This window comes from Enterococcus sp. AAFC-DPL-6103 (assembly GCF_058216595.1).
Window position 1 is genome coordinate 635,685 of the sequence record NZ_CM177102.1, and the last position, 230,686, is coordinate 866,370.

General features: G+C 35.9%; 222 protein-coding genes, 1 tRNA gene, 1 other RNA gene, 2 pseudogenes and 1 riboswitch (2 of these 227 only partly in view). Of the genes and pseudogenes, 181 read left to right on the plus strand and 45 right to left on the minus strand.

All coding sequences use genetic code 11. The features are described from left to right. Together AC4BC3_RS03150 and AC4BC3_RS03155 are read left to right on the plus strand one after the other, a co-directional pair. Positions 1-3,950 carry the 3' portion of an acyl-CoA dehydratase activase-related protein gene (locus AC4BC3_RS03150; RefSeq protein ID WP_490466948.1) on the plus strand. It extends 292 nt beyond the left edge of the window, so 3,950 of the gene's 4,242 nt are visible here — the last part of the coding sequence; the start codon falls outside the window, past its left edge; it ends in the stop codon at positions 3,948-3,950. Between the two features lie 180 nt (positions 3,951-4,130). Next, positions 4,131-4,838, plus strand: a complete 708-nt coding sequence (locus tag AC4BC3_RS03155) for a GntR family transcriptional regulator (protein ID WP_206898431.1) — start codon at positions 4,131-4,133, stop codon at positions 4,836-4,838. Positions 4,839-4,887: 49 nt separating this feature from the next. Here AC4BC3_RS03155 and AC4BC3_RS03160 read toward each other — a convergent pair whose 3' ends face one another. Further along, positions 4,888-5,526 (minus strand): YigZ family protein, encoded by a 639-nt coding sequence (locus AC4BC3_RS03160; protein ID WP_206907170.1) that lies wholly within the window; start codon positions 5,524-5,526, stop codon positions 4,888-4,890. A 131-nt stretch (positions 5,527-5,657) separates the two neighbouring features. Between AC4BC3_RS03160 and AC4BC3_RS03165 the strand changes: the two genes are divergently transcribed. The 25 genes from AC4BC3_RS03165 to AC4BC3_RS03285 all read left to right on the plus strand — a co-directional run bounded on the left by AC4BC3_RS03165 (position 5,658) and on the right by AC4BC3_RS03285 (position 29,847). After that, positions 5,658-5,948, plus strand: coding sequence for a DUF7662 domain-containing protein (locus AC4BC3_RS03165; protein WP_206907171.1), 291 nt, complete (start codon positions 5,658-5,660; stop codon positions 5,946-5,948). A gap of 104 nt (positions 5,949-6,052) precedes the next feature. Then, positions 6,053-6,376, plus strand: coding sequence for a PTS sugar transporter subunit IIB (locus AC4BC3_RS03170; RefSeq protein WP_067483795.1), 324 nt, complete (start codon positions 6,053-6,055; stop codon positions 6,374-6,376). A gap of 88 nt (positions 6,377-6,464) precedes the next feature. Next, on the plus strand, positions 6,465-7,781 hold the full coding sequence (locus AC4BC3_RS03175) for a DEAD/DEAH box helicase (RefSeq protein ID WP_490466949.1): 1,317 nt from the start codon (positions 6,465-6,467) through the stop codon (positions 7,779-7,781). Continuing rightward, positions 7,778-8,485 carry a ComF family protein gene (locus tag AC4BC3_RS03180; RefSeq protein ID WP_490466950.1) on the plus strand — a complete coding sequence of 236 codons (708 nt, stop codon included), beginning with the start codon at positions 7,778-7,780 and terminating at the stop codon, positions 8,483-8,485. Before AC4BC3_RS03175 ends, AC4BC3_RS03180 begins: the two co-directional genes overlap by 4 nt. A 137-nt stretch (positions 8,486-8,622) precedes the next feature. Then, positions 8,623-9,177, plus strand: a complete 555-nt coding sequence (gene hpf / locus AC4BC3_RS03185; RefSeq protein ID WP_067483801.1) for a ribosome hibernation-promoting factor, HPF/YfiA family — start codon at positions 8,623-8,625, stop codon at positions 9,175-9,177. A 207-nt stretch (positions 9,178-9,384) separates the two neighbouring features. Further along, on the plus strand, positions 9,385-11,919 hold the full coding sequence (secA, locus tag AC4BC3_RS03190; RefSeq protein WP_206907177.1) for a preprotein translocase subunit SecA: 2,535 nt from the start codon (positions 9,385-9,387) through the stop codon (positions 11,917-11,919). Between the two features lie 150 nt (positions 11,920-12,069). Further along, positions 12,070-13,171, plus strand: a protein-coding gene (gene prfB / locus AC4BC3_RS03195; RefSeq protein ID WP_490466951.1) for a peptide chain release factor 2 whose coding sequence is annotated in 2 segments (ribosomal slippage) — positions 12,070-12,141 and positions 12,143-13,171 — 1,101 coding nt in all. Because the reading frame shifts where the segments join, the coding sequence is not laid out codon by codon here. 110 nt (positions 13,172-13,281) lie between these two features. Further along, positions 13,282-13,968, plus strand: coding sequence for a cell division ATP-binding protein FtsE (ftsE, locus tag AC4BC3_RS03200; protein ID WP_206907181.1), 687 nt, complete (start codon positions 13,282-13,284; stop codon positions 13,966-13,968). Further along, on the plus strand, positions 13,961-14,845 hold the full coding sequence (gene ftsX / locus AC4BC3_RS03205) for a permease-like cell division protein FtsX (RefSeq protein ID WP_206898437.1): 885 nt from the start codon (positions 13,961-13,963) through the stop codon (positions 14,843-14,845). Before ftsE ends, ftsX begins: the two co-directional genes overlap by 8 nt. A 155-nt stretch (positions 14,846-15,000) precedes the next feature. Continuing rightward, a complete protein-coding gene (gene cls, locus AC4BC3_RS03210; protein WP_206907184.1) occupies positions 15,001-16,449 on the plus strand; it encodes a cardiolipin synthase in 1,449 nt (482 codons plus the stop codon). Between the two features lie 350 nt (positions 16,450-16,799). Then, on the plus strand, positions 16,800-17,657 hold the full coding sequence (locus AC4BC3_RS03215) for a phosphate ABC transporter substrate-binding protein PstS (RefSeq protein ID WP_490466952.1): 858 nt from the start codon (positions 16,800-16,802) through the stop codon (positions 17,655-17,657). A gap of 114 nt (positions 17,658-17,771) precedes the next feature. Continuing rightward, positions 17,772-18,692, plus strand: a complete 921-nt coding sequence (gene pstC / locus AC4BC3_RS03220; RefSeq protein ID WP_206898440.1) for a phosphate ABC transporter permease subunit PstC — start codon at positions 17,772-17,774, stop codon at positions 18,690-18,692. Between the two features lies 1 nt (position 18,693). Next, complete coding sequence (gene pstA / locus AC4BC3_RS03225; RefSeq protein ID WP_206898441.1) at positions 18,694-19,578, plus strand: phosphate ABC transporter permease PstA; 885 nt, start codon at positions 18,694-18,696, stop codon at positions 19,576-19,578. Positions 19,579-19,593: 15 nt separating this feature from the next. Beyond that, positions 19,594-20,400, plus strand: a complete 807-nt coding sequence (gene pstB, locus AC4BC3_RS03230) for a phosphate ABC transporter ATP-binding protein PstB (RefSeq protein WP_206898442.1) — start codon at positions 19,594-19,596, stop codon at positions 20,398-20,400. 15 nt (positions 20,401-20,415) lie between these two features. After that, positions 20,416-21,174, plus strand: a complete 759-nt coding sequence (gene pstB / locus AC4BC3_RS03235) for a phosphate ABC transporter ATP-binding protein PstB (RefSeq protein WP_206898443.1) — start codon at positions 20,416-20,418, stop codon at positions 21,172-21,174. 12 nt (positions 21,175-21,186) lie between these two features. Continuing rightward, positions 21,187-21,864 (plus strand): phosphate signaling complex protein PhoU, encoded by a 678-nt coding sequence (phoU, locus tag AC4BC3_RS03240; protein ID WP_067483819.1) that lies wholly within the window; start codon positions 21,187-21,189, stop codon positions 21,862-21,864. 402 nt (positions 21,865-22,266) lie between these two features. Then, positions 22,267-23,838 (plus strand): daptomycin-sensing surface protein LiaX, encoded by a 1,572-nt coding sequence (gene liaX / locus AC4BC3_RS03245; protein WP_490466953.1) that lies wholly within the window; start codon positions 22,267-22,269, stop codon positions 23,836-23,838. Between the two features lie 176 nt (positions 23,839-24,014). Then, a complete protein-coding gene (locus tag AC4BC3_RS03250) occupies positions 24,015-24,320 on the plus strand; it encodes a PspC domain-containing protein (protein WP_206898445.1) in 306 nt (101 codons plus the stop codon). Further along, positions 24,320-24,673, plus strand: coding sequence for a phage holin family protein (locus AC4BC3_RS03255; protein ID WP_206898446.1), 354 nt, complete (start codon positions 24,320-24,322; stop codon positions 24,671-24,673). Before AC4BC3_RS03250 ends, AC4BC3_RS03255 begins: the two co-directional genes overlap by 1 nt. A gap of 205 nt (positions 24,674-24,878) precedes the next feature. Next, positions 24,879-25,814, plus strand: coding sequence for an HPr(Ser) kinase/phosphatase (gene hprK / locus AC4BC3_RS03260; RefSeq protein ID WP_067483827.1), 936 nt, complete (start codon positions 24,879-24,881; stop codon positions 25,812-25,814). 18 nt (positions 25,815-25,832) lie between these two features. Next, positions 25,833-26,666 (plus strand): prolipoprotein diacylglyceryl transferase, encoded by an 834-nt coding sequence (gene lgt, locus AC4BC3_RS03265; protein WP_206907189.1) that lies wholly within the window; start codon positions 25,833-25,835, stop codon positions 26,664-26,666. 41 nt (positions 26,667-26,707) lie between these two features. After that, a complete protein-coding gene (locus tag AC4BC3_RS03270) occupies positions 26,708-27,739 on the plus strand; it encodes an NAD(P)H-dependent glycerol-3-phosphate dehydrogenase (RefSeq protein ID WP_206907192.1) in 1,032 nt (343 codons plus the stop codon). Between the two features lie 14 nt (positions 27,740-27,753). Further along, positions 27,754-28,668 carry a UTP--glucose-1-phosphate uridylyltransferase GalU gene (gene galU, locus AC4BC3_RS03275; protein WP_242589819.1) on the plus strand — a complete coding sequence of 305 codons (915 nt, stop codon included), beginning with the start codon at positions 27,754-27,756 and terminating at the stop codon, positions 28,666-28,668. A gap of 154 nt (positions 28,669-28,822) precedes the next feature. Beyond that, positions 28,823-29,263: a DUF948 domain-containing protein gene (locus AC4BC3_RS03280; RefSeq protein ID WP_206898449.1), complete on the plus strand. Its 441-nt coding sequence runs from the start codon at positions 28,823-28,825 to the stop codon at positions 29,261-29,263. Positions 29,264-29,265: 2 nt separating this feature from the next. After that, positions 29,266-29,847: a YtxH domain-containing protein gene (locus AC4BC3_RS03285; RefSeq protein ID WP_490466954.1), complete on the plus strand. Its 582-nt coding sequence runs from the start codon at positions 29,266-29,268 to the stop codon at positions 29,845-29,847. A 269-nt stretch (positions 29,848-30,116) separates the two neighbouring features. On the opposite strand, the gene AC4BC3_RS03290 is transcribed toward AC4BC3_RS03285, so the two are convergent. Continuing rightward, positions 30,117-31,220 carry a M24 family metallopeptidase gene (locus AC4BC3_RS03290; protein WP_490466955.1) on the minus strand — a complete coding sequence of 368 codons (1,104 nt, stop codon included), beginning with the start codon at positions 31,218-31,220 and terminating at the stop codon, positions 30,117-30,119. 210 nt (positions 31,221-31,430) lie between these two features. Here AC4BC3_RS03290 and ccpA point away from each other — a divergent pair, with 210 nt between their 5' ends. Then, positions 31,431-32,432, plus strand: a complete 1,002-nt coding sequence (ccpA, locus tag AC4BC3_RS03295) for a catabolite control protein A (RefSeq protein WP_067483841.1) — start codon at positions 31,431-31,433, stop codon at positions 32,430-32,432. A gap of 100 nt (positions 32,433-32,532) precedes the next feature. Here ccpA and AC4BC3_RS03300 read toward each other — a convergent pair whose 3' ends face one another. Beyond that, positions 32,533-34,887, minus strand: coding sequence for a transglycosylase domain-containing protein (locus AC4BC3_RS03300; protein ID WP_490466956.1), 2,355 nt, complete (start codon positions 34,885-34,887; stop codon positions 32,533-32,535). Positions 34,888-35,125: 238 nt separating this feature from the next. Between AC4BC3_RS03300 and AC4BC3_RS03305 the strand changes: the two genes are divergently transcribed. Continuing rightward, a complete protein-coding gene (locus tag AC4BC3_RS03305; RefSeq protein WP_206909719.1) occupies positions 35,126-36,019 on the plus strand; it encodes a deoxyribonuclease IV in 894 nt (297 codons plus the stop codon). 263 nt (positions 36,020-36,282) lie between these two features. Here the strand turns inward: AC4BC3_RS03305 and AC4BC3_RS03310 are convergent, their stop codons facing one another. Next, on the minus strand, positions 36,283-37,860 hold the full coding sequence (locus tag AC4BC3_RS03310) for an Nramp family divalent metal transporter (protein ID WP_490466957.1): 1,578 nt from the start codon (positions 37,858-37,860) through the stop codon (positions 36,283-36,285). Positions 37,861-38,124: 264 nt separating this feature from the next. Here AC4BC3_RS03310 and AC4BC3_RS03315 point away from each other — a divergent pair, with 264 nt between their 5' ends. The 3 genes from AC4BC3_RS03315 to AC4BC3_RS03325 all read left to right on the plus strand — a co-directional run bounded on the left by AC4BC3_RS03315 (position 38,125) and on the right by AC4BC3_RS03325 (position 42,008). Beyond that, positions 38,125-38,349: a YneF family protein gene (locus tag AC4BC3_RS03315; protein WP_071868695.1), complete on the plus strand. Its 225-nt coding sequence runs from the start codon at positions 38,125-38,127 to the stop codon at positions 38,347-38,349. 129 nt (positions 38,350-38,478) lie between these two features. Continuing rightward, positions 38,479-40,230: an ABC transporter ATP-binding protein gene (locus AC4BC3_RS03320; protein WP_490466958.1), complete on the plus strand. Its 1,752-nt coding sequence runs from the start codon at positions 38,479-38,481 to the stop codon at positions 40,228-40,230. After that, a complete protein-coding gene (locus AC4BC3_RS03325) occupies positions 40,230-42,008 on the plus strand; it encodes an ABC transporter ATP-binding protein (protein ID WP_490466959.1) in 1,779 nt (592 codons plus the stop codon). The genes AC4BC3_RS03320 and AC4BC3_RS03325 overlap by 1 nt, the downstream gene beginning before the upstream one ends. Before the next feature lie 94 nt (positions 42,009-42,102). Here AC4BC3_RS03325 and AC4BC3_RS03330 read toward each other — a convergent pair whose 3' ends face one another. Next, complete coding sequence (locus tag AC4BC3_RS03330; protein ID WP_206909725.1) at positions 42,103-43,020, minus strand: MurR/RpiR family transcriptional regulator; 918 nt, start codon at positions 43,018-43,020, stop codon at positions 42,103-42,105. Between the two features lie 246 nt (positions 43,021-43,266). Here AC4BC3_RS03330 and AC4BC3_RS03335 point away from each other — a divergent pair, with 246 nt between their 5' ends. The 6 genes from AC4BC3_RS03335 (at position 43,267) to AC4BC3_RS03360 (ending at position 50,336) form a co-directional block, all read left to right on the plus strand. Next, entirely contained in the window at positions 43,267-44,655 is a 1,389-nt protein-coding gene (locus tag AC4BC3_RS03335; RefSeq protein ID WP_490466960.1) for a 6-phospho-beta-glucosidase, read from the plus strand. A gap of 11 nt (positions 44,656-44,666) precedes the next feature. Beyond that, positions 44,667-45,494 (plus strand): Cof-type HAD-IIB family hydrolase, encoded by an 828-nt coding sequence (locus AC4BC3_RS03340; protein WP_206909728.1) that lies wholly within the window; start codon positions 44,667-44,669, stop codon positions 45,492-45,494. A 57-nt stretch (positions 45,495-45,551) separates the two neighbouring features. Next, a complete protein-coding gene (locus AC4BC3_RS03345; protein ID WP_206909730.1) occupies positions 45,552-46,985 on the plus strand; it encodes a 6-phospho-beta-glucosidase in 1,434 nt (477 codons plus the stop codon). 138 nt (positions 46,986-47,123) lie between these two features. Then, positions 47,124-48,056, plus strand: a complete 933-nt coding sequence (gene trxB, locus AC4BC3_RS03350; RefSeq protein ID WP_490466961.1) for a thioredoxin-disulfide reductase — start codon at positions 47,124-47,126, stop codon at positions 48,054-48,056. A 186-nt stretch (positions 48,057-48,242) separates the two neighbouring features. Then, positions 48,243-49,970 carry a phospho-sugar mutase gene (locus AC4BC3_RS03355; protein ID WP_206909735.1) on the plus strand — a complete coding sequence of 576 codons (1,728 nt, stop codon included), beginning with the start codon at positions 48,243-48,245 and terminating at the stop codon, positions 49,968-49,970. A gap of 123 nt (positions 49,971-50,093) precedes the next feature. After that, on the plus strand, positions 50,094-50,336 hold the full coding sequence (locus AC4BC3_RS03360) for an ArsR/SmtB family transcription factor (protein WP_370629926.1): 243 nt from the start codon (positions 50,094-50,096) through the stop codon (positions 50,334-50,336). Positions 50,337-50,464: 128 nt separating this feature from the next. Here AC4BC3_RS03360 and AC4BC3_RS03365 read toward each other — a convergent pair whose 3' ends face one another. Further along, positions 50,465-51,325 carry a pyruvate, water dikinase regulatory protein gene (locus tag AC4BC3_RS03365; RefSeq protein WP_206909736.1) on the minus strand — a complete coding sequence of 287 codons (861 nt, stop codon included), beginning with the start codon at positions 51,323-51,325 and terminating at the stop codon, positions 50,465-50,467. Positions 51,326-51,415: 90 nt separating this feature from the next. Here AC4BC3_RS03365 and AC4BC3_RS03370 point away from each other — a divergent pair, with 90 nt between their 5' ends. From AC4BC3_RS03370 to AC4BC3_RS03460, 19 genes are all read left to right on the plus strand, one after another. Further along, on the plus strand, positions 51,416-51,844 hold the full coding sequence (locus AC4BC3_RS03370) for a Fur family transcriptional regulator (protein WP_067483869.1): 429 nt from the start codon (positions 51,416-51,418) through the stop codon (positions 51,842-51,844). Positions 51,845-52,006: 162 nt separating this feature from the next. After that, positions 52,007-52,183 (plus strand): 30S ribosomal protein S21, encoded by a 177-nt coding sequence (gene rpsU, locus AC4BC3_RS03375; RefSeq protein WP_002356740.1) that lies wholly within the window; start codon positions 52,007-52,009, stop codon positions 52,181-52,183. A 26-nt stretch (positions 52,184-52,209) separates the two neighbouring features. Continuing rightward, positions 52,210-52,656: a GatB/YqeY domain-containing protein gene (locus AC4BC3_RS03380; RefSeq protein WP_206898463.1), complete on the plus strand. Its 447-nt coding sequence runs from the start codon at positions 52,210-52,212 to the stop codon at positions 52,654-52,656. Between the two features lie 157 nt (positions 52,657-52,813). After that, a complete protein-coding gene (locus tag AC4BC3_RS03385; protein ID WP_206909738.1) occupies positions 52,814-53,785 on the plus strand; it encodes a PhoH family protein in 972 nt (323 codons plus the stop codon). A 23-nt stretch (positions 53,786-53,808) separates the two neighbouring features. Then, on the plus strand, positions 53,809-56,010 hold the full coding sequence (locus AC4BC3_RS03390; RefSeq protein WP_490466962.1) for an HD family phosphohydrolase: 2,202 nt from the start codon (positions 53,809-53,811) through the stop codon (positions 56,008-56,010). A gap of 34 nt (positions 56,011-56,044) precedes the next feature. Beyond that, the gene (gene ybeY, locus AC4BC3_RS03395) at positions 56,045-56,521 is read left to right on the plus strand and encodes an rRNA maturation RNase YbeY (RefSeq protein ID WP_490466963.1); all 477 of its coding nucleotides are present in this window, start codon (positions 56,045-56,047) and stop codon (positions 56,519-56,521) included. Next, entirely contained in the window at positions 56,505-56,897 is a 393-nt protein-coding gene (locus AC4BC3_RS03400) for a diacylglycerol kinase family protein (protein WP_206909744.1), read from the plus strand. Before ybeY ends, AC4BC3_RS03400 begins: the two co-directional genes overlap by 17 nt. 18 nt (positions 56,898-56,915) lie before the next feature. Then, positions 56,916-57,815, plus strand: a complete 900-nt coding sequence (era, locus tag AC4BC3_RS03405; RefSeq protein ID WP_067483882.1) for a GTPase Era — start codon at positions 56,916-56,918, stop codon at positions 57,813-57,815. Positions 57,816-57,891: 76 nt separating this feature from the next. Further along, entirely contained in the window at positions 57,892-58,752 is an 861-nt protein-coding gene (recO, locus tag AC4BC3_RS03410; protein ID WP_490466964.1) for a DNA repair protein RecO, read from the plus strand. A 305-nt stretch (positions 58,753-59,057) separates the two neighbouring features. Then, positions 59,058-59,300: a hypothetical protein gene (locus tag AC4BC3_RS03415; protein ID WP_206909748.1), complete on the plus strand. Its 243-nt coding sequence runs from the start codon at positions 59,058-59,060 to the stop codon at positions 59,298-59,300. A gap of 22 nt (positions 59,301-59,322) precedes the next feature. Next, positions 59,323-60,240 carry a glycine--tRNA ligase subunit alpha gene (gene glyQ, locus AC4BC3_RS03420; RefSeq protein ID WP_206909750.1) on the plus strand — a complete coding sequence of 306 codons (918 nt, stop codon included), beginning with the start codon at positions 59,323-59,325 and terminating at the stop codon, positions 60,238-60,240. Position 60,241: 1 nt separating this feature from the next. Further along, positions 60,242-62,317: a glycine--tRNA ligase subunit beta gene (gene glyS, locus AC4BC3_RS03425; protein ID WP_206909752.1), complete on the plus strand. Its 2,076-nt coding sequence runs from the start codon at positions 60,242-60,244 to the stop codon at positions 62,315-62,317. Between the two features lie 452 nt (positions 62,318-62,769). Beyond that, on the plus strand, positions 62,770-63,501 hold the full coding sequence (locus tag AC4BC3_RS03430; protein ID WP_206909754.1) for a GntR family transcriptional regulator: 732 nt from the start codon (positions 62,770-62,772) through the stop codon (positions 63,499-63,501). A 12-nt stretch (positions 63,502-63,513) separates the two neighbouring features. Beyond that, positions 63,514-64,713: an SIS domain-containing protein gene (locus AC4BC3_RS03435; RefSeq protein WP_206909756.1), complete on the plus strand. Its 1,200-nt coding sequence runs from the start codon at positions 63,514-63,516 to the stop codon at positions 64,711-64,713. A 2-nt stretch (positions 64,714-64,715) separates the two neighbouring features. Continuing rightward, a complete protein-coding gene (gene lacD / locus AC4BC3_RS03440; RefSeq protein WP_490467279.1) occupies positions 64,716-65,687 on the plus strand; it encodes a tagatose-bisphosphate aldolase in 972 nt (323 codons plus the stop codon). Positions 65,688-65,777: 90 nt separating this feature from the next. Further along, positions 65,778-66,257, plus strand: a complete 480-nt coding sequence (locus tag AC4BC3_RS03445) for a PTS sugar transporter subunit IIB (RefSeq protein WP_206909757.1) — start codon at positions 65,778-65,780, stop codon at positions 66,255-66,257. A gap of 12 nt (positions 66,258-66,269) precedes the next feature. Next, positions 66,270-67,163 carry a PTS mannose/fructose/sorbose/N-acetylgalactosamine transporter subunit IIC gene (locus AC4BC3_RS03450; protein ID WP_206909759.1) on the plus strand — a complete coding sequence of 298 codons (894 nt, stop codon included), beginning with the start codon at positions 66,270-66,272 and terminating at the stop codon, positions 67,161-67,163. Next, positions 67,150-67,959 (plus strand): PTS system mannose/fructose/sorbose family transporter subunit IID, encoded by an 810-nt coding sequence (locus AC4BC3_RS03455; protein WP_206898475.1) that lies wholly within the window; start codon positions 67,150-67,152, stop codon positions 67,957-67,959. The genes AC4BC3_RS03450 and AC4BC3_RS03455 overlap by 14 nt, the downstream gene beginning before the upstream one ends. A 13-nt stretch (positions 67,960-67,972) precedes the next feature. Continuing rightward, on the plus strand, positions 67,973-68,377 hold the full coding sequence (locus AC4BC3_RS03460; protein ID WP_490466965.1) for a PTS sugar transporter subunit IIA: 405 nt from the start codon (positions 67,973-67,975) through the stop codon (positions 68,375-68,377). Positions 68,378-69,284: 907 nt separating this feature from the next. On the opposite strand, the gene AC4BC3_RS03465 is transcribed toward AC4BC3_RS03460, so the two are convergent. Together AC4BC3_RS03465 and AC4BC3_RS03470 are read right to left on the minus strand one after the other, a co-directional pair. Next, positions 69,285-70,661, minus strand: a complete 1,377-nt coding sequence (locus AC4BC3_RS03465) for a helix-turn-helix domain-containing protein (protein WP_490466966.1) — start codon at positions 70,659-70,661, stop codon at positions 69,285-69,287. Positions 70,662-70,720: 59 nt separating this feature from the next. After that, complete coding sequence (locus tag AC4BC3_RS03470) at positions 70,721-71,419, minus strand: sugar transferase (protein ID WP_206909767.1); 699 nt, start codon at positions 71,417-71,419, stop codon at positions 70,721-70,723. 174 nt (positions 71,420-71,593) lie between these two features. On the opposite strand from AC4BC3_RS03470, the gene AC4BC3_RS03475 reads away from it, so the two are divergent. The 11 genes from AC4BC3_RS03475 (at position 71,594) to AC4BC3_RS03525 (ending at position 84,361) form a co-directional block, all read left to right on the plus strand. Then, on the plus strand, positions 71,594-72,070 hold the full coding sequence (locus tag AC4BC3_RS03475) for a DUF4352 domain-containing protein (protein ID WP_206909769.1): 477 nt from the start codon (positions 71,594-71,596) through the stop codon (positions 72,068-72,070). A gap of 15 nt (positions 72,071-72,085) precedes the next feature. Next, complete coding sequence (locus tag AC4BC3_RS03480; RefSeq protein WP_490466967.1) at positions 72,086-74,389, plus strand: toxin Cry1Ac domain D-VI-related protein; 2,304 nt, start codon at positions 72,086-72,088, stop codon at positions 74,387-74,389. A gap of 82 nt (positions 74,390-74,471) precedes the next feature. Next, positions 74,472-75,215: a WecB/TagA/CpsF family glycosyltransferase gene (locus AC4BC3_RS03485; protein WP_490466968.1), complete on the plus strand. Its 744-nt coding sequence runs from the start codon at positions 74,472-74,474 to the stop codon at positions 75,213-75,215. A gap of 619 nt (positions 75,216-75,834) precedes the next feature. Then, complete coding sequence (locus AC4BC3_RS03490) at positions 75,835-77,154, plus strand: O-antigen ligase family protein (protein WP_490466969.1); 1,320 nt, start codon at positions 75,835-75,837, stop codon at positions 77,152-77,154. Between the two features lie 9 nt (positions 77,155-77,163). After that, positions 77,164-78,237: a glycosyltransferase family 4 protein gene (locus tag AC4BC3_RS03495; protein WP_206911152.1), complete on the plus strand. Its 1,074-nt coding sequence runs from the start codon at positions 77,164-77,166 to the stop codon at positions 78,235-78,237. A gap of 70 nt (positions 78,238-78,307) precedes the next feature. Then, entirely contained in the window at positions 78,308-78,781 is a 474-nt protein-coding gene (locus AC4BC3_RS03500; RefSeq protein ID WP_490466970.1) for an acyltransferase, read from the plus strand. Between the two features lie 12 nt (positions 78,782-78,793). Further along, the gene (locus AC4BC3_RS03505; protein WP_206911153.1) at positions 78,794-79,951 is read left to right on the plus strand and encodes a polysaccharide pyruvyl transferase family protein; all 1,158 of its coding nucleotides are present in this window, start codon (positions 78,794-78,796) and stop codon (positions 79,949-79,951) included. Beyond that, positions 79,948-81,447 carry a lipopolysaccharide biosynthesis protein gene (locus AC4BC3_RS03510; RefSeq protein WP_206911155.1) on the plus strand — a complete coding sequence of 500 codons (1,500 nt, stop codon included), beginning with the start codon at positions 79,948-79,950 and terminating at the stop codon, positions 81,445-81,447. The genes AC4BC3_RS03505 and AC4BC3_RS03510 overlap by 4 nt, the downstream gene beginning before the upstream one ends. Then, a complete protein-coding gene (locus AC4BC3_RS03515) occupies positions 81,444-82,445 on the plus strand; it encodes a nitroreductase family protein (protein WP_206911157.1) in 1,002 nt (333 codons plus the stop codon). The genes AC4BC3_RS03510 and AC4BC3_RS03515 overlap by 4 nt, the downstream gene beginning before the upstream one ends. Before the next feature lie 252 nt (positions 82,446-82,697). Next, complete coding sequence (locus AC4BC3_RS03520) at positions 82,698-83,816, plus strand: hypothetical protein (protein WP_490466971.1); 1,119 nt, start codon at positions 82,698-82,700, stop codon at positions 83,814-83,816. 104 nt (positions 83,817-83,920) lie between these two features. Continuing rightward, positions 83,921-84,361, plus strand: a complete 441-nt coding sequence (locus tag AC4BC3_RS03525) for a hypothetical protein (protein ID WP_490466972.1) — start codon at positions 83,921-83,923, stop codon at positions 84,359-84,361. An 854-nt stretch (positions 84,362-85,215) separates the two neighbouring features. Here AC4BC3_RS03525 and yidC read toward each other — a convergent pair. Then, entirely contained in the window at positions 85,216-86,151 is a 936-nt protein-coding gene (yidC, locus tag AC4BC3_RS03530) for a membrane protein insertase YidC (RefSeq protein ID WP_206911176.1), read from the minus strand. 172 nt (positions 86,152-86,323) lie between these two features. Further along, positions 86,324-86,599, minus strand: a complete 276-nt coding sequence (locus tag AC4BC3_RS03535) for an acylphosphatase (protein WP_206911175.1) — start codon at positions 86,597-86,599, stop codon at positions 86,324-86,326. A gap of 105 nt (positions 86,600-86,704) precedes the next feature. On the opposite strand from AC4BC3_RS03535, the gene AC4BC3_RS03540 reads away from it, so the two are divergent. The 6 genes from AC4BC3_RS03540 to AC4BC3_RS03565 all read left to right on the plus strand — a co-directional run bounded on the left by AC4BC3_RS03540 (position 86,705) and on the right by AC4BC3_RS03565 (position 96,330). Next, positions 86,705-87,469, plus strand: coding sequence for a TrmH family RNA methyltransferase (locus AC4BC3_RS03540; RefSeq protein WP_490466973.1), 765 nt, complete (start codon positions 86,705-86,707; stop codon positions 87,467-87,469). A gap of 119 nt (positions 87,470-87,588) precedes the next feature. Beyond that, on the plus strand, positions 87,589-88,092 hold the full coding sequence (locus AC4BC3_RS03545) for an HD domain-containing protein (RefSeq protein WP_067483904.1): 504 nt from the start codon (positions 87,589-87,591) through the stop codon (positions 88,090-88,092). A gap of 822 nt (positions 88,093-88,914) precedes the next feature. After that, positions 88,915-91,713 (plus strand): toxin Cry1Ac domain D-VI-related protein, encoded by a 2,799-nt coding sequence (locus AC4BC3_RS03550; RefSeq protein WP_490466974.1) that lies wholly within the window; start codon positions 88,915-88,917, stop codon positions 91,711-91,713. 50 nt (positions 91,714-91,763) lie between these two features. Beyond that, positions 91,764-93,782: a putative mucin/carbohydrate-binding domain-containing protein gene (locus AC4BC3_RS03555; RefSeq protein ID WP_490466975.1), complete on the plus strand. Its 2,019-nt coding sequence runs from the start codon at positions 91,764-91,766 to the stop codon at positions 93,780-93,782. A gap of 475 nt (positions 93,783-94,257) precedes the next feature. Beyond that, a complete protein-coding gene (locus AC4BC3_RS03560; RefSeq protein ID WP_490466976.1) occupies positions 94,258-94,905 on the plus strand; it encodes a FusB/FusC family EF-G-binding protein in 648 nt (215 codons plus the stop codon). A gap of 41 nt (positions 94,906-94,946) precedes the next feature. Continuing rightward, a riboswitch (Fluoride riboswitch) is annotated at positions 94,947-95,011 on the plus strand. A 53-nt stretch (positions 95,012-95,064) separates the two neighbouring features. Beyond that, entirely contained in the window at positions 95,065-96,330 is a 1,266-nt protein-coding gene (locus AC4BC3_RS03565; RefSeq protein ID WP_490466977.1) for a voltage-gated chloride channel family protein, read from the plus strand. Between the two features lie 73 nt (positions 96,331-96,403). Here the strand turns inward: AC4BC3_RS03565 and AC4BC3_RS03570 are convergent, their stop codons facing one another. Together AC4BC3_RS03570 and AC4BC3_RS03575 are read right to left on the minus strand one after the other, a co-directional pair. Continuing rightward, positions 96,404-97,603 carry a YdcF family protein gene (locus tag AC4BC3_RS03570; protein WP_206906966.1) on the minus strand — a complete coding sequence of 400 codons (1,200 nt, stop codon included), beginning with the start codon at positions 97,601-97,603 and terminating at the stop codon, positions 96,404-96,406. A 161-nt stretch (positions 97,604-97,764) separates the two neighbouring features. Next, positions 97,765-99,072 carry a serine hydrolase gene (locus tag AC4BC3_RS03575; protein ID WP_490466978.1) on the minus strand — a complete coding sequence of 436 codons (1,308 nt, stop codon included), beginning with the start codon at positions 99,070-99,072 and terminating at the stop codon, positions 97,765-97,767. 499 nt (positions 99,073-99,571) lie between these two features. Between AC4BC3_RS03575 and AC4BC3_RS03580 the strand changes: the two genes are divergently transcribed. The 14 genes from AC4BC3_RS03580 (at position 99,572) to copB (ending at position 118,235) form a co-directional block, all read left to right on the plus strand. Continuing rightward, a complete protein-coding gene (locus AC4BC3_RS03580) occupies positions 99,572-100,693 on the plus strand; it encodes a baeRF6 domain-containing protein (RefSeq protein ID WP_490466979.1) in 1,122 nt (373 codons plus the stop codon). Between the two features lie 538 nt (positions 100,694-101,231). Beyond that, on the plus strand, positions 101,232-101,432 hold the full coding sequence (locus tag AC4BC3_RS03585; protein WP_206898494.1) for a cold-shock protein: 201 nt from the start codon (positions 101,232-101,234) through the stop codon (positions 101,430-101,432). A gap of 369 nt (positions 101,433-101,801) precedes the next feature. Then, positions 101,802-104,582 (plus strand): helicase C-terminal domain-containing protein, encoded by a 2,781-nt coding sequence (locus AC4BC3_RS03590; RefSeq protein WP_490466980.1) that lies wholly within the window; start codon positions 101,802-101,804, stop codon positions 104,580-104,582. A gap of 52 nt (positions 104,583-104,634) precedes the next feature. Continuing rightward, positions 104,635-105,162, plus strand: coding sequence for a cell wall elongation regulator TseB-like domain-containing protein (locus AC4BC3_RS03595; RefSeq protein ID WP_206906973.1), 528 nt, complete (start codon positions 104,635-104,637; stop codon positions 105,160-105,162). Between the two features lie 19 nt (positions 105,163-105,181). Then, the gene (locus AC4BC3_RS03600) at positions 105,182-106,378 is read left to right on the plus strand and encodes a pyridoxal phosphate-dependent aminotransferase (RefSeq protein ID WP_206906975.1); all 1,197 of its coding nucleotides are present in this window, start codon (positions 105,182-105,184) and stop codon (positions 106,376-106,378) included. A 33-nt stretch (positions 106,379-106,411) separates the two neighbouring features. Next, the gene (gene asnS / locus AC4BC3_RS03605; protein WP_067483937.1) at positions 106,412-107,710 is read left to right on the plus strand and encodes an asparagine--tRNA ligase; all 1,299 of its coding nucleotides are present in this window, start codon (positions 106,412-106,414) and stop codon (positions 107,708-107,710) included. Between the two features lie 230 nt (positions 107,711-107,940). Continuing rightward, a complete protein-coding gene (locus tag AC4BC3_RS03610; protein WP_490466981.1) occupies positions 107,941-108,324 on the plus strand; it encodes a YccF domain-containing protein in 384 nt (127 codons plus the stop codon). Positions 108,325-108,497: 173 nt separating this feature from the next. Further along, positions 108,498-110,582, plus strand: coding sequence for a heavy metal translocating P-type ATPase (locus tag AC4BC3_RS03615; RefSeq protein ID WP_490466982.1), 2,085 nt, complete (start codon positions 108,498-108,500; stop codon positions 110,580-110,582). A gap of 366 nt (positions 110,583-110,948) precedes the next feature. Further along, entirely contained in the window at positions 110,949-112,415 is a 1,467-nt protein-coding gene (locus AC4BC3_RS03620; RefSeq protein ID WP_206906981.1) for an amino acid permease, read from the plus strand. A 149-nt stretch (positions 112,416-112,564) separates the two neighbouring features. Then, positions 112,565-113,110: a P-loop NTPase family protein gene (locus tag AC4BC3_RS03625; protein WP_490466983.1), complete on the plus strand. Its 546-nt coding sequence runs from the start codon at positions 112,565-112,567 to the stop codon at positions 113,108-113,110. A 72-nt stretch (positions 113,111-113,182) separates the two neighbouring features. After that, positions 113,183-113,617, plus strand: coding sequence for a CopY/TcrY family copper transport repressor (locus AC4BC3_RS03630; protein WP_206906985.1), 435 nt, complete (start codon positions 113,183-113,185; stop codon positions 113,615-113,617). Between the two features lie 13 nt (positions 113,618-113,630). Beyond that, complete coding sequence (copZ, locus tag AC4BC3_RS03635) at positions 113,631-113,843, plus strand: copper chaperone CopZ (protein WP_206906987.1); 213 nt, start codon at positions 113,631-113,633, stop codon at positions 113,841-113,843. Next, on the plus strand, positions 113,840-116,023 hold the full coding sequence (locus AC4BC3_RS03640) for a heavy metal translocating P-type ATPase (protein WP_490466984.1): 2,184 nt from the start codon (positions 113,840-113,842) through the stop codon (positions 116,021-116,023). The genes copZ and AC4BC3_RS03640 overlap by 4 nt, the downstream gene beginning before the upstream one ends. Positions 116,024-116,090: 67 nt before the next feature. Beyond that, positions 116,091-118,235 carry a copper/silver-translocating P-type ATPase CopB gene (gene copB, locus AC4BC3_RS03645; protein ID WP_490467280.1) on the plus strand — a complete coding sequence of 715 codons (2,145 nt, stop codon included), beginning with the start codon at positions 116,091-116,093 and terminating at the stop codon, positions 118,233-118,235. Positions 118,236-118,259: 24 nt separating this feature from the next. Here the strand turns inward: copB and AC4BC3_RS03650 are convergent, their stop codons facing one another. After that, positions 118,260-118,412, minus strand: coding sequence for a hypothetical protein (locus AC4BC3_RS03650; RefSeq protein WP_206906992.1), 153 nt, complete (start codon positions 118,410-118,412; stop codon positions 118,260-118,262). Between the two features lie 292 nt (positions 118,413-118,704). Between AC4BC3_RS03650 and AC4BC3_RS03655 the strand changes: the two genes are divergently transcribed. From AC4BC3_RS03655 to AC4BC3_RS03680, 6 genes are all read left to right on the plus strand, one after another. Next, a complete protein-coding gene (locus tag AC4BC3_RS03655; protein ID WP_490467281.1) occupies positions 118,705-120,363 on the plus strand; it encodes a PTS transporter subunit EIIC in 1,659 nt (552 codons plus the stop codon). Further along, positions 120,326-122,362: a BglG family transcription antiterminator gene (locus tag AC4BC3_RS03660; protein ID WP_490466985.1), complete on the plus strand. Its 2,037-nt coding sequence runs from the start codon at positions 120,326-120,328 to the stop codon at positions 122,360-122,362. The genes AC4BC3_RS03655 and AC4BC3_RS03660 overlap by 38 nt, the downstream gene beginning before the upstream one ends. 33 nt (positions 122,363-122,395) lie before the next feature. After that, positions 122,396-122,827: a PTS mannitol transporter subunit IIA gene (locus tag AC4BC3_RS03665; protein ID WP_206906996.1), complete on the plus strand. Its 432-nt coding sequence runs from the start codon at positions 122,396-122,398 to the stop codon at positions 122,825-122,827. A gap of 215 nt (positions 122,828-123,042) precedes the next feature. Continuing rightward, complete coding sequence (locus AC4BC3_RS03670) at positions 123,043-124,806, plus strand: PTS mannitol transporter subunit IIBC (protein WP_490466986.1); 1,764 nt, start codon at positions 123,043-123,045, stop codon at positions 124,804-124,806. Between the two features lie 14 nt (positions 124,807-124,820). Further along, positions 124,821-125,258: a PTS mannitol transporter subunit IIA gene (locus AC4BC3_RS03675; RefSeq protein ID WP_206906999.1), complete on the plus strand. Its 438-nt coding sequence runs from the start codon at positions 124,821-124,823 to the stop codon at positions 125,256-125,258. A gap of 12 nt (positions 125,259-125,270) precedes the next feature. Further along, on the plus strand, positions 125,271-126,422 hold the full coding sequence (locus tag AC4BC3_RS03680) for a mannitol-1-phosphate 5-dehydrogenase (protein ID WP_490466987.1): 1,152 nt from the start codon (positions 125,271-125,273) through the stop codon (positions 126,420-126,422). A gap of 103 nt (positions 126,423-126,525) precedes the next feature. On the opposite strand, the gene AC4BC3_RS03685 is transcribed toward AC4BC3_RS03680, so the two are convergent. From AC4BC3_RS03685 to AC4BC3_RS03695, 3 genes are read right to left on the minus strand one after another with little or no spacing between them, the layout of a single operon-like run. Next, positions 126,526-128,700: a transglutaminase-like domain-containing protein gene (locus tag AC4BC3_RS03685; protein ID WP_490466988.1), complete on the minus strand. Its 2,175-nt coding sequence runs from the start codon at positions 128,698-128,700 to the stop codon at positions 126,526-126,528. Positions 128,701-128,709: 9 nt separating this feature from the next. After that, on the minus strand, positions 128,710-129,777 hold the full coding sequence (locus AC4BC3_RS03690) for a DUF58 domain-containing protein (protein WP_490466989.1): 1,068 nt from the start codon (positions 129,775-129,777) through the stop codon (positions 128,710-128,712). 2 nt (positions 129,778-129,779) lie between these two features. After that, positions 129,780-130,736, minus strand: coding sequence for an AAA family ATPase (locus AC4BC3_RS03695; protein WP_490466990.1), 957 nt, complete (start codon positions 130,734-130,736; stop codon positions 129,780-129,782). Positions 130,737-131,072: 336 nt separating this feature from the next. Between AC4BC3_RS03695 and AC4BC3_RS03700 the strand changes: the two genes are divergently transcribed. Together AC4BC3_RS03700 and AC4BC3_RS03705 are read left to right on the plus strand one after the other, a co-directional pair. Next, the gene (locus AC4BC3_RS03700) at positions 131,073-132,362 is read left to right on the plus strand and encodes a hypothetical protein (protein ID WP_490467282.1); all 1,290 of its coding nucleotides are present in this window, start codon (positions 131,073-131,075) and stop codon (positions 132,360-132,362) included. A 76-nt stretch (positions 132,363-132,438) separates the two neighbouring features. Next, a complete protein-coding gene (locus AC4BC3_RS03705) occupies positions 132,439-133,032 on the plus strand; it encodes a type II toxin-antitoxin system Phd/YefM family antitoxin (protein ID WP_490466991.1) in 594 nt (197 codons plus the stop codon). A gap of 58 nt (positions 133,033-133,090) precedes the next feature. Here the strand turns inward: AC4BC3_RS03705 and AC4BC3_RS03710 are convergent, their stop codons facing one another. Beyond that, the gene (locus AC4BC3_RS03710; RefSeq protein ID WP_490466992.1) at positions 133,091-133,498 is read right to left on the minus strand and encodes a hypothetical protein; all 408 of its coding nucleotides are present in this window, start codon (positions 133,496-133,498) and stop codon (positions 133,091-133,093) included. Between the two features lie 215 nt (positions 133,499-133,713). On the opposite strand from AC4BC3_RS03710, the gene AC4BC3_RS03715 reads away from it, so the two are divergent. Then, entirely contained in the window at positions 133,714-134,172 is a 459-nt protein-coding gene (locus tag AC4BC3_RS03715) for a hypothetical protein (protein WP_206907010.1), read from the plus strand. A gap of 177 nt (positions 134,173-134,349) precedes the next feature. Here AC4BC3_RS03715 and AC4BC3_RS03720 read toward each other — a convergent pair. Continuing rightward, positions 134,350-134,560 (minus strand): annotated as a pseudogene (locus AC4BC3_RS03720) (DUF2087 domain-containing protein); the annotation flags it as partial. 374 nt (positions 134,561-134,934) lie between these two features. Here AC4BC3_RS03720 and AC4BC3_RS03725 point away from each other — a divergent pair. Beyond that, entirely contained in the window at positions 134,935-135,819 is an 885-nt protein-coding gene (locus tag AC4BC3_RS03725) for a phosphate ABC transporter substrate-binding protein PstS family protein (protein WP_490466993.1), read from the plus strand. A gap of 69 nt (positions 135,820-135,888) precedes the next feature. Here AC4BC3_RS03725 and AC4BC3_RS03730 read toward each other — a convergent pair whose 3' ends face one another. Both AC4BC3_RS03730 and AC4BC3_RS03735 read right to left on the minus strand, forming a co-directional pair. Next, complete coding sequence (locus tag AC4BC3_RS03730) at positions 135,889-137,616, minus strand: sensor histidine kinase (RefSeq protein WP_206909858.1); 1,728 nt, start codon at positions 137,614-137,616, stop codon at positions 135,889-135,891. After that, on the minus strand, positions 137,613-138,317 hold the full coding sequence (locus AC4BC3_RS03735) for a response regulator transcription factor (protein ID WP_490466994.1): 705 nt from the start codon (positions 138,315-138,317) through the stop codon (positions 137,613-137,615). Before AC4BC3_RS03735 ends, AC4BC3_RS03730 begins: the two co-directional genes overlap by 4 nt. A 128-nt stretch (positions 138,318-138,445) precedes the next feature. Between AC4BC3_RS03735 and AC4BC3_RS03740 the strand changes: the two genes are divergently transcribed. From AC4BC3_RS03740 to AC4BC3_RS03760, 5 genes are all read left to right on the plus strand, one after another. Continuing rightward, positions 138,446-138,931, plus strand: coding sequence for a 2-thiouracil desulfurase family protein (locus AC4BC3_RS03740; RefSeq protein WP_490466995.1), 486 nt, complete (start codon positions 138,446-138,448; stop codon positions 138,929-138,931). Continuing rightward, the gene (locus AC4BC3_RS03745; protein ID WP_206909852.1) at positions 138,932-139,270 is read left to right on the plus strand and encodes a putative DNA-binding protein; all 339 of its coding nucleotides are present in this window, start codon (positions 138,932-138,934) and stop codon (positions 139,268-139,270) included. 32 nt (positions 139,271-139,302) lie between these two features. Next, positions 139,303-140,721, plus strand: coding sequence for a signal recognition particle protein (gene ffh / locus AC4BC3_RS03750; RefSeq protein WP_206909850.1), 1,419 nt, complete (start codon positions 139,303-139,305; stop codon positions 140,719-140,721). 97 nt (positions 140,722-140,818) lie between these two features. Beyond that, positions 140,819-141,400 (plus strand): DNA-3-methyladenine glycosylase I, encoded by a 582-nt coding sequence (locus AC4BC3_RS03755; RefSeq protein ID WP_490466996.1) that lies wholly within the window; start codon positions 140,819-140,821, stop codon positions 141,398-141,400. Positions 141,401-141,440: 40 nt separating this feature from the next. Then, entirely contained in the window at positions 141,441-141,962 is a 522-nt protein-coding gene (locus AC4BC3_RS03760) for a dihydrofolate reductase family protein (protein ID WP_206909845.1), read from the plus strand. A gap of 210 nt (positions 141,963-142,172) precedes the next feature. Here AC4BC3_RS03760 and AC4BC3_RS03765 read toward each other — a convergent pair whose 3' ends face one another. Beyond that, positions 142,173-142,727 carry an NADPH-dependent FMN reductase gene (locus AC4BC3_RS03765; RefSeq protein WP_206898525.1) on the minus strand — a complete coding sequence of 185 codons (555 nt, stop codon included), beginning with the start codon at positions 142,725-142,727 and terminating at the stop codon, positions 142,173-142,175. Positions 142,728-142,956: 229 nt separating this feature from the next. On the opposite strand from AC4BC3_RS03765, the gene rpsP reads away from it, so the two are divergent. The 6 genes from rpsP to AC4BC3_RS03795 all read left to right on the plus strand — a co-directional run bounded on the left by rpsP (position 142,957) and on the right by AC4BC3_RS03795 (position 147,396). Beyond that, the gene (gene rpsP, locus AC4BC3_RS03770; protein ID WP_005875628.1) at positions 142,957-143,232 is read left to right on the plus strand and encodes a 30S ribosomal protein S16; all 276 of its coding nucleotides are present in this window, start codon (positions 142,957-142,959) and stop codon (positions 143,230-143,232) included. A gap of 11 nt (positions 143,233-143,243) precedes the next feature. Continuing rightward, positions 143,244-143,492, plus strand: a complete 249-nt coding sequence (locus tag AC4BC3_RS03775; protein WP_067483991.1) for a KH domain-containing protein — start codon at positions 143,244-143,246, stop codon at positions 143,490-143,492. Between the two features lie 161 nt (positions 143,493-143,653). Beyond that, positions 143,654-144,178, plus strand: coding sequence for a ribosome maturation factor RimM (rimM, locus tag AC4BC3_RS03780; RefSeq protein ID WP_490466997.1), 525 nt, complete (start codon positions 143,654-143,656; stop codon positions 144,176-144,178). After that, complete coding sequence (gene trmD / locus AC4BC3_RS03785; protein WP_206909860.1) at positions 144,168-144,908, plus strand: tRNA (guanosine(37)-N1)-methyltransferase TrmD; 741 nt, start codon at positions 144,168-144,170, stop codon at positions 144,906-144,908. Before rimM ends, trmD begins: the two co-directional genes overlap by 11 nt. A 143-nt stretch (positions 144,909-145,051) precedes the next feature. Continuing rightward, positions 145,052-145,399: a 50S ribosomal protein L19 gene (gene rplS / locus AC4BC3_RS03790; RefSeq protein WP_206909841.1), complete on the plus strand. Its 348-nt coding sequence runs from the start codon at positions 145,052-145,054 to the stop codon at positions 145,397-145,399. Positions 145,400-146,025: 626 nt separating this feature from the next. Next, positions 146,026-147,396, plus strand: a complete 1,371-nt coding sequence (locus tag AC4BC3_RS03795; protein ID WP_490466998.1) for a DUF6056 family protein — start codon at positions 146,026-146,028, stop codon at positions 147,394-147,396. Positions 147,397-147,572: 176 nt separating this feature from the next. Here the strand turns inward: AC4BC3_RS03795 and AC4BC3_RS03800 are convergent, their stop codons facing one another. Continuing rightward, a complete protein-coding gene (locus AC4BC3_RS03800; RefSeq protein ID WP_206909837.1) occupies positions 147,573-147,794 on the minus strand; it encodes a hypothetical protein in 222 nt (73 codons plus the stop codon). 205 nt (positions 147,795-147,999) lie between these two features. Continuing rightward, complete coding sequence (locus tag AC4BC3_RS03805; protein ID WP_206909836.1) at positions 148,000-148,224, minus strand: hypothetical protein; 225 nt, start codon at positions 148,222-148,224, stop codon at positions 148,000-148,002. Positions 148,225-148,808: 584 nt separating this feature from the next. Here AC4BC3_RS03805 and AC4BC3_RS03810 point away from each other — a divergent pair. The 6 genes from AC4BC3_RS03810 to AC4BC3_RS03835 all read left to right on the plus strand — a co-directional run bounded on the left by AC4BC3_RS03810 (position 148,809) and on the right by AC4BC3_RS03835 (position 155,246). Beyond that, the gene (locus tag AC4BC3_RS03810; RefSeq protein ID WP_490466999.1) at positions 148,809-149,117 is read left to right on the plus strand and encodes a PTS sugar transporter subunit IIA; all 309 of its coding nucleotides are present in this window, start codon (positions 148,809-148,811) and stop codon (positions 149,115-149,117) included. Positions 149,118-149,690: 573 nt separating this feature from the next. Continuing rightward, entirely contained in the window at positions 149,691-152,576 is a 2,886-nt protein-coding gene (locus AC4BC3_RS03815; RefSeq protein WP_490467000.1) for an L-type lectin family protein, read from the plus strand. Between the two features lie 12 nt (positions 152,577-152,588). Further along, positions 152,589-152,894, plus strand: coding sequence for an LPXTG cell wall anchor domain-containing protein (locus tag AC4BC3_RS03820; protein ID WP_490467001.1), 306 nt, complete (start codon positions 152,589-152,591; stop codon positions 152,892-152,894). Continuing rightward, positions 152,878-153,444 (plus strand): hypothetical protein, encoded by a 567-nt coding sequence (locus AC4BC3_RS03825; RefSeq protein WP_490467002.1) that lies wholly within the window; start codon positions 152,878-152,880, stop codon positions 153,442-153,444. The genes AC4BC3_RS03820 and AC4BC3_RS03825 overlap by 17 nt, the downstream gene beginning before the upstream one ends. 50 nt (positions 153,445-153,494) lie before the next feature. Further along, positions 153,495-154,097 carry a hypothetical protein gene (locus tag AC4BC3_RS03830; protein WP_242589949.1) on the plus strand — a complete coding sequence of 201 codons (603 nt, stop codon included), beginning with the start codon at positions 153,495-153,497 and terminating at the stop codon, positions 154,095-154,097. Positions 154,098-154,190: 93 nt separating this feature from the next. After that, the gene (locus AC4BC3_RS03835; protein WP_490467003.1) at positions 154,191-155,246 is read left to right on the plus strand and encodes a WxLIP family cell surface protein; all 1,056 of its coding nucleotides are present in this window, start codon (positions 154,191-154,193) and stop codon (positions 155,244-155,246) included. A 117-nt stretch (positions 155,247-155,363) separates the two neighbouring features. On the opposite strand, the gene AC4BC3_RS03840 is transcribed toward AC4BC3_RS03835, so the two are convergent. From AC4BC3_RS03840 to AC4BC3_RS03850, 3 genes are all read right to left on the minus strand, one after another. Further along, positions 155,364-156,731, minus strand: a complete 1,368-nt coding sequence (locus AC4BC3_RS03840; protein ID WP_490467004.1) for an FAD-dependent oxidoreductase — start codon at positions 156,729-156,731, stop codon at positions 155,364-155,366. Then, positions 156,732-158,231, minus strand: coding sequence for a helix-turn-helix domain-containing protein (locus AC4BC3_RS03845; RefSeq protein WP_490467005.1), 1,500 nt, complete (start codon positions 158,229-158,231; stop codon positions 156,732-156,734). 266 nt (positions 158,232-158,497) lie between these two features. Beyond that, entirely contained in the window at positions 158,498-160,825 is a 2,328-nt protein-coding gene (locus AC4BC3_RS03850; protein ID WP_490467006.1) for a glycoside hydrolase family 18 protein, read from the minus strand. Positions 160,826-161,297: 472 nt separating this feature from the next. Between AC4BC3_RS03850 and alsS the strand changes: the two genes are divergently transcribed. Both alsS and budA read left to right on the plus strand, forming a co-directional pair. Beyond that, positions 161,298-162,962 carry an acetolactate synthase AlsS gene (gene alsS / locus AC4BC3_RS03855; protein WP_206909814.1) on the plus strand — a complete coding sequence of 555 codons (1,665 nt, stop codon included), beginning with the start codon at positions 161,298-161,300 and terminating at the stop codon, positions 162,960-162,962. A gap of 19 nt (positions 162,963-162,981) precedes the next feature. Continuing rightward, positions 162,982-163,692, plus strand: a complete 711-nt coding sequence (gene budA, locus AC4BC3_RS03860) for an acetolactate decarboxylase (RefSeq protein ID WP_490467007.1) — start codon at positions 162,982-162,984, stop codon at positions 163,690-163,692. A gap of 116 nt (positions 163,693-163,808) precedes the next feature. Here budA and AC4BC3_RS03865 read toward each other — a convergent pair whose 3' ends face one another. Further along, positions 163,809-165,185 carry a peptidoglycan DD-metalloendopeptidase family protein gene (locus tag AC4BC3_RS03865; protein ID WP_490467008.1) on the minus strand — a complete coding sequence of 459 codons (1,377 nt, stop codon included), beginning with the start codon at positions 165,183-165,185 and terminating at the stop codon, positions 163,809-163,811. Between the two features lie 239 nt (positions 165,186-165,424). Here AC4BC3_RS03865 and AC4BC3_RS03870 point away from each other — a divergent pair, with 239 nt between their 5' ends. The 6 genes from AC4BC3_RS03870 to AC4BC3_RS03895 all read left to right on the plus strand — a co-directional run bounded on the left by AC4BC3_RS03870 (position 165,425) and on the right by AC4BC3_RS03895 (position 169,002). Then, the gene (locus AC4BC3_RS03870) at positions 165,425-166,087 is read left to right on the plus strand and encodes a winged helix-turn-helix transcriptional regulator (RefSeq protein WP_490467009.1); all 663 of its coding nucleotides are present in this window, start codon (positions 165,425-165,427) and stop codon (positions 166,085-166,087) included. A gap of 66 nt (positions 166,088-166,153) precedes the next feature. Beyond that, positions 166,154-166,645, plus strand: coding sequence for a GAF domain-containing protein (locus tag AC4BC3_RS03875; RefSeq protein WP_490467010.1), 492 nt, complete (start codon positions 166,154-166,156; stop codon positions 166,643-166,645). Positions 166,646-166,818: 173 nt separating this feature from the next. Further along, positions 166,819-167,055 carry a hypothetical protein gene (locus tag AC4BC3_RS03880; protein WP_490467011.1) on the plus strand — a complete coding sequence of 79 codons (237 nt, stop codon included), beginning with the start codon at positions 166,819-166,821 and terminating at the stop codon, positions 167,053-167,055. A 151-nt stretch (positions 167,056-167,206) separates the two neighbouring features. Then, complete coding sequence (locus AC4BC3_RS03885) at positions 167,207-167,644, plus strand: GNAT family N-acetyltransferase (protein WP_490467012.1); 438 nt, start codon at positions 167,207-167,209, stop codon at positions 167,642-167,644. Between the two features lie 478 nt (positions 167,645-168,122). Next, positions 168,123-168,494: a thioredoxin family protein gene (locus AC4BC3_RS03890; protein WP_490467013.1), complete on the plus strand. Its 372-nt coding sequence runs from the start codon at positions 168,123-168,125 to the stop codon at positions 168,492-168,494. A gap of 142 nt (positions 168,495-168,636) precedes the next feature. Further along, positions 168,637-169,002, plus strand: coding sequence for a phospholipase A2 family protein (locus tag AC4BC3_RS03895; RefSeq protein ID WP_490467014.1), 366 nt, complete (start codon positions 168,637-168,639; stop codon positions 169,000-169,002). A gap of 606 nt (positions 169,003-169,608) precedes the next feature. On the opposite strand, the gene ssrA is transcribed toward AC4BC3_RS03895, so the two are convergent. Further along, positions 169,609-169,976: a transfer-messenger RNA gene (gene ssrA, locus AC4BC3_RS03900) on the minus strand. 206 nt (positions 169,977-170,182) lie between these two features. Continuing rightward, positions 170,183-170,956: a Cof-type HAD-IIB family hydrolase gene (locus AC4BC3_RS03905; RefSeq protein ID WP_206909797.1), complete on the minus strand. Its 774-nt coding sequence runs from the start codon at positions 170,954-170,956 to the stop codon at positions 170,183-170,185. Between the two features lie 144 nt (positions 170,957-171,100). Between AC4BC3_RS03905 and AC4BC3_RS03910 the strand changes: the two genes are divergently transcribed. The 3 genes from AC4BC3_RS03910 to AC4BC3_RS03920 are packed head-to-tail and all read left to right on the plus strand — an operon-like array spanning position 171,101 to position 173,608. Then, positions 171,101-171,451 (plus strand): SdpI family protein, encoded by a 351-nt coding sequence (locus tag AC4BC3_RS03910; protein WP_490467015.1) that lies wholly within the window; start codon positions 171,101-171,103, stop codon positions 171,449-171,451. After that, positions 171,432-172,148, plus strand: coding sequence for a response regulator transcription factor (locus AC4BC3_RS03915; RefSeq protein WP_206909792.1), 717 nt, complete (start codon positions 171,432-171,434; stop codon positions 172,146-172,148). The genes AC4BC3_RS03910 and AC4BC3_RS03915 overlap by 20 nt, the downstream gene beginning before the upstream one ends. After that, on the plus strand, positions 172,148-173,608 hold the full coding sequence (locus tag AC4BC3_RS03920) for a sensor histidine kinase (RefSeq protein WP_206909790.1): 1,461 nt from the start codon (positions 172,148-172,150) through the stop codon (positions 173,606-173,608). Before AC4BC3_RS03915 ends, AC4BC3_RS03920 begins: the two co-directional genes overlap by 1 nt. Before the next feature lie 86 nt (positions 173,609-173,694). On the opposite strand, the gene AC4BC3_RS03925 is transcribed toward AC4BC3_RS03920, so the two are convergent. The 3 genes from AC4BC3_RS03925 to AC4BC3_RS03935 all read right to left on the minus strand — a co-directional run bounded on the left by AC4BC3_RS03925 (position 173,695) and on the right by AC4BC3_RS03935 (position 177,203). Beyond that, positions 173,695-174,207 carry a hypothetical protein gene (locus AC4BC3_RS03925; protein ID WP_490467016.1) on the minus strand — a complete coding sequence of 171 codons (513 nt, stop codon included), beginning with the start codon at positions 174,205-174,207 and terminating at the stop codon, positions 173,695-173,697. Continuing rightward, positions 174,191-174,919 (minus strand): hypothetical protein, encoded by a 729-nt coding sequence (locus AC4BC3_RS03930; RefSeq protein ID WP_490467017.1) that lies wholly within the window; start codon positions 174,917-174,919, stop codon positions 174,191-174,193. The genes AC4BC3_RS03925 and AC4BC3_RS03930 overlap by 17 nt, the downstream gene beginning before the upstream one ends. A gap of 154 nt (positions 174,920-175,073) precedes the next feature. Next, positions 175,074-177,203, minus strand: a complete 2,130-nt coding sequence (locus AC4BC3_RS03935) for an LTA synthase family protein (RefSeq protein ID WP_206909787.1) — start codon at positions 177,201-177,203, stop codon at positions 175,074-175,076. Between the two features lie 236 nt (positions 177,204-177,439). Here AC4BC3_RS03935 and AC4BC3_RS03940 point away from each other — a divergent pair, with 236 nt between their 5' ends. The 3 genes from AC4BC3_RS03940 to ybaK are packed head-to-tail and all read left to right on the plus strand — an operon-like array spanning position 177,440 to position 179,927. Continuing rightward, on the plus strand, positions 177,440-178,615 hold the full coding sequence (locus AC4BC3_RS03940) for a class I SAM-dependent rRNA methyltransferase (protein WP_490467018.1): 1,176 nt from the start codon (positions 177,440-177,442) through the stop codon (positions 178,613-178,615). Positions 178,616-178,632: 17 nt separating this feature from the next. Beyond that, complete coding sequence (aroD, locus tag AC4BC3_RS03945; RefSeq protein WP_490467019.1) at positions 178,633-179,385, plus strand: type I 3-dehydroquinate dehydratase; 753 nt, start codon at positions 178,633-178,635, stop codon at positions 179,383-179,385. A gap of 56 nt (positions 179,386-179,441) precedes the next feature. Continuing rightward, entirely contained in the window at positions 179,442-179,927 is a 486-nt protein-coding gene (gene ybaK / locus AC4BC3_RS03950) for a Cys-tRNA(Pro) deacylase (RefSeq protein WP_206909783.1), read from the plus strand. Between the two features lie 89 nt (positions 179,928-180,016). On the opposite strand, the gene AC4BC3_RS03955 is transcribed toward ybaK, so the two are convergent. Further along, complete coding sequence (locus tag AC4BC3_RS03955) at positions 180,017-181,327, minus strand: BaiN/RdsA family NAD(P)/FAD-dependent oxidoreductase (RefSeq protein ID WP_490467283.1); 1,311 nt, start codon at positions 181,325-181,327, stop codon at positions 180,017-180,019. Between the two features lie 68 nt (positions 181,328-181,395). Here AC4BC3_RS03955 and gdhA point away from each other — a divergent pair, with 68 nt between their 5' ends. Together gdhA and AC4BC3_RS03965 are read left to right on the plus strand one after the other, a co-directional pair. Further along, positions 181,396-182,745: an NADP-specific glutamate dehydrogenase gene (gene gdhA / locus AC4BC3_RS03960; RefSeq protein ID WP_490467020.1), complete on the plus strand. Its 1,350-nt coding sequence runs from the start codon at positions 181,396-181,398 to the stop codon at positions 182,743-182,745. Between the two features lie 109 nt (positions 182,746-182,854). Continuing rightward, entirely contained in the window at positions 182,855-184,201 is a 1,347-nt protein-coding gene (locus AC4BC3_RS03965; RefSeq protein ID WP_490467021.1) for a glucose-6-phosphate isomerase, read from the plus strand. Positions 184,202-184,370: 169 nt separating this feature from the next. Here the strand turns inward: AC4BC3_RS03965 and AC4BC3_RS03970 are convergent, their stop codons facing one another. Beyond that, positions 184,371-184,520 (minus strand): hypothetical protein, encoded by a 150-nt coding sequence (locus AC4BC3_RS03970; protein WP_169819341.1) that lies wholly within the window; start codon positions 184,518-184,520, stop codon positions 184,371-184,373. Between the two features lie 491 nt (positions 184,521-185,011). On the opposite strand from AC4BC3_RS03970, the gene AC4BC3_RS03975 reads away from it, so the two are divergent. Beyond that, entirely contained in the window at positions 185,012-185,224 is a 213-nt protein-coding gene (locus tag AC4BC3_RS03975; protein WP_206909776.1) for a hypothetical protein, read from the plus strand. Positions 185,225-185,455: 231 nt separating this feature from the next. On the opposite strand, the gene AC4BC3_RS03980 is transcribed toward AC4BC3_RS03975, so the two are convergent. Both AC4BC3_RS03980 and AC4BC3_RS03985 read right to left on the minus strand, forming a co-directional pair. Then, complete coding sequence (locus AC4BC3_RS03980; RefSeq protein WP_490467022.1) at positions 185,456-187,255, minus strand: glycerophosphoryl diester phosphodiesterase membrane domain-containing protein; 1,800 nt, start codon at positions 187,253-187,255, stop codon at positions 185,456-185,458. A 103-nt stretch (positions 187,256-187,358) separates the two neighbouring features. After that, positions 187,359-187,955 (minus strand): TVP38/TMEM64 family protein, encoded by a 597-nt coding sequence (locus AC4BC3_RS03985; protein WP_206907845.1) that lies wholly within the window; start codon positions 187,953-187,955, stop codon positions 187,359-187,361. A gap of 480 nt (positions 187,956-188,435) precedes the next feature. On the opposite strand from AC4BC3_RS03985, the gene AC4BC3_RS03990 reads away from it, so the two are divergent. Continuing rightward, positions 188,436-189,002, plus strand: coding sequence for a TetR/AcrR family transcriptional regulator (locus AC4BC3_RS03990; RefSeq protein ID WP_206907847.1), 567 nt, complete (start codon positions 188,436-188,438; stop codon positions 189,000-189,002). A 128-nt stretch (positions 189,003-189,130) separates the two neighbouring features. Beyond that, a tRNA-Ser gene (locus tag AC4BC3_RS03995) sits at positions 189,131-189,218 on the plus strand. Positions 189,219-189,324: 106 nt separating this feature from the next. Here AC4BC3_RS03995 and AC4BC3_RS04000 read toward each other — a convergent pair. The 4 genes from AC4BC3_RS04000 to AC4BC3_RS04015 all read right to left on the minus strand — a co-directional run bounded on the left by AC4BC3_RS04000 (position 189,325) and on the right by AC4BC3_RS04015 (position 192,336). Next, positions 189,325-190,473: a tyrosine-type recombinase/integrase gene (locus AC4BC3_RS04000; protein ID WP_490467023.1), complete on the minus strand. Its 1,149-nt coding sequence runs from the start codon at positions 190,471-190,473 to the stop codon at positions 189,325-189,327. 79 nt (positions 190,474-190,552) lie between these two features. After that, positions 190,553-191,443, minus strand: a complete 891-nt coding sequence (locus AC4BC3_RS04005) for a LysM peptidoglycan-binding domain-containing protein (RefSeq protein ID WP_490467024.1) — start codon at positions 191,441-191,443, stop codon at positions 190,553-190,555. 94 nt (positions 191,444-191,537) lie between these two features. Beyond that, entirely contained in the window at positions 191,538-191,966 is a 429-nt protein-coding gene (locus AC4BC3_RS04010; protein WP_490467025.1) for an ImmA/IrrE family metallo-endopeptidase, read from the minus strand. A gap of 4 nt (positions 191,967-191,970) precedes the next feature. Next, on the minus strand, positions 191,971-192,336 hold the full coding sequence (locus AC4BC3_RS04015) for a helix-turn-helix domain-containing protein (RefSeq protein WP_490467026.1): 366 nt from the start codon (positions 192,334-192,336) through the stop codon (positions 191,971-191,973). Positions 192,337-192,634: 298 nt separating this feature from the next. Between AC4BC3_RS04015 and AC4BC3_RS04020 the strand changes: the two genes are divergently transcribed. After that, positions 192,635-192,847 carry a Thoeris anti-defense Tad2 family protein gene (locus tag AC4BC3_RS04020; RefSeq protein ID WP_490467027.1) on the plus strand — a complete coding sequence of 71 codons (213 nt, stop codon included), beginning with the start codon at positions 192,635-192,637 and terminating at the stop codon, positions 192,845-192,847. Here AC4BC3_RS04020 and AC4BC3_RS04025 read toward each other — a convergent pair. After that, a complete protein-coding gene (locus tag AC4BC3_RS04025) occupies positions 192,844-193,227 on the minus strand; it encodes a DUF2513 domain-containing protein (protein WP_490467028.1) in 384 nt (127 codons plus the stop codon). The two genes, AC4BC3_RS04020 and AC4BC3_RS04025, sit on opposite strands and share 4 nt — an antisense overlap. 77 nt (positions 193,228-193,304) lie before the next feature. Here AC4BC3_RS04025 and AC4BC3_RS04030 point away from each other — a divergent pair, with 77 nt between their 5' ends. The 5 genes from AC4BC3_RS04030 (at position 193,305) to AC4BC3_RS04050 (ending at position 195,175) form a co-directional block, all read left to right on the plus strand. Beyond that, entirely contained in the window at positions 193,305-194,057 is a 753-nt protein-coding gene (locus tag AC4BC3_RS04030; RefSeq protein ID WP_490467029.1) for a phage antirepressor KilAC domain-containing protein, read from the plus strand. Between the two features lie 18 nt (positions 194,058-194,075). Continuing rightward, positions 194,076-194,279 (plus strand): helix-turn-helix domain-containing protein, encoded by a 204-nt coding sequence (locus tag AC4BC3_RS04035; RefSeq protein ID WP_270660542.1) that lies wholly within the window; start codon positions 194,076-194,078, stop codon positions 194,277-194,279. Between the two features lie 18 nt (positions 194,280-194,297). Beyond that, positions 194,298-194,558, plus strand: coding sequence for a MerR family transcriptional regulator (locus AC4BC3_RS04040; protein WP_368027365.1), 261 nt, complete (start codon positions 194,298-194,300; stop codon positions 194,556-194,558). A 153-nt stretch (positions 194,559-194,711) separates the two neighbouring features. Then, entirely contained in the window at positions 194,712-194,873 is a 162-nt protein-coding gene (locus tag AC4BC3_RS04045; RefSeq protein ID WP_490467030.1) for a hypothetical protein, read from the plus strand. A 116-nt stretch (positions 194,874-194,989) separates the two neighbouring features. After that, entirely contained in the window at positions 194,990-195,175 is a 186-nt protein-coding gene (locus AC4BC3_RS04050; RefSeq protein WP_490467031.1) for a hypothetical protein, read from the plus strand. On the opposite strand, the gene AC4BC3_RS04055 is transcribed toward AC4BC3_RS04050, so the two are convergent. Beyond that, positions 195,172-195,468, minus strand: a complete 297-nt coding sequence (locus AC4BC3_RS04055; protein ID WP_490467032.1) for a hypothetical protein — start codon at positions 195,466-195,468, stop codon at positions 195,172-195,174. The two genes, AC4BC3_RS04050 and AC4BC3_RS04055, sit on opposite strands and share 4 nt — an antisense overlap. 53 nt (positions 195,469-195,521) lie before the next feature. Here AC4BC3_RS04055 and AC4BC3_RS04060 point away from each other — a divergent pair, with 53 nt between their 5' ends. The 37 genes and pseudogenes from AC4BC3_RS04060 (at position 195,522) to AC4BC3_RS04240 (ending at position 222,677) form a co-directional block, all read left to right on the plus strand. Continuing rightward, entirely contained in the window at positions 195,522-196,250 is a 729-nt protein-coding gene (locus AC4BC3_RS04060; protein ID WP_490467033.1) for a Rha family transcriptional regulator, read from the plus strand. Beyond that, positions 196,243-196,371 carry a hypothetical protein gene (locus AC4BC3_RS04065; RefSeq protein WP_490467034.1) on the plus strand — a complete coding sequence of 43 codons (129 nt, stop codon included), beginning with the start codon at positions 196,243-196,245 and terminating at the stop codon, positions 196,369-196,371. The genes AC4BC3_RS04060 and AC4BC3_RS04065 overlap by 8 nt, the downstream gene beginning before the upstream one ends. Before the next feature lie 57 nt (positions 196,372-196,428). Continuing rightward, a complete protein-coding gene (locus AC4BC3_RS04070; protein WP_490467035.1) occupies positions 196,429-196,770 on the plus strand; it encodes a hypothetical protein in 342 nt (113 codons plus the stop codon). Then, on the plus strand, positions 196,763-197,509 hold the full coding sequence (locus tag AC4BC3_RS04075; RefSeq protein WP_490467036.1) for a Sak single strand annealing protein: 747 nt from the start codon (positions 196,763-196,765) through the stop codon (positions 197,507-197,509). Before AC4BC3_RS04070 ends, AC4BC3_RS04075 begins: the two co-directional genes overlap by 8 nt. 5 nt (positions 197,510-197,514) lie before the next feature. Next, a complete protein-coding gene (locus AC4BC3_RS04080) occupies positions 197,515-198,201 on the plus strand; it encodes a putative HNHc nuclease (RefSeq protein ID WP_490467037.1) in 687 nt (228 codons plus the stop codon). A 2-nt stretch (positions 198,202-198,203) separates the two neighbouring features. Beyond that, positions 198,204-198,944: a helix-turn-helix domain-containing protein gene (locus AC4BC3_RS04085; protein WP_490467284.1), complete on the plus strand. Its 741-nt coding sequence runs from the start codon at positions 198,204-198,206 to the stop codon at positions 198,942-198,944. A gap of 9 nt (positions 198,945-198,953) precedes the next feature. After that, positions 198,954-199,211, plus strand: coding sequence for a hypothetical protein (locus AC4BC3_RS04090; protein WP_490467038.1), 258 nt, complete (start codon positions 198,954-198,956; stop codon positions 199,209-199,211). Beyond that, entirely contained in the window at positions 199,208-199,567 is a 360-nt protein-coding gene (locus AC4BC3_RS04095) for a DUF1064 domain-containing protein (protein WP_490467039.1), read from the plus strand. Before AC4BC3_RS04090 ends, AC4BC3_RS04095 begins: the two co-directional genes overlap by 4 nt. 12 nt (positions 199,568-199,579) lie before the next feature. Further along, positions 199,580-200,137 (plus strand): hypothetical protein, encoded by a 558-nt coding sequence (locus AC4BC3_RS04100; RefSeq protein WP_490467040.1) that lies wholly within the window; start codon positions 199,580-199,582, stop codon positions 200,135-200,137. Beyond that, positions 200,127-200,408, plus strand: coding sequence for a hypothetical protein (locus AC4BC3_RS04105; RefSeq protein WP_490467041.1), 282 nt, complete (start codon positions 200,127-200,129; stop codon positions 200,406-200,408). Before AC4BC3_RS04100 ends, AC4BC3_RS04105 begins: the two co-directional genes overlap by 11 nt. A gap of 3 nt (positions 200,409-200,411) precedes the next feature. Further along, a complete protein-coding gene (locus AC4BC3_RS04110; RefSeq protein WP_490467042.1) occupies positions 200,412-200,627 on the plus strand; it encodes a hypothetical protein in 216 nt (71 codons plus the stop codon). 166 nt (positions 200,628-200,793) lie between these two features. Then, on the plus strand, positions 200,794-201,261 hold the full coding sequence (locus AC4BC3_RS04115; RefSeq protein WP_490467043.1) for an ArpU family phage packaging/lysis transcriptional regulator: 468 nt from the start codon (positions 200,794-200,796) through the stop codon (positions 201,259-201,261). Between the two features lie 405 nt (positions 201,262-201,666). Then, positions 201,667-202,740 carry a DUF4062 domain-containing protein gene (locus tag AC4BC3_RS04120; RefSeq protein WP_490467044.1) on the plus strand — a complete coding sequence of 358 codons (1,074 nt, stop codon included), beginning with the start codon at positions 201,667-201,669 and terminating at the stop codon, positions 202,738-202,740. 41 nt (positions 202,741-202,781) lie between these two features. Next, a complete protein-coding gene (locus tag AC4BC3_RS04125; RefSeq protein WP_490467045.1) occupies positions 202,782-202,910 on the plus strand; it encodes a hypothetical protein in 129 nt (42 codons plus the stop codon). A 15-nt stretch (positions 202,911-202,925) separates the two neighbouring features. Then, the gene (locus tag AC4BC3_RS04130) at positions 202,926-203,207 is read left to right on the plus strand and encodes a hypothetical protein (protein ID WP_490467046.1); all 282 of its coding nucleotides are present in this window, start codon (positions 202,926-202,928) and stop codon (positions 203,205-203,207) included. Further along, the gene (locus tag AC4BC3_RS04135) at positions 203,200-203,433 is read left to right on the plus strand and encodes a hypothetical protein (RefSeq protein WP_490467047.1); all 234 of its coding nucleotides are present in this window, start codon (positions 203,200-203,202) and stop codon (positions 203,431-203,433) included. Before AC4BC3_RS04130 ends, AC4BC3_RS04135 begins: the two co-directional genes overlap by 8 nt. Next, positions 203,426-203,809: an HNH endonuclease gene (locus tag AC4BC3_RS04140; protein ID WP_490467048.1), complete on the plus strand. Its 384-nt coding sequence runs from the start codon at positions 203,426-203,428 to the stop codon at positions 203,807-203,809. The genes AC4BC3_RS04135 and AC4BC3_RS04140 overlap by 8 nt, the downstream gene beginning before the upstream one ends. A gap of 95 nt (positions 203,810-203,904) precedes the next feature. Then, positions 203,905-204,375, plus strand: a complete 471-nt coding sequence (locus tag AC4BC3_RS04145) for a P27 family phage terminase small subunit (protein ID WP_490467049.1) — start codon at positions 203,905-203,907, stop codon at positions 204,373-204,375. After that, on the plus strand, positions 204,372-206,102 hold the full coding sequence (locus AC4BC3_RS04150; RefSeq protein ID WP_490467050.1) for a terminase large subunit: 1,731 nt from the start codon (positions 204,372-204,374) through the stop codon (positions 206,100-206,102). The genes AC4BC3_RS04145 and AC4BC3_RS04150 overlap by 4 nt, the downstream gene beginning before the upstream one ends. Positions 206,103-206,120: 18 nt before the next feature. Next, entirely contained in the window at positions 206,121-207,290 is a 1,170-nt protein-coding gene (locus AC4BC3_RS04155; protein ID WP_490467051.1) for a phage portal protein, read from the plus strand. Further along, entirely contained in the window at positions 207,274-207,861 is a 588-nt protein-coding gene (locus AC4BC3_RS04160) for an HK97 family phage prohead protease (RefSeq protein ID WP_490467052.1), read from the plus strand. Before AC4BC3_RS04155 ends, AC4BC3_RS04160 begins: the two co-directional genes overlap by 17 nt. Next, on the plus strand, positions 207,858-209,171 hold the full coding sequence (locus AC4BC3_RS04165) for a phage major capsid protein (protein ID WP_490467053.1): 1,314 nt from the start codon (positions 207,858-207,860) through the stop codon (positions 209,169-209,171). Before AC4BC3_RS04160 ends, AC4BC3_RS04165 begins: the two co-directional genes overlap by 4 nt. A gap of 2 nt (positions 209,172-209,173) precedes the next feature. Next, on the plus strand, positions 209,174-209,461 hold the full coding sequence (locus AC4BC3_RS04170) for a phage gp6-like head-tail connector protein (RefSeq protein WP_490467054.1): 288 nt from the start codon (positions 209,174-209,176) through the stop codon (positions 209,459-209,461). Beyond that, a complete protein-coding gene (locus AC4BC3_RS04175; RefSeq protein ID WP_490467285.1) occupies positions 209,421-209,747 on the plus strand; it encodes a phage head closure protein in 327 nt (108 codons plus the stop codon). The genes AC4BC3_RS04170 and AC4BC3_RS04175 overlap by 41 nt, the downstream gene beginning before the upstream one ends. Further along, the gene (locus AC4BC3_RS04180) at positions 209,737-210,075 is read left to right on the plus strand and encodes a hypothetical protein (RefSeq protein ID WP_490467055.1); all 339 of its coding nucleotides are present in this window, start codon (positions 209,737-209,739) and stop codon (positions 210,073-210,075) included. The genes AC4BC3_RS04175 and AC4BC3_RS04180 overlap by 11 nt, the downstream gene beginning before the upstream one ends. Beyond that, positions 210,065-210,427: an HK97-gp10 family putative phage morphogenesis protein gene (locus AC4BC3_RS04185; RefSeq protein ID WP_490467056.1), complete on the plus strand. Its 363-nt coding sequence runs from the start codon at positions 210,065-210,067 to the stop codon at positions 210,425-210,427. The genes AC4BC3_RS04180 and AC4BC3_RS04185 overlap by 11 nt, the downstream gene beginning before the upstream one ends. A 5-nt stretch (positions 210,428-210,432) precedes the next feature. Continuing rightward, positions 210,433-211,059, plus strand: a complete 627-nt coding sequence (locus AC4BC3_RS04190; protein WP_490467057.1) for a major tail protein — start codon at positions 210,433-210,435, stop codon at positions 211,057-211,059. Beyond that, positions 211,052-211,507 carry a hypothetical protein gene (locus tag AC4BC3_RS04195; protein ID WP_490467058.1) on the plus strand — a complete coding sequence of 152 codons (456 nt, stop codon included), beginning with the start codon at positions 211,052-211,054 and terminating at the stop codon, positions 211,505-211,507. Before AC4BC3_RS04190 ends, AC4BC3_RS04195 begins: the two co-directional genes overlap by 8 nt. 194 nt (positions 211,508-211,701) lie before the next feature. Then, positions 211,702-214,008: a phage tail tape measure protein gene (locus AC4BC3_RS04200; RefSeq protein ID WP_490467059.1), complete on the plus strand. Its 2,307-nt coding sequence runs from the start codon at positions 211,702-211,704 to the stop codon at positions 214,006-214,008. Continuing rightward, a complete protein-coding gene (locus AC4BC3_RS04205; RefSeq protein WP_490467060.1) occupies positions 214,005-214,724 on the plus strand; it encodes a phage tail protein in 720 nt (239 codons plus the stop codon). Before AC4BC3_RS04200 ends, AC4BC3_RS04205 begins: the two co-directional genes overlap by 4 nt. After that, entirely contained in the window at positions 214,721-217,429 is a 2,709-nt protein-coding gene (locus tag AC4BC3_RS04210) for a phage tail tip lysozyme (protein WP_490467061.1), read from the plus strand. Before AC4BC3_RS04205 ends, AC4BC3_RS04210 begins: the two co-directional genes overlap by 4 nt. 12 nt (positions 217,430-217,441) lie before the next feature. Next, a complete protein-coding gene (locus AC4BC3_RS04215) occupies positions 217,442-219,568 on the plus strand; it encodes a BppU family phage baseplate upper protein (protein WP_490467062.1) in 2,127 nt (708 codons plus the stop codon). A gap of 10 nt (positions 219,569-219,578) precedes the next feature. Further along, positions 219,579-220,083 (plus strand): annotated as a pseudogene (locus AC4BC3_RS04220) (BppU family phage baseplate upper protein); the annotation flags it as partial. Positions 220,084-220,109: 26 nt separating this feature from the next. Then, positions 220,110-221,189 carry an SGNH/GDSL hydrolase family protein gene (locus tag AC4BC3_RS04225; protein WP_490467286.1) on the plus strand — a complete coding sequence of 360 codons (1,080 nt, stop codon included), beginning with the start codon at positions 220,110-220,112 and terminating at the stop codon, positions 221,187-221,189. A 101-nt stretch (positions 221,190-221,290) separates the two neighbouring features. Beyond that, positions 221,291-221,584 (plus strand): hypothetical protein, encoded by a 294-nt coding sequence (locus AC4BC3_RS04230; RefSeq protein ID WP_490467063.1) that lies wholly within the window; start codon positions 221,291-221,293, stop codon positions 221,582-221,584. Continuing rightward, the gene (locus AC4BC3_RS04235; protein WP_490467064.1) at positions 221,581-221,898 is read left to right on the plus strand and encodes a phage holin; all 318 of its coding nucleotides are present in this window, start codon (positions 221,581-221,583) and stop codon (positions 221,896-221,898) included. Before AC4BC3_RS04230 ends, AC4BC3_RS04235 begins: the two co-directional genes overlap by 4 nt. Further along, the gene (locus AC4BC3_RS04240) at positions 221,895-222,677 is read left to right on the plus strand and encodes a peptidoglycan amidohydrolase family protein (RefSeq protein ID WP_490467287.1); all 783 of its coding nucleotides are present in this window, start codon (positions 221,895-221,897) and stop codon (positions 222,675-222,677) included. The genes AC4BC3_RS04235 and AC4BC3_RS04240 overlap by 4 nt, the downstream gene beginning before the upstream one ends. 46 nt (positions 222,678-222,723) lie before the next feature. Here the strand turns inward: AC4BC3_RS04240 and AC4BC3_RS04245 are convergent, their stop codons facing one another. Next, on the minus strand, positions 222,724-223,161 hold the full coding sequence (locus AC4BC3_RS04245) for a hypothetical protein (RefSeq protein ID WP_490467065.1): 438 nt from the start codon (positions 223,159-223,161) through the stop codon (positions 222,724-222,726). Positions 223,162-223,422: 261 nt separating this feature from the next. Between AC4BC3_RS04245 and AC4BC3_RS04250 the strand changes: the two genes are divergently transcribed. Then, complete coding sequence (locus AC4BC3_RS04250; RefSeq protein WP_490467066.1) at positions 223,423-223,638, plus strand: DUF378 domain-containing protein; 216 nt, start codon at positions 223,423-223,425, stop codon at positions 223,636-223,638. A 227-nt stretch (positions 223,639-223,865) separates the two neighbouring features. Here AC4BC3_RS04250 and AC4BC3_RS04255 read toward each other — a convergent pair whose 3' ends face one another. Then, positions 223,866-224,153 (minus strand): DUF5960 family protein, encoded by a 288-nt coding sequence (locus tag AC4BC3_RS04255; RefSeq protein ID WP_490467067.1) that lies wholly within the window; start codon positions 224,151-224,153, stop codon positions 223,866-223,868. A gap of 696 nt (positions 224,154-224,849) precedes the next feature. Here AC4BC3_RS04255 and asnB point away from each other — a divergent pair. Continuing rightward, positions 224,850-226,745: an asparagine synthase (glutamine-hydrolyzing) gene (gene asnB / locus AC4BC3_RS04260; RefSeq protein WP_490467068.1), complete on the plus strand. Its 1,896-nt coding sequence runs from the start codon at positions 224,850-224,852 to the stop codon at positions 226,743-226,745. Between the two features lie 244 nt (positions 226,746-226,989). Here the strand turns inward: asnB and AC4BC3_RS04265 are convergent, their stop codons facing one another. Continuing rightward, positions 226,990-227,799: a Cof-type HAD-IIB family hydrolase gene (locus AC4BC3_RS04265; protein ID WP_206907850.1), complete on the minus strand. Its 810-nt coding sequence runs from the start codon at positions 227,797-227,799 to the stop codon at positions 226,990-226,992. A gap of 276 nt (positions 227,800-228,075) precedes the next feature. Between AC4BC3_RS04265 and AC4BC3_RS04270 the strand changes: the two genes are divergently transcribed. Both AC4BC3_RS04270 and AC4BC3_RS04275 read left to right on the plus strand, forming a co-directional pair. Continuing rightward, positions 228,076-229,512 carry an NCS2 family permease gene (locus AC4BC3_RS04270; RefSeq protein ID WP_206907852.1) on the plus strand — a complete coding sequence of 479 codons (1,437 nt, stop codon included), beginning with the start codon at positions 228,076-228,078 and terminating at the stop codon, positions 229,510-229,512. 222 nt (positions 229,513-229,734) lie between these two features. After that, positions 229,735-230,686 carry the 5' portion of a multidrug efflux MFS transporter gene (locus tag AC4BC3_RS04275; RefSeq protein WP_206907853.1) on the plus strand. The gene runs 245 nt beyond the window's last position, so the window shows 952 of its 1,197 coding nt (coding positions 1-952); its start codon is at positions 229,735-229,737; its stop codon lies beyond the right edge, outside the window.

Here is a 230,686-nt window from a genome sequence, read left to right on the forward strand (position 1 = left end):
CGATTGAATTGGGTGGAGAAGATGCGAAAATCACTTTTTTTGAAGGCGCACTAGAGCAACGAATGAATGGAAGCTGTGCTGGTGGAACAGGTGCATTTATTGACCAAATGGCCGTTTTATTAAAGACAGACTCAAATGGCGTGAACGAGTTAGCCAAAGAATATCGTCAAATTTATCCTATTGCTTCACGCTGTGGCGTGTTTGCTAAGACAGATGTGCAACCATTGATCAATGAAGGAGCAGATAAAGCAGATATTGCAGCGAGTATTTTTCAAGCTGTAGTAAATCAAACGATTGCCGGATTGGCCGCTGGACGAAAAATTAAAGGAAAAGTAGCATTTTTAGGTGGGCCATTGTACTTTATGTCAGAATTGCGTAAACGTTTTGTTGAAACATTAGACATTGCGCCGGAAAATGTCATTTTTCCAGAAAATCCGCAGCTATTTGTGGCAATGGGTGCTGCTTTCTATGCTGAAGAAGCACGAGTGACGACAATTGCTGCTTTGCTTGATGCTTTAGAAAATGGCGATCAAGCAAAGCTAACACCTTCAACTACTTTATCGCCGCTATTTGAAGAAGAAGCAGATTTGGTCGCGTTTCGAAAGCGCCATGCTCAAGCAACTGCTTCAGAAAAGCCACTTTCAAAACATCATGGTGTAGCATTTTTAGGAATCGATGCTGGTTCGACAACGACAAAAGTTACCTTGATTAATGAGGAAGGAGAAATTCTCTTTTCTTTCTATGGAAATAATGAAGGTCAGCCTTTAGAAACAACGATGAAAGTGCTAAAAGAGTTATACAGTCAATTACCAGAAGATGTTTTTATCGGAAAAGCAGCGGCAACAGGTTATGGCGAATTATTGATCAAAAATGCCTTAAAGGTTGATATTGGTGAAGTGGAAACGATGGCGCATTACAAAGCGGCAAATTTTTTCCAACCTGGTGTTGATTTTATTTTAGATATTGGTGGACAAGATATGAAAGCCATGACGATTAAAGATGGTGTACTCTCCTCAATCCAATTAAATGAAGCCTGTTCTTCTGGTTGTGGTTCATTTATTGAAACATTTGCTCAATCATTAAATTATGATGTAAGGGATTTTGCAAAAGCTGCCGTGGCATCTAAGGCACCAGTTGATTTAGGTTCTCGCTGTACAGTTTTTATGAATTCAAAAGTAAAGCAAGTCCAAAAAGAAGGGGCGTCGGTAGGAGATATTTCTGCTGGATTGTCTTATTCTGTTATCAAAAATGCTATTTATAAAGTAATTAAAGTTCGTAGACCAGAAGATCTTGGTGAAAAAATTGTCTGCCAAGGTGGTACTTTTTACAACGAAGCGGTGTTACGCGCGTTTGAATTGATTAGTGGGCGTGAAGTTGTTCGTCCATCAATTGCTGGGCTGATGGGGGCTTATGGAGCGGCACTGATTGCCATGGAAAATTATTCACTAGGCGAAGAAAGTACCATTTTGTCAGAAGAAGAGCTAGATCACTTTACTGCGGAAAAAGAATTTACCCATTGTGGTTTGTGTGAAAACAACTGTATGCTAACAGTTACGTTATTTTCTGATGGTCGTCAATTTATCACTGGAAATCGGTGCGAACGTGGTGCTCGAATCAAGATCAAAAAGGAAGACAAAAAGGTCAATCTTGTCGACTATAAGTATCGACGTTTATTCAAATATCGTCCATTACGTAAAAAAGAAGCGGTCAATGGTGTGATTGGTATCCCTCGAGTATTAAATATGTATGAAAATTATCCTTTGTGGCATACATTCTTCACTGATTTAGGATTTAGAGTAGAATTATCACCACGTTCAAACAAAGAATTATACGAGCAAGGAATGGAAACAATCCCAAGTGACACAGCATGTTATCCAGCTAAAATCACACACGGCCATATTCAGGCAATGATTGATGCGGGTATTCCACGTATTTTTTATCCGGGAGTTGTTTTTGAACGACAAGAATCTGCTGAAGCGGATAATCACTTCAATTGTCCTATTGTCCAGAGCTATCCAGATGTTATTAAAAATAATGTGGATGACATTCGCGATGGTAAAGTCGATTATCGAAATCCCTTTATCAATTTAGCAAATGAATCAGCAGTAGCAAAAGTTCTACACCAAACTTTTGCGGATTTTGGTTTTTCGGAGGAACAGATTGCTCAAGCGTTGCATCATGGATATGAAGAATTAGCAACCTTTAAGGCAGATATTCAAAAAAAAGGTGAAGAAACTTTATTGATGTTGAATCAAAAAAATGAGCGAGGAATTGTTATCTCAGGTCGTCCGTACCATTTAGATCCAGAAATCAATCATGGAATCTCTGAAGTAATTACACAAGAAGGCTTCCATGTATTGACCGAAGACAGTATTTCCCATTTAGGAGATGTAGGAAATTTACGTGTTGTGAATCAATGGGTCTACCACTCACGTCTATATGCGGCTGCGCGTGTCGTAGCAAAATCAAAAAATCTTGAATTAGTTCAATTGAATTCATTCGGCTGTGGTTTAGATGCAGTAACAACAGATCAAGTCGAAGAAATCATGGAACAATATGGAAAAATCTATACAGTTCTAAAAATTGATGAAGGAGCAAACCTTGGAGCAATTCGTATTCGATTACGTTCCTTAAAAGCAGCGGTCAATGAACGAGCAAAACAAAACTTTGTTCCAGTCAAACGATTTGAAGAACCAGAAAAAATCGTCTTTACAAAAGAAATGAAAGAAAAACATACTTTGTTGTTGCCAATGCTTAGTCCGATTCATCAATCCGGCTTAGTGGATGTAGCGTTAAATGCCTCTGGGTACAATGTTGTTTGTTTGCCAGCAGAAGATAATGAAGCAATTAATGTTGGTCTGAAATATGTGAACAACGATGCGTGTTATCCAGCAATCATCTCCATTGGTCAATTAGTGGAGGCCTTGGAAAGTGGTAAGTATGATTTGGAAAATACAAGTGTGATGATGACTCAAACTGGTGGTGGTTGTCGTGCAACGAATTATATTCCATTACTTAGAAAAGCATTGAATGATGCTGGGTTTGGAAATATTCCAGTTGTTTCGATCTCAATGGGGAACAAGGGCGTTGAATCAAACCCTGGGTTTAAATTCACATTTCCAATGTTAAAACGTTTGGCGATTGCCTTTTTATATGGTGATTTGTTTGAACGAGTTGTTTATCGTACACGTCCTTACGAATTAGAAAAAGGTACAGTTGATCGCTTACATGAAGAATGGCTTCAACGAGTGGAAAAAAATGTTCGGAATGGCTCCTTGACGTTGTTTAATAGCAATATGAAGAAAATCGTCAAAGCATTTGATACCTTACCGATTTCTGATGTGAAAAAACCAAAAGTGGGAGTAGTTGGTGAAATATTAGTTAAGTATTCTCCAACTGCGAATAACGATATAGTTCGCTTACTTGAAGCAGAAGGCGCAGAAGCAGTGGTTCCTGATATTGTTGGATTTATGAACTATTCCCTATACAATCAAGTTTGGAAATATGAAAATCTTGGAATGGCTAAACAAAGTAAATTACTCGCACAATTTGCGATTCGGATGATTGAAATGATTGAAAAACCAATGGATAAAGCACTAAGAAAATCAGAACGATTTGATGGCATCCAATCTATTCAAGATTTGGCAGAAGATGCAAGCAAAATCTTGTCGATTGGAAATCAAACAGGTGAAGGTTGGTTCTTAACAGGAGAAATGATTGAGTTGTTGAAACATAATGTGAATAACATTGTTTGTATGCAACCGTTTGGCTGTTTGCCTAATCATGTAGTTGGTAAAGGCGTTATTAAAGAATTGCGTCGTCAATACCCTAACGCAAATATCGCAGCGATTGATTATGATCCAGGTGTTTCGATCGTCAACCAATTAAATCGTATTCGTTTAATGATGGCGACTGCTAATAAAACATTAGTGAAAGAAACCATTTCATGAATAACCTAATTAGATAAAAATACACGAGGAGAAAGTAGGGTTAAAACTTACTTTTTCCTCGTTTTTTGAAGAAAAATAAGCTGAACTGTTTCAACCGCTCAATGGAGAAAATCCTTTTTTTGTTGAGAATCAGGTATATACCAGTTATAATAAAGAAAACGAAAGGAAGGATGAAATCAGATGTCGAATCAGTTACCCGTATATATACAAATTCATGATCAATTAAAAAATGAGATTGAACAAGGGGTCTGGAAAATCGGTGACCGCCTTCCCTCTGAAAGAGAATTGGCTGTAAAATTTAATGTTAGTCGAATGACTTTGCGTCAAGCAATCCAAAATTTAGCAGACGAAGGAATCTTAGAGAGAAAAATTGGTTCAGGGACTTATGTTGCACGTGAAAAAGTTCAAGAAAAAATGTCTGGGACAACTAGTTTTACCGAAATTATGGAGTCACAAAATCGTGTACCTTCTAGCCGAACGGTTTCTTATTTCTTAACATCACCTAGTTCAAGTGAGATGGAAAAATTACAATTAGAAAAAGAGGACGTGATTCTTCGAATGGAACGTATTCGTTATGCAGATAACGTTCCAATTTGTTTTGAAGTTGCCAGTATTCCACAAAAAATCATTGAGGGATATAGCAAATCAGAAATTACAGAATCATTGTATCGAACGTTAGAAGAAAAAGGCGGAAAGAAAATTGGTCATGCAAATCAAACCATCTCTGCTATGTTAGCTTCAGAACAGATTTCTGAATATCTAGAAGTCAAACGTGGGGACGCAGTTCTACGCTTGCGACAAGTTTCTTACTTTGAAGAAGGAACGCCGTTTGAATATGTACGTACGCAATACGTTGGTAACCGATTTGAATTTTACCTAGAGAAATAAAACAAGCTGAAACAATTCGTTGTTTCAGCTTGTTTTTTTTGTCTATTTTTCATTTGGTGTAAAGTTGTTCATGATAAGAAATTGGTCCTTCTTCGAAGACAACTTGTCCACTCAATAATTCGGTGACCGCTGCTTTAAACTGTGAGATGTTTGTTTCATTAATCATACAAACAACAATTACTTGATCGGTGTAACGAGTTTCCTTGACAGTCACTTGTTGTAGTTCAAGAAAATTTTCTAGCTTTCCTAGTTGTGGATAAGTGATGGCGATGGCAAGTTCCTGTTGTAAGGTACCTTCAACAATCCCAACCTCAGTTAGACCATGCGAGACAGCTTGCGTATAAGCTCGAATCAATCCGCCAGTACCTAATTTGATGCCACCAAAATAGCGTGTGACAACGGCAACAACATTGATTAGTTCATTCTTTTTTAAAACTTCAAGCATGGGTACGCCAGCTGTTCCGCTTGGCTCGCCATCATCACTACTGCGTTGAATCTCGCTTTGATCACCAATGACAAAAGCACTACAGTTATGATTTGCTTTCCAGTGTTCCTTTTTGATAGCTTGAATAAATGTTTTGGCTTCTTCTTCAGTCGTCACGCGTTTGAAGGAACAAATAAACCGAGACTTTTTTATTTCAATTTCACTTTGGCCATCTTCTTTGACCGTTAGATAACGTTCAATCATTGTTTTACCTCATTTCAAATGAAGAGTTACTTTCTTTAGTATATGAAAAATCTTTTGATGTTTCAACTTCCCAAATGGTTGCGCAAATGCTGGACTATGGGATAATGAAGGAAAGGTAGGTGAAGTTGGGAATGAAAGAACGTGTGAAAAAATATGATGCTATAACCCACTACATAAAAAATAATGGTGGTTCGCAAATTACTTTGACGTTTACTCAAATGGATGAGTTGTTATTTCCTAACAGTGGGCTTCCAAAGTCTGCCAGACAGACGACGGATTGGTGGGCAAACGATTATCGTCATCCGGAAAAAGGGGCTTATGGTTGGCTGAATGCAGGATATGAAGTTGTTGTTGTTAATTTGGCAAAAGAATATATCGTCTTTAACCAATTAGTAAAATCCAGTTGGTTGTTCAATGAGTGAACCGCATTCAGAAAACGTTGACAATCGTTATCTTTTAGCTATAATAAATACATAGGAACAAGAAAGCGGTTACGTTCCTTGGCTTAGAAAAGGGGAGATTAACAATGTCAAAAAAAACAATTATGCTTGTCTGTTCAGCTGGTATGAGTACGAGCTTATTAGTAACTAAAATGGAAAAAGCTGCGGAAGCACAAGGCTTAGATACAGATATCTTTGCAGTATCTGCATCTGATGCAGATAATCATTTAGCAAGCAAAGACGTTGATGTTTTATTATTAGGCCCACAAGTTCGTTTTATGAAAGGTGACTTTGAAAAACGTGTTGAGCCAAAAGGAATTCCATTAGACATCATCAACATGGCTGATTACGGCATGATGAATGGCGAAAAAGTGTTACAACAAGCTTTGACACTAATTGGCGATAAATAAAGAGTACTGACGAATTAAAAAGTGCGAGGTTTTTTCATTTCGAAAATGCCTCGCACTTTTTTTGCGTATCTTTTTTTAGGGAAGAAAAATGCCACACAAAAAAGTTTGGGGAAGGCGACTCTTAACAAGAGAAGTCGCACAACTACCAAAAGAAATACTGAATCAAGTCACGTATCAACGAACTGCTAGTGTAATGAAACGAAACCAACAGATCATTTGTCAACGTTGTGGACAAATCACTCAGCAACAAGAGGCCAAACTAAATGAAGAAGACTATTATTGTCCACATTGTTTATTTTTGGGACGAAACGATACGACCCAAGAATTATGGTTATTTGATCAGCCACCATTGTTTCCACGTCAAATTATTTTTACTTGGGACAAAACATTAACGATAGAGCAAGCCAAAATCGCCCAACGTTTGACTACGCAAGTCACAGATCATCATTTAATCTGGGCTGTGACCGGTGCCGGAAAAACAGAAATCTTGTATCCACTTTTACAATTGTTGCTAGCAACTGGGAAACGAGTGGCGATTGCTTCACCACGGGTGGATGTGTGCCAAGAACTTTTGCTGCGTTTTACTACAGTCTTTCCAGAAGAAAAAACCGTCTTACTTCATGGCAAACAACAGGTTCCCTATACATTTAGTTCCTTCGTTATTTGTACGACACACCAGTTGTATCGTTTTTATCATGCGTTCGATTTATTAGTCGTCGATGAAATTGATGCGTTTCCCTATGTCAGGGATCAAGGACTTCAGTATGCGACGGAAACAGCGAAGAAGCCTGATGGCCAATTGATCTATTTAACAGCAACACCCGATGAACGTTTGCTAAAAGAAATCCGACGGACATTTCAGATCCATTACTTACCTTTACGCTTTCATCAACGACTGTTACCCGAGCCACGACTCATTTTCTGGAATAATTGGCGCCTGTGCTTAAACAAACGAAAAAAAATGAACCCATTAATCAAAAAAATCCAAACATTAGTGAAAGACAACCATGTCTTGTTGTTTTGTCCAAGCATTGAATTGATGAATGAGTTACAAATGAAATTAGCAGAGTGGTTGCCAACGGTTAACATTACCTCTGTATCTTCAAAAGATAAAAAACGTCAGGAAAAAGTACAAGCAATGCGTCATCAAAAATATGAGGTGCTTTTAACTACCATGATTCTTGAACGAGGTGTTACTTTCGAAAATATTTCAGTTATTGTTCTAGGCGCAGAACATGAAGTTTTTACGAAATCTGCACTGGTCCAAATTGCCGGTCGAGCAGATCGCAAGGGAGAATTCAGTAACAGCCAAGTCTGTTTCTTTTATCATGAAAAAACGCGTGCAATCAAAAAAGCAGTAAAAGAAATCAACATGATGAACAAAGCGGGGAGACTCTTACAATGAAGTGTTGCTATTGCCAAAAGCCAATCATTAAAAATTTAACAATCAAGGAACTCGTTCAGCGAAAAAAGTCAGTTGAACTTTGTTGGGAATGTGCCAAACTATTTACTCCTTTATCCAGCGAAAATAAGTGTGATGGTTGCCAAAAAAGTTTATTGAAGAGTGAGAGAAAATCCACACATAGTCAGAAACGCCTTTGTACAGATTGCCTTTATTGGCAAGAACGTTATCCGACATATGATTTTTGCCATCGAAGCTTTTTTAAATATGATGAAGCGATGCAAACGTGGTTCCAACAATATAAATTTACAGGGGATATTCGTTTAGCAGGGACTTTTGCAAAGCAATGGCAAAGTTTACCAAAAAGATTCCCTGATTATCTTTTTTGTCCGATTCCATTATCAAACGAACGACTAGCTCAACGTGGATTCAATCAAGTGAGCCAGATGCTGAAAGTTTCAGGAGTGACTTTTCAGATATTACTTAAGCGAGTCAAACACCATTCTGCGCAGGCGCAACATTCTCGAGTGAAGAGATTAGCGATGCCTCAGCCATTTGCCTTGTGCGTTGAGCCAGAGCAAATCAAACAGTGTAAAATTTTATTAATTGATGATGTGTATACAACAGGACAGACGTTATTTCATGCTGCGACTTGTCTTGCAGAACATCAACCAATTGAAGTTCGGACGTTTTCTTTAGCACGATAAAGCAAAAAGTAAAAAATACGTGAAATTGGTAGCGATTTAGTTTGCAAATAGATTAGAGTTCGATATAATATAAATAAGAAGAGGGAAAGAGTGGTCCTTCTCCTTCTTGATTGTGGTAGACGAAAGGGGTAATTTTTATGTTTAGATATAATGTACGTGGCGAAAATATCGAAGTAACTGAAGCGATTCGTGACTATGTTGAAAAAAAAGTAGGCAAGTTAGAACGTTATTTCAGTGATGCACCCGATGCTACAGCCCATGTAAACTTAAAAGTTTATACTGAAAAAACAGCAAAAGTGGAAGTAACGATTCCATTACCTTATCTTGTATTACGTGCGGAAGAAACTTCACCAGATTTATATGCAAGTATTGATTTGGTTGTTGATAAATTGGAACGTCAGATTCGCAAATTTAAAACAAAAATCAACCGCAAATCTCGTGAAACTGGCATGAATACTGCAAGTGCTGCAGTTTTATTCAATGAAGAAAACGGGGAAGGCGAAAACGAATCTGAATTAGATATCGTTCGCACAAAACGTTTGTCGTTGAAACCAATGGATAGTGAAGAAGCTGTCTTACAAATGAATATGTTAGGACACAACTTCTTTATCTTTGAAGATGCTGAAACCAATGGTACAAGTATCGTTTACCGTCGTAAAGATGGAAAATATGGTTTAATCGAAACTGACTAAAAAATAACTATTTTTTAAAACCTTATGGTGTCTAGCTTGACACCATAAGGTTTTTTTACATAAAAAAGCTGTATTTTTATTAAGAATAAAGAAGTTCATAGAATAATCTAGCTAAGATATTTCAATTATCTATAAGTAATGATAAAATGGATAGGAAAGTCTACATAAGCGAGATGGATATTGCAGAAAAAGGAGATTATACAACGAATGGCCAATTTTATACGTTCAATTATTGAAAATGATAAAAAAGAATTAAAACGTTTAGATAGCATTGCTAAAAAAGTTGAATCACATGCTGACAAAATGGCAGCTTTAACTGATGAGCAATTACAAGCAAAAACTGATGAATTTAAAGGTAGATACAAAAAAGGTGAAACCTTAGACCAATTATTACCAGAAGCGTTCGCCGTTGTTCGCGAAGCAGCGAAACGTGTCTTGGGTTTATATCCTTACCATGTCCAATTGATGGGTGGGATCGTTCTTCATGATGGGAACATTCCAGAGATGCGTACCGGTGAAGGTAAAACATTGACCGCTACTATGCCAGTGTATTTAAATGCATTGTCAGGTGAAGGTGTACACGTTGTTACTGTAAATGAATATTTAGCAACCCGTGACTCAACTGAAATGGGTGAGCTATATAATTTCTTAGGACTTAGCGTTGGTTTGAATATCAATTCTAAATCAGCTGATGAAAAACGTGACGCGTATAATTGTGATATTACTTATAGTACAAATAACGAATTAGGTTTTGACTATTTGCGTGACAACATGGTGGTTTATCGTAATCAAATGGTTCAACGACCATTGAACTATGCGATTGTCGATGAAGTGGATTCTATTTTGATCGATGAAGCCAGAACACCATTGATTATTTCAGGACAAGCAGAAAAATCAACTGCTTTATACACAAGAACAGATAACTTCGTTAAACGCTTGAAGGAAGAAGAAGACTATAAAATCGACGTTCAGTCAAAAACGATTGGGTTAACTGAAACGGGTATCGAAAAGGCAGAAGAAACTTTTGGGTTAGAAAACTTATATGACATTGAAAACACTGCTTTGACACATCACTTAGATCAAGCATTACGTGCGAACTACATCATGTTACTTGATATTGATTATGTGGTTCAAGACGGAAAAGTCATGATCGTTGACCAATTTACTGGTCGTATCATGGATGGTCGTCGTTACTCTGATGGACTTCACCAAGCAATTGAAGCAAAAGAAGGCGTAGAAATCGAAGACGAAACAAAAACAATGGCTTCGATCACATTCCAAAACTATTTCCGTATGTACAAAAAACTTTCTGGGATGACTGGTACTGCGAAAACGGAAGAAGAAGAATTTAGAGAAATCTATAACATTCAAGTTATTCAAATTCCAACGAACCGTCCAGTTATTCGTGATGACCGTGCAGATTTACTTTATCCAACGTTGGAAAGTAAATTCCATGCGGTTGTTCAAGATATCAAAGATCGTTATCGTAAAGGACAACCAGTCTTAGTAGGTACAGTTGCGGTTGAAACATCTGAATTACTATCAGATATGTTGAATCGCGAACGGATTCCGCATGAAGTATTGAATGCTAAAAATCATTTTAAAGAAGCCGAAATCATCATGAATGCTGGTCAAAAAGGTGCAGTTACGATTGCTACCAACATGGCTGGTCGTGGGACGGATATCAAGTTAGGTCTTGGTGTACGTGAATTAGGCGGTTTAGCTGTTATTGGTACGGAACGTCATGAATCTCGTCGTATCGATAATCAGTTGCGTGGACGTGCTGGACGTCAAGGAGACCCAGGTATGTCACAATTTTATCTTTCATTAGAAGATGATTTGATGAAACGTTTTGGTTCAGAACGAATCAAGGCTTTCTTGGATCGAATGAAAATTGGGGATGAAGATGCGGTTATCCAAAGTAAAATGTTAACAAAACAAGTTGAGTCTGCTCAAAAACGAGTAGAAGGAAACAACTATGATACGCGTAAAAATGTCTTACAATATGACGATGTGATGCGTGAACAACGTGAAGTAATCTATAAACAACGTCAAGATGTCATCATGGAAGAAACTAGTTTGTCTCAACCATTGATGAATATGGTCAAAAGAACAATTAGCCGTGTAGTAGATGCACACACACAACTAGAAAAAGAAAATTGGAACCTTGAAGGCATTGTTGACTTTGCCGGAAATGCGATTGTCCATGAAGACAGCATCAGTGTGAAAGAGCTTGAAGGAAAAACGCCAGAAGAAATGAAAGCTTATTTAAATGAGTTAGCACAGGATGTGTTTGATACAAAAGCCAACCATTTAAATGGTCCTGAACAACTCTTAGAATTTGAAAAAGTTGTTATCTTGCGCGTGGTTGATTCAAAATGGACAGATCATATTGATGCTATGGATCAATTACGTCAATCAATTGGGCTACGTGCATACGGGCAAAATAATCCGCTAGTTGAGTATCAAACAGAAGGATACAAAATGTTTGAAGATATGGTCGGTGCAATTGAATATGAAGTGACTCGATTATTCATGAAAGCTGAAATCCGTCAAAATGTTCAACGAGAACAAGTATCTCAAGGCGAAGCTTCGCATGCCACAGAAGCAAGTGCAGAAGAAAAAAGTAACACAAGTGCAAAAAAACAACCAGTTCAAGTGAATAAAGTTGGACGAAATGATCCTTGTCCTTGTGGAAGCGGAAAAAAATATAAAAACTGCCACGGGAAAAATGAAGCTTAATCATTTTTAAATAGAAAGAAGCTGGTGAGAGAAGTTCTTTTTAGAAAGAATTTGTCTCACCTTCTTTCTGTTATCTTTAGATTCTGGTAGACTAGAAAAAGAAGTGAAAAGAAGACGAAAAAGATTGTCCAGAGAAAGAAGGAAGCAAACATGGAAATTTTTGAGATTCGCAATTTGTTAGCTGACATGCAAGAGAAGGTCACAAGCTTTAGGGGGTCTCTTTGACTTAGATCAGTTAGAAGAATCGATTGCGCAAGCGGAGTATAAGATGGCTGAACCGGGTTTTTGGGATGACAGTGTTGCTGCTCAACAAGTGATCAATGAAAATAATGCGAATAAAGAAACTTATGACCAATTCCATTCATTAGCGGATGAATTGGAAGAATTAGAACTGTTGACGGAATTGTTGCAAGAAGAACCAGATGCAGAAATGCAAACAGAATTGGAAACACGATTACATGCGTTAAATGAAAAAATGAAGACGTATGAGTTAGCTATGTTACTTGATGGACCTTATGATCGAAATAACGCTATTTTGGAATTACATCCTGGAGCAGGCGGAACAGAATCACAAGATTGGGGCAGCATGTTATTGCGTATGTATACACGCTGGTCAGAACAGCATGGGTATCAAGTGGAAATCTTGGATTATCAAGCCGGTGACGAAGCGGGAATCAAGAGTGTTACTTTACTCATCAAAGGACATAATGCATTTGGGTATTTGAAATCTGAAAAAGGTGTTCATCGCTTGGTTCGAATATCACCGTTTGATTCAGCAAAAAGACGTCACACTTCTTTTTGTTCAGTGGATGTTATGCCTGAACTGGATGAAACAATTGATATTGAAATCAATCCAGATGAGTTAAAAATCGATACGTATCGTGCCAGTGGAGCTGGTGGACAGCACATTAATAAAACAGAATCTGCTGTGCGAATCACACATATACCAACTGGAACAGTGGTTGCCAGCCAAGCACAACGTTCCCAGTTAAAAAATAGAGAGCAAGCAATGGGGATGTTGAAGGCTAAACTTTATCAACTCGAAGTAGAGAAAAAAGAGCAGGAAGCTGCAGCATTGCGTGGTGAACAAAAAGAAATTGGTTGGGGTTCACAAATCCGTTCCTATGTATTCCATCCTTACTCAATGGTTAAAGATCACCGAACAAATGTGGAAACCGGGAATGTTCAAGCGGTCATGGATGGAGACATAGACCTATTTATTGATGCTTACCTAAAACTACATTTGGTATAACATTAGTGGATTATTATTTAATTGACATAAAATTGTAAAATTTTGCAAGCAACTTGAAACATTGCCATGCTATAATGGCTGAAGACTGAAAAAGATATGGAGAGAATGCCATGATTGAAATGAAGGATGTAATGAAGAAGTACTCCAATGGTACGACTGCCATCCGCAATCTCTCGGTCGTTATCGATCAAGGAGAATTTGTTTATGTAGTTGGACCATCAGGAGCAGGGAAATCTACATTTATCAAATTGATGTACCGAGAAGAAAAAGCAACTAAGGGAACATTGAATATTGCAGGACACGATTTGATGGCTATCAAAAATCGTGAAGTTCCTTATTTACGCAGAGAAATTGGAATTGTCTTCCAAGATTATAAACTACTCCCACGGAAAACTGTTTATGAAAATGTTGCTTACGCTATGCAAGTAATTGGTCGTAAACCACGTGAAATCAAAAAACGTGTGATGGAAGTTTTAGATTTAGTTGGGTTAAAACATAAAGTACGTGTTTTTCCAAGCGAATTATCTGGTGGGGAACAACAACGTGTTGCGATTGCACGCGCGATTGTAAACACACCAAAAGTTTTGATTGCAGATGAACCTACAGGTAATTTAGACCCTGAAAATTCATGGGAAATCATGAAACTCCTTGATCGCATCAATGGACAAGGAACGACAGTTGTTATGGCAACACATAACAGTACGATCGTAAATACAATTCGTCATCGGGTAATCGCTATTGAAAATGGACGAATTATTCGAGACCAAGCGGAAGGGGAATACGGATACGATGATTAGAACCTTTTTCCGCCACCTATTAGAAAGTATCAAAAGCTTGAAACGTAACGGCTGGATGACTGTTGCCTCTGTTAGTGCGGTAACAATCACTTTAGCACTTGTTGGTATTTTTATGGCTGTTATTATGAATGCAACCAAACTTGCACAAGATATTGAAGGAAACGTAGATGTTTCAGTTTTTGTTGATATTGGTACAAAAGAGGCGGATATCAAAAAATTAGGAACAGAATTAGAAAAACTTGATCATGTTGAAAAAGTGTCTTTTTCAAGTAAAGACCAAGAATTGAAAAAAATCCAAGCAGCAATGGGTGATTCATGGAATCTATTTGAAGGAGATAGCAATCCTTTATATGATGTATATGTGGTAAGTGCAACCGAACCTTCTTATACCAAAGAGGTCTCAAAAGAAGCAGCAAAATTATCTAACGTTTATCGTGCAGATTATGGAGGTACTTCTTCAGATCGGATTTTTGAAATTGCAGGAGCTGTTCGTACATGGGGATTAGCAGCTGCGGCATTGTTATTATTTGTTGCTATGTTCTTGATCTCTAACACGATACGCATTACGATTTTATCTCGTCAAAGAGAAATTCAAATCATGCGTTTAGTTGGAGCAAAAAATGGCTATATTCGTTGGCCTTTCTTCCTAGAAGGCGGTTGGATCGGTTTGATTGGCGCAATTATTCCGATGTTGATCTTAACATTTGGTTATCGTGAAATTTTCCAATTGGTCAATCCATCACTCTTGCGCTCGAACTATTCATTATTACAACCAGCAGACTTTGTTTGGAAAATCAATGTCTTGATGACTGGTATCGGAGTAATCATTGGTTCTTTAGGATCAACAATCTCAATGAGACGATTCCTGAAAATTTAATCAATCATTTACAGTAGAAAACATTGTACTCATGAAAACTGAGTACAATGTTTTTTTTATGGTGAAAAAATGGCTTGAAGCGTATTCTTTTTTCTCTTTACTTTAAAAAAAAACTTGGTTATGCTTAGGAGGTTAGAAAATGAAGAGGTGAATCCATGAAGGTGATTGTTGATAATTTTTTTACGATCATTTTGATTGCGAATATTTTATTATCGCTAATCATTGTGTTTCGTGAAAGAAGAGAAACAGCACAAACATGGGCTTGGTTACTTGTGTTGATGTTTATCCCAATTTTAGGATTTATTCTATATATTTTTTTTGGTAGGGGAATTTCAAAAGATAAAATTTTTGATTTGAAGATGCAAGGAAAAATTGGGATGAATTTGGAAATTGAAGAAGATAAACAAGCGTTAAAACGTGGACTGTATCCCCATCCGCCAACCGGACAAGCCGATGTTAGACAACTGATTTATATGTTGACTGTTTCAGAAGGAACGTTATACACGTCTCAAAACGAAGTTACTTTATTTACAGATGGCCGTGAAAAATTTGATGCGTTGATTGACGATATCAATCATGCCCAAAACCATATCCACCTCGAGTATTATATTTATCGAAGCGATGATTTGGGAGTCGAACTACGGGATGCCTTGATCTCGGCTGCACGACGAGGTGTAAAAGTACGGGTTTTATTAGATGCATGGGGATCTACGCAAGTTTCACTAAGTTTCTTTGATGAATTAAAGAAACATGGCGGGGAAGTTGCTTTCTTTTTCCCTTTATTTGTTCCGTATATCAATCCGCGAATCAATTACCGAAATCATCGGAAAATCGTTGTAATTGATGGACAGATTGGTTATACAGGTGGATTCAATGTGGGGAATGAGTACTTAGGTTTGGTCAAAAAATTTGGGTATTGGCGTGATAACCATTTAAGAATCTATGGTGAAGCTGTTTATAGCTTACAAAATCGCTTTTTGATGGATTGGAATTCTCAACATACAAATGAAGTCAGTTACTCACCAGATTTTTTCCCGAGGATTAATTCTACAGGGGACATGGCTGTACAAATCGTGACTAGTGGGCCTGATTCGGAACACGAACAGATCAAAATGACTTATTTAAAAATGATTTCTTTAGCTAAACGAGAAATTTTGATTCAGACACCTTATTATATTCCTGATGGCTCCATTCATGAGGCGCTCAAGCTGGCTTTGCTAGCAGGCGTAAAAGTTCATTTACAAATTCCGAATAAACCAGACCATCCATTGGTTTACTGGGCAACTTATTCTTTCGCAGCGGAACTGATTGAGTACGGTGCAATCGTTGAAACCTACGAGAATGGCTTTATTCATGCGAAGACGATGATTATTGACGGGGGCGTCGTTTCGGTAGGCTCGGCAAATATTGATGTTCGTTCTTTCCGTTTAGATTTTGAAGTCAATACATTAGTGTATGATGAACGAATGGCTTCGCAAGTACGCAAAGCATTTTTTGATGACTCAAATGTATCAAAACAATTGACAAGAGAAATTTATGAAAATAGAGGCACGATAATCAAACTTAAAGAAGGGTTAGCAAGATTAGTTTCACCATTACTTTAAGAGGGATAAGCAAAAAGGACTTGAAGCATAAATCGCTGATTTATGTTCCAAGTCCTTTTTTATCGGGGTCACTTCTGAATAAATTCAGAAATGAAGAAAACGTCTCAATCCACTTTTGTGAACTTTGGGGTATTTCTTGATTTTTGGGGAAAGCAAGAAATAAGTTCGCTCAAGTTTTTTTGAGAGACGCATTTCAGAAATAGTATAGCATAGTCAAAAATAATGAGATAGTTTTATTTTTATTTTATCAAAAATAACTCATCAATTCGTTATTTAATAATTTTGATTCGTTTTCAATAAACACGGAAAATGTTAGAATAAAATTACTTTATGACTAAAGGAGATTTTTAATGAAAAAATTAAAATTATTATTACCAGTATTGGGATTAGCCATTCTTTTATCTGGATGTGCAAAATGGATTGATCGTGGGGAATCAATTACAGCAGTAGGATCTTCTGCATTGCAGCCACTAGTTGAAACTGTTGCGGAAAGCTACCAAACAGAAAATCCCGGAAAATTCGTCAACGTCCAAGGTGGTGGTAGCGGAACTGGTTTATCTCAAGTGCAATCTGGTGCCGTAGACATCGGAAACTCTGACTTGTTTGCTGAGGAAAAATCTGGAATTGATGCAAAAGCTTTGGTAGATCATAAAGTTGCTGTTGTTGGAATCACGCCGATTGTGAATAAAAAAGTGGGTGTCACAGATATTTCCATGGAAGAATTAAAAAAACTATTTACTGGTGAAATCAAGAATTGGAAAGAGCTTGGTGGAAACGATCAGGCAGTGGTTATTTTAAACCGTGCTTCTGGAAGTGGGACACGTAGTACATTTGAAAAATGGGTCCTAGATGGTGAATCTGCAATCCAAGCACAAGAGCAAGATTCAAGTGGAATGGTTCGCCAAATCGTTGCCGACACACCTGGAGCAATCAGCTATGTCGCTTTTTCTTATGTAAAAGACGAAGTAGCAACACTTAAAATCGACGGTGTAGAACCAACAGATGAAAATGTAACAACCAATGAATGGACTATTTGGGCATATGAACATATGTATACAAAAGGTAAGCCAACGGAGTTAACGGATGAATTTTTAGCGTACATTCTTTCAGACGAGATTCAAAATAATATCGTTGGTGAACTAGGTTATATCCCAGTTTCACAAATGAAAGTGGAACGTGACTGGGAAGGAAACATCATTTCTGAATAACCTTTACAAAAAATTTACAAACTTAGCGAAACTTTTACATGTTATTAAAACCAAATTGATGTTTGTTTTGTACACTAAACAAGTATGTTAAACCTGAGCAAGGGGGAGTCATCTGTGGAGGATGTAAAAAAAGTATTATTAACAAAATCGAAGCGTTCAAAAATGGAGCAACGTGGAAAATTTATTAGTTTTCTTTGTATCGCTTTAATTGTTTTAGTGGTATTAGCTATTTTTTATTTTGTTGCAAGTAAGGGGTTAGCAACTTTCTTTGTTGATAAGGTGAACGTGTTCGACTTTTTATTTGGTACGAGTTGGAACCCAAGTCAAGTTGGTCCAGATGGAAAACCGATGGTTGGGGCATTGCCAATGATCACCGGATCTTTTATCGTGACATTTTTATCTGCAATCATCGCAACACCATTTGCTATTGGAGCAGCGGTTTTCATGACGGAAATTTCACCGAAAAATGGAACAAAAATTTTACAACCAGTGATTGAGCTGCTAGTTGGTATTCCATCAGTAGTTTATGGGTTTATTGGTTTATCTGTGATTGTACCGTTTGTCCGTAACGTCTTTGGTGGTACAGGTTTCGGGATCTTGGCCGGAACATTTGTCTTGTTTGTTATGATTTTGCCAACGGTCACAACGATGACTGTTGATGCGCTGAAGTCTGTGCCTAGACATTATCGGGAAGCATCATTAGCTTTAGGCGCAACGAGATGGCAAACTATTTATAAAGTGGTTCTTAGAGCGGCCGTACCTGGAATTTTGACAGCAGTTGTTTTCGGAATGGCACGTGCATTTGGAGAAGCATTGGCGATCCAAATGGTTATTGGGAATGCAGCATTGATGCCAACTAGCCTAACAACACCTGCATCAACTTTGACTTCGATTTTAACAATGGGAATCGGAAACACGATCATGGGCACGATTGAAAACAATGTGTTATGGTCCTTAGCTTTGATCCTATTATTGATGTCATTATTCTTCAATATTATTATCCGCATGATTGGTAAGAAGGGAGCCTTAAAATAAGATGAATGCAAAACGTTCCGATAAAATCGCAACTGGTATTTTATATGCCGTTTCTGGAATCATTGTTTTGATTTTGGCTGCTTTGTTACTGTATATTTTAGTACGTGGGATTCCTCATATCTCTTGGTCGTTCTTGACTGAACCTTCCAAGGCCTATCAAGAAGGTGGGGGTGTAGGAGTTCAATTATTCAACTCCATCTATTTATTACTGATTACAATGATCATTAGTTTTCCCTTATCACTTGGTGCAGGTATCTATCTTTCTGAATATGCAAGTAAGAACTGGCTGACAGATGTAGTCCGTACTTCTATTGAGATCTTGAGTTCATTACCATCTGTCGTTGTTGGTTTGTTTGGTTTCTTAGTCTTTGTTATTCAGTTTCAATATGGTTTCTCTATTTTGTCTGGTGCGTTAGCGTTGACTGTGTTTAATCTACCGCTTTTGACAAGAACGGTGGAAGAATCATTACAAGCTGTTCATTACACACAACGAGAAGCAGGCTTAGCTTTAGGTTTATCACGTTGGGAAACAGTTTTAAAAGTTGTTGTTCCAGAAGCAACACCGGGGATTTTAACGGGGGTCATCTTGAGTTCTGGAAGAATCTTTGGTGAAGCGGCTGCCTTGATTTATACCGCAGGACAAAGTGCGCCAGCTCTTGACTTTAGTAACTGGAACCCATTGAGTGTTTCAAGTCCGATTAGTATCTTCCGCCAAGCGGAAACATTGGCTGTTCATATTTGGAAAATCAATACTGAAGGAACGATGCCAGATGGTGCTGCTGTATCAGCTGGAGCATCAGCCGTACTGATCATTGCCGTCTTGCTCTTCAACTTTGGCGCACGCGCGATTGGGAAACGGTTATACCGTAAAATGACTTCAGCCTAAGGAGAAGAAGAAACTATGAAAGAATACAATTTGAATGATACAAATATCATCACAATGCCTCCGGAAAAGAAAATTGCTTTACACACGGAAGATTTACATGTCTGGTACGGTGACAATGAAGCAATCAAAGGTGTTGATTTAGAATTTGAAAAAAATAAAATCACTGCCTTGATCGGTCCTTCTGGTTGTGGGAAGTCCACTTATTTACGTTCACTGAATCGAATGAATGATGGAATTGCAAATACAAAAATCACGGGAAAAATCATGTATAAGGATGTTGATGTCAATGCACCACAAGTCGATGTGTATGAAATGCGCAAACGAATCGGCATGGTATTCCAGCGTCCTAACCCATTCAGTAAATCAATTTATGAAAATATCACGTTTGCTTTGAAGCAACATGGCGAAAAAGATAAAAAGAAACTAGATGAAATTGTTGAAACTAGTTTGAAACAAGCCGCTTTGTGGGATCAGGTCAAAGATAACCTTGATAAAAGTGCATTAGCCTTATCAGGGGGGCAACAGCAACGTCTATGTATTGCCCGCGCAATTGCAATGAAACCAGATATTTTATTATTGGATGAACCAGCAAGTGCATTAGATCCTATTTCGACAGGTACTGTGGAAGAAACCCTAGTGAACTTGAAGGAAGACTTTACTATCATTATTGTCACGCACAATATGCAACAAGCTGCGCGTATCAGTGACTACACAGCATTCTTTTACTTAGGGAAAGTGATTGAATACGATCAAACGAAAAAGATATTTACTAGACCGAAAATTCAAGCAACCGAAGATTATGTGTCCGGTCATTTTGGTTAAAACGGAGGCTTCACTATGACAAAAGAAATTATTTCATCAAAAGATCTTCATTTATATTATGGTAAAAAAGAAGCTTTAAAAGGCATCGACTTAAGTATCAACCAAGGTGAGATTACTGCGATGATTGGACCTTCAGGTTGTGGAAAGTCCACTTACTTGCGTTCATTGAACCGAATGAATGACTTGATTCCTGGTGTAACGATTACCGGTAGTGTGCTGTATAAAGGAAAAGATATCTACGGTCCTAAAACGGATACCGTTGAGCTAAGGAAAGAAATCGGTATGGTATTCCAACAGCCTAATCCCTTTCCTTTTTCAATCTATGAGAACGTTATTTATGGGTTAAGACTAAAAGGCGAAAAAGATAAAAAAGTGTTGGATCAAGTAGTTGAAGAAAGTCTGAAAGCTGCCTCTGTTTGGGATGATGTGAAGGATAAACTGCATAAGAGCGCATTATCTTTATCTGGTGGGCAACAACAACGGGTATGTATCGCACGTGTGTTAGCAGTCAATCCAGAAATTATTTTATTAGATGAACCAACAAGCGCGCTTGACCCTGTTTCAACTGGAAAAATTGAAAGTATGTTGTTAGAATTGAAAGAGAATTATACGATGATCATGGTTACACATAATATGTCACAAGCTTCTCGTATCTCAGATAAAACAGCTTTTTTCTTAGATGGCCATTTAATTGAATTCAATGATACAAAGAAAATTTTCATGAATCCAGAAAAACAAGAAACAGAAGATTACATCTCAGGACGATTCGGATAAGGGGGAAATAAAATGCTACGAACGCAATTTGAAGAGGAATTACTAAACCTTCATAATCAATTTTATGAAATGGGTATGATGGTCAGCAGTGCGGTGCATAAGTCTGTTCGCTCTTATGTGAAACATGACAAAGCCCTTGCACAAGAAGTAATCGAAAACGATACAAATATCAATGATATGGAAATTCGTTTAGAAAAGAAAAGCTTTGAAATGATTGCTTTACAACAACCAGTAACGACAGACTTGCGTATGATTATTACAGTTATGAAAGCAAGTTCTGATTTGGAAAGAATGGCGGATCACGCGGTATCTGTTGCAAAATCAACGATTCGCGTCAAAGGACAAACGAGAATTCCTGAAATCGAAAAAGAAATTTCGGATATGTCGGACTATGTTAAGAAAATGGTTGATAATGTATTGGTTGCCTATGTCAAAACGGACGAAAAAGACGCTCGAACAATTGCAAATATGGATCAACGTGTAAATGAATATTTCAATCGAATCTACAATGCAACAATCAAAAATATGGAAGCTAATCCAGAAACAGTCATTAGTGGAACAGACTATTTAAATGTTGCGAGTTATTTGGAACGTATCGGTGACTATGTGACCAATATTTGTGAGTGGATCGTTTACTTGGCGACGGGAAAGATTACGGAATTGAATACGACCCATGATGAAATTTTTTAAAAAGGTTGTGGCGCAAAGCGTGTAGCTCCGAATAGATAACGAGCAAGCACTCAAAATAGCTTTCTATATTTTGAAGTGAATGCAAGTTATATGAAGGAGTTGCTTTGGGAACACCGTGAAAAAGGTTGTGGCGCAAAGCGTGTAGCTCTGACAGGATAGTGCACAAGCACTTTAAAAAGTTAGAACGCAACAACAAAAAACAAACTCACCTTTAAGAGGCTAGGAGAAAACGCAATTCGTTTTCTCCTAGCCTCTTTTTTTAGTATGATTAATGAGTAGATGAAATGACGGAAGATGGAGAAAAAGTTACATCTTAAGTCCTATGACATTTTCTTCAAATGAAGGCATAATATGGATGTAAGGAAAAGTTGCAAACAATATTTGCTCAAGGAGGCAATTTCCATGAAAGAAAGAGAACGTATTTTAGATTTAGTAAAAAAAGGAATTCTTTCGACAGAAGAAGGTTTAGATTTGTTAGAAAGTATGGCAACTGAAAAAGACGAAAAGTTAATTAAAAAAGAAGCAGACAAAGTAACTGCTAGTCATAAAGAAAAAGATCAAGTAAGTCAATTGATGGATGATTTAGAAAATGACGAAGAAGAAACTCTCGCTGATCCTGAAATCGATCCAAAGGAAAAAGAAAAACAAGACCAAGAAAACTTAGAAAAAATTCTTGATGAATTAGCAACAGAAGCAAACAAAGCATCTGCACATTTAGATGAAGTGAATGCTGAACTACAAGAAAATCGACAAGCACGCAATGACAAACAGGAAGCATTGATGCAGTTGAACACGAAAGAAGAACTAGATGAGTTAACCCCAGAAGAACTTGAACAACGTCAAACATTGGAAAGTGAAATCCAAGGGTTAGAAGCAGAAGGCAACAAGCTAGTTGAACAACAATTAAAACTTGAAGCAGAATTAAAAGATATTCGTAAAAATCAATGGTCAGAAACAAAAGATTCAATTGCTGAAAAGTTTGAATTACCAGATGATTGGAAAGAACAAGCAACGGATACATTGAACCAAGTTGGTGAAAAAATGTCTGAAGCGGGTAGCCAATTAGGCAAGTTCTTGAAGAAAACATTCCAAACCGTTTCTGATTCTGTGAACGACAATATGGAATGGAAAGACGTCAATTTACGTGTTCCTGGCATTGCGACAACAAAATTTGAACATGAATTTTACTATGAAGCACCAGAAGCAAGTATTATTGACATCAAAGCAGCAAATGGGAACGTGATTTTGAAAACTTGGGATAGCGAAGATGTCAAAGTAGAAGCAAAAATCAAACTCTACGGAAAAATGACAGCTGAACCATTTGATGCCTTTTTAGAAAGAAGTCAGATCGAGGTCAATGAAGACCATATTTCTTTCCAAATTCCGAATAAACGTGTACGAGCAGATCTTGTTTTCTACTTGCCAACTCGTTTGTACGACCACGTAGCAATCAAGTTGCTTAACGGGAACATCACAATCAAAGGTCTAGAAACGAAAGACACGTATGCAAAATCAACGAACGGAAATATCTTAATCAATGAGTTAACAGCAACTATGTTAGAAATTGAAGGAGTCAATGGCAATATTGACGTGAACCGCGGTCAAATTCTAGACTCAATCATTGAAACAGTTAATGGAACAGTCACTATGGCAACAACTCCTGAAAATATTTCGGTATCATTAGTCAATGGAGATGTTCGCTTGACGTTAACAGAAGATTCGCTAAGAAAAGTCGAAGCAAGCTCTGTCAATGGAAACGTGAAAGTAGCATTACCGGAAACGTTAGGTGTCGAAGGGCATGCTAAAACAAGCTTAGGCAGTATCAATAGCCGCATGAGCGAGTATGACGTTGTTCGCGAAAAGAAAGAAAGAACCAATCAAATGTTACAATTCCGTCGTATTTCTGATACAGGAATTGCCCAAGTTCAGTTATCAACCACAACTGGTAATATCTTCTTGAAAGATGCTGAATAAAGGATCAGTAAACAAAGAAACAGTTACAAGATGAACAAAGAATAGCCCAAAAAAAGTGGGCTATTCTGGATTGTTCATTCTTATCTGTATAGTCCAAAAAAAATCGTGGAGCAGACTTTTGTTTCCCAATATTTTCGATTAAAATAGTAAAATAGGTAGGACAGAGGTGAAATAGAATGAAAAAAAAATTAACGAAATCAACTGATAATATTGTATTAACCGGTACACTTGCAGGAATTGCAGAGTTTCTTGGTATAGACCCAACCATTGTTCGTGTGGTGTATGTCTTTTTGAGTCTTGTAGCATTTGGCAGTCCAATTATTTTGTACATTTTACTAGCTATCATCATACCATCTGGTAAATCTTCTCGTACAAACTATGGTCACAATAATGAATACTACCAAAAAAATAATTACCGTGAACAAACGAATAAACGTAAAGAAGCTGAAAAGATCGATGATGATGATTGGAGTGACTTCTAATGTCTTATTTCCAACGAATCGTTGTGAATACTTTGACATTCATTTCACTAGCAGTCATTTTTCCCCAAATGATTCATGTAAGTAGCATTTGGACAGCGGTGTTAGCCAGTTTTGTTTTATCAGTGTTGAACATGTTTGTTAAACCGATTTTAACAATCTTGTCTTTACCGCTGACCTTAGTTACGTTTGGTTTGTTTAGCTTTGTAGTGAACGCGGCAATTTTAAAATTGACTTCCTTCTTTGTCGGAGCAGCTAATTTTGGATTTGCATCATTTGGTGCAGCATTTTTAGTAGCAATTGTTATGTCATTAGTAAATGTTGTTGTTAGTGAGCATAATTTAAATCGTCAGTAACTATGAAAAGATAATGACAAAAAAATCAGCATTTCTTTGTTTAACAAAAGAAAAATGGAGATTGCAGGGAAAGTTCAACAGACTTTTCTTGCAATCTTTTTTTATTTAAAAAAGAAATAAAACGTTTTTTTTATTTGGTAGTAAGTTTGGATAGACAATGATAAAATAAAAATGAACACCCTAATAGAAATGAGGTTGCATGGATATGGCAGAAGTAGTTAAAGTTAGCCAACTGGTTGAAAAATTATCTTTAGAAATCGTGACCGGCGATGAAAAAAGTTTAGAGCGTGTCATAGTCACAGGTGACATTTCACGTCCAGGCTTAGAATTGACCGGTTATTTTAGTTATTATTCACATGATCGGCTTCAGTTATTTGGAAGCAAAGAAATTAGTTTTGCAGAGCGCATGATTCCAGAGGAACGTTTGATGATCATGCGACGCTTATGCAGCGAAGATATGCCCGCGTTTATTATCTCCAGAGGTTTATCTGCACCAGAAGAAATGATTCAGGCTGCAAATGAACATGGGATGGCTGTTTTGCGTTCACCAATTTCAACATCACGTTTGTTAGGAGAACTTTCTAGCTATTTAGACGGACGATTAGCACCACGAACAAGCGTCCATGGTGTTTTAGTGGATGTTTATGGATTAGGTGTCTTGATCCAAGGTGATAGTGGTATTGGTAAGAGTGAAACAGCGCTAGAGTTGATCAAGCGTGGTCACCGTTTGATTGCAGATGACCGAGTAGATGTCTATCAACAAGATGAACTGACCGTGATTGGTGAACCACCAAAAATTTTGGAGCATTTGATTGAGATTCGTGGAATTGGGATCATCGATGTCATGAACTTGTTCGGTGCAAGTGCGGTACGTGGCTCGATGCAAGTGCAATTGGCAGTCTATTTAGAGGCTTGGGCGAAAGATAAAAAATATGATCGGTTAGGTTCGGAAGATACGTCGGTTGAAATTGCAGAAGTCGGCATCCCACAAATCAAAATCCCAGTGAAGACTGGACGAAATGTGGCGATCATCATTGAAGTTGCTGCGATGAATTTCCGTGCGAAAACAATGGGATTTGACGCAACAAAAACATTTGAAGAACGATTAAGTCGTTTAATCGAAGAAAATTCAGGAAATTAATAAATAAGGAGTGACAAAATGCTCGCACAAATCAATCGAGTAGCGTTTGAGCTTGCCGGTATCCCTATTTATTGGTATGCATTGATCATTGTTTCAGGGATCATTATTGCCATGTGGCTAAGCACAAGGGAAGCAGTCAGAGTCGGTATGAAAGCAGATGACGTGACGGATTTCATGCTATGGGGATTACCACTTTCAATCATCGGTGCTCGTTTATATTATATTCTTTTTGACCTACCGCAATATATTGCAGACCCAATCCAGATTTTTAATATTCGCTCGGGTGGGCTAGCAATTTATGGGGGACTGATTGCTGGTGGACTTACAATGTATTTCTTCACCAAGTATCACTTTATCTCGCCGTGGACTTTTCTGGATATCGCAGCACCTAGCGTGTTGCTTGCACAAGCCATTGGACGGTGGGGAAATTTTATGAATCATGAAGCTTTTGGTCCAGAAACAACTCGTAGCTTTTTAGAAAGTCTACATTTACCACAGTTTATTATTGAAAATATGTACATTGATGGCGCGTTTCGTCAACCGACTTTTCTCTATGAATCTGTATGGAGTTTGCTAGGCGTCGTCTTGTTATTGGTATTGAGGAAACGACCACATCTGCTAAAAAAAGGAGAAGTTTTTCTTTTATATCTTATCTGGTACAGTTTCGGACGTTTCTTCATCGAAGGACTTCGAACAGATAGCTTATACTTCTTAGATGTCATTCGTATTTCTCAATTACTTTCAGCGGTACTATTTATTGGAACCATCGCCGTATTCATTTTACGTCGTAAAAAAGATAAAAATCTAACAGATTATGATCGAAGTTTTGGTGAGAACCAATCAATTATTTAAATTGATCAAGCAAACAATGTTCCGTGCAAAGGAGTGATTAAATGCAACAAAAAATCGCAGTGTTAGGTCCTGGGTCATGGGGGACGGCACTAGCTCAGGTGCTTGCAGAAAATGGTCATGATGTAAGGATCTGGGGACACCGAGCAGAACAAGTAACTGAAATCAACACAAAGCATACGAATCAACGATATTTACCAGAACTGAAGTTAGCAACATCTATTCGGGCGTTTACTGAAATGGAAGAAGCCTTAGCTGAGGTAGATACTATTTTATTCGTGGTGCCAACGAAAGCCATTCGCTCTGTTGCGCAAGAAGTAATAATGAAAATGACACCAAACACGAAGCCTGTCATCATTCATGCCAGCAAGGGATTGGAACAAAAGACCCATAAGCGCATTTCAGAAATTTTACTAGAAGAAATCCCAGTGGAACAAAGAAAAGCAGTCGTTGTCTTATCTGGACCAAGTCATGCTGAGGAAGTAGTCAATCATGATATCACAACAATCACAGCAGCAAGTACGAATACAGAAGCTGCAAAATACGTCCAAGAATTATTTATGAACAGTTATTTCCGAGTTTATACCAATCCTGACGTCATCGGAGTTGAGATGGGGGCAGCGCTGAAAAATATTATTGCGATCGGCACAGGAGCCATTCATGGTCTGGGTTTTGGCGATAATGCCAAAGCTGCAATCATGACAAGAGGCTTAGCTGAAATCAGTCGTTTAGGCGTTGCAATGGGTGCTAACCCGTTAACCTTCATTGGATTAAGCGGTGTTGGTGATCTGATCGTCACAGGGACGAGTGTTCATTCTCGTAATTGGCGGGCGGGAAATTTATTAGGACAAGGCCAAAAATTACCCGAAGTATTGGAAAATATGGGGATGGTAGTCGAAGGTGTCAATACGACACAAGCAGCTATGGAATTAGCCCGTAGTATGGGTGTGGAAATGCCGATAACACAAACGATTTATGAAGTTCTCTATGAAGGAAAAGATATCAAAAAAGCAGCAAAAGAAATTATGCTACGTGATGGAAAAGTTGAAAACGAATTTTCATTAACTATTTTTTAAAGGAGTCGTCAATCATGAAAGTAAAAAAAGCAGTTATTCCAGCAGCTGGATTAGGAACAAGATTTTTACCAGCTACGAAAGCAATGGCCAAAGAAATGTTACCAATCGTGGACAAACCAACGATTCAATTTATCGTCGAAGAAGCATTGAAATCAGGTATTGAAGATATTTTGATTGTTACTGGAAAAGCGAAACGTCCAATTGAAGATCATTTTGATGCCAATATTGAACTAGAAACAAATCTTCGTGAAAAAGGAAAAAATGATTTATTGAAATTAGTTGAAGAAACAACTGATGTTAATCTACATTTCATCCGTCAATCTCATCCTAAAGGGTTAGGACATGCTGTTTTGCAAGCCAAAGCATTTATCGGTAATGAACCATTTGTTGTCATGCTTGGTGATGACATCATGGAAGACAAGATTCCGTTAACACAGCAATTGATCAATGACTATGAAGAAACGCATGCTTCAACCCTTGCTGTGATGGAAGTACCACATGAAGAAACATCAAAATATGGTATTATCAATCCAGGCGGCGAATTAGAAAAAGGGCTGTACAATGTGAAAAACTTTGTAGAAAAACCAGATCCAAGCAAAGCACCAAGTGACTTAGCAATCATTGGCCGCTACTTGTTGACTCCAGAAATCTTTGATGTTTTAGAAAACCAAGAACCTGGTGCGGGAAATGAAATCCAATTAACGGATGCCATTGACACTTTGAATAAAACACAGCGCGTCTTCGCTCGTCAATTTACAGGTCAACGTTTTGATGTGGGAGACAAATTTGGGTTTATGAAAACAAGTATTGAATATGGATTAAAACATCCAGAAGTTGGTGCGCCATTAAAAGAATATATCATTGAGTTGAGCAAAACATTAGCAACTCCAGCAAAAGAAACAAAAAAAGTTGAATCAAAAGAAAAATAAGTTACTTTTGCGTAAGAAAGAGCCTCAACTACTCATAGTTTACTAGTAGTTGAGGCTTTTTTTTTCATAAAAACAAGAATTGGTAGTATTTTATTTGTCTAAAAAAATGGGAAATGCTATTCTTAAGAGGAGAGACAAGGGAAGGAGATTGATTATGACAGGCGGAGAAATCGCAGGATTGATTGCAGCAATTGCCTTTGCTGTGTTAGTAGTATTTTTAGTACGAATTTTGATGCAAGTATCAAAAACGTTAGAAAAAGTGGATAAAACTGTTGCAGAAGCAAATACAACGATTGCCATTGTAACAAAAGATGTGGATATCTTATCACGACAAGTAGAAGGTCTACTTGTGAAAAGTAATGACTTGCTTGAAGATGTCAATGGGAAAGTCGCAACAATTGATCCATTGTTTACAGCTGTAGCTGATCTAAGTGAAAGTGTTTCAGAATTGAATTCTTCAAGTAAAAATTTAGTGACAAAAGTTGGCGGTATTGGTAAGACAACCGCTAAGGCAACGGTTGCTGGAAAAGTCGGCGGAACAGCAATGAAATTTTTTAAAAATAAAAAACAAGATGAACAGACAGGAGGAATTTAAATATGGCTAAAAAAGGTGGATTTCTATTAGGTGCAGTAATTGGTGGAACAGCAGCGGCAGTGGCAGCGTTATTGTTAGCACCAAAATCAGGAAAAGAGTTACGTGATGAGCTAGCAGCACAAGCAGATGATTTATTGGATGCAGCTTCAGATTATACTGATCTTGCAAAAGAAAAATCTGCAGAATTAACAGATATCGCAAAAGAAAAAGCGGCAGACCTCTCACAACAAGCAGGTGAGTTAGCTGGAAATATCAAAAATAAAGTCGATCAAACGACTGACCAAGTAAGTGATGAATCAGATGATATTTTAGTTAATTTAAAAGAACAATCAGCAGACCTATCTGATCGTTTTAAAAAATCAGCAGACGAACTAAAAGAGCAAACAGCAGATTTAGGCAGTCTTGCAAAAGACACAACAGCAGATATTGCAGGAGATGTGAAGGTTTCTGCAGTACAAGCAAAAGAAACAGTCAAAGATGGTGTTGCAGAAGCAAAACCTGTCGTTGAAGATGCAAAAGATTTAGCAGACATGGCAAAAGAAGATGTAAAAGATGCTACTAAAAAAGTTGTAGAAGAAAAATAAACTACATTGTTAAAGAGGGCAGGTCGGAATAATTTCCGATCTACCCTCTTTTTGTGTTAAGTATCGTGGAGTGAAATCAATTTAAACAATCCGTTTCTTTGTTTGCTAAATGCCATTAGTAAAATGAGCCTCTGTGTGCTATAACCTCAAGTCACGGTGTTCCCCAAGCAACTTCCAGGGCAATAAGTCTTCTTGTCATAAAAAACATAGGAAGCCATTTTTAGGCAAGCATCCTTATTGCTTGAAGCTGACCACTTGGAGCCACAACCTTATTCCAAAATCAACAATTCTTTAGGCGTTGTCGTAAATGGCACACAGCCATCTTTCGTTACATAAACACAATCTTCAATACGCACACCAACTTGCTCAGGAATATAAATACCTGGTTCAAGAGAGAAGCACATACCTTCTTCAATAACTAAATCGTTACCTTCAACTAAAGATGGATATTCATGAACAGTTGTCCCAATTCCATGTCCTAAACGATGATTGAAGTATTCACCATAGCCATAGCGATCAATTACACCACGAGCAATCTGATCCAATTCACCAGCAGTAATTCCAGGACGAACAGCATCATGGGCTGCTAGCTGAGCTTCTAATGTGATAGTGTAGATTTTTTCTTGGAATTCAGTTGGTTTTTTGTAAGCAATCGTTCGAGTTGCGTCACTACAATAACCGTCCCAAACAACACCTAAGTCGAATAGGACCAGTTCGTTAGGTTTAACAGGTGTATTTCCTGGTGCACCATGAGGACTAGCAGCATTTTTTCCAGCTAAAACTAACGTATCAAAAGACATTTGTGAAACGCCTTGTTTTTTCAATTGGTATTCAATTTCAGCAATGATTGCTTGTTCTGTAATACCTTCTTTTACTGCTTGGAAGCCAATTTCAAAAGCAACATCTGCCCATTTTCCAGCAGCAATCAATTTATCTTTTTCTTCAACTGTTTTGATCAATTGCAAACGTTGAATCACTGAAGTCAAGTCTGTAAAGAAATCTGTACCAGATAAAATATCTGACAGATAGTCAAAACGTTCAACAGTCAAAGCATTTTTTTCTATCCCAACATTACCGGGTTGACCATAGCGTGCGCGAATTTCTTTGCCAATGATTTCCCAAGGGTTTTCACTGTCAAGGTAACCGCGAACATCAAATGTCCAACCACTATTTTTTGCATCATCAACTTCTAAAGCTGGCGTAAATAAAAATGGGTCTTGTTCTAATGGAATGAATAACGCAAGCACTCGTTCGTGGGGATCACTTTCATAACCTGAGAAATATGCGATATGTCCAGGATCACTGATGTAAGCAAGCGCAACCTGATTATCTGCCATCCATTGACGCAATTCATTGATTTTTACATTGTTCATTTAGCTTCCTTCTTTCTGATAATTCAAACTATTTCTCATTGTAACATTAAATTTTTCGAAAGACCATTCCGATAAATTGAAAGAAAAACATAATTTTCATGAAAACACTGTTAAAACGGTTGCAATCCACAAAATAATTTGATATTCTAATTTAGAAATGTAAGTCGTATTTTCAGAAAAAATCAGATAAATAAGAACGGGAGAACACAAATGGAAAAACAAACAATTACTATCTACGATGTAGCTAGAGAAGCAAATGTGTCAATGGCAACTGTTTCACGTGTAGTGAACGGAAACCCAAATGTTAAACCTGCGACACGAAAGAAAGTTTTGGAAGTAATCGATCGTCTTGATTATCGACCAAATGCTGTTGCGCGTGGACTAGCAAGCAAGAAAACTACTACTGTTGGTGTAATTATTCCTGATGTCAGCAATATGTTTTTTGCTTCATTAGCTCGAGGAATCGATGACGTTGCTACAATGTACAAATACAATATCATTTTGGCTAACTCAGATGGTAACGACCAAAAAGAAGTAAACGTACTAAACAACTTGTTAGCAAAACAAGTTGATGGTGTGATTTTTATGGGTCATCATATTACGGATGAAATCCGCGGAGAATTTTCTCGCTCAAAAACACCAGTTGTTTTGGCTGGCTCTATTGACCCAGATGAACAAGTAGGTAGTGTAAATATTGATTATACTTCTGCAACAAAAGATGCAGTGAATCAATTAGCTAAAAACGGCAACGAAAAAATTGCTTTCGTTAGTGGTGCACTAATTGATCCAATCAACGGTCAAAACCGTTTGAAAGGGTACAAAGATGCATTGAAAGAAAACAACTTACCTTATAGTGAAGGGTTGATTTTCGAAGCAAGTTATAATTTCAAAGATGGTTTGTCATTAGTTGATCGTATCCATAACAGCGGAGCAACTGCTGTGTACGTTTCAGATGATGAATTAGCGATTGGTATTTTAGATGGCATGCTAGATAAAGGAATCAAAGTTCCGGAAGAATTTGAGATCATTACAAGCAACAATTCACTGCTAACAGAAGTAGCTCGTCCTCGTTTGACAAGCATTACCCAGCCTTTGTATGATATTGGCGCAGTTTCAATGCGTTTGTTGACAAAAATGATGAACAAAGAGGAAGTTGAAGAAAAAACAATTGTTTTACCTTATGGAATTGAAGAAAAAGGTTCAACAAAATAATTTTGACTTAAAAGCTAGCCATGAGCAATCCATTTGATTGCTCATGGCTAGCTTTTTTATACAAAGTAAAAACCCACGACGCCTATCGTGGGTTTTGCTTTTAATCATTATTCTTTTTGGTATCTTTTGTTTTGGAAGTTGTACGTGCATAGGCAGAAGCAGTTTTCCAATAATCCGTATAATTTTCATCTGTTCCACCAATACCAAATTTAAAGGTGCTCTTTTCTGGCTCATTTTTTGCCCAAAGAGATTCAACCGTATTACTTGGTGTTTGGATCGAACGTTTATTGACTGTAACTTTTCCAGGAAGTTGACCAGTAAAGGAAGCAACTTTTTCTTTTTTGACATCAGAGGAAAGTTCAAATTTTTCTTGTGTTGCAAAAACAGTTGGATTCGTTTGATAGACACGATTGATTAAATAAGCTAAATAGTTTGCGGAACGTTTTCCGGCTTGATTGTCCATTGGAGTGTTATCATCGTGTCCAGACCAACTGCTAATTGTAACCGATGGTGTTGAAACAATTAACCAAGAATCACGATATTCGTTGGTTGAACCAGTTTTTCCAACCCAATCAGCATTCCCTAACGTGCCATCTAGATTTGTAATCACTTCTTTAAATGGTGTAGTGATTTTTTGATCTAATACACTACGCATTAAGTTATTCATAATTGAAGCGGCTGCTTCTGAATAGACACGTACCGGCTTTTCTTCATGTTTGTAAATAACATTTCCTTCGTTATCTGTGATTGAATCAATCAGATAACCTTCTTGGTACACACCATTATTAGCTAATGTTTGAAATCCATTTGTTTGCTGAAGGGTGGTCACTTCTACAGTTCCTAATGGTGCAGATTCAACACCCCAGTTATCATTTTTCGGATAGTTCATCTTAGCTAAATAGTTATCATAAGCAGATTGTTTTGATCCACCTGAATCAAGTACATTTTGATACAAATGATAGGCAGGTATGTTATTTGACCAGTCTAAAGACTCACGAATCGTTTGGAAGGTATTGAGGTGTTGATTGGTTGCATTCACAATTTCCTCGCCAGAATTTGCGCCTTCTTTCCAAGTCGTCGTGTAGTTAGAAATTCGTGATTCGGAACCAACTAAGCCCATATCAATCGCGGGGCCATAAACCAATACTGGCTTGATTGAAGAACCAGCTTGGCGCATCATATCGAAGGCGTGATTATTTTGGCTTTGAGCGTAATCACGACTGCCAACGAAACCATAAATTCGACCCGTTCGATTGTCCATTAACACATTCCCAGTTTCGACACGAGTACCGGAAACGTCATCTAATAAATAACCATAATTTGCAACTGCATCCTGCATAGCTGCATAAATATCTTTATCAATGGTTGAATGAACGGTATAGCCTTTGTTTTGGATTGTTTGTTGTGCTTTTTGGTAGTAAGCATCGTACGTTTTACTATCAGTAAGGTCAGCATTATCTTTTTCGGCTAGTTGCTTAGTTACAATTTCAGTTGCATTATTCATAACAGTATAATAGAGAAATTCACGATCATTTTGTTCGGCAATTTGTTGTGGTAAGAAATCTTTGGTCAAATCGTGAGCTTTTGCTGCTTCGTATTCTTCCTTTGTGATCTTCTTTTCACGATACATACTGAATAAAACAAAATCTTTTCGTTCAAGTCCGTCAGAAACGTCTTCTTTCAAAGCACCAGTATTCGTGTAAGGACTATAAGTAATCGGACTTTGGGGCAAACCAGCAATAAAAGCAGCTTGCGGTAGAGAAACATCTTTTGCATCTACACCAAAAATTCCTTTTGCAGCTTCCTGCACACCAGCGATATTTTGTCCTTTGTTATTTCGGCCAAAAGGAGAAACGTTCAGATAGGTTGAAATAATCTCATCTTTAGAAAAATACTTTTCGACTTGTGCAGAAAGTAAAATCTCATTGGCTTTTCTTTTGAAGGTTGTTTCATCAGTCAAGATTTGTTGCTTAACTAATTGCTGTGTCAATGTCGAACCACCAGAAGAACCAATCCCAGTAGCTTCAGAAACTAAAGCACGCAAGACTGCTTTAGGTACAAAACCATCATGTTCATCAAAATACTCATCCTCTGTACTAATAATCGCTGTTTTTAATAGAGGAGAAATCTTGTCTGAAGCGACGGTCGTTCGCATCAAATCTGTTTGAATGGTTGAAATCTCACTATTATCTGAATAGACAAGCTTAGATGTTTCTGTGATGTTGCCTAGATCAGCTTGCAATTCTTCTTTTGTTGGTGTCTGAGTATCTTCAACAAGGTAAGCAAAATAACCAGCCCCAATCCCGAGGCCAAGTGCACCAGCTAGTAACAAAAGTACGACAATCACGACTGCTAACGACTGAAAAACTCTAAAAATAATTTTAGGAATAAACCATTTTTCGGTGTTCGCGTGTTTCTTCCTTTTTTTAATATCTTTTTGTGGCAAAAGAGTCACCTCAACTATTGAATTATTTCGCTAATTATAGCAAAAAAACAGGCAAAAAAACAGGTTCTGCATTTTTTAGGATAAAATGACCAATTTTAATTGAAAAAAAGCATTCTTTTTGAAGAATTTTTTCAAGAGACAATCCTTAAACTTTTCTTTATGTATGGTTTCGGTTAAGATGAAAAAAGGGCTCAAAACAGACCAATTCATCTGGAGCAAACGACTGGAATAATAGGAGGAAAAATACATGTTACTAGGCTCACATGTTAGTATGAGTGGAAAAAAAATGCTTTTAGGCGCAGCTGAAGAAGCAGCAAGCTATGGTGCTTCAACTTTTATGATCTATACAGGCGCACCACAAAATACCAGAAGAAAAGCAATTGACGAAATGAATATTCCTGCAGGAAAGGAATTTATGGCAGAAAATGGCCTTTCAAATATTGTCGTTCATGCACCGTACATTATTAATTTGGGAAATACGGTCAAACCAGAAATGTTTCCTTTTGCAATCCAATTTTTAAGAGAAGAAATCGAACGTGCTGAAGCATTGGGCGCAACTCAGATTACTTTACATCCGGGTGCACATGTTGGCGCTGGTCCTGAAGCGGGAATTGCACGCATCGTTGAAGGACTAAATGAGGTATTGACGAAAGACCAAACAGCTCAGATTGCTTTAGAAACAATGGCAGGTAAAGGAACAGAAATTGGTCGAACGTTTGAAGAAATAGCGAAAATTATTGATGGTGTAACTTTGAATGAAAAATTATCTGTCACTTTTGATACTTGCCACACAAATGATGCAGGTTATGATGTGAAAAATGATTTTGATGGTGTGATGACTGAATTTGATCGAGTAATTGGTTTAGATCGTTTAAAAGTGTTACATATCAATGATTCTAAAAATCCCCAAGGCTCGCATAAAGATCGACATGCGAATATCGGCTTTGGAACGATTGGCTTTGATACATTGAACACAATTGTTCATGATGCTCGTTTTGAACAGGTATCAAAAATTTTAGAAACTCCTTACGTTGGAAAAGATAAAAAGAAAGCTTATGCACCTTATGGAAAAGAAATCACGATGTTCAAAGAACAAAAGTTTGATCCAACGATTTTTCCAGAACTGTTAGAAGAAGTATAAACTCAATTGCAAAAACAGAAACTAATAGGAAATAAATAAAAAAGAATCCGCAAAATCAACTGATTTTTGCGGATTCTTTTTGTTTTTTTAAGAGTGGCAGGAAGAGAGAGTTAGTTGTGATTGATTGTTTTGTGCCACAACCTTTATCCACGGTGTTCCCTAAGCAACTCCTCGAAATAGCTTGCGCTCACTTCAAAATATGAAAAGCGATTTTGAGTGCTTGCTTGCTATTTTTTTGGAGCTAAACGCTTAGAGCCACAACCTTATCCTTCTTCTTGCATAACTTCTTTTAGATAGCGTTCATGTTTCTTGTTTCCTTGATACAATTCAATGATGGTCCAAGCTAACAGTAATAACACTGCCACAATGATTGCATAGGCAATATTGTCGGCTAATGAGATTTCTGAAATCGTTGCTTGGTTACCAAAAAAACTTTCGATTTGTCCTGGTAAGCCTCGTAAATTGAGATAAGTTAGACTGATCACCGAGAACCAACCTAAAATTTTGATTACGAATGAATTTTTGAATTGTTTTCCCATTTCTACTTGACTATTCGTCATCATCAACAACGGAATCATTGAGAATGGTAAAGCAAAAGCCAAGAAGACTTGTGACTCATTCATCAAGTTATTTAATGCTTCATGTTCAGCAATGGCACTTTTTCCGCTGGTTAACATGACACAGATTAAAACAGGAATAACTGAAAGTAAGCGAGTGACTAAACGACGTAACCAAACAGGGATGCGCATATGGATAAAGCCTTCCATAATAACTTGTCCAGTCAAAGTACCCGTAATTGTTGAGTTTTGACCAGAAGCAAGAAGGGCAACCGCAAATAAAGTAGAAAGAATTCCGGATTTTGCAACTTCCCCTAAAATACCATTACTCATGGTTGCTGGATTTGATAAAGCTTCATAAAGACCAAAGAAAGAAGGGTCTTTTACGGTCCCAGTTTTGAAAACGGCAACGCCCATAATCAATAGAAGTGCGTTAACAAGAAACGCCATAGACAATTGAATATTGGAGTCCCAAGTAGTAAAACGTACTGCGCGAGCCACATCTGCGTTGTCATCATGGTTAATTTTTCTTGTTTGTGAAACAGCGGAATGGAGATACAAATTATGTGGCATCACTGTTGCTCCAATAATACCTAAAGCACCAGTCAACGGTGTTTGTCCACCGATTGCAGGACTATCAGAAAACGTATGACTGTTCGGAATGAAGCCTGCAAATAAAGCGCGCCAATCTGGATCAGATAAAGCAACTTGATAAACGAAAACGAATAGAATCACGAAAATCAAGCAAACAACAATTGCTTCGATTTTTCGAAAGCCAACTTTTGTTAACAATAAAAGTAAGAAGACATCAAAAACAGTGATGAAGACAGCAACGACTAACGGAATTCCAAATAGGAGATAAAGAGCAATTGCTGCACCAATAACTTCAGCGATATCAGTCGCCATAATCGCTAATTCTGTCAGTACCCAGAGGATAGCACCTAGTGTTTTACTGGTACGAGCCCGAATGGCTTGAGCTAAGTCCATTTGGCTAACAATACCTAATTTTGCTGCCATGTATTGAAGAAGCATGGCAATCAAACTTGACATTAAAATGACTGACATGAGTAAATATTGAAAATTTTGTCCACCTGTAATAGAGGTTGACCAGTTACCTGGGTCCATATAGCCAACAGCGACTAAAGCGCCAGGACCAGAGTAAGCAAGTAAAGTTTTGAAAAAACCTTTTCCTTTTGGTACTTCAACTGTACCATTGACTTCGGCCAAGGATAAACCGTTTGTATGTTCAATTAGGTGATGTTTATGTTGGTTCGAATTTTCCACAATCAAACCACCTTTCTGTTTTGGTTTTACGACTACATTTTACACCTAATTAAATAAAATTCAAGAAAAAGATTCGGTTAGCCTAAAATTTATAATAAGGCATACCTTCTTGCGCAGAGGTGGAAAAATCAGAAAGAAAAGGGGCGCAGTAGGATTTTTATTCAATTTTTTACGCATTATTCAGAAAACGGCTTTTCTTTTTATAAAATCTTTAGTAAAATGTTTTATTGAGAGCAATTCGGAAAAAGGAAAGGAGAGATTTACATGGTATCAACAGGTATTGTCGTACTTATCGCTGTAATCGCGTTACTAATCGGCGCAATTGGTGGATTCTTTTTTGCGCGCAAATATATGCAAGACTATTTAGAAAAAAATCCTCCCGTTAATGAGGACATGTTACGATCAATGATGATGTCAATGGGGCAAAAACCATCTGAAAAGAAAATTCGTCAGATGATGCAACAAATGAAGAACCAAGGTAAAAAATAGGTTCTCTCTCCAAAGTTGACATACTTTTAAGCGGGCTGATTTTTCAGCTCGCTTTTTTTGGTTGTAGTTGTTAGAAAATTTAGAAAATTTTGGATGGATGCTCTTGAGAAAAATTAAAGGAGGCATAAAATGTCGATTTTTAGAAAACTTGGTTGGTTTTTCAAACAAGAAAAAAAGCACTATTTTGTAGGCGTTCTTTCGTTGATGGTTGTTGCACTTGTCCAACTAGTTCCTCCAAAAGTAATCGGACTGATCATTGATGAAATCGCAGATAAAAAAATCTCATTGTCGACGATTGCCTTTTGGATTGTCATCTTATTAGTGGCAGCTGTTCTTCAATATCTTTTTCGTTACATTTGGCGTATGAATATTTGGGGAAGTGCCGCACGACTTGAAAAGGAGTTACGCCAACGCTTATTTGATCACTTTACTAAAATGGATACACTCTTTTATCAAAAATACCGGACGGGTGACTTGATGGCGCATGCGACAAATGACTTAAATGCAATCCAAAACGTAGCTGGTGCAGGAATCCTAACCTTTGCAGATTCAGTAATCACTGGAGGTGCAACAATCATTGCGATGATTTTGTTTGTGGATTGGCGACTGACGCTGATCGCGCTGATTCCGTTACCATTGTTGGCTGTAACATCGCGTGTGTTGGGTACCAAGCTTCATGACGGATTTCGTGAAGCGCAAGAAGCCTTTTCATCGATTAATGATAAGACACAAGAAAGTATCACGGGTATCAAAGTAATCAAAACGTTTGGACAAGAAAAAGAAGATTTAGCAGATTTTGAAACAAAGATTGCGGAAGCAATTGAAAAAAATAAACGAGTGAATTTTTTAGATGCCTTATTTGATCCATTTATTACACTGATTATTGGTATTTCTTATGTATTGACAATTATTCTTGGAGGCAAATATGTTTTAGAAGGAACAATCACAATTGGTCAGCTAGTTTCTTTCATTAGTTATATCGGGATGTTGGTATGGCCAATGTTTGCGATTGGTCGTTTATTCAATGTATTGGAAAGAGGGAATGCTTCTTATGATCGCGTAAACGAGCTATTACATGAACAAACACATATTGTTGAACAAATGGGCGCCATTCAAACGCCAGCTAAAGGTGAGTTAGTCGTTGCTATTGATTCATTCAGTTATCCTGAAGAAAAAGGACTTGCATTAGAAAAAATTGATTTTACAGTTCATGAGGGGAACACTTTAGGGATTGTAGGGAAAACAGGTGCAGGGAAAACAACAATTCTTAAACTCTTGATGCGTGAGTACGACCAATATCAAGGAAAATTGATGATTGGTGGGAAGAATATCAAAGAGTACTCTTTAGATGCGTTACTGCAGTCAATTGGTTATGTTCCACAGGATCATTTCTTATTCTCTATGACGATTCGTGAGAATATTCGTTTTTCTAATCCCACACTGACAGAATCTTCGGTAGAAAAAGCTGCAACGATGGCATTTATCAATAGTGAGATTAAAGAGTTACCAAAAGGGTATGACACGTTAGTTGGTGAACGTGGCGTGTCTTTGTCAGGGGGACAAAAGCAACGAATTTCTATCGCGCGAGCATTAATTCAAAATCCAGAGCTATTGATTTTAGATGATGCGTTATCGGCTGTCGATGCTAAAACAGAAGAAGCAATTCTCCAAAATCTAAAGTCGAATCGTAAAAATAAAACGACAATTATTGCGGCTCATCGTTTGAGTAGTGTCATGCATGCCCAAGAAATTTTAGTTATCGATCAAGGAAAAATCATAGAACGCGGAACACACGAGGAGTTATTAGCACGAGGTGGCTGGTATCAACAAATGTGGGAAAAACAACAACTAGAAGCAAAAATTGAGGGAGGTGAAGCGTAATGGAAGAAAATTATCAATCAGAATGGACTAAATCAATTCCTTTAAAAGAACAGAAGCAGATTATCAAACGGTTACTGGTCTTTGCCAAACCATTTAAGCAAACATTTATCGTGGCTATTTTATTTGCGTTAAGTTTATCTGTCATCAACGTCATTTTGCCAAGGATCATCCAATCATTTATGGACAATCATTTAGCAAATCAATCAGCAACGACTCAAGTGATTTTGTTTTTTGCTGGATTATATTTATTTGGGGTCATTGTCAAAAGTATTATCTGGTTTTTCCAGTGGTATTTGTATTCGATGGCTTCCTTAAAAACCTTTCAGCATATTCGAGTGAAATTGTTTGAAAAACTTCATACATTAGGCATGCGTTATTTTGACCAGACACCAGCGGGTTCAATCGTTTCGCGTGTCACGAATGATACTGAAACATTGTTTGAATTTTGGTATGTATTCTTGATGGTTTTGACGGGAATCTTTGCGGTGGTTTCTTCATTAGTTGCAATGATTCAGATCAATGTAAAAATTACCCTCTGGACGTTGATCTTTTTACCAATTTTAGGTGTAGTCATTTGGTATTATCAAAAATTCAGTTCTCGGATTTACCGGAACATGCGGGAAAAATTGAGCCAGCTGAATACCAAATTGAATGAATCAATTTCTGGTATGAAAATTATTCAGCAATTTCGACAAGAAACGCGGTTGTCAAATGAATTTGAAGAAGTAAACGATGACTACTTGGCGACTCGCTATGCAATGATCAAAACGAATTCAATTTTGTTGAGTCCAATCATCAATTTTTTATATGCGCTAGCAATCGCACTTGTCTTAACTTTATTTGGAATCGATGCCTTGCATTCACCAGTGGAAGTTGGATTGATTTATGCGTTTACGACGTATGTTCAAGGTTTCTTTAATCCTATGTCACAAATGATGGATTTTTTAAGTGTCTTCACCGATGGAATTGTTGCTGGAAGTCGAATCTTAAAAATTATGGATACGACAGAATATGCGCCACAACAAGAAGAAAATGCTAGCGGCGAAATTATCAATGGAAAAATCGAATTTAGAAATGTTAGTTTTTCTTATGATGGAAAAAACAATGTTTTAAATAATATCTCGTTTGTTGCAAATCCTGGTGAAACAGTAGCTTTAGTTGGACATACAGGTAGTGGGAAAAGTTCGATCATCAATGTCTTGATGCGCTTTTATGAATTTTATGAAGGTGAGATTTTGATTGATGATCGTGACATCCGCTCTTATCCAATCAATGAACTTCGAGAAAAAATGGGGTTGGTTCTCCAAGACGCATTCCTATTTTACGGTGATATTGCTGGAAATATCCGTATGTTTAACGAGAAGATCACAGATGAACAAATTCGCGAAGCTGCTGAGTTTGTCCAAGCCAATCGATTTATTGATGAGTTGCCACAAGGGTATCATTCTAAAGTGATTGAACGAGGAGCAAGTTATTCTAGCGGGCAACGCCAGTTGATTACTTTTGCGCGGACGATTGTGACAGATCCTAAAATTCTTGTATTGGATGAGGCGACAGCAAACATCGATACGGAAACAGAAGGCTTGATTCAGGAGGGTTTGGCTAAAATGAGGCAAGGGCGAACAACCATCGCCATTGCTCACCGACTATCGACCATTCGTGATGCAGAACTTATCTTGGTTCTAGATAAGGGGAAAATTGTTGAACGAGGAAGTCATGAAGAACTGTTACAAATTGGCGGTTTGTATGCAGATATGTATCAACTACAAAGCAGTTAATCAATAGTAAAAATAAAGCAAGCAAAGAAGAGAGCCTAAATGGCTCAATTCTTTGCTTGCTTTTGTGTTGAAGGAAAAAGCTGTTACGTAAAAGTCAATTGGGTAAAAAGGAATCTTTGACTTGAAAGTTTTCCCCATGGTTTTCTTGCATGATTGAAGAACTGATTGGACGTTTATCAACTTTTTGTCCAACAGCAATCAAATGGTTCAAGTTTTGTTGATAATTTTCAGCAAAGACACAGCCATAAAGTACATCTAGCAAATAGCAGATTGACGTATTGATTGTAAAATTCCCGATTTTTGAATAAAGTCGTTCTCGAGTTGTCAAGCGCAAGACAACGGTGCTTAAAGTGGAAAGACTGCATTCGCCGATACTTGTCAAAGCTAAAATAGGCACATTTTTTTCACGTAAAATGTGTGCAGTTTTTAAAATCATTTGATTTTCACCCGTGTAAGAAATCAGTAAACCACATGTCTCTTCATCACAGTTATATGCTTCATAAGATGATTCGCCAAATGTAGTCACGACATGAACATCCATTTTGATACGTTTCATTTTTAAAATGAAATCTTGGGAGATCAATGTATTGGCATTGCTAGCAAAAATGACAATTTTTTTTGCTTTAAGTAATAACTGTTTTGCTTGTTGTAAGTCATCATGATGAATCAGTGAAAGCGTATCTTGAATCGTTGTTTGTTCCAAAGAAGCTAATTTATTTGCGATAGTCATGATTCCTTCTTCGCCCGTAAAAGGCAGATTGGCATCCACTTCTTGAAAGTTTCTTTCTAAGTATTCAGCTTCAGCTAAAAAAGTATCTCGTAATTCAATCCAGCCAGTGAATGCTAATTTTTTTGCTACACGAATCAATGTCGAAGGATGAACGAAAGCTTGATTGGCAATTTCTTGAATCGTCAATTGTGCAACTTGTTGTGTGTTTTCAAAGAGGAAGTGAACGACTTGTGTCTCGGCTGGTGAAAAAGTAGTTTGTTTGATTTTTTCTCGTAAAAGCATTGGACACCTCTTTTTTTACATAAATTATATCTTTTTTGTGAATGATTTGTAAACGTTTTTACATTGTTGTATGAATAAATCAACAAATTACAAGAGAAAATTGGAATTGAACAAAGTAGTATTTACAAAAATAGTAAAAAAATTGTTAGTTTTTGTAAATGTCTCTGCAAAGTTAAAGAGGTGTATTGAGAATTTCTTTTACAAAAATGATAATGAAAATGTAAACAAAATTGAAGGAGTGAGCACATGACAAAAGGAATCAAGATTGCGACGATTGGCGGCGGCAGTAGTTACACCCCTGAATTAATGGAAGGCTTTATCAAACGCTATGAAGAATTACCAATACATGAAATTTGGCTAGTTGATGTTGAAGCTGGAAAAGAAAAACTAGAAATTGTTAGTAAAATGGCCCAACGAATGTGGGATGCTACCCCTTATGACGTGAAAATATATGCAACACTTAATCGCGAAGAAGCGCTGAAAGATGCTGATTTTGTAACAACTCAATTTCGAGTTGGTCAGTTAGATGCACGTGTGAAGGATGAACGAATTCCTGCTTATTATGGCATGATTGGTCAAGAAACAAATGGTGCTGGTGGAATGTTTAAAGCTTTTCGTACTGTTCCTGTGATTTTGTCTGTGGTTGAAGATATGAAACGTTTATGTCCGAACGCATGGCTCATTAATTTTGCAAATCCAAGTGGTATGGTAACAGAAGCGGTTGTTCGTTATGGGAAATGGGATCGTGTCATTGGTTTATGCAATGTACCTGTTATGGCAATGATGACTGAACCTGAAATGCTGGGTGAGAAGAAAGAAGATTTGATTTATAAATTTGCAGGGCTAAATCATTTTCATTGGCATAAAGTCGCAGACAAAACAGGGAAAGATATTACAGATCGATTGATTGAACGACTTTATGATGAAGATAATGGATTACCAAAAAACATTTTCGATATTCCGTTTTTCAAAGAACAATTAAAACAAATGCAGATGGTCCCTTGCGGCTATCATCGTTATTATTATCGTGAAGAAGAAATGCTTGCACATGCACTGGAAGAATATCGGACAATCGGTACTCGTGCCCAACAAGTGAAAGAAACAGAGGCAGAACTATTTGAGCTTTATAAAGATCCAAATCTTGATCATAAACCTGAGCAGTTACAAAAACGCGGTGGTGCATATTATTCAGATGCTGCTTGTGAAACGATTGCCTCGATTTATGGAAACAAAGAAACTCAAATCGTCGTTTCCGCAAAAAATGAGGGTGCCGTTCCTGATCTACCAGCAGATTGCGTTGTGGAAGTAACTGCCTATGTCGGTGCTCAAGGTGCGCGAAATGTTGCCTTTGGTTCATTAGCACCGGCTGAAAGAGGTTGGTTGCAAGTAATGAAAAATATGGAATTACTAACCATTGAAGCTGCCGTAACTGGTGATTATGGAACAGCATTACAAGCATTTACAATCAATCCGTTGGTCCGTTCAGGAGAAACAGCGAAACGAATCATGGATGAGTTGTTTATTGCACATCAAGAATATTTGCCACAATTTAGTGAAACAATTGAACGATTAAAACAAGAAGGCGTTGAGGTACAAGATGAAGTAGCTCGTGAATTAGACGCAGTGAAAGTTTGAGGGAAGCACTCATGACGAAAAAAATCGTCTTTTTAGATGTAGATGGAACGCTAGTGAATTACGAAAATGATTTACCTGAGTCAGCCATCAGAGCTATCCAAGAGACACAAAGAAAAGGAAATTTAGTTTTTACCGTGACGGGTCGTAGTAAAGCCGAGATGTATCAAAATATCTTGGACATTGGCTTTGACGGGTATATTGGCGGTAATGGGAGCTATATTGAGTTTAAAGACCAAGTGCTAAAAGAAGCGACCTTGACATTGGAAGACACAACTAAAATTGTTGATTGGCTAAATCAAAAAGGTCTAGAATTTTATTTAGAAGCTAACAGTGGATTATACGCTAGTGGATCTTTCGAAGAACGTGGTGAAAAAACGATTCAAGAGTATTCGCAACGAAAAGGAAAAGGGCAGACGACTGTTCGAGAAGTATTTCCAGAGATGTTTTTTGGCGCAGATTTATATCGAAATGATGTGAATAAAATCAGTTTTATCTTGGATAGTTATGAAAATTATTTAGAGGCAGTAGCAACCTTCCCAGAATATAAACTGGGGACTTGGGGTGGTGCTGGTGAAACAGCTTTGTTTGGTGATATTGCATTAAGTGGTATCAATAAGGCAGTAGCAGTAGATGAATTACTAACTTATTTGAATATTGCCACAGAAAATAGTTTTGCATTTGGTGATGCAAAAGTTGATATTCCGATGCTGGAGCATTGCGGTACTGGGATAGCTATGGGGAATGGCGGCCCAGAGATTAAAAAAATAGCTGATTACATTACAGAACCCGTTGATAATGATGGTCTTTGGTTAGCATTCAAGCATTTTGAACTAATTTGAGAGCAAGAAAAGACAGGTTCTGAATGAGATAGTTGAAAAAGAAAAGGGGAAAGACAAATGGGATTTAGAAAAGATTTTTTATGGGGTGGCGCAACAGCTGCTAACCAATGTGAAGGTGGCTATGATGAAGGTGGACGTGGATTAGCTAATGTTGATGTGGTACCAATCGGCGAGGATCGTTTTTCGGTTATTACAGGTCAAAAATCAATGCTTGAATTTGACGAAGAGCATTTTTATCCAGCAAAAGTAGCAATCGATATGTATCATCGTTATAAAGAAGATATTGCTTTATTCGCAGAAATGGGCTTTAAAACCTATCGCTTATCAATTGCTTGGAGTCGTATTTTTCCAATGGGTGACGAAAAGGAACCAAATGAAGAAGGTCTAAAATTTTATGAAGATGTGTTTAAAGAATGTCAAAAACATGGTATCGAGCCTTTAGTAACAATTACTCACTTTGATTGTCCAATGCATTTGATTAAAAAATATGGTGCGTGGCGCTCACGTGAAGTAGTTGGTTTCTATGAAAATTTATGTCGAGTAATCTTTAACCGTTATAAAGGATTGGTCAAATATTGGTTAACTTTTAATGAAATCAACATGATTTTACACGCACCGTTTATGGGCGCAGGTCTTGTTTTTGAAGAAGGCGAGAATGTTGAACAAGTCAAATATCAAGCAGCACATCACGAATTAGTAGCGAGTGCGATTGCAACGAAGATCGCACACGAAGTGGATCCGAACAATCAAGTTGGGTGCATGTTAGCAGCGGGCGCAAATTATCCTTACACATGTAAGCCGGAAGATGTTTGGGCATCACGTCAAGCAGATCGTGAAAATTATTTCTTCATTGATGTTCAATCACGTGGCGAGTATCCTGCTTATGCGCTAAAAGAAATGGCCCGTGAAGGCATCGAATTAAAAATGGAACCTGGCGATCTGGAATTACTGAAAGAACACACGGTAGACTTTATTTCCTTTTCTTATTACTCTTCTCGGGTATCAACAACAGATCCTGAATTATTAGAACAAACTGCAGGAAATATTTTTGCCTCTGTCAAAAACCCTTATTTAGAAGCAAGTGAATGGGGGTGGCAAATTGATCCATTAGGGTTAAGAATCACAATGAATGATATCTATGACCGTTATCAAAAGCCACTATTTATTGTTGAAAATGGGTTGGGCGCAGTAGATGAACCTGATGAAAACGGATATGTTGTCGATGATTATCGGATTTCTTATCTCGCTGCACACATCCAAGCCATGAAAGATGCTGTTGAGTTAGATGGTGTTGATTTACTGGGGTATACGACTTGGGGGTGTATCGATTTAGTATCAGCCGGAACCGGTGAAATGAAGAAACGTTATGGCTTTATCTATGTGGACCGTGATAACTATGGTGAAGGGACGTTAGCCCGTACGAAGAAAAAATCATTTGATTGGTATAAAAAAGTAATTGCCTCAAATGGTGAAGACTTAGCGAATGAATAATTAACTGAAAAGTCTATTGTTTTTGCGCCTTTTATTCGAGTATAATGTACATATTCGAAAAGGTAAGCAGAACAATAGACTTTTTTTGATGTTGGCTGTAAAGTAAGCTTACTTGATTTTAAACGGAGGAATGTACATATGTATGATGTAATTGTCATTGGCGCAGGACCTGCTGGAATGACAGCTGCCTTGTATGCTTCACGCTCAAATTTATCAGTGGTGATGATTGAGCAAGGTGCGCCTGGTGGTCAAATGAATAACACAGCAGAAATTGAAAATTATCCAGGATTTGAGTCGATTATGGGACCAGATCTTGCGTACAAAATGTATGAAGGTGTTTCAAAGTTTGGCACAGAAAATGCTTATGGAATCGTCCAAGATATAAAAGATCACGGTACGTACAAAGAAGTCATCTGTGAAGACAAAACGTATGAAGGCAAAACGGTCATTATTGCTACTGGCTGTGTCCACCGCAAACTAGGTGTTTCTGGCGAAGAAGAGTATGCAGGACGTGGTGTTTCTTATTGTGCGGTCTGTGACGGCGCATTTTTCCGTAACAAACGATTAGTTGTTATCGGTGGCGGCGATTCTGCAGTTGAAGAAGCAATCTATTTAACACAATTTGCTTCTGAAGTTGTAATCGTTCATCGTCGTGATGAATTACGTGCGCAAAAAATCATTCAAGAGCGCGCTTTTGCAAATGAAAAAATTTCGTTTGTATGGGATACAGTTGTTGATGAAATCATTGGCAATGAAATGGTAGTAACAGGTGTTAAAGCGCATAATGTAAAAACAGGAAATGAAGTAGCTTTGGCCGCTGATGGCGTCTTTATCTATGTTGGTCTTGATCCTTTGACAGAACCATTCAAACAAGCTGGTTTAACGAATGCGGCTGGTTGGATTCCAACTGACCAAGAAATGAAAACAAATATGCCTGGTGTTTTTGCTGTAGGAGATGTGCGTGAAAAAGATTTGCGCCAAATCACAACAGCAGTTGGCGACGGCGGGATTGCTGGGCAACAAGTATTCAAGTATTTAGAAACTTTAGAAGAATCTACTATACAAGCATAAACTTATTATGTTAACAAAATAAAAAAGCGCAATCAAAAGTGTATCCTCATTTTTGGTTGGGCTTTGTTTTTATTTGTTCAATGAAAATCCTAGTTGGTATCATTTTTTCTCGTTGTGTCTTTCATCTGATCTTCGTGAATGCTATACTAAAACAGAATTCATATTTTAGAAAGAGGTGTTATTTTCATGTCTTGGGAACAAGTTTATGAACAATGGGCAAACGAAGTGAACCTAGAAGAAAATTTAAAACAGCAATTAACTATATTGAGTCAGGATTCTAAACAATTAGAAGATGCTTTTTACGCGCCTTTAGGATTTGGTACGGCAGGAATGCGTGGTATTTTAGGCCCTGGTATTAATCGTATGAATATTTACACAGTCCGTCAAGCAACAGAAGGACTAGCACGTTTCATGGATGCACAAGATCCTGAAACAAAACGTCGTGGCGTAGCGATCGCTTATGATTCACGTCATCAATCACCAGAATTTGCGATGGAGGCTGCAAAAACATTAGCCAAACATGATATTCCATCTTTTGTTTTTGAAAGTTTACGACCAACACCAGAATTATCTTTTGCTGTTCGCCACCTGAATGCGTTTACTGGGATCATGATTACAGCATCACATAATCCTGCTGCTTATAATGGGTATAAAGTTTATGGCGAAGATGGAGGACAAATGCCACCTGCTGATGCCGACGCATTGACTAAATATGTACGTGAAGTCAGCAATCCGCTAAAAGTTGAAGTAATGTCAGATGAAGAAGTGGAACACAGCGGTCTGATTTCAATTATTGGCGAAGAAGTAGACAATGCTTATTTAGAAGAAATGAAAGCTGTAACGATCGACCACGAATTGATCGAAGAAATGGGCAAAGACTTAAAACTAGTTTACACACCTCTTCATGGAACTGGGAAAATGTTAGGTGAAAAAGCCTTAAAACAAGCTGGTTTTGAACAATTTGTGTTAGTTCCTGAACAAGCAATCCCAGATCCTGATTTTACAACGGTTAAATCTCCAAATCCAGAAGAACACTCTGCTTTTGAGTATGCAATCCGTTTAGGTGAAAAAGAAGGCGCTGATTTGTTGATTGCAACAGATCCAGATGCCGATCGCCTTGGTGCTGCCGTTCGTTTACCTGATGGTTCGTATGAAGTATTAACAGGAAACCAGCTTGGGGCAATCATGATTCAATATATCTTAGAAGCACATCAAGCAAGAAATACGATGCCAGCGAATCCAGCAGTATTGAAATCGATCGTATCAAGTGAATTACCAACTGCGATTGCGAAAAACTATGGTGCAACGATGTTCAATGTACTAACAGGATTCAAATTTATAGCTGAGAAAATCCAAGAGTTTGAAGAAGACCATTCACATACATTTATGTTTGGTTTTGAAGAAAGCTATGGCTATTTAGTTAAACCATTTGTACGTGATAAAGATGCAATCCAAGCATTAGTTTTATTGGCCGAAGTTGCTGCTTTTTACAAGAAACAAGGAAAAACATTATATGATGGCTTACAAGCTATTTTTGAAACATATGGTTATTATGCAGAAAAAACGATTTCTGTTACTATGAGTGGTCAAGAAGGATCAGCTAAAATCGCAGCGTTAATGGAAAAATTCCGTCAAGAAGCACCAACTGAATTCGCAGGTGCCAAAGTATTGCAGACAGAAGACTTCAAGAAATTAACGAAAACAGATGCAGCTGGCAATGTCGAAGCATTAACGACACCGCCTTCTGATGTCTTGAAATATATGCTAGAAGAACAAGGTTGGGTAGCAATTCGACCTTCTGGTACAGAACCAAAGATCAAGTTCTACATTGGAGTTAAAGGAAACTCACAAGACGATGCTGAAGCAAAAATTGCAGCTTACGAAGCAAGCATCCAAGCAATTACAAAAGACTAAGGAATTTGAGACTGACGGAAAAAGTGGTAAACTTTAGAAGTCAGTCTTTTTAGATAGTTGGAGGTGAAGCCTTTGTCAGAGGTTCAAGGAACAAAAATTGAAAAAATCAGTCAGCTATTTAAAATGTTAAGCGATCCAACACGTTTAAAAATTTTATTGTATCTAAAAAATGGTGAACAAAATGTCACAGCCATCAGCCAAGCTGTCGAAATGGAACAATCTGCTGTTTCTCATCAGTTACGGTTACTTCGAGAAAATAAAATCGTTCGTTCTCGCCGTGAAGGAAAAGCGATTTTATATGTGTTGGATGACTCCCATGTTTTAGATATCTTAGAGCAGACTGTGAAGCATGTGGAGCATGACTAAGTCAAAAAATTTTAACAGTCAGTTATTTCAACAATAAAGATCAATGAAGTTTTATTAGAAAAAAAGTGAACCTAAATCGTTAGTGGATTTAGGTTCGCTTTTTTTAGTGTGAAATAAAAATCAGTGAATCAATCGGAAGTTTCAGAAGTCTCTGTTCCGTAATAGCTGTGGTCTTCTAATTCAAGAGCATTTAAAATCAAGGAAGCTGTCTCTTCAATGGAAAGAGAGGCAACATTGATGACGACACATCCAAGCTTTTGGTAAAGATCATTTGCAAAATCTAATTCCGCACGAATTTTTTCAATATCAGAATAAGCAGTATCAGGATTTAATCCATAAGAACGCATACGTTCTTTACGAATGCTGTTTAAAATATCTGGATCATTAGTTAAACCTACAATTTTTTTAGGATCTACTTCCCACAATTGTTTTGGAATATGAGCTTGTGGAATCAAAGGCAAATTTGCAACCTTTAAATTTTTGTTGGCTAAAAATAAACTCAAAGGTGTTTTGGAAGTACGAGAAACGCCAAGTAAAACAACGTCTGCTTCTAAAAAACCACGAGGGTCTTTGCCATCATCGTATTTAACTGCAAATTCCATTGCTTTGATTCGTTTAAAATAGTTTTCATTCAATAAATGAAGTGCACCGGGTTGACGCGTGGGTTGAATCCCTGTTCGTCGTTCAATTTCAGCTACAGGTGGCGTCATGACATCGAAGCTGAACAATTCGTTTTCATCACAAAATGTTCGAGCTGTGTCGATCAATTCTTGATTGATCAAAGTGTGGAGCACGATAGCTTGCTCTGTCAATGCATCGTTTAATGCATTAAGCAATGTTTCTTTGTCAGTGACAAATGTTCGACGGAATAAGTTGAACTCAACACTTGGGTATTGAGCCATTGTTGCTTGTGCTAACTTGGTCGCTGTTTCGCCAGCGGAATCAGAGATGACAAAAAAAGTAACTAATTCAGTTGAATCTGAAGCCATAAGAAAAACCTCACTTGCTTTTTTTTTTGCTTTATTATACCATACTCTGGAACGCGTACTTCGTAATCATTTTGATTTGGAGGAAGAGAAATGAAAAAGCAAACATTAATTGAACAATCTTTGGAAACACTCAAAAATAACGGATTTAAATACACGAAAAAAAGAGAAGCCTTATTGACTTACTTGGTAAAGCGTAACCGCTATGTCTCTGCTAAAGAAGTCTTTGACTATATGAATGAAACATTTAAAGGTGTAAGTTACGATACGATTTACCGAAACTTACATGATTTTGCTGAGCTGGATTTATTAGAAGAAACAGATCTGAATGGAGAAATGAAATTCCGCTTTCATTGTTGTCAGGGAGAAATCGGTCATCATCATCATTTTATCTGTACCGTATGTGGAAAGACAAAAGAAATCCACATGTGCCCAATGAACTATTTTGAAGAACAACTTGGGGGATGCACGATTGAAGGTCACCGATTTGAAATCTTTGGACGTTGCGAAGATTGTCAATGATTCAATAAAATAAAATAACAACTAATAAATCGAAAAAAAAGAAAGAACCCCTTGACGGTCAAAAGAGCATTAGCTATAATGTTTAAAGGACAGTTTGTTTTTTGGGATAATTATTTCAATAGCACTACGGTTACTTTTTAAGCTCGGAGGGAGGGAATTAACATGTCAAAAACAGTCGTTCGCAAAAACGAATCACTTGACGATGCTCTTCGTCGCTTCAAACGTTCCGTGTCAAAAGCGGGTACTTTACAAGAATCTCGTAAACGTGAATTCTACGAAAAACCAAGCGTGAAACGTAAGAAAAAATCTGAAGCAGCTAGAAAACGTAAAAAATTCTAGTTCTTTGATGAATTGGAGCTGGTAGTGTGTCACTACTAAGTAGATTGAACGATGACATGAAAGCAGCGATGAAGGCAAAAGAGAAAGAAACTTTGCAAGTCATTCGTATGATCAAGTCATCAATACAAAACGAGCAAATCAAAGTAGGCCACGACTTGACGGAAGATGAAGAATTAACAGTGTTGTCTCGCGAGATGAAACAACGTCGTGATTCTTTACAAGAGTTTGAGCAGGCAGGACGCGATGATTTAGCTGATAAAGTAAAAGGCGAAATTGTAATTGTCGAAAAGTATATGCCAGAACAACTTTCTGATGATGAAATTCGACAACTTGTTCAAGACGCTATTGCACAAACTGGTGCTTCATCTGTTAAAGAATTTGGCAAAGTAATGGGTGTTATCATGCCTAAAGTCAAGGGAAAAGCAGACGGAAATCAAGTGAATGCAATCGTTAAAGAACTATTACAAGCTTAATTTTGTAATCTGAACCGCAGACAGAAATGTTTGCGGTTTTTTTCTGTCGTTTGAAGAAAACAGGGGGAGCAATTTCTCGTTTTTTATTTGCTATATAGTTTTCTATGAGTGTGGTAAAATAGACAAGAAATGAAAGAGATAAAGGAGATGTCTATTTTTGACAGAAGAGTCCATTTCTTTAGAGATTAGATTAACAGCGGCTGACGATGCCAGCTTGCTTTTTGGTGCACACGATAAACATATCAAGCTCCTAGAAGATGCAACCAATACTGTTATCAATACTCGTGGTGAAACAATTCAACTAATTGGGACAAATGAACAAGTGAAATTGGCTAGTTCAGTGATCCGTACACTACAAGAATTGATCAAACGCGGGATCCATATCAGTACACCAGATGTGGTAGCTGCGATAAATATGGGACGAAAAGGTACCTTAGATTACTTCATCGAGATGTATGAAGAAGAAATTGTGAAAGACAGAAATGGCAAACCTATTCGGGTAAAAAATAGCGGACAAAAGAAATATGTTGAGTCTGTCAAACACCATGATGTCGTGTTTGGTATTGGCCCTGCTGGAACTGGGAAAACCTTCCTCGCCGTGGTGTTAGCAATTGCTGCATTAAAAAAAGGCGAAGTCCAAAAAATTATCTTGACTCGACCAGCTGTTGAAGCAGGAGAAAATTTGGGCTTTTTACCGGGAGATCTGAAAGAAAAAGTGGATCCTTATTTACGTCCAGTTTATGATGCACTTTATCAAATCTTTGGATTAGAGCATACGAATCGTTTAATGGAACGAGGCGTAATTGAAATTGCACCTTTGGCGTATATGCGTGGTCGAACATTAGACGATGCGTTTGTTATTTTAGACGAGGCACAAAATACGACTGTGGCTCAAATGAAGATGTTCTTGACTCGTCTTGGGTACCAATCAAAAATGATTGTTAATGGAGATACTAGCCAAATCGACTTGCCAAGAGGGACGATGAGTGGTTTAGTTCATGCTGAACGTACGTTGAAGCAAATCAAAAAAATTGATTTTGTTAATTTTGAAGCCAGTGATGTTGTCCGACATCCAGTAGTTGCTGAAATTATTCAAGCGTATGAAAAAGCCGATCTTCATCAAGAATAAGCTTTGCTTAGGAGGATAAGCACATGTTGAATAAAACAATCCGGCAACTGCAGGCAAAATTAGGAAAAGCATTTTTGCCTTTGCTGTTAGCTGTGTTTTTTATAATCATTTGTGGGGTGACTTTTAGTAGTGTCAAACAAAAAGCAAATGATTTTAGAGAAGGACAAGTAGCTGAAGAAAGTATTCGTGCAACCAAAACGATTGAGAATACAGAAGAGACCGAGCAAAAGAGAAAGTTGGCAGCCGAAGCAGTCACACCAGAGTATACTTATCAGCAAGATTTGGCAGCTGATCAAAATGATCGAATCAAGCAACTATTTGATTTGATCAATAAAACAAATGATGCAATCGATAAGGCGTATGATGAAAAGGTCAAAAAGGCCAGTGATGACGCGAATATTCCCAAACCAACGATTGATGAAAGAATTGCAGCACTAAAGAAAAATTTCGAAACAGTAAATGTAGAGGATGTTGCATTTTATCAAAAATTACCTAGTAATTTTTACACGCTCATTTTCGGTATGACGGAAGATGAATTGTCGACTGTTCGTGATGAAAGTCTGAAATTGATTGATGAACAAATGAGCAAACAAGTAAGAGAAAGCGATGTTGACACATTCAAGCAAGAAGCACAAGATAAAATCCAATATCTCAATGTTACTTCTGCGCAACAACAAGTATTGAATTATTTAGTAGATCAAGGAATCGTAGTAAATGATGTACTTAATGAGAAGAAGACGGAAGAACTGAAAGCGAACGCACGTGAAGCTGTTCAGCCAGTGATGATTTTCCAAGGAGAAATCATTGTACGTGAAGGGAATCAAATTGATGCAGCTGCAATGAAAAAATTGGAATTGTTGGGATTGACCAATCAAACAACTTCGATCTTTCCGTTAGTTGCAATGATTTTAGCTGTGCTTCTGCAGATTATTGTCTTAGCCTATAATTCATTGCAATTTCAAGACTCAGACAAACGGACAGAATACGTCTTGTTCTATGTAACAGCAATGTCTTTAAGTATTATTATGATGAAGTTTTTCCAGTTATTCCAAACAGAACAAGCAACTTATATTCCACTGTTTTACCCGGCGGCGTTTACACCACTGGTCTTAAATTTCTTCCTTAATCGAAGAGCGGGGATTATGGCGGCACTTTTCCAAGCTGTATCAGCGTTATTTATCTATTATGGTTCTATTGGGACAAATACCTTAACCGTGTTGTTGGTTTCCTATCTATTCTCAGGTTTGATGGGGACGATTGTTCGGCGACAACGAATTTCTGAACAAGGTATGCCCGCTGTTTTGTGGGTAATTGTTTTCCCAACACTGATGAATATTATTTTGATTGTTTATCAAGGCATGAGTTTTAGTGATGGAACGACTTGGTTGACTTTGGTTTGCGGAGTAACTGGTGCATTGTTATCTTTCTTATTAACAATGGGGTTACATCCTTACATTGAATTAATGGTGACAGATGATAGTGTGATCGTCTTAAATGAGTTGAGCAATCCAAATCATCCATTATTGAAACAATTACTAGAAGAAGCGCCAGGTACCTATCACCATAGTATGATGGTGGCGAATCTAAGTGCAAATGCGGTAGCAGAAATCGGTGGACGTTCGTTATTAACTCGAGTGGCTTGTTACTATCATGATATTGGAAAAATCAAACATGCTAGTTTTTTTGTTGAAAATTTACCGTCTGGGGCGGAAAATCCCCATAACTTCCTGTTGCCAGAAGATAGCAAACAAATTATTTTTGGTCATGTGACAGATGGTGCCAAAATTCTAGAAGAATATGGTATGCCTGAAATGGTCATTGATATTTGTAATCAACATCACGGGACAACATTGATGCGGTATTTTTATGTAAAAGCAAAAGAACGTAACCCAGAAGTCACAGAGGAACAGTTCCGCTATCCGGGACCAAAACCACAAACAAGAGAAGCTGGAATCGTCAATATTGCTGATAGCTGTGAAGCAGCTGTACGTGCAATGGATCATCCGACAGGTGAAAAAATCGAACAATTTGTTCATAATTTGATTGCAGAACGTATTGCAGACGGTCAGTTAGACGACACTGGCTTAACATTGAAAGAAATTCGTAAAGTTGAGAAATCATTGATCAGTGGATTAAGTAGTACGTTCCACTCTCGGATCAAGTATCCAAAAATGAAATCAGAAGCTGAAAAATTAAAAGAAGAACAAGCACGAACACAAGAATAATCAAAAAAGTGAGTAAAGAAAGAAGCGATGACTAATGGATATTACATTCATGGATGAAACAAACAAAGTATCTGAGGAGAAGATACAAGAAATCAATGAACTACTCCAGTTTGCAGCTGATTATTTAAAACTACCTGAAGAAACAGAAATGTCAGTGACATTCATGGACAATGATGCGATTCAAGTAATCAATCGTGAGTATCGAGGAAAAGATGCGCCAACTGATGTTATCAGTTTCGCTTTAGAAGAAGAAGGCGAAGATGAAATCCCAGTTATTTTTGAAGATGGCGAGAATCCAATGCCGCGTGTCCTTGGCGACATCATGATCTCGATCGAACGAGCTGCTGAACAAGCCGAGTCCTATGGCCATTCATATGATCGCGAATTAGGTTTCTTAGCAGTACATGGTTTCCTACACATTAATGGATATGATCATATGACACCTGAAGACGAGAAAGAAATGTTTGGGCTACAGAAAGAGATATTGGATGCTTATGGACTTAAAAGATAAACAAGTTGAAAAAAATAAACATTTCATGACTTCAGTGGAATTTGCTATCCAAGGAGTAAAAACGGTTTTTGATGAAGAACGCAACATGAGAAAACATGTTGTGTTCGGCATCTTTGCATTGATTGCTGGCGCTTTTTTTCAACTGAGTCAGAATGAATGGCTGTGGTTGTTTTTAGCTATTTTTTTAGTATGGATCGTTGAAATTTTAAACACTGTTTTTGAAAATGTTGTCGATATGTTTACGGACTTTCATTTTCATCCGATTGGAAAGAAAATCAAAGACATGGCTGCCGGCGCTGTTTTATTGACGGCTTGCTTTGCAGTAATCGTCGGTTTGATTTTATTCGTTCCCAAAATCTATCAATTATTTTTTTAAAGAAAAAGGAGAAACCATATGCCAGAACATAAATCAGGATTTGTTGCCATTGTTGGACGCCCTAACGTTGGGAAGTCAACTCTTTTGAATCGCATCGTTGGCCAAAAAATTGCCATCATGAGTGACAAAGCACAAACAACTCGAAACAAGATTCAAGGTGTTTATACGACACCAGAAGCACAATTGATTTTTATTGATACACCAGGAATCCATAAACCAAAACATCGCTTGGGTGACTTTATGGTGGAAGCAGCTTACAGTGCATTGAAAGAAGTCGATGCTGTATTATTTATGATCAGTGCGGATCAAAAACGTGGACGTGGAGATGACTTTATTATTGAACGACTAAAGAATGTGACATCACCGGTTTATTTAGTAATCAATAAAATTGATAAGATCCATCCAGATGAGTTGCTAAGTATCATTGAAGATTATTCTTCACAGATGCCATTTGCTCAAGTAGTACCAATTTCTGCAACTGAGGGAAACAATGTGGATCGTTTGATGGAAACTTTAGTGGATGAAATGCCAGAAGGTCCACAGTATTTCCCAGAAGATCAAATAACGGATCATCCAGAATATTTTGTTGTTTCAGAACTGATTCGAGAAAAAGTACTTGTATTGACTCGTGATGAAGTCCCTCATTCTGTGGCAGTTGTTGTTGATTCAATGAAACGCAATGAGAATGATAAAATCCAAATTCAAGCAACCATCATTGTTGAACGTGATAGCCAAAAAGGGATCATCATTGGCAAAGGTGGAAAAATGTTGAAACAAATCGGTACAAAAGCGCGTAAAGATATTGAAAGCCTACTCGGGGATAAAGTTTTCTTGGAACTTTGGGTAAAAGTTCAAAAGGATTGGCGTGATAAAAAAGTCTATCTCCAAGACTTTGGTTACCGTAAAGACGAATACTAAAATCAGTAAAAAAGAAACGGATCTGGACAGGTAGCAATACTTTTTCCAGATTTCTTTTTTTGAGGAGGGGAATCGATTGAGTCAATTGGTTGAATCAAAAGGTTTGATTATTTCTAGTCGAAATTATAAAGAAAAAGATAAATTGGTCAAGATTTTTACAGAATCAGCGGGAAAAATGATGTTTTATGTCAAAGGCATCCATCGACAAAATCAACCATTAGCGCCTGCTATTCGACCATTTACTCAAGCTGTTTATATTGGCACATTTAAAAGTGATGGTCTATCTTTTATTACGAGTGTCAAAGATGTTCATGCCTATCGGAAAATTCAAGAAGATATTTTTTTGAGTGGTTACGGGACTTATTTGTTGAGTTTGGTTGATGCAGCAATTGAAGATCATCAATATGATCCAAATCTTTTTCATTTTACACAACAAGCGCTGGAAAGAATGGATCAAGGTGATGATGCAGAAATTATCACCAATATTTTTGAAATTCAAATCTTACAACGATTTGGAATTGCACCTGTCTGGACACATTGTGCAATCTGTGGTGAAACGCAAGGAAAATTTGATTATTCTTCAAAATATGGTGGCGTGATTTGCGAACGTCATTGGTCGCTTGATCAAAGAAGATATCATGCGGATCCTCGAGCTGTTTATTTTGCACGTCTGTTTTCTGCTCTTTCTTATGAAAGAATCAATGGCATCCATTTAAAAGAAGACACAAAACAAGCGATTCGTCAGTTGATTGATCAACTTTATGAGGAATATGTGGGCATCCATCTTAAAAGTAAGAAGTTTATTGATCAAATGAAATCGTGGGAACATGTGCTCAAACCATTAGAGAAAAAGGAAGATTCTTCAGCAACTGAACAAGAAAAAGGAGATGCAGAGTCCGAGATATCTTTGCCAGTTGATCCGACAGAAAATGAGTGAGCCAAGCAAACGAAGAAGATAGATTTAATTGATTATCAAAAAAATTTGACAAAAGAGTAATGAAACGGCTATTATTAACCGTAGATAAAATAGTACGTTGATCAAGAAGAGTAAAAAATACGTGGGTAAAAGCGAGTTCGGGAGAGTGGGAGCCGAATACGATCGATTTTTGAAGTGGCGCTTGGGAGTACGTGAAACGAAGCTGCCGAATATTTATTCGGAAGTAGGGTGGAACCGCGAAGTTATTCGTCCCTATGTCTGTAGTCAGACATAGGGACTTTTTGTATTTTTAGGAGGAAATCAAGATGCAATTTGACATGGAAATTCCGGCAACAGAGTTTAAAGAAAACCAAATCAAAGTTCTTTCAAGTGTCGCATTAGCAGTCAGTGTTGTTGATGATCAAGAACAAGTGAAAGAAAGCTTTACCACCAGACCAGAAGAAACAATTTATTCAATTGCTGCACAATTAGCTGAGACAGACGTTGTTCGTGTGAAGTTGATTCCGGGTTCAGTCGTCGCATTTTATCCAGTCGTGCAAGCTTTGTAAGAAATGAAAGGGGTACTATACTATGAGCAAAAAATTAAGCGTTCAAGACATGATTTTAACATTACAAAAATTTTGGGCATCAAATGGTTGTATGCTAATGCAAGCCTATGACACAGAAAAGGGTGCCGGAACAATGAGTCCTTATACATTTTTACGCGCCATTGGACCAGAACCTTGGAATGCGGCTTATGTGGAACCTTCACGTCGTCCAGCAGATGGTCGTTACGGTGAGAATCCAAATCGTTTGTATCAACATCATCAATTTCAAGTAGTAATGAAGCCTTCACCAGAAAATATCCAAGAATTATATTTAGAAAGTTTGCGTTTATTAGGGATCGATCCATTAGAACACGATATTCGATTCGTTGAAGATAATTGGGAAAATCCTTCAATGGGTTGCGCTGGTGTTGGTTGGGAAGTTTGGTTAGACGGAATGGAAATCACACAATTTACGTATTTCCAACAAGTAGGTGGCTTACCTTGTAAACCAGTGACTTCAGAAATCACTTACGGTTTAGAACGTTTAGCATCTTATATTCAAGAAGTGGAAAGTGTCTATGATCTTGAATGGTCAGCAGGCGTAAAATATGGTGAGATTTTCAAACAACCTGAATATGAACATTCAAAATATTCATTTGAAGTCAGTGACCAAGAATTATTGTTACAAAATTTTGATCGTTTTGAAAAAGAAGCGAATCGCTGTATTGATGAAAACCTTGTTCATCCAGCATATGATTATATTTTAAAATGTAGCCATACATTTAATCTACTTGATGCGCGTGGTGCCGTTTCAGTTACAGAACGTGCTGGATATCTTTCTCGAATCCGAAATATGGCTCGTGCTGTAGCAAAAATCTTTGTTGCGGAGCGTGAAAAATTGGGGTTCCCACTATTGAACAAGAACACAGCAAATCCAGAAACAGTTAAGGAGGCTGAATAAGATGGCAAAAGACTTATTATTGGAAATTGGACTAGAAGAAATGCCTGCTCATGTGGTCACACCAAGCATGAAACAATTAGAAGAAAAAACAGCAAAATTTTTAGATGAACATCAATTAACTTATGATTCAATCGAAACATTCTCAACACCGCGCCGTTTAGCAATCAAAGTAATAAATGTTCCTGAACGTCAAGCAGATAGTGAAGAAGAAATCAAAGGACCTGCTAAAAAAATCGCATTAGATGCTGATGGAAATTGGTCAAAAGCTGCTGAAGGATTCGTTCGTGGTCAAGGGCTAACAACAGATGATATTACTTTTAGAGAGTTAAAAGATGTGGAATATGTTTATGTGACAAAATACACTCATGGGAAACCTGCAATCGAAGTTTTAGCTGGGCTGGCAGATGTAATTAAAAGTTTAACTTTCCCTGTAACAATGCACTGGGCAAATTTTGATTTTGAATATATTCGACCAATTCATTGGATCGTCGCTTTGTTAGACGATGAAGTCATTCCATTTAGTGTGTTAGATGTTGAAACAGGGCGTGCTTCTCGTGGACACCGTTTCTTGGGTGAATCCATCACTTTTGATCATGCAAAAGAATATGAAGAAAAATTGAAGGAGCAATTTGTTATTGCTTCACCACAAAAAAGAGAAGCAATGATTGTTAGTCAAGCACAAAAATTAGCAGAAAAAAATCATTGGGTGATTGATCTAGATCCAGAATTACTTGAAGAAGTAAATAACTTGGTCGAATACCCAACTGTTTTTGCTGGTGACTTTGAAGAAAAATATCTTTCAGTACCAGAAGAAGTTTTGGTCACGTCAATGAAAGAGCACCAACGTTACTTTGAAGTTCGAAATGAAGAGGGAATGTTATTACCTCACTTTATTTCTGCTCGTAATGGGGACGCTGTAAAATTAGACAATGTGATCAAAGGAAATCAAAAAGTGTTAACTGCACGTTTAGAGGATGCTGAATTTTTCTACAATGAAGATAAAAAAGTCTCCATCGCAGAAGATGTAGAAAAACTAAAATCAGTTACTTTCCATGAAAAAATCGGTAGTATCTATGAAAAAATGCAACGTGTTCAAATCGCTGCACGCATTATTGGAGAAGAAGTCGGTTTGTCTGAAGCAGAGTTAACAGACCTTCAACGCGCTGCTGAAATTTATAAATTTGATTTAGTGACGAATATGGTCGGTGAATTCCCTGAGTTACAAGGAATCATGGGTGAAAAATATGCGTTACTTCAAGGTGAAAAACCTGCCGTTGCGAAAGCAATTCGTGAACACTATATGCCAATTTCAAGTGAGGGAGACTTACCAGAATCCGTTATTGGTTCTGTCTTAGCTGTGGCAGACAAGTTAGATAGCATCTTTTCTTTCTTCGCCGTAGGAATGGTACCAAGTGGATCAAACGATCCGTATGCTTTGCGTCGCCAAGCTTATGGTGTGGTTCGTATCGTAGAAGCAAAGGGATGGAGTTTCCCATTAGCTAAACTACAAGAAGTCATTGATGCAGAAATTAGCAAAGATCTCACACGTTTTGGCATTGACTTAACAAGTGGCCAAGGTGAAGTTCTTTCATTTATCAAAGGACGTCTACGTCAATTGTTAGTCACGAAAGAAATTCGTCATGATGTGATTGATGCGGTATTGAATGCAGAACAAAACGATTTAACAAAAGTCTTCAGCGCAGCACAATTATTCAAGGAGCATTTGAATGATTCGGATTTCAAACCTTCAATGGAAGCTTTGACGCGTGTCATCAACTTAGCGAAAAAAGCAGAAACAACAGAAGCTGGTGTAGTAGATCCAGCATTGTTTGAAAATGAAGCAGAAACAGCCTTGAATGAAGCGGTGAATGAGTTGAAAGCTAATTTTGCAACACAAACGTTGGGTGAAAGCTATGAAAGCTTAGTTGAATTACGTCCATTGATTGAGAAATATTTTGATGAAACAATGGTTATGGCAGAAGACCAAGCAGTACGTGCTAACCGTTTATCGCAATTGAAGGAAATTGCATTTATGGCATTATCTTTGGCGAGCTTGGATAAGATTATGACAAAATAAGGTTGTGAAAGAAGTGCCCAACTTCAATAAATAAGAATAAATTTTCGAAAATTGCTTCTCAAATTTTTGTGAAATTTAGGCTTATTTTGAAGGAGTTACTTCTTAAACACCGTGAACAAGGTTGTGATGCCAATCGTTCAGCTTTGAAAAAATAATGAGTAACGGACAAAGCAGCTTGCAATATTTTGAAGAGTACTTATACTTTTTCAAAAGTATATATAGTTGTTAGACCTGAGACAATGAGAATTGTCTCAGGTCTTTTGTATTTGAAGCTGTAAACGATATTACCTGATTTTTGCCAACTGGTATCAGTCTGGTACTTTTCTTAAATTAAAAAAAATCCTTGATAATACTGATAATAGACTATTTTTTTGAAAAAAAGGTTTGACAAAAAAGAAAAATATTTTTATTCTTGTCATGTGGTTATAACCAGTTAGAGAAAGGAAAAACAAATGGAGAGCTCAGGAAAAGGAAAATCTTTATACTATCAACTTGTTGATGTATTAAAAGATCGGATTGAAAAGCAGATGACAGCACATGATCAACTGCCATCTGAACGAGAATTATGTCAACATTACGGCGTTAGTCGTACGACTGTTCGCTTAGCTTTACAAGAATTAGAAACATTAGGCTATATTTATCGTCGCCATGGCAAAGGAACATTTGTATCCGACTTATCTGTGAAGTCATCCAACTTAGCAGGCGCATATAGCTTTACAGAGGCAATGAAAGAATTAGGCAGATTACCTAAGACAGTGATTTTAGAATTTCGTCAAATGGAAGCAACAAAAAAAATCGCCCAGGCGTTGAATATAACGCTTGGTGAACCAGTGTTTAAAATCAAACGGTTACGTTTGGCAGATGCAGAACCATTAATGGTTGAACGTTCGTACTTACCAGTTAAATTATTTATGAATTTAGATTTACCCTTACTTGAAAGTAAACCCTTGTATGATGTCTTTTCGCAAGATTACGATCAAATCGTCCAGTTTGCAGATGAAGAATTTTATGCAAGCATTGTGCAAAAAAAAGATGCCGATTTATTACGCATTGCAGATAGTGCCCCTGTATTACATTTGATTCGGTCGACATACAATCACAAAAATGAAATTATCGAATATACAGACAGCGTTGCCAGAGCAGATCAGTTCCATTATAAAATCCGGCACGTGCGCAGTCATTAAGGAGGAAGTCAAATGCTTGAACAAAGAAAAGAGTTGGAAGAACGAGGTGCAGCAATCACAGCTGGTGAAATTCAACAGCAACCAGAATTATGGCAAGAAACAGTTGCAATCTTGAAAGAAAAAAAGGAAGAGCTCAAAGCATTTTTTGAAAAAATGAACGAATCAGCAAAAGGAAAACGTATTCGAGTAATTTTCACTGGAGCTGGAACGTCTCAGTATGTGGGGGATACGATTGTTCCTTATTTAAATGGACATGGTGATACACAAAAGTTTATTTTCCAAAGTATTGGAACCACTGATATTGTTGCTGCACCACAAGATTATTTGATTCCTGAAGAGCCCACATTACTTGTATCGTTTGCACGCAGTGGAAATAGTCCCGAAAGCTTAGCGGCAGTTGATCTCGCAAATCAAGTCGTTTCGACGATTTTTCATTTATCGATTACTTGTGCAGCAGAGGGAAGTTTGGCTAAAGCAGCAGAAAAGGATCCAAAAAACTTTTTATTATTGATGCCTGAAAGAGCCAACGATGCTGGTTTTGCAATGACTGGAAGTTTTACTTGCATGATGTTAAGTGCCTTATTGATTTTTGACCGAACAGCGGATGAAACGAAGGAGAAATATGTAACCGTTTTATCTAAAGTGGGTGAGAACATCTTAAGCAGAGTATCGGAGATTAAGGAATTGATTTCGCCAGATTTTCAAAGAATTGTTTATCTAGGATCAGGTAGCTTAGCAGGATTGGCAAGAGAAGCACAACTGAAAATTTTAGAATTAACTGCGGGAAAAGTCGCTACTAGTTTTGATTCTTCCATGGGCTTTCGTCATGGTCCTAAGTCATTCGTGAACGACGAAACGCTCGTTTTTGTATTCGTTAATAATCATCCTTACACACGAACCTATGATTTAGATATTTTGGAAGAAATTCACGGAGATAAAATTGCGAAACAAGCAATTGCGATTGCCCAACCTGGAAAGACAAACTATTCTGGTCAAACTTTTCAAATGGAAGAAACGGAAACTTGTTTACCTGATGGCTATTTGTCTTTAGCGATGATCTTAGTTGGCCAGTTGATCGCGTTGTGGACCTCAATCAAGATTGGGCACACACCAGATACACCTTCGCCAAGCGGAACCGTTAATCGAGTTGTTAAAGGAGTAACGATTCACAACTATCCTGAAAATATAGAGAAAAGAGGAGATAATAAGTGAACTTGACAACAGAAAAACAAGCAGCAATGAATCGATTATCCACAGAAACAGGGAAAATCAGTGCATTAGCAATTGATCAACGCGGCGCACTGAAAAAAATGATGCATGCACTGGGGATGGATGCATCAGCGGAACAAATCAGCGAATTTAAGACGCTCGTTTCAAGTGAGCTAACACCTTTTGCTTCAGCCATTTTGTTAGATCCAGAGTACGGGCTCTCTGCAGCGAAAGCTCGTGATGGACAAGCGGGTTTATTATTAGCTTATGAAAAAACGGGTTATGATGCAACGAAACCTGGTCGACTACCTGATTTACTCGAAGATTGGTCTGCTCTACGTTTAAAAATAGCGCAAGCAGATGCTGTCAAATTTTTATTGTATTATGACGTGGATGAAGACCCAGCAATCAACCATTTAAAACATGTTTTTGTTGAACGCTTAGGAAGTGAATGTGCCGGAGAAGATCGCCCCTTTTACTTAGAATTGGTTTCCTATGATGCAACAATTACAGATAGTAACTCAATCGAATATGCGAAAATCAAACCCCATAAAGTCATTGAGATGATGAAAGAATTTTCACAACCAAATTATAAGGTAGACGTACTAAAAGTCGAAGTGCCAGTCAACATGAATTATGTTGAGGGTTTTGCTACTAATGAAACATGTTATACACAAGTCGAAGCGCAAGAATTCTTTAAGGAACAAAGTGAGGCAACAAGTTTACCATTTATTTTCTTAAGTGCTGGAGTGTCAACGAAATTATTCCAAGAAACACTGGTCTTCGCTCGTGAATCTGGTTCAGCCTTTAATGGTGTTCTTTGTGGTCGGGCAACTTGGAAAGACGGTGTAAAAGCTTATGTTGAGAACGGTCGAGCAGGCGCCATTGATTGGTTGCAAACAACTGGTCGAGCAAATATCGAGGAATTAAATGAGGTTGTGGAACGAACAGCAACCCCTTGGTATGAAAAAGCATAGCCGCTTCAATTTAACCAAGAAAAAGTAAGCGGTTTCGTTTGCTTTTTATAATGGCATTACTTATTCAAAAACAGAAGGGAACGAAGAAAAATGGCAATTATTGGCGTACGAATTGATGGCAGACTGATTCATGGACAAGTAGCAAATTTGTGGACAACAAAACTAAATATCACACGAATCATGGTCGTAGATGATGAAGTAGCGACAAATGCAATCGAAAAAAGTGGTCTTAAGCTTGCTACACCAGCTGGAGTAAAGTTAAGCGTGTTACCAGTAGAAAAAGCAGCAGCTAATATTTTAGCTGGTAAGTATGATTCTCAACGACTACTGATTGTTGCGAAGAAGCCAGATCGTTTATTAAAGTTAGTTGAGTTAGGTGTTCCTTTGACAGAAATCAATGTTGGGAACATGTCTCAAACAGATGAAACTCGTTCCATTACTAAGTCAATCAATGTTGTTGATGAAGATGTATCTGTATTTAAACAATTAGCAGCTAAAGGAGTACATCTGATTGCTCAAATGGTTCCAAGTGACAAGGCTGAAGACTTTATGAGTCTGTTAACAAAATAGGAGGAATAATTCATGGATATTCAATGGTGGCAGATCTTATTATTATCATTATACGCAGGCTATCAGATTTTAGATGAGCTACAAATTTATTCATCAATGAGTGCACCCGTCTTTGCCGGTTTGTTTGCTGGTTTAGTAATGGGGGATTTACAAGCAGGACTGATCATTGGTGGTAGTATGCAGTTAACAGTGTTAGGTGTTGGAACATTTGGCGGTGCTTCTAAGATTGATGCAAATTCAGGAACGATTTTAGCAACAGCCTTTTCGATTTCACTTGGTATGAATCCTGAACAAGCGATTGCAGCAATTGCTGTACCAGTGGCTAGCTTGATGATCCAATTAGATATTTTAGCTCGCTTTGCAAATACGTATTTTGCACATCGAATTGATCGACATGTTGAAACAATGAATTATAAAGCAATTGAACGAAACTTCTTGATGGGTGCTTTACCTTGGTCACTTTCTCGGCTAGTACCTGTTTTCTTAGCTTTGGCTTTTGGAGGAGGGTTGGTTGAAAATGTTGTTGGCGTGTTGAATGGTGATCTAAAATGGCTAGGTGATGGTTTATCAGTAGCCGGAGCTGTTCTGCCAGCAGTTGGTTTTGCTATTTTATTACGCTATCTACCTGTTAAGAAACATTTTCCATATCTCGTTTTAGGTTTCACGATTACTGCATTGTTAGCAACGCTTTTCTCAAATGTCCAATTACTTGGAACGAGTGTGGCAAGTGTAGTGAAGGAAATGCCAGGAACCTTTAACTCATTACCAATGTTAGCGGTCGCTTTGATTGGATTTGCGTTAGCAGCTATTAGTTATAAAAATGGTCAGAATAATCATAATCAAAAACCAGTAGCAAACGAGCAAGTAGAATCAGCTGAGGGGGAAATCGAAGATGACGAAATCTAATTATAAATTGACAAAAGAAGATTTTAAACAAATCAATCGAAGAAGTTTATTTACTTTTCAATTAGGCTGGAACTATGAACGGATGCAGGGTTCAGGTTATTTGTATACGATCTTACCTCAGCTTCGCAAAATTTATGGGGATGATACCCCTGAGTTAAAAGAAATAATGAAAACGCATACGCAATTTTTTAATACGTCAAACTTCTTTAATACGATTGTCACAGGGATTGACCTTGCAATTGAAGAGAAGGAAGGAATTGCAGCAAAACAAACAGTTTCTGGGATGAAAGCTGGGTTAATGGGGCCTTTTGCCGCAATTGGTGACTCGATCTTTGCTGCGCTTATTCCAACTATCTTTGGTGCATTGGCTGCGAACATGGCAATCAATGGAAATCCTGCAGGTGTGTTTATCTGGATCATCGCACAAATCGTTGTCATGGTCTTTCGTTGGAAGCAATTGGAGTTTGCTTATAAAGAAGGAATCTCATTAGTAACAACGATGCAATCACGACTAACTGCACTAACTGATGCAGCAACATTACTCGGTGTCTTCATGGTAGGTGCTTTAGTAGCAACAATGGTCAATGTTAAATTCTCATGGGCACCAAGCATTGGTGATGTGACGCTAAACATGCAAAATAATATTGATATGATTTTACCTAAGATTTTACCAGCAGCAATTGTTGGTGGGGTATATTGGATGTTAGGTAAGAAAAATATGACATCTACACGTGCAATCTTTATTGTTCTGATTGTCTGTGTTGCGTTATCAGCTCTTGGTGTGATTTCAAAATAATGGGGTGGAAAAAATGAGTCAAGAGTTAGTTTTGATTAGTCATGGACAATTATGTGAAGCACTGAAAAAAAGTACAGAAATGATCATGGGACCACAAACGATGATCCATACGGTGGCATTGTTAGAATCCGACGGTGCAGAAGATTTTAAAGAAAAATTTTTACAAGTCACAGCTGAATTAGAATCCTATGTTGTCTTTTGTGACCTGATGGGAGGAACGCCTTGTAACGTCATCTCTCGTATGATTATGGAGGGCGCAGCGATCGAACTTTACGCTGGGATGAATATGCCAATGGTAATTGAGTTCATCAATGGTACATTGATTGATACGCCTGTTGACTTTATTACTTCTGGTCAACAAAATATTGTTTCCGTTAATCAAATGATTGCATTGGCGAATGAAGAGGAAGATGAATAGTTGAACGAGTAAAAAATAAACCATTAAGTGATAAACTCTAGACACAACAACAGCGGCTTCCTTTCTAAAAAAGAAGAAAGTTGTGGTTATTGTGTAATAAAAAGCGAATGTCTATTTATAGAGATAGGTTGTTAATGAAGAACAAGAATTTTATTATCGATGTTCAAATTTCTTCACATTCCTATGAAATAGAGTAGGAATATTCAGTTCAAGTTACCTTTTGTAGTTTAAATATTATTTGTTCAATTTAAGAAAATTTATTTTTTTCTTTTTGGAGAAATCTATCGTTTCTTTATATCTTTCAGTCCGTTATTAGTCTGAGCAATAAATAGCTTCTTATATAATAGAAAAAAGGATTTCGCGAAACACCTGTTGAGGCTATTCGTGAAATCCTTTTTCAGTAGTAAGAGGAAAACTTGTTTTCAACGCTTCCTCTTACAGTGAATGAAATGAATGTGGTTAAATATGAGAGATTGTGTAACAAACTAATGAAGTTACAAGTCTATTTTATAAAAAAAAACGAGAAGTTTTTATTTTATTTTTTTCTTATTTTTTATAAAAAAAAATATACAGATAGCACACATAGTCAATGCGCTATTTCTTGAAACTAATTGATAGATTTATAGCGAAAACCACATTTCATCACTCTATGGATGAGTGTAACGAATCTATTAATTGCTAAAATATGGTGGAATGAATTAAAAGGAATGAAGACAACAAGTTTAACTCTTTGTTCTTGACGCTACTGATGATTTTATTAGGCCTCTCTTAGGATCAATAAAAAGAACAACTTAAAGTATCTATAAATAGGACTATTTTGATCCAGAAGAAATGGTTAAGGTCAAATTGTTGAAAGAAAGTACGTTAGGTGTTTCGTAAGAATAGCCAAGATAGAAGAGGCTGTTCTTTAAAAAGAGAAATAATCTAGATCAGAGTCTCCAATCATTACATATTTTTCATAATTATTTACATTTTTGAGTAGCTCAATGTTATCAATTAACAAAATATCAGCACTAGTATCATCCAATTCACAATAGGGAATAATTTTAATCGCTTTTTTTATTTCATTGCAATACTGTTTTTCGTATCTATTTCCCTTGGCTGAATAAAAGGCAATATTCAACGTGGAATCTATATAACTCTTTTGAAAAGAATGGACCGTGTAAGTCAGTAATGACAGTATCCATTGAATATTATAATTGTGGATGGTGTATTTTTTTAAAGCACAATTTATATCTTTAGAAAATGACAATGATTTAATATTTGTTGAAAAATATTTATTATAAAAAAAATAATAAGGATATAAAATTTTAGCATAATGAATACAAATTTCGATTCTTATTGATAGTGTTTTTATGTCAGTTGTAGATACATTGTACGGTCCACAAAGTATAGAAAAAATAAGATCTTTATCTATATAGTTAGGAGTTAGTTCATTTAGAAAAAAATTTTGCTCATTTTTTACATTTTTAAAATGTAGGCTATTCATATTAGATAATAAAAAGATCAAAATAAGTAAGATTTTTTCTTCATCCAATTTTTTATTATTGAAGCAAAAAAAGTTATTGTATATTTTTTTTACTACAGGACTTTCTGATGAGATGAATTCTTTATTGATTTCTAGATGACTATCACTAAATTTTTGCAGATAATCTTTGCAATTGACAGTTATGATCCAAGTCTGTAGTTCATAAATAATATTATTTTCAATTTTGATGTTACAGTCTTCTAGAAAATTTACTATTTTGTCAGTAAGGAGATCAATAGAAATAGGATTATACAAATTATTATAACCTATATTTGTGTTTTGCAAATATAGGTTATAAAGTACAAGGATCGATTCAATATTTCCTCTTACTGTAACGTAAGGACTACGGATAATGCAGATATCAATAGGTGAAAGCTGTTTTGATAAAAATTTTAAAATATTGAATAATTTTGAGGGACTTATATATAAATCATTAGCAAGACTATCTAAAGTTTTCTTCTGCTTATAAAAAATGCTATAAAAAATATCTTTTGTGATACTTTTAGAAAAATAAAATTTTTGAGCATCATGAAAACTCATCAATTTAGTGTTAAAAACAATATATTTTTCGGATATATATATTGAATTTTCAGGTAGTTCTTCTGATAATTCTTCCAAATATTTATTTAAAGTAATCAATGTGATATCTAAATTTTTTATAATTCTTTGTTTCGTACTTTGACCATTGTTATCTATGATGTATTTTACAATTCTAATTTTAGTATATATTGATTTTTCATAGATTAGATTTAACATAATTAAAACTCATCCTTCAGAATAGTATTTTATATAGAATTTTGGAGTATAAAGTTTATTTAATATGCATGTGAATCTTTAAAAAATATAATATTCTTAATAGTTTTTAAAATAATTAAACTATCTAAAAGCAAACATTGATTATTTTTATACCAAAGATCCATTTTAACCATTGTAGTAAAATCAATCGTATTTCTTCCACATACCTGCCAGATTCCAGAACAACCGGGGAGGATAGTTAACCTTTCTAAATCAGACTTTGTGTATTTTTTCACTTCAGAGACTAAAGGAGGGCGCGGACCTACTAAACTCATATCACCCTTTATTACATTGTACAATTGAGGTAATTCATCTAAACTCAATTTTCGTAAATATCTACCAATACGGGTGACTCTAGGATCATCCTTCATTTTGAACATAGGGCCATCCATTTCATTTTTAGACAACAAATTAGATAGTAACTCCTCTGCATTTACTACCATCGTTCGAAATTTGTATATTTTGAAAATTTTACCGTTCTTACCAACTCTTTCCTGAGTAAAAAAAATTGGACCATGTTGATCAAAATAAATGAGCAAAGAAATGACTAACAATAGTGGACTGAGAAGCAGAAGGCTTGTGATACTAAAAACAATATCAAAGAATCTCTTTATAACAAGATAATACCTTTTTGTCAATCTAAATTTTGAAGATTTTTTTTCAGCTCCTAAAAAATCTGTTATTGTTCTTTTTTGAAAAACCAATTCAAAATAATCCATTAAACTATCCCTTTCTAATTTTCTTGACTTTGTTTGATATAGATTCTGAAATAATTTTAGATTTAAAAAGAGTTACCCTCTTTTTTTTTTTTTACGAACAATTAAATTTTTTGAAGTTGATGATATGGAAAAGAAATATACAATCAGTTGCGTAGAAATTGGAGGTGAGAAATTATGAAGAAAATTGGTTGTTTCGTAGCTTTACTGGGTCTATCTACTTTGATAGCTGGTTGTAATTCACAGAATCAGCAAAGTGAATCAAATACTACAAAAACTAGTACTAGTATTCAGCAAAGCACGGAACAAAGTAGTTCGACAAGCTCGAATGTCAAGTATCTGCGTGGTTTAGAGATAACACTTGGAGATATATCGACTGCCGATAATACGAAGGATACTAAAATTGTTTCAATTAAAGTAAAAGTCCGTAATAGGTCAAATGAAGAACAAGGTGTAGGTTCTAATGACTTTAAATTGAACATTGGGAAACAATCAATAGAACCATACGCAGATGGAGTTAATTTTGGGCAAGCTGTTTTGCCTGAAAAAAGCTTGGAAGGTGTTGTGTCATTTGAAGTAAAGAAAGATGTAGATAAAGGAACACTTCTATATCAAAAAAATGAAGCAACACAAGAATGGAATATTAAATTTTAAGAAGGGATTTTAAGAATGAAGGAAAAAAAATTACGAAAAAAAATCAAAGCATCTAAAAAAGGAATCGCATTGGCTGCCATTTCTTTGATTATGAGTGGGAATTTAGCTGCTATTTCAACTCCTGTATTAGCAACAGAAAATTCTAATACGGTACTCACAAATAAATCTGATAACAAAAACGAAAGCTACGGTCAGTTGTTCTCTGGATATCCAGTTGCACAAAGTCCTTGGAATGGTAGTGTTTATTATCAGGGAAGAGATTCATGGGGAGAAACATCTTCTAGAACATATGATATTAATAGTTGGCAAAGTGGGAATTTAAATGGAAATGTGGGAGTTGTTCCATCTGTACCTAACGAGGCTATTGATGGTCAGATTCTTTTACCTAAAGATTCTACAAAACCTATAATAATTCGAGCTTCTGATTTTGAGTATGGTAATGATGACAAAACAGGTAGAACAGCAGAGTATACACTTAACAAAGACATTACAAATTTTTTACCAAATCGTTCTTATACAACAACTCTATCATGTAATGGTTTTGGCTTTGGTTCAATTGAACTAATCACTACTAACGGTGATAAAACAGTTACTACAGGTTCTCGATCATTAGGTTCATTTACAGCAAATACGAACATTATTCCTAGCACAAAATCTGGAAAATTGAGTTTGAAAATTAATTCCGGACAAGTGGAAGAATACTATTCTCGATATGGAGAAATTACTCCTAATATAACAGTAAATTTAACTTACTCAAAGGAATGGCAAGCAGTAGATAGTTTATTTACTTCTACAGACCACAGTGAGTTAGCTCCTGGTATCACAAGTGAAAAAGTACAAGAAGTTAAACAACAAGTAGCAAATATCTCCAATAATCAAGATGCTGCAGAAATGAATGCAGCAATCTCAAAAGCAGAGCAGTTGGTGGCAGAAGATTCTCAAAATCAAATCGTGCAAGAAGCAACCGACAAAGTCAACGGCTTGTTCAATGGAGAAAACCTAGCTGATGGTGTCAACCAAGACAAAATCAATGAAGCACAAGCAGCGGTCGATAAAGTAACAGATGAAGCGAAAAAACAAGAACTACAAAATAAGATCGACAAAGCACAAGAATTGTTGAACAAGCAAGACGAACAAGCACAAATCGTGCAAGAAGCAACTGACAAAGTTAACGGCTTGTTCAATGGAGAAAACCTAGCTGATGGTGTCAACCAAGACAAAATCAACGAAGCACAAGCAGCGGTCGATAAAGTAACAGATGAAGCGAAAAAACAAGAACTACAAAACAAGATCGACAAAGCACAAGAATTGTTGAACAAACAAGACGAACAAGCACAAATCGTGCAAGAAGCAACTGACAAAGTCAACGGCTTGTTCAATGGAGAAAACCTAGCTGATGGCGTCAACCAAGACAAAATCAACGAAGCACAAGCAGCGGTCGATAAAGTAACAGATGAAGCGAAAAAACAAGAACTACAAAACAAAATCGACAAAGCACAAGAATTGTTGGATAAACAAGACGAACAATTTGCAATTACAAGTGTCGATCCATACAAAGAAGGAATTAGCCAATATGTGACTGGAACATACAAAGGAAAAGATGCTGGTTATATCCGATTGATGGTCAATGGCGAAAAAACAGCCTTAGTATCAATGAACAATTTACCAGAAGGAACCTTCAAATATTATATGAGTGGGTTAAAAGCGACAGATAAAGTATCAGTCGTGATCTATGGTAAAGATTATAAACAGTTAGCAGAAAAAGAAGTACCAATCGAAAAAGGAAAAGTACCAGTAGAAATTACAAGTGTCAATCCGTATAAAGAAGGAATCAGCCAATTTGTGACTGGAACGTATGTTGGAGACGATGCTGGCTATATTCGATTGATGGTCAATGGCGAAAAAACAGCCTTAGTGTCAATGAACAATTTACCAGAAGGTAAATTTGAATATTATATGAGTGGATTGAAAGCAACAGATAAAGTGTCAGTTGTGATCTATGGTAAAGATTACAAACAGTTAGCAGAAAAAGAAGTGCCAATCGAAAAAGCGAAAGTACCAGTAGAAATTACAAGTGTTGATCCATACAAAGAAGGAATCAGCCAATTTGTGACTGGAACATACACAGGTGACGATGCCGCATATATGCGATTGGTAGTCAATGGCGAAAAGAAAGCCTTAGTATCAATGAACAATTTACCAGAAGGAACCTTCAAATATTATATGAGTGGATTGAAAGCAACAGATAAAGCGTCAGTTGTGATCTATGGTAGTGATTATAAGCAAGTAGCGGAACAACAAGTCTCTATTGAGAAATAATCAATTAAATATCAACTGAAGGGATTCCTTCAGTTGATATTTTTAAAGTAGAGATAATTTAACAATAAGAGGTACTTAATTTATGTCGTTGAAAAAGGAATACTTGTTAGATATACCCTTGGATATTGGATCGATGAATGAATTTGTTTTAGAAGTAGATAAAAAAATAAATTTACACAAAGGATCGCACATAATTGGTGTTAACGCAGATAAAATCAATCAACTCCAAAAATATGATGAATTGAAAAGAATAGTTAAGAATGCAGACATTATTCACCCAGATGGTGTTTCTATGGTTTTTGCTTCAAAAATTTTAAAAAAAGGCAGGATATTTGAACGGATTGCTGGTATCGATTTGATGCAAGAATTATTATGTCTTGCTGAAAAAAAAAATTATACTGTTTATTTTTTAGGAGCTAAAGAGGAAGTTTTAGAAAAAATGCAAACAGAAATTTCTTCTAAATATCCTGGATTGATTATTGTCGGGAGTCGAAATGGCTATTTTGACAAAAAAGATTGGAAACAAATAGCAACTAACTTAGCTAATCTAAAGCCGGATTTAGTATTTGTAGGTATAACTTCTCCTAAAAAAGAATATCTCATAGAATATCTACTTGCGAATGATGTCCATTCAGTTTTTATGGGAGTTGGAGGAAGTTTTGACGTGTTGTCCGGCAACAAAAAACGGGCACCACTATGGCTTCAAAAAATGAATTTGGAATGGCTGTTTCGTTTAATTCAAGAACCTAAAAGACTATTTCTAAGATACTTTATAGGAAATCTAAAATTTTTAAAGTCGATAGTACATGAAAAGATAAAAACATAATTATTAAAGAAGGAAGGTATAATCATTTTAAATAAAAAAAAAATAATAAAAATTCTGAACAAAGTTTTAGTACCAATGATTTGTCTATCTGTTGTGTCTGCTTTGATTGGTACATTCCTTCTAGATAAATATGAGTTGTTTCCAAAAAGATATGTTTGTCAGAGTCAATTAGTGATAAATCCATATGTAGACAAAGATGATGACAATGTAAAAAGCATGGATTTGTTGAAATATAATGAAAATTATAGCTTATTAGTTTATAGTCCTTCCTTTTTAAAGGAAGTTAATTCAAATTTAGAAAAAAAATATGCAGATTATTTAAAAATAAAATCGAAGTTGAAAGTTTTGTACTCTTCAACTTCTCAGGTATTGACTGTACAAGTTATATCCACTGATAAAAAAGAAAGTATAAACTTAGCAAATACGATACTAAAAGAATTATGTAATAAAGGGAATGAACTCTTTTCACATAGTAAGTTGTCGATTCTTAGTAATGCTTCAGTTGTTGATGTTATCTCTAACAGTAAAACAACTATACTTAGTGTTCTATGTACGTTCTTTTTTATCTTATACGGGACTGTGTTTATGACGTACACATATTTAAAACATAGACACAAAGATGAGAAAAGAAGCAGAAAAAATAGTAGAAGAAAATCTCATAGGTGTTGAAGTATATATGATTAATAAGATAATAATACTCTTGTTTATGATAATGCCTATAATTGAATCTTTAAATGGATTTTTTTCTGGCTTAGGTCTATCTGACATTTATAGATTAACAACTGTAGTAGTGATAAGTTGTTATTTTATAATGAAGGGGAATTTGATAAAAAAATACAATATTTATTTTCTAATTCTCTTAAGTGTGTTTATGTGTATTCTAGTAAGCCAATTTTTATTTTTCCATCAAAATAAAGCATTATTGATGAGTGATCTAAAAAGTGTTTTTAGAATCCTGTTAGCACCGTTCTATTTTTGCTATTTTTATGAAGGCCTTTCTTCACAAGAAATCAAAAGAGAAGACTTAAAAAAAATCATTTTGATATATGGAATTTTATATAGTTCTTTGATTATAATTCCTTATTTATGTGGAACAGGATTTGTTAGCTATGACATTGATCATAATGGGCTAATGTCTAAGGCGTCAGAAGTTCAAGGCGTAGGGAATAAAGGTTTTTTTATAGAACTAAATTCCTTAATAGCTATTTTGGCTGCAAATCTGTTCTTTATAAAAAATTTGATTATTAGTTATTTTAATGAAAATGAAATTAAAAAAGCTGTGACGACAATATTATTGTACATTGCTACACTTATTTCTTTATTCATCACTGCTACTAAATTAGGCATATTATTGTCAATTGTCTGTTCCTTAATTTTTGTCTACCAAATATTTTGTAGCAGTATAAAAAGAGAATATAAGCTGTATTTTGCTGCCAGCATAGTACTATTATTCATTGCAATCTATATTTTTTTAGGTGGATTGATTACGGATATCACAAATAGACTAAACTATTTTTCCGAACAGTCTAATGGATCAACAATCGATTTTTTAACAAGTAATCGATTGTCTTATCTAACTAAAACCATGTATGAAATCGATAACTCAACACATCGATTTTTTCTTTATTTATTTGGAGCAGGATATAGTTCTCCTTTCACCCCAACAATTGATGGAATAAAGAGGTCAATTGTAGAAATCGATTATTTTGATTTTTTATTTTCGTATGGTTTTTTTGGTTTCATCTCATACATTGCTTTCTTCAAAAAGGAAGTTATCTTACTGTTTTTTTCCAAAAAGAATGAAATGAAAAGTATGCTAATAATTTTTCTTCTCTACAGTTTTATGGGTGGGCATATTTTTGTTAATTCAATGACAGCAACATTTCTAGCTATTTTCTTGAGTTATTCAAGTGATGCTGGATTAAAAAGTATAAAATGAGGTAATTTTATGATACTAGTTATATCTAATATGTATCCGTCAGAGAAATATCCCAATTATGGCGTTTTTGTTAAAAATTTTTATAAAAAGCTTTCTCTACAGGAAAAAGCTAAGATCATTTATATGACGAAAACGACCAGTAAATTAAAAAAAATATACAATTATTTAATTTTCTATATGAAAGTTTTTATGAATTGTCTTTTTTCTAAATACAAAATTATTTATGTTCACTATGCTGGATATAATGCACCTCCTATTTTAATGGCACGATTATTTAATAAAAAAGCAAAGTTAATCGTTAACGTTCATGGAAGTGACGTAACACCAGAAAAAAAATTGGAAGAAAAAACGAATTTTTTAACAAAGTATTTAATAGGAGAGGCTGACTTAACAATCGTTCCATCCATTTATTTTGAAGATTTGGTAAAAGATAAATATGGTAAGAATGTCAACACTTGGATTTCACCTTCTGGAGGAATTGACTTCACTGTTTTTAATAGTCAAAAAAAACAATATACAAATGAAAAACTAACGATTGGCTATGTAAGCCGAATTGATAAGGAAAAGGGATGGGACCTTTTGCTTTATGCTATTAGAAATTTAATACAAAAAAATTATGATATTCAATTGATCATGGTCGGTGATGGTGCACAAAATGAGGAAGCACTGGCATTGATAAAAGAATTAAATTTAGAAAAATACGTTGAAAAACATAATTGTTTATCTCAAAAAAAATTAGTTCATATTTACTCTTCTTTAGATATTTTTATTTTCCCAAGTATGAGAGAAGGAGAAAGTTTAGGGCTAGTTGGTTTGGAATCCATGGCCTGTGGGACGCCAGTCATTGGTAGTAATCTTGGAGGAATAAAAACATATGTGAAAAATGGAGAAAATGGCTTTTTATTTGAACCAGGCAACCAAGAAGATCTTGAATGTATGATTGAAAAATATGACAAGATGACCAAATCAGAGCAGAAAATGTTATCTATCAATGCCATAAAGACGGCAAAAAAATATGATAGTGAAGAGGTCAATAAAAATTTAGTGGAAAAAATAACTGTAATTTCTGGAAAGAGTGAGTAAGTTGAAATTTGTCTACTATGCGATGTTTTATATTTCAAACTATCTATGTATACCGTATAGAGCAACTCTATTGGATCGTATTTATCGGAGAATGAGAGAAGAGATTACTCGAAAAATTTTTGCTTTTGTAGGAAATGACGTAGTGATTCGTCCGAAACTAAAGATTTCATATCTAAATAAAGTTTCTATAGGAAGTCGTTCATCTATTGGAGATCGTAGCATGATTGTTGCTTCTGGCGGTCTCCTCATTGGTGATGATGTGATGATGGGACCTGAAGTCATGATTTTCACGCAAAATCATGAGATACCTCCGTTAGGAAAAAAAATAATAGATGGAGAAATAGTGACTAAAAAAGTTGTGATTGAGGATGATGTTTGGATTGGCGCTAGAGTAATTATTTTACCAGGTGCAGTGATTGGAAAAGGCACAGTGATTGCTGCAGGAACAGTAGTTCCAGGAAAAGTATATCCAGACAATGTTGTTTTAGGTGGAAATCCAGCAAAAATTATAAAATATAGAAATTCGCTTAATACTAATGAATGAAAGGATTATTTTATGAAAAAGATTGGAATTATCACACTAAATGGTGAATTTAATTATGGAAACAGGCTACAAAATTTTGCGTTACAGCGTGTATTAAACGAACTTGGTACAGAAGTTGAAACGATAGAGATAACTAAAAATAAATTTGATCGTATAAAAAAAGAACTTTGGATTACTAATGCAGGTAACATGGGCGATGTTTACTACCTTTCAAAAAAAGTACTAAAAAAATTAACGTTTTCGAGTATCAAAAAAAGAAAGAATTATCGCAAAATGCAAGCTAAGAAGTGGAATATAATTGGAGCTTTCACAAAAAAATATATTAAAGTAAAGAAAGTTGATTCTAAATGTCTGAGTGATTTTCAAAATAATTATGACTTATTTATTGTAGGAAGCGATCAGGTTTGGAACCCTAATATTATTGAATTTGATCATACACATTTTCTTGGCTTTGCACCGGCTGAAAAGAGATATAGCTATTCTGCTAGTTTTGGTGTGGATGAATTAGCCAGTAGACCCTGTTTATTAAAGCAGCACTATAAGAAGTATTTACAACAGATGGCTTATATTTCCGTAAGAGAAGAATCAGGAACAAAAATAGTTGAACAATTGATACAAAAGACTGTAGATACAGCACCTGATCCAACTTTATTATTAAATAAAGAGGAGTGGAAAAAAGAACTTCAAATAAAAGATAGTGAAGATCAAGCATTTGTACTAATTTATTTTGTAAGTGAAATATCTAAGGAAATAGTAAATAAAATCACTGATTTTGCACAAAAAAAGAATTTAAAAATTATTCAGATTATGGGAGATACCTTTGGAGAAAACAGAGTTATTGTTGATCCCAAGCAATTTGTTGAACTGATTTATCAAGCACAATATGTTTTTACAGATTCTTTCCATGGCAGTGTATTTTCAATCATTATGGAAACTCCTTTTTTTGTTTTTAGACGTACAGATAATAAAGGAACGTATACAAGAATTGATAGTTTGATTCATAAATTTAATATGGAATGTGCAATCGTACATATTGAGGATAATTTTGAGGAAAGATTATCTTTATTTCATTTTGAATCAACTCAGTGTTTACTAGAAGATGAGAGAAAGAGAGGGAGAGCGTTAATAGAAGAAAAAATAGTGAATTCTTGTAAGGAGAATTCTAAATGACTAATAGAAGTAAAGGAATTGTATTATCATATTTTACTGTAATTATAAAGAATTTTTCCGTATTGATTTATACACAAATTCTCATAAGTTTTTTTGGAAAGGGTGACTATGGTCTCTACCAGCTCTCAAATTCAATTGTCAGTAATTTATCTTTATTGAATCTAGGTTTTTCATTTGCTTATATAAAATTTTATACTTCTTTTTCAGTAAAAAAAGACCAAGATGGAATTAAAAAATTAAATGGCACATATCTTATTTTTTTTAGTGGCATATCTTTGCTTACCTGCGTGATTGGCACTATTATCATGCAAAATAGTAGTAGCTTTTTGTCAACATCGTCATTCGCAGATGAAATGAAACTGAAGCAATTAATGTTTTTTATGATTATAAATGTTGTACTTACATTTATAAGTACGACTTTTGAATCCAATATATTAGCCAATGAACGATTTGTTTTTCAACAAATAAGGCAGATGTTGCAGTCTATTTTATTGCCAGTTTTGACAATACCTATTATATATTTTTTTCACAAAAATCTTGTAATAGTAGTTATCATTCAAACTGCTATTACTATTCTTAATTTATTCGTTAATGTTTATTTTTGTATAAAAAAATTAAATATGGGTTTTTCATTTCGAAATATTGAACTGTCTTTTATGAAAGACATCGGCACATTCTCATTTTTTATTTTTCTCAATCAAATTTTTAATCAAATTAATGATAGCGCCCCAATCTATACATTAGGAATTCTAGAAAATACCCAACAAGTAGCTATGTATTCTATAGTTAACCAACTAAAATCTTTGTTCTTAACTTTTTCTCAAGTGTTAACGACAATATTTATTCCAAAAGTCAATCAGTTAGTTCATCAATCAAATAGCGATAGTGAGTTAGATAATTTAATGATTAAAATTGGACGATATCAAGTATTGATTTTAGGATTTTTCTTAGGTGGATTTATTGTTTTAGGGAAAGAATTTTTACGTTTTTGGCTAGGACAAGGATTTGATAATGTTTATTACTTATTGATTTCAGTGGTGATTCCACTATTGATTCCTTTGTCACAAAATATTGCGATTGAAATACAACAAGCACGAAATAAGCATTTCTTTCGATCGATTGTTTTAACGATTTTTTCTTTATTAAACATCGTGATAACTATAATAAGTGTAAATACTGTAGGAGTAATGGGGGTTACGGTCGGATATATATTCAGTTTGATTGTTGGTTATGGTTTAGTCATGAATTGGTATTATATACGAGTAATGAAACTAAATATTAAGCTATTTTGGAAAAAGACAATCCCGTGTTTACTACCAATAACTATGTCGACCATAATCTGTAAAGTGATGACCAATGCTTTTAATAGCAACAATCTTTTGAATTTTTTTATAATCGGATTAATTTATTGTGTAATATATTTGATTTTTATTGTTATATTTATCCCACATGTGCTACAACCTATTATTAAAGTGGTGAAAGGAAAGAGCAAATGAAAAAGGAATTAAAATATATTTTACCTGATACTTTTTTGGAAAAATTAAAACAAATTCGTAACTATGGCAGAAGTCTGTATCTCTTCAAGTTAGATAAAAAACGATTTTTACAAAATTATTCAAAAAAAAATTTTGTAAATGAAGAACAATTAAAAGCTAGACTTATTTTTTACAGTCATTCAGTTGAAAAAGGATTAGCTAGAGAAAACTTCCGTTATTATTTTGGCAAGAATGTAATACCCGAATTGTATAGATTGGTAAAGCTATATAAAAAATCGAATTACGATACGTATAATTCGATTTATTTAAATGCTGTTTCAGTATTGAATCAATATATCAGTGTACATGAAGAAAAAAGATATGATGTCAAACCTATTATAAATGTGCAAGAATTCAAAGAATTTTATTTGAATCATAATTTTAAAATAGGAGGTGCCAAGCAACTATCATGCGTGGATGTAAACAAGAACTATCGTAAAAACTTTAAAAATCTTGCTCTGGAAAGGAATAGTGTAAGAGACTACCAAAATTCTAGTGTGGATCTGAAAAAAATCAATGAGGCAGTTGAAATAGCTTTAAAGACCCCATCAGTTTGCAATAGACAAAGTTCACGAGTTCGTATAATTCAAGACAAAACAATTATAGAAAAAGCGTTGAAAATTCAAGGTGGCTTCAATGGTTATACTTGTCCACCATGTTTGATTATGATAACAACAGATACGAATTATTTTATTGATGTGACAGAACGAAATCAAATTTATATAGATGGTGGATTATTTGCTATGTCACTTTTATATGCTCTTGAATATGAGGGGCTCGCTGCCTGTGCTTTAAATACTATGTTTGATATAAAAAGGGATAAAAAAACACGGAAATTGTTAGATATTCCTGATTCTGAAAATTTGATTTTATACATTACGGTAGGAAATTTTAAAAAAAATTACAAGGTACCTATGTCTCATAGGCTATGTGTAAATGAAATTACAAGTTATATATAGATACGAAAAGTAGCATAAAAATTGAAAGAACAGCTACTTGAAAGAGTAACTAATAGGACAAGTAAGATTTTTAATTTTTTTAGAGCAATCGAATTACCAGCTCTATATGAAAACTATTGAAGTAGAGTATTTTATCGAAACAGATAGAGAAAAAATAAAAAATCAACCGATGTTCTAAAATGAAATAAACTTATCAAAAAATTGCTCGCAAGTATAGCAGAGATTCAAATAGAAAGGAATATTTTTATATTAATGGTTAAGTGGTTTTTGCTTATAAGTTCGTTATTTTTATTTTTAACTCCAGAAGTTGTTTTTTCAGGAACAAAAAAAGATGAAAAGTTTTTCAGTTATTATATGCCTGGACTAAAAAAAGACGATGATGTGGTTGTTGAACTTTACGATAAAAATTATCAAAAATTAGCAGATAAGAAGGTAAATATTGAAGGTAAAATGATGAATATAAAAAAAGAGAAGGACTCTGTAAAGATTATTAGTAAATATGATTCTAATTATGATTTGCTACTTACATTTGCAGTAGTTTCTGAAAATAAAACTTGGCAAATATCAAATTCTTATTTGATACCTAATAAGAAAGGTACAATATCCGATGATTTTGATAATGAAAAAATTCTGCTGAATAAAGTTGCTACAGATTATGTTTCTCCCTATCATCGCTTAAGAGCAATAGATAATATAGATGGAGATGATCCAGACTCGAATGGTTTTACTGGGGGATGGCATACCTTTGATGATAAGAGGAATACACCAACCGCTAAAATGGAAAGTTTTCGTCTTTTATTAGATGAGAAAGAATACAATAAGGATGGGATGTACCAAGCTGATACAGTAAAACTTATTACAACGAATATCGTTCAAGGAACAAATACAAAAAAATTAGATGGGACAGGCAGAGGGATTCTGAAAGAAAAAATTATCTATACAATAATTGGTGGAGAAATCAAGGTCGAGGTAGAATTAACGCCGTTAGAAGATGTCACAATAGATGACTATTATTTCTTACAAGCATCAACAAATAATTATAATAATGGCATCATACCAGTTGGAGATCCATTATTTCCTGATGAAATTAAAAATTTTTCCTACGATATTTTTGGAAGCAGCAAAGAGAAATCAAATTGTTCAAAATTAATCCTTTCAGATGGAGCAAATTATCTAACAATGGAAATCGATCCATCTTATGGTATTGGAAATTATGAATATAATAAAAATAATAGTATATGGTTTTATAAACAATATGGGAAGCTATATTTTAATTTAATTGCTAGTGAAAAAAATTCCCCATTATATGTTGAAAAGGGGAAAATTCTAAGAGCTAGAGGCTTTTATAAATTTGAAAGAAAGCCACTGTAGTTACTCATAGTGATAATAATATAGAAATATAATTGATTCTGGATCTAAAATTTTAAGAATCAAATTTGCTGTTTTTTTAAAATATTAAATGGAGGCGAAAAAAATTGTGTCAGTTTTTTTGGGAAATTGATCCTTGGATAATAAGTCGTAGATATTTTTTACTATCAGATACGCAAGAAAATGAAATTCTTAGAAGAAACGCAAAAGTATTATGCAAAGAGTATGAAAAAACCAAACGAGAAATTCAACAAACTATTTCTGATATAAATGGAAAAGAATTTTTTTCGAAAATTTCTCAATTTTATCTTCAAGAAGCATATCTTGCTGAACTCTACAATTATTTAACAAATCCAGTTCTTTTATCAATGGAGACTTCCGGTGAACGACTTTTGAAGGTAATTAATCAGGAATATTTATTAGATTATATGGACTCAATTGATTATACAAAAACCAACACAAAGGTAAAAACTCTAGTAGGAAAATTATTATATGATAAATATAGAAATGTTTATGAAAATAGATTTGGAAAACAAAAAAATAGGTAGGTAAAAAAGTAATAAGTCTTATGAAATTTACTTTTGGTATTCTACAGAAATTTTTAAAACAGAATGATTGCCATAGTCATGAACTAAAAAGTTGAACGCATTACTCAATTAAACTACTGTTTTTTAATAGCTGGAAATGGGAATATTACGAATTAGAAAGGCGAAAATTGCTATTGGATTTAGAATATTTAAATTGTGAGAATTTTATCTACTACCGGACTGTTTTGAGTAATTTAATCATTAAAATATACACTAGTTTATTAAGAAAAATAGTTGTAGTTTCGTATATAAACGGACTTGGTAAATCCCCAAATGCATAAGTCTATTTTAAGTGATTTAACAGAATTTCAAGAATATATGCAAAATATAATAGTTGCTTTGATTATTAGTTTACTATGTATTTGTTGGTTAGTTGATTTTATTTTTTGCAAAATATTCAACACTGGATTTACATTATTTTCTTTTTTGTTGCTAGTTTTGTTTATTTTAATACTCGGCTTAATTATATGGTGGATCATTCAATGATTAGTTAAGCTGGAGGAGAAACGGTTAATCGATTATGACTGGGTAGATAGAAACAGAAAAAATGGATTATTAAAAGTTAAACTGCTAGTTGATTTTCAAAAAATAAGGATACTAGAGACCATTGTAGATAGTAACAAATTGATTTATTTTAATAAGGATATATGCAACGAGTAAACGGGATAGTTGAGGAGAATATGAGTTCAGGACCAGACAACAACAGCGACCTTCTTTTTAAAGAAGGTCGCTGTTGTTGTCTAAAAACACGCGAGAATATCTACTACTATCGCTATAAAAAGTGGATACCATTTGCTGACTATCACGGTATATACTTATTTTCTTTGTTGCTTTCCAGCATTTCGTTTCTTTGATGAATTATTCTTTTGTTGCGTATTGACTTGTTTTGTTGCTTTTTTTGGTTCATTAGGTGTGACATCTTTTCGTGGTGTCACGACTTGTTTCGGTGGATTTCGTTTTAGTTCTTCCGCAACTTGTGCTTTTAAGCGTGGTTTCATTAATACGTTCGTAATAAATGTTTGGATACAACTAAAGATACCACCAACTACCCAGTACAGTGTAACGCCGGCTGGTGCACTAATTGACATAAAGACAATCATTGCTGGTGAAACAATCAACATGGTACGCATGGTTTTCTTTTGTTCTTCAGGAATACCAATCGTTGAGATATATCCTTGAAGTAAATAAGCAATACCAGCGATAGCAACTAATACCAAACTTGGTGAGCCAAGGTCGATTCCATAAAAGCTTGATTCACGGATACCTTCAGTGTAACGAGCAGTAAAGTAAAGTGCTGAGAAGATAGGCATTTGGATTAGCAATGGTAAACAACCAATCCCACCAGTCATACTCATCCCATTATCTTTGTAGACTTGTTGCATTTCTGCTTGCGCAGCGATTTGTTCTTCACGCGTTGTAGCAGCTTTTAATTTTTCTTGTGCAGCTGATACTTGTGGTTTTAACGCTTGCATTTTTTCTGATTGAATCATTGTTTTTTTCGATTGGCTAATACCTAAAGGCAAGATTACTAATCGAACGATAATGGTCAAAACAATAACGGCCCAGCCATAAGACCAATTAAAATTGTCCACTAAATAGGTAATTGCTTGCCCCATTGGATGAACGAGAATTCGATAGACAAAACCTGATGTGTCAGGATTTCCATGCGAGTCAGTTCGAACACAACCGGATAAAAAAAGTAGGACAGTGACCAGTCCAGATCCCAATAACCAATTTTTCCATTTATTCATAAAATACTTCCTCTTCCATAATTTTTACACAAAATTAACTATACTAAAAAAATTTTCATAATTCAATCAACTTCATAGAAAAGTCATAGAAATGTTCGGAAACTATCCCATGAACGCAGAGAAAAATAAATAAGGAAACCAGAAATCCGTTTTTTACTTTTTCATAGAGTCGTTAGTAGATAACATCAAAACTTGTTCGAGCATCCATCCATGGATTATCTTGTAAATCAAGATAAGTCACGCGACCAGCTGGACTGGGTGAATCTTTGATCTCTTTAATGAAGCTTTCTACTTGTTTGTCCTCACCAGCAGCTTCAATTGTAACAGAACCATCTTCTTCGTTTTTTACTGTGCCATAAATGCCTAAACGATCGGCAACCATTTTTGTTGTGTAACGAAAACCAACACCTTGGACGCGACCTTGGACATTCATTTTGACTTTACGCATAAGTTGTCACCCGCTTTCATTTTCTTATCCTTATGATAACTATTTTTTGTTAGAGAAACAAGTTGCAGCCCTGAATACATGCTATAATTAAGTGAGGTGAAAAAGGTGAAAGAAATTCAATCCGCAAAAAATCCACGAATCAAAGAATTGAAAAAATTGCATAAGAAAAAGTATCGCGAAGAAAATTGTGCCTATCTTTTAGAAGGTTTTCACTTGATTGAAGAGGCAGTCGCTGCAAATGCTGTCATTAAAGAAATTTACGTTACCCAAAAAGGACAAAGAGAGTGGCAAACTTGGTTTGATCAATTAACAGATATTGAATTATTTTTAGTAACAGACGAAGTCATGCAAGCTTTATCTGATTTACCAACGCCACAGGGAATCCTTGCTGTTGTAGCGCGTGAAGTAATGGAATCACCAGCCTTTTCTGGTGGCTGGTTGCTGTTAGATAATGTCCAGGATCCTGGAAATGTGGGGACGATGATTCGAACAGCTGATGCTTTTGGCTTAGCAGGCGTGCTTCTTGGTCAGGGGACAGCTGATTTGTATAGTACGAAAGTGTTGCGAAGTATGCAAGGTAGTAATTATCATTTACCTGTAATCCAAATGGACTTGTCACATGCTGTTCAGCAACTAAAAGAGCAGGATTTTATGATTTATGGAACAGAATTGAACGAAGAAGCAACAGCATTGAATGAAGTAGAAAAGCCAACTAACTTTGCCATCATCATGGGAAATGAAGGACAAGGTGTGAGCAGAGAACTGTTGAACTTCACAGATAAAAATATCTATATACCCATGAGTGGAAACGCTGAATCATTGAATGTAGGTGTAGCGACGGGGATCTTGTTGTATCACTTTGCAGTTTAGTTAAGGAACTATTAAGCTTTCTTATTTTACTACGTAGCAGCTAGAATCTTATCGTTTCAGGTGGTATACTATGGTCAATTTCAGAAATAACGAAAATCAAAAGGTGGCAGATTGAAAATATGACAGAAAAATGGCGTGAAGACGAAGAATACATGTCTTATGTAGCAGATCTTTTGGAAACAGATGCAGTGAAAAAATTAGCCGACTACACGCAACATGTCCACTCAACACGATTGGAACATTCCATTAGTGTTTCTTATTATAGTTATTTATTAGCGAAAAAATGGGGCGGAGATGCTAAAGCAACAGCAAGAGCTGGGCTTTTACATGATCTGTTTTATTACGACTGGCGAACAACTAAATTTGATGAAGGTTCACATGCGTATGTCCACCCAAGAATTGCTGTGAAAAATGCAGAAAAGATCACGGAACTTTCTGATTTAGAACGTGATATCATTTTGAAACATATGTGGGGAGCAACTATTGCACCACCCAAATATAAAGAAAGCTACATTGTGACATTTGTTGATAAATATTGCGCAGTGAAAGAAGCTGCCCAACCAATGACTAGCAGCATGCGTCAAAAATGGCAACATTATTTTGGAAAAGAACAGTCTATTTAAATAAAAACAGGACAGCAATCACGATTGCTGTCCTGTTTTTTATCTTCAGTTAATAATAAAAATTGAGAAGATGCTACAGTGGAATTATCTTTTGGGGAATCAACTGCTTATAACAAAAGTAAATCAAAGTTATTTTGGAATAAAACTAGAGTTGCTAGTTGTCTGAGAAAAAAGCAAATCCATTATTCTACCAAAGTAATCGAATCTATTGATGATTTTATCGATAAATGATGTCACTTTGCTAAGCTTTTACTTATTCATGGAGAAAGGAATATTTTATATTTAGAACAATTAAAAGTCACTATAGTTCAATGTACGATCAAAATAAATCAGTCAAAACGTTTATGGTATAAAATCCTCCCTTGATTCCTGTAATTCATAAATAGATTGATTTCAAGAACATTTAAAGAAAAATAAAGGCAAACCAAGTTGTTACCATATTTATTACTAATAAATATGGTAACAATCTTTTTTTTTTGACTAAATAAAAAAGTTTCAGTGATAGTATAGTTTCTTTTGGTTCATCCGCATCTTCTTTTAGTTTACGAAGTGATTATCCAGTAAATTTTTAGATTTCGTTTCTTCTTTAGGCTGGATGATTGTCCTTAGCTGTTATGTATTTTTATTTTTTTCTCTTTTTTTTAAATTTTTAAAATAAACATCAATATTTTTAGTATAAATTAAATGACATAGGGGGAGATGTTTATAGAAGATAGGTTTATTGGAGCAAGAAGTAAACGCTTATTAACTAGAGAATAAATAACAATTTTAAAAGCGATGGTAAAATCATCCATTTAAATTAATAGACAAGGAGTAGTGTGAATGAAATCTTTCAAATATTGTTTAGCATCATTTTTAATTTTGGGAAACATGGTAACGACTCCTCTTGTTTCTGCATTAGAGCAAGAGGTTAAAAACGCTAATTCTACTGAAAAAGTAGATGAAAAATTAAGCCAAACAACAAACGAATCAAATATAGATTTTACAGAAAATTCAAAAAAACAAGTACAGGCATCCGATGATGTTCAAACAGATTCGTCTAGTGGAACTCCTCGTTATAGTGTAGGTCAAACAGTAGATTTAATGGACCAGAATACAAAGAAAAGATGGAATATAACGATTGAAAAAGATTTTTACCAAGTTAATCAATACTTAGGTAGAAATACTGATACAGATGTTGTAATACCAACTGAAATGAGCATTGTCTTATTAGGAACTATGCAAACAAAAAAGAAAGTCAGAGTAAATGGTGGTAGCACAAAGTTTATGCAAAATGCCACTGGAAATCCAATTACTTCTTTTAGAGTAGAAGGTAATAAGGAAGTATTAGTAAATGGAGTAGAAAGGTTCAACAATTTTTTTAGAAATTCTAGTATAGAAAGTGTTGACTTAACTGGTTTAAATATAAATGTAATAGATTCCATAAATATGTCAAGTATGTTCCAAGGCTGTTCAAAATTGAAAAATGTTAAGTTTGGAACAACTGATTTCAACAATGTAACAAACATGAGCAGAATGTTTAGTGGATGTACTTCATTACAGTCTTTAGATTTAAGTATGTTGAATACGAATAAGAAGGCTTTAGATATGAGCTATATGTTTGAAAATACACCAGCTTTAAGAAAAATAGATTTACGTAATACATCATTAGATACACAAGATACCAATAAAATACTGGGTGATAGAGCTACTAATGAAACAGCAGTAGGAAAACCATTGTCAGTGATCGTAAATCCTACGACCTCATCTAAATTTCTTAATTTTGATTTTGTAACTGAATCAGGAAGAATACCAGAAGCATTTCCAACACTAGATGCAAACGGTGGGGCATTTTCTTCAGGCGCATCTACTCTCAAGTATATAGATAAAATTTGTGTGACTCCAAAACAATTAGAACTATCCAATTTCAATTCATGGAAAGAGGGACAAACTCCGTCAAGAAAAAATCATGCATTTTTAGGATGGAAACCATCAAAAAATGTGAATAATGCCACTTCAATTTGTGATTTATTAGGTGTCACATATTCAGCAGAATGGGATAATTCAATCCAAGAAGCAACCGACAAAGTCAACGGCTTGTTCAATGGAGAAAACCTAGCTGATGGTGTCAACCAAGACAAAATCAATGAAGCACAAGCAGCGGTCGATAAAGTAACAGATGAAGCGAAAAAACAAGAACTACAAAACAAGATCGACAAAGCACAAGAATTGTTGAACAAGCAAGACGAACAAGCACAAATCGTGCAAGAAGCAACTGACAAAGTTAACGGCTTGTTCAATGGAGAAAACCTAGCTGATGGCGTCAACCAAGACAAAATCAATGAAGCACAAGCAGCGGTCGATAAAGTAACAGATGAAGCGAAAAAACAAGAACTACAAAACAAGATCGACAAAGCACAAGAATTGTTGAATAAACAAGACGATCAAGCACAAATCGTGCAAGAAGCAATTAACAAAGTCAACGGCTTGTTCAATGGAGAAAACCTAGCTGATGGCGTCAACCAAGACAAAATCAACGAAGCACAAGCAGCGGTCGATAAAGTAACAGATGAAGCGAAAAAACAAGAGCTACAAAACAAGATCGACAAAGCACAAGAATTGTTGAACAAACAAGACGAACAAGCACAAATCGTGCAAGAAGCAACTGACAAAGTCAACGGCTTGTTCAATGGAGAAAACCTAGCTGATGGCGTCAACCAAGACAAAATCAACGAAGCACAAGCAGCGGTCGATAAAGTAACAGATGAAGCGAAAAAACAAGAACTACAAAACAAAATCGACAAAGCACAAGAATTGTTGGATAAACAAGACGAACAATTTGCAATTACAAGTGTCGATCCATACAAAGAAGGAATTAGCCAATATGTGACTGGAACATACAAAGGAAAAGATGCTGGTTATATCCGATTGATGGTCAATGGCGAAAAAACAGCCTTAGTATCAATGAACAATTTACCAGAAGGAACCTTCAAATATTATATGAGTGGGTTAAAAGCGACAGATAAAGTATCAGTCGTGATCTATGGTAAAGATTATAAACAGTTAGCAGAAAAAGAAGTACCAATCGAAAAAGGAAAAGTACCAGTAGAAATTACAAGTGTCAATCCGTATAAAGAAGGAATCAGCCAATTTGTGACTGGAACGTATGTTGGAGACGATGCTGGCTATATTCGATTGATGGTCAATGGCGAAAAAACAGCCTTAGTGTCAATGAACAATTTACCAGAAGGTAAATTTGAATATTATATGAGTGGATTGAAAGCAACAGATAAAGTGTCAGTTGTGATCTATGGTAAAGATTACAAACAGTTAGCAGAAAAAGAAGTGCCAATCGAAAAAGCGAAAGTACCAGTAGAAATTACAAGTGTTGATCCATACAAAGAAGGAATCAGCCAATTTGTGACTGGAACATACACAGGTGACGATGCCGCATATATGCGATTGGTAGTCAATGGCGAAAAGAAAGCCTTAGTATCAATGAACAATTTACCAGAAGGAACCTTCAAATATTATATGAGTGGATTGAAAGCAACAGATAAAGCGTCAGTTGTGATCTATGGTAGTGATTATAAGCAAGTAGCGGAACAACAAGTCTCTATTGAAAGTAAAAAAAAAAGCTAGAAATTTTTACACTTGAAGAACCTACTAATACATTAAATGCGGGAATCAAAATGGGAAATAATCATGATCGTCAAGATTTGGGCATTCAAATCGAGAAGGGATCAAAGATAAAAATTAAACAAGTTAATCCCAATTTTAAAGCAAATTTAAAACTCCGCCTGTTAAATGATGATTCACATACAGAATCATCAGTGGAATTTTCAAAAAATGAGGTATCTTTAACTGCAAGTGCGTTATCAGTTCCTTTTATCGAGACTCCTTATACTCAAAAAAATAAGGAGACGCCAATTGTTGAATTTACTGTAGAAGGAACAAAAAGAGAATTACCCAAATATCAAAAAAATACTACAAAAAGTTCTTTTATAAACAAATGGAATCATGAAAAAGGATTTGCCTTAGTACAAGGCAAGAGATTCCAAACCTTATTTCCAGAAATAAACAAAAATCAAGTACAAGCTACCGATTTAAATAATGTTATTCAAATGTATGATGAAAACATTATTGGTTATTACAATCAATTAATCGGTTTATCAGATAGTGCACAAGATCCCATTAATCGCTCCTCAACTCGGCGCTTTTTCTACAAAGCAGACAAACATGGTGCAGGTGGTCTATATTATGGAGAATGGTGGGCAGCACAATCAGATAAGTCAGCCGATGCTTGGCTAGAAGATGGTTGGGGTGCGTTACATGAAACGGGTCATGGTTATCAAGGAAATTTCATGAGTAAAGGAATGAACACTGGCGAAGTATGGAACAATATTTATGGTGTGATTTATACTTACAAAAAATTTGGAAGAGATGTAGCTGATAAAAATACATGGTTATATGATTATGGAAAAAAGAATGAAATAGAAATGCGTATTAAACATCTTATAGATAAAAATACAATGAACTATAATCAACAAGGATTAAGAGATCAGTTAATTATTTTATCTAATTTGATTGATAAATCTGGTAATGAAGGGTTTAAAAACTTTTATGTAAAGTATCGCGAATTAGCTTCTCAATCAGGATATAATCCGGATCATTATCTATTACCAGATTTATTTGTAAAATATTTAGGAGAGCCAAAAAAATACGATTTTTCTGCTGTATTAAGTGCATGGAAGATGAATATGAAAGAAGAATCGAAAAAATTTGCAGAGAAAAATGGGTATCAAATGGTTTCACATTTAGCACAAGTAGTTCCTGATCAAGAGTTACAGAGTGCTATCAATCTATTCACTAAACATAATCGTTTAAGTTCTGTTTTATCATTAGTTACCAATCAAGAATTAGATAGTCTAGGTCTAACAAGTGATATCAAATTACAGTTTCCTGATATAGAATTGTTTGAAGGGACGACATTAAAAATTTATAGAGATCATCAATTGTATCGTGAAATTCCTTTAAATAAAGAAAGTGTAACAATTGAAAACATGCCTAACGGCGTATATTCTTTAGAATTAGATACGAATGTTGGCTATATCTCTCAACCTTATTTGTTTGTGAAGGACAATCAAACGATAAACATCTCATTAGTAAATTATGTAAAAGAAGCAGCACAAGCTGTACAATCGTTATATCAAGAAAATACAGATAAAATTAAACCAGAAGTCATGCAAAAAGATATTGATTTCGCGAAAAAATATGTACTGGCTTTACCTGAAAGTAAAGAAAAAGACAAGCTACTTTTAAAAATAAAAGGAGCTTTCGATCAATTACAAGAAATTACCTTTGGAGGACTCGGTAATTGGCTTTTTGCAACACTAGACGTTTCGAATGGTCAAGCAGTTATACGTATTTCCAAAGGTACACCACATTCGTATTTCAATTATCCTTATGCAAGTATTCAGATTAATAGAGGGAATGAACAGGTCTACTTTAAAGAGTTTGTAGGAGATCGTTATATGGAAAAAAATGAAGAAAAAATCATTTCGTTAAAAGACGGCGATATTGTAACATTGATGCATCAAGAATATCGTAACAATAATCGATTCTTTTCTAATCATCCTGATTTATTAGAAAAAAATCAAGAAACTGTTCGTTTTGAAGTGAAAAACGGGCAGTTGGTATTGTTAAAATAGTTATAGGATAGTCAGTTGAAAAATAGTGACTTAATTTGACTAAAAGTTGTTGATTGTTCTAATGTACCTATTGTTTTTAATAGTAGCGATTACTCTAGTAGCAAAGCGTAATGTCTTTTTGTAGAATGTTTCAGTTTTTAATATGATATAAAACATTTTTAACGATACGTTATCTAAAGGTGTTTCTTTACAGAGCATACTTTGGATAACGTTTTTTATTTAGTTATGCACTATCATTTATTGTTGAAAGATAAAGAAATCCTATTTGACGAAAGAAAAAATATAGTGTTTAATGACAAAAGGTTGTTTGCGTAGGCATTACATAGAACGACATAAAAAATAAAGGGGGTGATGATGAGATGCACAATAACGTATCTTATTTAAAAGAGTTGGGTTTGAACAAGTAACGACATACTTTGTTGAAACAACTTTTTTCTTCAAAGTATGACTTTTGAAAGAAGAAAGGACTCTTAAAATGAAACCAACAATCCAACCATATCAATATTATTTTATTCAACGTGAAGTAGATCAATTGCTTAATGCTTATTCCTCTGTGAATGATCCGAAAACGGTTCAGACAGTTCAAGCATTAGCAGCTGAAAAAATTCATTCTGTCATTCAGAAAGAATTACCTGAAATTACCGATTTTTTGGCAGTTGTAATGGACGTCACGCTCACACGGGCAAAAGCAGAGCGTGTCATGGAAGAACTAAAAACTTATGTCATACCTTTTGAACAACCTTCGAAGCAGCAAGTGGACAAAATTTTTCGGAAAGTGAAAAAGCTGAAACAACCAAACTGGTCAGCTTACGATCTTAGAGAGCATACTTATGTAGGATTCAATGATGCTGGGAGTCAAAGAAAGTATTTGCTTTATTATGATGAAGGAAAACTCCAAGGAGACTATGGTAGTCTATCACCAACCATTACAAAAGGGATTTGTGCTATTTGCCAGAAGACATCGAATGTTTCACTCTTTCTTTCTACGACAAAATCAGGCTCAGATGGTACTTATACGAAAAAGGGCAATTATATTTGTCATGATAGTGATACATGTAATCACCAGTTAGTGCAACTTGAGCCATTTTATGAATTTGTCCATCGCGTGAAAAAAGAACGATAGTTGATTGTAATTTTCAGAAAATCATGCTATATTTTTAGGTGAAGTGAATAGGTGATGGTGTTCGCCTTTAAACGTTTATTAATAAACTAATGACGCCTACTAAAAAAAGGGATTAGTGTCCTCTTTTTTAGTAGGTGTCTTTTTTTAGGAGGAATTTTAATGGGGAAACAAACAACGAATATATTCAGAATAGGAGGCTATATGCTGAAATGGTTGCTGATTACTGCTATTTTAGGTGTGATCATGGGTAGTCTTTCAGCCTTTTTCCTAAATAGTTTAACGTTTGTAACTAATTTGCGCTTGACCCATACGTGGCTATTCTTTCTTTTGCCTGTAAGTGGTGCTGTTTTTGCTTATTTATATACAAATTATGGTGGGAATTCAAGTCGTGGGAATAATCTAGTTATCGATCAAGGAAATGGTGGGGAGGAAAGAGTGCCACTGCGTTTGATACCGTTGACTTTGTTTGGAACAATCACGACTCACTTATTTGGTGGTTCAGTTGGTCGTGAAGGAACGGCTGTTCAAATGGGGGGAGCCTTAGCAGATAACTTGTCGCGTGTATTTAAATTGGATCAATTGGAACGAGAAATCTTGATTATCAGTGGGATCAGTGCAGGATTTAGTTCTGTTTTTGGAACACCTTTGGCTGGAACTTTATTTGGATTAGAGGTCTTAGCGATTGGTAAAGTAAGAACAGAAGCTTTATTTCCAAGCTTCTTTGCCGCTATTTTTGCAAATCTCATGACAGAAAGTTTTGGAGTCACTCACACACATTATCCAATGGGAGAAATTCCTGCATGGAGTGGTCGTTTGTTTGTCAAATTAATGTTGGCAGGAATCATCTTTGGAATTTGTGGCTGGGTTTTTAGTCGTTCAATCGTCTTTTTGAAGAAAGTTTATGCCCATTGGTTTACCAATCCTGTTTTACGAAATTTTATGGGTGGAGCAATTGTTGTTTTGGTAGCTGTTGTCTTACAAACACAACGTTATCTTGGCTTAAGCTTACCTTTACTGCAAGATGCTTTTAATGGCAATGCGCATCCATTTGACTTTTTAGGAAAACTTGGCTTTACGATTCTATCGTTAGGTGCTGGATTCCAAGGTGGAGAAGTGACGCCTCTTTTTGAAATTGGTGCAACATTAGGTGCAAGTTTGGCACCAATCTTACACATGTCCGTCCCATTTCTAGCTGGGCTTGGCTTCATTGGTGTGTTTTCTGGTGCGACGAATACACCAATAGCTTGTTTTATTATGGGAATCGAATTGTTTGGCAGTGAAGCCGCTGTGTATTTCTTTTTGATATGTTTAGTCAGCTTTATGTGTTCTGGAAACAATGGGATTTATTCTGCTCAACAAATTGCTGTGAAAAAAGGGGTTTTCTTTACCCCATTACTTGAATCGTTTCGCAACAGGCATAAATAAAAAGCAAGTCTAGGTCACTTGAATGACTTAGACTTGCTTTTTATTTATTGGAGCTAGGTACTTCTTTCACGACTTAATTAAACAACGTGACTAACACAAGTAACAAATCAAATAGGAAAATCAACGAACATGCAATTAAATGCCGCTTTTTATTCATCATTAAAACAGCAATATATTCTCTAAGAAAAGCATTTGGCAAATAATACAAAGCTGTTTTTGAACCGATTCCGTTTGCCTTTAGTTGTGCTTCTCGTGCATACATTCCTGCACGAAATATATGATAGTTATTTGAACTGAAAATTGCTTGATAAGGGCCGTTCATTAGACGATCCATGATTTCCTTAGAAAAACGCATATTTTCTAAAGTAGTCGTTGAATTTGTTTCAACAAGAATCTGATCTTCTGGAATGCCTTTTTTTAACGCATAATCTTTCATTGCAACGGCTTCAGGCAATTTCTCATCAATCCCTTGTCCACCAGACATCAATAGCTTTGGTGGATTAAGTGTCGCTCGCTCTTGTGCTCGGTAAAAGGCGATTGCTTTATCAATTCGTTGTCCGAGTAAAGGGGATACTTTTTCGCCACCTAAAAGCCCCGCACCCAAAACGATGATGAAATCTTGGTTGAACCGTGGGCGATTAAATTGATACAGAACAGAAATCGTCAAGAAATTATAAAATACGACGAACAAGTAGAATAAAATCATTGGCACAACACTGAATAGAACATTTGCCCATTGTGGCAGATATTGAATTAAGAAAAGTTCAGTTAACAAAAAGATGGTTAAGAAAATGCCAAGTAATAACGTCAATAAATTTGCCAGTGAATGTGATTCTTTTTTTAGTACCACTATCCCATTCCAAAATAAAACAACAATCAGTATATATAATCCAAATAACAGGATTAAAAGAAGGGGAATAGCAATCAAGGCAAGTAGTCCACCAATGAAAACATTCTCTGTTTCAAACAATAGCATGACTAAGTAAATGCCAAAACTGATGAGAAATAAATTAAATAGCCACCCATTTAGTAGGCGCCTTTTCTCCGTAAAATAAAAAAAGGCAAAAATACTAAAGAAAAACAAGGGAATCATAAAAAAAAGTGAATGATAGGAAATTTCTAATACAATCAGATAAGTCAGCAATACGCCAAAAGACCATGTACTACCATAGAAAAAAAGTGCGGGATCTTTTTGTTTTTTCCGCCAATAATAAACACCAACAATGCCTAAAAAATAGAGAGCCATAAAAGCAAGATCTCTGGTTAAATTCATACGTTCAACTCCTTTTTCATTCATTAAGTATAACGAAATTTCTATAAAAAAGCTTTTAATAAAACCAAAAAATGGAAAGAAAGTGAGAAACAAAAAAGCGTGAGAGCCTTTGTCATGTGACAAACGCTTCTCACGTTAAATGAGTGGAAGTTTACTCAGGATCAAAAAAGATTTGTAAAAAATTCAGCAACATGACGCCAACCAAGAACAAAAATATTGGCTTTTTCGACTTTAGCAGTTGTGACGATGTCGGTAGCTGGTGCATCTTTTTCGTCTAAATAGCCAAGCTTATCATCTGCTAAAGTAATCATAGCAGTTCCGACTTTTGTTCCTTTTTCTGCAGGTGCTTGAATTTGTTTATCTGTCAATGAATCTTTTGAAAGTGTAGGTGTAATGTTCAACTTTCCTGTATCCATATCATTACGGACCCAAACTTTAACTGGTGACTTAAGTGCGACTGGAACAGATTGTTCTTTTCCGTCAAGAACATCGATCGTTTTCATGTCTGGGATACTTGCTCCAGCTTTTCCTAATTCTTTTTCGGACCAGTTGTCGTAGCAGTAGTCCATCAAGTTCGCAGTAGCAGTAAAGCGAGCACTTGGATTTTCTTCGTGACCATCTGCATTCAACACAACAGTGATTACACGACGATCATCTTTCTTGATTGTACCAACAAAACAGGCACCAGCAAAATCAGTTGTTCCTGTTTTTAGTCCATCAACGCCTTCTTTGTGATTGATGAATCCCGGAAGCATCCAGTTCCAGTTCACCATTTCAACTGGTGAAACAGTGTCCTCACCAAACATTTGAGTCGCAGTACTTGTGACCTCTAAAATCTCTGGGTAATCTAGAATCAAATGGCGAGCAACAATAGCAACATCACGAGCAGAAAGTTGATTTTCGTCTGTTTCGGAGCTGCCAGGGTAGAGATTGTCACCTAAATAGCTATTATTTAGTCCAGAAGCATTGACTAGAGTAGCGTCTGTGATTCCCCATTTTTTTAATTGTGATTGCATCATCTCAACAAATTTAGGTTCGCTACCAGCTATTTTTTCAGCAAGTGCAACAATTGAGGCATTAGCAGACTGAATTGCAGCAGAATCAAAAAGTTCTTTGACAGTATACGTGTTTTCTTTGTGCAATGGCACATTTGATAGATCCGGTGTTACACTTAGTTCCTCGGCATAATCTGAAATGGATACTTCATCATCCCAAGCAAGTTTTCCATTTTTAACTTGGTCAAGAATGATGTAAAGACCAATAATTTTTGTGACTGAGGCAATTCCCATTGGCGTGTCACCATCTTGGTTATACAAAATCTTGCCGGTTTCGGCATCAATTGCAAAAGCTGCTTTTGCGCCAACAGAAAATGTGTCATCAGCCCTAACAGTTAATGTGGGGAAAAGGGAAGCAACACATAAGATGAGGCTAGCAAACAGAACAACTAACCGTGTTTTTTTTATGGACATATTCGGTCTCCTTATTGATTTCTTTTCGTACAAATTAAAATTTTATCAGAGAGTGTGGGGACTTTCAATGTTTCTGAAAAAAACTTTAGATGTGATTGAATCAGGAGACGAAGAGTTAAATAGGAATAGAATTAATCGTTTTTTACGCGTACTTTAGCTGGTTGTGGTTCAAGTTCAACAACACGACTAGCGACAAATGCGAATAAGCTCATCATACTTAATAAACTAAAAATAATTAGTAATTGCATCGTTTTCACCTCGTTTAAGTTAATTATCAAGCTATTTTTGAAATTTATCTATTTGATGATTTCACTGTAACAGTTAATTTTGAATCATTTGCTGTGAAGATGAGAGGAAAGAATGGTTTAAATGTGAATAAAACATGAATGATTGAAAAAAGCGAAACCGTTTACTGGAGTTAATTCGTTTTATTGGGTTGAAAAAAATTGTTGTGGTAGACTTTAATTGTAGGAATGATTTTTTTAGGAGGGATACGTTTATGACAAAAATCGATAAAGAATTGTTGTCTCAGTTAGCTTCAGAAGGTGCAAAAGGTCCGTTCGTCACAATTATGTTGAACACACACGTTTCACATCAAGATGTTGAAAAAGATCAAATCAAATTTAAAAATTTTGCGAAAGAAGCCAAAAAACGTTTTGAAAAAAAATACTCAAAACATGAGTGGACTCCATTTAAAGAAAAGATTGAAGAAATCCTAAATGATGCTTCATTTTGGCGTAGTGGCACAGAGAGTGTGGCAGTTGTCTTAAATGAAGAGCAATCGTATATTTACCGTCTAAGTATTCCAGTAGATGATCAATATTATGTTAGTGATTTACCTTATTTATTGGCAATCATCAAAAACGCGCAATTCAACTATTCTTATTATTTATTAGGGTTGAATCGTGATTCCATGAAGTTGTATAAAGTAAACAACAAGATGGTCAAAGAAGTCGAATTACCAGAAGATGCACCGGTAGACATCGTAACAGCTTTAGGCGACGAATTAACAGGTGGGAATCTAAACTTTATTACGAGTGGAAAAGCTGGGACTTCAAAAGAAGGCATGACATTCCATGGAGTTAGCACAAAAGATGAAGAAGTCAAAATCGATTGGATTAACTATTACCAAGCGGTAGATAATTATTTACGTGATACATTTGAAAATCCAGAAAAATGGCCGATTTATTTATTTGCCTTACCAGAAAATCAGGCTGTTTTCAAAAAAGTAGCCAAAAACCCAGATTATCGTTCAGATGTTGCTGTCTCAGCGTCACCAGCTCAATTATCGTTAAAAGATATTGAGGTTGGTGCACAACGTTTGTCAAAAGAATTGGCGGATAAAGAAGCTGAAAGTTATAATAAATTATTGGATAAAAAATTCATTGATCAATTAGTGGATATTGTTCCAGCGGCGAAAGAAGGTAAAATTTCGCATTTGTTTATTGCAACTTCTAATTTAGTTGATGGCTTTGGTGAAGATCCAGAAACAGAATATGATCGACGTCAAGTTTTGAATCAATTAGCTGACGATGTCATTGAGACAGGCGGACAAGTCTTTATCTTGGATCAAAAAGAATCGCCTGATGAAAAGAGTTTGGTGGCGATTTTGAGATATTAAGGAAGGCTATTTGAGGAACAACGTGAATAAAGGTTGCGGCACAAAATGTTCAGCTCTGCCAAAACAACGATCAAGTATTCAAAAGAGTTTTACTACTTTAGTAAATAAAGAAATATTTTGATTAAACTGGTGAAATAAGAGTAAAAATGGCGCATAAAGATTATGCAGGAGCGCAGGCAGTTTCTAGGTAGTATAAAAGGCTTGCTCTGTTATTTCTCCTATTTTTGCTAAGAACAAGAAGTCAGACGTTGCGCTGGTTTCTTGTTCTTTTTTTTTGCGTATCCGTTTCCTTTCTTAATAATCAAAAAACTTCAAAGAAAATCGTTCGAATTCTACTTAAGGTGGGAATTGTGAAAAAATTGATTTTTTTTAAATAAATGTTCTAAAATTCTAGCTATTCTAATAGATGTGTGGTATATTAATAGTCGTAGTTTCTGTTCGGTAATTATGGTAGCTTGTTTCAAATAAACATCTTCCAGATATTCACCATACAAGTAATTGCAAAATATGTGTTTGAAACACAAGGAGGATTTTTATTATGGAAACAGGTACAGTTAAATGGTTTAACTCAGAAAAAGGATTTGGATTTATCACTGCAGAAAACGGAAACGACGTATTCGTTCATTTCTCAGCTATCCAAGGTGACGGATTCAAAACTTTAGAAGAAGGCCAAGCAGTAACTTTTGATGTTGAAGAAGGTCAACGTGGACCTCAAGCAACTAACGTTGTTAAAGCTTAATTAACCTATAAATTAAACAAAAGCTTGGAGTAGTTATCTTTTTGATAATTATTCCAAGCTTTTTTATTTTGTCGTATTTGTTTCTTTTTTCTTCATTCAACAAGCAAGGAACCAATTTTTATGGAAAAAATAAGAGCAGGATGTTAGGACGAAAATTCTTAGTCTTTTTTGTTATAAAAGTTCAGTAGCTAGTGAAGCAAAAAAATGCTTTGAGAAAGAGAGGGGGAAAAAAGCGTGAATCATTTTTGAACATTCATTCTGTCTTTTAAGGTGAAACACTTTTGTCCCAGCCTCTTCTTTGTAGTATAATTTCAAAAGAAACATCCGTACTAAAAAGTAAACGAAGCGGCAAGAGAAGAGGAAATTATTTTGAAACCAACAACTTATGCGGTCGTCGATATTGAAACGACTGGGACGAACCCAAAAGAAGATCGGATCATTCAATTTGGCTGCGTCATGATTGAAGCTGGTCGAATCACTTCACGCTTTTCGATCGACATTAATCCGGGGCGAAAGATTTCAAAACAAATCCAACATTTAACAGGAATTTCGAACCAACGCGTCCAACGTGCGCCTTATTTTGAAGATGTCGCACCGACGATTTACAATCTCTTAGCAGAAACAGTATTTGTCGCACATAATATTTACTTTGATTATAAATTTTTAAATCAAGAATTAATGCGGTGTGGTCTTCCAGAATTGAAGATTCCGGGGATCGACACGGTTGAATTAGCGCAGATTTTTTTACCAACAGAACCAAGTTTTCGTTTGAGCGATTTATCGGAAAGCTTAGGATTCATTCATGAAAATCCACATCAGGCTGACAGCGATGCGGAAGTGACTGGTCAGCTCCTTTTGCTGATTGAAGAGCGCATGCGTCAGTTGCCATTAGTTACATTGGAAGAGGTTGCCCGACTAAGCAAATACACTGGGATGGATACGAGTCGATTCATCGCACGTGTTGTTGAAGAAATGAAACAGCAAGTCCAGCCATTAGATGATTCCATTGAAATCATTGATGGAATTGCATTACAGAAAAAGCAAGTAGAGCTGTTTTCACAGATTCACTATGGTACGCAAACTTATCCAAGAAAAAAACAGGCAAAAGAGCGAATGTTTGGCGAAACATTGATGTATCGCAAAGAACAAAATCGTTTGATGAATGCAGTGTACGATCACTTCACTAAAAAAGAGGAACAAAAAAACTTGATGATCGAAGCTGCGACGGGAATGGGGAAAACGATTGGCTATTTGTTGCCACTAAGCTATTTAGCAACACCTGAGAAGCCTGCTATTATCAGTACTGTTTCCTTAGTTCTTCAGCAACAAATTGTCGAGAAAGACATTCCTTTGCTGAACCAATTACTGGATCAGCCAATCCAAGCGACTATCATCAAAAGTTTTCGTCATTATATTGATCTTCAACGTTTGAAAGCGACGTTAAACGAAGCACCTAGTCAAAAACAATATGCATTGTATCAAATGTCGGTTTTAGTTTGGTTGACACAAACTAAAACAGGTGATTTAGATGAATTACATTTGACGAATCTGAACCATCTCTTTTTCCACGATATTGCCCATCGTGGAGTTCATTTTTTAGCGCCGAATCAGCCATTTTATGAACAAGATTTTGTTCGTTTTTTATTGGAAAAAGCAAAACAAAGTAATTTTTTGATTGTCAATCATGCATTTTTAGTCCAAGAAACGTTACGCAAAGAGCCGTTGCTACCTGAAAGTCCTTATTTACTGATTGATGAAGCGCATCATTTGCCTGAGATTGCCGAAAAAATCAATGATCGAAGATTGAGTGTCGCACATTTCTATAAACAAGTTCAACAGTTGAATGAGGAAGGACAATTATTCGACCGAATGAGTAGTTATTTGCCGGATAACCATGAAGTGACTCGCTGGTTACAGATTTACCGACAGGAATTAGTTTCTTTATGTGAAGCTCAGTTCACGATTGCAGAAGGATTGACGGAGTTGTTGAATCAAAACGAAAACCATCATCAAGAAGAGGTCATGGTAACAAAAGAATTGTTAGATGAGTTACCATTTGAGGCAGGGATTGCGATTGACCATTTGCAATTATTTTATCGAGAAATCCACCAGCTTCATGAACAATTGAAATTAAGCTTGGAAATCATTCAAGAAAGCTGGTCAAATCAAATGCGCTTGGACTTAGCCAATTTGTATGCTTTGTTTGACCAATTAGACACGCAACAGCAATTTATGGAGCAGTGGTTGGAGGATTGGCGTGAACAGTTGATTCATTGGGTTGTACTTGGAAGTGGTCCACAGCAAATGATGTTTCATCTACATGATTTTCAAGCAGCGTTATTACCTACAACTGTTTGGTATCCAAGATATCAACATATTCTTTATATTGGCGGTACTTTGAAAATTGGTCCAGATCGGAACTATCTTTCAAAACGACTGGGTATTGAAGGAACGCCCTTGAAAGTGATTGCTTCACCCTATGATTATGAAAGCCAAGCAAGAATTTATTTGCCAACAGAAGCACCTGCAATAAACCAAGTAACAAGTCAGGATTATATCGAATATTTGACCAAAACATTAACGGGGCTGATCAAGCGAGAACAGCGACCTATTTTAGTCTTGTTCACCTCGCATGATATTTTGCAACAGGTCTATCAAAAGATGCATATGAGAATGTTGGAACAAGGTAGAGAAATATTAGCACAAGGATTTGGCGGAAGTCGCGAAAAATTATTGAAGCGATTCATGTTGTCAGAAATGAGTGTCCTTTTTGGTGCTGACAGTTTTTGGGAGGGGGTAGATTTACCTGGAGATGCACTCCAAATTGTTGTGGTGACACGACTACCTTTTGACAATCCAAAACGACCAATGGTAAAAGCTAGAAATGCCTATCTTGAATCTAAAGGTATCAATCCTTTTTATCAGGAATCAGTACCTAAGGCAGCTTTAAAGTTACGTCAAGCATTGGGGCGGCTGATCCGTACCGAAACTGATCGTGGTGTGTTGTTGATTTTGGATCGTCGATTGCTCACTGCAAGATATGGTGGAAGAATGCTACGTTCCTTACCAAAAAAGGTAAAAGTCCAAGAAGAACCAATCGAAGTAATTTACCAAGAAATCAGTGAATTCTTAACAAAAAAAGAAGAATAAAGTCAATACAATCTTCCTATTTTGGGAGAAACATCTGTTATAATGAAAGGCAATGAAGATAAAGGAGCGACGATCCTTGAAGAAAGAATCAAAAAGAGAAAGAACCATTAATCGTGTATTGATTAGTTTGATCGTATTTTTATTAGCAGTAATTGTCTTTAGTTCGATTTTTTATTTACGATCAAATCGCCCTTACGCACAGGCGGAAAAAGAAGCGACAGCTCTTGCAAAAAAATATGCAAATTTGGAAAATGTGGACAAGTTTTACTGGTACACACGTGAGAAAACTTATTTTTCTCTAATGGGTACGAATGAAAAAAATCAAAAAATTGTGGTCATCATTCCAAAATCTGGTGATAAGGTGAAAGTTTTGGAACAAAACAAGGGTTTAACAGAAGAAGAAGCTAAACAAAAAATCCAAGAAGCGCATCCAGAAGCTGTGATTGAAAAAGCAACACTAGGAATTTTTGAAGATCAGCCTGTTTGGGAAGTTGTTGCTAAAGGGACAGACAATTCATTAAATTATTACCTGATTACATTTGAATCAGGGGACGAAGTGAAAACCATTCAAAATATCTAATTGTGAAGGGACGAAAAAGATGGAACTATCTAAGAGAGCACAACGTTTAGAGCCTTCTGTGACACTTGCAGCGGCAGCTAAAGCAAAAGCACTGAAAGCCCAAGGTAGAGATATCTTGAGTTTAACAGTCGGTGAACCAGATTTTGCAACACCTGAGAATATTCAGGAAGCTGCCATCCAAGCTATCAAAAATGGGAAAGCAAGCTACTATACGCCGACTGCTGGAATTCCAGAGTTACGTCAAGCAATTGTTGATTATTTAAAGCAACAGTATCAGCTTGATTATCAGACTTCACAGACCATCGTTACTGATGGAGCGAAGTTTGCCCTATACACGCTTTTTCAAACAATTCTTGATCCGTTAGACGAAGTGATTATTCCCGTTCCTTACTGGGTAAGTTATGGGGAACAAGTCAAATTAGCTGAAGGTGTTCCAGTCTTTGTCCGCGGAGAAGAAACAAATGCGTTCAAAGTGACAGTAGAGCAGTTAGAGGCTGCCCGTTCAGGCAAAACAAAAGCTGTGATTATCAATTCGCCATCTAATCCGACAGGGATGATTTACACCAAAGATGAGCTTTTGACAATTGGAAAATGGGCTGTTGCAAATAATATTTTGATTGTTGCAGATGATATTTATGGTCGTTTAGTTTATAATGGCAATGAATTTACTCCAATTGCCACACTAGGCGAAGCAATTCGCAAACAAACGATTATCATCAACGGTGTTTCAAAAACATATGCCATGACTGGTTGGCGAATTGGTTACGCAGTTGGTGATCAAACAATCATTGATGGAATGATTACGATTGCGTCACAATCCACTAGCAATCCAACAGCAGTCAGTCAGTATGCTGCGGTTGAAGCGTTAAGAGGAGAGCAGGATACGGTGGAAGAAATGCGTCAGGCATTTGAAGAACGTTTGAACCGTTTATATCCATTAGTGGCAGCATTGCCAGGTGTCAAACTTGCGAAACCACAAGGAGCTTTTTATTTATTTCCAAACGTGAAAGAAACTTTAGCTATTTGTGGATATAGTAATGTGACGAAATGGGTCGAAGATCTGTTAGAAGAAACAGGGGTTGCTTTAGTTACGGGTGAAGGATTTGGTGCAAGTGAGAACGTTCGCTTAAGTTATGCGACAAATCTTGGAACGCTTGAAGAAGCCGTGTTGAGAATTGCTCAATTTATTGAGAGTAAAAGTCAAAATGAATCCTGAAAGTAAAACAGGAAGAAAAAAGGAGAGTCATTCGTGGAACAAATTCAAATTATTGATTCGAAAAACCATGTAGGAGAAACTGTGACAATTGGTGCATGGGTTGCTAACAAGCGCTCAAGCGGAAAAATTGCTTTTCTTCAACTAAGAGATGGAACAGCCTTTTTCCAAGGTGTAGTTGTCAAAAGTGAGGTACCAGAAGAAGTTTTCCAAACTGCTAAGAACTTACACCAAGAAACAGCTATTACTGTTACTGGTGAAATTCGTGAAGATAGCCGTTCAAAATTTGGGTATGAAATTGGGATCACTAACATTGAGGTAGTTGGTGAAAGCCATGATTATCCGATTACACCCAAAGAACATGGGACAGACTTTTTGATGGATCACCGTCATTTATGGTTGCGTTCATCACGCCAGCATGCAATCATGCAAATCAGAAATGAAATCATTCGTGCCACATACGAATTTTTCAATGCGAATCAATTTGTTAAAATTGATCCACCGATTTTGACTGGTTCAGCACCAGAAGGAACAACTGATTTATTTGAAACAAACTATTTTGATCAAAAAGCGTATCTTTCTCAAAGTGGTCAATTATACATGGAAGCTGCTGCAATGGCATTTGGAAAAGTCTTTTCATTTGGACCAACATTCCGTGCAGAAAAATCAAAAACACGTCGTCACTTAATCGAGTTTTGGATGATTGAGCCAGAAATGGCTTTTACTCATCAAGAAGAAAGCTTAGAAGTTCAAGAAAAATATGTAGCTTTCTTAGTTCAAAGTGTCTTAGATAACTGTGACTATGCGTTAGATGTACTTGAACGTGATAAAGAAGTTTTGAAATCTTATACTAAGTTACCTTTCCCACGTATCACGTATGATGATGCAATTGAATTATTGAAGAAAAATGGATTTGATGATATTGAGTGGGGCGAAGACTTCGGTTCACCACACGAAACGTTTATTGCGAATTCATTTGAGCAACCAGTTTTCATTTTAAACTATCCAAAAGCAATCAAACCTTTCTATATGAAACCACATCCTACCCGTGAAGATGTTGTGATTTGTGCAGACATGATCGCGCCAGAAGGTTACGGCGAAATCATTGGTGGTAGTGAACGTGCAACTGATTACGAATTTTTACTAGAACAAATTCGTGAGCATGGCTTAGATGAAAACGAATATTCTTGGTACCTTGACTTGCGTAAATACGGCTCTGTACCTCATTCAGGTTTTGGTTTAGGGTTGGAACGTACAGTTACTTGGATTTCAGGAATTGATCATGTGCGTGAGGCCATTCCATTCCCTCGTTTGTTGAACCGCATCTATCCATAAAGGTTGTAAAAAAGTGTCCAACTCCAGTAAATAAGAATAAATTGTCAGAAATTGCTTCTCAAATTTTTGAGTGTTTAGACTGATTTATCAGAGCTACTTCTTGAACACCTTAAATAAGAATACAACTTAATAAAAAGAGTTTAAAAAAGAAGTATGACGATACTGTCATGCTTCTTTTTTAGTATTTTATGCGATAATAGATTCAAGTAACTTTATAAAAGGAGAATAGTATGAGCTGTTTAGGAAATATTTTATGGTTTATTTTTGGAGGATTAGTTGGGGGACTTGGCTGGCTGATTGCGGGCGCATTATGGTGTGTCACAATTGTTGGAATTCCAATCGGATTACAATGTTTCAAACTTGCTTCTTTATCTTTTGCCCCATTTGGAAAAGAAGTGATCTATCATCAAAGTGGCTTTTCATTGATTGTCAATTTGATTTGGTTGATTGTGTCAGGTCTTCCTTTGGCGTTAACGCATATTGTAAGTGGTTTGATTTTGTGTATCACAATTGTAGGTATTCCATTTGGCAAACAATCATTTAAATTGGCTCGTTTGGCATTGATGCCATTTGGAGCAGAGATTGTCCCAAGTAATCACTATTATTTTGAGTAACAAATTGAAAAGCGGACAAAACGATTTTCGTTTTGTCCGCTTTTTTTTGACAGGAAACGTAAAATGTCAAATAAAAGAAAAAAAGAGAAGGCTTCCAGTTGACATATGAATGTGCGTTCATTTATAATAACTTATGAAGAGATATTCATATGTATTGTAGGGAGGGAAAGAAAATGAATAAAGAATATCGTTTAGATGGCTTAGATTGTGCAAATTGCGCAATGAAAATTGAAAAAAAAGTACAGACAATTGAAGGTGTGCAAGAAGCAAATGTAAACTTTACTACGAGTAAGTTGCGAATCGTTGCAGACGAAGCAGATTTAGCAACCGTTGAAGATAAAACAAAGCAAGCGATTAAAGAAATCGAACCAGATGTGACGATTAATGAGCTTAAAAATAATCAGCAAGATGACCATGATCATGAACATGATACTAGTTGGGATGATTTGATTCGGATTCTTGTTTCCGCAGTGGGAATGGGGCTTTTGATTTGGCTATCGCCGACTGGTGCTATTCGTCTGATTGGTTATCTCCTTATTTATGGGTTAATCGGTTTTGATGTAATAAAAAAAGCTGTCATGAATATAACTAAGGGTCAGATTTTTGATGAAAACTTTTTGATGGCGATTGCGACAATTGGTGCAATGGTTATTGGGGAATATCCTGAAGCAGTTGCTGTCATGTTGTTTTACCAAGTGGGTGAATATTTCCAAGGTTTTGCGGTTAAACAATCACGACGATCCATTCGCGAACTCATGGCCATTCGTCCTGACATAGCACGCGTCAAAACTGCTGAAGGTTGGATGGATGTGGCACCAGAAGAAGTCGAGCTAGGACAACAAGTTTTGATTAAACCAGGTGAAAGAGTCCCACTAGATGGAACGATTATTGACGGTGAATCCATGGTCGATACTTCTGCTTTAACTGGGGAATCTGTGCCACGAAAAGTAACCAGTGGCGAAATGATTCTCAGTGGGTTTATCAATAAAAATCAACCTATTGTCATGAGTGTAGAGAAAACTTATGGTGAATCAACAATCAGTAAGTTATTAGAATTAGTTGAAAACGCTAGTAGTAAGAAAGCACCAGCTGAGAATTTTATTACTAAATTTGCGCGTTACTATACGCCAATCGTAGTTGTTTTAGCTTTATTGTTAGCAATTGTACCGCCATTAGTGATTCCTGATGCCGTGTTCTCTGACTGGGTTTATCGTGCATTGACATTCTTGGTTATTTCTTGTCCTTGTGCTTTAGTGATTTCTGTTCCATTGAGTTTCTTCGGTGGGATAGGTGGTGCAAGTAAGATTGGGGTTTTAGTTAAAGGAAGTAACTATCTTGAATTACTTGCAGAAACAGAAACTGTTGTCTTTGACAAAACAGGGACGTTAACTAAAGGTGAATTTTCTGTTCAAACAATTGAAACAACGATGGATGAAACAGACTTTATGCAGTATGTGGCAAGTGCTGAACAATATTCTACGCATCCAATTGCCCAATCAGTCTTGGCTGCTTACCAAGGTCCTTTATTAGTGAGTGAACAAGTAGAAGAAATTGCTGGTGAAGGAATCTCAGCAGTGATTGAGGCTCATGATATTCTAGTTGGTAATCAAAAATTGATGGCGCGTAAACAAATTGCATTTTCTGCGAGTGAAGAAGTCGGGACAGTACTTTACGTTGCCATTGACCAAAAATATGTTGGTTTTCTATTGATTGCAGATGCACTAAAAGTGGATGCGATAGAAGCTATGAATAAATTGAAAAAAGCTGGCGTTAAAGGAACAGTTATGTTGACAGGGGATGCGAAAAAAATTGCTGACTCTGTAGGTGAAAAAGTAGGCATTGATCAGGTTTATAGTGAATTGCTTCCCCAAGATAAAGTTGACAAATTAGAAATGATTCTTGCAAAAAACTCTGGTAAAGTAGCTTTTGTAGGTGACGGAATCAATGACGCACCCGTTTTAGCTAGAGCAGATGTCGGAATCGCTATGGGCGGACTAGGAAGCGATGCGGCAATTGAAGCAGCTGATGTTGTTATTATGAACGATGAACCTTCAAAAATTGCTGATGCGATGCGAGTTGCTCGTAAGACATTGCGAATTGTGAAGCAAAATATCGTCTTTGCAATTGGTGTGAAAGTTTTAGTTTTACTCCTTGGTGCATTGGGGTTTGCTTCAATGGGTGATGCTGTTTTCGCTGATGTTGGGGTAACGGTGATTGCTGTTTTGAATGCAATGAGATGCTTACGAGTAAAAAAATGAAATGAATGTATATTGATAAATAAAATATACGAAAAAAATCCGTTATTATGGTAAAAATAACGCATGTTCGAATCCAAGAGATCATTGTTACTGATCTCTTGGATTTTTTTCATGTAATTCTAAAAGAAGTCGTAACGGACAAAAATGTATTTTCATTTTTCAGAAAATTTTGTCTTGCAAGTATCATAAGACAAAAGCTTTTTGAAATAAAAATATTTTTCTGGTTTTATGATGAAAAAATAATTTTAAAACGATGTGTTTATAATAAAAGAATACACACTTAAAATAACAAACTATTGCGACAGCAAAAAAAAGTGATTATTATTACATGGTGCAATAGATACTTTATATCAAAGGAGAGAGACAATGAACGACAAACAACTGCGCTGGTTCACAGTTGCATTGATTGCATTCAATATGGTCTGGGGTATGGGAAATGTTGTGAATAACTATGCACAACAAGGCATTTCCGTTATTACTTCTTGGTTATTGATTCTTGCAATCTATTTTATTCCTTATGCTTTGATTGTTGGTCAATTAGGATCAACATTTAAGGACAGTAAAGGTGGCGTAAGCTCTTGGGTTGAAAATACAACTTCCAATAAACGACTAGCTTATTACGCTGCATGGACTTATTGGGTTGTGCATATTCCTTACTTGGCACAAAAACCACAAGCAATTTTGATTGCCGCTGGCTGGGCTGTTCAAGGAAATGGAGATATCGTCAATACGATGTCTGTTCAATTAGTTGCTATTATTTCATTAATAATCTTTTTAGCGTTTTTATACTTATCAACTAAAGGATTATCAACATTGAAAGTGATCGGTGGTTTAGCGGGAACTGCGATGTTTGTCATGTCATTACTATTCATTTTATTAGCAGTGACAGCACCATTCATCAACCCAACAATGGAATTTGCTACACCACACATGAATCAAGTGAAAACATATATCCCAACATTTGATTTTAGTTACTTCACAACCGTTTCAATGCTAGTTTTCGCAGTGGGTGGAGCAGAAAAAATCTCTCCTTACGTAAACTCAACAAGAAATCCTGCAAAAGAGTTTCCAAAAGGAATGATTTTCTTAGCAGCAATGGTTGGTGTCTGTGCGGTATTAGGTTCAGTGGCAATGGGTATGCTATTTGCAAGTGACAATATTCCCAAAGACCTAATGGCAAATGGTGCCTACAGTGCCTTCCAAATTTTAGGTAACTACTATGGAATTGGAAATGCGTTGATGATTATCTACGCGTTGACGAACATGGTTGGGCAAATTTCTGCTTTAGCCTTCTCAATTGATGCACCGCTAAAAATCTTGCTAGCTGATGCTGACCCTGAGTTTGTGCCAAACTGGTTGCGTAAACGTAATCGCAAAGGAACTTTGGTCAACGGGTACTTCCTGACAGGGATCTTAGTAAGTATCATTATCTTGTTACCAATTTTCGGTATCAAAGATATGAACGAATTAGTTAAATGGTTGACTAACTTAAACTCAGTTGTAATGCCAATGCGTTATCTATGGGTATTCTTGGCTTATATGATGTTGAATAAAGCATATAAAAAATTCACTTCAGAGTACAAATTCGTTAAAAATCCCAAAATTGGTTATATCTTCGGTGCATGGTGTTTTGCATTTACAGCATTTGCTTGTATCTTAGGTATGGTTCCAAAAATTGAGTATGCAGCTGATCCAAAAGCATGGTGGTTCCAATTGATTTCAAATATCATTACACCAATTGTCTTGATTTTACTAGGAATGATCTTACCTGCGATTGCACGTCGTGATAAGAACAAAGAAGTTCCAGTATCAGAAACAATTCCACAAGCATAATTCAGCAATAAAATTGAAACTAGAATTCATCATAGGATCTGACTAACTAGTGATTAGTTTGTCAGGTCCTATTTTTTTGTGTATCGTAAAAGGTATACATATTCATACACAGAAATAAAATCAAGAAAATAGAAAGGGAAGATCTATCAATGAAGTATTTAGTCATGGGTAACTCTGGTTCAGGAAAGTCAACATTTGCTCGGGAACTTCAACAAGTAACACAAGCCAATTTATTACCTTTAGATTTTTTGTGGCATCAAACAAACTACAGTGAAGAGGCTCAAGCTTGGTTTCAATCAGAGCAAGAAAAGTTTATCCGTGCAAATGAACACTGGATCATCGATGGCAATTATTTAGGCACAAGTGATTTACGTTTCAACCACGCGGACACACTTATCCTCTTGAAAGTGCCACGTCTATTGTCCTTATTTCGAGTAATTTCTCGTTCCTTCAAACGAAGAATCAATCCAGCCTCTAGACCAGACATGCCAAGAACATTTCAAGAAAAATTTGATCGAGAATACTTAGACTTTCTGATTTACATTTGGCAATTTCCCAATAAACAAGTAGTAGAACTAGAAAAAATTTTGCGGGAACAATCAAATGAAATACAAGTAGTCATTTTGAAAAGTAAAAAAGGTAAAAAAATTTTCTTGCAAGAACTAACAGAGAAAAAGAGAAGAAAAGAAAGTTGACAGTTTTTGTTTACAGTTGTAAACTAAGTTTGTCTTTAAAGATTACAAGTGTAAACGAAAGAGGTGAAAGCAATGGTAAAAACTAAAATGCCTGTTAAAATCAGCGATTCCGAGTGGGAAGTGATGCGAGTGATTTGGACATTAAACCAAACGACTGCACAAGAGATCACCCAGATTTTGGCGGATTCGATGGACTGGAAAGCAGCGACTGTCAAAACATTACTAGGAAGATTAGTGAAAAAAGAAGTTGTGTGGACACAGCAAGAAGGGAAAAAATTTATTTATCATCCAGCAGTTTCTGAAATGGATACTGTTCGTAGTGCGACAGAAAATTTATTTTCACATATTTGTGCAAAAAAAGTTGGCGAGACGATTGCTGATCTAGTGGAAGAAGCAACATTGACGCAAGCTGATATCGATAAAATCATGGAACAGTTACAACAAAAAAAACCAGTGGCAACAATTGCTTGCAATTGTATCCCTGGACAATGTACGTGTAAATCATAAGGAGGAATTTAGGATGAAACAACAATTTTCAATTCAAGGAATGAGCTGTAATCATTGTGTAGCAAAGGTGGAAGAAACACTTCAAGCGTTGCCAGGTATTCAAAAGGTAAAAGTAAATCTGAAAAAAGCAAAGGGAACGGTTAAATTTGACGAGAGTCAAATTCATTCAGAACAGATCAAGGAACAAATTACTGCTTTAGGTTATCCTGCAGAGGTGATTGAATGACTGAAACATCTCAAATGACTACCTTGGTGATTACTGGAATGACTTGTGCAAACTGCTCTGCACGAGTAGAAAAAGAATTAAAAGAACAACCAGGAGTGATTTCGGCAACAGTCAATCTAGCAACAGAAAAAGCAAGCGTCAAATATGCTGAAACTTCTGCCGAAGCATTGATCCAAAGTGTCGAAAAAATTGGGTACGGCGCAATCTTATACGACGAAGCCCATAAACAAAAAATTGCTGAAGAAAAAAAAGCGTATCTACGAAAAATGAAACGAGATTTATTGTTAAGTGCACTCTTAACTTTTCCATTGATGGCTGCAATGATTGCAATGTTATTAGGAAATCATGGCACACTTGTTCAATTTTTCCATCAACCAACGGTCCAATTGATTTTGGCATTACCCGTTCAGTTTTTCGTGGGTGCACGTTTTTATCAAGGTGCCTATCACGCATTGAAAACCAAGGCGCCAAACATGGATGTTTTAGTCGCTCTTGGAACGACTGCTGCTTTTCTGTTGAGCATTTATAACGGATTTGTTTCAAGTACGACCAATGATTTGTATTTTGAAAGTAGTAGTATGATCATCACCTTGATTTTATTAGGAAAATATTTAGAACATACAGCCAAAAGCAAGACAGGTGATGCCATCAAACAACTGATGTCGCTACAAATGAAGACAGCACAGAAATTAGTTGATGGTGTTGAAGAAACGATTGCGATTGAAGACGTTATGGTTGGAGATCGCTTGGTCATTCGTCCTGGTGAACAAATACCGACAGATGGAAAAATCATTTCCGGAAGTAGCGCGATTGATGAAAGTATGCTGACTGGAGAGAGCTTACCAGTAGAAAAACAGCTTGACGACACCGTTTTTGGAGGAACAGTGAATACTACTGGGTTAGTACAGATCGAAGTTTCCCAAGTAGGTAGTCAAACCGTGTTGGCTCAAATCATCCAAATGGTAGAAGATGCTCAAGGAAGTAAAGCACCCATTCAACAAATCGCCGATCGAATTTCTGGTATTTTTGTACCAGTAGTTTTAGTTGTTGCTCTTGTTACGTTGGTTTTGACTGGATGGCTTACAGGTGACTGGCAACTGGCTTTAATTCATAGTGTCTCTGTTTTAGTCATTGCTTGTCCTTGTGCTTTGGGATTAGCAACACCAACAGCAATTATGGTAGGGACGGGCGTTGGTGCACGAAATGGTATTTTGATTAAAGGTGGCGAAGCGTTGGAAGAAGCTGCGGGACTTACGAGTATTTTATTAGACAAAACAGGAACGATTACGCAGGGAACTCCTCAAGTAACTGATGTGATTGGTTCAACCGAAGTTGTCAAGCTCTTTCATAGTCTGGAACAAGCTTCCGAACATCCTTTGGCAAAAGCAATCAACGATTATAGCCAAGAAAAAGAGATCGTTCCTTATGAAGTGAGTGAATTTACTGCACATCCGGGTGCTGGAATCAGCGGGAAAATCAATCAACAAGTATATTTTGCTGGGACAAAAAAACATTTAGCACAATTAAGCCTATCAGTTGCTTCATTGGAAGAACAAGCGCTACACTTAGAACAAGAAGGAAAAACGGTTATGTATTTGGCTGATGAGAAGCAAGTTTTGGGCTTGATTGCAGTTGCTGATGCAGTGAAAACAGAAGCGAAACAAGCAATTGCAAAACTACAAGCACAAAAAATCGAAGTGTATATGGTGACAGGGGATAACAAGCTTGCTGCTAACGTGATTGGAAAACAAGTGGGACTTGATTCAGCTCATATTTTTGCGGAGGTATTACCTGATGAAAAAGCTGCTTATGTTCAACGTTTGCAACAAGCAGATCAAAAAGTCGGCATGGTTGGTGATGGAATCAATGATGCACCAGCGCTTGCTTTAGCAGATGTTGGCTTAGCAATGGGAAGTGGAACTGATATTGCAATGGAGACAGCAGATGTTACTTTAATGAATAGTAATTTAATGGCTGTTGTACAAACAATTGATTTATCTCGTGCCACGTTGAAGAAAATCAGGCAGAATCTTTTTTGGGCTTTTATCTATAACACGATCGGAATTCCTTTTGCTGCATTTGGCTTGTTGAATCCGATTATTGCTGGTGGTGCGATGGCTTTTAGTTCAGTTAGTGTGTTGCTTAATTCGTTAAGTTTAAATCGAAAAATGAAAAAATAATTAAAGTGAAGAAGGGATCGAGATGAAAGAATCAGAAAAACAGAATGAATTGTCGAAGCACGAAGGAATGAAACATGAACATGATATGAGTGGAATGGATCATTCGATGCATGAGGGAATGAAACATGAACATGATATGAGTGGAATGGATCATTCGATGCATGAGGGAATGAAACATGAACATGATATGAGTGGGATGAATCACTCAATGCATGAGGAAATGAAACATGAACATGGTATGAGTGGAATGGATCACTCGATGCATATGGGGAATTTTAAGCAGAAATTTTGGTTATCTCTTGTGTTAGCTATTCCTATTATTCTTTTGTCACCAATGATGGGCTTGGAATTGCCTTTTCAAATCAGCTTTCCCGGTTCTGAGTGGGTCGTACTTGTTTTAGCTACGATTCTCTTTATCTATGGAGGCCAACCATTTTTAAGTGGGGCCAAAATGGAATTGGAACAAAAGAGTCCGGCAATGATGACCTTGATTGCAATGGGGATCTCCGTTGCATATATTTATAGTTTGTACTCTTTTATCGCAAACTTAGTTAACCCACATGCACATGTGATGGACTTTTTCTGGGAATTAGCTACTTTGATCGTCATTATGTTATTGGGTCATTGGATCGAGATGAATGCTGTCTCAAATGCAAGTAATGCGCTACAAAAGTTAGCAGAGTTATTACCTGAATCAGTGAAGCGAATCAAAGAAGATGGGACGGAAGAAACAGTTTCTTTAAAAGAAGTTCATGAAGGCGACCGTCTAGTTGTGCGCTCAGGTGATAAGATGCCCACAGATGGTATCCTTATCAAAGGAAATACGATCGTGGACGAATCAGCTGTTACAGGTGAATCAAAAGGAGTCAAAAAACAAGTTGATGACCGCGTCATAGGTGGATCGGTCAATGGTGAAGGCACGATTGAAATCAAAGTTACTGGTACTGGCGAAAGTGGGTACCTTGCGAAAGTTATGGAAATGGTTCGTAAAGCACAAAGTGAAAAATCAAAATTAGAATCGTTGTCAGACAAAGTTGCTAAGTGGTTGTTTTATGTGGCGTTGGCTGCAGGGATCTTGGCATTTATTGTTTGGCTAGTCGTCGCCGATTTACCTACCGCGTTAGAACGAATGGTGACGGTCTTTATTATTGCGTGTCCGCACGCACTTGGTTTAGCAATTCCTTTAGTGGTAGCTCGTTCCACATCAATTGCTGCAAAAAATGGCTTGCTCTTGAAAAACCGAAATGCCTTAGAACAAGCTGCTGATTTGGACGTTATCATGTTAGATAAAACCGGAACGTTGACACAAGGAAAATTTACGGTCACAGGTGTTGAAATGCTAACTGATTCTGTAACAAAACAGGAAGCACTTGAAATGATTGGCGCACTAGAGGCAAATGCGAATCACCCATTAGCCATCGGGATCATGAACTATCTGCAAGAGCAAAAAATTACGCCTGCTAAAGTTGAAAACCTGAAAAATTTAACAGGTGTTGGTTTAGCTGGCACGGTGAAAAATCAAGAAGTCAAGATTGTGAATGAAAAAGAAATCAAGCGACTTAACTTGGTTGTCAAACCTGAGTTACTCCACCGTTATCAAGAACAAGGAAACACGATTAGTTTCTTGCTTATAGCAGATCATTTGGTTGCAATGATTGCGTTAGGTGATGTCGTGAAGCCAGAAGCAAAACAATTTATCCAAACACTGAAAGAACGCAAAATTACCCCTGTCATGTTGACTGGTGATAACGAAAGTGCTGCGCAGGCAGTCGCTCATTATTTAGGAATGGACGATTTTTATGCCGGTTTATTACCTGATGACAAAGAAAAAATCGTACAAAACTATTTGCAACAAGGCAAAAAAGTCATTATGGTTGGAGATGGGATCAATGATGCACCAAGTTTAGCTCGTGCAACGATCGGGATGGCTATTGGTGCTGGGACAGATGTTGCAATTGATTCAGCAGATGTTGTTTTAACCAATAGCAATCCCAATGATATTTTGCATTTCTTGGATTTAGCAAAGCAAACAAGAAGAAAAATGATCCAAAACCTTTGGTGGGGAGCGGGTTACAATATTATCGCTATTCCGTTGGCAGCTGGTATTTTAGCACCAATTGGTATTTTATTAAGTCCTGCTGTTGGTGCTGTCTTGATGTCACTCAGCACAGTTGTGGTTGCTTTGAATGCGCTGACGTTGAAAATCAAATAAGTTTGGCAAATCAAGGAGTGATGCTTAGGCTATCACTCTTTTTTTGATTAATCCAAAACTTGTTTGAAATAATCGTGCTTTGGCTTCAAGCTCAATTTTTACTTTTTCAATTTCTTTTAATGAAAGTGTTTGGCTTTCATGGATTTTCTTTTTCGATTTTTGTAAAAGTTTACTCATTAGTAGAACCTCCATTCATAAATATAATTAGTTAGGTACCGAATCATTTTCTTATTTCGATTATAGTTCGGTACCGAACTATATGTCAAGCAGTTTTTCAAAAAAGAGTGTTTTGAATGTGAACCACATAAAATTTTGTGGACGCTTTGTTTTCTTTGTTATACTTTAATAGTGACTCTTCAGATGATTGTCTTGAAGTGAAAGGGAGCAAGGGGGAAATCATTTGATAGAAAACTTAACGACAAAAAACTTAGAGCTGCGAAAAATAGGTCATCAATTGAGCCAACTGATTATGCCAAACTTAAGTATTTTTATTGCATGGGGCTTTCTTTCTTTTATAACACCTTATTTTTCTGGAGAATTAGCCCATAGGCTGAATGAAGTGAGCGAATGGATGCTTCATCTGTTATTACCGATTATGATTGGCTATTTGGGTGGGAAAACTACTGGGAATCAACGAGGAGCAATTGTTGGCGCAATTGCTACTTTAGGAATTATTGTTGGTTCAACAGCACCACAAATTGTTGGTGCCATGATTCTGGGGACATTGGCAGGAAAAGTGTACGACTTATTTGAAAATAAAGTCAAAAAACAATTTACGATTGGATACGAGATGTTGATTAATAATTTACTTGTAGGAATCGTTGGTGGTGTATGTTGCTTGTTGGGAATGATTGTATTTACACCCCTTATTGCTTCGGTCAGCCAGATGATCTCACAAGCTATTTTGTGGTTGACGGAAATGAAAATGCTTACGTTATCCCATGTTTTGTTGGAACCACTCAAAGTCTTGTTTTTTAATAATATTATCAATCATGGCATTTTAACTCCGCTTGGTATTGAATTTGCTCAACAGGAAAACTCATCGATTTTGTTTTTGATGGAAGCAAATCCGGGCCCTGGAATTGGGGTGTTGCTTGCAATTCTCCTTCAAGGAAGAAGAGAGACAAAAACGAATGCCGGAAGTGCGCTAATGATCCAAGCTATTGGCGGTATCCATGAAATTTATTTTCCTTTTGTACTAATCAAACCCAAACTTTTATTGGCAGTCATTTTGGGCGGTGCTAGTGGAACTTTTCTGTTTCAGTTATTGCATGTAGGTTTAAGTGCGCCAGTGTCACCAGGCTCATTAGTCGTTATATTGACAAATACGCCAACGAATCAGCTTTTAGCCGTCAGTTTTGGCATTTTAGTGAGTATTTTAGTGACGTTTAGTTGTGCATTGTTTTTATTAAGAAAAGAATCTTTGGCTGCTGGAGAAGAAAAGCCAAATGATGAGGAATGTGAGGAAATGCAACCAGTGATAAATAAAAAAATTATCTTTGCTTGTGATTCGGGGATGGGCTCAAGTGCGATGGGTGCAGCATTATTGAAGAAACAACTACAAGTCGCAAACTTACCTGCAAGTGTTGACTATACTTCGATCTATCAAGTGAAAAATCAACCAGATCAACTACTTATTGTCCAAAGAGAACTAATGGCACTTGCTCAGCAGCAAGCACCACGCAGTCAAATTCTTCCTTTGGCTCATTTTTTGGAAGTAGAGAATGCTTTACCAGAGATTAAAAGCTTTCTTCTAACAACTTCTCACGTGGCGAAAACAGCAGCAATTGTCAGAGGAATAGACAGAAACAAGACTGAAAAAGTTGTGTTTTTATATGCAGAAAATGTCAGAGGCTCACAAACGATAGGGATGACGATTTTAGCACAATTAGCAAAGCAACAAGGATATTCACTTTCCATCAGTAAGCTACCGATCGAACAGTTAGCAAGTGAAAAAGAAACAATCTATGTTGTTACAACCACTCTTTTTCACAAAAATCCTCAGTTAGCTGAACTATCAAAAGTTGTGTTAGTTGAAGATTTTGTATTAACAACATCCTATGAACAATGGATGAAAGGAGGAGTCGAACATGTACTTGTCCACAAGGGAGAAGCAATTGATCAGTGAGTTGTTACACAGTTCCACACCAGTGTCCGTGGAACGAATGATGACAGTCTTGAAAGTTAGCAAGCGAACGGTCTATCGTGAGTTAGATCAGTTAGCTTTATCATTGAAAGCAGTTGATGCTCAATTAAAGAAAGTAACGCGTGGTACGTTTTTGATTGAAGCAACAACTGAAGCTAAGTCGAAATTATCGGCGGAAATCAATGATGAAGCTGGAGAAGAACTTTCGACATTGGAACGTCAACATGCGATTTTATTAGAAATTTTATTAACGGCACAGCCGTTAAGTTTAGCGTATTTTTTGGAAACCTATTTAGTCAGTAACACTACGTTTTACGCAGATATCAAGCAGCTTGAAGCAAGTATTGAGCACCTTCCATTAGAAATTGTTCGCAATCAAGGGTATGAAATTATTGGTCCAGAAAAATATCGACGTTTATTGGCAGCAAATGTGTTGGAATTGGAAATCAATGAGTATGAATTGTTTCATCTCGTGAAGAAACAAAAAAGTCCAAATTATTTTTTTCGATTCATCCAGTTAGAAAACTTTTTTCTGGTGAGAAAGATGATAAGTGAAGAGTTGATTGGTAAAAAAAATGAGTTGAGTGACCGTAAATTAGCGCATTTGATCTTGATGTTAACGTTGACGATGGATCGGGTGAAAAAAAATCAGTTTTTGACGAATGAAACCTATTTGGGTTTAGCAAACAAAGAATTTTTACAAATTGCTAAGCGACTTTTTGCGATTATCGGAAAAGAAAGCCAACAATTATATCCAGTAAATGAAATCGTCTTTTTTGCCAGTTTGTTAAATGACTTTTCCAATTCATTTGATAAAGATTTCTTTGATGAACATTTTGATACACAGCTTGCTTATCTAGTAAAACAACTGATCACATTAGTTAGTGAAGAAACCGATGTGCGTTTTTATGAAGATGAAAGTCTTTATAAAATGTTGCTGACACACTTGTCTGGGGTATTTTCTCGAGCGATTTTGCAAGAAGAAACATTGACGAATCCGATTCTTGAAAAAATCATGATTCAATACGACGAACTGACTACCGCTGTTCGGTCAGCAGTTAGCCAAGTTTTTCAAGAGAAGCAGTTATCCAATGAAGAAATTGCTTATACGGTTTTACATTTTGCCAGTTCACTTGAGCGTAGTCCAAAAGAAAGTTCGATCCGTATTGCAGCGTTTTCTCCGAGTGGTTTGGCCTCAACTAGTATGTTAGAAATGCGCTTGAAACGATATTTTCCTTCGATTAGTCAGCTAGAATTCTATCGAATTGCAGATATCAAAAAAGTTGATCTTCAAAAAGTGTATGATGTGGTTATCTCGACTTCCGTTTTACCGGGATACACAGGTAATTACTTGTTGGTGTCACCTTTGTTGTTAGAAGATGAGATCAAACGTTTGAAACAAGCCTTCCAAAAAGCGAGAAGCGCCCATCCATTACCAACAGAACACACGACTACATCGGAACCAATTTTAGCGGATCAATACGAGAAAACCTTGATCGTGATGGAAAAAATCAATCAGTTACTTTCTCGTTTTTTTATTCAAGAAATTAGCAACGAAAACAAACTAAGTGAGATTTTAAGCCAAGTTCTTTCCTACTTATCAACAGAGTTACTCAGAGATGAAAAGGATGTTCAAGAAAAATTAATGCGACGTTATCAACAGTCACCTATTGGGATCCCAAAAACAAATATGGGCTTGTTTCACACATCTAGTTCAGCAGTAGTTGCACCAGTCTTTTGTATTTTTCAATTGAAACAACCAATCACCATTGAAGGAATGGATAAGCAACCAATTGCACTTGAACGAATGATGCTAATGCTTGCTCCTTCACCAATTGAAGAAACCGATAGTCGCTTACTAGGAAAAATCAGTGCAGCGATGATCATGAATGATTTGAACTTAGAAATTTTTCAGTCAGGTAATCAAGCAATCGTCTATCAATTATTGGCAAAAATTTTGATTGATGAGATGAAAAAATAAAGGAATGAGAAAAAGAAGTGAGGAGGGAAATACATGGAACTAGCCACAGAAAGAATACGCTTGAATCAAAGTTTCAGTAATTGGCAGGACGCATTGACCAATATTGGAGCATGGTTAACAAATCAAGGTTGGGTAAAAGAAGGATACACCGAGTCAATGATCAAACGTCAAGAATTGATGAGTGTTTATATTGGTAATTTTGTTGCTTTGCCTCATGGTGACGAAGAGCTAGTAGTCAAAGAGGGTATATCACTTGTTCAAGTGCCAGATGGTGTTAACTTTGGAACAGAAGAAGAACCAAAAATTGCAACGATTTTATTTGCGGTTACTTTCAAAAAGGAACAGCAGTTACCAATGTTACAAGAACTGGCATTCTTTTGTGCAGAAATTGAACAAGTGATTGCGTTGAGTGATGCGAAAACAGTGTCAGAAGTGCAAACAATTTTGGAAAAAAAGAATGAGTAACTGACAAAAATAGCTTTTCATATTTTTAGAAAAAGACTTATTGCCAAGAAATTACTTTGGGTTCATCGTTTATTAAGAGAAGGAGTACGACAATTGTCGTGCTCCTTTTTTGTGTTCTCCATGTTTTGGCACAAACTTTTGTGCCAAAGTACGACTATTTCTCTAAAAGGTAAGCGGATACAATTAAACCATAAAGAAGAAAAGGAGCAGAAAAAATGGAGCAGACGATGAATACAAAAGAAAAAATCTCACTGAAAGCACGTGTTCAAAAATTAGGAAGTACCTTGTCTAGTATGGTGATGCCCAATATTGGGGCGCTAATAGCATGGGGTGTCCTAACAGCCTTGTTTATTCCAGATGGCTATTTACCGAATGAACAATTTGCGACAATGGTTGGGCCAATGCTGACTTACTTGATCCCGCTATTGATTGGTTACACTGGTGGAAAAGTAATCGCAGGTGATCGAGGTTCGGTTGTCGGAGCAATTGCGACGATGGGGGTCATTGTGGGAACGGATATTCCAATGATGCTTGGCGCGATGATTATGGGACCTTTAGGTGGTTATGCAATTAAAAAATTTGATCAGGTATTTCAATCACGGATCAAATCAGGATTTGAAATGTTAGTTAATAACTTTTCAGCAGGATTGATTGGTTTTGGTTTAGCCCTAATTGGTTTTACCGGCATTGGCCCAGTTGTGGATGGTTTGACACAAGCGATGGCTCAAGGTGTAGAGGTAATTTTAAATGCACATTTGATTCCACTCACAAATATTTTTATCGAACCAGCGAAAATTTTATTTTTGAATAATGCAATCAATCATGGCATTTTAACACCACTTGGAACAGAGCAAGTCGCAACAGCAGGTAAATCGATTTTATTCTTATTAGAAGCTAACCCTGGTCCTGGATTGGGTGTGTTATTAGCTTTTACCTTCTTTGGCAAAGGCGCAGCAAAATCTTCTGCACCGGGTGCAATCATTATCCACTTCTTAGGTGGAATTCACGAAATTTATTTTCCATATGTCATGATGAAACCACTTTTGTTTTTATCGGTAATCGCAGGTGGGATTTCAGGAAGCTTCATTTTCCAATTATTAGATGCAGGTCTACGTGCGCCAGCTTCTCCTGGATCAATCATTGCTATTTTGGCAATGGCACCACTTAGTTCTTATCTACCAGTTTTATTAGGTATCGCAGTCGCAACAATTGTTTCTTTTGCGGTTTCTGTAGTTATTTTAAAAGCCGATGCACGAGAAGAATCAGAAAGTTTTGAGCAATCTGTTCAAGAAATGAAACAAGCAAAACAGACTGCTAAAGGGGTGACTGTTCGTCCAGAGGCATTTTCATCGACTAAAAAAATTATTTTTGCCTGTGACGCAGGTATGGGCTCAAGTGCGATGGGTGCTTCAATTTTAAGAAAAATGGTTCAGAAAGCTGACCTACCACAAACTGTGACAAATCAAGCAATCAGCCAGTTGGTAGATGAAGAAGGAACGTTGATCATTACTCAAGTGGAATTACAAGAAAGAGCAAAACAAAAAGCACCACATGCACAGTTTGTTGCAGTTGAAAATTTCTTGAATTCACCAAGATATGACGAGGTAATCCAACAACTAAGCCAAAAAGAAACAACGGAACCTCTAGAATCAAAGGACGAGTTACAACATGAAGTCGCACCACAAGATATGAGTAAAATCCAAAAAATCGTGATTGTCCATGATCAACGAGCAGGGTCTGCAACAATGGGCATCAATGTCTTAAAAGAAGTGCTTCAAAAAAATGATATTCAAATTCCATTACAAAAAATCAAGATTGATGAACTAGCTGATGATGAACATTCATTGGTACTTGCTAGAGAACATTTGACAAAAGAAATTCAAGAACTTGCACCAAATGCGCTTCATTTACCAGTTGAAAGCATGGTTCAAATCAAACATTACGAGACTATTGCGCAACAACTTAAAAAATCTGCTTAAAGAAGGAGAAAACAATGAAAGCACTAGATTTCAGTATGATCGAATTAAACCAAACGTTTGCTTCTAAAGAAGAAGCGATTCGTTACTGTGGAGAAAAATTAGTTGAGGCGGGATGCGTGGACACCGCATACATCGATTCGATGATTCAACGTGACGAGATGTTATCCGTCTATATGGGAAACTTTATTGCTATTCCTCACGGAACAGATTCAGCGAAAAAATATGTTAAGAAATCTGGTATCTGTGTTGTTCAAGTACCTGACGGTGTCAATTTTGGAACAGAGGATGAGGAGAAAATTGCGACTGTGTTGTTTGGTATCGCAGGTGTTGGAGAAGAGCACTTAGCATTAGTTCAACAAATAGCCTTGTACTGTAGCGATGTAGACAATGTTGTTCAGTTAGCAGATGCACTAAGTAAAGAAGAAGTTTGTGAAAATTTAGCGATTGCATAAGGAGAGAGAAAGATGAAAGCAGTACATTTTGGAGCAGGAAATATCGGGCGCGGATTTATCGGTGAAGTATTAGCCGAAAATGACTTTGACATTACTTTTGTGGATGTCAATCGGGAAATCATTGACGCATTGAATGAAAGAAATGGATATGTAATTGAACTTGCGGATGAGACAAAGAAACAAATTGAAATCCAACATGTTTCTGGAATCAATAATCAAGAAAATCCTCAAGCCGTAATTGCTGCGATTGGTGAAGCAGACTTAGTGACGACTGCGATTGGACCAAATATTTTGCCCTTTATCGCTGACTTGATTGCTAAAGGGATTGAGCAACGAGAAAAAGTACAGAATACAACACCATTAGATATCGTTGCTTGCGAAAATATGATTGGTGGTTCGGCATTTTTAGAAACAGAAGTCCGTAAACATTTATCACAAGTTGATTTTTTAGAGAAGTATATTGGTTTTCCAAATGCAGCAGTTGATCGTATCGTTCCGTTACAAAAACACGAGGATCCTTTGTTTGTTCAAGTTGAACCTTTTAAAGAATGGGTAATTGCAGATCATGAACGAAAAAATACAGCAATCGAGCTGGAAGGTGTCCTTTATGTAGAAGATTTAGAACCTTATATTGAACGCAAACTATTTAGCGTGAATACTGGACATGCAACGGCTGCTTACACGGGCGCTTTACTAGGTTATCAAACAATAGATGAAGCAATGCAAGATGCGTTGGTTGTCGCACAATTAAAATCTGTATTACAGGAAACAGGAAATCTATTGATTGCGAAGTGGGGCTTTGATGAAAAGCAACATGAACAATACATTGAAAAAATTATCCAACGTTTCCAAAACAAATATATTTCCGATGCAATCAGCCGCGTGGCGCGGACACCTCTACGGAAATTGGGAAATCAAGAACGCTTTACTCGACCAATCTTAGAATTAAAAGAAAGAGATCTTGTTTCCCCACATTTAACTGCGACGATGGGGATTATTTTTAACTATTATGATCCAAATGATGAACAAAGTTGTGAACTTTATGAAATGAAGCAAACAAAAAATATTGAAGAACTGATCCAAGCGGTGACAGGAATCAACGATGCGAAAATGATTGGTGCAATCAAACAAAACGTGGAACGTTACGACAAGCAAGTTGCGTAATCAAAAATTTGATAATTACGTCAGATAACAAAGCGAGGCTGGAACTTAAAAAATCCAGCCTCGCTTTGATTTTTTAAACAAGCGATTTTAGCAATATGAAAAATTAACTGCGTTTAGAAAAGAAACGAAGTGATTTACTGATTGTTTTGATAACAGTCAGATAAGTCTCTTTATCAAACTGTATCTCTTGATTTTGCCCATAAATAGTTGTTTCATAGTTTTTGGTTAATTTGATGAAGCTTTGCTGCATTGGAATCGCCTTTTCGACGCGATAACTATAATCCAATAAGTTTTCTGCACGTTGTCTTGGAAATAGCTTCTCTACTTGTATCAGCAACTGTTGATAGGTTTTTTGATTATCTGAAGCAAACAAAACAACTTGATAATACAAAAGGTGCCAACGAACTTTTTGGCGAAAAGAAGGAATGAGAAATGGAACCAATACAACTATGAGCAAAGAAAGGACAACAGATTTCCATAAAGACTTATGAGTGATTGTTGTATCAGAAAAAATAGTATTGTCTTCTGTTGATGATGTTGTTTCTGTCTCAGATGTTGAGGAAGCAGTTGTCGTTTCGGCTATTGATTGTGATGGTTGACTCTCTGGAATAGCTGTAGGAATCATTTCTTGTCTACTTTGTGCGGTTGCAGGATTTGCAAATGCCGGCGTGGGTTCAAAGGGTAACCAGCCAAATCCAGGAAAATAAACTTCTGGCCAAGAGTGAGCATTACTACTTAAAATGTTATATTCCTTTAGCTCATTACTGTGATTACCTGTTTGGTAACCCATAGTAAAACCCTTTGTCCAGCGTGCAGGTATACCAAGTGTACGTAGTAAAACAACCATAGCTGAAGAAAAATTATCACAATAACCAATTTTAGAATCAAATAGAAAATGGTCAACATAGTCGTGATTTGCAGGCGTGTGTGGTGTATCGACTTTTGAATAACGAAATTCTCCACTACTTTTTAAGTAATCTTGGATTGCGAGAACCTGATCGAGTAAAGTTGTTTTTGTACTTGTTATCTCTTTCGCAAGAGAAGTTATTCGTTTAGGTAAGTTTGCTGGTAGCTGAAGGTCTGTTTGATATTCTGCTTGTTCCACGTCAGTTAAAACACTGTTGACTAACATGTCATAAGTATAAGAAAGATTTGCAACAGTGAAAGTCGCTGTGAATGATGACGATTTATCTACAACATAACGTTGAGTATCTGATAAGAAAAATAACGTACTATCTGGCAAGGATGGAAATGCCGTAAGACTAAAATTTCCATAAGAGTAGGGAAGGAAAGTCTGCTCATTTATTGTCAGTTGAAGGGTAGTGGGCTCAGTAACGATTGCATCTGGATAATTGACTAATTGATGTGGCAACTCGTTTATTTGGGAAGAACTTCGACTATTTTCTGTCCAACCAGTACCGGTATAGACTCCTTTATTCTGTATTTTATAATAATGACCAGATTCTTGAACTGCGGTAAAAACGACGTCTGTCTGATCGTAAACTGGTCCACCAAGGGTCTCATCATTTTCGCTGAATCCGGTTCTTGAACGTCCTGCTTCTTGGAATGCACGTATTCTAGCATATAAACCTTGTTTGTTGAAAAATTCTCTGACTGGAGCACTCCTTGCTTCAATTGTTTGTGTGACTTCAGGCAATCGTGTGGGAATCCACACACTAATGCATAACAAACAGAGCAAAACAATCATAGTAATGAAGATAAATGGCCATCTGTTATGCTTTTTTTGAAGTAATGATAACTGACGAATGAAAAGATAACTGAATAGAATAATAACAATAAAAATACACTCAGTTAACAGATCAAATTCACGAAAGATACTTAACATCATGAAATAAAGCACTAGTACTAAAAATGGCAGGCCCCATAAATCATAATCAATGGTTAAAGTAGTTAGTAAATAAACGAGGCATAGCATGAGAATGAATGCTGGTAATTCTGGAAAGTAATGGAATTCACTGGCAACTAATTCGTTAAATTCAGTTTGAGATTGATTTAACAATTCCAAAAACCAATTACTTCTGACTGTTGCTGGAGGAAAATAAACAAACAAGTTAACCAAACTAGTGAAAAAAGCTAAAATCACTCGAATAATCTTAGAAGATATCATCCGGATAATCAGACAGAAGACAGCAATAGTAGCAATCAGCGGTAAACTTGTGGTGAGATCGTTCGCAGTTAAAAAAGTTGGAACGCCTGCACTTAAGAGAAAAAAGGCGTAAAAGCTTCGCCACCATTTTTTTGTTGAAAGATTCAACATGGACACCTCCTAACTAAGTTTTTTAATTGGAAACTTTTGTTCATTATCATCTTGTAGAAACAGTTCATTATTTTCATAGTAAATGAGGGTAACGTTGACGGCCTCTCGTTTCCAAGTAGAAACTTGTGCGTGGACTGTTGGAGAGAGTTCTGGAACAAAAAGGAGTATTTCTTTAGTACTATGTTCAACCATACTTGGTTGTTGCAGAAAATCTTCCATAGCATGTAGCTGAGCAAAAAAAGCAGGAGAAGGATGTGTACCGTTGTACTTCTGTTCAGCAAAAATCAGTTGATTTGGATAAATTTTCTGGTCATAGAAACTTAAAAAAGAAAAGTATAAGTCAAGCATTTTTTCAAAATTTGTTGGTGTTCCCCAAAAACAAAGGGTCAATTTACTTTGTTGAACAGTTGGCTCATATTCACGAGAGAGCCATTGTTGATAGTAAGCGGAACGTTTCCAATCAATTTGCTTTAATGAGTCACCTTGACGATGTTCTCGAATCCCAGCTAGATTTTGAGAAGATGAGAAGTTGTTTTTTTGTTGTCTGCTTGTCAAAAAGTGCGTTAATATTCGTGCTTCAGGTAGTATATTATTTGGCAAAACAGTAGTTTTGAATGTTATCTTTTTTAGTTTACTTTTTCGAAATAAGCCTAGATAATCATAAGCGATGAATTGGACGGGAAGTGTTTCAAACATACCTCTTTTCCGGGGAGTCCAAGTAATCGATAGTTGTTGTTCTTTTTTTGAAACCAATAAAAAAGTTTGCGTTTTCGGTAGGAACTCTTCTGGAAAATGTAAAGTTAGACGTGGTACGAAAAGTGTTAAGGCTTGTGACTCGGCAATAAGAAGATTGATCGTTATTGAATTATCCCGATAAACGAGTGCAGGAACAATGAGAACCAACTCGATTTTTGATAGTCGTCTACTTAAAGAAAGCCAACTGAATGCGATATATAAGGTAAAAAGAATAACTAAAAACCAGCCGAATAGTTGATTAAATAAAATTGTAAAAATCAAGAACAAGAAATAGATCAAAAGAATGCAACTATTTATGAGGTAATTCCAATGTTTTTTCATCGCTATGTTACCGGAACTGAAATTTGTTTTATTAGGTCTTTTAAGAGTAAATCAATTTCATTATCAGTCAACGAACGATCATGAAATAATAGTCGATGCTTGAAAACAAAAGGCAATAGCACTTGAAAATCGCTTGGGGTAACGTAAGAGCGCCCCTTGATTACTGCGTAGGCTTTAGCCGACTGAATAAAAGCTAAGCTGCCACGTGGACTGATACCTAACTTGATTACTGGATGATTACGTGTAGCAGTGACTAATTCCAACGCATAACGTGCGACTGAAGGGTCAAGATAGGTTGTTGAGACAGTTTGTTTGATTCTAGTGAGGGACTCATTGGTGAGAATGACTTTTAATGTGGCAAGAGACTGTTCTTGGGTGTCTAATAATAAAGAGAGTTCTTCATCGAAAGTAGGATAACCAATGTGCAGCCGGAATAAAAATCGATCTAATTGAGCCTCGGGTAACGGATAAGTTCCTTCGTATTCAATAGAGTTTTGAGTTGCTAAAACGAAAAAATGATTATCTAAAGGATACGTTTGATCGTCAATAGTAATATGCTTTTCTGCCATGGCTTCGAGTAACGCCGCTTGTGTTCGCGGTGTTGTTCGGTTAATTTCATCTGCTAATAAAATAGTAGTAAAAATCGGACCAGGACGGAATTCAAAATCTTTTGTTTTTGAATTATAAAAAGAAAAGCCCAAGATATCTCCTGGCAAAAGGTCTGGTGTAAACTGAACACGACTAAAATCGCCTTGGATTGTTTTGGCCAAGGACTTCACAAGTAATGTTTTACCGACACCAGGAACATCTTCAAATAAAATATGTCCACCGGAAAACAGAGCAACAAACATCAATTCAATGATTGGTTGCTTGCCCACAATGACTTTTTGAACTTCAGCGATTAAATGATCGACTTTTTCTTTTATCTCACGAATGGTATTTTCGTTATTTTTATCCATTTTCACATCACCTTCTCATAATAATCTTGTTTCTTTCATTGTAAAGGAAGGCGTACGTTCCTACAAGCAAAGCAGTTTTGCTTGAAATAGTACATTTTGTCGATATAAAATAAAAAATAAATGAGTTTTTAATGAAATAAATAGAAAATAAAAAAATGTTGATGTCTTTCGCGTAGTTTATTACGACAGGTTTCTCTTCTCAATAATCCATTGATGTGTGCAAAAAAGGAGGCAACCGTTTTAGCCAAAAAATGATTTTCCACAAAAATTTGTGACATTCCTGCAAAAAAAGCATACAGAGAAGTAGAGGATCGTAGCTTGGCTGGACTAAAACATATGAAATGGCAAAAATTGTTATCGAAAAATTCACAAAATTTATTTTTGCTGATGAATCAAATGAAAGATCTGACTTGGAAAAAGGCAGATCTGGCAGAAAAATTAAGTGTCGATGTAAAAACAATTGAACGACATTTAAAACGTTTAGAGACGATTGACTTTCCTGTGCAACTGATTTATCAGAAAAAAACGGTACGCCTGATTTATAATTTAGGCTATAGCGAGCCCTATTTGCTCTTTGATTTCTTGATTCATTCTGCATCATTTCGCTTGTTGAAAGATCTAATTTTAGAAGAAAAGTACCAAGAAATCTATGATCGGCCAACACAAGAACGATTACGAAAATGGTTAGGAGAGTATCACCTTTCTTTTTCTTATAAAAAAGGACAGATTTTTGGGTCAGAAAGAAAAGTCCGCTATTTGCTATTTAGTTTTTTGAAAGATTTTCCTCATTTTTTTGTGGATGATGGTGAAGAATCATTTTCAGAAATTTTTATTCGCTTGTTAAAGCAAAGAAATCGACTATCTTCAGTTGAAATCTTAGGTGACAATCAAACAATGTTTTTTGAATTGTTTCCAGAATTGCTCTTTCGAGAAGAGCAGAAGCTATCTGTGAAAGAAAAAAATTATCTATGCATTGTGCGATTAAGTTGTAATGTGATTACCAAAAAGCGTTGGGAACGATTAGAGCAAACGAAAGATTATCGAAAATTGACAATTGTTACAGAAAAATTGGATTCGTTCTTTTGGTTAAATAGTGATTTTGAGACTTTCAATAAGCAAAGGATCACGCAAGTTCTTTATCAAGAATGGTTGCGCTACTCGATTGGGATCCAAGAACGTTTGTCAGATGAAGAAGTATTTGAATATCAACAAACCTTGAATACATTTCCCAATGCAAAAGAAAAACTTCATCAATTCCGCTTAGCAATTCAACAAGCCTTGACGCATCCATCTGTTAGTTGGGGTCTAAATTTGTTGAAAACATTGCAAGAACGAGGTTTTTTAGAAGTGCATCCGCCATCTGTAAAAATTGTTTTTCTTTTTCGTTTTGATCATGAAGAAGCCAGAAGGCTAGCCAGAATTTTGGATACAGCACTTCGTCATCGTAAACGGACATCCATTCATGTGTGTACGAGAAGTAAACCACCACATTATGCAGATTTGATTATTACCGATCATTTTTCACCGTTAACTTATTCTAAAAATCAGAAAACTTATTTTTATCACTCTTCTTTTGGCGTAGAACAACTGTTAAAGGATGTTGACGAATGGATTTCCTTAAAATGACAGAATCTGTGATGAATAAAACCAAAATTTATTGCGCTATGCTATAATAACTTTGATAAAAAAGGAGGGAACTTCGTTGGAATTAAAGAAATTAGAGGTCCCAACATCTTCAATTACAGAAGTCAAACGATCTCCCATGGATGTATTTGCTCAAGCAAGAGAAGCCGGGACTGGCGTATATATTTTTAACAGAGAAAAAGTGGCAGGTGTTATGCTGACTCAAGAACAGTATGAAGCATTAGTTCAAGAATTAGATGACCTACGCGGACAAAAAACAGGAATCAAACAGCAAATGCCAGAAGTGATTGCCGAAGTAAAACCAACATTTGAACCAACTATCGAAACGAATGAACCACCAGTAACATCCACTGTAGCTGGAATGGAAGAGTTGGTGGAAACCCTTCAAAAGGTGCTTATTACAGGAATGCCGATTCTAGCAAAAAATTTAGATGAACGAATGGTTTCACTTGGATTTATTACGAAAAAAACAGGGTTTGGCGGTGTCGTTGCCATGCTGGATGAACTAAACGAAACAGGTAAAATCAGTTATCAATTACGAAAAAGGCAACATGAAAAATTAGTTATTGCTGAAATTATTGGTGAACAAGAAGCAAGTTCTCCTGTTTTTGATAAATTGCTAATCAAGAAAATTTATATTCATGAAGGATAAAAGGAAAAAAGAAGGAAGCTGCAGCTTCCTTCTTTTTTCCTTTTATCAATAGTAAGGTCTATTTTTGCGAATTTTTTCTAATTGCTGGAAGTGAGATTTTCTGATCATAACTTTGTTTGGAATATGTAAAAAAGGTTGCCCAAAAAGCGCCAAATGCTTGGGGAACTAAATAAAGGAGCGCGAAAACAAGTACAAGTTGAGTCGGTTTGAAAGGTTGATAGAATAGTTGCCAGTCAGGAAATTTTAAGGCGTATATGTAAGAAACAATAGTGGAAATGATATTACCAACAAGGAGCAGTCGAATTTGTCCTTTGATCCTCATCAGAAATCCACCAAGGATAGCAAGAAAAATCAGAAAAATAAAGCCAAAAACCGAGTGATAATGGAAATCAAGCAATAACCCGAGATACAAGTATGGAATCAAGAGCAGCAGCAAAAAAAATTTTGATAGGTATTTTGTTAACATAACTTAAAACCTCCTTATACTTGTTTAAAAACCTTTATTATAGTTATATTTTAAAAAGAAAAAAAACATTAAGCAAACGTAATCACATAATTTGTAGGTTAAATGAATAAACTCTCATTCCCTTATCTCTAAAAAAAAAGATTTTCCCCCTAATTTTTTTAGAGAGAACATTGTATAGTGAGAGGCAAGAATTTTTTATTTTGGGGAGGAAGTAAATGAAACAGAAAATCATGGGCAGACATAGTTATTTATTTTTTTGGTTTTTTCCCCTTCTTTTACTTCCGTTTACTTGGGTGAACGCAATCGTTCAAGGAGCCGAAGTATTAGGGTTGATTCAAGGAAGCGGACTTTTGGTTGCACGCAATTTTCCAACATTGACGATTTTTTACTTGGTAGTGAGCGTCAGTTTATTGATACCAAGGTCATTAATCAATAATTATAATTGGAAACTGATTTATTTTTCTTGCATGTTGATTTTCACATCAACATTTGCATTGTTGCCACGCATGATCATTGGACCAACGGGACTTAGTCAAAGTGGATTGAAAGATTTATCCGACTATTCCGCTATGTATTTTTTGACAATTCGTCCAGTATTTTATTTAGCAGCTGCGTCTTTTATTCTGTCAGTAATCACGTATTTTTTTGTTGAATTGAGAAGAAGAGATCGATAAAAATAGTTTGAGGATCAAAAATACTGAAAATCAGATTTTTTTGAGCAAATAACTGTATAAATTAAGCTGAGAAGATAATTAAAAAGAGGTGTGAGCTTTGTAGAGAACCCAAAACGTCTGACTTTGGGATTTTCTACAGTTGCTTACATCTCTTTTCGCATTGTGGAAGAATAGCTATTATGGATTTAGCCAATAGGTTTTTCCATCTTTTGTTCGTTGCATAAAACCATATTCAAGTAACGGCAAGTCGAAACAAAATCTTCAATGTGTTGTTTCAATATATCATTGATTGCACGTTCAGAATAATTTTTTTTGGATCAACTTTTTGCGCTAAGTAATTTAAAAGAATGATTTCTCTCTTTTCTTTACATGGAAAAGTTTGAATAAAAGTGTCATGAGTGCAGTCAGTTGTCTGGCTTGGCGCTCTTTTTCTTTTGATTTGGATCTGGATAAATTTTTCAAATTGAAAAGTTACGTCACAATAAAGGGAATGATAAGTCTCTTGTTCAATTGTCCAGCCCTTGAGATCATCTTGCTGTTCATAAAATAATTCAGTTTCCACATAAAAAACTTCCTCGCTTGTTTTTATGCCAACACTTTATGTAATTGTTTGTAAAATGACAAAAATATTTTGTTTAGGTTGAACAATATTTTTGTCTTTACAGGAAATTTACAGAAGTTCATGAATTGTTTACAACATTCATATCTGAGCTTTACAGTGGCTTGTTACACTTTATTTGTAACTAAGAGAGGAGTATTTGAATGAAAAAATTATGGTATTCTTTAGGCATCATTGGTTTCTTATTAGCAGGTTGTGGTTCGTCAGGTGCAAGCACTGACTCAACTTCGCAAGCAGACAAAGCAAGTTCAGATCAAGTAAAAATCGTAGCAGTTGGTTCAACTGCATTGCAGCCATTGGTTGATGCTGCACAAGATAGCTTTACGCAAGAAAATTCAAATTATCAAATTTCTGTTCAAGGTGGCGGAAGTGGTACAGGGTTAAGTCAAGTGTCAGATGGTGCCGTGACAATCGGCAACTCAGACGTTTTTGCAGAAGAAAAAGATGGAATCGATGCGAAAAAATTGGTTGATCATAAGGTAGCTGTGGTCGGAATGGCACCAATTGTCAATAAAGAGACTGGTGTTACAAATGTTTCTCAACAGGAATTGATTGATTTATTCACAGGGAAAATCACAAACTGGAAAGAACTTGGTGGCAAAGATCAAAAGGTAACAGTAATCAACCGCGCAAATGGTAGTGGAACGCGTGCTACTTTTGAAAAATGGGGGTTGAATGATGAAACACCTGTGCAATCACAAGAGCAAGATTCATCAGGAACGGTTCGCCAAATCGTTGCTCAAACACCAGGAGCAATCAGCTATCTTGCTTTTTCTTACTTGGATGAAACAACTCAGGCTTTGAGCGTGGATGATGTGAAACCAGAGGAAAAAAATGTGGCAGACAATAGCTGGAAAATCTGGGCATATGAACATATGTATACAAAAGGAAAACCAGATGCAGCTGTTCAAAAATTCTTGGATTATATGACAAGTGAAGATGTTCAAGAGGGACCGGTCAAAGATCTAGGCTATTTACCAATCACATCAATGAAGGTTGAACGTGATGTCAATGGCGAAATCAAATAAAAACGGGAAAAAACAGCGACGAAAATCGATTCGATTTTCGTCGCTGTTTTTCGATTTTCGTGTGACATTTCATAAAGTCACTTCAAAAGTGGAACCAACACCGGGATGACTTTCCACAGTAATCTTGCCGTTTAACAGATTAACATAGTCTTTGACGATTGCCAGACCTAAACCTGTACCCCCAGAATGTCGGCTACGTGCTTTATCAACGCGATAAAAACGTTCAAAAATCCGTTCTTGATCTTCTTGGTCGATGCCGATTCCAAAGTCTTGGACAGAAAACCACAAATGTTCATCTACACGATAACGAATAATGATTTGACCGCCTTCTTTTGAGTATTGAATGGCATTTTCAATCAAATTTTTGATGATTGGATATAAAATTTCTGACTGAACAGTGAATGAACCATTATTTCCCAAAAGTTTAACACTTAATTTTTTCTGTTTGATAAATGGTTGGTAGCTTTGAATAATTTGTTCAAAATAAGATTCCAGATAAATCGTTTGTGATTCATATAAGTTTTCACCATCTTTAGATAATTGGATGATTTCGCGAATCAATTGATCTAAACGATGTGCATCTTTTTGCATGATTTCTAAAAAAGTAGTCAATGTTTCTGGGTCATCTTTAGCACCATCAAGAAGTGTTTCTGTGAAGCCCATCAATGAAGTAACAGGGGTTTTTAATTCATGAGAAACATTTCCAACAAAATCTTTCTGGACTTTTTCGAGCCGCCGAACTTTCGTTAAATCATAAGCTACGCCTAGAATTTGTCCAGTTCCGTCTGCATTGCTAAAGTAACGTAAACTGATGTCTAGCGTTTGGTTGCCTTCACTTAATTTGATTTCTTGCTGAACTAATGGATTAGCAGTAGAAACCTGATGAATTAAATGGATTAGTTGAGGTTCTTGAATTACCTCAGCGTAAGGTTGCGAAGTCAGATAAGATGTAACCCCAAGATGCATCTGCATTTTAGGATTCAGTAAACGTAAATGTGACTCTGAATCAATCAAAAAGACACCAATCATCAATTCATTCAGCAATGTATATAACTGTTCTTCAGTCGTTGCATAAGCACGATACATATGACTCATTTGTTCACTTAATGCATTAATCGTCTGATAAAGCTCTTCCCATTGATCTGAGGTTTGCATAATGACTTCGGTTTCCTCAGGGTCATTGACCATTTTTTTCAACACAGGTAACACGGTATGCAAAGGTTCGTTTCGCTGATGAGCAAAGTAAGCGATCATTCCTGAAAGAATACCAAAGAAAAGTAGAAAGAATAAAAATACCCAACGACGAAAATTTTCTGTGCGTGGTAAAAAACCACTAGTTGGTTCGGCAATTCGGATAATAGCTTTTAGTTGACCGTTTTCTTTAATGGGTAAAGCGACATAGAGAAGTTGTTCATTTACAGTCTCACTTTGACGCAAGGAACTCCCCAATCGACCACCATCAAGAACAGCTTTGATTTCGGGACGTGTACTACGACTGCCTGTTAGGTCATCATCACTGGTATCATACAAAACATTGCCAACAGCATCCAATAACGTGATTCGTTCAGAAGATTGATGAACGAATTCTGTCAAAATTTCCTTGTTTTCCACTGAATCAGGGTTCGACCAAGTAAGCTGTCGCGTCAATAATTGTGCTTTTTTTGTCAAGTATTCTTCTTGTTGTTCAATAATTTGTTGTTGAAAATAATTTGAGATAAGTTGCCAGCTACCAAGAAAAACTGTTAGAAAAAAGACCAAGAATAGGAGACGTCTTGAGAAAGTTTTCCAATTTTTCATAGTCGAGGCTCCTGAAATTTATAGCCAAATCCGCGAACCGTTACTAAATATTTGGGGTGTTTTGGATCACGTTCGATTTTTTCTCTCAGGTGACTGACATGAACATCAACGATTCGACTTTGACCAGCAAAATCAAAATTCCAGATACGCTCGAGTAAAGTGTCTCGATCAATGACGCGATCTTTTCGCTTCATAAAGTAAACTAACAATTCAAATTCTTTGGGGGTCAATTCAATCAGACGACCATCAACTGTGACTTGAAAATTTGTTAAGTTCGCAATGATTTGACCCGCTGTTAAATATTCTGGTTCTTCTTCTTCAACGGGGATATTTCGAGGTTCCATTCGTCGAAAAATAGCTTTCATTCGAGCTAATACTTCGCGTGGGCTAAATGGTTTAACTAAGTAATCATCGGCACCAATCTCTAAACCTAAAATACGATCAATCTGATCGTCCTTGGCAGTGAGCATCAAAATAGGTGTATCGTTTTTTTCTTGACGAAGTTTTTGCGTAATTTCCATGCCATCCATTGAAGGAAGCATGACATCTAAAATAATAAAATCAAAGGCTTGATCTAAAGCAAGTTCTAATCCCTCCCGTCCATCCGTTGCACTAGTAACTTGATAGCCTTCTTTTTCTAAGTTAAAGGTTAATAAAGTGACGATGGAAGGTTCATCATCAACAACTAAGATTTTTTTCATAAGCGCTCCTTTAAAACATATTCATGCTTTACTATTTTAGCATAGAATCAAGGGTAGGGGCTATGTAACCAACTCAATAAATGGTATAATAACTAGGCACTTTGTTGGAAGGAAAGGAAGCGATTCAAATGATTGGTATCAGTGCTTGCTTAGGCGGTGTATTATGTCGTTATGACGGTCAGCCAAAAGCTGTTTTGCAACTTGTCGCAATGGTTGAAAACCATGAAGCCATCATGGTTTGTCCAGAAGTTTTGGGTGGCTTACCGATTCCCAGAGATCCAGCAGAAATTGTCGGCGGAGATGGATTTGATGTTTGGAATGAAAAGGCAAGGGTCGTGACTTCCAAAGGGGTCGATGTGACAAAGGAATATCAGGCAGGTGCAATTCTTGCTTGGCAAAAATTAAAAGAACAACAAATTGACCAACTCATTTTGAAGGCAAAAAGCCCTTCATGTGGTAGTAGTCAAATTTACGATGGTACATTTTCTGGTACATTGACAGAAGGTGTAGGCGTTGCAACTGCTTATTTTTTAAAACAGAAGATGAGCGTTCTATCTGATGAGGATTGGTTAGTACAACAGCAAGAAATCACAAAGATAAATGAGGTGAGTTGAATGGAAATTGAAAAAACAAATCGAATGAACGCACTTTTTGAATTTTACTCGACCTTATTAACTGAAAAACAAATGAATTATATGGAATTGTATTATGCGGATGATTTTTCACTTGGAGAAATTGCAGAAGAATATCAAGTCAGTCGACAAGCAGTTTATGATAACATTAAGAGAACTGGAAAAATTTTAGAAGACTACGAGAAAAAACTGCATCTTTTTTCAAACTACATCGTGCGTGAACAAACCTTAGAAAAACTGATGACTTATGTCACCGAGCACTATCCAAAAGACGATGCACTGATCGGTTTTATTCAACAAATTCAAGACATCGAAGAGTAACAAACTAGAAACTAATTAAAGGAATGAAGAAAATGGCATTTGAAAGCTTAACAGAACGTCTGCAACAGGCGATGGGAAAATTAAGAAAAAAAGGGAAAGTATCAGAGGCTGACGTCAAAGAAATGATGCGAGAAATCCGCTTAGCATTACTGGAAGCCGATGTCAATTTACAAGTAGTCAAGGACTTTACAAAACGTGTGCGAGAACGCGCAGTAGGAGTAGAAGTTCTTGAAAGCTTGTCACCTGCACAACAAATCGTCAAAATCGTTGATGAGGAACTAACGATCACCTTGGGTTCCGAAACAGCAGAATTGATCAAGTCACCAAAAATCCCAACTGTGATTATGATGGTCGGGTTACAAGGGGCTGGGAAAACAACATTTGCTGGGAAACTAGCAAACTTTTTGAAGAAAAATGAAAAAGCACGACCATTGATGATTGCAGGAGACGTGTACCGACCTGCAGCGATTGACCAATTGAAAGTCTTGGGCCAACAATTAGATGTGCCTGTCTTTGATATGGGAACAGATGTCAGTCCAGTGGAAATCGTTCGTCAAGGGATGGAAGTTGCTAGAGAAAAGAAAAATGACTATGTCTTGATCGATACGGCTGGTCGTTTACACATTGATGAACTATTGATGGATGAGTTGAAGCAAATCAAAGAAATTGCACAACCAAATGAAATTCTCTTGGTTGTTGATGCGATGACGGGACAAGATGCGGTCAATGTAGCGGACAGCTTCAATCAGCAATTAGGCATTACTGGGGTTGTCATTACAAAACTTGATGGAGATACTAGAGGTGGGGCAGCGTTATCTATTCGTTCAGTAACCGGTGCGCCAATCAAATTTATCGGGTCAGGTGAAAAATTAACAGATCTGGAAGTCTTCCATCCAGATCGTATGGCTAGTCGAATCTTGGGTATGGGTGACATGTTGACCCTGATTGAAAAAGCGCAACAAGATTATGACGAGAAAAAAGCGGAAGAACTTGCCCAAAAAATGCGGGAAAATTCTTTTGACTTCAATGATTTTATTGAACAACTGGATCAAGTAATGGGAATGGGTCCATTAGAAGATCTAATTAAAATGATTCCAGGAATGAATCAAGTACCCGGTATTGAAAATGTAAAAGTTGATCCAAAAGATGTGGAACGGAAAAAAGCAATGGTGTACTCGATGACACCTGCTGAACGAGAAAACCCTGATTTGTTGAACCCTAGCCGTCGTCGTCGGATTGCTGCTGGTTCAGGAAACAGTGTGGTAGAAGTAAACCGCATGATCAAACAATTCAAAGAATCTCGTAAGATGATGCAACAGATGTCGAAAGGTGACATGAATATTCCAGGAATGGACCAAATGTTTGGAACAGGCGTCAAAGGAAAACTTGGAAAAATGGCGATGAATCGCATGGTTAAGAAAAACAAGAAGAAAAAGAAAAAACGTAAATAAGCGATTGCTGAATGGAATGGATTTGAGCTATGACAAACGATTGATTGAGATGTTGTCATAGCTTTTTTGTTCACAAATAAACATGGAGGCAAGGAAAATGAAACGATGTCCTTGGGCAGAAAGCACAGCATCAATGCAACAATATCATGATACAATTTGGGGTGTTCCAGAATATGATGATCAAAGACTTTATCGCAAATTAATGCTAGACATCAATCAAGCAGGATTAAGTTGGCAAACGATTTTAAATAAAATAGAAGCCTTTGATCATGCGTATGACAATTTTTCTTTAGAAAAAGTGGCAGCATATGACGAAAATAAAATAGAATCTTTGCTTCAAGATAAAGGAATTATTCGTAATCGAAGAAAAGTTGAAGCTGCTATTCATAATGCAAAGGCTGTTCAAAAGATCCAACAAGAATTTGGAAGTTTTGCTACTTTTTTATGGGGGTTTTCTGATGATAAGGTAGTAAATCATATGTATCAAACACAAGAAGAAATTCCGACAACGAGTGAACTATCTGACAAAATCACGAAAGAATTGAAGAAACGCGGCTTTAAATTTATTGGGAGTACCACGATTTACGCTTTTTTAGAAGCAGTCGGCATCATTAACGATCATGTCACTGATTGTTTTAGACATCTAGAAGTAAAGCAATCAACCATTCAAGAAAACTAGTCAATTAATAGATAAAATCTAACGTGAAGGAGAGGAACACATGCGAAAAATCGTCTTTTATGGTGCAATTAGTTTGGATGGCTATCTGGCAACAAAAGAAGATGGTTTACAGTGGTTATTTGATACGCCAACAGGTGAGAAAACAACTTATGAATCATTTTATCAAACAATTGATACAACAATCATGGGGCGAAAAACCTACGAAGAAGCTAAGAAATCTTTAGATGCAGAACTGTTATATCCAGAAAAGAAAAATTATGTATTTTCAAGAAATCAATCATTGGTTCTACCAGATGCAACAGTAATCAATGAGGATCCAGCTTCGTTTATAGAAAAAATTCGACAAGAATCAGGTTCAGATATTTGGATTGTTGGTGGCGGGGCGCTACTTAAACCTTTGCTAGAAAGTCAGTTGATTGATGAGTGGTGGATCCAAATCACGCCAGTTTTACTCGGTGAGGGAATTCGTTTGTTTGAACCTGGTGAGTATCAAGAAAGATTAGAGTATATTGATTCGCAGGAGTTTGGTCAATTTATTGAATTACATTATCGAAAAAAATAAAAAAGTTGTTTGCCAAATTTTTATTTGGCAAACAACTTTTTTTGTTGATCGCTTTGAGCCGCAATCTTATTCACGATGTTTTCCAAGCAACTTCTTAAGATAGCTTACATTCACTTCAAAATAAGTCAAGATTTCGCAAAAATTTGAAAATCAATTTCTGAAAATTTATTCTTATTTATTGGAGTTGTAAACTTCTTTCCCAACCTTTGTTTACTTCGTCAATTTTTCCAAGAAGTCAATATACGCATTCATAATTGTTTCAAAGAATTTCATTGTACCATCAATGATTTTTCCATCTTCACCAACTAAGTTAACGATATTACCAATATAAGCTTCTGGTTGTTGAAGTGTTGGTACATTTAAGAAGACTAGCGATTGACGGATAATATGGTTAGCACCAAAACCGCCGATTCCACCAGGAGAAGCTGTAACAACTAAACCAGGTTTTGAATCCCAAACGCTTTGACCGTAAGGACGAGAACCAACGTCTAGCGCGTTTTTCAAAGCTGCTGGGATTGAACGATTGTATTCAGGTGAAACGAAAATAACGCCATCTAGATCTTTTACTTCATTACGGAAACGAGTCCAAGCTTCAGGTGCATTTTCTGGTGTTTCAAGATCTTCATTGTAGAAAGGAAGATCATCAATTTTAACGAAGACACTTTCATAGCCATCAGGTAGTAAGCTTGCGAAAGCTTCAGCAACCTTTTTGTTATAAGAATCTTTTCTTAAACTACCAATAAAAAAGCCAATTTTTTTTGTCATAAATAGAACCTCCTAATAATTATCTTTCATAACTATCTTACAAAAAATAAGTAAAACGAGCAAATAAAAGCACTTACTAGTTAAAAGCCCAATAAAATTATCGTCAAAAATGCCTGTAATCACTGAAAAAAAGGAATTTATAAACCTGTAAAGAAAAAAAGCTTTACAGGGTAAAAAAAAACTGTTACACTACATCTTGTGAATAAATCAATGGAGGTGGAAATAAATAATGGCAGTTAAAATTCGTTTAAAACGTATGGGTTCTAAAAAGAGTCCTTTTTACCGTATTGTAGTAGCTGATTCACGTTCTCCTCGTGACGGACGTTTCATCGAAACTGTAGGTACTTACAATCCTTTGAAAGACCCTGCAGAAGTAGTTTTAAAAGAAGACTTAGTTCTTAACTGGTTATCAAAAGGTGCGCAACCTTCAGATACAGTTCGTAACATCCTTTCAAAAGAAGGCGTTATGCAAAAACACCACGAAGCTAAATTTTCAAAGAAATAAGGTGAGCGGATATGAAAGATTTAAGTGAGCTAGTCTTAACAATCGTTCGTCCGTTAGTCACTCATCCTGATCAAGTTCGGTTAGAGGTCGTTGAATCGAAAGATTTTTATGAATACAATCTAACTGTAGCACCAGAAGATATTGGTCGTATCATTGGAAAACAAGGACGAGTTGCGAAAGCAATCCGGACAATCGTTTACGGGGTACGAATCAACGCACCTAAAAAGGTTCGTTTAAATATCGTCGATGATAAGGAATAAATCAAAAACTGTTTCGAATTTTTTCGAAACAGTTTTTTTTTTTTTTTGCGTCATGCTTTTTTGTATAAAAGTAAAAAAGAATTCATTTTAAAAAACAAAACTAGAATTGCCCAAACACCCATGCTAAAATGAAGCAGAGAAAAAAGAAATGAGGAAAAATTGTGACTGAATATCTAAATGTTGGAAAAATTGTCAATACTCAAGGGTTAAAAGGAGAAGTTCGTGTCATTTCAACGACTGATTTTCCTGAGGAGCGTTACCAAAAAGGAGCGCAACTCACTTTATTCCAAGATGGAAAAGCACCTGTTGAATTGACTATCAAAAGTCATCGTAAACATAAAAATTTTGATTTATTAAGTTTTGAAGGACATCCGTCAATCAATGATGTCGAAAAATATCGTGACGGCATTTTAAGGGTGTCAAAAGAAGAAATTTCAGAGTTAGAAGAAAATGAATTTTACTATCATGAAATCATCGGTTTAGTGGTCTTGGATGAAGCTGGCGAAAAACTTGGAAAAGTGAAAGAAATCCTTTCTCCAGGAGCAAATGATGTTTGGGTCGTTCAACGTGAAAAGAAAAAAGATTTGTTGCTTCCTTATATTGCATCAGTTGTAAAAGAAGTAGATGTAGCTAATGGCGTAGTCCATGTGGAAATTCCAGAAGGGTTGATTGATGATGAAGATTGATGTATTGACCCTATTTCCTAAAATGTTTGAAGGTCCTATGGGTGAATCAATTATTGGAAAGGCTGTTGCTAAAGGATTGCTAGATATCAGTGTATCTAATTTTCGTGAGTATTCTGATAACAAACACCAAACAGTAGACGACTATCCTTATGGTGGTGGAGCTGGTATGTTACTGAAAGTTCAACCAATCTATGACAATTTGAAAGCAATCGATGAAGCAGACCCAACTGTCAAGAAACGTGTGATCTTGTTAGATCCAGCTGGGAAACAGTTTAATCAAGCGATGGCAGAAGAATTTTCGCAAGAAGAACATTTAGTTTTTATTTGTGGTCATTATGAAGGTTATGATGAACGAATTCGAACATTGGTAACAGATGAAGTTTCGTTGGGTGACTATGTGTTGACTGGAGGAGAACTTGGAGCGATGGTTATGATTGATGCGACTGTTCGCTTACTTCCTGATGTATTAGGAAATCAAACCTCTGCCCAAACGGATTCATATTCTACCGGATTGCTTGAACATCCACAATACACAAGACCTGCTGAGTTCAAGGGAATGAAAGTCCCTGATGTATTAACAAATGGTAATCACAAGTTGATTGAGGAGTGGCAATTAAAGGAATCTCTACGTCGAACAGTTCAACGACGTCCTGATTTACTAGCTGACTTAGAACTGACACCACAAATGGAGAAGTTTTTAGCTGAAATCAAGCAAGAAGAAACAGAATAGAAAAAATGTGTTTGTCATGAAAATTTACTTTACACTCAATTGGTAGTATGTTACTATTTTGTGGTGAGTGCAAAGCACTTAACTATTACGATGTTCCGCTGTGAGTTTACTCATAAGAATGTTTGGAATAAGGAGAAGAAAACATGAATCCATTAATCGAAGAATTAACAAAAGAACAACTACGTTCTGACATCCCAGCTTTCCGCCCTGGTGACACTGTACGTGTTCACGCGAAAGTTGTCGAAGGTACACGTGAACGTATCCAGTTATTTGAAGGTGTTGTAATCAAACGCCGTGGTGCTGGAATCAGCGAAACTTACACAGTTCGTAAAATTTCTAACGGAGTGGGCGTTGAACGTACATTCCCAGTACACACACCACGTGTTGCTCAAATTGAAGTAGTTCGTTACGGTAAAGTACGTCGTGCAAAATTGTACTACTTACGTGCATTACACGGAAAAGCTGCTCGTATCAAAGAAATCCGTCGTTAATTTATTGTTATTCGACCAAAAAGCTCCCTTGCTTAGGCAAGGGGGTTTTTTTGTCTTACTGTTATATATCTTCTAGTATAAAAGGCAAAGATTTTATAAAAGTTCAAGGTAACTTTGTAATTTTTCTCTCATCCCTTGGGGGACGTACAAGTGAATTTGTTGAGTAATTTTATTTTTCTTGTGTCCAACGCGTTCCTATTTCTGTTAGTTTAGATATATGTATATGGCGAAAGATATGTGAGCATAGATTATAGTTTCATCAAAACTCATCTCTTTTTTACGCTTCCTAAGATAAGCATTTATAACAGTTATCAAAATCGTTGTGCCATTGCTCATCTAGACGTAAAAACGTAAAAAAATCATAGATAGCAAGGGAATGATAGGTCAGCTTTTGATTTTTGATGGATGAAAGAGCAGGGACTTAACGTCGTTTTACATACGTGCAATCAGTCTAAATGTGAAGGAATCTTGAGTAAGATATATATTTCTAATATCTACTTGATGCTCGAATCAAGTTTCTCACACGAGAGATACCTACAACTAGTTAAAGATAACTAAAAAGATAGATTTAAATAACTCTTAAGGCTATGTTATACTCTATTGGTAAATATAGAAAGGAGTATAAAATGAACAAACATAGTATAAAAATAACAAAAAATAAAGAATTGTTTTTGGTGTTATTAGGAATTTGGGGCGTGTTTTTACTTTTTAATATGTATATGCCGACTATCAGAGCAGATGATATGGTTTATGCGAGTAGACTGGATAAACTTGGTTATTTAGGTGCTTCAATAGAACATTATAAAACATGGAGTTCAAGAATTATTGTGGAATTATTTTTAATGTTTTTTTCTAAACATTTTGCGTTATGGAAATTATTAAATTCTATGGTTATGGTAGGAACTGTAGTGTTGCTCTGCAAGTATGTTTTTGAGAAAATAAATGTTAAAAATTTGTTATTGGTTTTTTCTATATACTGTTTAGTGCCGATGACAGTGATGGGGGAAACTGGTTGGCGAGCAACCACCTTAAACTATCAGTGGCCAGTTGCGTTTAGTTTACTAGCTTTTTATCCGTTTTTCCAAGTTTTAAGAGGAGAAGAAATAACTAGAAAAATATATTGGTTAAGTATTCCTTTATTAATATTTTCAACTAATCAAGAACAAGTGAATGCCTGTTTTTTTGTTCTAACTAGTATAGTTAGTCTATATTTAATTGTTAATGGTCGATATAGTTATAAGCTATCAGTCTTTTCAATAATAAGCTTAGCAGAATTAATTTTCTCTTTAACAACTCCAGGGAATGCATTACGTGCTGTGCATGAAATTAATAGGTGGTTTCCTGAGTATAAAAATTTCAATTTTCTTAATAAGCTAGATTTAGGTATTTCATCATTTGGAAAGCCATTTTTTTTAGACATGAATATTTTGTTTTTATTGTTATTTTCCCTAGTTTTTATTCTAGTATATAGAAAACATCAAAACTACTATGTACGTATATTGACTGCGTTGCCGTTGTTCTTAAATTTGATTATTTATTTTGGCAATACAATGGGACAAAGTTTTACTTACGTTAGTGGAAATAAACGAGCGATGATTTGGAGTAGTAGTAATTTGAATAATCTCTTTACAGGGTTAGGAACAAAATTGTCACTTTTTTATCCTGGTACTTGGATCGCTACTTTAGTAGTTTTAGGGTTATTGATTTGTTTGATTGTTGGTATTTATTTAAGTTTTGACAATAAAAAAACTGCTATTTTATTAGTTATTTTGATGATAATGGGATTTTGTTCAAGAGTAATTATGGGATTTTCTCCTACAGTCTGGGCTTCGGGAATGCGGACATACTATATACTTTACATTGTTATTGTTCTCTTAGTACTAATGGGAGTTAAAGAGTTAATGAAAAGTATGAGTCTACAAAAAAATGAATTATTACGATTTGGATTGACTATGCTAGGTATTTGTACCTTGATATTAACAGTGATGAGCAAATAGCATACAAAAAAAGTCTCAATCATTGAGACTTTTTTTGTATCAATGACTTTTAGATTTTGCTTCTTCTATCTCTCTTATGATATAAACAGGAGTGATGATTCCTTTCGGGAACATAGAAATAAAAATGTGCAACAGTCGCAGAATTTCTTAGGGTTTGTTAAACAAATGCGCATCTTTTAACAACTAGCTGCAGCACCAGTCAATGCTCCACCAAGCGCACCATAAGTCCCTCCAAGTACAGTACCCGCGGGTCCAATAGCTGAGCCAGCTAGTCCAAGTGTTCCCATACCTGTAAACATTCCTCCAAATGTGCCAGCTGCACATTTTCCGAAGTTACTTAATCCGCCTCCGGTAATATTTTGGATTTCCTTTGTTGATAATACACGTTTATTGTCCATATGTCCTCCCACTATTATTTTTTTTGTTTCGTAAAAAAGTAAATAATCCAAGTAACAGTAATATAAATATATTCAAAAATCATGATTGGAGATCGCAAAGCGTCCTTAACTGACAGTCCCGAAAAAAGAAACAAAATTAGTGTTCCGATACAAAGAATCACGTCACTAATCAAGAAGTAGCAGATTTTTTTTGATTGATTATCCATTAGCAAAAAGTCGCCGCTGCAGCTAATCCTGCACCAGCACCACCAAGTACGCCCCCTGCTGCAGCTCCCCAAGGTCCGCCTACGCCGAATCCTTTTATGCCACCGCCTACACCTCCGGTAATTAATCCACCTGCAACTCCAGCAATACATTTTTGTGTTTTATTCGCGCCTCCACCAATTGTTTGTTGCATTTCTGTTAGGGTTAACATTTTCTTATATCGCATGAGTAAACACGCTCCTTAAAGAGATTTTTGTTACAGTTGAACCATAACATGACAAATAAATTACTTGTAAAAGTTGTCCTCAAAGAGATAATTTTTGGTCTTAAATCATGATAGCAATAAAAATGTGATGGTTTTTATGTAATTAAGGAATAAAACTTAAAAAAGTTTAGCTCGATTTTTTTGTGATAATACTGTTTGTATGGAAAATTTTAGGTAAAATAATACGGACGACGAAAAAATGTAAATTGTTAGGAACTATATTAAAAGTTTTCTTCCTATTATCCATCCATTTTAGAGTATAAAAGGATGGATATGATTAGTTTTCAGTATGACATTCTCCTAAAAACTTCTTTTAGTCCAAAAATCAGATACAGCTTAGTCAATCTAAAGAAAATCTATTTGCACTTATTGACGGCTTTCTTAAAAGGATAGACTGTTGTTAAATTAAATGAATAAAATACATTCAACTAAAGTGTTACTATTTGGTAGGCAAGATTTAGTTGGAAATGGTAAAGATATCTATCTTTGTCATTTCTAACTAAATCTTTTTTTATTGTTCCAAAATAGTATGAGGAGGAGTTTAAATGTTTTTCAAGAAAAATAAGAAAGAAAAGTTATATTCACCCTATTTTGGTAAACCTATTGATTTGCCAGAGATAAAAGATGAAGTATGCTCAAAAAGAATGATGGGAGATGGCTACGCTGTACTTCCAGAAACAAATGATGATTACCCTGTTCAGGTGATAACGATTTTTCCAACGAAACGTGCGATTGGCATCCGAACAAACGATGGTATAGAGGTCTTAATAAATATTAGAATCGACACAGTTGATTTGGATGGACTGCCTTTTAAACTGTATGGCAAATCGTTGATCGTCGAACAAAACTTTTAACGGTCGATTTAGCTTTTTTAGAACAAGAAGGTAAAAATTCAGCTGTTATTATTTTATCAACAAATAGCGATAAGCTTAAAAAAAATCGTTTAATGAATGTGTAACAAGTAGCTGAAGGAAGTGAACTTGGTAATGCAGAGTTAGCCACTTACATAAAGTGAAAAAGAAATAGGTGTGAAATGAAATTTATAAAGATGTTAAATAATAGTTCAGCAATCGTCTTTTGATAAATTGATTTACAAGACTTCTTCAACTGAGGTTGTGAACAAAGTACGAGCAAAAAGAGCAGGACAATTTAGATGTCCTGCTCTTTTTTGTGTAAAAAATCAGATATAAGTTCATTCTCACTGAGTGAAAAAAAGGCTTTCTTACTTAATGTTAGCTGTTTAACTGTTGATTTGAAACTGTTTTGTCGACGAAACTCTCACGTTTTTTTGAAAAACGAAAAAAATCTGATAAAAATTTTCAGAAAAAATGAATATACTAAGTTATGGAATAAAACGATGTTCTGTGTACTTAAGTTGTTCATGCACAAAATCAATATAGTAAAACAAGCAGAAGGGAGGAGAAAAAGTGAAAAAGTTTACAAAAATGTTGGTTTTACAAGTCACAGTTTCATTACTTGTTGCACCGTCAATGTTGGCTTCGCCAAAAATCGTTCAGGCTGTGACCACGGAAAGTACGCAAGAAAACCAAAATCAAGTTGGCAATGTTTCGCTCAAAAAAGTAGAGCAAGTTGAATCTGGAAATCTTGTTTGGACGGTATTGATTGAAAAAGCAGCATCTGAAGCAAATCGTCAAATGACTTTCACTATTACTGAACCTACTGATGTCCTTAGTATTTACCAACCAGATAAAGAACAAGAATTGATACCAGATAAAAATGGTGTTTATCAAATTGGTGAAAAGAATCAGCAAGCTCAAACAATAGGACTTGAGATCCAAACGAAACAAATTCCCCAGCAATTCGATTACACGCTGAAAATTTCCCCAGTGATAAGTGAAGAGGAAAAACAAGTTTTCTTGAACCAAAAAAAATCGTATGACTTTTCTTATACTGCAACAGAAGAAACAAGCAGTGAGGAAATGAACACAACAGAAGAAAATACAACAGCTACTGAGAGCTCGATAGACGAATCAGAAGAAACTATGAATGAAACGACTGAAGCAACAACTTCAATTGAATCAGCAACGAGTTCCTCATCTAAGGCAACAACTGAAAGGACAAAAGAAACTTCCAGTTCAGAAACAAAACGTACTGCTGCGCCAGCTATTGCAGCAAGAAGTGGGTTAACGCGTGCATCATTAGGGACAGGAAATCCGATTGTACCTAAAGGAGCGATTAAATTAGATGGGATTTTTTCTACGATTGCAAAAAGTAGACCCAATGGTACTAATATTTCTGCTGGAGAAGTGATTCTATCCGGTTCACCGGACCAGAATAACGGAATGCCGTATGATGAAATTTCTCTTTCAGGAAGTAATCGAGCTGTCGGTGTTTGGTCGAATGACAAATATCGCTTAGATTTTAATCAGGATTTTCACGGAAGAACGTATGTGAACTTTGGGACAGAACAAGCAGATGGATTTGCTTTTGTGATGCAAAATGATCCTGCAAAAAGCCAAGCGTTAACTACTGCCAATTCGAAGAGTGACGGACAAAACTTAGGTGTTTATGGTGGAACGAATTCATGGGGAAAAGAAGAGAGTAAAAGACCAAATGTTTTTGCTATTAAAAATTCTGTTGCAGTTGAGTTTGACCTTTATGGAAATACGGATGCAAACGAAAGTGACGGCACCAATTATGATGGTCAATCGGCTAATACAAAAATCATCCCCCATATGGCGTATGCCTATCCTGGTGATTTAGCGAACGGTTATATCTCTATGGGAGGAAGTTCTTGGTGGAACAGTGGTTTCTTAGGAATTGGTGCTCATGGCTATACGGCAATAATCAATCACCGAGGGCTTACGGCTTTGGGGAGTATTCAAAATGGGACGTGGTATGAATTTCGTTATGACTTTAACAAAGCAACACAAAAATTTTCCTACTACTTAGAAAATCCTTTAACTGGAGTCAAAACCAATGAAACAACCATTCCTTATACTGATCTTGAAGCACAATTGAAATTAAGTGCCAATGAAGGAAAAGCTTATTGGGGATTCACCGCAGCAAACGGAGCAGCAAGTGGTCAAACAAAATTTGTTTTCACCCAAGTGCCAGTAGATCTAGGCGCAGCTGTTAACGATGATGTAACGACTAACGATACTTCCATTGTTGACAAAAATGACTCAGCAGAGTACAACGATTCATTGCCATCTGTTGAATATGGCGAAGAAGTGACTATGAAGTCTAACTTTGCAATAGATGCGCAAGCAGAGGACGTTTACGATGTAACCAAATGGGAATCTTACTTAGATCCAAATTTGTACGATCTTTCAAAAGGCATCAAAAACATCAAAGTTAATCATAAAGAAGTTGCTGGGGTCACAGGTTCAGTAAGTGAGGAAGGAATCGTGACCGTGAACTTTAATCCAAGTAGTAACGTTGGTATTGGTCAAGACAGTACTTTTGAATATACGGCAACTCTGAAATCAAAGGGGTCAATAACAAAAACTTATTTCAATAGTCAGATTTCAGCTAGAGAAAATACGGTTGGTGATATACGAAGTTTTCAAGGAGAAGAGGTACCCTACTGGATCGTTCCAAAACCCGAACACCCAACAGTTTTGTCTTGGGAAACACCTGATGTAGTTACTGAAAAGACGGATACAAAAGATCGTTCAGAAGTAGCTGATGGGTATGACTTGACGTTCTATTGGAAAGATGAAGATGATGGGGATATTTTAAAATTCAAGATCAATCGAAAGAATCCTAATGCAACTAATGAGTTCGCTCAAATCGTCGCAACAGGTTCAACAGAGTTCAATAGCTATAATTGGCATATTCCTTCAGATAAAATTGTCCCGGGAATGAATGAGTATACAATTACCATGACACGTGGTGATGAGGTACAAACATTGAAATTGACGTTGAATGTCACTGGGAAACTTTCATTTGAAACTGCGCCAGACATATTAAGTTGGACTGGAAGAAAAGCGAGTGAATCAAAAGGAACTTTGATTAGAGATAGTGATAATCCAATGACATTGAGTGTTTTTGATAGTCGTGAAGATACTTCAACTTGGTCATTATATGTACAGGCTGAGTTGACAGAGGCTACACCATTTGATTTTGTCTTTAAAAATGATGGCTCAAGTACTGCACAATCGATAATGTCAGACCCTGTGCTTGTGATGCGTAAAGGGGACGTGACACCAACGGACTTTATGACGACTAAAACATGGAACGAATCAGAAGGTGTCTTGCTTCAAAGTGATAATTACATGCGTGTCGGTGATTATAGTGGTAAAGCTGTTGTGAAGTGGAATCTTTATGACACGGAAGTACCGGAGTAGGGGGGCAAAGGAATGAAAAAAAGAATCATTCAGAGCTTGATGATCGTATTTGGACTTTTGTTATTTAGCAGTCTGGATACTTTTGCTAGTGAGCAACCTAACTTTGATATAGATGAACAGCAAGTCACTTTTCGGATCGTCAACGGAAAGAATAATCAACCTGGGGAAATAGGTGGGAATAATAGTCATTCATTACTACCTAAAACCAATGAAACGAGGGCATTCATGCTTTCGTTTGTTGGAACATTATTCATCGGAATCGCGTTCTTGGTTTTCTGGTTGAGAAGGAGGGACGCCGAAGATGAAGAAACGAATTGAGTTTATTTTCGTCGGATTACTACTTTGTCTTTTGCTCCCAGTTCCAGCTTCTGCGCAAGAAGTTTCAGGAGAAGAAGATCAGACACCAATGAATGTCACCATTGTAGAAAGTCCAATCAAGTTAGAAAAAGTGACAGCACCAACTTTTGGCACTTATCAAAAATCAGCTCATGAACAAGAAATTCAAGCAACTGGTGACCTGTTGATTGCTGTTAGGGATCAACGGGAAAATAAAAAAAGCCCTTGGCAATTGACCTATCAGCTTTCAACATTTGCGAATGGTCAGGAATATCAAGTGAAAGTATTACTTGGTCAAGGGAGATTGAGTACCGATCAATCAGGAGAAGTCGTTCAGGCAACACCACAAAAAATTGCAGCCGATCCAAATGAGACTGCAACGATCTTGGAAGCTTACTCTTCTCAATCAACTAAGTACTATTATCAAATTGAGAAGCAAAAGATCCATTTAGAACTGCCGGCGAATTTACCTATAGGGGAGTTTGTTGGTCAACAAATAGTTACTTTATTAAACACACCGGAAATAGATTAGTTTTTATAACTAATTTTTTATAATAACCAAATTTAAAGGAGAATATTAAAATGAAAAGCACAAAAATCGTAAGTATGACATTAAGCGCAATGGTATTAACAACTATAGGAGCAACAAGTGTTCACGCACAAGAAGTAGTCGATCAAAAAGGAGAAACACCAACAGAAGTTGTTATCACTGATAACGACGATCCAACAGATCCTCTTGACCCAACAGACCCAAATCAAAAAATGTTGACTTTAGAAAAAGTACCAGCTGCTTATAACTTTGAATCAAAACTACAAAATGCAACATATAATTTGACTGCTGATTTAACAGATGAAACAATCGAAGTCTTCAATGACCGTATCGATCGTGAATGGTCTGTTAAAGCCAATGTTGCTAATAACAAATTGACTCGCTCTTCAGATTCAAAAGAATTCACAGTTGATTCATTCCAAATCGATGGTACAGAGCTTGCTGCAACAGGTGCTGAAGGAATCGTAGCGAAAGCGGAAGCTACTAAAACAGCTGCCAACAACACTGGTTTGATCGAAACAACTGTGAACAAGGTCTCAATCGGTTTTACTGATACAGATCGTGCATTAGTTGCAGGTGATACATTAGCTGGAAGCATCCAATACCAACTATACAACACAGCAGACGCAAAATAATCAAGAAACACAAGTAATCAATGTACGAATGCCAAGAAGCTGCGCATCTGCGCGGCTTCTTTATTCAATGTTTAAAATAAGGAGAAATCAAGAATGTTCAAACAAATAAAGAAGTCGCGACTGATAGCAAGTAGTTTGTTGTTGTTGAGTTTGCTTTTGACAGCACCATTACCAGCATTTGCACAAGAAGATGCCGGTGAAGTTGGTTATGATATCCAAGCAGTCATTCCAGAGAACCAAATTGACAAAGAAAAAAGTTTTTTCGATTTACGAATGGAACCAGCACAAGAACAAACCATCAATGTAAAAATCAACAATACTTCAAATGAGGATGCAACTTATAAAATGGGGATCAATCAAGCCTACACGAATAGCCAAGGGTTTATTGACTACAATGAAAAAGCGGAATCGGAAAAGAATAGTTATCCTTATGCGATTGATTCGATTGCAAAAGTAGCAGATACAGTAACTGTTCCTAAAAAAAGCAGTAAAAATGTGCCAATTACGTTAACGATGCCCAAAGATCGCTTTGATGGTCAAATTTTAGCAGCAATCCAAGTGGTGAAAGAAGCAGATAAAGATCAAAAAGGAATCGTGAATAGTTACGGGTATATCTTAGGCTTGAAACTAACTGAAACGGACACAGAAATAGCAAGAAAGTTAGAGTTGAAAAAAGTTGAACCTGCTATTTCATTTGGAAAAACTAGTGTAGTAGCTATCTTAGAAAATCCAACAATGGATGCCTATGGTCATTTAACTTATGACGCAACGGTAAAAAATCGTAAAACGAACAAAGAAGTGCGTCACGTGGCTTACGATACTGATATGCAATTAGCGCCAAACTCAAGCTATCGTTTTGCAATCGATTGGGAAAAAGAACCACTTGAAGCTGGCGAATATAGCTTGCATCTGCGTGTAACAGATGCAAAAGACAATGAGTGGGTGTTTGATGAAAACTTCACGATTTCAGATAAACAAGCCAAAGAAATCAATGGAGCAACGATTGATGCAGGCAAGAAAACAGCCATTCCAATGTGGATTTATCTTGTTTTTGGCATTCTCCTTGCAATCATTCTATTAGGAATATTCTGGATCATTCTTCTTAAGAGAAGAAAAAAAGAGGAAGAGTCAGAAACAGAAACGAAATAAAAACCTAATAAAAATTACAAACGAAGTTGGACAATCAGATGTCTAAACGTTGTTTGCAGTTTTTTATTTTTAAAATAGACAGCAACCTCAAATAGAATAATAGAGGTTGCTGTCTATTTATTTGTTTAAAGCATCTAAACCGATATCAGCCAAAAAATTAGTTGCAGGTGATAATTTTGGATTGTAATAAATTTCAGAAAAAACAAGTGAGTCAACACTTGCTTGATCGATAATCATTTGCGTAAGGATATTGATCAAATCCAACATATCTTTTTGGCTGCTAATCAACTGGGCACCAAATAACTGTTTAGTTTGGCTATCATACAGCACTTTGATTGTGACAAAGAAACCTTTATTGGCATGATACTTAGAAAAATGCGTATATGTTTTAGTGATCGAAGTTGTTTCTAAATCATAAAAATCCGCTTCGTCTTTTGTAATTCCAGTACTACCGAGGAAGACACCAAAGATTTCTGTTCCAATTGCTCGCTGAGAATTAGGAATTGGCTGTGGATCAGGTAATGTAATGTGGCTGGCAGCGACCAATGCAGTTTTACGTGCATTTCCAATAAGTGGCAGGTAGGCTGGTTCACCATGAACGCCGAATGGCAATTTGACCAAATCACCAATTGCATAGACATCTGGATTAGAAGTTTGCATGAAATCATTTACTAAGATTGTTTGGTCGAAATCAAGATCAATCAAATGCTCAACTAATTCAATTTCGGGTTTAGGATTAACTGCAAAGACGCAGGTATCGACAACTTTCGTTTGTCCCGAGAAGAATTGAACTTCTAATTGTTCTTTGCCACTTTTATTAATTACTTGATAGTGATTGAAACTTTCCGATAGCCGTAAATCAATCGAGTCAGGTATATGTTGCAACAAAATGTTAGTAATTTCTTCATCAAAATAGCGAAACGCCGGGCGATTCATCTGCTCGATAATTGTTATTTTTTTATCCGGTTGTGCAGCCAAACTACTAGCTAATTCCAAACCAATCAGACCGGCACCAATGATAGCGATTTGGTCACTTTCATTGATTTTTTGATAGGCTTCAATTGTTTTTGAACGACTCTTATACGTAATAATATTTTGGTGAGTCTCTTCCGTATCTGGAATCAACGGGCTGAAGCGATCAGATCCCATTGCTAAAATGAGTTTATCGAATGTTTGGATAGTAGTCTCCTTATGCAAGTTACTTTGATAAGTCACTTCTTTTTTTTTCAAGTCGATGTTGCTAACGGTTGTTTCAAGAAGTAAATGGATACCTAGATTTTCGAGTGTTGATTGATCACCCACTTCACCTTTTTCGATTTCATTTGCGGTAAATAATCCATTAAAAATCAAATTGACGCTACTTGGAATGAAGCCCAGAACTTTTGACTTTTCAATTAAGTATACTTCGACATTTGAATCTAATTTTTTCAAAAATTTACTAGCAGCAATTCCAGCATGGGAGCCGCCGATAACGATGACTTTCAATTATATTCCTTCTTTCTTTGAATAGTCTTTAAGTAGCAGAGTTAAAGCTTGAATGTCTGTTTGTGTCTTGAAATCATTGATGATGTATAAGTCTTTAAATGAAAACTGATGCGTGGCAAATGCAGAGTCAGAGATCAGCAAATCATATTTTTTATTGATGTCAGCTTCTTCGCAATGAATGTAAAATTTTGTGTCGAACTCGTTTTTGATACTTTCCATCACGATATTTGTCTGTAAGTTGTCCCGATTAAAAAAAACGCCAATTTGAATCGTTAATTGAGAAAAACGGCGCATTTGATTGATAAAGTAAAGGTGGATTCGTGTAACTAACTGTTTGGTTGTTTCAAGAAGAGTAAAACCAAGAATATCTTCTGTTTCTTGAATGATTGTTTGAACGAGTTCAAAATTTGGTGTAAAAATCGATTGATTAACTAGTCGCTCAAACAACATTTCTTCTTCGAAAAAAGTGATATTTCCTTTAAAATAAACGATCGTGCTGTTCAACTGTGTTAAAAAGTACTTCCATTCTTGAATAAACTGTGGATCGATGTCTTCAGAGTCAAGATGATAGGCTGTTTTGACTTGTTCCACGACCATCTGATTCAGTTGGATGACTTTTGGATTGAATGTCGGCCACTCATTGGTTGGAAGTAAAGAGCGATGACTACGTTCGAGAACAAAGAAGGAAGAAATAAATAAATATAAGTAAGTTGCTTTGTATTCGAATTGTAATTCAGCAGAGGGACTTACAGAGAGAAAATAGGATTCACGAACCAATTGATAAATAGGTTCTTCAAGGTAGTCTTTCCCTAAGATAGCCATCGTTTCGACAGAAGGTGGATTCGTTAATTTTTTTGTCCTTTTCTTCAAAATCCAGATCCACAAATAAAGTTTTAAACGAGTAGTGGTACCAAACTGTTGCTTTAATTTTTTTTCCAGAAAGGAAACGAACAATAAACTATTGCGATCGTTTTCTTTTTGATGAAGTTCTTCTAAAGGAACTGAATTCCAAATTAGTTGGAAGAAAAAGTAACAAATCTGTAATTCATCACCAGTTATTTTTCCTCGCCGAATTTTGATGTTAAACTCTTCTAACAAATCATTGAGTTTTGTAATATGCCGATAAACTGCAGCTTCACTAATTAAAAATCGTTGAGATAATTCATAGATCGAATAGCTAGAATGATGGTACAGATGGAGTAAAATCTGATATTTCGTCGATTCTTGGAGGTAGTAATAGTATAGTTTATCTAGATTTGTTTGGTTGCTTTTTTTTAAAGTAATTTGATTCTTTTCGTGATTGATTTCAAGACTCAAATCAAGTTCTAACGCTTTTAAAATAAAAGCTAATTCTTCGATATTATTATGAAAAAGAAAAGGAGTAACTGCTAAATCATTTAACAGTTTAGGAATATCTGCTGTTAAATTTTTATCTAATAAATAATGAATAATCGAAATCTGGATTTTACCATTTTTTTCGAGTAAATTAAAAAGTTCCATTGTCTGTTACACCACTCTTTATGCGTTCTACACTACTGTTTAATTGTAATTGTTTCTTTTCGATTAGACAAGTTTGATTAAAACACTCTGACTTGTTGGTAGATAAAGGTTTTAATACGTTGCTTTTTTTAATAATTTAGCGAAAAGTGAAAATAAATGATAAAAATAAGCCCTCAAAGTTTTGTTAGTAAACAAAAGGGGAAGACGAGCACAACAAAAAAGAAACTACGGCATGGATATCGTAGTTTCTTTTTGTTTATCTTGAATTATTTAGCATCTAACATTTCTTGTGTAACAGTAATTGTTTTGTAAGAATGTAACTTTGTTTTGTAATAATCGCCAGCTAAGTAGACTTCTAATTTATCGCCTACTTTTAAATCATCAAGATTTCTTGTCCAAATATAAGGATCTGAACTACGATCAAGATAAGAGTAGTAAACTGTTCCTAGATCGCTTGACATGATATAATTACCATTTCTAGTTACAACATAATGATGATTTTTTTCTTGTGGCTCTTTAGCCAAAGTCACGCTAACTTTTTTACCAATTACTTTTAAATCTGAAACATCATTTTTACGTTCATCTACATTTGGTAACATTTCATCAGTTACAGTAATTTGATCTAATGCTTCAAACTCAGATGAACCTTCACGTTTCACATCTAACGTGATCTTGTCTCCTTGTTTCAATTGCAGATTGCCATGATAAATTGACCATGTGCCATTCCAATAACCTTCTGTTTCTTTTGTTTTATACGAATAATAATTCACACCATTTTGGTTAGAGAATATATAGCGATCATTGATTTTAACACGATAATCATTTGCAGTCTTTTGTGAGTCATAATCTAGACGCATTGTCACTAAGTTTGTATCACGGACAATACCAATATCTAATGAAGCAACTTCTGTTTTCTCGGTTAAAATATTTTTAACGATTGATCCTAATTCCGCATCCGTTGTATCATAACCTAATTCCCAAACGATAGCACCACCGTATTCATTTTTAATTGTCCAATTTACTTTTTCTTGGATTGATTGGATATTATCATAAGAATAGAATTCTTTTGCGTCTGCATCGTAAATATATGGTGCTTTTGCTTGATCGTCCCATTTAGCAACTAAGCTGTCATTAGGATCTTCGTTCGCTTGAGCTTCGAGGTCTTTGATTTGCCACCAAGGTTTTAGGCCAGCTGGTTGGTAAGGATCATCCCAAGTGCCGCCGACTGGAGCACCACTACTTGCAGCACCTAGTTCACCAGATTCCACATTTGCAAATCCACGTGAGTAGTAACTCATACCCACCATTAATTTGTTTTTAGGAATGTTATATGTTTCGCTGTATTCTTTCATTGCGGAAGAAACGTTGAATTTTTGGTCTTTATCTGTTTCAGTTGCATACAATCCAGAGTGATGCCCTGTTTGTGTATCAAATCCACCACGGAAATCATAAGTCATGACATTGAAGTTATCAACGTACTCATTGACTGTTTCAGGAGCGATAAATTCCATTTTTTCGTGTGAAGCTGTTACAGCAATACTTAATTGATAATATGTATCATTTTCTTTTCCTGCCACTGTTAATTTTTCACGTAGCTGTTTCATCAAGGCAATAAATTTTGTCTGGCGATCGGCGTTGTCCGGGTATTCCCAATCGATATCAATACCATCAAAGTTATGATCTAACATAAATTTAACTGCTTCATCTGTGAAAGCATCCATTTTTTCAGGTGTTTTTGTCACAATATCAAAAGCCATATCGTTAACTGAATTGTTCCAACCACCGATTGAAACCATTGCTGCTACGTCATTTTCATCCGCCATGTCAGTAATTTGGCCGATATAGTTTTTCCCACCACCTGATACAGTATCATCAAAATCTGCCCAAGCGTCGTTTGAAGTTAATTTTCCTGTCTTAGGATCAATAATCATGAAGCCATAGTTTACGTGCGTGATTTTATCGAAAGGTACGTCAACTGGATCATATCCTTTTCCATCAAGAACGCCTTGGCTATAGTTATAGTCAGCATTATTTGGTTCATAATCTGTTTTGTAACCTTGCCAGTTAGCGAAATAACCAATAACTTTTTTCTGATTTTGAACAGTTTCAGCTTGGACCTTTTGATAGTCATCAGCGGCTGCACCTGTAAATTTGTTGAAATTAAATGTTGCAATTCCAGCTGGAACATCTTTTACTTTTGTCCACATTGGTGCAGAACCAGGCGCTTGATTCGCTTCTGCCCAATAAGAATTTGTCCATAATGCGTTTTTATAGATAACCAGTGATCCACCAGCATAAGATTTTGCTGACCAAGTTTGAGCAGATGCGATTTGTTCATCGTAATTTGCAACGATGACTTTTTGAGTTCCTTTAAAAACTTGGTTTTCTTTTCCACGTGTCCAAGAAGCGCCGTTGTCATTTGACCACATGTGTGCGTCTGTTAATCCGTTGATGACATTTGATGTGTCATCCATTACCAAACCAGAATTATTCCCTTGTGTTTCAGTTGCAAATGCTTGAAGTGGTGCAGAAGATAATAGTGTCAATCCTGCCATCGAAGCTGCTAGCAACGTTTTCCATTTTGTTGTCTTCATTTTTTCTTTTCTCCCCTTGATAAAATATTTTTGCAGCGGTCGAGGTGACTCCTCGACAACCACATCTAAAGTTAAAGTTTATAAAGAGTAAAGTAAATTTCTAAAATTACCGCGTGATAGGAAGAAGAGAGTGTTATTTAATGTAAAAGCAGTCTTGACAGCAATTTGAGCATTTTTTAGTGAGAAATATTTTTTTTATGGAATGGCTGTTTCTTCAGCTAAAAGTAATTGAAAGACAAAAAGAAATGGAAACTTATAAAAATATGACAAAGAAAGTTTGATTATTTATAGTAGTGTAATAGATGTCGAGTGAACTGTTACTATTTCTTGAAATTTATTTAGCTTATTACTAAACAAATCCTATAAGTCATGCTATACTATTTTTTGTAACAGATATATAAACTGTATTACTTTGTCTTGCTTGTTTATTATCTGAGTTAAAAGAAAATAAGCTGTTAAAGGAAGTTGTATGATGGAAAAAGAAATGAAACAAGGTTCTAGAGCTGTAGTAGAAAGCTTGATTAATCATCACGTAGATTATATCTTTGGTATCCCTGGCGCAAAAATCGATGGTGTATTCAATGAATTAGAAGACCAAGGCCCTGAATTGATCGTGACTCGGCATGAACAAAATGCGGCATTTATGGCACAAGCAATTGGTCGAATTACTGGTGAACCTGGAGTTGTTATTGCGACAAGTGGTCCTGGTGCAAGTAATCTAGCAACTGGGTTAGTAACAGCAACTGCCGAAGGCGATCCAGTATTAGCAATTGGCGGACAAGTAAAACGAAGTGATTTATTAAAACTGACGCACCAAAGTATGGATAATGCAGCATTATTTAAACCAATTACAAAGTACAGTGCGGAAATCCAAGATCCAGAAACAATTTCAGAAGTGATTGCTAATGCGTATCGTATGGCGAAAAGTTCAAAAAAAGGTGCAAGCTTTATCAGTATTCCACAGGATGTCGTTGATGCACCGGTGAAAAGTGATGTGATCCAACCTTTAAGTGATCCACAATTAGGTTCTGCATCTGCTAATGATATCAGCTACTTAGCTGAGCGCATTCGTGAAGCTAAACTGCCTGTTTTATTGGTGGGAATGCGTGGTTCAAGTGAAAAGGAAACCGCAGCTATTCGCAAATTAGTGGAAAAAACTTCATTACCTGTTGTTGAAACATTCCAAGCTGCAGGCGTCATTTCACGTCAATTAGAATCACATTTCTTTGGGAGAGTAGGTTTGTTTAGAAATCAACCTGGTGATATGTTATTAAAACGAAGTGATTTAGTCATCGCCATCGGTTATGATCCGATTGAATATGAAGCACGTAACTGGAATGCAGAAAAAGATGCAAGAATCATTGTCATCGATGAGACACCAGCTGAAATCGATTCATTTATGCAACCAGAAAGAGAATTGATTGGTGACATTGCGGCAACGCTTGATTTACTTAGCGATTCTTTAGAAGCGCAACAAGTCTCGGGTGATGCGAATGAATATCTTGACTCATTACAAGAAAAATTAACAGCTCGCGATGTTGTAGAAAAGACAGAAGACGAAGGAATTTTACATCCATTAGAAGTCATTAACACATTACAATCAAAAGTGACTGACGAAATGACCGTCACCGTTGACGTAGGTAGTCACTATATTTGGATGGCACGTCACTTTAGAAGCTACGAACCACGTCACTTACTATTTAGTAATGGAATGCAAACATTAGGTGTGGCTTTACCATGGGCAATTTCAGCTGCACTAGTTCGTCCAAATACGCAAATCGTTTCAGTTTCTGGTGATGGTGGCTTCCTGTTTTCTGCACAAGATTTAGAAACAGCTGTACGAAAAAAACTAAATATCGTTCACTTGATTTGGAATGATGGTCACTATAATATGGTTGAATTCCAAGAACAAATGAAATATCAACGGTCATCAGGTGTTGACTTTGGTCCGGTTGACTTTGTTAAATATGCAGAAGCTTTTGGTGCAAAAGGAATTCGAGCAACGAATGTTCAGGAACTAGAACAAGCTTTAACTGATGGTTTTGCCACTGAAGGACCTGTAATCATTGATATTCCAATTGATTATCGGGATAATGAAAAACTCGGTGAAACGATCTTACCGGATCAATTCTATTAAGAAAAGGGATGTGTGTAGAATGACAGAGGCAAGTTTATACCAACACGGTACACTAGGTGCATTGATGGCAGGATTGATGGATGGAACGGAAAAGATGGCTGAGGTCTTGAAGCACGGAACGTTAGGATTAGGAACGCTCCACGGTTTAGATGGGGAAGTTATTATTGTGGATGGAGTCGCTTATCAAGGAAAATCAGATGGTTCAGTTGTGCGTTTGACAGGTGAAGAAAAAACACCTTATGCAGCTGTAACAGATTTTACACCAGATAGAAGTATCGAAATCACAACGCCTCATCTAGGTGATGTATTAAAAGAAACGATTTTGGCAGAAGAAGCAGGGAAAAATTTATTTATTGCAGTTAAAATTACTGGGGTATTTAAAAATATGCATATTCGTATCATGCCAAAACAAGAAAAACCTTATAAAAGACTTGTAGAAGTTTCGCAAGACCAACCAGAATTTCATCAAGAAGAAGTGGAAGGAACATTAGTCGGATTCTTTACTCCTGAATTATTTCAAGGAGTAGCAGCTGCCGGATTCCATTTGCATTTTCTTGATAAAAGCAAAACATTCGGTGGGCATGTGATTGATTTTGAATTAGCAAATGGCCTAGTGGAAAGTAGTCGTATCGAATCGCTTATTCAACATTTTCCAGTCAATGACGGAACATTTGTTGATAATGAAATCGATTATGCCAACTTAGCAGAAGAAATTCAAACAGCAGAATAAGTAGCTTCTATTACCAGCATACAAAAAAAGCGTGAGACAAGAATATCATTTTTCAAAAATAGCGTAACAGCTAATTCTTTTGAAAAATGCGCATTCTGTTTCGCGCTTTTCTTAACTTAAATACCTAATAATGGGGCTGGATCTACAAAATTAGACCATAAACTTGTTGAGACACCAAAATGAAGGTGAACCCCAGTTGAATTTCCTGTTGTTCCCATACCGCCTAGAAGTGTTCCTGCATTAACAGAGGCACCAACATTCGTAGAGAAACTACTTAAATGCATATAATAAGAATAATAGCCATCAGCATGCTGGATAATGACATGGTTTCCTGCAGACCAATGATAGCCAGCTTCAACAACTTTTCCAGCTTTTGCAGCAAAAACGGGTGTTCCAGAAGCTCCAGCTAAATCAATTCCGTCGTGAGATGTACCGGACGCGCCAGTAGGATCGACACGATTACCAAAAGGACTCGTGATAACAAGTGAAGCTAATGGCGCGCTCCAACCTGAAGTATTTTCTTCTGGTTTAGTTACATTATCTTCTTCAGGTACTTCCGGAACAGAAACGACTGGTGTGCTATTTTCTGTGTTGTTTTCGGTTTGTACTTCATTTGAAGATTCAACCTTTTGTTTCTGTTCTTTTTGAGCAGCTAATGATTGAGCCTGCGCTTCATTAGCAATGCGCTCTTTTTCAGCAGCCACAGCGAGTTCTTTTTGTTTTTGTTCATGAGCTTTGCGCGCGTCTTCTTCTGCTTTTTTACGAGCAGCTTCTTCAGCAGCACGTTGTTTTGCCAAAGCTTTTAGTTGCTCTTGACGTTTTTTCTCTGCTTCAACTTTTTGTTTTTCAAATTTTTCTTTCTGTTTTTTCTCAGTAGCTAAGCTAGCAGATAGTTCGTTGATTTTAACCTCTTGATCTAATTTTGCTTTCGTCAACTCATCTTGTTTGGCTTGTAATTCATTCGTTGTTTCAATCAAAGATTGTAATTTTTCTTCTGATTTCTTTTGAAGTGTTTCTAATTCAGCTTGATCTTTTTGCTGCTCAGACATAATCTCTTTGTTTGCGCTGATCAGTTTTGTTACAGCATATGCTTTGGTAATTGCTTCGTTGATCGAATCAGACTCCGCCATCACAGATAGAATATCGCTGGCATTTTGATTTGTTTGAACATTGCGAGCTTGCTTTTGGATTTGTTCCTCACGTTTAGCAATCTTCTCTTTCAAGTCAGCTATTTTTTGAATCAAGTTAGTTAATGTTTGTTCTTCAGTATTTTTTTGTTGAAGGATTTTATAACTTTCTTTTTCAATCTGACTGACGTTTTCTTTAATGGTTGCCAATTCTTGTTCAGAAGCAGTTTGATTTTTTTGTAGTTGTTCAATTTTTTGTTCTTGTTCATTGATCTTGTCGTCTAAAGTATCTGCTTGCGTGGCAATTGGCATGCAAAGTAAACTTAGCGCAAATGAACATGTGACGATTTTTTTTAACTTAATCATAGTTTCCCCACTAACATCTTTTTTATCCATTTCAATTTTTACATTTTGTATTGTAAGACAGAGTTGTGTGGAAGTTGTGAAGATTCATTCAATGAGTGAAAAAAAGAAAAATTTAATATAACTGAAATAATTACAAAATAATTGATACAAACTCAATCGAATTGATAAATGATCCAGAGGGAAAGAAAGGTATGATTGAGTAAATTGTGTAAAAGAATGAAGAGAAAGGAGGAAATTAGGTGCATATAAAAATATTTACGAAAAATAAAAAAACACTGTCTTCAATAATGAAACGATTGCAAAAAGAGCAGTTAGAGTTAAAAGTGAGTTATCAATCCGTTCTAGCGAAATTACATAATGAATCAGCAGATGTCCTACTTATTATGGATGATCGTTTGGCAGAGCTTCCAGAATCAGTTGCGAGTCGCTTTCCATTAGTTGTTGCTTGTACCGAACCACTTTCCGAGCAAGAAAAAATTGTTTTATTCCAAAAAGGTGTAAACATTTTATGGTCTTGGCCTGTTAGTTTTGAATTAATGAAGGCAAAAGTAGAATCCTTGCGCTCAGCATTGTTGAAGCAAAAAAAATTAAAAACTAATAATCAGCCTGTTTATCAGAAGTTCCAAGTGTTGGAAGAAAAGCAAGTGATCTTATTACATGAACAAGAACTTTCTTTAACAAAATCGGAGTATCGTTTGTTTAGTTTGCTGTTGAACCATCCTTTACGAATTTTTTCTCGTGAAGAATTATTGATTTTATTGGGCAATGAAAAAGGATCGGGAAGAGTGATTGATACGCACATCAAGAATATTCGCAAGAAAATAGAAGAAGTTGCGGGAAGTGCAAACTATATCCAAACGGTTCATGGTCGTGGGTATCGTTTTACAAATGCTACACATTAAAATTACAACTGGTATTGGTGGAATAACTGAGCTATAATTTCTGAATAAAAGGAGTGTGTTGCTGCGATGTGGTCAGAAAAACAAAAAAGAGATGCGTATGAACTTTTACTGTTACAACAACAAGGATTACTTGAAGCTGAAACGAATTGGCTAGCCAATCTTGCGAATTCTTCAGCACTTTTAGCAGATACTTTACCGGAAACGGTCTTTGCGGGGTACTATCTATTTGATGGTAAAGAACTAATTCTTGGGCCGTTTCAAGGAAGAGTTTCTTGTACAAGAATCAAACTGGGCAAAGGCGTTTGCGGGGAGTCAGCGGCAAAACGAGAAACACTTATTGTCACAGATGTAAAAAGTCATGAAAATTATATTTCATGTGATTCAGCTGCACGTTCAGAAATCGTGGTTCCATTAGTTAAAGACGGAGAATTAGTAGGTGTTTTAGATATTGATTGCGGAAAAGTCGCAGGTTACGATGAAATCGACAAACAATTTTTAGAACAATACGTGGCGCTGGTAGAGAAAGCCGTGCCTGCTAAAGTCAATCTTACTTGCTAGTGAAGTTTAGAACGAGATAAAACGAATTCGATTGATTAAACTACTTGCTAAAATTCAACAAGTAGTTTAATCAATTTTTTTATAAAAATACTTAAGTTATCATTTTTCTTCATTTGATTTTAATGTTAATATAATTCCAATGAGATTATAAAATAATTAGAAGGTGATTAACTATGGAAAAAGAAGAAATCATTTTGGGACAAACTTATGAATGTCATGCGATTGGATTGAAAAAGAAAGTAACTGGAGAAATCATAAAAAAATTAGAGAATTCAGTGATTCTTTGTGTAGAAGAATACGATAGTATCGATCATGCAGAGGTTCTGGAAAAAGCTGGAAAAGTCATGGCTAAGTATTCTGAAATTTGTAATCCAGAAATATCGGAACGTTATTTGATTGAAAGTGCCTAATTCAATAAGTATAACCATTCAGCACCTGGCAAAGGTGTTTAATGGTTTTTTTTTTGAAAAAAATTGTAGTGTTTATTTCTCCTTTAAAATTTACTGGAGAATGGTTATACTGGGAACTAGTTTTAATGATTACTTGAAAGGAATGAAGAAAATGGATATCCAAAAAATTGAGTACGACTCAGAAAAATATCAACAAACGTTAAACTTGCGAAATAAAGTCATGCGTATTCCGCTGGGGTTAACGATTGAAGAAGAGGATTTTTCACATGAGGCGGAGCAATATATTCTTGGAGCATTTGATGATGAATTCCTTTTAGGTGTTGGCGTGCTTAATCAGAAGCTAGATGAATCAAAAATGAAAGTTGAGTATCTATGTGTTGATTCGCAAAGGCAAAGTGCAGGTGTAGGCAAACAATTGCTCAAACATCTGGAACTTTATGCGAAAAAAAAGCAAGCCAAAAGAATCGAATTAGAAGCGCGGGTAAGTGCGCAATCATTTTATGAAAAAATGGATTACGTTGCATATGGAGAGACGTATTTAATGGCGATTGCGCCAGTTGAACATATCCGAATGGAAAAAATTTTGTAGGCTCGTAATTTAATAGAAGAAAAAGGAAAACGTGAGGAGAGATGTTCCTTGCGTTTTTTTGTTAAAATACAGATTTCTTTATTTTAGTTAAGAAAAGGATTCATTTTTGGATGACAAATGGAAGTGACTAAGAGGAATTTGCAGTTGTTGCAGTGAGTATATCTAGAAAGTTTGCATTAAAATTTATTAAATAACTCTAATTATCTAAGAGAGCGTTTTCTTTTGTGGTATTTTCGTGATTTAATGAGCTTGTTGATAATACATATATTGATACTTCTGTATAGAATGGGTAGTTTGGTAGAAGACATAGTAGAGATTTTGGTGGTGAAAAAGAACTCAATGAGAAGAAGGAGGTTTGTTTTCGTAATATTTGTTTAGTTCTTTTAATAACGATGGGGGGGATTTTATTTTTTATTTTGAAAAGATACCAAACAGATTGCAACATACAAATTCAGAAAAAATAGAGTTAAAACAAAATATGCAAGAAGAAGTTAAAATTTATGATGAAAAAATTGCTAATTTAGAAGATAAAAATAAATTGATAATAATGAACAGTCACGAACTATATTTATTGAATCAAGATAATATTTTGCTTTACTTTGGTAGGAATGACTGTTCAGTTTGTCAAGGTTTTCTTCAAACGCTAACGCCAATATTAGAACATACTGATCGAAAAATATATTATTTCGATACTAATGATAAGGATCATTTACATTATGAAGAGTTAATCAATGAATATGGCATCACACAAGTTCCAACTTTAGTAAGATTAAATCATTCAAAAGGTAAAAAAATAGTATTTAATCCTGAAAAAGATGGGCTTGCATCATTCATAAAAAAAGGAGTATGAAAATGAAAAAAATATATTAACAGTATTATTAGCATTAACTTGTATTTTTACAATAGGTGGTATTACTGCAACTGCAGAAGTTAATGAAAAATTAACACCAGAAAACGAAGATATTATTTCTGTTGTTGAACAATATACTTATGTGGATAATGAAGGTAACAAGTATTTTGATATTGAGTCTGCAGAATTAGATGGTGTAGAGGATTATATTATCGAAATTGGCTATGTAATTGAATCATTTGACTCAACAGAAAGAAGTATAAGTGCTAGAGCAACATTTTTAATTTATGGCAACTATTGTGGCTATGGAAATGCAGGAAAAGGAAATATGCCTACTGATGATTTAGATACAGCATGTATGTATCATGATTACTGTTATATACATGGCGGAAATAATACAACTTGTAATAAAAATTTTCGGGCAAGGTTGAAGGCTATTATGAATAGTACAAACAAGTTAAGTTATAAATATGCGGTTGCTGCAGGTGCATATGTTGTATTCAGTTGATGGATGAAAAAGTAAGGATTACTTTATCAGTAATTACTATTTTATTAGGCATAGTTATGTTTCTTCAACAATCTTTTTTTTCATTAAGAATTCCTCTATCTGTCTTTACACCATTAATCGGTTCAATCGGACTATTAATAGCGATAAGATTGAAAAGAGGGACTTATAGGACAGTTATTCTTTTAGCAAATAGTATCATGATGTTAGTATTTCCGATATATTTAGTTCTCGTGTTTATCTTTCCGGCATTTTTTGTGTGAATAATAGCGAATTTATCAGACTTTCACCCTGCAAATCTTATGAAGTATTTTTTGTATAATCAATGAGGAAGTTGATCATCAATCAAAATCAGATGATAGTAGATAAATTTAGTTAATATTCAGACCGACACTAGAATTTTATAAAAAGGTGACCTAAGTCTTTCTCTCTTTTATGAAAGGCTTAGGTCGTTTTTTTATGAGCAATAATAAGTTTCAACGTTTTTTCTGGCAGGTAGTTTAGCCTCTTTACTACAAAGCGTTAATCAAATTTTCTCTATTTGAGCAAAATAAAAAAACGTTGATTGAACAACGTTTTTTCGTATTATTGTTTGTCTCAACAATATAAATATGGAGACGGCGGGAGTCGAACCCGCGTCCAAACACATCGCCACTTAAAAATCTACGTTCATAGTCAACTCATTTAAGGTTTCGCTTTACAACTTGCCGAGTGACAGGCATTTTGTATTGCTAGTCTGATGCGCTCTTTTTCAACTTACAGACGGAAAGTTGAAACGTATCCCACTAAAGTTAGGACCCTTACTCGAGCACATGGGCGATACCGAGAGGATCTACGCTAACTGTTTTTAGGCAGCTAAAGCGTAAGAATAGTTTTCGTTTTTAGCAGTTATATTTAACTGTAACGTTTTAACGTAGACGTAACCTACGAAACGCAATTCAAGCTCAAACTGTGCCTGTCGAATCCGTAACGTCCCCGTAAAGTCACAAGGGTTACAGATGCATTACGCACAAAAATAGTATACCATATTTTAAACTATTTTCAATAAAAAAGCGTTAAGAACAAAGTAAGAGCAGATAAAAGAATAAAAATATGATTCATAAAAAATTCGTCGAAGTTTAAAAAAAAATCTCGAAACAGTGCTACCTGTTTCGAGACTTCTTAAAGACGGCTCATTCACTTTTTAAATCAAATCAAAATGTTTCAATGCGTGGACGATGCCACCTTCAGTATTTTTTTTAGTAACGAAAGTCGCTAACTCTTTTAGTCCATCATAGGCATTACCCATTGCAATCTTATTGTCGCAAGCTTCTAGAAGGGCAAAGTCATTCGGCCCATCACCAAATCCAAAAGTTGGGACATTAGTCAACCCTAATTCGTCTTTTAGTCGTTTGACGCCAGCACCTTTAGAGATTCCTTTTTTTACGGTATCAATTGAATATGGGCCGTTTCGATAAAAAGTTAGTTCAGGAAACTGTTCATGATAATATTCATCGCCACTTTGTGAAAGAATCAAGAGCATGTTGATTTTATTTTCGCGAAAAGCAAAAGGTTCAATTGGTGGGACTTCAGAATGAATGAAGTTATAGGCATCAATCATTATTTGGTTGTGGCCAGTACACCAAATATTTTCGTGATTGTAGTATGAAAGTTCATGACCTTGTGAACGAACGTGTTCATACATTCTTTGACATTCTTCTTCTGAAAAAAGCTCAGAGTGGATTTCTTTTCCATCCACACGAATATAAGAGCCGTTCATGGTAACAGCTGAAGTGATTCCAGCATCTTCCATGATCTTTTGGATTTCGATTTCTGTTCTTCCAGTTGCAATAACAGGTAAGACGTGATTTTCTTTTAAGGCATTCATAGCAGATGCAACTTCTGGAGTGATTGTTGAATGCGCATCTAGCAGTGTTCCATCTAGGTCAAAAAAAGTAATTGCTTGATAGTTTGACACAAAAAAAACTCCTTTATCTTTTCAATAAACCTATCTTAACAAAGAATGAACAAAAGACAAACCTTTCATGAATAATTATTGAATATATTGGTTCACAAGACTATTTGGAGTATACTAGAAAGAGAACTTTTTAGGAGGAAATCAATGATTTTTTTAGTTGTAGGTGTTGCTTTAACGACTATTGGTATTTTCTTTCGCTTGTTTCCTTCCAAAGGAAACTGGCCATTGTATGGTTACCACTCACCGTTAGCTGCCAAAACGGATGAACACTGGCAGTTAGCCCAGAAAGTTAGTGGCAACTATTTTATTATTTTTGGCTTGATAATGGCAGTGATCGGCTATTTATTAAAAGTAACAGGAAATACGAATTACTTTTTGATTGAACTGTTGGTATTAGTTTTTCCAATTATGCCGATCTTTATTTTAACGGAAAAAAAATTACAGGAATTTGACCAGAAATCCGGAGGGGATGACTATGAACATTTTAATGATTGAAGATAACCAATCTGTTTCTGAAATGATGCAGATGTTTTTTTTGAATGAAGGTTGGGAGGCAACGTTCAAGTATGATGGTAAAGACGGTTTGGATGCATTTTTAGAAAATCCTGCACATTGGGACATGATTACACTTGATTTGAATTTACCAACAATGGATGGCATGGTTGTTGGGCGTGAGATTCGAAAAATCTCAAGTACAGTGCCGATCATTATGCTGACTGCACGTGACTCAGAGAGTGACCAAGTTATTGGGTTAGAAATGGGGGCAGATGACTACGTAACGAAGCCGTTTAGTCCATTAACTTTGATTGCACGAATGAAAGCTCTGCACCGTCGAAGCGAACTGGCCGATTCAAAAGAAGAAGCCAGTGAATCAGATAATCATTTCGACATTCAAACAGAACATTTTAAAATGAATACTAAAACTCGTGAGGCTTATCTTGATGGTCAATTAATTGAAGGGTTGACGCCAAAAGAATTTGATCTTTTATTTACTTTGGCGAAAAAACCACGACAAGTTTTTTCAAGAGAACAGCTATTGGAATTAGTTTGGGATTATCAATATTTTGGTGATGAGCGAACAGTTGATGCACATATCAAAAAACTTCGTCAAAAAATTGAAAAAGTCGGTCCGCAAGTCATTCAAACGGTTTGGGGCGTCGGCTATAAGTTTGATGATTCTGGTGTTGCCTAATGCGTTATCTTTATCAACAATTACTTGCTTTTTGTAGTATGATTGCCATGATTATTTTGATTGTTGGAATTTCATTTACACAATTGACGAAACAGACGATTGAAGAAAATAATTACCAACAACTTTTTGGTTATGCGGAATCTGTTGAAAAAACTACACAAACATATGCCAATACCTTTCCGCAGTTGAGTCAAGATCAGGCGTTTCAAAATGCTTTGCTTTTGACAGAACAAGTATTGACGGAGCAGAATGTCAACTTTATCTTTATTGATAAAAATGAACGACTTATTTATCCAACAGACGATTCTATGCTGGATTTTACGATTAGTCCAGAACAATGGAAAAATTTGCGCAACGGGAAACAACAAAAGTTTACCGATCATAAAAATATTTTGGGGCAACAACAAGCGACCTCATACGCCCTAGTACCATTTAATTTGAACCATGAATTTTATGGTGCTTTGGTTGTGAGCCAGCCCGCACGAAATATTGATAATAGTGTACGTTCAGTTACGTTGAATCTTTTCAAAGGGTTTATTTTTTCAAGTATTGTTGCGATTATTGCTAGTTACGTATTTGCTGCGTTTCAGGTCAAACGGATCAATCGCTTGCGTAATGCAACCAAAGAAGTAACGAATGGAAATTTTGATGTCCAGCTACCTGTTCACGACAAAGATGAATTTGACGAGCTCGCAGACGACTTCAATAAGATGACGAACTCGCTCAAAGAGTCGCAAGCAGAAATTGAAGAACAAGAGAATCGACGACGTCAATTCATGGCAGATGCAGCACATGAAATGCGCACACCTTTGACCACGATTAATGGCTTACTAGAAGGTCTTGCCTATGACGCGATTCCAGAAAATCAACGAGAAAATGCAATCAAGTTAATGAAAAATGAAACGGAGCGACTTATTCGACTAGTCAATGAGAATCTTGACTATGAGAAAATCCGGACCGACCAAATTACGATGGTCATCAAGAAATTCAATGGAACGGAAACTTTGAGAAATCTTGTGACACAGCTTGAAGCAAAAGCAGAAGCAGCTGGAGACACGCTGGTTTTAGAAGCGCAGGAAGAAATTGATGTGTATGCTGATTATGATCGTTTCGTGCAAATCATGGTTAATATTATTCAAAATGCGATTCAGTTTACCGAAAATGGTCAAATTACTATTAGTATAGAAAAAGGCTATCTTGAAACGATTATTAAAATCAAAGACACAGGAATCGGCATCTCAGAACAGCAGATGAAAAATATTTGGGAACGTTACTATAAGGTTGATCCATCAAGAAAGAATACAAAATATGGTGAATCTGGTTTAGGATTGCCAATCGTGCAACAACTAGTTCGTCTGCATAAAGGAAAAATCGAGGTCGAGAGTGAAGAAGGAAAAGGAACAACATTTACTGTCCGATTGCCAGATGTAGAAATAAAAGAAGAGTCTCAAGAAAACTAAAAAAGCCAGGTGCGAGGATCTTCGCATCTGGCTTTTTGATGATGTTTCATTAGTAAGAACAATTGAGTAAAGGACATGAAAAAAATTTAGGAAGCATCTTCTAAATGATCAATATAGGGACTGTGGGCAATGGTGGCATCATTGGTGAACAGTAAGATTGTTTGATTTTCTTGACGAGCGAGCAAGCAAAGAATGTCTAACAATTCTTGTGTTTCGGTGATTGTTAGGTCATCAAATGCGTCTTCCACAATAATCTGTGTCCGTTTAGAAAGTAAAGCATGCAAGAGTTGCAGTTTGATTTTTTCTAATAAAGAGAGTTCATCTGCCGACAGCTTTTCCCAAGAGGAATCAAGTTTCAATTGTGACTGATAAGTGGGACCAGTTGATTTGATTTCTTTACTGGAAATATCTAAATAGACATGATCCTTCAACTTTAAATAAGGAAAGATCGGCCAATTTTTTTGAATAATCGTGTAACTTGGCGTATCATCTAGCACCAAATTTTCTTTCCATTCATTAAGTAAATGTTGTTGTTTTTCTTTTGAACTAAGAATAACAGTAAGGCAGTTGAAATGAGCTGTATTATTTGGTTGTTTCATGTTGAATGAACCTCCCTTTTTGCAGTCTTCGAGAAAAATAGATAAAGGAAAAAACACTTATAAATAAGCTAACAAAAGTTAAAGTGAGAAGAGTTTGAACGATTCCTTTAAATGTATCAACAAGCAAAAATTCACTCGTAAAATCAATTTGAAAAAAAGCTTCTTGATTGATAGGAATGGTCAATCCACTAACAGAAGAAGGAACAGAAAAATCAGGAAACTTAAATATGTCAAGAACAGTTAAGTTTATACTTTGTAGCAAAGTTTCGTAGAGATGTTGGAAACTGATACTCCATAATAATAAACCTAAACAAGCGGCAGCAATGGGTACAAACATTTGTGTGTAGACAAAGAAAAATAATTTTTTTTGTGAAAATCCAGTCAAACGCCAATTCATCAATTCTTGTCGATTTTGTTTTAAGATATGGATGAAAAAGAAGAAAAAACAAAGCGCAAAGCAAAGGACAAGAACCAAAATAACTGATGAATAGAAGTGACTAACACTATCTAGTTGTGGAATCTTTTCTTCTTGGTTAGTTGAACTAAAGATAGTTAAACGGTTTTGAATTTGTTTGTGTAAAGTAGTTTGTAAATTATATAAATTAAAAGAGATGAGTAACAAAAAAGCAAAGAAGCTGGAAAATAAAGTATATACAATTGTTTGCTTTTTATAATATGCTAAACGCGCAATGGCATAACGGATTATTTTCATACTTTTCACCTCTAATAAAGTATAAAAAATGAATATGAATAAAGTATGAAATTCTTTTTGAGAAATTACGAGTTATTTTTCAAAGCAGGGAGAAGCTGTTAAGTGAAAAGACAAAAAAGCGTGAGAATTCAATTTCTCACGCTTTTTGGATTGTTTATTCTTTGGAAGAAGTATCAGTTGTTGGTGTACCATTTATTTCTTGGTATGTTTTTGTTTCATAAAGATCAGTTGTTGATTTATTACCGTTTTGACTAAATACGCTGGTTGATTTATCACCTAGTTTTTTCTCAATCGCAGTCATTTTTTCTAAGCCATTTTTGTAATCATAGTTGGCAGCGTCAATTGGATCAAGATTGCTATTGGTATAGAAACGAAGTAAATCACCGTTATTGATTTGATCAGAAACAGCCAATTGTTTTGAAACTTCAACTTTCCATGCATCGATTTTTGCTTGAATTTCAGGAGAAGGATCGGTAATAGCTTCACCTGTTGCGTTGTCATAAATCGTACCACTGTAGTAAGTGTAAGTTGGTGTAACGAAGTCACCATCACGGAAGCTTACCACTTGGTCATGATCTTTAGAGAATAGATCTTGTCCAAGTTGAATATAATCTTTGGTATCTACACCTAGTAAATGAAGTAATGTTGGCAACGCATCAACTTGTCCACCATAAGTATGATTGATCCCACCGTTTGTTTGTCCAGGAACATGAATCATATAAGGGACGCGTTGCATTTGTGCATTATCAAAGTTTGACCAAGTATCACTTGATTTTCCAAGTAGTTCTGCTAAAGTTTTGTTTCTCGAATTTGAAACGCCATAGTGGTCACCATACAAAACGATGACAGAGTTATCATATAACCCACTTGATTTCAAATAATTAAAGAATTCTTCGACTGCTGTGTCAAGATAATTGGCAGTTGCGAAGTAGCCATTAATTGTTTCATCACTGGTTGCTGCCATTGGGAATCCCGCTTCTTCATTCGTAAATTTTGAATAAGGATAGTGGTTTGAGACCGCAATGAATTTTGAATAAAATGGTTGTTGTAAATGTTCTAAATATTGAACGGATTGGTCAAAAAATGGCTTGTCATGCAAACCGTATTGGAATGAGTTTTCATCGGTTACATCGTAATAAGATGAATCAAAGAAATAATCATAACCAAGATTTTTATAAGTCTCATTTCTGTTCCAAAAAGTACCAGAGTTTCCGTGGAAAACAGCACTAGTATAACCTTGGGTTTGACTTAAGATATCAGGTGCAGCTTGGAAAGTATTTTTCCCACCCAGTTGCGTAAAGAGTGATCCTTGGTTTAACCCAAACAGAGAATTTTCCATAAGGGTTTCAGCATCACTTGTTTTTCCGGCCTTGACTTGATGGAAAAAGTTATCAAAACTATAGGTACTGTTACTATGGAACAAACTATTAAGGAATGGTGTTACCTCGTGTTCGGCGCCTGTTTCATCTTTTAATTTATAATCAATCAAAAATTGTTGGAAGCTTTCCAAATGAATATAGATAACATTTCTGCCTTTTGCCACACCAAACATTTCGTCGTTTGGTTCAGCATAGTGTTCCTTAACGTAGTTCTCAACTTCCTTCATATCATTAGGGCTTGCTTCAGCACGAACTTGGTTTGTTTGATACGTTTGAAAACCATCATAAGCCATAAAAGCATTAAGACCAAGATACTTAACTAAATAATCACGGGAGAATGTTCGAGTCAAAAGTTCAGGACGATCGGCTTCAGCCAAGAAAAGATTTCCAGAAAAAATCATAACCGCTAATGTGGAAATCGCAAATGCCATACGTGCCCGAATAGGACGGTCATCCATTTTTATTTTTTTAGTGACTAATAAAACCGTTAAGATAATAAAGTCTATCCAATACAATAAATCGTAAGGGCGGAACAAACGGATGGCACTTTCGCCCAAACCACTAGCAACTTTTCCAGCGCCTAAAATAGTATTGATGGTAATAAAGTCTGTAAATTCACGATAGTAAGTGACATTTGAAAACACCCACAAAGTGAGTAAGAAAAAAATCACCATCATCGTGATGTACGAAGCTTTTGCTCGTCTTACATACAAAGCAATTCCAAGTAATAATAAAGTAGTCGCAATTGGATTGATAAATAGGATGAAGTATTGCACTCCACTTTCAATCCCTAAATTGAAATCAATCAAATAAGCGAAAATTGTTTTTAGCCAGACTAAAACAGCTAACAAAGAAAAAAATCCGAGCCGCTTATTTAAAAAAGCGGGCGTTTTTATACGTTTCAAAGTAACCTTCCTTTCTACACTCAAAAAATAAGAATAAGAGTGTCATAAAACCCATAATACACAACTTACGTATTCTAACCTATTTTACTAGTCGGAGATTTTAGTGTCAATTCTAACCAGTGATTTATGGCAGTTGGTTAAGGGATTCTTTAAGCTTTCTTAGAGGTTTGTGGCTTAAGACAAGCCGTTTGATTTTTGTTATACTGAAAGGTGAGAAAGTAAAAGCAGGTGAATGAATGAAAATAAAAGTAAAAAAACGAGCAAGCGCCCAATTCAGAAAGGGTTACCCGCTCATTCAAAAAGAAGATTTAGTCGATACGCAAATGGATACGACCGAATGGATCGACTTAGTAGATCAACAAAATAAATTTGTGGCAAAAGGTTATTTAGGAAAGCAAAATAAAGGAATTGGTTGGGTATTAAGCCGAGTGGACGAACCATTTGATACGGCTTTTTTTGAGAAAAAATTTGCAGCAGCTAAAGCAAAACGCACAACTTATTTTAGTGATGACTTAACAAATGCCTTTCGTTTGTTCAATGGTGAAGGAGATGGAATTGGTGGTTTGATCATTGATTATTATGACCAGTTTGCTGTCTTTTCTTGGTATAACCAAACACTGTATCTTCATCGAAAGGGATTGATTGAAGCATTTAAAAAGACATATCCAGAAATTTTAGGTGCTTATGAAAAAATTCGTTTTGATACGAAAGATTTGCCAGAAAGTCAGTTTATTTATGGAAAAGAAGCACCAGAACCTTTGATTGTAAAAGAAAATGGTGTTCAGTTTGCAACCTATTTAAATGAAGGCTTGATGACGGGTATCTTTTTAGATCAGAAGGAAGTGCGCGGAGCATTGGTCGATGGGTTGGCGCTAGGAAAATCGGTGCTAAACATGTTTAGCTATACAGGTGCCTTCTCAGTTGCAGCTGCGATGGGTGGTTCTGTTGAAACAACCAGTGTAGATCTTGCTAAAAGAAGCTTAAAAAAAACGCAGGAACAATTTGAAGTCAATGGTTTAGATCTTGAACAACAAAAAATCATTGTTATGGATGTTTTTGAGTACTTTAAGTATGCGAGTCGTAAACAATTAACTTATGATGTTATTGTTTTGGATCCACCAAGTTTTGCCCGTAACAAAAAGAAAGTTTTCCGGGTGGCAAAAAATTATGGTGAATTAGTCAAAGATAGTCTGGAAATTTTAGCAGATGAGGGAGTGCTAATTGCCTCAACAAATGCGGCGAACGTTACGATTCAACAATTTCAAAAAATGATTGAAGATGAGTTCATTGCAAAAGGTGTCTCCTATCAGCAAATCGGGCTGTATCGCCTACCAAATGATTTTCAAACAACAAACACTTTTCCAGAAGGAGATTATTTAAAGGTATTTGTTTATAAAATCAATCAAATGTAAGAAGGGAGTCGTTACGGATGATCCAAGTGAAAAATTTGCAAATCGGGACTGGTCGACTAAAAGTTTGTACGCCATTAACTGGCGTAACCCAAGAAGAAATCTTAAGTGAAGCACGTCTCGCGCGTGAAGCAGGCGCTGACTTAGTAGAATGGCGCGTCGATTTTTATCAAGAAATTTTGCAATTAGAAAAGGTTCTAGAAACACTAGTCCTTCTTCAACATGAACTTCAAGGATTACCGTTACTTTTTACATTTCGAACGCTAGCTGAGGGCGGAAAACGAGATTTATCGATTAGAGAATATCATGATTTGTACGAAACAGTGGTGACTGAAAAGTTGGTCGATATGGTAGACATTGAATTGTTTCAGATTGAAAGCTTAGGACGTGGGATGATTGAACGCATCAAAGATCATCACATTCCAATCATCATCAGCAATCATGAATTTGAAGAGACACCAGCCGATCCGGTCTTGCTTTATCGCTTAAATATGATGGAACATTTTGGCGCTAGCATCGGAAAGTTAGCGATGATGCCACAAACAGAACAAGATGTTTTTCGCTTGCTTGAATTGACTAAACGAGCAAGTGCCTTTGTTTCAATCCCATTGATTACTGTGTCAATGGGAGAAATGGGTAAGTTATCAAGAGTAGCAGGATGTTTAACGGGTTCAGCAGTTACTTTTGGGGCAACTTCGAAGGCAACTGCTTCGGCACCAGGACAAATACCTGTGAAAGAACTACAACAAATAATTAAGAGTTTAGCTGAGTGATCATAGTAACTAACGGTACTTTGAATTTATCAAGCTAGTTGCAATGAGGTGGAAATATGGCAAAGAAAAAACAAGTAAAAACAAATGCAATTCGACTCGTAGAGCAAAAAAAAATCGCGTATACGGAACACGAATATGAATGGGATGAAAATCATTTAGGTGCAACAGCGATTTTTGATCAGATTCCTGGGAGTGAACAACGAATTTTTAAAACATTGGTGGCTGTAGGAAATGTAACCGGTCCGCTAGTCGCGGTCATTCCGGGAGAAAATGAGGTGGATTTGAAAAAGCTAGCAAAAGTTTCTGGAAATAAAAAAGTAGAAATGCTTCATTTACGTGATTTAGAAGCAACTACTGGTTATATTCGTGGCGGTTGTTCACCAATCGGAATGAAAAAATTATTTCCAACTTATCTCGATCAAATTGCGGAAAACTATGAACAAATCATTATTTCCGCTGGCAAACGAGGCTTACAAATGGAGTTAGCCCCACAAGCCATTTGCCAATTGACAAATGGAAAATTTGTCGACATCAAAGCATAAAATAATCCCCTTCAAGTTAGTGTTTCATTTAACTTGAAGGGGATTATTTTATGCGCCACCAATTATACTTTCATTAGATTAGTAATACTTTACATGGATTGTGCTTGTTGACCAGCGTTCATGCCAGAAACATGACCAGTAGCAAAAGCCGCTGTGATATTGAAGCCACCAGTATAGCCGTTAACATCCAGTAATTCACCTGCAAAATATAATCCAGTTACCAGTTTACTTTCTAAGGTCTTAGGATTAATTTCTTTCAACGAAACACCACCGCCGGTTACAAAAGATTTTTCTATCGGAAAAGTTTTGTTTATCAAAAGATGAAATTCTTTACACAATTGGACAAAGTCTTGAATCTGTTTTTCCGTTGTCTGTTGGCCAATCTGTTGTTCCATATTTAGGTGATTTAAATAAAAAGTCAGTAATCGTTCGGGTAAAAAGCCATGCCAAGCATTGACCAATGTTTTTTTTGATTGATGACTTTTAGCGGTTAGTTCTTGGATCAAATCATGATTGGATCGAGTTGGGAAACAATCTAGAGAAATAACAACTGGTTCGCCCGTTTTCTTTAATTCCTGATTGATAAAACTTGAGCAACGTAAGGCAGCAGGCCCCGAAATACCAAAGTGTGTGAAAAGTAAATCCATGATGTGTTCAGTAATTACTCGTCCTTTTTTATTCAAGACACTTAAAGAAATATCTTGCAAAGATAATCCTTGTAAGGTTTTTTCTTGGATAAAAGGTTCTTCGGAAATCAAAGGGGATTCAGTCGCGTATAAAGACGTGATGGTATGGCCAACTTTTTTTACCATTTTGTAGCCATCCCCAGTTGAGCCGGTTGATGGATAAGTTCGTCCACCAGTTGTTAAAATCACACAAGGGGCTTGAAATTCTTCAAATTCTGTTCGAATACCATAGATTTGTCCATTATTGTGCACCAGTTTTTCAACTTTTGTACCAAAAACTAGCGTAACACCAAGTTCATTTAAACGCGTAATCAATGCTTCGATGATTGTTTTTGATTTATTTGTAACAGGAAACATTCGGCCATGATCTTCTTCTTTTAAATGTACACCCTGTGTTTCAAAAAAATTCATAATATCAAAGTTATCAAATTGTGAAAAAGTACTATATAAAAATTTTCCATTGCCGGGGATATGTGCGATTAAATCTTCTACTGGTCGATTGTTTGTGACGTTGCAACGCCCACCGCCAGTCATTAGCAATTTTTTTCCAGCTTTTTTATTTTTTTCAACTAATAGCACTTTGGCACCTTGTTCTGCGGCACTAATAGCTGCCATCATTCCACTGGTACCAGCGCCAACAACGATTACATCGTAGTTCGTTTCCATTCGCTTCACCTCACAAGTGAGTGTAGCATATTTCGAAAATAAACGCAGAAAAATTTTTGAGTGGTGACCAAAAATAAGCTAAAATAAAAATTAGCTAATCGAAGGAGTGTGACACAATGACAAATGCAAAAAAATATGTCCAAACGATTCAAGAAAAATTACATCAACAAGATCGTGGCGAAGTCGAATTTTTACAGGCAATTGATGAAGTACTTCCAACAGTTACGCATTTTTTAGAAAACCATCCTGAATACATCGAACAAAATATTTTAGGAATTCTAGTAGAACCTGAACGAATCATTCAATTTCGAGTACCTTGGCAAGATGATCAAGGAAATTGGCGCGTAAACCGTGGATATCGAATTCAATACAATTCAGCCTTAGGTTCATATAAAGGTGGTCTAAGATTTCATCCAAGCGTGAACCTGAGTATTTTGAAATTTCTGGCTTTTGAACAAATTTTTAAAAATAGTTTGACTGGGCTTCCAATTGGTGGCGGAAAAGGGGGGAGTGATTTCGACCCTAAAGGAAAATCAGATGCCGAAATCATGCGTTTTTGTCAAAGTTTTATGCTTGAACTTTCCAAACACATTGGTCCTTCTTTAGATGTTCCTGCTGGCGATATTGGCGTTGGTGGAAGAGAAATTGGTTATTTGTTTGGTGCATACAAACGAATCAAACAATATGATGCAGGTGTGTTAACTGGAAAACCTTTGAATTTTTGGGGAAGCAAAGTTCGTACAGAAGCAACGGGCTATGGATTAGTTTATTTTGTAAAACACTTGTTGGCTCAAGAACAGGATTCTTTTACAGATAAAACAGTTTTTGTATCTGGTAGTGGAAATGTTGCGATTTATGCAATTGAAAAAGCACAAGCGCTTGGTGCAAAAGTAGTGACTTGTTCTGATTCGAGTGGGTTTATTTATGATCCAACAGGTATTGACTTAGATTTATTGAAAGAAGTAAAAGAAAAAAATCGTCAACGTTTAACTGCATATGCAGCTAAAAAAACATCTGCTGTGTATCATGAAGGAAAATCGGTATGGTCCTTAGAAGAAGCATGTGAAATTGCTTTACCATGTGCCACCCAAAATGAGATCACAGGTGAACTAGCTGAAATCTTAGTGAAAAATGGTGTGCAAATTGTAGCAGAAGGTGCGAATATGCCAGCAACAGTTGAAGCTGTCTCCACTTTTCATGATGCAGGAGTCTGGTATTGTCCAGGGAAAGCTGCAAATGCGGGAGGAGTCGCAGTATCTGCTTTAGAAATGAGCCAGAACTCTCAACGTTTAACGTGGGAAAGTGAGCAAGTAGATCAACAATTAGATGAAATCATGCAAACAATTTATGAAACATGTCGTCAAACTGCTGCTGAATATAATGAAGAAAAAAATCTATTACTTGGTGCGAACATTGCCGGTTTTGCAAAGGTTGCGAAAGCAATGTCTGCACAAGGATTGGTCTAAATGTAAAATTTTCTTGGAAATATTGAAAGGTTCGTGGATATTTGCTTGAAAAAAAAGTAAAAAAAACGTAAAGTATACCTGTATAGTAAACTATTAAGGAGGAGAACAAATGGCACACATTCATTTTGACTATTCAAAAGTAGCACCGTTTGTCAACGAATATGAATTAGGTTACATGCAAAGTCAAGTAACAGCAGCTGACAAATTATTACGTGAAGGTACAGGTGCAGGCAGCGATTTCTTAGGCTGGATCGATTTACCTACAAATTATGATAAAGAAGAATTTGCACGTATCAAAGAAGCAGCTAAAAAAATCCAATCTGATTCAGAAGTATTAGTAGTAATCGGTATTGGTGGTTCATATTTAGGGGCACGTGCTGCAATTGATTTCTTGAACCACACTTTCTACAACTTATTAGACGGCAACGAACGTAAAGCACCACAAATCTTTTATGCAGGAAATTCAATCAGCTCAACATACTTAGCTGACTTGATCGAAGTAATTGGTGATCGTGATTTTTCTGTGAACGTTATTTCTAAATCTGGAACAACAACAGAACCAGCCATTGCTTTCCGTGTGTTCAAAGAATTATTAGTGAAAAAATATGGTCAAGCAGAAGCAAACAAACGTATTTATGCAACAACTGATAAAGCACGCGGTGCTGTAAAAGTTGAAGCAGATGCTGAAGGTTGGGAATCATTTGTTATTCCTGATGATATTGGCGGACGTTTTTCTGTATTAACTGCTGTTGGTCTATTACCAATTGCGGTTAGCGGAGCAGATATTGATGCCTTGATGCAAGGTGCGGCTGACGCAAGTAAAGAATATGCAAGTGATAAGCTAGAAGAAAACGAAGCTTACCAATATGCAGCAATGCGTAACATTCTTTACCGTAAAGGCAAAGTAACAGAATTGTTGATCAACTATGAACCAGGAATGCAATATTTCTCAGAATGGTGGAAACAATTATTTGGCGAATCTGAAGGTAAAGACCAAAAAGGAATCTATCCTTCAAGTGCAAACTTCTCTACTGACTTACATTCATTGGGTCAATATATCCAAGAAGGTCGTCGCAATATCTTTGAAACAATCGTTAAAGTGGAAAAACCTCGCAAATCAATCACTATTCCTGAACAAGAAGCTGACTTAGATGGTTTAGGTTACTTACAAGGAAAAGAAGTTGACTTTGTTAACACAAAAGCTTTTGAAGGAACATTATTAGCACATACAGATGGCGATGTGCCAAACTTACTAGTTAAAATTCCAGAAATGGATGCTTATACTTTAGGTTATACAATGTATTTCTTTGAAATTGCTGTCGGAATTTCTGGTTACTTGAACGGAATTAATCCATTTGACCAACCAGGTGTAGAAGCCTATAAGAAAAATATGTTCGCCCTACTAGGCAAACCAGCCTTTGAAGACTTAGCAAAAGAATTGAACGAACGTCTATAATAGTGTAATGAATGGGAGAAGTTGTGGCTTATGTCACAGCTTCTTTTTTAGTAAAGCAAAACAATTTTGTATAGCAAAATAAAAAGAGGTTTGCATCGTCTAAGACGTACAAACCTCTTTTAGTTTTTTTCCGAGAATGATTTAGATGTCATGTGGGGTGGCCAGCTCCTTAATTAGATTCATGTAATGCTCGGACAGCTTGTTCGATTGTAATACCAAAAGCGACATTATGTTCATTTTTTGCGTCAATTGCCATAAAACGATTGGTTGAAGTGTCGAAAGCTACGCGATAAGTCATATTTGTTTTGTTAAAAGTCATGTTTAGTTCCTCCTTTCCATTGTTGAAATGAATTCAAGAAATTTTCAGTTAAATTCTCTGTAAAATCTCGAACACAACTGTAGTGTAGCACCATCTTATTTTTCTTGCAATTAAGAGGCATCCATAAATGAATGTTTTATTTAAAACAAAAGAAATCAACGATCTTCTGTTAATCCAATGAGTAGACCAATTGTTAAAGTAATAAAGATTACTGCTTGAATAAGAACCATGGTTATCCCTCCTTTTACTCAGTATATGAAAAAACTGGAAAAACTACACGAACAAGAAGCAACGAAAAAAGAACAGTTTTGTCACCTTTCTTACGTAAGGGGAAAATTGGAAGCTTAAGTGATATTAAATAAAAAGTGAGATAACTTTTTATTTGGTCAATTCCTGATTTTTTAAAGAAAAAAATAAAATAAAACGTTTTCACCGAGGCGATTTTCTGTTATTATAAATAAAACAAATAACAATTAAGGAAGTGAATTTTGATGTTAGATATCGAAGTTGGAAAATCTTACATATGCAAACCTATTGGTGTAACTAACGAAATCGTTGGTTATATCGAACATACCTATACCAACACAGCTGTTGTTTTAGTTGAAAGCTACGATCAATGTGACCACTCTGTTATTGATGAAAAACAATATCGTGTGTTAGTTAAGCTGGATGATATTTATGCCCCAGTTGAAATGGTATCGTAATGAATCGCTTCTTTTGAGAAATTTGAAAAAATTTTTTATACTTAAGGAAAGAGGAGGGAGAAGATGTTATGACAAAGAAAAGAAATTCAGGAAAACTAGGAATTTTTCTCGCAGTTGTCTCAGCAATTCCCGCAGTTTTAGCCATCTTTCGGGCAGTTAAAGACGCGAAAAGAGAATAATAAAAACAGCGATCGTTACATATAACGATCGCTGTTTTTATTATTCTCTTGATTAACCAACACCTAGTACGAAGTTAAGCAATTTATCAGAATAAGTTATCTCCTCATCAAGTGATTGTACTTCTTTATTTAAAATGCTCATCTGATCGGTAATGATTCCATCTACACCATAAAACATCATTCGACTGACTGCATCTGAGTCATTGACTGTCCAAACATAAACTTTTTTATTATCCTCATGAGCAGATGAAATAAAGTTTCGATTAATTGTACTATATTCCATTGTTAAAAAGTCTGCAGAAGTAATCGGCGGTCCCACAATATTAAAAGGCAAAATATAGCCAACGTAAAATTTTGGTTCAGTTTTCTTCAAATCTTCGACAGTTTGGTAAGTCAAACTCTGTAAAATATGATGTTGTTCCAAAATCTCTGAGCGATATTTGTTAGTGAAACGCTCAACAAGATCTTTCGAGTCATGTTTCGTCGTTTTAATTTCAATCAGTAATTTTTGATTGATTTTTTTAGCAGCTGCTAAATAATCATCAAAAGAAACAAGCGGTGCTTCTTGACCATTTTCTTTAACTGTTAATTTTTCTAGTTCTTCTAAAGTTAAATTTTGTGGTATCTGATTGAGGCCAGTCAAATTCTTCAAATTGAAATCATGCATAACGACGAACTGACCATCTTTTGTTTCTTGAACATCCATTTCAACGTAGTCGGGATGATAAGTTTGACTCGTCTTTTCTAAGGCAGGCAAGGTGTTTTGAACACCATTTTGATTGCTGACACCACGGTGAGAAATGGTTAAAGGTGTAGTTTGTGCGGCAGAAGTCAAGTAGTTCATATTATATAAACAGACGCCAACACCAAAGAAAACACAAAAAAGAATAAGTCCAGTATTCTTTAAGGTAGAATGTCGATGTAAGGGTGGCTCAGGAGTGAACCATTCAGGAATTTCTGGTAAAAAACCTTCATCATCCATGAAGTCGACAATAATGTAAAATATTCCAACAGTTGACATAACTATATTAAACAAAAGTATCAATTGTAATAGTGTCATTGCAAAAACAGCACTAATCAATGAATAATCAGGTAAAAAACTCTCAACAGCTGTCTGTGAAATGATGATAAACAGATAACCTAGTGAGGAAATCAGTAAGATACTACCACCGATAATAATAAATTGACCTAGAATCGCAAAGAAACGGGATTTCGTAAGTCGCCAACTTTCTCGAACTGATTCGCGAAATGGTCGATCCCGCAAGATCATTTCTGGTAACGCAAAAATCAGCCGGATACCGATATATGCTAAGAAAAGGTAAACTAAAACGAATAAACTAACGATCACGAGCCGATTTTCAAAAATAAAATCCATAATAAATGAAGGAATTTTGACTTTTGATAGTAAATCAGAATTAAAACTCAATCCGCTTAACGGTAAAATCAGTAGAAAATAAGCTAAGAAAAAGAGAAACGTAACGGGACGAACTTTTTTTAGTTGTAAGATGGTCATTCGAAGCAATTGTTTTAAAGAAACAGGTTTTCTTTTCTTGATGAAGTAAACACTGATTAATAAGAAAGTGAACTCAAAATAGACTAAAAGTAAAATCAGCAACAAGACTAAACAAAGCGCACCTAGTACACCAGGATGTTTAGAAAATATAGTTGCGATATTGTCATAAGATAAATAATCAATTGCACCACGATGTAAAATAAAGCGAGTTGTACTGTTCAATAACGGCAGACAAATAAATAAAATGAAGCCGTGCATTAGTAGAACATCACGAAAATAATTTTGTGTTCCTTTGAGAAAATCCCAAGCATTCCTTAAACTATGTTTTAAATAATTCATTTTTATCACCTACTAATCCTATTGTATCCTAAAAAGAAAAAAAACACAGGTTAGAGGTCAGACCACTAATCTGTGTCAGAATGTCTTCATTTATTTCATCCTGTTACCCAAGTAAACTGGTCAAGTATTGTCCACCGTAAATCAATGCCATACTATATAAGAAAATAGAGAGTGGTTTAGCAAGGAAAATAATTAGTGAAAATTTCTTTACGGAAATGTTTGTTAAACCAGCCATCAGGCAAAGTGCGTCATCGGGCGCGACTGGCAAGAAAATTGCAAGCGCAAAAAGTTTTTCGAACCGGCTTTGGTTATCCAACCAACCAATATATTTGTTATATGTTTTATCACTGATTAAAGACAAAATAAATGGTTTTCCGTAGCGTCTACCTAATAGGAAGATAATAACCGAGCCAATACAAATCCCAACGTAGTTATAAACAAAACCAGCATAAGGACCAAAAATCAGAACACCAGCTGCGGTACTGATACCACCGGGAATAATGGGAATGACTACTTGTAGGATCTGAATCAAAATGAAAATAATGGGTCCAAGAATAACGGATTGGCCAACAAGACCTCTCAATGCATTGATGTCTTTGAAGACTCCAAGATTGATAAAGTAAACAGTCAGTGCGATCGACACGCCTAAACCGATAATTGAAATAAAGTTGATAAGTTTTCTTGATGCTGTAACGTTCATTTTGAATCATCTCCTTGAAGTTTTTTAATCTAAGATTACTATACGCGATAAAGTGGCAAATATGCTACTTATTTAGATGACACTACTCAAACAGTTTTGTAAGTTCGAAGTAAGTATAAAAGATTTGTGAAGAAATTACATCCTACTAAAGACTTATTTAAATTTTATCAGGGCATTTTTTTAGTAATTATTTCTTTTTGAAAATAAATATAAATAACGATAGTTTCCTTATCGGATTAGTAACGATGTTTTCACCATAGCTGACAAAAAAAGAGTGAAAAAATAAGGAAAAATGGAATGCTTAAAAAATGAAAGGGAATGCATAATTTGATGAAGAAACATTTACCTATTAGAATTTGATTAAATAGTTTATCTTCATTTGATTTAAATATAACAATTATGAGTAAAATGTTTGCAAAAATGGTTAGTTATCGGTTACAATTAAAGAACATATATGCAGTACAAAGTGGGGGAGTTTTTATGAGAAGAAAAGTCTATACTAAAGATCAAATTCTAAAAGCAGCATACGAAGTTGTTGCTAAAGAAGGCTTCAAAGGATTTACTGCTCGTAACATTGCAAAGAAGATGGGGATTTCGACACAACCTATTTATTTAGAGTTTAAGAATATGGAAGATTTAAAGAATACACTTTTAGATTCTATTTTTGAGCAACTCAAAGAGGAAGTTTTTCCTATCGAGCATACTGGCGACAAAATTATCGATTTAGGTTTAAATTATATCAATTTTGCAAAAAAGCATCATAGTTTGTACATGGCATTGTATATCGATGAACATGGTGATGGTAAAAAAATGCATGATTTTTCATATAATTATTTCTATGAAGCTGCAAAGAAAGACGAGAAATATAGTCATTTATCTGACGAATATATAGATGCGTTACATACGGGTACTTGGGTAGTCGTGACTGGATTAGCTTCATTGATGTCCTCAAACATTATGCAGCCAACAGAAGAACAAATCATTTCTTTGATTTCTAGAACAATTGACTCTGTGCTGTCCATAGACAATCCAGAAGTTATCCGCTAAAAATTTATAAAAGGCTAACGTGGGTGTCTGACTGCGTGTGGCCTTTTTCTTTTGACCTAAAACGAAAAGATTGGCCTGAAAAAATGGTGCTTGACATTTCGGCTGAAAAGATTAAAAATAGAAATCGCGGAAGGTTGGCAGAGTGGTAATGCAGCGGACTCGAAATCCGCCGAACCGGCTAATACCGGCGCGCAGGTTCAAATCCTGTACCTTCCTTAATTGTCATCTTATAAAAGAAGCAAAAACGTTGATATACAAGTGACAGCTTGCAACGTTTTCGCTTCTTTTTATTTTTGTGAATACGTCTTTGAATACGTTTTGTTTAAATATCTATATATTTTGCGAATTGAGTTGCTGTTTCTTCTTTTCGTTTGTCCGTAATGTGAATATACAGATCCATAGTGATTTGAATTGAAGCATGACCCAAACGTTCTTGCACATCTTTAATATTCGCCCCTGATTCTAAAAGCAAACTAGCATGTGTATGTCTAAGACCGTGAATGGTGATGCGTTTCAAATTATTTTGCTTGATAATTACCTCTAACCATTTTCGAGGCTTAGACAATTGAAGATGTTCATTTCTTTCGTTCGAAAATACTAATTGATTTTTGTTTAATGTATTGATTCCCAAAGCTAAGAGCCATCTTCTTTGTTCCAACCGCCATTTTTTCAAGATGTTCAAAGTTTTTTCATCAGTTGGAATCTTTCGCTTTGAGTTTTTTGTTTTAGGTTGCTCAACGTAAAGACGTCTATTTTTTCCTCTGGCAAGAGTTTTGTTTATCTTGATATAATTATCCTTAAAATCAATATCTTTCCATGTGAGGGCTAAGAGCTCGCCCGCACGCATTCCTGTGAAAACTAGGGTTCTAAAAAAAGCATACATACGAATATCTTTTTTCTTTTCTACTGCATCCAAAAAAATTTCTAGTTCTTCTTTGTTAAAAAAGTTTAAAGTGTCCTCTTCTTGTACAGAAACTTTTCTTTTTGGAACTGTAATTTTTTTAAATGGATTATCTTGTAGATAACCCAAGCGAATAGCATAATCACATATACGTGAAGCATTATTGATAAATTCTCTATATAAAACAAAATCTTTTACTTTTTCATTAGCGAATTTTTGAGCTACATCAATTGATATTTTGTTGACTTTAAATGCACCGAATGCAGGCAAGATATGATTTTTAAACTGTTCTTTTGTTTTGACGAATGAGCTTTCTTTCACTGTCTGCTCATAATTTACAATCCACAAATCATATATTTCTTGAAAAGTTAACTCTTTAGATTTATTCAGACCGTTTTTTTCATATTCTAGTTGCACTTTAGTTAGTTCTAATTGTGCTTCTTTTTTTGTTTTAAAACCTCTTCTAGTGGTTCTTACTTGTTTTCCAGTTAATGAATCAACTCCTAAATAAGTTTGAAACATCCAGAGTTTTTCACCGTTTTTCTTTTTGTACTGTTCAAATGTTGCCATTTTTAATCGTCCTTTCAACTCGGGTAAGTGTTCGGACTTAAATAGCTAGCATCACCTCCTTAAACAGATACTTGTATTTTTACTTGATTCTCAGTTCTTGACCTGGATACATCATATAGCTGTTTGAATCCATCCCATTTAATGCAAATAATTGGTCGACTGTTATTCCAGCACGTTCAGCTACTTGTTTTGGTCCTTCGCCAGCTTGAAGAATGATTGTTGTAGGACCGGCAGATTGAACTTCTGGTGTTGAAGAAGATTTTTCTGTTACGTTCGCCGGTGCATAATCCTGTGGTACAGATTGTTGAATAGAATCCGGTGTAGATTCAGTTGGTGCAACATACGACTCTTGATTGTTTTCTACATAATTTTCTATATTTGCTGAAGAATATGTAGTATCTAGGTTATTGACTACATTTGTGTTAGTAGATGCTTGCTCAGCCGATGTTACAGTTATGCTTGAAACTGCTGACGAAGAAGATTGTTCAATACCACTTGAATTAGTAGTTTCTGTTGTGTTTGTGCTTTTTTTCTTTTTATAAGGTTTTAATGTTAATTTTTTGTTATCGTTTGATTTATTGTTTTTGTCAGGCGTTAAAATAAGATTTTTTCCATCTTTGCTAACAGTATATTTTGCATCGTTGTCTTTATCTTCTTCATCTTTCCAAACCATTTCATTGTTTTTTAGAGTGTACTCAAACTTATAATTCATTTGCTCAACTAATTTTTTGGCAAAATCTTCACCTAAAGCTTCCCAATCGTTGCTAGCAGTTGATTTCATTTCACTAGTGTCGACACTAAGCGAAACTACATGATCAGAAAATGATGCTATCATATTAGGTTCGTCATCTTTAGTTGCTTCAATTAACCAATCATTCGCTTTTAAATCTGCTGTCGTTACGTTTTTACCACAAGCCGTGAAAAATAGTAGTGATAAGAATAATAACGATACCCCTAAAACTTTTTTCATTCTTTACTCCTCATTTCTTTGATATAATTATTTTGTAAGCTATCTCAAAAATGGGGTAGGAGTCCGTGTACCAGCACGGGCTTTTTTTGTGAGACTAAATTAAGAATCTATACGCCGAAAAAGGAAGACCATATAAACGAGATAAATCTTCGATTTTTCTCGGATACATTTGTGTATCTTCTTTATATAAGTCAGCTATAAGATTAGCAGCGAAACAATTCGCTTCGCTTTCAGACTTGCTTCTTGAATTTCTTGTCGAGACATAATAACTAGAAATTTCTTTATGGAACAGGGCATGTCCAAGTTCGTGAGCGCAAATATAAAACCTTTCTTCTGAATCTTTTAATGATTCATTTAAAAGGATAACAGGATGACCTAACAATTCTTGAAATTGACCTTTGGGATTTTCTAAAAAGGGGACATATCTAATTTCAATTCCCATTTTTTCTGAAATTCCAAATGGATCAGCAGTACCATATTCTTTTTTCATCTTTCCAACTAAATTGATGGTATCCATTTCCATGAAATCACTTCTCTTTATCTCTTTTTCTAAATTCCCAGAACAATCCCGTCATAACATCTTTAACACGTTGCTTTTCTTCGGGAGTAAGTGTTTCTCCGCCATATGCCATATTAACATTTGATTCTAGAAGTTTATCTAGTTCAATTAAATCATCTTTATCCGCCCATTCAGGCGCTTGATTTCTTCCTAAAAGATAGTCGACAGACACATTAAAATAATCTGCAATCTCACTGAGTTTTTCTGCAGATGGTTGTTTACCGCTTTTTAAACTATAGAAATAATTTTCACTATAGCCTAGATCAATCGTTACTTGTTTCATTGTTTTTGAATTTTTTTTTGCTAAACTTTTTATTCGGTCAAATACTGTCATATCAAGGTTCCCTTCAAAAGTTTACAAAAAACAATAAAAAAGTGTAGTTTTATCTTTACAAAACCAACACTATAGTGTAATATCGTTCTTGTAAACAAATTTAACAACTAAAAAGACAACAAAAATACCGTTGATAATTAAACGCCAACCGCCAAGAAAGCTTTTAAATCAATTGTTTGTATGTCTTATTTAACTATGACTATATACTACACTATAGTGTAGTCGAGTGTCAACGAAGTTTAGAAGATAGTTGTTAAATTTGTTTACAAATTTGAATAAAAAGAGGTGAGTAAGAATTATGAACATAAAAGAAGCTGTGAAAAAAGCTTTATCAGATGGGAAGTGCATATATAGAAAATCTGAAAAAGAATTAGGAATCGATGTAAAAATAAAACCGACCACCAGCAGTTGGGAATGTTGTTTGCTTATTTCACCTACTCTAGAAGAGATTGGCATTAGATGGAATCCAACTGCTGATGATTTAACGGCTGAGGATTGGGAAACTGATTAATCCAATTTAAGAGTTTTCATAATTACATTACTAGCGATGGTACTCATTATGTCGATTGATACACTTGTGATTTTAGATGAAATCTTTTTACTTTCTTTCCAAATTTTAGGGTCTCTAATATTATCTAAATATTTATGACCTTCAAATGTCAAACTTTTTATACAAGTAATACAAGGTTTACTGCTGGCGATCTTCACATAACCATTGATTAGTTTAGCATCGCTATTTCCGATTTTAGTAATAGTGTAACAAATTTCATCTTTTGAATATTTTTCAAGACGTTCCGATTCGAAAATACTATCATTAATAACTTGATTATTGTATGGAAGTTCTTCGGTAAACAATAAAACATCTCTAATGCAATCGTGATTTAACTTCAATATTCCACCTCCTTATCAATTATTTCAGCCGATCACTGACCGATAAGGAAATTATACAACAGAAAGGAATGAACAAAATGAACTCACCACAAATATTTAATTTCGAACAAAACGAAGTTCGAACAATCTTAGTAAATGACGAACCATATTTTGTAGGAAAAGACGTTGCAGAAGTTTTAGGTTATTCAAAACCAAGAAATGCTATTTCTACACACGTAGATGAAGAAGATAAGCAGGATGCCCCAATTCAGGGCGACCTTGGCGGAAAACAAAATATGACGATCATCAACGAATCAGGGCTATACAGCTTAATACTTAAATCAAAACTTCCAAATGCTAAAAAATTCAAACGATGGGTGACAAGTGAAGTCCTACCAACAATCAGAAAAACTGGTAGCTATTCAAATGTACCTAAAAGTTTCGCACAGGCATTGCGTTTAGCAGCTGACCTAGAAGAAAAGAACCAATTGCTCGAACAACAAATCGCTGAGTATGAACCAAAGATTAGCTATTTAGACACGATTCTATCATCAACAGACACAGTAGCGACTTCTCAAATTGCAGCTGATTATGGAATGTCGGCCATCGCTTTGAATAAATTACTCAACAAATTAGGCGTACAGCATAAAGTTAGCGGTCAATGGCTACTCTATCGTAAGCATATGAATCAAGGGTATACAAAATCACACACAAGCGAGATACCAAAAGCTGACGGTGGCATAAAAGTTGTAATGAATACCAAATGGACACAAAAAGGACGAGTTTTTATCTACAACTTGTTAATTGCAGAGGGTTATTATCCTCAAATGGATTTAGAAGAAGTTGTATAGAAAGGAGAATATGAAGAAATGACTGAAATATCAGAAATCACTCAACGAGATAGAGAAAAAATTAAAAAGTATGTAGAAGGATCTAAATTCCTAACATACAAAATGCTTGCTGAAAGATTTGGAATTAGTAAGAGTTATTTATCTTTAATCTTAAGTGGTAAAAAGACTTCTGCAGAAGCTAATAGAATTATCGATTCGATTATTACTATGTACGAATTATAAAAAAGGAGGTTCTGAATTATGGAAGTGATCTTAACACCTGAAAACGAGATGTCGCTTCGTAGTTATATTCACGAAATCATAACTGACGAAATAGCAAATGCAAGAAAAGATGCTTCTATGGATAAGCGTGTATTAAAGCAAATTGAAATAGCAAAATATTTTGGGGTATCTACTTCAACGATTCGTAAATGGGAATCTCAGGGTCTTCCATTCGGTCAAATAGGCGAACAAAAATTTTATGACAAAGAACAATGTAGAGTTTGGGTTTTAGAACAATAAAAAATCGGGTAAGTGTTCGGAATTCTAGTAAGAAAAAAGGTGAACAAAAATGCCAACAATAAAAATATCAGACGGCAAAACAACACACACTGTTTCAACAAAAGAAGAAGCTCTTCATTTGATTGAACGATATTTCGGAAAAGAGGTTAAGAAATGAACAAATCAGATGTCATCATCGTTGGATTCATGCTAGCGATGCTAGTTACAATCACACATTTTAGTTTAGTTTTAGGCGTTATCTACAGCGCATGTTTATTTTTGATCAATTGGCTTGATGTTAAGAACATTAAAAAAGCCAGTCGGGGGACTGACTAATGAAGAATAAAAAACAAAAAATAATATATTCAATAATTTTTCCACTTATTATATCAGTGTTAATAACTTGGCTAATTAGGAAATAAGAAATTGGTTGTCAAAAAGGAGACTTAATAATGACTGAAAGTTTATTACAACAAATTTTAGCAGAACAGAAAAAAACAAACGAATTGCTCCAAGTTATTGTGAGTAACTCAGAGCAGAAAGTTAAGTTAGCTGAAAACTCTAAAAGTAATCGACCTATTACAGTAGAGGAAAAATTCAATAACTGGGATGAATGGAAAGGTGAATATGAATTTTAAAAAGGCCAATCATCAAATTCAGATTCAGTTTGAGTCAAATTATTCTCTTTACGATACTTTTCCTCAGCAAGTTTAGAAGCTTCGGCTTTAGCTTTTTTGATTAAATTAAGATTATTTTTTTCAAAGGCGTTAGTATCTGCTCCAATTATTATTTGGCCAAAAGCATCATAGTTGTCTTGTTTGTTTTGGATGATTGAAAGAAGTTTCCAACCGCTTTTAAGTAGTTCGTTTATTAACCGTTGATCTTGTTGATGTGTACTAAATATTTCAATGTGAATAATATCATCGAACAATTTTATCACCTCACTTTCTAAGAAAAATTATATCAAAAAGGAGCTAAGAAAAAATGCAAGAATTAGTAATTATGAAAAATAAAGAAGCTGTTACTACGAGCTTACAAGTTGCAGAAAGTTTTGAAAAGAAACATAAGCATGTGCTAGAAGCAATTGAATCAATAAAAAGATCGGTCGAAAATTCGGCCAATGTGGAAGATGGGTCCAATTTTGGACAGATGTTTGTGGAAGGGAACGAGCCAGACTCATACGGAAGAAGTCGGAGAGTTTATTTCATGAATAGAGATGGATTTTCCTTGCTAGCTATGGGATTCACTGGAAGTAAAGCAATAAATTTCAAACTAAAATTTATTGAAGCTTTCAATGAAATGGAAAAAGCAATTAAAGAGCAACAGATCGCTCTTCCAACCACACATAGAGAAGTGGCGATGTTAGCCTTGGCTGCAAACGAAGAAACGAACGAAAGAGTAGATGTTATAGAGTCCGATTTAAATGATTTGAAGAACAATCAACTTCTAGCTGAACCAGATTACCGAACAATTTCTAGGATGGTGCGTAACAAAATCAGAGTTATTTGCAATCAACAGCATTTAAATAGCAAAGCAAAAGCAGAATTGTTTAAAGACTTGAATGGAGGAATTAAGCGAATAACTGGGGCAGTAGCTAGAAATCGCATCAAAGCAAAACAGTTCGATGATGTTATCGAGTTTATTAACAACTGGATGCCTTCTACAGCAACAATGACAATTATTAAACAAACGGAGTTGTTAGAGGATGAATAGAGTTGAAGCGCTAAAAATAGGCACAGTGATTGCTAATTGTTGGTGGAAATACAACAAACCAATCATTTTAAGCCAACAACAAATCGATAAGCAAAAAGCATGGCAACAAATAAAAAAGTGACTCCGCCGTCCAAAGCAATGAGTCACATACAAAACATATCTAAGGAGATTTTAGCATATGGATAAAGAACTTTCCACTTTAGATCAATATTTGACTGATCCTGATTGGGGAAAATCAAGCATTAGAAAAATAAATAGGCAAAAAGTCAGAAAAAATCTTTTGACTAGCGAAGAGCTAGCATGTGATCAAGACGATTTAGGTAATTTTGTCGGGATTTGGGATCACGTTTATCTTATTCATCTATCCAAAGTATCTGGCAAACCTGAATACATTTACGTTGTTGAGGAAGGTTTGATCGATGCGTTAGAAGAGTACGAACATAACAACCTAATAGACATAACGTATTACGGTAAAGGTAAAAAGTTTATTAGTGAACTGGAGAGTGAATTTAGTGAGTGAAAAATTAGGCAATATACAAAAAAGAAGTGATAACACACTTTTTAACAGTCTATACAAAATTGCTTTTAATGACGTGGTAGAAAAACGAAATAAATTGACTTACCTTTCTTGGGCTTGGGCATGGGCAGAAGTCAGCAAGATTTGTGAAGAAGTGGACTATGAAATTTATCACAATCCAGAAACGCATCTACCATATATTTTCGATAAAAAAACAGGATATATGGTTTTTACAAACGTTACTGTGAACGGTGTAAAACGTGAAATGTGGTTGCCCGTGATGGATGGCGCAAATAAAGCAATGAAAGATGAACCGTATACGTATGAAGTCAATGACTATCAGTGGAATAACGAAACAAAGAAAAAAGAAATTGTTGGAAAAATAGAAAAGCGAGTTGAATCGGCAACAATGTTCGATATCAACAAAACGATTATGCGTTGTCTTGTAAAAAATCTAGCAATGTTCGGCTTAGGTTTATATATTTTCGCAGGTGAAGACATGCCAGAAGATGTTTCGATGTTGGAACCAGCAAGTCAAAGAAGCAAAAAGCTATTTTTAGATGCTTTGCAATTAGTTGCAAATAAATATGACAAGTCGATTGATGAAGCCGTCGTTGCTTTGACTGATGCTGCTTCTATAACTGCTGATGATAGTAAATGGTCCAAACGTGATTTAGGTGTTCTAAAACGTGGTGTCAACTGGCTAGAAGAACAATATAAAGAAGAAACAAAAGAGAAGTGATGTAAATGTTTCAACCGCTTATCGATTCGTATTCAGCAGTTTTGAAACGATTTAAAGGGAAAGATATTGGAGCAACTATCAACGAAGAAGTAAATCTTGAACGATTGAAAACAATGTATGACGGTTACGATGGCGATCGAATAATCGAAATCAGATTCATTGATCCACGAAGGTTTACGGTGCAACAACGAAATTTCGTTTATGCGCTGATAGGGGACATTTTCATTGAAACAGGGATGCCAACGGATTTTTGGAAGGAGTTCTTCTATTTCCGTTTTGAAGGTGTCACAGGACGAAAAATAAGCTTGAAAGATGAATCGAGCACGACAGTCAGTGACGTAAATATTTTAGCGAACATTATCCTAGACTTTATTTTTGAACATCACATCCCGTTTAAAGAAGGTTATGAAATTTTACCAGCAAATCAAGAATACTACTTCTACAAATGTATTACGAAAAGAGTTTGTTGTATTTGTGGCAAAACAGGAGCTGATATTGATCACTTTGATAAAGCATTAGGAAGAAGAAAACGCAAAGAAGTCGATCATTCAGAATACACATTTGCAGCACTCTGCAGAACACATCACACAGAGAAACATCAAATCGGAATCATTAATTTTAAAAATAAGTATCAAATCAAAGGTATTAAGCTAAATCAAGAAACGATCAAAAAGCTGAAAATTGGGGGATAAACATAATGGAACACAGAAGCTACTATGCGATCATACCAGCGGATATCAGGTACGATCAGCGGCTTAAACCCAACACCAAACTCTTGTATGGAGAGATAACTGCCCTGTGTAACGAGAAAGGTTTCTGTTGGGCGAGTAACGATTATTTTGCAGAACTTTATGGAGTCAATAAAGAAACTGCATCTCGCTGGATCAGCGACTTAATCAAGTATGGATATCTGACTAGGGAGATCATTTATAAAGAGGGTACCAATCAAATAATCAATAGGTACCTACGAATTAATCAACACCCTATTGACAAAAAACGCAATACCCCTATTGACGAAAAAGTCAAAGATAATAATACATCTATTAATAATACAGTTAATAATACAAAAGAATATAGGGAAGAGCTATCGCCTTCGAAAAAATCGAAGGCTAAGCCCGCCCGACATAAATACGGAGAATATAAAAATGTTCTTTTGTCAGATGACGAAATGGAGAAACTCAAAACAGAGTTTCCAGATGATTATCAAGAACGAATTGACAGACTGTCAGAATACTGTGCATCTACTGGCAAGAGCTATAAAAACTATTTAGCAACGATTAGAAATTGGGCTAAGAAAGAGTTTAAGCAACAAGCGCCACAAAATGGCTACAGGCGCAACGTGAGGCGTGAGAAACTACCTGAATGGGCAAAAGGTAGTGAAGTGGTTAAAAAGCCTAAAAACGATTCTCACGAAGAAATAGATGTGCCCTTTTAGGAGGCTCAAATGGATTTATTGCAACTAATCAGCGTACTAGGTGAAAAAGCAAGAACATCTGATGAAAAAGAAGAATTGAGAACAGTTTATAAAGAAGTTTATGTAAATAAAAATAAGTTAACCGAAAATCATTTCAATTGGCAAAGACTTAGATTTTATTACTGTGCGTATGTAGATCGAACAGCATTTAGAAAAAATAAGTATTTGTCTTTGAAATTGGATGAAGTAATCAACGGATTAAAAGCCTATTTGAGGAGCAAGTCATGAATAAATACAGAAACACGAAGACAATCCATCGAGGGATAAAGTTTGATTCTAAAGCAGAAGCAGAATACTACGATTTAGCAGTCTGGCAAGCGCAAGCGGAGGGCTGGGAGTTAAAACTTCAAGAACGATTTGAGTTATTGCCAAAATTCGAACTCGAAGGCAAAAAATATCGAAAGATTGAATATGTACCAGACTTCACATTTTATAAAAATGGCAAGTTGGTCAAGGTTGTTGACGTAAAAGGGATGCAGACTAAAGACTTTAAGCTAAAAGCGAAGCTATTTTGTCAGAAGTATCAAATCCCTTTGATTTTAGCTAAGAAATACCGAAAGACGTTCAAAGAAGAACGATTTTAGTGAGGTGACACTATGTACACGAAAGAGCAGAAAAAACTGGCTAGGAAACGTCTCGTTTTTTTAACGAGTATAAATCATTGGGAAGACTCTGAGAAACTCCGTCAAGAACGGGATTCGTTATTGAATATACTAGACCCCGAATATATCCCAGAACATGAAAGGGATCTTCCTCTTAAACAACGTGTTAGCAAATATTTAGACAGAAATCCACAAATCGAAGAAGAAATTCTTCAATCAATCAAATCAGGCATGAATCAAGTTGATGTGATGTCTAAGCATAGATGTACAAGAGATTTTGTGAGCGTTGTTAGGGGTAGGCATCTCGAAGAAATACAAATTGCTTTGATTAAAACAAGAAAGCCTAAAACAACTCGTAAAAAACGAAATAAAGCAAAACACAAAGTGGAACAAGAAGAGTTCACAAGAATTTTTGAAGAGGGCGGTAATGAGGCACTTCTTGAATATTACGGAATATCAAATTCTTGGATTGAGAAATTAAAACGGCGGTTTGGACTGACTAAGCAATATAAAAAACAAAGTAAATCTGAGAGGAATGTAAATGATGGGTGACATGGGTGAATATTGGCGAGATATTAAGCCGATTTTGAAAGAAAAGCATAAAAAACATGTGGCTCGAATGGGCAATAGCGCTAGCAAAAATATTGAGCGCTTAGATTATCCATTCACACATTATCCAGCGAACCACCAATTCGCTATCGAAACTGATAGAGGTGTAGTTGACTATTGGGGTACAACTGGAACTTGGATTGTTAGGAAGACGAGAAAAAGAGGCAAAGGTCTTCATAGTTTAAGAGAATTTTTGAAAAGGGATGAGGTGTAAATCGTGGAATATATTTCAATTTACGGTGAAAGAATCAAAGGCAAAATCGTTAGCGAACTAGAAAATACAGTAGTCGTTGAAGATGTAAAAGGACATCGTTATCTTGTCCATAAAAAGAGCATTGATTCAAAACGAAAAAAGCCAAATTTTGACCTTTTGGCTACTCAAAGTTTTGGCAAGTGTCCAGAACACAAAGTGCAGAAAATCGGGTATTACTAGGAGGAAGAAATAATGGACGAAATGCTAAAAGAAGAGATAGCAGAAGGAGCTGGTAATGCCATAGCATCTTTAGGCAGAAGCTTACAAGGTAAATAAAAAAAGCCGGATTCCTCCGACTCGTTTAATAAATTCGACAAGTTTATTATACCACAGGAGGAATCAATGAATGGTACTTTTCGATGTAAGTAAATACGAAACGCCAAGTGCGAAAGATGTTGATATGGAGCGTACAAAACATAATGTGAGTGTTTTTCTTTCAGCGTATCTTTCAGCTAGGTGCAGAATAGGTCAACCACGTGAGCCAAAAGTAACAGCATCGTTTTCTTTGGTTCCGCCGTCAACAGCAAACAGCACGTTTGAAGCCGAACAAATGCTGATTGATAAAGAAGAAGCACAAGAAGAGTTCATTTATCTTCATAAGTTGTTTATTCGTGGTTATTCAGCTATTCAACATCCGCACAAGCCAGATGTCACAGAGAGAAGAAAGAGAATATTCTATGATCGTTATATTAACGGCAATCCAATTTATCTAACAGCTCAAAGAAATCTCATGAGTGAAGAATCAGTGAAGCAAGAATCGAACATGATTATCGTGCAATTTGCTTCGGCGTTGGAACTGGTTGCTTTTAAGTAGCCAGTTTTTACACTTTTTATACCTATTTACTACCCTTTTTATACACTTTTTGTACACTTCATATACCTGTTAAATGTTTTATTATGATAGTGTCGAAAGATTAAATAAAACGACACAAAACAATCAATCAGCGTGAAAAGTCAAACTACTTTAACTGTCATTATTTTCGACTGATTGAATTGTTTTACAGAGAGTTTTTGAAGACTACTCACAAAAACAAAAATAAAAAGAACATCGTTTATTTTGTTTCAGTCAACAAATAGCTCTTCTTTAACAGATAGACAGCAACCAACCCATTAAAACATATTCCTCTTATCTATTTTAATGGGTTGCTGTCTAAAATATAAGTCCCATATCTCTTTTTCATAATCATTGATATAATTATAAAAAAGAGAGGTGTCTATTTTGGAGAAAAAATATCAAGTTTTTATATCTTCAACATACTTAGATTTAAAAGAAGAAAGACAGAAGGTTGTAGAAGCAATATTAAGCGCTGGACATATTCCTGCTGGTATGGAATTATTCCATGCTGGGGATGAGACTCAAAAAGAGCTAATTGAAGAGTGGATAAATAATTCTGATATATACGTCTTGATTTTAGGTGGACGATATGGTTCTTTGGATTCGGATGGAAAAAGCTATACTGAATGGGAATATGATAAGGCAAAAGAATTAAATAAGCCAAGATTTTCTTTAGTTTTAACACAAGATTATCTGGATAATAAAGTGGAAAAAGGTTTAATCAAAGGTACAGATTTAGAATATAATACTCCGAAACTTGTCAATTTCAGAGATAAAGTTAAAAGTAAAATTGTTTCGGAAATTAATACCATAGAACAGATAGAAGCTGAAGTTTTTAAGGCAATAAATAGAATTGCCAATAAACAATCAGAAAATTTAGAAGGATGGATAAAAGGTAGTTATCTTTCGGAAATTGAAAGGCTAAAAGGAGAAAATTCGAACTTATCATCGCAATTAGTTTCTCGACAGACTGAGGTTATCGATATGCAGAAAGAGCTATCATCTACTAAAGATAACTTTATAGGGGAATACAGATTTAGTTATGTTAAGAAAAAGTTAACAAACAAAAAAATAAAATCTGATATTTTAGATGAAAAATTACAAGAATTAGAAAAAGAGAAACATTTAGGAGATTTATCTGATGAAAAACAGAGAAGGTATGAAGAATTGACTGAATTTAAATATGAAAATCTTTCAGCATTAAATTATATTCTAAAAAACAAAGATAAGCTCTTAACTGACGGATTAAATTTATATAACAACACAGTAGATAATATCTTTACTAGCGAAATAATTTCAGTATGGAATCAGTTATCATTGATTGATAAAGTTGTAATTAAGCCACAAACCGTTAGTGGATTTTTTGTGAATATGTACGATAAAGTAACACTTAATGAGAACGGGAAAAAATTTATTTCTATGATTGAAATTGAACAAAGTGATAATGATAAAGCTTAGTTTATACTAGGCTTTTTTATTTTGAAAGGAGTTGAGAGCATATGCATCACTACATTACTAAATACAAAACAGATGATGGGAAACTGGTGATTGTTTCTTGGTTACAACTGAACCTGCTCAAAAGATGTTATTGCTTTTCAAAGGAAGAAGTAGTTGTTGCGATTGATTGAGAGGAGAGAAAACAAATGAATGACTTTCATGAAGCAGCACTCAAGCTAGATGTAGAAGCTGGAATGGGTAATGTTTACAAACAAGCAATTGAAGCAGAGAACAGTCCTTTTCGTGAAAATTGGAATGGCAATCATGTGTATGTCAGAATTGGAAACGAACTTTCTGATTGTGAATTTTTGACAATAACGTTATTGTCACACACATTGCCTAATTTAAAAGAGACTGTAAATTGGTATGAAAAAATGGGTTGTGAAATTATTTTAACAAACTACAAAGGAGAGAATCAAAATGGCTAAAAAGAAAAAAGAAGAAAACGTTGAAGAAGTTGTTAGTGATGAAGAACAAACAGAAGTTGTTGTTGAAAAAGAAAAAGGAACTAAAGACTTAGTGACTGAACAAACTACTAACACAGAAGAGGATACTGCAAAGGAGGCTGCTATGGTCTATGAGCGTGCTACGCCATTTGGGGTTGAGGTGTGGGATCCTGAAACTAAAACCACCACTATGAAATCCCATGGCTAAGTATTGCCGTCAGGAGGGCTGTCGTACCCTCGTAAATCAAGGGCAGTATTGCGACGAGCATAAGCGTAAGAAAGTCTACGAGAAGCGTTTCTATTCTAAGAATAAATCATTCTACAAAACGCAAGCATGGAAATCATTAGCTGACTATGTGCGCTTTCGTGATGGTTACAAATGTACAATCTGTGGCAAACCTGTCTTTGGTCGTGACAGTCAAGTTGACCACATTGAACCTATCTGGTTACAACCAGAAAAAAGATTAGACGAAGACAATTGTCGATTAGTTTGTTCATCTTGTCATCCAAAAGTCGAATATAACCCAAAAGACGCAAAAGAAAAAAACTTGCGAAGAAATTTTGATCCCGCGAAATATTTTTAAGCCCCCCGTTCAATTTCAAAAAAATTTTTCGGCGTGGGGATAGGGTAGGGGACTCTTACAGACACCTCCGGACAAATTTCAAAAAGTAAAGGGGGGTGAATTTGTTGGGAAGAAAGTCAAAACGTCAAAAAATACTTGATGAAGCCCAAGAGTATAAGGATTTTGAGAAAAAACGTATTGAAGAAATATTAAAATCTTTAGGGAAATACACACCAGCACTTCATCCTCTAATTGAAGTTTATCTGGACGCGTGTGAAGTCTATCATATCAAGTATTTAGAGTGGAAGGAAACAGGCTTTAAATCAACAAAAGTTCATACAAATAAAAATGGTGCAAAGAATGAAATTAAGCATCCATTGGCACAACAAGTCGAAGTTTGGAGTGAAAAGAAAACGAAGCTCTTAAATCAACTTGGTTTAGATATGAAAAACAAAGAATTGGATTGGGTTGATTTGTTAGCCTCTGAAAATAAAAAGAAAGTAGCTGAGGCTGAAAAAGAAACTGCAGTAACCCAACCAAAAAATAGATTAGTTCAATTTAAACAAATGCGGGGTGGCAATCAATGATTGATATGAATGTCAATTATGCCGACAAATTCGCAAAGTCTGTTAGACGACATAAAGAAAGATATCCTGATTCAATTCACTTGGCTGTCAAAAGATACAACAAGTGGAAGAAACGAAAGGATATCTTTTTTGATTTGGAAAAAGCGAACTCCATGCTTATGTTCACTGAAATGTTTTATAAACATTCGACAGGTGAATGGGCAGGGCAGCCATTGATTTTAGAAGATTGGCAGAAATTTAATTTCAGCAATATTTATGGTTGGCAAAAATGGAGTGATCAGTGGCAAAGAAATGTTCGTGTTGTAAGAAAAGCATACCTTCAAGTACCAAAGAAAAATGGTAAATCATTGATGGAGGGCGCACCTGTTCTTTACGGAATGTATGGTGAAGGCGTTAAGGGTGCGCAATTCTATTGTCTTGCTGCTGATTTTGACCAGGCACAAAACGTTGCTCATCCGCTGGCAACAGTTATCGAAAATGATAATGAATTGCTGGACGGTACTCGCGTTTATCGAAAAGAAAAGAAAGTGACAACAATCAACTATTCTTTCTTTGAGGATGAGTTTAGATATCAAAATAATTTTCGTGTGCTTTCGAAAAGAGAAAAAGTTGATGGTAAAAATACTTATATCGTTGTTGCCGATGAAGTTCACGAGTGGGAAGATACTTCACGCTACGATGGTTTGAAGTCTGGTCAGATTTCTCAACCAGAACCACTTATTTTAGTTTGTTCGACAGCTGGTAAAAACAGTGGTGCGTTAGGTGTTCAGATTTATCACGACAGTAAAAATATTCTTGAAAATGATAATGACGATGATTGGTTTGTAATGATCTACGAACCGAACAAAGGTTACGATTGGGAAGATGAAGAGGTTTGGAAATTAGTAAATCCAAACATTGGAATTAGCGTCTCTCTTGATTTCTTACGTGGTGAATACAAAGATGCCAAGCGTAACCCATTCCGAAAAGCCGAGTTCTTGTCTAAGCACTTGGATGTGTTTGTCAACTATGCTGAAAGTTATTTTGATAAGCAACAAATTGAAGATTGTCTTGTGAAAGACTTAGGTGATATTTCAGGGCAGCAAGCTTTCATCGGTATTGATTTATCAAGAACTACTGACTTAACTTGTGTGTCTATTAATGTTCCGACATACGATGATGAGGGGAATAACATCATCAAGATCAAACAGATGTATTTTATTCCAACGCACGGCATTGACGAGAAAGAAAAACAACGAAATGTACCGTATCGACATTATGCTGAACTTGGGTTTGTCACTTTGTGCGAAGGTCGAACGATAGACCAAGATGCCGTATTTGATTATGTCATGGATATGTACGAAGAATTAGAACTAGATATTCAACAAATCAATTATGATCCAGCAATGGCTGAGAAATTAGTTGAGCGATTTGAATTAAATGGATTTAATTGCGTAGAAGTTGGCCAATATCCAAGTGTAATGAATGAAGTCATTGACGATTTTGAATCGCTTGTGGATCAAGGGCGTGCGCAAACTGACAATCCATTATTTGTTATGTGTACCAACAACACAAAAGTAGTTACCAATATCAATAATCAAAAAGCGCCAAGCAAACGAAAATCGGTGGAACACATCGACGGATTCGTTGCTTTTTTAATTGGTCACAAAGAGAGTATGACTGTGATGATGGACGTTGGAAATGAAGACGAGTATGAAGATTACTTGAAGACGCTCTTCGGAAAATAATCGAAAGGTGGTGAGAACTTGGGAATTCGTTCATGGATCGCTCAAAAAAGAAATCAGCGATTAAATAAAAAATTGTTTGGCAGTTCCATTTTGTCTGGTCAGGTCGTTTTAGGGGATGAAACAATTTTGTCATCTAGTGATGTTTACCATTATTTGTTAGCTATATCGAACATGATCGCTTGTGCAAAATGGGAAATCGAAGACGAAAATGGTGTAAACCTAATCGATAACAATGTAAAAAAGGTATTGAGAAAGCCAAACGGTTATCTTACAGGATTTGAGTTTAAACGGTTGTTGGTCAATGTTTATTTGTTACAGGGCGAAGCGTTTGTGGTAAAAGACAAAAACCATTTGCATTTGATGAAGGGAATAACGCCAGAGATTACGGAGGAAGGCGTAAAAGTTTTTAAGTACGATGGCTACACTCTTTATCAAAATGAAGTGTGTCAAATCAAAAATATCGGTCTGTCCAGTAATTATGGATATGGGCTTATGGCTTTAGCTAAAAATACGCTTGAAGGTGTTATGAATGCAGAAAAAGCTATCACCGATAAATACAAAAAAGGTGGCTTGTTAGCCTATCTTTTAAAACTGGACACGCACCTTTCACCTAAAAATACTTTGCAAAATCAAATGGTAAAACTGATTCAAGACACATTAGAGGAAATACCTGACGAGGGAAAAACTGTGATTATTCCATTATCGAAAGGTTATAACATTGAAGGGTTTGAAAGTCCTGTTCAGGATGAGAAGATACTTGAATACTTGAATGTTTACAAACCAGAACTAGCAAAATTTTTGGGATTTGATCCAGATGCTTACAATGCGTTACTGAAGGTGGATTTAGAAAAAGCAGCGATTTATTTAAAATCGTTTGTCGTTGATCCAATTATTCAAAACATTTGTGAACATCTGACGTTTCTTTTTTATGGCGCCGACAGTGATAAACGAATCAATCTAAATGTAGATATCAAGAAATATTTAACAATGTCGCAAAAAATCACAAACGTTCAAGGTTTGTTGCGAAGTATGGTTTATACGCCAGACGACGGCAGACGTGATTTAAATGTGGATGCGTTAAATACAGATGAGTCTACAAGACTATACGCTTCTAAAGATTTAGTTGGACTAGATGATTTGGCAGAGCTTAACCAATCAAAAATGAAAGAAGGTGATTCAACTGGTTAAATTAGAAACAAGAAGTTTTGATATTAAGAACATGAAGACGCGGACTTTGAATGATGGTAGTGAAGCTACTGTAATTGAAGGTTATGCGTCTGTTTTTAATTCAAGAACAAACATCGATGGTTGGTATGAAGAAGAGATTGCGCCTGGAGCATTTACGGAAGCCTTGACACAAAACAAGGACGTTCGTTGTCTGTTTAATCACGACTGGAACTATGTGTTAGGGCGTTCTAGTGCGAATACACTCGTCCTTGAAGAAGATTCCAAAGGACTTCATTTTGAAGTGACATTGCCTAATACAACATTTGCAAATGATTTAAAAGAGTCAATGTCTCGCGGTGACATCAATCAATGCAGTTTTGGCTTTTGGGTGACTGGACAAGAAGAAGATTTTTCCGGAGAGTTACCACTAATCAGGATAACCAATGTTGATTTGTGGGAAGTATCCATTGTTCCGCTACCAGCATACGAAGATACAGAAGCTTCTTTGCGAAGTAAGTTCCAAGAAGAAACAATTGAAACAGTTAAGTTACGAAAAAAAATATTAAAACGAATTGGAGAGTTTACCCTATGAAAATGAGAAAAATTTTGGAAAAACGTGCCAGTAAATTAAAAGCAAAATTATCAGAACTAGAAGCTCAAGCGAAAGTTGAAAATTTAACACGTGATGCATTAACAGATATCGAAACTCAAGTTGAAGAAGTGACAACAGAGTTAGAAGAAATCACCGACGCCATTGCAGAACTTCCAGAAGAAGATGTGACAGAACTTGGAGATGTTGTAGATGATCTGGGAGCTGCTGCAGACGATGTTGTTGACGAAGTGACTGAACCAACAGACGAAGAGCCGAAAGCTGACGAAGAACAACGTAGTCGCGTGCTAGGTATTATCGGGAAAGGCATTTCTAGTCGAGGAGAAGAAAAAGCGAAAAAATTATCTAAACGCAGTGCATTCTTACGCTACTTAGCTGGTCGAATCACACCGAACCAAGCACGCTCTTTGGGTGTAGGGTTCAATAACGGAAAAGTCTTAGTGCCAGACGAATTGAACAAAGAAATTATTTCTTACTTACAAGAAGAAAATCCATTGCGTAAATTTGCAACTGTTCACTCTACAATAGGAACACAAGGATTCCCTGTTCAAGTTAAACAAGCAGAAGCAAACACAGTTACAACTGAACGTGACGAGAACAATTTAATTCCATTTACGGATATCGAATTTGATGATGTTTATTTAAACCCAATCGAATTTGACGCAATTATCAAAGTAACGAAAAAATTGACTCATATGTCAGACTTTGATATCGAAGCAATCGTAATTGAAGAATTGAAAAAAGCTTACTTGCGCAAAGAAACATTTTGGTATTTCTCAAATCCTGATAATGCAGGGAACCTTTCTAAAAAAGCAGTAGCGTTTACGGCAACTGGCGATAACGACTACTTGAAATTAGTTCAATTGAAAAATGCGTTACCAACTGCAATGCGTTCTGGTGCGCGCTGGATGATTAACCGCGCAGCACAAACATTATTAGAATCTATGTTAGATAGCACTGGAAATCCAATCTTAAAAGATTCTGGTAACGATGACTTCGATTATAAATTATTCACTTATCCTGTCGAAGTAACAGATTATGCTGATAAGTACGATGAAACAGGTAAGAAATTTGATCCATCTGTTCCAGTGATTTACTTTGGAAATTACTCTTACTTCCATATTCAAGATGTTATCGGATCAATGGAAATTGAAAAATTAACTGAATTGTTTTCTCGTGAAAATAAAATTGGTTTCAAAATCTATCATATCAATGATGGTCAGTTGATTTACGGACCATTCGAGACACCAGTTTATAGTTTGGATTTGAGTACGCCACCAGAAGGTGAATAATTATGGAAATTACCTTGGAAGGATTTAAATCGCATATTCAATTCGAAGAGGGAATGGATAGTACGAATTTAGAGTTCTATCTAAAAATGGGAAAAAGATACGCAAAAAGGGCAACCGATGACGAAAATTCGTCGGTTGCCTATTATATTGCATCAATTTTTTGGCTGTATAAAGTTCCGGAAGCTGAAATGGAAAATGCTTTTAATGCTTTAACTCCCTTGATTTTACAAGAAGGGCTGGTGGTTGATGATGCCGAAACTGATGCAAAACAAGATGAAATGGAAAGCTGAACTCTTAGATATTGAACAGGGAACAGATAAAAACGATCGTCCAGTTACAAAATACAATTTTAAGCGAGAAATTTTTTATGAGGAACTCGGTGTGACTTCGCAAGAAAAATATCTGTCACAGCAAGCAAAGACAGACGTTGTCAGGCGGATTAAAGTTCGATGGGATAAAACTATAACAGAGAAGTTTAACGCTCTTAAAATTGATTCTGTAACGTATAACATTACACGTATCTATACCAATATGGATGAGCGAGAAATGGAGTTGAGTTTGGCTTATGTCGAATAGTTTTGCGATTTTCAAAAAAGCGATGCAATCCACTGGTTTACCAGTGACACGCGATAAAGCAACAAAGGGTGCAGATTATCCCTATATCGTTTATTCATCGGTCAGCAAGGGAAAAAAGACCGCTTCTAGCAAAACATTCAAACGCCTGCCTTATTATCAAGTATCGCTTTTCACTGATAGTACAGAGGAAGATTTGAAGGTGTTAGAAGAAGCGTTTGAAAATCATGGGATTCGTTATAGTGAGTTTGCTAGTATTCAAGGTGATGAAAATGATGACACAGTGACGAATTTTTTTTCGTATGTGAGGTTGATAGAAAATGTCGAATAATAATGGATTTCAAGAACAAGCTGATTATTTAGGTCGATTAGTATCTGTAGATGCAACTAAAATTTCGATTCAATCACTAACAAGTGCCGCAGAATTTTATCTTGAAAAGTTGTTACCAGCCATCCCTAAATCTCTACTTAATAAAAAGCATGCGCGGGATCAAGTTAAAGTAGTTGTAGAAAACGAACAGGTCAAAGTTGTTTTTGAAGGTACTGCGTATTATTGGCGATTTGCAGAAAACGGAACAGCCAATCAAAAAGCGCAACATTTCGCAAGCGGAACTTTCGAGCAAAACAAAGATCAGATTGAAAAAATAATGGTACAAAAAATAACGGAATTGTGGAAAGGATGAGTTAATTGGGAAAACAAGATACATTTTATTTTGAAGGATTAGACGATATCTTAATAGCTATGATGACAACTAGAGATAGTGTATCAACTGAACCAGAATATGCAGAAATCGTACGATTACCTATTGCAACGAAATTAGGGATTAAAGGGAATGGCTCAGCACTAGAAAAGTGGGCATCTAGTAAAATGTTTAGACGTGTAAGTTGTGAAACTAAACACGAACTTGGATTAGATCACGTGGGTATTCCAATTGATGTGATGGATGAATTGAAAGGCTTGATTGCTAAGGGTGGCGTATCGTTTGGCAAAAACACTGCACGAGAATATCCATATTTTGCATTTGGTTTTATAGGTAACATAGAAAATGGTGGGAAAAAGGCTGTTTGGTATCCCAAAACACAACTATCGAATGTTATCGATGAAGAATATACTACTGCCGAGGACGAAGCGAAGATAGATGATGTCACAGCTAATTTTGTGGCTACAGGTTTAAATAATAATAATGTAATGTATTCAAGCTTTGATTCCAATCGTGATAGCGCAAAAGCGGAAGACTTTGAAAAATTTATAGCTCAACCAGTATTTAGCGAAGAGCAATGGGATAAGCTTGTAGGGAGTGAGAATAATGGCTAGACTATCAGATTATGGCATTGTTGTTTCTCAAAGTCCGACAGTGACAATCAAAGGACATGATTTCCCCATTTCACTTACAATGGAGACGATGGAATATATCGCTGATATCTACGATGATGATTACGCAAAATTTGAGTCGGATATGAACGAGATGATTGCAAAAAGTGGTGGGAAATTGTCTTCTAGAAATTTATCAGCATCTGATTTAAAAATAATGCGAGCGTTAATTTACGGGATGTTGCGAACAGGGGGATTAGAAGAATCAGCAGATGTAATTTTCAAGTTTATTGGGATGGGTGGAGATGTTATTGAAGCATATGCCGCTTGTATGGAAATTTTTTCTGAACAAAACTTTCAGGTCGAAGACTTAAAAAAATCCAAGAAGCCACAAGATTATCAAACTCCTCGAAAAAACAAAAAACAAAAAACTCCACGGAAGCAGAAATAGGCACTCCATGGAGTTTTTATCTTTATGTAGCACTTACTCTATTGAACTGGAGTGAGTGTTTTTTTTTAAAAGCAACACCTAACTTGTGGCTTAAATCTTACATTCAGTGGTTAAAAAATAATAAGGAGTTTGAACCACCTGAAAGCATAACGATGGATAAGAGTCCATGGTGGTAGTAGGAAAGGGGCGCTAAAATGGCTAAAGAATCAGACGTTGTTTTGAATTTTAAAACGAACGGCGAGGTTAGTTATTCAAAGACAATCAAAGAAATTAACAAAGAAATGAATTTAGCTGCTACTGAGTACAAAAACCAAACATCTGCCATGGATAAAGACGCTACTCAAACGGAAAAATTAAGAGCATCTAAACAAAAACTAGAAAAACAACTCAAGTTGGCTGAACAGCGCACAAAACTTTTGAGGGAAGAATATGAAAAATCCATCAAAGAAACAGGAGAATATTCAGCAGAATCGCAAAAGCTTCACAAACGATTGTTAGAATCTGAAACAGGAGAAAATAAGTTAAGGGCAGCGCTTGAAGAAACCAATAGTGCTTTGAAAGAACAGGGCGACATCTCTATTGATACTGCTAAAAAAATCCAAAAAATCGAAGAGACGGGTGAAAAAGTAGCTGGCGTAGGGAAAAAGATGACGCTGGGTTTAACTACACCCATCTTAGGAATTGGAGCTGCAGCTTTAGCAGCTTCTAAAGATTTAAATGATGTGCTTAATGGTATTACGACGGCGACAGGAGCAACTGGAGATCAATTAGATTCTTTACAAGATAGTTTTAAAAACGTTGTGAATGTTATACCTGCGGAACTCGAAGACATCGGAACTGGAATTGGGGAAGTAAATACACAGTTCGGTTTGATGGATGAAGCATTAGAAACAACTACCGAGAACTTCCTAAAATTTGCGAAAATCAATGATGCAGATGTTTCTCAATCAACAATCAATGCAAAACAATCGATGGAATTATTTAGACTGTCTATTGAAAATTTGCCTATGATTTTGGATTCGGTTACGAAAACTAGTCAAGATACTGGGGTCGGTGTAGATCAATTATTTAACGCGGTAAACGCAGGGGCACCTCAGTTAAAAGCTATGGGGCTTGGTTTTTCTGAATCAACTATGTTAATAGGTCAGATGGAAAAAGCTGGTGTTGATTCCACGAGTACGCTTGGTTATTTAGGTAAGGCTAGTGTCGCATATGCTAAAGACAATAAAACGATGCAAGATGGCTTGAGCGGAACAATTAAAGCTGTTAAAGCTGCCACTACGGAACAAGAAAAGATGAATATCGCAAGCGAAATCTTCGGTACTAAAGCAGCAAGCAAAATGATTGAAGCAATCGACAGTGGAGCGTTGTCTATGGATGGTTTTGCTAATGCTGCGAGCAATGCGGCAGGGGCTGTAGACGAAACTTTTGAAAATATTCAAACGCCATTAGCAAAAGCCGAGCAAGCTAAAAATCAAATGATGGTCGGCATGGGGGAGCTAGGGAACCAAGTTCAAATTGCACTATTGCCGGCATTCGAAGCAGCAAGCAATGCAATCCGTGAAGTGAGTTCGTGGTTCAGTAATTTATCAGACGAGCAAAAGCAAACGATAATTGTTATTGGTGGAGTTATTGCAGCGATTGGGCCAATGTTAATTATCTTAGGCACTTTGATGAGTTCTGTGGGTAAAGTGGTTGCAGGAGTGAAATCGTTAATAGCGGTCTGGCAAACTCTTTCAACGTTATTAGGATTAAGTGGAGGAGTGTTTGCAATAGCAATTGTCGCGATAGCTGCGCTTGTCGCTGGTCTTGTTTGGGCTTACAACAACGTCGAATGGTTTCATGACGGAGTGAATGCCTTTTTTAAAGGTGTATCAGATGTAGCTGTTGAAATTTTTAATTTTATGGCAGGTTATATTAGCGGTGTTTTTGAAGGAATTCTAGGTACATTTCAGACATTTTACGATATAGGTTCGAGAATTCTTGGTGGCTTTATTGATTTTATTACGGGTGTGTTTACTGGAAATTGGCAGCTTGCTTGGCAAGGAGTTCAAGATATCTTCGGAGGTATATTTGAGGGGATGGTTGCATTAGCAAAAGCGCCTATCAACATGATTATTGGGATGGTTAATAATCTAATTAGTGGTTTAAACAATATTTCAACCCCGAAATGGATGCCATTGATCGGTGGTAAAAGTGTGAATATCTCTAAAATACCTTACTTGGCTAAAGGCGGTCATTTAGTTGATGGACAAGCAATCACAGGTGAGGCTGGTCCAGAACTATTATCAGTTGAAAACGGTAAAACAACAGTTACGCCATTATCAGATACTGAAAAGAAAAAAGGCATTAGTGGAAAAATTGGCAGTGGTTCTATTGAGCAACATGTTCACATTGGAAAAGTTGATGCTAACAATCCGTCTGAATTAGATCGAATGAATCGAAAAATTGAACAAGCAAGTAAACAAGCGATTTATGATTTGGGAGGGGTGCCAGGATGAGCACGAATTTTATGAATCAAAATGAGCCTAACTTCATTTGGAAAGGTTTAAATGCGTTAATCGATATGGATTGTATAATCGAAACAGAATTGCCTGACATCCTCCCTCAAAAGCGATATGACACTTATTCTATTGTTGGTAGAAGCGGTGAGCTAACAGAAACGTTTAATGATTATGAGCCGTTTGATTTCGAAATTAAAGATGTAACTATTCCTTTCAATAGATTGAGAGAAGTGAAGAAGTGGCTTACTGGTAAAAGTCGGTTGATTACGCATAATGATCCAGATAAATATTTAGATGCTATATGTAATATGAGCAAAGAAGTCTCATTTGAAAATGAATGGGGCTTTTTTTATACGTTTGATATTTCTTTTAGGTGTCAACCGTTCAAAAAAGCATTGAATGAACAACCGCAAATTATCCAAACGACAAGTGAACAATTTTATGATTTTGGGGATGAAATGGCTTATCCATATTTTGAAATTGATTCAAAAGGTGGGGATATTTCGATTCAAATTGGTGGAAAAACTCTGACACTTTTAAACACGTTGGCTTCAAAAATTATTGTTGATACTGAGTTAGGAAAAGCAATGCAAGATAATGTCCCGTTATTTACTCGTGGCGATTGGCCGACCATTCAACCTGGATGGAACACAATAAAAATTTCTGGCAGTTTTAGCCAAATAAAATTATTGAACAGGAGTGTGTATTTGTGACACAAAATTTTATTTATGCTTATGAAAAAATGCCGGACAATCTAAGTGATAATGGTAAATCACTTGTCGATTGGGTGGATTTGCCGGAAGTTAACCGTGTGTTAAATGGTGCGTATCGTTTTTATGGAAATTATGCTAGGGACGGACAATATCGTTCTTATTTAAAAAAAGGTAATTTTTTGAGAGCAAAAGTTGAAGATGATTCATATCAATATTTTGAAATCTACAATGTGAAAAAGAATTTGGAATCTGTTTCAGTAACTGCACGTCACATTGGTTTTATGGCCAATAAAAATTTCATTGTTAAATCATTTACTGATAATGGAAATGGCACGCAGATTATGAATAACTTGAAAAACAATCTTGCGTTTTCGCAAAAGTTCAACTATTTATCAAACGTTGGCACTGTGCATCAATTTACCGCAAAGCAAGTTGCACCAGTAGAAGCGATTATTGGCTCGAATAATGGTAATCAGAACCTCGTTGGTGTGACAGGTGCAGAACTTGACATGGATAACTACGATTTGAAGCTAGTAAAACAAATCGGGGCTGATAATGGATTTCGTATTGATTTTGGCGTCAACTTAGAAGCGATTGAGGAAGAAATTGACGAGGAATCTATCATTAATAGTTTGTACTTGATTGGCGGTGTTCCTGACAACGACTATGACGAGGACAAAGAACCAATTGAGTACGGTTATTTAGAAGTTAGTGGTGTAGATGATTCAAATCGACGAATTGGCAAACGAGAAAATTCAGAGTGTAAAACCGTTGCTGATTTGATTAAGTGGGGAAACACACTTTTTACGAATGATAAAATTCATGAACCAAAAGCAACTCACAAGGTCAGCATGGTTGCACTCGAACATACGCTAGAATATGGTGAAATGTATCAAGAGTTAGCCTCGTTACATTTTGGAGATGTTGCACATGTACGAGCAAAAGAAATAGATATTGAAATTGCGGAACGAATGGTGGAGTATACTTGGTTTCCGACCATCGGTAAATTCAAAGATATCGTATTAGGCAACGATTTATCACTTTACACTTCTAAAGTAAGCACTCAAACACAAGAACTAAAGAAAAAAATTGATAATCGAACAGAAACTTTAGTTCAAAATGTTTTAAATGCAACGGCGTGGATTACTGGAAATTCTGGTGGGCACGTCGTTTTTCGTCCAGAAAAAGCACCGTCAGAAATACTTATCATGGATACCAACAAAGTTGCTACAGCAAAACGGGTATGGCGATGGAACTTGAACGGCTTGGGCTATTCAAGCAATGGCGTGAATGGTCCGTTCGGTTTAGCAATGACATCAAAAGGGGAAATCGTTGCTGACTTTATTAAAGTTGGGACTATTCAAGCAGATGTATTTGAAAGCTCGTTTAATGCTTATGGTGATGTACTTAAATTAGTGAAAGGTACGTTGCAAATTTGGAATGAAAATAAAAAAATAATGGAACTAACAAAAAAAGGCATGGAGTTCTGGAATAGTGGTGGTTCTAACATTGGGACGATTGGTACTACGAATTCCGCAGGTAATCCTTTTCCAGGTGCTTCTACACCAACGCCGATTGAAGACAATTCTTTAGTTATTCGTACGAACGGTGAAGGAAAATATATTTTAATTTCACCTAATGTAGGAAAAGGTTTGGTAATGCTTGGAAATGGTAAGGCATTTTATTACGGTGATTTAGACATTCAAGGAAAGCTCAGCGTGAAAGGTAAAGAAATTACTGGCGATAGCGGAAGCGGAGGGAATGGTGGAAGCTGGAACGGTCAGTATCCACCCGAAGTAACCTCTGACCGTGACAAACGTTACTGGCAGATTTGGGCGATGGCTATTAGTGCTGGGTTCTCTAAACAAGCCGCTGCCGCTTTACTCGGGAATGCACAAGGTGAATCTGATGCCAATCCAACAGCTGATGAGGGCGGCGGACGTCCTGGTTTCGGTTATGGGGTTTGGCAATGGACAGATAGTTCTGGAGCAAGTTCTGGACGTGTTTATATGATTAATCTCATGACACGAGCAGGAGTCACTGACAATCCTGATACAATCACAGCTCAATTCAAACTCTTGATGTGGCATGCACCAAATGGACAGTGGATTGCGACAAGTTCTTATCCTTATTCTTGGACTCAATTCATGAATTTAACCGATATCAACACAGCTGCACAAGCATTTGTAGCTAACTTTGAGCGTCCACGTGATCCGCACCCAGAAAGAAGCGTGTGGGCACAAGAGTGGTATGACAAATTTGTAAATCTGAAAATACCAGAATCGAAAGGTTATGTAAAACCAATTGCAAATCCAGTCACGGTTACTAGCGAATTTGGCTGGCGAACAAGTCCAATAACTGGCGCGCAAGAATTTCACAATGGGATTGATTTGGTGAATGGAAATCCGAACACGCCAATTTTTGCAGCAGGTGATGGTGAAGTTATCACTGCAGGTGCAGAATATTTTGATTGGTACGGAAATTACACCGTTATAAAACATGGGGATGGAATGTATACTGGCTACGCGCATCAAAGCCGAGTAGACGTTTCTAAAGGTCAAACGGTAAAGGCTGGTCAGCAAATTGGCTTGATGGGCACGACTGGGCCCTCGACAGGTGAACATCTGCATTTTCAATTTATGGATGAGTTTTATCCGTCATCAAGTAATCATTTCCATAATCCAAGGAACTATATTGCTTTTTAAAGGAGGAAAATAATGCCAATTCATAAAATGGTACTAAGCACGACCGAACCGAACAACAACGTGCCTTTAATTCGAGTCATACAAGATGACAAGAATAGTCAGATTTTCGAAGCAGAAATTATTGAAGAAGGCAAATTATTAAAATTTGAAGAAAAAATTGTTTTTTTTAACGCTCGAATTGGACCTTATAAAGTCCGAGATAAAGTAGAACAAATCTATTACGACAGCAGTCGAATCATCTATACATTAATTGATCCGTTTTTACAAAAAATTGGCGAATTTGAAGCGTGGTTCAGTTTTGCTGATGGTGATTATCCAGAGGCTGACCTATTTAGTACAATGCCGTTTCGTTATCGAGTGCTTCCTGGAATTCGAAAAAACATTTGGGAAGGCAATTACTTTTGGGATTTAGAAGAGCTAGTTCAATATTATGAGCGTTATAAATATTTGATTGCTGGAATAGTAGAAAACAAAGATTTTAGTGGATTGATTGACAAACTTGCAGAAATTGATGGGCGTACAACTCAAATAGATAATTTTAAGACAGCTTCAAAGATCGATGCGGAAGAAGGGATTGCCGCAAATAAATTTATGACGCCTCAACGTGTTACACAACAAACTGATGCGCGACTAAGTACAAGTAGTGAAGCTATTGATGCAATGGACGATAAAAAGCTAATGACACCACAAAAAACAGCATTATTAATTAGCGAGAGTAGAATACCGACAACCCAAATGAGCGGTAGAAAAGAAATGTTTTTAGTCTACAATTCAGATGCCGATCCAACAATGGTCTTAGAAAGAATGGGCGATTGGGTATTCTTGATGATTCGATGGACCTCACCTACAAGCGTTACAGCAGGTCAAGTAATTGATATTGCGAATTTGCCAGATGGGTTTAAAACGTTTAATAGTTTAAATGTTGGTTTGACAGCTCAATATGATGCAACTGGTAACGCAACTTATTGTCGTGTTCAGAGCGGGAACATAATTCAATTAAAAATTGTGGAAGGAGGATCACATGGCTATTCGATTAATGGTCTTTTCAGGACAGGTGACTTTTTCCCCGATGATGCCGGCGATATCACGCCGGCACTCTATCACCTTAATGCGTTAGAAGAATTTAAAAATGGCATCAATCAGTCGAAATTCAATATTGGATTTGTCACCGATTCTCATTACGATGAGTATACGTATCGTGACAAGTATTCAAAGTTCGCGTTAAAGAAACTCAATAATATTCTTTCAATTCAAAGCTCGTTCGATATGATTCATTCGAACGGAGATAACTGTGACAGCGATCATGCAGATCATGACGAACTATTAAAATACTATAAACGTTTTTGTGATCGTTGGTTTCGAGAAACGAAAACGCCAAAATTTATGGTAAATGGAAATCATGATGACGGGAGTCTTGGTTTTGCTTGGAGTCACAACAACGAGTATCTTCCTACAGATAAAATCATTACCCAAGAAGAATTCGCTACGCTTTTCAGAGGGACTCAACGTTTGTTCGGGGAAACGCGTTCTTCTACAAAGCAAGATTATGTTTATGACATTCCAAAAGATGATTATACTTTGCGAGTGATTGGACTAGATTCATTAGTTCGCTCGTCTATTTTAGATGAGAACGGACATATTAAATACCCCGCTCAAGACGCATATGGTTATTCTTTCGATCAACTCAAATTTGTATATGAAGCATTAAAAAGTGCTGATGAGAAAACTCATATCGCTATCTTGATGCATGTGCCTGTTACGGACTATTTGGATGGGAACGGTATAAATGTCAATGTAGATTCTTTTATTCAGTTAATTAGTGCTTTTGTAAGAAAAGAGACACTGACTATTGTTGGTACGAACGCTGATTTTCCATTTTCAATGGAAGTTGATTTCACGAATGCTGCAGGCGAATTTATCGCAACTTTTACTGGTCATACTCACTCTGAGCATTTGAGGCTAATTGACGACACGTGGTACTCAGTTTGCCATGCTAGAGCTATGCATAGCGAAGGTGATTCTTTGACAGGCACAGTAAAAGAAGACTGTTTCTATTGTATTGAAATTGATCCTTCCACGAAAACTGTGAATGTTAAAGGTTACGGAAGGGGAACTGCTTCCCGGAAATTCACTTATTAGGAGGGATAAAATGATTAGAAAAACAGGAGAAATAGTTGTACCGACAAAGCCAATGAAGCAAGCAACGAAGATTACAAATTTTACTTTTAAATCCTATGAGAAAAATTCGAATGCTTTGCAATTCGAGATTAAAAATCAAGACGGCAGTCCAACCGATTTAATCGGTGCGACTGTACGTCTTTTTATGTACATTTATGTAGATGAAGAAAAAAAAGAGTTTCCGATTTTTGACAATCAACTTATTACTGAAAGCTATATGCGAGGCATTATTAAATACCCAGTGCCTGATACGCTTTTGGACTACGAAGGAAAAGTTGATGCGAATGTTTATATTGATTTTCCGGACGGCACCTATACAGACAATTTAGCATTTACCTTTACTATTGAAAAATCATTGATTGATAGCGATGTTTCAATCAAAGGAGAATACTATTTTAAAGACTTTCAACAATTACTTAATAGCATGACGCAAGAAACGACAGACGCAATAAATGGTGCACTAGAGGGCTTAGACGAAACAGTCGGTGAAGCTGTCAATCAAATGCTCACAGATGCAACAACAAACATCAATGATTCAATAAAAGGGATCTGGGAAGTCTTAGAAGGTGTGCAGTTGGATAATTACTTTAACAAAGATAAGATCGAAAAAGATAAGTCTATTGCGAATTTGACTGGAGTAGTAGTTGATGCGCCAGGAGCCAATATTAGCGGCTACATCAGTGTTAAGGATATGACTGTCTTAGGTTGTAATCATTACTACAATACAGCAGGCTGTTTTTATGATGCGAATCTAAAATATATAACTTTCGCACGATTTTCAGATAGTGATACCGCAGGATGGTATACTTTGACCCGTCCTGAAAACGCTATGTATATACGTGTAGTTGTAACTACCGCTCATTTGAATGATTACATGTTACGTCCTAGCAAAGAGAAACCTACTCAATACTATCCTTATCAAGTTTCAGTATCGTGGCTACAACAAGAAAGTGCGTTAGCAAACAAAAAAGTTATCACATTTGGAGACAGTATCACGTGGCAGGATGGTCAAACAATCAATGGTGAAAATATTAAAGGATATCAAAGTTATTTTCGCGAAGCGGGTGCAATTGTTACAAACGAAGGTGTTGGAAATATGACGTTCGCGAAAAATAATAAAGCTGGTGCAGAAGAGCTGTATCTGTATAAAAAAATTGTCCTTGAAAACTATGACTTAACAGGAATAGATATAGTCACCATTGCCTGCGGAACAAATGATGTGGCTTTTGGAGTTTCTTCTGGAGACGTGGGTACAATAACTAGTACAGATTTTGATACAAGCACAAGTTTTGGTGCTTTACGCGCCATCCTTGAATACATTCGGCTTAATTATCCAACAGTTGACATTTATTTACTGACACCACTTCAAAATAAAACACGGGATATGGTAAAGCATCAAGCAATGGCTGATGGCATTATTGCTATATCAGGCTATTACGGTGCGCCTGTTTTTGATTTGTTTAGGCGTTCAGGAATTGGAAAATATACATTCGATATCTATACACGAGATGGTCTGCATCCGAACAATGCAGGTTATGCCTTGTATGGACCAAGGTTGGTAAGGATGCTGGGATCCGAATAATAAAAGTCTGAAACATCCGTTTTTGATATTAAGTAGAATATCTAATTTTTAAGACGAGCTAAAAAGTACGTCTTTTTATTTTGGGGAAAGTTGGTGAGTAAGTGATAGATGTTGGGAAGTGGGGAGCAATTGCTGGTTCGATTACAGCGATTGTCTCTCTTGTTTTGTTAGTGATAAAGCCTGTCATTTCTTCTTTTTCAGAGATTACAGAGACATTATCTAAAGTGAGTCATAACTTAGATTTGTTGACTAGAGATTTAGAATCAAGCAAATCTGATCGTGTTACGATCCACGAAGAACTGAAGAAACATGATGAAAGATTAGACACGCACGCAGAAAAGCTAGTGGAGCATACGCAGCAAATTAAAACTTTATTTAGGGAGACTAGAAAATGAAAAATATTAACTGGAAAGTACGAAGAAGAAACAAATCGTTTTGGCTAGCAGTAGTGCCCGCAGCATTGCTTTTAGCCCAAGTTATTGCTGTACCGTTTGGATATAATTTTGAAATTGATGTAATTAACAAGCAGTTGCTTGATATTGTTAACGCAGCGTTTGCTTTCCTTTCAATTTTAGGAGTTGTTACTGACCCGACCACAAAGGGCGTTTCAGACAGCGAACAAGCGATGAAATATGACACGCCTAAAATTGATGGGCAACCAAATTACGGCGATGGTCAAGAATTCACCGAACGAAAGGATGTCAAATAATGAGTAAAGAAGTTATGATTCAGTGGATGCAGAATCGTTTAGGAAAAGTTACTTATTCGATGACGCATCGTTTAGGACCAAATAGTTACGATTGTAGTTCTGCAGTTTTCTTAGCAATGATTGCTGGAGGCTTCCTACCTTCTGGCTCAATGGGAAATACTGAGACTTTGTTTGGTATGGTTGGAACGAAGCTAAAGAAAATTAGTCGTTCAGAAGTACAACGAGGAGATATTTTTGTATCTGGAACCCCTGGCGGTTCTAACGGTTCTGCTGGTCACACGGGAATTTTTCTAAGTAACAGCTCATTTATTCATTGTTCATACACACATAATGGCATCGCGATTGATACGAATGATGCTTACATGGGTACGAGACTACAACATAATTTTTACCGTATCATCGAAAGTGGTTCAGCTAGCAACACAGACGATAAACCACAAATGATTCAGTTAGAAGTTGATGGACAATTTGGAAATGCAACAGCCAGACGACTACAGGAATATTTCGATACAGCTGGAAAAGATGGTGTTATTAGTCACCAATACAAACAGAAGTACAATCAAAATATCTATGCTGCTCAATTTGATAATAGTTTGATTGGATCAAATGTGGTCAAGGCGTTACAAAAATTCTTGGGTATTTCACAAGATGGTTTGTTTGGTCAAGCTACTATTAAAGCATTACAAAAATATCTTGGGACGACACAGGATGGGATTATTAGCCCTGTTTCTGATTCTGTCAAAGAATTACAACGTCGCTTGAATGCAAATAAACTATAAAAAAATAAGCCCCTCGTTTTTTTGAGGGGCAGTACATATACTTTATCTATTGATCACTTTCAAGCGGTATGTCTATACCTTTGTTTGTATCTAAGTTACTATATAAATACAGAACAGAATACTTAGTTGTATCTTTTTTAGAGTAGATTAATGAATAACTGTAAACTTTATCTTGCCAAGTAAACTCGCCGGTTCCGTTATAAACATTTTTGTATATTTCTCCAGTTTCAGTATTTTTGTCATCTGGAAATTGATTTACTTTTACTGACTGTAAGTCCATTTTGAAATTATCAATTGCGTATATTCTTTTAATTTGTGTTTCGGCGATTGTAGCAAATTCAGCTATTTGTTTCGTGTCGGCTTCTTTGATTGAGCTATTAGTAGACTCGTAGTTTTTTTCTTCTTTTTCTTTTGAAGAACCACAAGCCGTTAAAAACAACAAAGCTAACATTCCAACAAAAAACACTTTAACCACTTTTTTCATTTACATCCTCCTAATTTTTGACAACTTAATCATATCAAATACAAGCTTTATTTGACCATACCGTTGTACGTTTTATTAAAAAACTCCGCTGTAGGCGGCTAAATTATTAACCGTCCCCACAGAAACAGAGAGCTTTTCGGCAACTTCTTGTGTCGTAAGCAAGTAACTCATTAACTTTGAAGGTAATTCATGAGCGTTATACAAGCAATAATTTCTTTTTTGGTACATAATTGTTTAAACAAGTAAGAAAGGAGAATTATAATGAAAACTTTAGATATTATTGCATTAGCTTTGTTGATTGTGGGAGGACTGAATTGGTTGTTGGTAGGACTGTTCGAATTTGATTTAGTTGCGACGATCGCTGGTGGTTCAACAACCATTTTTGCAAAGATCATTTATGTTGTTGTAGGTATTTGTGCAATCTACTGCTTAAAATTCTTTCCAATGATTAACAGAAAAGTTGATGAAACGCATTAAAAAGCTAGCATTTTTTTATGATCCTTCTGATCTATTGATTGGATTGCATGCATTTATTCTCCAAGTAATAACCTTAGGGGACTATCTTAATCTATACTTAAGATAGTCTTTTTTCTATGCTATATTTCATTTTGCTTCTTAAGTAAAACAAGTAAATCCTCAAATGTCATCAGTTTATGCTTTGTATACTTCAAACTCTCAATATTCTGTTCATAATCTTTACTGTTCTAACTTTTGATGAAAGAATAGCCAACGTAATCATAACGTTGGTGTTTTTTGCGAACATCTGGGACGTCTGTTTTCGCATGAAATAAAAAATAAACTGACTTGCGATTTCTACTCTTAGATGCGGAAATCTTAATGTAATTTTTTTGACTATAGTATAAATTGATTAGTAACCTATCCTCGATAGCTTCAAATATGATTTCGGTGTCCCAAAATTTATATAGATCATTAACAAATTTGTGCGTTGGATCATAATTGAACCACAGATAGACTCCGTCAATCTCAAACATAAGATCACCTCAAAAGTATTATACGAACGAATGTTCTTTTTGTAAAGTTTGAACGCGAATAAACTATAAAAATAAGTCCCTCAAAAAATGAGGGTCAGTACATATATTATTTAGATTTATCGAACACTTACCCGATTTTTTAATTACGTTTTTGACTACGTTTTGAATACGAGTAATTAACAGTATTTGCTCGTATTACATAAAAAATACTATTTTGCGATTGAATTTATCTGTATTTTTCTTTCATTATTATAAATTCACAAATCCTGTACCTTCCTTAATTAAACTGGAATAAACAAAAAGATTGAGGCTCATGTCTCAATCTTTTTTTTGTTTTGTCACATAACGACTAAACAAAAAATAATCGTGAATAAATACAGGTTTAATAGAATAAAAATGAGAGAAAAGTAAAAAAAAATCCTTTTTAGTTGTCGTGCAATTAAAAAAATAGAATAGAACAAATGAAAGAGTAAAAATTTCTTTTAACATGAGCGATTAAGATAGCATCATCAAAGAAAACATGTTAAATTAGTTATTGAAAAACTTTTTATTAAATGTGCAAAAGTTTTCATGACTTATTTTCATGTGACGAAACTGTTAGGGAAGAACCTTTCGCCAGCACTTTTCGAGTGTGTTAAGATGAGAAGCATGAAATAAAAAATGAAAAAGTAATTTATATTAGGATGTGAAAGTTAAATGTGCGGGATTGTCGGTTTTGTCAATGACAAAGATAACAAGAGTGCAGTTGTAAACGCGATGATGGATCGCATTGTACACCGTGGACCAAATAGTTCTGGTGAGTATGTCGATAAACACGTTGCTTTAGGCTTTAGAAGATTGAGTATTATTGATTTAGAAGGCGGAACACAGCCTATTTATAATGAAGATGGAACAAAGATCATTATCTTTAATGGTGAGATTTATAACTATCGTCCATTAAGAGAAGAATTACTTGCCGCAGGACATGTTTTTCGCACACATGCTGACACGGAAGTCCTACTTCATGGTTATGAAGAATGGGGAACAGAATTATTACAAAAAATTCGTGGAATGTTTGCTTTCGCTATTTGGGACAATGAAAAAAATGAACTTTTCGGTGCCCGTGATCACTTTGGAATCAAACCTTATTACTATGCAAGCATGAATGGTACATTCATGTTTGGTTCAGAAATCAAAAGTTTCTTACCACATCCTGATTTCAAAAAAGAATTAAATAAGGAAGCATTGAAACCTTATATGACTTTCCAATATTCACCTTTAAATGGTGAAACGTTCTTTAAAGATGTATACCGTTTACCAGAAGGCCATTATTTTACTTATAAAGACGGCAAGTTAGATATTCAAGAATATTGGGATGCTGATTTTGAAACAAAAGGTACACATTCTCGCCAAGAATGGATTGACAAAATTGATGAAACAGTTAAAGCTTCAATTAAAGCACACACAATCAGTGATGTTGAAGTTGGCTCATTCCTTTCAAGTGGTGTTGACTCAAGTTACGTAACCTCTGTTTTAAAACCCGATCATTCATTTTCAATTGGTTTTGATGATAAAACGTATAATGAGGCAATTGAAGCACGTAAATTAACAGAGATTTTAGATTTAGACAATACTGCGGCGGTTATCGACGGAGATATGTCATTCAAAGCATTCCCATTAATCCAATATCATTTGGATGAGCCAGATTCAAACCCTTCTTGTGTTCCTTTGTATTTTTTAGCTAATCTTGCTTCACAAAGTGTTCGTGTGGTTCAATCCGGTGAAGGAGCGGATGAATTATTTGCGGGTTACCAAACATATGGTTTCCATACAAACTCAAAATTTATTCGTGTGATTGCACAAGGATTGAAAAAATTACCAAAAGGAACACGCTATAGTTTAGGCCGTAAAATTGGTAAAATGAAAAACTTCCACGGACGTATTCATTTATATGAATCACTTGCGCCAGCTAAAGAGTATTTCATTGGTCATGCACGTGTTTTTGAGGAAAAGGAAGCCGCTGATTTATTGACAGCGACTTATCAAGATGCACCATCTGTGAATGAAATCATGGCTGTCCATTACGAAAAAACGGATGGAATCAAAGATGAAGTCAATAAAATGCAATATGTTGACCTGCACCAATGGATGCCAAAAGATATTTTGTTGAAAGCCGACAAATTATCAATGGCAAGTTCTTTGGAAGTTCGTGTGCCATTATTGGATATCGAAGTGATGAAATTAGCACAACAAATTCCAAGTAAATATTTATTAAACCAAAACAACACGAAAGATATTTTCAGACAAGCAGCAAACAAACAGTTGCCAGAAGAATGGTCAAACCGTGTGAAATTAGGTTTCCCTGTGCCAATCAAAGCTTGGTTAAAAGAAGAACATGGTTACCAAGAAGTGAAAGCTTTATTTGAAGCCGACTTTGCAAAAGAATTCTTTGATCAAGATAAAATCATGGAACTATTGGACAATCATCATGAAGGAATCAAAGAAGAGCAACGTAAGATTTGGACAATTTTTAGCTTCTTGACTTGGTATAAAGTTTACTTTATTGATGAAACAATTCCTCAAGCAGAAGCAATTGATTATGTAACTGTTTAAGAAGGATAGAAGCAAACGAGAGTTACTATTTATAAATGAAAAAGCACTTCAGCCATTGGAAAACTTATTTTTCAATGGCTGAAGTGCTTGAATTGATTCTAAATGAGTTAGTTTTTCATTACAAAAAAACCTAAGGCATTGAATGTAGTAATCTTCAAAAGTTAGATTTTTGTCTAGCTTTTGAAGATTGCTCCATTGACTGTCCTAGGCTTTTTTATTTTGTTTCTATTCTAATAGATACAAATTATAGTTGAAGTAATTTTTCTAAATGGTCAGCTAAGCCATCTTCTTGGTTTGTTTTTTCCGTAATATCATTAGCGATGCCTTTTAGCTGATCTGTACCATTTGCCATAGCAACGCCCCAACCAGCATACTCTAATAATTCAAGATCATTGTGTTCATCGCCAAACGCGATGACATCTTCTTGTTTGATATCCAGATAATTAGCTACTTGATGAACACCCTTTGCTTTTTCGATTCCTTTAGAAACAATTTCTAGAATGGCTGTTGGGCCACCCCAAGTGCGGACATCTACATAACTGCCGAATTGCCGTGTCAATTCATTTGATACTTGCTCGGCAAATTGTTTTTCTGTACGAACTAATAGAGAAGTCGGGTTAGTTATTAAGTTTTGAGGGGAAAGCAGATTTTTTTCACTTGGATTTGAAGAAGCAAAAATTTTTTCATCGAAAAATTCTAAGCTATCGATAAAAAATGTTTCGCGATTTTCAGCAGCAACGAAGTCAAGATTCAATGCTTTTTTTTGTGAGACAATTTCAAAAGCAATCTCACGGTTGATTTGTGATTCCTTTTCGCCACTCCAAAGTTGATTAGGAATGTGTACAAGAGCCCCATTAAAGTTAACCATTGGGGTTGTTAATTCTAACTGTTGATAAAATTGATAACTCATTCGAAAAGGTCTGCCAGTAGCGATACTAACATAGTGACCTGCTGCAATGGCTTTTTTTAAGGTTTGTTCAGTTTTAGTTGTAATTAAAGAGTCTTGATTCAGAGTAGTCCCATCTAAATCAATGGCAATTAGCTTTTTATTCAATGGCGATAGTCCTTTCTCAGCTGATATTTGTTTTAGTCTAGCATATTTGACGTAATAAACAAGTGACAAAATCAATAACCAAAGAATGAAAAGCAAGCTTTTTTGAAAAAATCAGAGAAAAACACGAACATTATTTTCTTTTTGATGATTAAATATAAATTTTTAGTTGAAAAACGAATGAAGCAACTATATAATCAATAATTGTTCGAGGAAATCATGCGTTGGTCTTATTTATTATCTTTCCTCATCAGAAAAAATCAGGGAGTGGAATTTTTTATGGATAAGTTTTTCGGATTGAAGGAAAACAAAACAAATGTATCAACAGAAATAATGGCGGGGGTTACGACGTTCTTTGCAATGAGTTACATTCTTTTTGTTAACCCAACGATTTTATCAGCTTCAGGGATGCCATTTCAAGCAGTTTTCTTGGCAACGATTATCGCTTCAGTTATCGGGACGTTAGTCATGGGATTGTTTGCGAATGTTCCGTATGCGCAAGCACCAGGAATGGGTTTGAATGCCTTCTTTACTTTTACTGTAGTATTCGGTCTTGGTTATTCTTGGCAGGAAGCTTTGGCAATGGTCTTTATTTGTGGTTTGATCAATATTTTTATTACAGTAACAAAAATTCGAAAAATGATTATTCATGCAATTCCAGAAAGTTTACAACATGCCATTGGTGGGGGGATTGGGATTTTCGTTGCGTATGTTGGTATTAAAAATGCTGGGTTTCTTTCTTTCAGTGCGGATCAATCAGCAATTACGAGTTCCGTCGTTGAAAGTGGCAAAGCAACAAATGTAACCATTAATGGTGGAATTGTTCCAGCTTTAGCAAATTTCAATAATGCACCAATTTTATTAGCAGTTATTGGGTTAGTTATTACCGCAATTTTAGTAGTTAAAAATGTTCGCGGTGCAATGTTGATTGGGATTGTAGTGACAACTATCTTAGGTGTATTAATGGGTGTAGTCGATCTTCAAGCCATTGATTGGCAAGCTAATTCATTAGGAAACTCAGTTAAAGAATTAGGAACAACCTTTGGAGCTGCTTTTGGAGCAGAGGGAATGCAATCTTTATTCAGTGATAGTTCAAGACTTCCACAAGTTTTAATGACAATCATTGCATTTAGTTTATCCGATACATTTGACACGATTGGTACATTTATCGGAACAGGACGTCGTACAGGCATTTTCTCAAAAGAAGATGAGGATGCGTTAGAAGACGGAAAAGGATTCAAAACAAAAATGGATAAAGCTTTGTTTGCTGACGCAATTGCGACTTCCGTAGGTGCAGTTTTTGGTACATCAAATACAACAACATATGTTGAATCTGCTGCTGGAATTGGGGCAGGGGGACGAACTGGTTTAACATCAGTAGTTGTCGCTATCTTGTTTGCATTAAGTAGTTTATTTTCTCCGTTGATCGCGATTGTGCCTGCACAAGCAACAGCTTCTGCCTTGATTTTAGTAGGCGTGATGATGATGGCATCATTTGCGGATATCAAATGGGGAAATCTTGATGAAGCTTTACCTGCTTTCTTTGCTTCAATTTTTATGGGACTTTGCTATAGCATTTCTTATGGAATTGCTGCTGGTTTTATTATGTATACAATCGTTAAGGTAGTTAAAGGACAAGCAAAAGAAGTATCGCTTGCTTTGTGGGTGGTTGATATTTTGTTTATCTTGAACTTTATTATTTTAGCTACTATCTAATTAAATTTAATTAAAAAAATTAACAAATTAATAGGAATGATGTTTAGTTTGTTAAAATTTTCAAGACAAAAGGTGCGTCTGTTGACGTTACTTTTTGTCTTTTTCTTTCGCTTAAAGTTATAAAAGTCAGAATTTTTTGTCTTTTTTTATTTTTACTTTCACATTCGTTGCTTGTTGCTTTAAAAATAGGTATGATGAAGAAAGATGAAAGAGGGATGATGAATGGGGATTAAATGGAGAAAGAATTTAATTATTGCATGGATTGGTTGTTTTTTCACTGGTGCAAGTATTAGTTTAGTCATGCCGTTTATTCCTGTTTACGTCGAACAACTAGGAACGCCTAAAGATCAGATTGAATTATTTTCTGGATTAGCGATTTCAGTTACTGCTTTTGCGGCAGCAATCGTTGCTCCAGTTTGGGGGAATTTAGCAGATCGAAAAGGGCGAAAAATTATGATGGTTCGAGCGGCAGCGGGAATGACGATCACCATGGGCTCACTGGCTTTTGTTCCGAATGTGTATTGGCTATTAATCATGCGTTTCTTTAATGGAATTTTATCAGGGTATATTCCAAATGCTACAGCAATGATTGCCTCACAAGCACCAAAGGAAAAAAGCGGTTGGGCATTAGGGACACTTTCGACTGGAGCGATTGCAGGAAATTTGATTGGCCCTTCAATGGGTGGTGCATTGGCACAATGGTTTGGAATGGAAAATGTGTTTATTATCACAGGTGCTGTACTTTTGGTAACAACGATATTAACCATTTTTCTAGTAAAAGAAGATTTTCATCCGGTTGAGAAGAAAGATTTAGTTAGCACGAAAGAAATTTTTTCAAAAATGGACCATTTCTCTATTTTAGTAGGACTATTTATCACCACGTTGATTTTACAAATTGGTGTAACCAGTATCAGTCCGATTTTGACATTGTATATTCGTCAATTAAGTGGGGATATCAACAATGTTCTTTTTATTAGTGGATTGATTGTTTCAGTTGCTGGGGTTTCGGCGGTGTTATCTTCACCTAAATTAGGAAAATTAGGCGATAGAATTGGTAATCATAAGGTGCTACTTGCTGGGTTGGTTTTATCGTTTTGTTGTTATCTCCCTATGGCGTTCGTTCAAACACCACTACAGCTAGGTATCTTGCGTTTTATTTTAGGCTTTTCGACTG

Coding starts and splice junctions, on each gene's coding strand:
- AC4BC3_RS03155 (WP_206898431.1), top strand. CDS start 4,131: ATGTCGAATCAGTTACCCGTATATATACAAATTCATGATCAATTAAAA.
- AC4BC3_RS03160 (WP_206907170.1), bottom strand. CDS start 5,526: ATGATTGAACGTTATCTAACGGTCAAAGAAGATGGCCAAAGTGAAATT.
- AC4BC3_RS03165 (WP_206907171.1), top strand. CDS start 5,658: ATGAAAGAACGTGTGAAAAAATATGATGCTATAACCCACTACATAAAA.
- AC4BC3_RS03170 (WP_067483795.1), top strand. CDS start 6,053: ATGTCAAAAAAAACAATTATGCTTGTCTGTTCAGCTGGTATGAGTACG.
- AC4BC3_RS03175 (WP_490466949.1), top strand. CDS start 6,465: ATGCCACACAAAAAAGTTTGGGGAAGGCGACTCTTAACAAGAGAAGTC.
- AC4BC3_RS03180 (WP_490466950.1), top strand. CDS start 7,778: ATGAAGTGTTGCTATTGCCAAAAGCCAATCATTAAAAATTTAACAATC.
- hpf (WP_067483801.1), top strand. CDS start 8,623: ATGTTTAGATATAATGTACGTGGCGAAAATATCGAAGTAACTGAAGCG.
- secA (WP_206907177.1), top strand. CDS start 9,385: ATGGCCAATTTTATACGTTCAATTATTGAAAATGATAAAAAAGAATTA.
- ftsE (WP_206907181.1), top strand. CDS start 13,282: ATGATTGAAATGAAGGATGTAATGAAGAAGTACTCCAATGGTACGACT.
- ftsX (WP_206898437.1), top strand. CDS start 13,961: ATGATTAGAACCTTTTTCCGCCACCTATTAGAAAGTATCAAAAGCTTG.
- cls (WP_206907184.1), top strand. CDS start 15,001: ATGAAGGTGATTGTTGATAATTTTTTTACGATCATTTTGATTGCGAAT.
- AC4BC3_RS03215 (WP_490466952.1), top strand. CDS start 16,800: ATGAAAAAATTAAAATTATTATTACCAGTATTGGGATTAGCCATTCTT.
- pstA (WP_206898441.1), top strand. CDS start 18,694: ATGAATGCAAAACGTTCCGATAAAATCGCAACTGGTATTTTATATGCC.
- pstB (WP_206898442.1), top strand. CDS start 19,594: ATGAAAGAATACAATTTGAATGATACAAATATCATCACAATGCCTCCG.
- pstB (WP_206898443.1), top strand. CDS start 20,416: ATGACAAAAGAAATTATTTCATCAAAAGATCTTCATTTATATTATGGT.
- phoU (WP_067483819.1), top strand. CDS start 21,187: ATGCTACGAACGCAATTTGAAGAGGAATTACTAAACCTTCATAATCAA.
- liaX (WP_490466953.1), top strand. CDS start 22,267: ATGAAAGAAAGAGAACGTATTTTAGATTTAGTAAAAAAAGGAATTCTT.
- AC4BC3_RS03250 (WP_206898445.1), top strand. CDS start 24,015: ATGAAAAAAAAATTAACGAAATCAACTGATAATATTGTATTAACCGGT.
- AC4BC3_RS03255 (WP_206898446.1), top strand. CDS start 24,320: ATGTCTTATTTCCAACGAATCGTTGTGAATACTTTGACATTCATTTCA.
- hprK (WP_067483827.1), top strand. CDS start 24,879: ATGGCAGAAGTAGTTAAAGTTAGCCAACTGGTTGAAAAATTATCTTTA.
- lgt (WP_206907189.1), top strand. CDS start 25,833: ATGCTCGCACAAATCAATCGAGTAGCGTTTGAGCTTGCCGGTATCCCT.
- AC4BC3_RS03270 (WP_206907192.1), top strand. CDS start 26,708: ATGCAACAAAAAATCGCAGTGTTAGGTCCTGGGTCATGGGGGACGGCA.
- galU (WP_242589819.1), top strand. CDS start 27,754: ATGAAAGTAAAAAAAGCAGTTATTCCAGCAGCTGGATTAGGAACAAGA.
- AC4BC3_RS03280 (WP_206898449.1), top strand. CDS start 28,823: ATGACAGGCGGAGAAATCGCAGGATTGATTGCAGCAATTGCCTTTGCT.
- AC4BC3_RS03285 (WP_490466954.1), top strand. CDS start 29,266: ATGGCTAAAAAAGGTGGATTTCTATTAGGTGCAGTAATTGGTGGAACA.
- AC4BC3_RS03290 (WP_490466955.1), bottom strand. CDS start 31,220: ATGAACAATGTAAAAATCAATGAATTGCGTCAATGGATGGCAGATAAT.
- ccpA (WP_067483841.1), top strand. CDS start 31,431: ATGGAAAAACAAACAATTACTATCTACGATGTAGCTAGAGAAGCAAAT.
- AC4BC3_RS03305 (WP_206909719.1), top strand. CDS start 35,126: ATGTTACTAGGCTCACATGTTAGTATGAGTGGAAAAAAAATGCTTTTA.
- AC4BC3_RS03315 (WP_071868695.1), top strand. CDS start 38,125: ATGGTATCAACAGGTATTGTCGTACTTATCGCTGTAATCGCGTTACTA.
- AC4BC3_RS03320 (WP_490466958.1), top strand. CDS start 38,479: ATGTCGATTTTTAGAAAACTTGGTTGGTTTTTCAAACAAGAAAAAAAG.
- AC4BC3_RS03325 (WP_490466959.1), top strand. CDS start 40,230: ATGGAAGAAAATTATCAATCAGAATGGACTAAATCAATTCCTTTAAAA.
- AC4BC3_RS03330 (WP_206909725.1), bottom strand. CDS start 43,020: ATGCTTTTACGAGAAAAAATCAAACAAACTACTTTTTCACCAGCCGAG.
- AC4BC3_RS03335 (WP_490466960.1), top strand. CDS start 43,267: ATGACAAAAGGAATCAAGATTGCGACGATTGGCGGCGGCAGTAGTTAC.
- AC4BC3_RS03340 (WP_206909728.1), top strand. CDS start 44,667: ATGACGAAAAAAATCGTCTTTTTAGATGTAGATGGAACGCTAGTGAAT.
- AC4BC3_RS03345 (WP_206909730.1), top strand. CDS start 45,552: ATGGGATTTAGAAAAGATTTTTTATGGGGTGGCGCAACAGCTGCTAAC.
- trxB (WP_490466961.1), top strand. CDS start 47,124: ATGTATGATGTAATTGTCATTGGCGCAGGACCTGCTGGAATGACAGCT.
- AC4BC3_RS03355 (WP_206909735.1), top strand. CDS start 48,243: ATGTCTTGGGAACAAGTTTATGAACAATGGGCAAACGAAGTGAACCTA.
- AC4BC3_RS03360 (WP_370629926.1), top strand. CDS start 50,094: ATGTTAAGCGATCCAACACGTTTAAAAATTTTATTGTATCTAAAAAAT.
- AC4BC3_RS03365 (WP_206909736.1), bottom strand. CDS start 51,325: ATGGCTTCAGATTCAACTGAATTAGTTACTTTTTTTGTCATCTCTGAT.
- AC4BC3_RS03370 (WP_067483869.1), top strand. CDS start 51,416: ATGAAAAAGCAAACATTAATTGAACAATCTTTGGAAACACTCAAAAAT.
- rpsU (WP_002356740.1), top strand. CDS start 52,007: ATGTCAAAAACAGTCGTTCGCAAAAACGAATCACTTGACGATGCTCTT.
- AC4BC3_RS03390 (WP_490466962.1), top strand. CDS start 53,809: ATGTTGAATAAAACAATCCGGCAACTGCAGGCAAAATTAGGAAAAGCA.
- ybeY (WP_490466963.1), top strand. CDS start 56,045: ATGGATATTACATTCATGGATGAAACAAACAAAGTATCTGAGGAGAAG.
- AC4BC3_RS03400 (WP_206909744.1), top strand. CDS start 56,505: ATGGACTTAAAAGATAAACAAGTTGAAAAAAATAAACATTTCATGACT.
- era (WP_067483882.1), top strand. CDS start 56,916: ATGCCAGAACATAAATCAGGATTTGTTGCCATTGTTGGACGCCCTAAC.
- AC4BC3_RS03415 (WP_206909748.1), top strand. CDS start 59,058: ATGCAATTTGACATGGAAATTCCGGCAACAGAGTTTAAAGAAAACCAA.
- glyQ (WP_206909750.1), top strand. CDS start 59,323: ATGAGCAAAAAATTAAGCGTTCAAGACATGATTTTAACATTACAAAAA.
- glyS (WP_206909752.1), top strand. CDS start 60,242: ATGGCAAAAGACTTATTATTGGAAATTGGACTAGAAGAAATGCCTGCT.
- AC4BC3_RS03430 (WP_206909754.1), top strand. CDS start 62,770: ATGGAGAGCTCAGGAAAAGGAAAATCTTTATACTATCAACTTGTTGAT.
- AC4BC3_RS03435 (WP_206909756.1), top strand. CDS start 63,514: ATGCTTGAACAAAGAAAAGAGTTGGAAGAACGAGGTGCAGCAATCACA.
- AC4BC3_RS03445 (WP_206909757.1), top strand. CDS start 65,778: ATGGCAATTATTGGCGTACGAATTGATGGCAGACTGATTCATGGACAA.
- AC4BC3_RS03450 (WP_206909759.1), top strand. CDS start 66,270: ATGGATATTCAATGGTGGCAGATCTTATTATTATCATTATACGCAGGC.
- AC4BC3_RS03455 (WP_206898475.1), top strand. CDS start 67,150: ATGACGAAATCTAATTATAAATTGACAAAAGAAGATTTTAAACAAATC.
- AC4BC3_RS03460 (WP_490466965.1), top strand. CDS start 67,973: ATGAGTCAAGAGTTAGTTTTGATTAGTCATGGACAATTATGTGAAGCA.
- AC4BC3_RS03465 (WP_490466966.1), bottom strand. CDS start 70,661: ATGTTAAATCTAATCTATGAAAAATCAATATATACTAAAATTAGAATT.
- AC4BC3_RS03470 (WP_206909767.1), bottom strand. CDS start 71,419: ATGGATTATTTTGAATTGGTTTTTCAAAAAAGAACAATAACAGATTTT.
- AC4BC3_RS03475 (WP_206909769.1), top strand. CDS start 71,594: ATGAAGAAAATTGGTTGTTTCGTAGCTTTACTGGGTCTATCTACTTTG.
- AC4BC3_RS03480 (WP_490466967.1), top strand. CDS start 72,086: ATGAAGGAAAAAAAATTACGAAAAAAAATCAAAGCATCTAAAAAAGGA.
- AC4BC3_RS03485 (WP_490466968.1), top strand. CDS start 74,472: ATGTCGTTGAAAAAGGAATACTTGTTAGATATACCCTTGGATATTGGA.
- AC4BC3_RS03490 (WP_490466969.1), top strand. CDS start 75,835: ATGAGAAAAGAAGCAGAAAAAATAGTAGAAGAAAATCTCATAGGTGTT.
- AC4BC3_RS03495 (WP_206911152.1), top strand. CDS start 77,164: ATGATACTAGTTATATCTAATATGTATCCGTCAGAGAAATATCCCAAT.
- AC4BC3_RS03505 (WP_206911153.1), top strand. CDS start 78,794: ATGAAAAAGATTGGAATTATCACACTAAATGGTGAATTTAATTATGGA.
- AC4BC3_RS03510 (WP_206911155.1), top strand. CDS start 79,948: ATGACTAATAGAAGTAAAGGAATTGTATTATCATATTTTACTGTAATT.
- AC4BC3_RS03515 (WP_206911157.1), top strand. CDS start 81,444: ATGAAAAAGGAATTAAAATATATTTTACCTGATACTTTTTTGGAAAAA.
- AC4BC3_RS03520 (WP_490466971.1), top strand. CDS start 82,698: ATGGTTAAGTGGTTTTTGCTTATAAGTTCGTTATTTTTATTTTTAACT.
- yidC (WP_206911176.1), bottom strand. CDS start 86,151: ATGAATAAATGGAAAAATTGGTTATTGGGATCTGGACTGGTCACTGTC.
- AC4BC3_RS03535 (WP_206911175.1), bottom strand. CDS start 86,599: ATGCGTAAAGTCAAAATGAATGTCCAAGGTCGCGTCCAAGGTGTTGGT.
- AC4BC3_RS03545 (WP_067483904.1), top strand. CDS start 87,589: ATGACAGAAAAATGGCGTGAAGACGAAGAATACATGTCTTATGTAGCA.
- AC4BC3_RS03550 (WP_490466974.1), top strand. CDS start 88,915: ATGAAATCTTTCAAATATTGTTTAGCATCATTTTTAATTTTGGGAAAC.
- AC4BC3_RS03555 (WP_490466975.1), top strand. CDS start 91,764: ATGGGAAATAATCATGATCGTCAAGATTTGGGCATTCAAATCGAGAAG.
- AC4BC3_RS03560 (WP_490466976.1), top strand. CDS start 94,258: ATGAAACCAACAATCCAACCATATCAATATTATTTTATTCAACGTGAA.
- AC4BC3_RS03565 (WP_490466977.1), top strand. CDS start 95,065: ATGGGGAAACAAACAACGAATATATTCAGAATAGGAGGCTATATGCTG.
- AC4BC3_RS03570 (WP_206906966.1), bottom strand. CDS start 97,603: ATGAATTTAACCAGAGATCTTGCTTTTATGGCTCTCTATTTTTTAGGC.
- AC4BC3_RS03575 (WP_490466978.1), bottom strand. CDS start 99,072: ATGTCCATAAAAAAAACACGGTTAGTTGTTCTGTTTGCTAGCCTCATC.
- AC4BC3_RS03580 (WP_490466979.1), top strand. CDS start 99,572: ATGACAAAAATCGATAAAGAATTGTTGTCTCAGTTAGCTTCAGAAGGT.
- AC4BC3_RS03585 (WP_206898494.1), top strand. CDS start 101,232: ATGGAAACAGGTACAGTTAAATGGTTTAACTCAGAAAAAGGATTTGGA.
- AC4BC3_RS03595 (WP_206906973.1), top strand. CDS start 104,635: ATGAAGATAAAGGAGCGACGATCCTTGAAGAAAGAATCAAAAAGAGAA.
- AC4BC3_RS03600 (WP_206906975.1), top strand. CDS start 105,182: ATGGAACTATCTAAGAGAGCACAACGTTTAGAGCCTTCTGTGACACTT.
- AC4BC3_RS03610 (WP_490466981.1), top strand. CDS start 107,941: ATGAGCTGTTTAGGAAATATTTTATGGTTTATTTTTGGAGGATTAGTT.
- AC4BC3_RS03615 (WP_490466982.1), top strand. CDS start 108,498: ATGAATAAAGAATATCGTTTAGATGGCTTAGATTGTGCAAATTGCGCA.
- AC4BC3_RS03620 (WP_206906981.1), top strand. CDS start 110,949: ATGAACGACAAACAACTGCGCTGGTTCACAGTTGCATTGATTGCATTC.
- AC4BC3_RS03625 (WP_490466983.1), top strand. CDS start 112,565: ATGAAGTATTTAGTCATGGGTAACTCTGGTTCAGGAAAGTCAACATTT.
- AC4BC3_RS03630 (WP_206906985.1), top strand. CDS start 113,183: ATGGTAAAAACTAAAATGCCTGTTAAAATCAGCGATTCCGAGTGGGAA.
- copZ (WP_206906987.1), top strand. CDS start 113,631: ATGAAACAACAATTTTCAATTCAAGGAATGAGCTGTAATCATTGTGTA.
- AC4BC3_RS03640 (WP_490466984.1), top strand. CDS start 113,840: ATGACTGAAACATCTCAAATGACTACCTTGGTGATTACTGGAATGACT.
- copB (WP_490467280.1), top strand. CDS start 116,091: ATGAAACATGAACATGATATGAGTGGAATGGATCATTCGATGCATGAG.
- AC4BC3_RS03650 (WP_206906992.1), bottom strand. CDS start 118,412: ATGAGTAAACTTTTACAAAAATCGAAAAAGAAAATCCATGAAAGCCAA.
- AC4BC3_RS03655 (WP_490467281.1), top strand. CDS start 118,705: ATGCCAAACTTAAGTATTTTTATTGCATGGGGCTTTCTTTCTTTTATA.
- AC4BC3_RS03660 (WP_490466985.1), top strand. CDS start 120,326: ATGTACTTGTCCACAAGGGAGAAGCAATTGATCAGTGAGTTGTTACAC.
- AC4BC3_RS03665 (WP_206906996.1), top strand. CDS start 122,396: ATGGAACTAGCCACAGAAAGAATACGCTTGAATCAAAGTTTCAGTAAT.
- AC4BC3_RS03670 (WP_490466986.1), top strand. CDS start 123,043: ATGGAGCAGACGATGAATACAAAAGAAAAAATCTCACTGAAAGCACGT.
- AC4BC3_RS03675 (WP_206906999.1), top strand. CDS start 124,821: ATGAAAGCACTAGATTTCAGTATGATCGAATTAAACCAAACGTTTGCT.
- AC4BC3_RS03680 (WP_490466987.1), top strand. CDS start 125,271: ATGAAAGCAGTACATTTTGGAGCAGGAAATATCGGGCGCGGATTTATC.
- AC4BC3_RS03685 (WP_490466988.1), bottom strand. CDS start 128,700: ATGTTGAATCTTTCAACAAAAAAATGGTGGCGAAGCTTTTACGCCTTT.
- AC4BC3_RS03690 (WP_490466989.1), bottom strand. CDS start 129,777: ATGAAAAAACATTGGAATTACCTCATAAATAGTTGCATTCTTTTGATC.
- AC4BC3_RS03695 (WP_490466990.1), bottom strand. CDS start 130,736: ATGGATAAAAATAACGAAAATACCATTCGTGAGATAAAAGAAAAAGTC.
- AC4BC3_RS03700 (WP_490467282.1), top strand. CDS start 131,073: ATGAAATGGCAAAAATTGTTATCGAAAAATTCACAAAATTTATTTTTG.
- AC4BC3_RS03710 (WP_490466992.1), bottom strand. CDS start 133,498: ATGTTAACAAAATACCTATCAAAATTTTTTTTGCTGCTGCTCTTGATT.
- AC4BC3_RS03715 (WP_206907010.1), top strand. CDS start 133,714: ATGAAACAGAAAATCATGGGCAGACATAGTTATTTATTTTTTTGGTTT.
- AC4BC3_RS03725 (WP_490466993.1), top strand. CDS start 134,935: ATGAAAAAATTATGGTATTCTTTAGGCATCATTGGTTTCTTATTAGCA.
- AC4BC3_RS03730 (WP_206909858.1), bottom strand. CDS start 137,616: ATGAAAAATTGGAAAACTTTCTCAAGACGTCTCCTATTCTTGGTCTTT.
- AC4BC3_RS03735 (WP_490466994.1), bottom strand. CDS start 138,317: ATGAAAAAAATCTTAGTTGTTGATGATGAACCTTCCATCGTCACTTTA.
- AC4BC3_RS03740 (WP_490466995.1), top strand. CDS start 138,446: ATGATTGGTATCAGTGCTTGCTTAGGCGGTGTATTATGTCGTTATGAC.
- AC4BC3_RS03745 (WP_206909852.1), top strand. CDS start 138,932: ATGGAAATTGAAAAAACAAATCGAATGAACGCACTTTTTGAATTTTAC.
- ffh (WP_206909850.1), top strand. CDS start 139,303: ATGGCATTTGAAAGCTTAACAGAACGTCTGCAACAGGCGATGGGAAAA.
- AC4BC3_RS03755 (WP_490466996.1), top strand. CDS start 140,819: ATGAAACGATGTCCTTGGGCAGAAAGCACAGCATCAATGCAACAATAT.
- AC4BC3_RS03760 (WP_206909845.1), top strand. CDS start 141,441: ATGCGAAAAATCGTCTTTTATGGTGCAATTAGTTTGGATGGCTATCTG.
- AC4BC3_RS03765 (WP_206898525.1), bottom strand. CDS start 142,727: ATGACAAAAAAAATTGGCTTTTTTATTGGTAGTTTAAGAAAAGATTCT.
- rpsP (WP_005875628.1), top strand. CDS start 142,957: ATGGCAGTTAAAATTCGTTTAAAACGTATGGGTTCTAAAAAGAGTCCT.
- AC4BC3_RS03775 (WP_067483991.1), top strand. CDS start 143,244: ATGAAAGATTTAAGTGAGCTAGTCTTAACAATCGTTCGTCCGTTAGTC.
- trmD (WP_206909860.1), top strand. CDS start 144,168: ATGAAGATTGATGTATTGACCCTATTTCCTAAAATGTTTGAAGGTCCT.
- rplS (WP_206909841.1), top strand. CDS start 145,052: ATGAATCCATTAATCGAAGAATTAACAAAAGAACAACTACGTTCTGAC.
- AC4BC3_RS03795 (WP_490466998.1), top strand. CDS start 146,026: ATGAACAAACATAGTATAAAAATAACAAAAAATAAAGAATTGTTTTTG.
- AC4BC3_RS03800 (WP_206909837.1), bottom strand. CDS start 147,794: ATGGACAATAAACGTGTATTATCAACAAAGGAAATCCAAAATATTACC.
- AC4BC3_RS03805 (WP_206909836.1), bottom strand. CDS start 148,224: ATGCGATATAAGAAAATGTTAACCCTAACAGAAATGCAACAAACAATT.
- AC4BC3_RS03810 (WP_490466999.1), top strand. CDS start 148,809: ATGTTTTTCAAGAAAAATAAGAAAGAAAAGTTATATTCACCCTATTTT.
- AC4BC3_RS03820 (WP_490467001.1), top strand. CDS start 152,589: ATGAAAAAAAGAATCATTCAGAGCTTGATGATCGTATTTGGACTTTTG.
- AC4BC3_RS03825 (WP_490467002.1), top strand. CDS start 152,878: ATGAAGAAACGAATTGAGTTTATTTTCGTCGGATTACTACTTTGTCTT.
- AC4BC3_RS03830 (WP_242589949.1), top strand. CDS start 153,495: ATGAAAAGCACAAAAATCGTAAGTATGACATTAAGCGCAATGGTATTA.
- AC4BC3_RS03835 (WP_490467003.1), top strand. CDS start 154,191: ATGTTCAAACAAATAAAGAAGTCGCGACTGATAGCAAGTAGTTTGTTG.
- AC4BC3_RS03845 (WP_490467005.1), bottom strand. CDS start 158,231: ATGGAACTTTTTAATTTACTCGAAAAAAATGGTAAAATCCAGATTTCG.
- AC4BC3_RS03850 (WP_490467006.1), bottom strand. CDS start 160,825: ATGAAGACAACAAAATGGAAAACGTTGCTAGCAGCTTCGATGGCAGGA.
- alsS (WP_206909814.1), top strand. CDS start 161,298: ATGGAAAAAGAAATGAAACAAGGTTCTAGAGCTGTAGTAGAAAGCTTG.
- budA (WP_490467007.1), top strand. CDS start 162,982: ATGACAGAGGCAAGTTTATACCAACACGGTACACTAGGTGCATTGATG.
- AC4BC3_RS03865 (WP_490467008.1), bottom strand. CDS start 165,185: ATGATTAAGTTAAAAAAAATCGTCACATGTTCATTTGCGCTAAGTTTA.
- AC4BC3_RS03875 (WP_490467010.1), top strand. CDS start 166,154: ATGTGGTCAGAAAAACAAAAAAGAGATGCGTATGAACTTTTACTGTTA.
- AC4BC3_RS03880 (WP_490467011.1), top strand. CDS start 166,819: ATGGAAAAAGAAGAAATCATTTTGGGACAAACTTATGAATGTCATGCG.
- AC4BC3_RS03885 (WP_490467012.1), top strand. CDS start 167,207: ATGGATATCCAAAAAATTGAGTACGACTCAGAAAAATATCAACAAACG.
- AC4BC3_RS03890 (WP_490467013.1), top strand. CDS start 168,123: ATGCAAGAAGAAGTTAAAATTTATGATGAAAAAATTGCTAATTTAGAA.
- AC4BC3_RS03910 (WP_490467015.1), top strand. CDS start 171,101: ATGATTTTTTTAGTTGTAGGTGTTGCTTTAACGACTATTGGTATTTTC.
- AC4BC3_RS03915 (WP_206909792.1), top strand. CDS start 171,432: ATGAACATTTTAATGATTGAAGATAACCAATCTGTTTCTGAAATGATG.
- AC4BC3_RS03920 (WP_206909790.1), top strand. CDS start 172,148: ATGCGTTATCTTTATCAACAATTACTTGCTTTTTGTAGTATGATTGCC.
- AC4BC3_RS03925 (WP_490467016.1), bottom strand. CDS start 174,207: ATGAAACAACCAAATAATACAGCTCATTTCAACTGCCTTACTGTTATT.
- AC4BC3_RS03930 (WP_490467017.1), bottom strand. CDS start 174,919: ATGAAAATAATCCGTTATGCCATTGCGCGTTTAGCATATTATAAAAAG.
- AC4BC3_RS03940 (WP_490467018.1), top strand. CDS start 177,440: ATGAAAATAAAAGTAAAAAAACGAGCAAGCGCCCAATTCAGAAAGGGT.
- aroD (WP_490467019.1), top strand. CDS start 178,633: ATGATCCAAGTGAAAAATTTGCAAATCGGGACTGGTCGACTAAAAGTT.
- ybaK (WP_206909783.1), top strand. CDS start 179,442: ATGGCAAAGAAAAAACAAGTAAAAACAAATGCAATTCGACTCGTAGAG.
- gdhA (WP_490467020.1), top strand. CDS start 181,396: ATGACAAATGCAAAAAAATATGTCCAAACGATTCAAGAAAAATTACAT.
- AC4BC3_RS03965 (WP_490467021.1), top strand. CDS start 182,855: ATGGCACACATTCATTTTGACTATTCAAAAGTAGCACCGTTTGTCAAC.
- AC4BC3_RS03970 (WP_169819341.1), bottom strand. CDS start 184,520: ATGACTTTTAACAAAACAAATATGACTTATCGCGTAGCTTTCGACACT.
- AC4BC3_RS03975 (WP_206909776.1), top strand. CDS start 185,012: ATGTTAGATATCGAAGTTGGAAAATCTTACATATGCAAACCTATTGGT.
- AC4BC3_RS03980 (WP_490467022.1), bottom strand. CDS start 187,255: ATGAATTATTTAAAACATAGTTTAAGGAATGCTTGGGATTTTCTCAAA.
- AC4BC3_RS03985 (WP_206907845.1), bottom strand. CDS start 187,955: ATGAACGTTACAGCATCAAGAAAACTTATCAACTTTATTTCAATTATC.
- AC4BC3_RS03990 (WP_206907847.1), top strand. CDS start 188,436: ATGAGAAGAAAAGTCTATACTAAAGATCAAATTCTAAAAGCAGCATAC.
- AC4BC3_RS04000 (WP_490467023.1), bottom strand. CDS start 190,473: ATGGCAACATTTGAACAGTACAAAAAGAAAAACGGTGAAAAACTCTGG.
- AC4BC3_RS04005 (WP_490467024.1), bottom strand. CDS start 191,443: ATGAAAAAAGTTTTAGGGGTATCGTTATTATTCTTATCACTACTATTT.
- AC4BC3_RS04010 (WP_490467025.1), bottom strand. CDS start 191,966: ATGGAAATGGATACCATCAATTTAGTTGGAAAGATGAAAAAAGAATAT.
- AC4BC3_RS04015 (WP_490467026.1), bottom strand. CDS start 192,336: ATGACAGTATTTGACCGAATAAAAAGTTTAGCAAAAAAAAATTCAAAA.
- AC4BC3_RS04020 (WP_490467027.1), top strand. CDS start 192,635: ATGAACATAAAAGAAGCTGTGAAAAAAGCTTTATCAGATGGGAAGTGC.
- AC4BC3_RS04030 (WP_490467029.1), top strand. CDS start 193,305: ATGAACTCACCACAAATATTTAATTTCGAACAAAACGAAGTTCGAACA.
- AC4BC3_RS04035 (WP_270660542.1), top strand. CDS start 194,076: ATGACTGAAATATCAGAAATCACTCAACGAGATAGAGAAAAAATTAAA.
- AC4BC3_RS04040 (WP_368027365.1), top strand. CDS start 194,298: ATGGAAGTGATCTTAACACCTGAAAACGAGATGTCGCTTCGTAGTTAT.
- AC4BC3_RS04045 (WP_490467030.1), top strand. CDS start 194,712: ATGAACAAATCAGATGTCATCATCGTTGGATTCATGCTAGCGATGCTA.
- AC4BC3_RS04050 (WP_490467031.1), top strand. CDS start 194,990: ATGACTGAAAGTTTATTACAACAAATTTTAGCAGAACAGAAAAAAACA.
- AC4BC3_RS04060 (WP_490467033.1), top strand. CDS start 195,522: ATGCAAGAATTAGTAATTATGAAAAATAAAGAAGCTGTTACTACGAGC.
- AC4BC3_RS04065 (WP_490467034.1), top strand. CDS start 196,243: ATGAATAGAGTTGAAGCGCTAAAAATAGGCACAGTGATTGCTAATTGT.
- AC4BC3_RS04070 (WP_490467035.1), top strand. CDS start 196,429: ATGGATAAAGAACTTTCCACTTTAGATCAATATTTGACTGATCCTGAT.
- AC4BC3_RS04080 (WP_490467037.1), top strand. CDS start 197,515: ATGTTTCAACCGCTTATCGATTCGTATTCAGCAGTTTTGAAACGATTT.
- AC4BC3_RS04090 (WP_490467038.1), top strand. CDS start 198,954: ATGGATTTATTGCAACTAATCAGCGTACTAGGTGAAAAAGCAAGAACA.
- AC4BC3_RS04095 (WP_490467039.1), top strand. CDS start 199,208: ATGAATAAATACAGAAACACGAAGACAATCCATCGAGGGATAAAGTTT.
- AC4BC3_RS04100 (WP_490467040.1), top strand. CDS start 199,580: ATGTACACGAAAGAGCAGAAAAAACTGGCTAGGAAACGTCTCGTTTTT.
- AC4BC3_RS04105 (WP_490467041.1), top strand. CDS start 200,127: ATGATGGGTGACATGGGTGAATATTGGCGAGATATTAAGCCGATTTTG.
- AC4BC3_RS04115 (WP_490467043.1), top strand. CDS start 200,794: ATGGTACTTTTCGATGTAAGTAAATACGAAACGCCAAGTGCGAAAGAT.
- AC4BC3_RS04125 (WP_490467045.1), top strand. CDS start 202,782: ATGCATCACTACATTACTAAATACAAAACAGATGATGGGAAACTGGTG.
- AC4BC3_RS04130 (WP_490467046.1), top strand. CDS start 202,926: ATGAATGACTTTCATGAAGCAGCACTCAAGCTAGATGTAGAAGCTGGA.
- AC4BC3_RS04135 (WP_490467047.1), top strand. CDS start 203,200: ATGGCTAAAAAGAAAAAAGAAGAAAACGTTGAAGAAGTTGTTAGTGAT.
- AC4BC3_RS04140 (WP_490467048.1), top strand. CDS start 203,426: ATGGCTAAGTATTGCCGTCAGGAGGGCTGTCGTACCCTCGTAAATCAA.
- AC4BC3_RS04150 (WP_490467050.1), top strand. CDS start 204,372: ATGATTGATATGAATGTCAATTATGCCGACAAATTCGCAAAGTCTGTT.
- AC4BC3_RS04165 (WP_490467053.1), top strand. CDS start 207,858: ATGAAAATGAGAAAAATTTTGGAAAAACGTGCCAGTAAATTAAAAGCA.
- AC4BC3_RS04170 (WP_490467054.1), top strand. CDS start 209,174: ATGGAAATTACCTTGGAAGGATTTAAATCGCATATTCAATTCGAAGAG.
- AC4BC3_RS04175 (WP_490467285.1), top strand. CDS start 209,421: ATGCCGAAACTGATGCAAAACAAGATGAAATGGAAAGCTGAACTCTTA.
- AC4BC3_RS04180 (WP_490467055.1), top strand. CDS start 209,737: ATGTCGAATAGTTTTGCGATTTTCAAAAAAGCGATGCAATCCACTGGT.
- AC4BC3_RS04185 (WP_490467056.1), top strand. CDS start 210,065: ATGTCGAATAATAATGGATTTCAAGAACAAGCTGATTATTTAGGTCGA.
- AC4BC3_RS04195 (WP_490467058.1), top strand. CDS start 211,052: ATGGCTAGACTATCAGATTATGGCATTGTTGTTTCTCAAAGTCCGACA.
- AC4BC3_RS04200 (WP_490467059.1), top strand. CDS start 211,702: ATGGCTAAAGAATCAGACGTTGTTTTGAATTTTAAAACGAACGGCGAG.
- AC4BC3_RS04205 (WP_490467060.1), top strand. CDS start 214,005: ATGAGCACGAATTTTATGAATCAAAATGAGCCTAACTTCATTTGGAAA.
- AC4BC3_RS04215 (WP_490467062.1), top strand. CDS start 217,442: ATGCCAATTCATAAAATGGTACTAAGCACGACCGAACCGAACAACAAC.
- AC4BC3_RS04225 (WP_490467286.1), top strand. CDS start 220,110: ATGCTCACAGATGCAACAACAAACATCAATGATTCAATAAAAGGGATC.
- AC4BC3_RS04235 (WP_490467064.1), top strand. CDS start 221,581: ATGAAAAATATTAACTGGAAAGTACGAAGAAGAAACAAATCGTTTTGG.
- AC4BC3_RS04245 (WP_490467065.1), bottom strand. CDS start 223,161: ATGAAAAAAGTGGTTAAAGTGTTTTTTGTTGGAATGTTAGCTTTGTTG.
- AC4BC3_RS04250 (WP_490467066.1), top strand. CDS start 223,423: ATGAAAACTTTAGATATTATTGCATTAGCTTTGTTGATTGTGGGAGGA.
- AC4BC3_RS04255 (WP_490467067.1), bottom strand. CDS start 224,153: ATGTTTGAGATTGACGGAGTCTATCTGTGGTTCAATTATGATCCAACG.
- asnB (WP_490467068.1), top strand. CDS start 224,850: ATGTGCGGGATTGTCGGTTTTGTCAATGACAAAGATAACAAGAGTGCA.
- AC4BC3_RS04270 (WP_206907852.1), top strand. CDS start 228,076: ATGGATAAGTTTTTCGGATTGAAGGAAAACAAAACAAATGTATCAACA.